The organism is Actinopolyspora mortivallis, assembly GCF_003001495.1.
GTDB lineage: Bacteria > Actinomycetota > Actinomycetes > Mycobacteriales > Pseudonocardiaceae > Actinopolyspora > Actinopolyspora mortivallis_A.
Genome location: NZ_PVSR01000001.1, coordinates 1 through 230,686, shown reverse-complemented (window position 1 = coordinate 230,686; position 230,686 = coordinate 1). Strand labels below are relative to the sequence as shown.

At 69.6% G+C, this 230,686-nt stretch carries 212 protein-coding genes, 4 tRNA genes and 1 pseudogene (1 of these 217 cut by a window edge); 90 read left to right on the top strand and 127 right to left on the bottom strand.

What is annotated here, in order from left to right:
* Positions 1-214: the start of an MBL fold metallo-hydrolase gene (locus CEP50_RS01085; RefSeq protein WP_106112022.1), read on the bottom strand. Its footprint begins 470 nt before the window's first position; only the first 214 of its 684 coding nucleotides appear in the window; it begins with the start codon at positions 212-214; its stop codon lies beyond the left edge, outside the window.
* Positions 215-629: 415 nt separating this feature from the next.
* On the opposite strand from CEP50_RS01085, the gene CEP50_RS01080 reads away from it, so the two are divergent.
* Positions 630-1,493, top strand: a complete 864-nt coding sequence (locus CEP50_RS01080) for a peptidylprolyl isomerase (RefSeq protein WP_106112264.1) — start codon at positions 630-632, stop codon at positions 1,491-1,493.
* Between the two features lie 59 nt (positions 1,494-1,552).
* Here the strand turns inward: CEP50_RS01080 and CEP50_RS01075 are convergent, their stop codons facing one another.
* The 13 genes from CEP50_RS01075 to CEP50_RS01015 form a co-directional block, all read right to left on the bottom strand.
* Positions 1,553-3,862, bottom strand: a complete 2,310-nt coding sequence (locus tag CEP50_RS01075; RefSeq protein ID WP_019853641.1) for a RelA/SpoT family protein — start codon at positions 3,860-3,862, stop codon at positions 1,553-1,555.
* A 277-nt stretch (positions 3,863-4,139) separates the two neighbouring features.
* Complete coding sequence (gene secF, locus CEP50_RS01070) at positions 4,140-5,342, bottom strand: protein translocase subunit SecF (RefSeq protein WP_106112021.1); 1,203 nt, start codon at positions 5,340-5,342, stop codon at positions 4,140-4,142.
* 3 nt (positions 5,343-5,345) lie between these two features.
* Positions 5,346-7,061, bottom strand: a complete 1,716-nt coding sequence (gene secD, locus CEP50_RS01065; RefSeq protein WP_106112020.1) for a protein translocase subunit SecD — start codon at positions 7,059-7,061, stop codon at positions 5,346-5,348.
* 394 nt (positions 7,062-7,455) lie between these two features.
* Positions 7,456-7,827 (bottom strand): preprotein translocase subunit YajC, encoded by a 372-nt coding sequence (yajC, locus tag CEP50_RS01060; RefSeq protein WP_106112019.1) that lies wholly within the window; start codon positions 7,825-7,827, stop codon positions 7,456-7,458.
* A gap of 282 nt (positions 7,828-8,109) precedes the next feature.
* The gene (gene ruvB / locus CEP50_RS01055) at positions 8,110-9,222 is read right to left on the bottom strand and encodes a Holliday junction branch migration DNA helicase RuvB (RefSeq protein ID WP_106112018.1); all 1,113 of its coding nucleotides are present in this window, start codon (positions 9,220-9,222) and stop codon (positions 8,110-8,112) included.
* A gap of 54 nt (positions 9,223-9,276) precedes the next feature.
* A complete protein-coding gene (ruvA, locus tag CEP50_RS01050) occupies positions 9,277-9,921 on the bottom strand; it encodes a Holliday junction branch migration protein RuvA (protein ID WP_106112017.1) in 645 nt (214 codons plus the stop codon).
* A complete protein-coding gene (gene ruvC / locus CEP50_RS01045; protein WP_106112016.1) occupies positions 9,918-10,505 on the bottom strand; it encodes a crossover junction endodeoxyribonuclease RuvC in 588 nt (195 codons plus the stop codon). Before ruvC ends, ruvA begins: the two co-directional genes overlap by 4 nt.
* A 184-nt stretch (positions 10,506-10,689) precedes the next feature.
* Positions 10,690-11,199, bottom strand: a complete 510-nt coding sequence (locus CEP50_RS01040; RefSeq protein ID WP_106112015.1) for a DUF4262 domain-containing protein — start codon at positions 11,197-11,199, stop codon at positions 10,690-10,692.
* A 209-nt stretch (positions 11,200-11,408) separates the two neighbouring features.
* Positions 11,409-12,161, bottom strand: a complete 753-nt coding sequence (locus CEP50_RS01035; protein ID WP_106112014.1) for a YebC/PmpR family DNA-binding transcriptional regulator — start codon at positions 12,159-12,161, stop codon at positions 11,409-11,411.
* On the bottom strand, positions 12,158-12,868 hold the full coding sequence (gene pdxT, locus CEP50_RS01030; RefSeq protein WP_106112013.1) for a pyridoxal 5'-phosphate synthase glutaminase subunit PdxT: 711 nt from the start codon (positions 12,866-12,868) through the stop codon (positions 12,158-12,160). The genes CEP50_RS01035 and pdxT overlap by 4 nt, the downstream gene beginning before the upstream one ends.
* 43 nt (positions 12,869-12,911) lie before the next feature.
* A complete protein-coding gene (locus CEP50_RS01025; RefSeq protein ID WP_106112012.1) occupies positions 12,912-14,354 on the bottom strand; it encodes an amino acid permease in 1,443 nt (480 codons plus the stop codon).
* A gap of 139 nt (positions 14,355-14,493) precedes the next feature.
* Positions 14,494-14,811, bottom strand: coding sequence for an AzlD domain-containing protein (locus CEP50_RS01020; RefSeq protein ID WP_106112011.1), 318 nt, complete (start codon positions 14,809-14,811; stop codon positions 14,494-14,496).
* The gene (locus CEP50_RS01015; RefSeq protein ID WP_219905252.1) at positions 14,808-15,521 is read right to left on the bottom strand and encodes an AzlC family ABC transporter permease; all 714 of its coding nucleotides are present in this window, start codon (positions 15,519-15,521) and stop codon (positions 14,808-14,810) included. The genes CEP50_RS01020 and CEP50_RS01015 overlap by 4 nt, the downstream gene beginning before the upstream one ends.
* Positions 15,522-15,599: 78 nt before the next feature.
* Here CEP50_RS01015 and CEP50_RS01010 point away from each other — a divergent pair, with 78 nt between their 5' ends.
* Entirely contained in the window at positions 15,600-16,163 is a 564-nt protein-coding gene (locus tag CEP50_RS01010) for a helix-turn-helix domain-containing protein (RefSeq protein ID WP_106112010.1), read from the top strand.
* 30 nt (positions 16,164-16,193) lie between these two features.
* Here CEP50_RS01010 and pdxS read toward each other — a convergent pair whose 3' ends face one another.
* Positions 16,194-17,108 (bottom strand): pyridoxal 5'-phosphate synthase lyase subunit PdxS, encoded by a 915-nt coding sequence (pdxS, locus tag CEP50_RS01005; RefSeq protein ID WP_106112009.1) that lies wholly within the window; start codon positions 17,106-17,108, stop codon positions 16,194-16,196.
* Between the two features lie 284 nt (positions 17,109-17,392).
* Between pdxS and CEP50_RS01000 the strand changes: the two genes are divergently transcribed.
* Entirely contained in the window at positions 17,393-19,495 is a 2,103-nt protein-coding gene (locus CEP50_RS01000; RefSeq protein WP_106112008.1) for an elongation factor G-like protein EF-G2, read from the top strand.
* 69 nt (positions 19,496-19,564) lie between these two features.
* On the opposite strand, the gene CEP50_RS00995 is transcribed toward CEP50_RS01000, so the two are convergent.
* Positions 19,565-19,777, bottom strand: a complete 213-nt coding sequence (locus CEP50_RS00995) for a DUF397 domain-containing protein (RefSeq protein WP_106112007.1) — start codon at positions 19,775-19,777, stop codon at positions 19,565-19,567.
* Positions 19,778-20,015: 238 nt separating this feature from the next.
* On the opposite strand from CEP50_RS00995, the gene CEP50_RS00990 reads away from it, so the two are divergent.
* Positions 20,016-20,435: a hypothetical protein gene (locus CEP50_RS00990; RefSeq protein ID WP_146134710.1), complete on the top strand. Its 420-nt coding sequence runs from the start codon at positions 20,016-20,018 to the stop codon at positions 20,433-20,435.
* On the top strand, positions 20,432-20,977 hold the full coding sequence (locus tag CEP50_RS00985; RefSeq protein ID WP_258174626.1) for a DUF3558 domain-containing protein: 546 nt from the start codon (positions 20,432-20,434) through the stop codon (positions 20,975-20,977). The genes CEP50_RS00990 and CEP50_RS00985 overlap by 4 nt, the downstream gene beginning before the upstream one ends.
* Positions 20,978-21,041: 64 nt before the next feature.
* Here the strand turns inward: CEP50_RS00985 and CEP50_RS00980 are convergent, their stop codons facing one another.
* The gene (locus tag CEP50_RS00980; protein ID WP_106112005.1) at positions 21,042-21,251 is read right to left on the bottom strand and encodes a DUF397 domain-containing protein; all 210 of its coding nucleotides are present in this window, start codon (positions 21,249-21,251) and stop codon (positions 21,042-21,044) included.
* Positions 21,251-22,126: a helix-turn-helix domain-containing protein gene (locus CEP50_RS00975; RefSeq protein WP_106112004.1), complete on the bottom strand. Its 876-nt coding sequence runs from the start codon at positions 22,124-22,126 to the stop codon at positions 21,251-21,253. The genes CEP50_RS00980 and CEP50_RS00975 overlap by 1 nt, the downstream gene beginning before the upstream one ends.
* Positions 22,127-22,264: 138 nt before the next feature.
* Between CEP50_RS00975 and CEP50_RS00970 the strand changes: the two genes are divergently transcribed.
* Positions 22,265-22,585, top strand: a complete 321-nt coding sequence (locus CEP50_RS00970) for a hypothetical protein (RefSeq protein ID WP_106112003.1) — start codon at positions 22,265-22,267, stop codon at positions 22,583-22,585.
* Between the two features lie 85 nt (positions 22,586-22,670).
* Here the strand turns inward: CEP50_RS00970 and pgsA are convergent, their stop codons facing one another.
* Entirely contained in the window at positions 22,671-23,267 is a 597-nt protein-coding gene (gene pgsA, locus CEP50_RS00965) for a phosphatidylinositol phosphate synthase (protein WP_106112002.1), read from the bottom strand.
* A 193-nt stretch (positions 23,268-23,460) separates the two neighbouring features.
* Here pgsA and CEP50_RS00960 point away from each other — a divergent pair, with 193 nt between their 5' ends.
* Positions 23,461-24,000, top strand: a complete 540-nt coding sequence (locus CEP50_RS00960; protein ID WP_106112001.1) for a YceI family protein — start codon at positions 23,461-23,463, stop codon at positions 23,998-24,000.
* Between the two features lie 93 nt (positions 24,001-24,093).
* On the opposite strand, the gene CEP50_RS00955 is transcribed toward CEP50_RS00960, so the two are convergent.
* The 4 genes from CEP50_RS00955 to CEP50_RS00940 all read right to left on the bottom strand — a co-directional run bounded on the left by CEP50_RS00955 (position 24,094) and on the right by CEP50_RS00940 (position 29,970).
* Positions 24,094-24,618, bottom strand: coding sequence for an HIT family protein (locus tag CEP50_RS00955; RefSeq protein WP_106112261.1), 525 nt, complete (start codon positions 24,616-24,618; stop codon positions 24,094-24,096).
* An 86-nt stretch (positions 24,619-24,704) separates the two neighbouring features.
* Entirely contained in the window at positions 24,705-26,729 is a 2,025-nt protein-coding gene (thrS, locus tag CEP50_RS00950) for a threonine--tRNA ligase (RefSeq protein ID WP_219905251.1), read from the bottom strand.
* A gap of 244 nt (positions 26,730-26,973) precedes the next feature.
* Positions 26,974-29,160, bottom strand: coding sequence for a putative bifunctional diguanylate cyclase/phosphodiesterase (locus CEP50_RS00945; protein ID WP_106111999.1), 2,187 nt, complete (start codon positions 29,158-29,160; stop codon positions 26,974-26,976).
* Positions 29,161-29,163: 3 nt separating this feature from the next.
* Positions 29,164-29,970 carry an SAM-dependent methyltransferase gene (locus CEP50_RS00940; protein WP_106111998.1) on the bottom strand — a complete coding sequence of 269 codons (807 nt, stop codon included), beginning with the start codon at positions 29,968-29,970 and terminating at the stop codon, positions 29,164-29,166.
* Positions 29,971-30,398: 428 nt separating this feature from the next.
* Here CEP50_RS00940 and CEP50_RS00935 point away from each other — a divergent pair, with 428 nt between their 5' ends.
* On the top strand, positions 30,399-31,754 hold the full coding sequence (locus CEP50_RS00935; RefSeq protein WP_106111997.1) for an FAD-dependent oxidoreductase: 1,356 nt from the start codon (positions 30,399-30,401) through the stop codon (positions 31,752-31,754).
* A 178-nt stretch (positions 31,755-31,932) separates the two neighbouring features.
* Positions 31,933-33,384 (top strand): lipase maturation factor family protein, encoded by a 1,452-nt coding sequence (locus CEP50_RS00930; RefSeq protein ID WP_106111996.1) that lies wholly within the window; start codon positions 31,933-31,935, stop codon positions 33,382-33,384.
* Positions 33,385-33,517: 133 nt separating this feature from the next.
* Here CEP50_RS00930 and CEP50_RS00925 read toward each other — a convergent pair whose 3' ends face one another.
* From CEP50_RS00925 to CEP50_RS00895, 7 genes are all read right to left on the bottom strand, one after another.
* Positions 33,518-34,708, bottom strand: a complete 1,191-nt coding sequence (locus CEP50_RS00925; protein ID WP_106111995.1) for a globin domain-containing protein — start codon at positions 34,706-34,708, stop codon at positions 33,518-33,520.
* Between the two features lie 92 nt (positions 34,709-34,800).
* Positions 34,801-35,241: an RrF2 family transcriptional regulator gene (locus tag CEP50_RS00920; RefSeq protein WP_106111994.1), complete on the bottom strand. Its 441-nt coding sequence runs from the start codon at positions 35,239-35,241 to the stop codon at positions 34,801-34,803.
* A 257-nt stretch (positions 35,242-35,498) separates the two neighbouring features.
* Positions 35,499-36,728 (bottom strand): SAM-dependent methyltransferase, encoded by a 1,230-nt coding sequence (locus tag CEP50_RS00915; RefSeq protein WP_106111993.1) that lies wholly within the window; start codon positions 36,726-36,728, stop codon positions 35,499-35,501.
* A gap of 71 nt (positions 36,729-36,799) precedes the next feature.
* Entirely contained in the window at positions 36,800-38,185 is a 1,386-nt protein-coding gene (locus CEP50_RS00910) for an FAD-binding oxidoreductase (RefSeq protein ID WP_106111992.1), read from the bottom strand.
* An 81-nt stretch (positions 38,186-38,266) separates the two neighbouring features.
* Positions 38,267-39,220, bottom strand: a complete 954-nt coding sequence (locus tag CEP50_RS00905; protein ID WP_258174625.1) for an adenylate/guanylate cyclase domain-containing protein — start codon at positions 39,218-39,220, stop codon at positions 38,267-38,269.
* Between the two features lie 4 nt (positions 39,221-39,224).
* Positions 39,225-39,674, bottom strand: a complete 450-nt coding sequence (locus CEP50_RS00900) for a universal stress protein (RefSeq protein ID WP_106111990.1) — start codon at positions 39,672-39,674, stop codon at positions 39,225-39,227.
* A 111-nt stretch (positions 39,675-39,785) separates the two neighbouring features.
* Positions 39,786-41,402, bottom strand: coding sequence for a PucR family transcriptional regulator (locus CEP50_RS00895; RefSeq protein ID WP_106111989.1), 1,617 nt, complete (start codon positions 41,400-41,402; stop codon positions 39,786-39,788).
* Positions 41,403-41,634: 232 nt separating this feature from the next.
* On the opposite strand from CEP50_RS00895, the gene pruA reads away from it, so the two are divergent.
* Positions 41,635-43,263 (top strand): L-glutamate gamma-semialdehyde dehydrogenase, encoded by a 1,629-nt coding sequence (pruA, locus tag CEP50_RS00890; RefSeq protein WP_106111988.1) that lies wholly within the window; start codon positions 41,635-41,637, stop codon positions 43,261-43,263.
* Positions 43,264-43,484: 221 nt separating this feature from the next.
* A complete protein-coding gene (locus CEP50_RS00885) occupies positions 43,485-44,411 on the top strand; it encodes a proline dehydrogenase family protein (protein WP_106111987.1) in 927 nt (308 codons plus the stop codon).
* 368 nt (positions 44,412-44,779) lie between these two features.
* Here CEP50_RS00885 and CEP50_RS00880 read toward each other — a convergent pair.
* The 4 genes from CEP50_RS00880 to CEP50_RS00865 all read right to left on the bottom strand — a co-directional run bounded on the left by CEP50_RS00880 (position 44,780) and on the right by CEP50_RS00865 (position 45,612).
* Positions 44,780-44,854, bottom strand: a tRNA-Val gene (locus CEP50_RS00880).
* A 1-nt stretch (position 44,855) separates the two neighbouring features.
* Positions 44,856-44,927, bottom strand: a tRNA-Cys gene (locus CEP50_RS00875).
* Positions 44,928-44,970: 43 nt separating this feature from the next.
* Positions 44,971-45,042, bottom strand: a tRNA-Gly gene (locus tag CEP50_RS00870).
* A gap of 144 nt (positions 45,043-45,186) precedes the next feature.
* Positions 45,187-45,612 (bottom strand): SsgA family sporulation/cell division regulator, encoded by a 426-nt coding sequence (locus tag CEP50_RS00865; protein WP_026448901.1) that lies wholly within the window; start codon positions 45,610-45,612, stop codon positions 45,187-45,189.
* A 695-nt stretch (positions 45,613-46,307) separates the two neighbouring features.
* On the opposite strand from CEP50_RS00865, the gene CEP50_RS00860 reads away from it, so the two are divergent.
* The 4 genes from CEP50_RS00860 to lhgO all read left to right on the top strand — a co-directional run bounded on the left by CEP50_RS00860 (position 46,308) and on the right by lhgO (position 49,807).
* A complete protein-coding gene (locus tag CEP50_RS00860) occupies positions 46,308-46,874 on the top strand; it encodes a TIGR02611 family protein (RefSeq protein WP_308729354.1) in 567 nt (188 codons plus the stop codon).
* Positions 46,875-46,934: 60 nt separating this feature from the next.
* Positions 46,935-47,006: transfer RNA gene (locus CEP50_RS00855), tRNA-Val, on the top strand.
* Positions 47,007-47,403: 397 nt separating this feature from the next.
* Positions 47,404-48,477 (top strand): DUF418 domain-containing protein, encoded by a 1,074-nt coding sequence (locus CEP50_RS00850; protein ID WP_106111985.1) that lies wholly within the window; start codon positions 47,404-47,406, stop codon positions 48,475-48,477.
* Between the two features lie 109 nt (positions 48,478-48,586).
* A complete protein-coding gene (gene lhgO, locus CEP50_RS00845; protein ID WP_106111984.1) occupies positions 48,587-49,807 on the top strand; it encodes an L-2-hydroxyglutarate oxidase in 1,221 nt (406 codons plus the stop codon).
* A gap of 90 nt (positions 49,808-49,897) precedes the next feature.
* Here lhgO and CEP50_RS00840 read toward each other — a convergent pair whose 3' ends face one another.
* Positions 49,898-50,296 (bottom strand): phage holin family protein, encoded by a 399-nt coding sequence (locus tag CEP50_RS00840; RefSeq protein WP_106111983.1) that lies wholly within the window; start codon positions 50,294-50,296, stop codon positions 49,898-49,900.
* 237 nt (positions 50,297-50,533) lie between these two features.
* Between CEP50_RS00840 and CEP50_RS00835 the strand changes: the two genes are divergently transcribed.
* Positions 50,534-51,580, top strand: a complete 1,047-nt coding sequence (locus CEP50_RS00835; protein ID WP_106112260.1) for an LLM class F420-dependent oxidoreductase — start codon at positions 50,534-50,536, stop codon at positions 51,578-51,580.
* Between the two features lie 62 nt (positions 51,581-51,642).
* Here the strand turns inward: CEP50_RS00835 and CEP50_RS00830 are convergent, their stop codons facing one another.
* Positions 51,643-52,644: a D-2-hydroxyacid dehydrogenase family protein gene (locus CEP50_RS00830; RefSeq protein WP_106111982.1), complete on the bottom strand. Its 1,002-nt coding sequence runs from the start codon at positions 52,642-52,644 to the stop codon at positions 51,643-51,645.
* A 172-nt stretch (positions 52,645-52,816) separates the two neighbouring features.
* On the opposite strand from CEP50_RS00830, the gene CEP50_RS00825 reads away from it, so the two are divergent.
* Positions 52,817-53,605, top strand: coding sequence for a cupin domain-containing protein (locus CEP50_RS00825; RefSeq protein WP_106111981.1), 789 nt, complete (start codon positions 52,817-52,819; stop codon positions 53,603-53,605).
* A gap of 25 nt (positions 53,606-53,630) precedes the next feature.
* On the opposite strand, the gene CEP50_RS19730 is transcribed toward CEP50_RS00825, so the two are convergent.
* The 6 genes from CEP50_RS19730 to CEP50_RS00800 all read right to left on the bottom strand — a co-directional run bounded on the left by CEP50_RS19730 (position 53,631) and on the right by CEP50_RS00800 (position 59,548).
* Positions 53,631-54,029: a hypothetical protein gene (locus CEP50_RS19730; protein WP_146134709.1), complete on the bottom strand. Its 399-nt coding sequence runs from the start codon at positions 54,027-54,029 to the stop codon at positions 53,631-53,633.
* A gap of 291 nt (positions 54,030-54,320) precedes the next feature.
* Positions 54,321-55,400 (bottom strand): Gfo/Idh/MocA family oxidoreductase, encoded by a 1,080-nt coding sequence (locus CEP50_RS00820; protein WP_106111980.1) that lies wholly within the window; start codon positions 55,398-55,400, stop codon positions 54,321-54,323.
* A 102-nt stretch (positions 55,401-55,502) separates the two neighbouring features.
* Entirely contained in the window at positions 55,503-56,234 is a 732-nt protein-coding gene (locus tag CEP50_RS00815) for a response regulator (protein ID WP_106111979.1), read from the bottom strand.
* Positions 56,231-57,529, bottom strand: coding sequence for a sensor histidine kinase (locus tag CEP50_RS00810; RefSeq protein WP_258174623.1), 1,299 nt, complete (start codon positions 57,527-57,529; stop codon positions 56,231-56,233). The genes CEP50_RS00815 and CEP50_RS00810 overlap by 4 nt, the downstream gene beginning before the upstream one ends.
* A gap of 268 nt (positions 57,530-57,797) precedes the next feature.
* Positions 57,798-58,427, bottom strand: coding sequence for an MBL fold metallo-hydrolase (locus tag CEP50_RS00805; RefSeq protein WP_019853591.1), 630 nt, complete (start codon positions 58,425-58,427; stop codon positions 57,798-57,800).
* The gene (locus CEP50_RS00800) at positions 58,424-59,548 is read right to left on the bottom strand and encodes an S-(hydroxymethyl)mycothiol dehydrogenase (protein WP_084792058.1); all 1,125 of its coding nucleotides are present in this window, start codon (positions 59,546-59,548) and stop codon (positions 58,424-58,426) included. The genes CEP50_RS00805 and CEP50_RS00800 overlap by 4 nt, the downstream gene beginning before the upstream one ends.
* A 323-nt stretch (positions 59,549-59,871) precedes the next feature.
* Between CEP50_RS00800 and CEP50_RS20410 the strand changes: the two are divergent.
* A pseudogene (locus tag CEP50_RS20410) lies at positions 59,872-60,663 on the top strand (SAM-dependent methyltransferase); the annotation flags it as partial.
* A gap of 45 nt (positions 60,664-60,708) precedes the next feature.
* On the opposite strand, the gene CEP50_RS00790 reads toward CEP50_RS20410, so the two are convergent.
* From CEP50_RS00790 to CEP50_RS00780, 3 genes are all read right to left on the bottom strand, one after another.
* Entirely contained in the window at positions 60,709-61,911 is a 1,203-nt protein-coding gene (locus tag CEP50_RS00790) for an MFS transporter (RefSeq protein ID WP_181188150.1), read from the bottom strand.
* A gap of 162 nt (positions 61,912-62,073) precedes the next feature.
* Positions 62,074-63,264, bottom strand: coding sequence for an acyl-CoA dehydrogenase family protein (locus CEP50_RS00785; protein ID WP_106111976.1), 1,191 nt, complete (start codon positions 63,262-63,264; stop codon positions 62,074-62,076).
* 2 nt (positions 63,265-63,266) lie between these two features.
* Positions 63,267-64,493 (bottom strand): CaiB/BaiF CoA transferase family protein, encoded by a 1,227-nt coding sequence (locus tag CEP50_RS00780; protein WP_106111975.1) that lies wholly within the window; start codon positions 64,491-64,493, stop codon positions 63,267-63,269.
* 195 nt (positions 64,494-64,688) lie between these two features.
* Here CEP50_RS00780 and CEP50_RS00775 point away from each other — a divergent pair, with 195 nt between their 5' ends.
* On the top strand, positions 64,689-65,477 hold the full coding sequence (locus CEP50_RS00775; protein ID WP_106111974.1) for a GntR family transcriptional regulator: 789 nt from the start codon (positions 64,689-64,691) through the stop codon (positions 65,475-65,477).
* On the opposite strand, the gene CEP50_RS00770 is transcribed toward CEP50_RS00775, so the two are convergent.
* The 3 genes from CEP50_RS00770 to CEP50_RS00760 form a co-directional block, all read right to left on the bottom strand.
* A complete protein-coding gene (locus CEP50_RS00770; RefSeq protein ID WP_106112259.1) occupies positions 65,468-66,328 on the bottom strand; it encodes a 3-hydroxybutyryl-CoA dehydrogenase in 861 nt (286 codons plus the stop codon). The genes CEP50_RS00775 and CEP50_RS00770 overlap by 10 nt on opposite strands.
* Positions 66,329-66,531: 203 nt before the next feature.
* Positions 66,532-67,242: a dienelactone hydrolase family protein gene (locus tag CEP50_RS00765; protein ID WP_106111973.1), complete on the bottom strand. Its 711-nt coding sequence runs from the start codon at positions 67,240-67,242 to the stop codon at positions 66,532-66,534.
* Positions 67,243-67,296: 54 nt separating this feature from the next.
* A complete protein-coding gene (locus tag CEP50_RS00760) occupies positions 67,297-67,620 on the bottom strand; it encodes a hypothetical protein (protein WP_106111972.1) in 324 nt (107 codons plus the stop codon).
* Between the two features lie 376 nt (positions 67,621-67,996).
* Here CEP50_RS00760 and CEP50_RS00755 point away from each other — a divergent pair, with 376 nt between their 5' ends.
* Positions 67,997-69,229: a serine hydrolase domain-containing protein gene (locus tag CEP50_RS00755; protein WP_106111971.1), complete on the top strand. Its 1,233-nt coding sequence runs from the start codon at positions 67,997-67,999 to the stop codon at positions 69,227-69,229.
* Positions 69,230-69,304: 75 nt separating this feature from the next.
* Here CEP50_RS00755 and CEP50_RS00750 read toward each other — a convergent pair whose 3' ends face one another.
* From CEP50_RS00750 to CEP50_RS00740, 3 genes are all read right to left on the bottom strand, one after another.
* Positions 69,305-69,634, bottom strand: coding sequence for a DUF2795 domain-containing protein (locus CEP50_RS00750; protein WP_106111970.1), 330 nt, complete (start codon positions 69,632-69,634; stop codon positions 69,305-69,307).
* A gap of 70 nt (positions 69,635-69,704) precedes the next feature.
* On the bottom strand, positions 69,705-70,844 hold the full coding sequence (locus CEP50_RS00745) for a baeRF2 domain-containing protein (RefSeq protein WP_106111969.1): 1,140 nt from the start codon (positions 70,842-70,844) through the stop codon (positions 69,705-69,707).
* A gap of 87 nt (positions 70,845-70,931) precedes the next feature.
* Positions 70,932-71,516, bottom strand: coding sequence for a type 1 glutamine amidotransferase domain-containing protein (locus tag CEP50_RS00740; RefSeq protein ID WP_106111968.1), 585 nt, complete (start codon positions 71,514-71,516; stop codon positions 70,932-70,934).
* A 196-nt stretch (positions 71,517-71,712) separates the two neighbouring features.
* Between CEP50_RS00740 and CEP50_RS00735 the strand changes: the two genes are divergently transcribed.
* On the top strand, positions 71,713-72,165 hold the full coding sequence (locus CEP50_RS00735) for a peroxiredoxin (RefSeq protein ID WP_106111967.1): 453 nt from the start codon (positions 71,713-71,715) through the stop codon (positions 72,163-72,165).
* Positions 72,166-72,178: 13 nt separating this feature from the next.
* Here the strand turns inward: CEP50_RS00735 and CEP50_RS00730 are convergent, their stop codons facing one another.
* The 3 genes from CEP50_RS00730 to CEP50_RS00720 are packed head-to-tail and all read right to left on the bottom strand — an operon-like array spanning position 72,179 to position 75,784.
* Positions 72,179-73,243, bottom strand: a complete 1,065-nt coding sequence (locus CEP50_RS00730; RefSeq protein WP_181188148.1) for a substrate-binding domain-containing protein — start codon at positions 73,241-73,243, stop codon at positions 72,179-72,181.
* Entirely contained in the window at positions 73,240-74,238 is a 999-nt protein-coding gene (locus CEP50_RS00725; protein WP_106112256.1) for an ABC transporter permease, read from the bottom strand. Before CEP50_RS00725 ends, CEP50_RS00730 begins: the two co-directional genes overlap by 4 nt.
* The gene (locus tag CEP50_RS00720; RefSeq protein WP_219905249.1) at positions 74,231-75,784 is read right to left on the bottom strand and encodes a sugar ABC transporter ATP-binding protein; all 1,554 of its coding nucleotides are present in this window, start codon (positions 75,782-75,784) and stop codon (positions 74,231-74,233) included. The genes CEP50_RS00725 and CEP50_RS00720 overlap by 8 nt, the downstream gene beginning before the upstream one ends.
* A 200-nt stretch (positions 75,785-75,984) precedes the next feature.
* On the opposite strand from CEP50_RS00720, the gene CEP50_RS00715 reads away from it, so the two are divergent.
* A complete protein-coding gene (locus CEP50_RS00715) occupies positions 75,985-77,610 on the top strand; it encodes a serine/threonine-protein kinase (RefSeq protein ID WP_106111966.1) in 1,626 nt (541 codons plus the stop codon).
* 22 nt (positions 77,611-77,632) lie between these two features.
* On the opposite strand, the gene CEP50_RS00710 is transcribed toward CEP50_RS00715, so the two are convergent.
* Positions 77,633-78,448: an SGNH/GDSL hydrolase family protein gene (locus tag CEP50_RS00710; RefSeq protein WP_258174622.1), complete on the bottom strand. Its 816-nt coding sequence runs from the start codon at positions 78,446-78,448 to the stop codon at positions 77,633-77,635.
* 366 nt (positions 78,449-78,814) lie between these two features.
* On the opposite strand from CEP50_RS00710, the gene rocD reads away from it, so the two are divergent.
* Positions 78,815-80,053, top strand: a complete 1,239-nt coding sequence (gene rocD / locus CEP50_RS00705; protein ID WP_106111965.1) for an ornithine--oxo-acid transaminase — start codon at positions 78,815-78,817, stop codon at positions 80,051-80,053.
* 55 nt (positions 80,054-80,108) lie between these two features.
* Here rocD and zapE read toward each other — a convergent pair whose 3' ends face one another.
* Positions 80,109-81,152, bottom strand: coding sequence for a cell division protein ZapE (gene zapE / locus CEP50_RS00700; protein ID WP_106111964.1), 1,044 nt, complete (start codon positions 81,150-81,152; stop codon positions 80,109-80,111).
* A gap of 55 nt (positions 81,153-81,207) precedes the next feature.
* Here zapE and CEP50_RS00695 point away from each other — a divergent pair, with 55 nt between their 5' ends.
* The 10 genes from CEP50_RS00695 to amaP all read left to right on the top strand — a co-directional run bounded on the left by CEP50_RS00695 (position 81,208) and on the right by amaP (position 86,370).
* The gene (locus CEP50_RS00695; RefSeq protein ID WP_106111963.1) at positions 81,208-81,978 is read left to right on the top strand and encodes a pyrimidine reductase family protein; all 771 of its coding nucleotides are present in this window, start codon (positions 81,208-81,210) and stop codon (positions 81,976-81,978) included.
* Positions 81,975-82,568, top strand: coding sequence for an RNA polymerase sigma factor (locus CEP50_RS00690; RefSeq protein ID WP_106111962.1), 594 nt, complete (start codon positions 81,975-81,977; stop codon positions 82,566-82,568). The genes CEP50_RS00695 and CEP50_RS00690 overlap by 4 nt, the downstream gene beginning before the upstream one ends.
* Complete coding sequence (locus tag CEP50_RS00685; protein ID WP_106111961.1) at positions 82,565-83,143, top strand: anti-sigma factor family protein; 579 nt, start codon at positions 82,565-82,567, stop codon at positions 83,141-83,143. The genes CEP50_RS00690 and CEP50_RS00685 overlap by 4 nt, the downstream gene beginning before the upstream one ends.
* A gap of 143 nt (positions 83,144-83,286) precedes the next feature.
* On the top strand, positions 83,287-83,829 hold the full coding sequence (locus CEP50_RS00680; RefSeq protein WP_106111960.1) for an Asp23/Gls24 family envelope stress response protein: 543 nt from the start codon (positions 83,287-83,289) through the stop codon (positions 83,827-83,829).
* Between the two features lie 90 nt (positions 83,830-83,919).
* Positions 83,920-84,276: a hypothetical protein gene (locus CEP50_RS00675; protein ID WP_106111959.1), complete on the top strand. Its 357-nt coding sequence runs from the start codon at positions 83,920-83,922 to the stop codon at positions 84,274-84,276.
* Entirely contained in the window at positions 84,260-84,556 is a 297-nt protein-coding gene (locus CEP50_RS00670; protein ID WP_106111958.1) for a hypothetical protein, read from the top strand. Before CEP50_RS00675 ends, CEP50_RS00670 begins: the two co-directional genes overlap by 17 nt.
* A 52-nt stretch (positions 84,557-84,608) precedes the next feature.
* The gene (locus CEP50_RS00665; protein ID WP_026448889.1) at positions 84,609-84,788 is read left to right on the top strand and encodes a DUF2273 domain-containing protein; all 180 of its coding nucleotides are present in this window, start codon (positions 84,609-84,611) and stop codon (positions 84,786-84,788) included.
* Positions 84,785-85,177: an Asp23/Gls24 family envelope stress response protein gene (locus CEP50_RS00660; protein WP_106111957.1), complete on the top strand. Its 393-nt coding sequence runs from the start codon at positions 84,785-84,787 to the stop codon at positions 85,175-85,177. The genes CEP50_RS00665 and CEP50_RS00660 overlap by 4 nt, the downstream gene beginning before the upstream one ends.
* Positions 85,178-85,180: 3 nt before the next feature.
* Positions 85,181-85,714, top strand: a complete 534-nt coding sequence (locus CEP50_RS00655) for a DUF6286 domain-containing protein (protein WP_106111956.1) — start codon at positions 85,181-85,183, stop codon at positions 85,712-85,714.
* Between the two features lie 26 nt (positions 85,715-85,740).
* Positions 85,741-86,370, top strand: a complete 630-nt coding sequence (gene amaP / locus CEP50_RS00650; protein WP_106111955.1) for an alkaline shock response membrane anchor protein AmaP — start codon at positions 85,741-85,743, stop codon at positions 86,368-86,370.
* Positions 86,371-86,390: 20 nt separating this feature from the next.
* On the opposite strand, the gene CEP50_RS00645 is transcribed toward amaP, so the two are convergent.
* Complete coding sequence (locus CEP50_RS00645; protein WP_106111954.1) at positions 86,391-87,293, bottom strand: EamA family transporter; 903 nt, start codon at positions 87,291-87,293, stop codon at positions 86,391-86,393.
* 237 nt (positions 87,294-87,530) lie between these two features.
* Between CEP50_RS00645 and CEP50_RS00640 the strand changes: the two genes are divergently transcribed.
* The 3 genes from CEP50_RS00640 to msrB all read left to right on the top strand — a co-directional run bounded on the left by CEP50_RS00640 (position 87,531) and on the right by msrB (position 90,231).
* Positions 87,531-89,084: an alpha/beta hydrolase gene (locus CEP50_RS00640; RefSeq protein ID WP_258174621.1), complete on the top strand. Its 1,554-nt coding sequence runs from the start codon at positions 87,531-87,533 to the stop codon at positions 89,082-89,084.
* Between the two features lie 328 nt (positions 89,085-89,412).
* Positions 89,413-89,712 carry a hypothetical protein gene (locus CEP50_RS00635; RefSeq protein ID WP_106111952.1) on the top strand — a complete coding sequence of 100 codons (300 nt, stop codon included), beginning with the start codon at positions 89,413-89,415 and terminating at the stop codon, positions 89,710-89,712.
* An 81-nt stretch (positions 89,713-89,793) separates the two neighbouring features.
* Entirely contained in the window at positions 89,794-90,231 is a 438-nt protein-coding gene (gene msrB, locus CEP50_RS00630) for a peptide-methionine (R)-S-oxide reductase MsrB (RefSeq protein ID WP_106111951.1), read from the top strand.
* Here the strand turns inward: msrB and CEP50_RS00625 are convergent.
* From CEP50_RS00625 to hemE, 4 genes are all read right to left on the bottom strand, one after another.
* Positions 90,179-90,571: a hypothetical protein gene (locus tag CEP50_RS00625; RefSeq protein ID WP_146134708.1), complete on the bottom strand. Its 393-nt coding sequence runs from the start codon at positions 90,569-90,571 to the stop codon at positions 90,179-90,181. The two genes, msrB and CEP50_RS00625, sit on opposite strands and share 53 nt — an antisense overlap.
* A gap of 85 nt (positions 90,572-90,656) precedes the next feature.
* The gene (hemQ, locus tag CEP50_RS00620) at positions 90,657-91,355 is read right to left on the bottom strand and encodes a hydrogen peroxide-dependent heme synthase (protein ID WP_106111949.1); all 699 of its coding nucleotides are present in this window, start codon (positions 91,353-91,355) and stop codon (positions 90,657-90,659) included.
* Between the two features lie 42 nt (positions 91,356-91,397).
* Positions 91,398-92,810 carry a protoporphyrinogen oxidase gene (gene hemG / locus CEP50_RS00615; protein WP_106111948.1) on the bottom strand — a complete coding sequence of 471 codons (1,413 nt, stop codon included), beginning with the start codon at positions 92,808-92,810 and terminating at the stop codon, positions 91,398-91,400.
* Positions 92,807-93,907: a uroporphyrinogen decarboxylase gene (hemE, locus tag CEP50_RS00610; RefSeq protein WP_106111947.1), complete on the bottom strand. Its 1,101-nt coding sequence runs from the start codon at positions 93,905-93,907 to the stop codon at positions 92,807-92,809. The genes hemG and hemE overlap by 4 nt, the downstream gene beginning before the upstream one ends.
* 353 nt (positions 93,908-94,260) lie before the next feature.
* Here hemE and CEP50_RS00600 point away from each other — a divergent pair, with 353 nt between their 5' ends.
* The 5 genes from CEP50_RS00600 (at position 94,261) to CEP50_RS00580 (ending at position 100,982) form a co-directional block, all read left to right on the top strand.
* Positions 94,261-94,824, top strand: a complete 564-nt coding sequence (locus tag CEP50_RS00600; protein WP_106112254.1) for a DUF3000 domain-containing protein — start codon at positions 94,261-94,263, stop codon at positions 94,822-94,824.
* A gap of 537 nt (positions 94,825-95,361) precedes the next feature.
* Complete coding sequence (locus CEP50_RS00595) at positions 95,362-96,078, top strand: response regulator (protein ID WP_033401494.1); 717 nt, start codon at positions 95,362-95,364, stop codon at positions 96,076-96,078.
* 88 nt (positions 96,079-96,166) lie between these two features.
* Positions 96,167-97,408, top strand: coding sequence for a ribonuclease D (locus tag CEP50_RS00590; RefSeq protein WP_106111945.1), 1,242 nt, complete (start codon positions 96,167-96,169; stop codon positions 97,406-97,408).
* A 275-nt stretch (positions 97,409-97,683) separates the two neighbouring features.
* Positions 97,684-98,877, top strand: coding sequence for a thiolase family protein (locus tag CEP50_RS00585; protein WP_106111944.1), 1,194 nt, complete (start codon positions 97,684-97,686; stop codon positions 98,875-98,877).
* A complete protein-coding gene (locus tag CEP50_RS00580) occupies positions 98,874-100,982 on the top strand; it encodes a 3-hydroxyacyl-CoA dehydrogenase NAD-binding domain-containing protein (protein WP_106111943.1) in 2,109 nt (702 codons plus the stop codon). The genes CEP50_RS00585 and CEP50_RS00580 overlap by 4 nt, the downstream gene beginning before the upstream one ends.
* Before the next feature lie 99 nt (positions 100,983-101,081).
* Here the strand turns inward: CEP50_RS00580 and dxs are convergent, their stop codons facing one another.
* The 3 genes from dxs to CEP50_RS00565 all read right to left on the bottom strand — a co-directional run bounded on the left by dxs (position 101,082) and on the right by CEP50_RS00565 (position 106,519).
* Positions 101,082-103,031 (bottom strand): 1-deoxy-D-xylulose-5-phosphate synthase, encoded by a 1,950-nt coding sequence (dxs, locus tag CEP50_RS00575; RefSeq protein ID WP_106111942.1) that lies wholly within the window; start codon positions 103,029-103,031, stop codon positions 101,082-101,084.
* Between the two features lie 222 nt (positions 103,032-103,253).
* Entirely contained in the window at positions 103,254-104,516 is a 1,263-nt protein-coding gene (locus tag CEP50_RS00570) for a class I SAM-dependent RNA methyltransferase (protein WP_106111941.1), read from the bottom strand.
* Positions 104,513-106,519 carry an APC family permease gene (locus CEP50_RS00565; protein WP_106111940.1) on the bottom strand — a complete coding sequence of 669 codons (2,007 nt, stop codon included), beginning with the start codon at positions 106,517-106,519 and terminating at the stop codon, positions 104,513-104,515. The genes CEP50_RS00570 and CEP50_RS00565 overlap by 4 nt, the downstream gene beginning before the upstream one ends.
* 358 nt (positions 106,520-106,877) lie before the next feature.
* Here CEP50_RS00565 and CEP50_RS00560 point away from each other — a divergent pair, with 358 nt between their 5' ends.
* A complete protein-coding gene (locus tag CEP50_RS00560; protein WP_106111939.1) occupies positions 106,878-107,543 on the top strand; it encodes a potassium channel family protein in 666 nt (221 codons plus the stop codon).
* Positions 107,543-108,214 carry a potassium channel family protein gene (locus CEP50_RS00555; protein WP_106111938.1) on the top strand — a complete coding sequence of 224 codons (672 nt, stop codon included), beginning with the start codon at positions 107,543-107,545 and terminating at the stop codon, positions 108,212-108,214. Before CEP50_RS00560 ends, CEP50_RS00555 begins: the two co-directional genes overlap by 1 nt.
* 67 nt (positions 108,215-108,281) lie before the next feature.
* Here the strand turns inward: CEP50_RS00555 and CEP50_RS00550 are convergent, their stop codons facing one another.
* The 4 genes from CEP50_RS00550 to dut all read right to left on the bottom strand — a co-directional run bounded on the left by CEP50_RS00550 (position 108,282) and on the right by dut (position 110,764).
* Positions 108,282-109,094: a DUF3159 domain-containing protein gene (locus CEP50_RS00550; protein WP_106111937.1), complete on the bottom strand. Its 813-nt coding sequence runs from the start codon at positions 109,092-109,094 to the stop codon at positions 108,282-108,284.
* On the bottom strand, positions 109,091-109,468 hold the full coding sequence (locus tag CEP50_RS00545; protein WP_019853541.1) for an OB-fold nucleic acid binding domain-containing protein: 378 nt from the start codon (positions 109,466-109,468) through the stop codon (positions 109,091-109,093). The genes CEP50_RS00550 and CEP50_RS00545 overlap by 4 nt, the downstream gene beginning before the upstream one ends.
* 143 nt (positions 109,469-109,611) lie before the next feature.
* Positions 109,612-110,253, bottom strand: coding sequence for a DUF3710 domain-containing protein (locus CEP50_RS00540; RefSeq protein WP_106111936.1), 642 nt, complete (start codon positions 110,251-110,253; stop codon positions 109,612-109,614).
* 4 nt (positions 110,254-110,257) lie between these two features.
* Positions 110,258-110,764 (bottom strand): dUTP diphosphatase, encoded by a 507-nt coding sequence (gene dut, locus CEP50_RS00535; protein ID WP_106111935.1) that lies wholly within the window; start codon positions 110,762-110,764, stop codon positions 110,258-110,260.
* 111 nt (positions 110,765-110,875) lie between these two features.
* Between dut and CEP50_RS00530 the strand changes: the two genes are divergently transcribed.
* Positions 110,876-111,295, top strand: coding sequence for a DUF3093 domain-containing protein (locus CEP50_RS00530; RefSeq protein WP_181188167.1), 420 nt, complete (start codon positions 110,876-110,878; stop codon positions 111,293-111,295).
* Between the two features lie 116 nt (positions 111,296-111,411).
* Here CEP50_RS00530 and CEP50_RS00525 read toward each other — a convergent pair whose 3' ends face one another.
* Positions 111,412-111,714, bottom strand: a complete 303-nt coding sequence (locus CEP50_RS00525; RefSeq protein ID WP_019853537.1) for a DUF4193 domain-containing protein — start codon at positions 111,712-111,714, stop codon at positions 111,412-111,414.
* A 526-nt stretch (positions 111,715-112,240) separates the two neighbouring features.
* Between CEP50_RS00525 and cei the strand changes: the two genes are divergently transcribed.
* Entirely contained in the window at positions 112,241-112,954 is a 714-nt protein-coding gene (gene cei / locus CEP50_RS00520) for an envelope integrity protein Cei (RefSeq protein WP_181188147.1), read from the top strand.
* Positions 112,955-113,083: 129 nt separating this feature from the next.
* On the opposite strand, the gene CEP50_RS00515 is transcribed toward cei, so the two are convergent.
* Complete coding sequence (locus CEP50_RS00515) at positions 113,084-113,914, bottom strand: inositol monophosphatase family protein (RefSeq protein WP_106111933.1); 831 nt, start codon at positions 113,912-113,914, stop codon at positions 113,084-113,086.
* A gap of 64 nt (positions 113,915-113,978) precedes the next feature.
* On the opposite strand from CEP50_RS00515, the gene ppgK reads away from it, so the two are divergent.
* The 3 genes from ppgK to CEP50_RS00500 all read left to right on the top strand — a co-directional run bounded on the left by ppgK (position 113,979) and on the right by CEP50_RS00500 (position 117,166).
* Entirely contained in the window at positions 113,979-114,734 is a 756-nt protein-coding gene (ppgK, locus tag CEP50_RS00510) for a polyphosphate--glucose phosphotransferase (RefSeq protein WP_106111932.1), read from the top strand.
* Positions 114,735-114,960: 226 nt separating this feature from the next.
* A complete protein-coding gene (locus tag CEP50_RS00505; protein ID WP_106112252.1) occupies positions 114,961-116,418 on the top strand; it encodes an RNA polymerase sigma factor in 1,458 nt (485 codons plus the stop codon).
* Between the two features lie 553 nt (positions 116,419-116,971).
* A complete protein-coding gene (locus CEP50_RS00500) occupies positions 116,972-117,166 on the top strand; it encodes a DUF7455 domain-containing protein (RefSeq protein ID WP_019853532.1) in 195 nt (64 codons plus the stop codon).
* A gap of 96 nt (positions 117,167-117,262) precedes the next feature.
* Here CEP50_RS00500 and CEP50_RS00495 read toward each other — a convergent pair whose 3' ends face one another.
* Entirely contained in the window at positions 117,263-119,044 is a 1,782-nt protein-coding gene (locus tag CEP50_RS00495) for a DEAD/DEAH box helicase (RefSeq protein ID WP_106112251.1), read from the bottom strand.
* 521 nt (positions 119,045-119,565) lie between these two features.
* Here CEP50_RS00495 and CEP50_RS00490 point away from each other — a divergent pair.
* Positions 119,566-120,621 carry a YihY/virulence factor BrkB family protein gene (locus CEP50_RS00490; protein WP_106111931.1) on the top strand — a complete coding sequence of 352 codons (1,056 nt, stop codon included), beginning with the start codon at positions 119,566-119,568 and terminating at the stop codon, positions 120,619-120,621.
* Positions 120,622-120,642: 21 nt separating this feature from the next.
* Here the strand turns inward: CEP50_RS00490 and CEP50_RS00485 are convergent, their stop codons facing one another.
* Both CEP50_RS00485 and CEP50_RS00480 read right to left on the bottom strand, forming a co-directional pair.
* A complete protein-coding gene (locus CEP50_RS00485) occupies positions 120,643-120,897 on the bottom strand; it encodes a DUF3039 domain-containing protein (RefSeq protein ID WP_019853529.1) in 255 nt (84 codons plus the stop codon).
* 58 nt (positions 120,898-120,955) lie between these two features.
* Positions 120,956-121,282 (bottom strand): DUF3099 domain-containing protein, encoded by a 327-nt coding sequence (locus CEP50_RS00480; protein ID WP_106111930.1) that lies wholly within the window; start codon positions 121,280-121,282, stop codon positions 120,956-120,958.
* A gap of 167 nt (positions 121,283-121,449) precedes the next feature.
* On the opposite strand from CEP50_RS00480, the gene CEP50_RS00475 reads away from it, so the two are divergent.
* From CEP50_RS00475 to CEP50_RS00465, 3 genes are all read left to right on the top strand, one after another.
* Positions 121,450-122,970, top strand: coding sequence for a DUF7782 domain-containing protein (locus tag CEP50_RS00475; RefSeq protein ID WP_106111929.1), 1,521 nt, complete (start codon positions 121,450-121,452; stop codon positions 122,968-122,970).
* Positions 122,967-123,392: a D-aminoacyl-tRNA deacylase gene (dtd, locus tag CEP50_RS00470; RefSeq protein WP_106111928.1), complete on the top strand. Its 426-nt coding sequence runs from the start codon at positions 122,967-122,969 to the stop codon at positions 123,390-123,392. Before CEP50_RS00475 ends, dtd begins: the two co-directional genes overlap by 4 nt.
* Positions 123,393-124,135: 743 nt before the next feature.
* Positions 124,136-125,107 (top strand): sigma-70 family RNA polymerase sigma factor, encoded by a 972-nt coding sequence (locus CEP50_RS00465; protein WP_106111927.1) that lies wholly within the window; start codon positions 124,136-124,138, stop codon positions 125,105-125,107.
* An 87-nt stretch (positions 125,108-125,194) separates the two neighbouring features.
* On the opposite strand, the gene CEP50_RS00460 is transcribed toward CEP50_RS00465, so the two are convergent.
* The 5 genes from CEP50_RS00460 to CEP50_RS00440 all read right to left on the bottom strand — a co-directional run bounded on the left by CEP50_RS00460 (position 125,195) and on the right by CEP50_RS00440 (position 131,604).
* Positions 125,195-125,926: a tyrosine-protein phosphatase gene (locus CEP50_RS00460; protein WP_258174617.1), complete on the bottom strand. Its 732-nt coding sequence runs from the start codon at positions 125,924-125,926 to the stop codon at positions 125,195-125,197.
* A gap of 177 nt (positions 125,927-126,103) precedes the next feature.
* A complete protein-coding gene (locus CEP50_RS00455) occupies positions 126,104-126,583 on the bottom strand; it encodes a hypothetical protein (RefSeq protein ID WP_258174616.1) in 480 nt (159 codons plus the stop codon).
* A 112-nt stretch (positions 126,584-126,695) separates the two neighbouring features.
* Positions 126,696-129,389: a bifunctional acetate--CoA ligase family protein/GNAT family N-acetyltransferase gene (locus CEP50_RS00450; protein WP_106111924.1), complete on the bottom strand. Its 2,694-nt coding sequence runs from the start codon at positions 129,387-129,389 to the stop codon at positions 126,696-126,698.
* Between the two features lie 133 nt (positions 129,390-129,522).
* Entirely contained in the window at positions 129,523-130,701 is a 1,179-nt protein-coding gene (locus CEP50_RS00445; protein ID WP_106111923.1) for an acetoin utilization protein AcuC, read from the bottom strand.
* Positions 130,702-130,752: 51 nt separating this feature from the next.
* Positions 130,753-131,604: a sulfurtransferase gene (locus CEP50_RS00440; RefSeq protein WP_106111922.1), complete on the bottom strand. Its 852-nt coding sequence runs from the start codon at positions 131,602-131,604 to the stop codon at positions 130,753-130,755.
* 175 nt (positions 131,605-131,779) lie between these two features.
* Here CEP50_RS00440 and CEP50_RS00435 point away from each other — a divergent pair, with 175 nt between their 5' ends.
* The 3 genes from CEP50_RS00435 (at position 131,780) to galE (ending at position 134,766) form a co-directional block, all read left to right on the top strand.
* On the top strand, positions 131,780-132,475 hold the full coding sequence (locus CEP50_RS00435; protein WP_106111921.1) for a metal-dependent transcriptional regulator: 696 nt from the start codon (positions 131,780-131,782) through the stop codon (positions 132,473-132,475).
* Positions 132,472-133,656: a galactokinase gene (gene galK / locus CEP50_RS00430; protein WP_106111920.1), complete on the top strand. Its 1,185-nt coding sequence runs from the start codon at positions 132,472-132,474 to the stop codon at positions 133,654-133,656. The genes CEP50_RS00435 and galK overlap by 4 nt, the downstream gene beginning before the upstream one ends.
* A gap of 141 nt (positions 133,657-133,797) precedes the next feature.
* Positions 133,798-134,766 (top strand): UDP-glucose 4-epimerase GalE, encoded by a 969-nt coding sequence (gene galE, locus CEP50_RS00425; protein WP_106111919.1) that lies wholly within the window; start codon positions 133,798-133,800, stop codon positions 134,764-134,766.
* 32 nt (positions 134,767-134,798) lie between these two features.
* Here the strand turns inward: galE and CEP50_RS00420 are convergent, their stop codons facing one another.
* The 4 genes from CEP50_RS00420 to nrdR all read right to left on the bottom strand — a co-directional run bounded on the left by CEP50_RS00420 (position 134,799) and on the right by nrdR (position 141,577).
* Positions 134,799-135,884, bottom strand: a complete 1,086-nt coding sequence (locus tag CEP50_RS00420) for a DUF4192 domain-containing protein (protein WP_106111918.1) — start codon at positions 135,882-135,884, stop codon at positions 134,799-134,801.
* 140 nt (positions 135,885-136,024) lie between these two features.
* Positions 136,025-137,815, bottom strand: a complete 1,791-nt coding sequence (locus CEP50_RS00415) for a Xaa-Pro dipeptidyl-peptidase (protein ID WP_106111917.1) — start codon at positions 137,813-137,815, stop codon at positions 136,025-136,027.
* Positions 137,816-138,048: 233 nt separating this feature from the next.
* Positions 138,049-140,874 (bottom strand): vitamin B12-dependent ribonucleotide reductase, encoded by a 2,826-nt coding sequence (locus CEP50_RS00410; protein ID WP_106111916.1) that lies wholly within the window; start codon positions 140,872-140,874, stop codon positions 138,049-138,051.
* 160 nt (positions 140,875-141,034) lie between these two features.
* The gene (gene nrdR, locus CEP50_RS00405; RefSeq protein ID WP_106111915.1) at positions 141,035-141,577 is read right to left on the bottom strand and encodes a transcriptional regulator NrdR; all 543 of its coding nucleotides are present in this window, start codon (positions 141,575-141,577) and stop codon (positions 141,035-141,037) included.
* A 723-nt stretch (positions 141,578-142,300) separates the two neighbouring features.
* On the opposite strand from nrdR, the gene lexA reads away from it, so the two are divergent.
* A complete protein-coding gene (lexA, locus tag CEP50_RS00400) occupies positions 142,301-143,008 on the top strand; it encodes a transcriptional repressor LexA (protein WP_106111914.1) in 708 nt (235 codons plus the stop codon).
* 27 nt (positions 143,009-143,035) lie between these two features.
* On the opposite strand, the gene CEP50_RS00395 is transcribed toward lexA, so the two are convergent.
* The 5 genes from CEP50_RS00395 to CEP50_RS00375 all read right to left on the bottom strand — a co-directional run bounded on the left by CEP50_RS00395 (position 143,036) and on the right by CEP50_RS00375 (position 148,382).
* On the bottom strand, positions 143,036-144,073 hold the full coding sequence (locus CEP50_RS00395) for a hypothetical protein (protein ID WP_258174615.1): 1,038 nt from the start codon (positions 144,071-144,073) through the stop codon (positions 143,036-143,038).
* Between the two features lie 28 nt (positions 144,074-144,101).
* A complete protein-coding gene (gene hflX / locus CEP50_RS00390) occupies positions 144,102-145,697 on the bottom strand; it encodes a GTPase HflX (RefSeq protein ID WP_219905247.1) in 1,596 nt (531 codons plus the stop codon).
* Positions 145,698-145,725: 28 nt separating this feature from the next.
* Positions 145,726-146,604: a diaminopimelate epimerase gene (gene dapF / locus CEP50_RS00385; RefSeq protein WP_106111912.1), complete on the bottom strand. Its 879-nt coding sequence runs from the start codon at positions 146,602-146,604 to the stop codon at positions 145,726-145,728.
* A 9-nt stretch (positions 146,605-146,613) separates the two neighbouring features.
* On the bottom strand, positions 146,614-147,579 hold the full coding sequence (gene miaA / locus CEP50_RS00380) for a tRNA (adenosine(37)-N6)-dimethylallyltransferase MiaA (protein WP_106111911.1): 966 nt from the start codon (positions 147,577-147,579) through the stop codon (positions 146,614-146,616).
* Positions 147,580-147,668: 89 nt separating this feature from the next.
* Complete coding sequence (locus tag CEP50_RS00375; RefSeq protein WP_106111910.1) at positions 147,669-148,382, bottom strand: hypothetical protein; 714 nt, start codon at positions 148,380-148,382, stop codon at positions 147,669-147,671.
* A 397-nt stretch (positions 148,383-148,779) separates the two neighbouring features.
* Between CEP50_RS00375 and CEP50_RS00370 the strand changes: the two genes are divergently transcribed.
* On the top strand, positions 148,780-150,102 hold the full coding sequence (locus tag CEP50_RS00370; RefSeq protein ID WP_106111909.1) for a DUF349 domain-containing protein: 1,323 nt from the start codon (positions 148,780-148,782) through the stop codon (positions 150,100-150,102).
* Positions 150,103-150,230: 128 nt separating this feature from the next.
* On the opposite strand, the gene CEP50_RS00365 is transcribed toward CEP50_RS00370, so the two are convergent.
* The gene (locus CEP50_RS00365) at positions 150,231-150,704 is read right to left on the bottom strand and encodes an Rv2732c family membrane protein (RefSeq protein WP_258174613.1); all 474 of its coding nucleotides are present in this window, start codon (positions 150,702-150,704) and stop codon (positions 150,231-150,233) included.
* Positions 150,705-150,748: 44 nt separating this feature from the next.
* The gene (miaB, locus tag CEP50_RS00360) at positions 150,749-152,221 is read right to left on the bottom strand and encodes a tRNA (N6-isopentenyl adenosine(37)-C2)-methylthiotransferase MiaB (protein ID WP_106112249.1); all 1,473 of its coding nucleotides are present in this window, start codon (positions 152,219-152,221) and stop codon (positions 150,749-150,751) included.
* 317 nt (positions 152,222-152,538) lie between these two features.
* Between miaB and CEP50_RS00355 the strand changes: the two genes are divergently transcribed.
* From CEP50_RS00355 to CEP50_RS00340, 4 genes are read left to right on the top strand one after another with little or no spacing between them, the layout of a single operon-like run.
* The gene (locus tag CEP50_RS00355) at positions 152,539-153,267 is read left to right on the top strand and encodes an amino acid ABC transporter ATP-binding protein (protein WP_181188166.1); all 729 of its coding nucleotides are present in this window, start codon (positions 152,539-152,541) and stop codon (positions 153,265-153,267) included.
* Positions 153,268-153,322: 55 nt separating this feature from the next.
* Positions 153,323-154,219, top strand: coding sequence for a glutamate ABC transporter substrate-binding protein (locus CEP50_RS00350; RefSeq protein WP_106111906.1), 897 nt, complete (start codon positions 153,323-153,325; stop codon positions 154,217-154,219).
* A gap of 56 nt (positions 154,220-154,275) precedes the next feature.
* Positions 154,276-154,926 carry an amino acid ABC transporter permease gene (locus tag CEP50_RS00345; protein WP_106112248.1) on the top strand — a complete coding sequence of 217 codons (651 nt, stop codon included), beginning with the start codon at positions 154,276-154,278 and terminating at the stop codon, positions 154,924-154,926.
* Positions 154,923-155,783 (top strand): amino acid ABC transporter permease, encoded by an 861-nt coding sequence (locus CEP50_RS00340; RefSeq protein ID WP_106111905.1) that lies wholly within the window; start codon positions 154,923-154,925, stop codon positions 155,781-155,783. Before CEP50_RS00345 ends, CEP50_RS00340 begins: the two co-directional genes overlap by 4 nt.
* Positions 155,784-155,790: 7 nt before the next feature.
* Here the strand turns inward: CEP50_RS00340 and CEP50_RS00335 are convergent, their stop codons facing one another.
* A complete protein-coding gene (locus CEP50_RS00335; RefSeq protein WP_258174611.1) occupies positions 155,791-156,501 on the bottom strand; it encodes a hypothetical protein in 711 nt (236 codons plus the stop codon).
* Positions 156,502-156,754: 253 nt separating this feature from the next.
* Here CEP50_RS00335 and edd point away from each other — a divergent pair, with 253 nt between their 5' ends.
* Together edd and eda are read left to right on the top strand one after the other, a co-directional pair.
* Positions 156,755-158,611 (top strand): phosphogluconate dehydratase, encoded by a 1,857-nt coding sequence (gene edd, locus CEP50_RS00330; protein WP_106111903.1) that lies wholly within the window; start codon positions 156,755-156,757, stop codon positions 158,609-158,611.
* A 25-nt stretch (positions 158,612-158,636) separates the two neighbouring features.
* On the top strand, positions 158,637-159,260 hold the full coding sequence (gene eda, locus CEP50_RS00325) for a bifunctional 4-hydroxy-2-oxoglutarate aldolase/2-dehydro-3-deoxy-phosphogluconate aldolase (RefSeq protein ID WP_106111902.1): 624 nt from the start codon (positions 158,637-158,639) through the stop codon (positions 159,258-159,260).
* A gap of 63 nt (positions 159,261-159,323) precedes the next feature.
* Here the strand turns inward: eda and CEP50_RS00320 are convergent, their stop codons facing one another.
* From CEP50_RS00320 to recA, 4 genes are all read right to left on the bottom strand, one after another.
* Positions 159,324-160,373, bottom strand: a complete 1,050-nt coding sequence (locus CEP50_RS00320; RefSeq protein WP_106111901.1) for an iron-siderophore ABC transporter substrate-binding protein — start codon at positions 160,371-160,373, stop codon at positions 159,324-159,326.
* 90 nt (positions 160,374-160,463) lie between these two features.
* Complete coding sequence (locus CEP50_RS00315) at positions 160,464-161,144, bottom strand: HAD family hydrolase (protein ID WP_258174610.1); 681 nt, start codon at positions 161,142-161,144, stop codon at positions 160,464-160,466.
* A 62-nt stretch (positions 161,145-161,206) separates the two neighbouring features.
* Entirely contained in the window at positions 161,207-161,806 is a 600-nt protein-coding gene (locus tag CEP50_RS00310) for a regulatory protein RecX (RefSeq protein ID WP_106111899.1), read from the bottom strand.
* Between the two features lie 22 nt (positions 161,807-161,828).
* Positions 161,829-162,911 carry a recombinase RecA gene (recA, locus tag CEP50_RS00305; protein WP_106111898.1) on the bottom strand — a complete coding sequence of 361 codons (1,083 nt, stop codon included), beginning with the start codon at positions 162,909-162,911 and terminating at the stop codon, positions 161,829-161,831.
* 278 nt (positions 162,912-163,189) lie between these two features.
* Here recA and CEP50_RS00300 point away from each other — a divergent pair, with 278 nt between their 5' ends.
* Positions 163,190-163,912: a DUF4383 domain-containing protein gene (locus tag CEP50_RS00300; RefSeq protein ID WP_106111897.1), complete on the top strand. Its 723-nt coding sequence runs from the start codon at positions 163,190-163,192 to the stop codon at positions 163,910-163,912.
* 31 nt (positions 163,913-163,943) lie between these two features.
* Here CEP50_RS00300 and CEP50_RS00295 read toward each other — a convergent pair whose 3' ends face one another.
* Positions 163,944-164,138, bottom strand: a complete 195-nt coding sequence (locus CEP50_RS00295) for a DUF3046 domain-containing protein (RefSeq protein ID WP_106111896.1) — start codon at positions 164,136-164,138, stop codon at positions 163,944-163,946.
* A gap of 341 nt (positions 164,139-164,479) precedes the next feature.
* Here CEP50_RS00295 and CEP50_RS00290 point away from each other — a divergent pair, with 341 nt between their 5' ends.
* Entirely contained in the window at positions 164,480-165,052 is a 573-nt protein-coding gene (locus CEP50_RS00290; protein ID WP_181188145.1) for a GNAT family N-acetyltransferase, read from the top strand.
* A 77-nt stretch (positions 165,053-165,129) separates the two neighbouring features.
* Here the strand turns inward: CEP50_RS00290 and CEP50_RS00285 are convergent, their stop codons facing one another.
* Complete coding sequence (locus tag CEP50_RS00285; protein WP_106111894.1) at positions 165,130-166,812, bottom strand: DUF885 domain-containing protein; 1,683 nt, start codon at positions 166,810-166,812, stop codon at positions 165,130-165,132.
* 123 nt (positions 166,813-166,935) lie between these two features.
* Between CEP50_RS00285 and CEP50_RS00280 the strand changes: the two genes are divergently transcribed.
* Positions 166,936-167,607, top strand: coding sequence for a DUF3153 domain-containing protein (locus CEP50_RS00280; protein ID WP_258174609.1), 672 nt, complete (start codon positions 166,936-166,938; stop codon positions 167,605-167,607).
* Between the two features lie 117 nt (positions 167,608-167,724).
* Positions 167,725-168,849 carry a polyprenyl synthetase family protein gene (locus tag CEP50_RS00275; RefSeq protein ID WP_106112247.1) on the top strand — a complete coding sequence of 375 codons (1,125 nt, stop codon included), beginning with the start codon at positions 167,725-167,727 and terminating at the stop codon, positions 168,847-168,849.
* A 64-nt stretch (positions 168,850-168,913) separates the two neighbouring features.
* Here the strand turns inward: CEP50_RS00275 and CEP50_RS00270 are convergent, their stop codons facing one another.
* Entirely contained in the window at positions 168,914-169,279 is a 366-nt protein-coding gene (locus tag CEP50_RS00270; RefSeq protein WP_026448875.1) for an Rv2175c family DNA-binding protein, read from the bottom strand.
* A gap of 207 nt (positions 169,280-169,486) precedes the next feature.
* Here CEP50_RS00270 and pknB point away from each other — a divergent pair, with 207 nt between their 5' ends.
* A complete protein-coding gene (pknB, locus tag CEP50_RS00265; protein WP_106111892.1) occupies positions 169,487-171,484 on the top strand; it encodes a Stk1 family PASTA domain-containing Ser/Thr kinase in 1,998 nt (665 codons plus the stop codon).
* A 121-nt stretch (positions 171,485-171,605) separates the two neighbouring features.
* On the opposite strand, the gene CEP50_RS00260 is transcribed toward pknB, so the two are convergent.
* Together CEP50_RS00260 and CEP50_RS00255 are read right to left on the bottom strand one after the other, a co-directional pair.
* The gene (locus CEP50_RS00260) at positions 171,606-173,045 is read right to left on the bottom strand and encodes a class II 3-deoxy-7-phosphoheptulonate synthase (protein ID WP_106111891.1); all 1,440 of its coding nucleotides are present in this window, start codon (positions 173,043-173,045) and stop codon (positions 171,606-171,608) included.
* A 241-nt stretch (positions 173,046-173,286) separates the two neighbouring features.
* On the bottom strand, positions 173,287-174,519 hold the full coding sequence (locus CEP50_RS00255; protein WP_106111890.1) for an RNA-guided endonuclease InsQ/TnpB family protein: 1,233 nt from the start codon (positions 174,517-174,519) through the stop codon (positions 173,287-173,289).
* Positions 174,520-174,562: 43 nt separating this feature from the next.
* On the opposite strand from CEP50_RS00255, the gene tnpA reads away from it, so the two are divergent.
* The gene (gene tnpA / locus CEP50_RS00250; protein ID WP_106111889.1) at positions 174,563-174,967 is read left to right on the top strand and encodes an IS200/IS605 family transposase; all 405 of its coding nucleotides are present in this window, start codon (positions 174,563-174,565) and stop codon (positions 174,965-174,967) included.
* Between the two features lie 70 nt (positions 174,968-175,037).
* Here the strand turns inward: tnpA and CEP50_RS00245 are convergent, their stop codons facing one another.
* From CEP50_RS00245 to CEP50_RS00235, 3 genes are all read right to left on the bottom strand, one after another.
* On the bottom strand, positions 175,038-176,075 hold the full coding sequence (locus tag CEP50_RS00245; RefSeq protein ID WP_106111888.1) for a 6-phosphofructokinase: 1,038 nt from the start codon (positions 176,073-176,075) through the stop codon (positions 175,038-175,040).
* 164 nt (positions 176,076-176,239) lie between these two features.
* Positions 176,240-176,743, bottom strand: a complete 504-nt coding sequence (locus CEP50_RS00240; protein WP_019853481.1) for a polyadenylate-specific 3'-exoribonuclease AS — start codon at positions 176,741-176,743, stop codon at positions 176,240-176,242.
* 78 nt (positions 176,744-176,821) lie between these two features.
* Positions 176,822-177,589 carry a lysophospholipid acyltransferase family protein gene (locus tag CEP50_RS00235; RefSeq protein WP_019853480.1) on the bottom strand — a complete coding sequence of 256 codons (768 nt, stop codon included), beginning with the start codon at positions 177,587-177,589 and terminating at the stop codon, positions 176,822-176,824.
* 398 nt (positions 177,590-177,987) lie between these two features.
* Here CEP50_RS00235 and CEP50_RS00230 point away from each other — a divergent pair, with 398 nt between their 5' ends.
* Positions 177,988-178,467, top strand: a complete 480-nt coding sequence (locus CEP50_RS00230) for a DUF308 domain-containing protein (protein ID WP_106111887.1) — start codon at positions 177,988-177,990, stop codon at positions 178,465-178,467.
* 70 nt (positions 178,468-178,537) lie between these two features.
* On the opposite strand, the gene CEP50_RS00225 is transcribed toward CEP50_RS00230, so the two are convergent.
* The 4 genes from CEP50_RS00225 to CEP50_RS00210 form a co-directional block, all read right to left on the bottom strand.
* Positions 178,538-179,035, bottom strand: coding sequence for a hypothetical protein (locus tag CEP50_RS00225; RefSeq protein WP_106111886.1), 498 nt, complete (start codon positions 179,033-179,035; stop codon positions 178,538-178,540).
* A gap of 6 nt (positions 179,036-179,041) precedes the next feature.
* Positions 179,042-180,277 (bottom strand): ArsA family ATPase, encoded by a 1,236-nt coding sequence (locus tag CEP50_RS00220; RefSeq protein WP_106111885.1) that lies wholly within the window; start codon positions 180,275-180,277, stop codon positions 179,042-179,044.
* Between the two features lie 118 nt (positions 180,278-180,395).
* A complete protein-coding gene (locus CEP50_RS00215; RefSeq protein WP_106111884.1) occupies positions 180,396-180,839 on the bottom strand; it encodes an SRPBCC family protein in 444 nt (147 codons plus the stop codon).
* Positions 180,840-180,899: 60 nt separating this feature from the next.
* Positions 180,900-181,688: a metallophosphoesterase family protein gene (locus tag CEP50_RS00210; protein WP_181188144.1), complete on the bottom strand. Its 789-nt coding sequence runs from the start codon at positions 181,686-181,688 to the stop codon at positions 180,900-180,902.
* A 220-nt stretch (positions 181,689-181,908) separates the two neighbouring features.
* Here CEP50_RS00210 and CEP50_RS00205 point away from each other — a divergent pair, with 220 nt between their 5' ends.
* Positions 181,909-183,720, top strand: coding sequence for an AMP-dependent synthetase/ligase (locus CEP50_RS00205; protein ID WP_106111882.1), 1,812 nt, complete (start codon positions 181,909-181,911; stop codon positions 183,718-183,720).
* Between the two features lie 69 nt (positions 183,721-183,789).
* Here CEP50_RS00205 and CEP50_RS00200 read toward each other — a convergent pair whose 3' ends face one another.
* Positions 183,790-184,806: a C40 family peptidase gene (locus CEP50_RS00200; RefSeq protein ID WP_106111881.1), complete on the bottom strand. Its 1,017-nt coding sequence runs from the start codon at positions 184,804-184,806 to the stop codon at positions 183,790-183,792.
* A 484-nt stretch (positions 184,807-185,290) separates the two neighbouring features.
* Positions 185,291-186,685, bottom strand: a complete 1,395-nt coding sequence (locus CEP50_RS00195; protein ID WP_181188142.1) for an NYN domain-containing protein — start codon at positions 186,683-186,685, stop codon at positions 185,291-185,293.
* Between the two features lie 104 nt (positions 186,686-186,789).
* Between CEP50_RS00195 and CEP50_RS00190 the strand changes: the two genes are divergently transcribed.
* Complete coding sequence (locus tag CEP50_RS00190) at positions 186,790-188,502, top strand: DEDD exonuclease domain-containing protein (RefSeq protein WP_106111880.1); 1,713 nt, start codon at positions 186,790-186,792, stop codon at positions 188,500-188,502.
* Between the two features lie 50 nt (positions 188,503-188,552).
* Here CEP50_RS00190 and CEP50_RS00185 read toward each other — a convergent pair whose 3' ends face one another.
* From CEP50_RS00185 to ctaE, 5 genes are all read right to left on the bottom strand, one after another.
* On the bottom strand, positions 188,553-188,969 hold the full coding sequence (locus CEP50_RS00185) for a TIGR03618 family F420-dependent PPOX class oxidoreductase (protein ID WP_106111879.1): 417 nt from the start codon (positions 188,967-188,969) through the stop codon (positions 188,553-188,555).
* A 130-nt stretch (positions 188,970-189,099) separates the two neighbouring features.
* The gene (qcrB, locus tag CEP50_RS00180; RefSeq protein ID WP_106111878.1) at positions 189,100-190,788 is read right to left on the bottom strand and encodes a cytochrome bc1 complex cytochrome b subunit; all 1,689 of its coding nucleotides are present in this window, start codon (positions 190,786-190,788) and stop codon (positions 189,100-189,102) included.
* On the bottom strand, positions 190,785-191,969 hold the full coding sequence (gene qcrA, locus CEP50_RS00175) for a cytochrome bc1 complex Rieske iron-sulfur subunit (protein ID WP_106111877.1): 1,185 nt from the start codon (positions 191,967-191,969) through the stop codon (positions 190,785-190,787). The genes qcrB and qcrA overlap by 4 nt, the downstream gene beginning before the upstream one ends.
* Before the next feature lie 11 nt (positions 191,970-191,980).
* Positions 191,981-192,787 (bottom strand): cytochrome bc1 complex diheme cytochrome c subunit, encoded by an 807-nt coding sequence (gene qcrC / locus CEP50_RS20705; RefSeq protein WP_106111876.1) that lies wholly within the window; start codon positions 192,785-192,787, stop codon positions 191,981-191,983.
* 112 nt (positions 192,788-192,899) lie between these two features.
* A complete protein-coding gene (ctaE, locus tag CEP50_RS00165; protein WP_106111875.1) occupies positions 192,900-193,511 on the bottom strand; it encodes an aa3-type cytochrome oxidase subunit III in 612 nt (203 codons plus the stop codon).
* A gap of 610 nt (positions 193,512-194,121) precedes the next feature.
* On the opposite strand from ctaE, the gene CEP50_RS00160 reads away from it, so the two are divergent.
* Positions 194,122-194,532, top strand: a complete 411-nt coding sequence (locus tag CEP50_RS00160; RefSeq protein ID WP_106112245.1) for a response regulator — start codon at positions 194,122-194,124, stop codon at positions 194,530-194,532.
* A 23-nt stretch (positions 194,533-194,555) separates the two neighbouring features.
* Positions 194,556-195,608, top strand: coding sequence for an anthranilate phosphoribosyltransferase (gene trpD, locus CEP50_RS00155; protein WP_106111874.1), 1,053 nt, complete (start codon positions 194,556-194,558; stop codon positions 195,606-195,608).
* A 91-nt stretch (positions 195,609-195,699) separates the two neighbouring features.
* On the opposite strand, the gene CEP50_RS00150 is transcribed toward trpD, so the two are convergent.
* The 3 genes from CEP50_RS00150 to ctaC all read right to left on the bottom strand — a co-directional run bounded on the left by CEP50_RS00150 (position 195,700) and on the right by ctaC (position 197,512).
* Positions 195,700-195,984, bottom strand: a complete 285-nt coding sequence (locus tag CEP50_RS00150) for an Lrp/AsnC family transcriptional regulator (protein WP_019853463.1) — start codon at positions 195,982-195,984, stop codon at positions 195,700-195,702.
* 118 nt (positions 195,985-196,102) lie between these two features.
* Positions 196,103-196,501, bottom strand: coding sequence for a cytochrome c oxidase subunit 4 (locus CEP50_RS00145; protein ID WP_106111873.1), 399 nt, complete (start codon positions 196,499-196,501; stop codon positions 196,103-196,105).
* Positions 196,502-196,570: 69 nt separating this feature from the next.
* Positions 196,571-197,512: an aa3-type cytochrome oxidase subunit II gene (ctaC, locus tag CEP50_RS00140; protein ID WP_106111872.1), complete on the bottom strand. Its 942-nt coding sequence runs from the start codon at positions 197,510-197,512 to the stop codon at positions 196,571-196,573.
* A 354-nt stretch (positions 197,513-197,866) separates the two neighbouring features.
* Between ctaC and asnB the strand changes: the two genes are divergently transcribed.
* Entirely contained in the window at positions 197,867-199,795 is a 1,929-nt protein-coding gene (gene asnB, locus CEP50_RS00135) for an asparagine synthase (glutamine-hydrolyzing) (protein WP_106111871.1), read from the top strand.
* Between the two features lie 43 nt (positions 199,796-199,838).
* On the opposite strand, the gene CEP50_RS00130 is transcribed toward asnB, so the two are convergent.
* Both CEP50_RS00130 and CEP50_RS00125 read right to left on the bottom strand, forming a co-directional pair.
* A complete protein-coding gene (locus tag CEP50_RS00130; protein WP_106111870.1) occupies positions 199,839-201,992 on the bottom strand; it encodes a glucan 1,4-alpha-glucosidase in 2,154 nt (717 codons plus the stop codon).
* Between the two features lie 747 nt (positions 201,993-202,739).
* Complete coding sequence (locus CEP50_RS00125; RefSeq protein WP_019853458.1) at positions 202,740-203,105, bottom strand: HesB/IscA family protein; 366 nt, start codon at positions 203,103-203,105, stop codon at positions 202,740-202,742.
* 365 nt (positions 203,106-203,470) lie between these two features.
* Here CEP50_RS00125 and CEP50_RS00120 point away from each other — a divergent pair, with 365 nt between their 5' ends.
* The 5 genes from CEP50_RS00120 to cobS all read left to right on the top strand — a co-directional run bounded on the left by CEP50_RS00120 (position 203,471) and on the right by cobS (position 207,725).
* On the top strand, positions 203,471-204,106 hold the full coding sequence (locus CEP50_RS00120; RefSeq protein WP_106111869.1) for a DUF3043 domain-containing protein: 636 nt from the start codon (positions 203,471-203,473) through the stop codon (positions 204,104-204,106).
* Between the two features lie 53 nt (positions 204,107-204,159).
* Positions 204,160-205,146, top strand: coding sequence for an aldo/keto reductase family protein (locus CEP50_RS00115; RefSeq protein ID WP_106111868.1), 987 nt, complete (start codon positions 204,160-204,162; stop codon positions 205,144-205,146).
* Positions 205,143-205,697 carry a bifunctional adenosylcobinamide kinase/adenosylcobinamide-phosphate guanylyltransferase gene (gene cobU, locus CEP50_RS00110; protein ID WP_106111867.1) on the top strand — a complete coding sequence of 185 codons (555 nt, stop codon included), beginning with the start codon at positions 205,143-205,145 and terminating at the stop codon, positions 205,695-205,697. The genes CEP50_RS00115 and cobU overlap by 4 nt, the downstream gene beginning before the upstream one ends.
* A gap of 137 nt (positions 205,698-205,834) precedes the next feature.
* Entirely contained in the window at positions 205,835-206,968 is a 1,134-nt protein-coding gene (cobT, locus tag CEP50_RS00105; protein WP_258174704.1) for a nicotinate-nucleotide--dimethylbenzimidazole phosphoribosyltransferase, read from the top strand.
* A gap of 7 nt (positions 206,969-206,975) precedes the next feature.
* A complete protein-coding gene (gene cobS / locus CEP50_RS00100; RefSeq protein ID WP_106111866.1) occupies positions 206,976-207,725 on the top strand; it encodes an adenosylcobinamide-GDP ribazoletransferase in 750 nt (249 codons plus the stop codon).
* Between the two features lie 102 nt (positions 207,726-207,827).
* On the opposite strand, the gene CEP50_RS00095 is transcribed toward cobS, so the two are convergent.
* Together CEP50_RS00095 and CEP50_RS00090 are read right to left on the bottom strand one after the other, a co-directional pair.
* Positions 207,828-208,931 (bottom strand): branched-chain amino acid aminotransferase, encoded by a 1,104-nt coding sequence (locus CEP50_RS00095; protein ID WP_026448868.1) that lies wholly within the window; start codon positions 208,929-208,931, stop codon positions 207,828-207,830.
* A gap of 189 nt (positions 208,932-209,120) precedes the next feature.
* Positions 209,121-210,380 (bottom strand): amino acid permease, encoded by a 1,260-nt coding sequence (locus tag CEP50_RS00090; protein ID WP_258174607.1) that lies wholly within the window; start codon positions 210,378-210,380, stop codon positions 209,121-209,123.
* 422 nt (positions 210,381-210,802) lie between these two features.
* Between CEP50_RS00090 and CEP50_RS00085 the strand changes: the two genes are divergently transcribed.
* Complete coding sequence (locus CEP50_RS00085) at positions 210,803-212,296, top strand: leucyl aminopeptidase (protein WP_106111865.1); 1,494 nt, start codon at positions 210,803-210,805, stop codon at positions 212,294-212,296.
* 61 nt (positions 212,297-212,357) lie between these two features.
* Here CEP50_RS00085 and CEP50_RS00080 read toward each other — a convergent pair whose 3' ends face one another.
* Complete coding sequence (locus tag CEP50_RS00080; RefSeq protein WP_106111864.1) at positions 212,358-212,708, bottom strand: oxidoreductase; 351 nt, start codon at positions 212,706-212,708, stop codon at positions 212,358-212,360.
* Between the two features lie 228 nt (positions 212,709-212,936).
* Between CEP50_RS00080 and lpdA the strand changes: the two genes are divergently transcribed.
* The 4 genes from lpdA to lipB all read left to right on the top strand — a co-directional run bounded on the left by lpdA (position 212,937) and on the right by lipB (position 218,021).
* Positions 212,937-214,307 carry a dihydrolipoyl dehydrogenase gene (gene lpdA, locus CEP50_RS00075; protein ID WP_106111863.1) on the top strand — a complete coding sequence of 457 codons (1,371 nt, stop codon included), beginning with the start codon at positions 212,937-212,939 and terminating at the stop codon, positions 214,305-214,307.
* Between the two features lie 64 nt (positions 214,308-214,371).
* Entirely contained in the window at positions 214,372-216,120 is a 1,749-nt protein-coding gene (gene sucB / locus CEP50_RS00070) for a 2-oxoglutarate dehydrogenase, E2 component, dihydrolipoamide succinyltransferase (RefSeq protein WP_106111862.1), read from the top strand.
* Positions 216,121-216,284: 164 nt separating this feature from the next.
* A complete protein-coding gene (locus CEP50_RS00065) occupies positions 216,285-217,169 on the top strand; it encodes a TIGR01777 family oxidoreductase (RefSeq protein ID WP_106111861.1) in 885 nt (294 codons plus the stop codon).
* A 105-nt stretch (positions 217,170-217,274) separates the two neighbouring features.
* Entirely contained in the window at positions 217,275-218,021 is a 747-nt protein-coding gene (lipB, locus tag CEP50_RS00060; RefSeq protein ID WP_106111860.1) for a lipoyl(octanoyl) transferase LipB, read from the top strand.
* 53 nt (positions 218,022-218,074) lie between these two features.
* Here the strand turns inward: lipB and CEP50_RS00055 are convergent, their stop codons facing one another.
* Both CEP50_RS00055 and CEP50_RS00050 read right to left on the bottom strand, forming a co-directional pair.
* A complete protein-coding gene (locus tag CEP50_RS00055; protein WP_106112242.1) occupies positions 218,075-219,022 on the bottom strand; it encodes an LLM class F420-dependent oxidoreductase in 948 nt (315 codons plus the stop codon).
* A gap of 49 nt (positions 219,023-219,071) precedes the next feature.
* A complete protein-coding gene (locus CEP50_RS00050) occupies positions 219,072-219,689 on the bottom strand; it encodes a TetR/AcrR family transcriptional regulator (protein ID WP_033401492.1) in 618 nt (205 codons plus the stop codon).
* A gap of 103 nt (positions 219,690-219,792) precedes the next feature.
* Between CEP50_RS00050 and CEP50_RS00045 the strand changes: the two genes are divergently transcribed.
* From CEP50_RS00045 to CEP50_RS00030, 4 genes are all read left to right on the top strand, one after another.
* Complete coding sequence (locus CEP50_RS00045; protein WP_106111859.1) at positions 219,793-220,272, top strand: hypothetical protein; 480 nt, start codon at positions 219,793-219,795, stop codon at positions 220,270-220,272.
* 73 nt (positions 220,273-220,345) lie between these two features.
* Positions 220,346-221,281, top strand: coding sequence for an oxidoreductase (locus CEP50_RS00040; protein ID WP_106111858.1), 936 nt, complete (start codon positions 220,346-220,348; stop codon positions 221,279-221,281).
* An 81-nt stretch (positions 221,282-221,362) separates the two neighbouring features.
* Positions 221,363-222,364 (top strand): lipoyl synthase, encoded by a 1,002-nt coding sequence (gene lipA / locus CEP50_RS00035; RefSeq protein WP_026448866.1) that lies wholly within the window; start codon positions 221,363-221,365, stop codon positions 222,362-222,364.
* Positions 222,365-222,665: 301 nt separating this feature from the next.
* Complete coding sequence (locus CEP50_RS00030; protein ID WP_106111857.1) at positions 222,666-223,391, top strand: DUF4191 domain-containing protein; 726 nt, start codon at positions 222,666-222,668, stop codon at positions 223,389-223,391.
* Positions 223,392-223,454: 63 nt separating this feature from the next.
* Here the strand turns inward: CEP50_RS00030 and CEP50_RS00025 are convergent, their stop codons facing one another.
* Positions 223,455-223,910 carry an RDD family protein gene (locus CEP50_RS00025; RefSeq protein ID WP_181188141.1) on the bottom strand — a complete coding sequence of 152 codons (456 nt, stop codon included), beginning with the start codon at positions 223,908-223,910 and terminating at the stop codon, positions 223,455-223,457.
* Between the two features lie 214 nt (positions 223,911-224,124).
* Between CEP50_RS00025 and glnA the strand changes: the two genes are divergently transcribed.
* Entirely contained in the window at positions 224,125-225,549 is a 1,425-nt protein-coding gene (glnA, locus tag CEP50_RS00020; protein WP_106111855.1) for a type I glutamate--ammonia ligase, read from the top strand.
* Positions 225,550-225,630: 81 nt separating this feature from the next.
* Here the strand turns inward: glnA and CEP50_RS00015 are convergent, their stop codons facing one another.
* From CEP50_RS00015 to CEP50_RS00005, 3 genes are all read right to left on the bottom strand, one after another.
* Complete coding sequence (locus CEP50_RS00015) at positions 225,631-226,566, bottom strand: NADP-dependent oxidoreductase (protein ID WP_181188140.1); 936 nt, start codon at positions 226,564-226,566, stop codon at positions 225,631-225,633.
* 70 nt (positions 226,567-226,636) lie between these two features.
* The gene (locus CEP50_RS00010) at positions 226,637-229,714 is read right to left on the bottom strand and encodes a bifunctional [glutamine synthetase] adenylyltransferase/[glutamine synthetase]-adenylyl-L-tyrosine phosphorylase (RefSeq protein WP_106111854.1); all 3,078 of its coding nucleotides are present in this window, start codon (positions 229,712-229,714) and stop codon (positions 226,637-226,639) included.
* A 90-nt stretch (positions 229,715-229,804) separates the two neighbouring features.
* Positions 229,805-230,557: a type 1 glutamine amidotransferase gene (locus CEP50_RS00005; protein ID WP_181188139.1), complete on the bottom strand. Its 753-nt coding sequence runs from the start codon at positions 230,555-230,557 to the stop codon at positions 229,805-229,807.
* Positions 230,558-230,686: the final 129 nt, after the last annotated feature.

The following is a 230,686-nucleotide window of genomic DNA, read 5'->3' as shown; positions in this document are numbered from 1 at the left end:
CGCCGCACAGCAGCCCCGCCGAGAAGACGTGGTCGAAGTGCCCATGGGTGAGCAGCACCCCCTCCGGGGTGAGTCCGTGCTGGTCCAGATGGCTGCGCACGGCCTCGACGGCGTCCTGCCCGGGATCCACCACCACACAGGGCCCGTTCTTCTCCGGAGCCAGCACATAGCAGTTCGCCTGGAGCTGTCCCACCGGGAAACCAACAACAAGCACGGAGTGCTTCTCCCCTTCTGTTCGGGTACGAGCGTGCGACCGGGGGCCCGCGCACGGCCTGCCCGGTCACGCGCCGCCCGGCTCACTCCAGTACTCCCAGCCTAGCCGTGCGGTCTCACGGTTCTCGCACACCGGCCCGTTCTACACTCGCCCGAAGGCGTGATCCCGGGGTGTCCCCTCCCCGCGGAGACGGTGATCCGGTTCCGACGCGCCCGGTGCACGCCTCGGGCGAGGGACCCCAGGTCGTTCGCACGGGCGCGGGGCCGGAACCGCGCGGAGGGGACAAACGGCCGGGATACGTCCCGGTCGGTCCGTCGGTGGTGTGGGAACACCCCGCACACCGGCACCGGCCGCCTGCAAGTCGCCGCACCGGGGACTTCTCGACCGAACGACCCCGAGCACGGAGTGGGAACAGGTGTCCAGCAACGAAGAACGCCGCCAAGCGGCCAAGAGCAAGCTCGAACGCAAGCTCGCTCGTCAGGAGGAACAGGCACGCAGACGCCGCACCGCCGCGGTCACGGCCACCATCGTGGTGGTCATCGCCGCCGTGGTGGGGGTGTACTTCCTGACCAGGATGGACGGTGGCCGGTCCGACGCGGCGGACGGCCCCTCGGAAACCGGGTCCCCCACCAGCGGTCGGGAGGACACGGAGATCTCCATCCCTAGTGAGCGCGCCCCCGCTCCCTCCCGACAGGAACCGCTTCCCGCGCGGGTCTCCTGCGAGTACCGCTCCACGGGGGAACCGGCCGAACCGGTGGAACCTCCACAGGACGGGGAGGTCAGTGCGAAGGGGAGCGTGGAGGCCACGATCGAGACGAACCTCGGCGACATACCGCTCACCCTGGACCGTTCCCTGGCGCCGTGCACGGTCAACAGCTTCGTCCACCTCGCCGAGGCCGACTTCTACGACGACTCCTCCTGCCACCGGCTGTCCACGGAGGGGTTGCAGATGTTGCAGTGCGGCGATCCCACCGGAACCGGCAGGGGCGGGCCCGGCTACCAGTTCGACGACGAGATCGCCTCCGACATCGAGTACGGACGTGGCTACCTGGCCATGGCCAACTCGGGGAAGGAGAACACCAACGGCAGCCAGTTCTTCCTCGTCTACGGCGAGGCACCGCTGAGCCCGGACTACACGGTGTTCGGCACCGTCTCCGACGAGGGACTGAAGGTGGTCGACGAGGTCGCCCGGGCCGGGCACGACAACTCCTTCCCCACCGTGGGTGGTGGAGCACCGAACAAGGAGATCACCTTCACCGACGTGCGGATCTCCTCCTGAGACGCGGGAACGGCGGGACACGGGAATCGTCCGTGTCCCGCCGTCGTCCCGGGAGCGGTTCAGGAGGCCGAGGTCATGCGGTACACGTCGTAGACCCCCTCGATGTTGCGCACCGCCTTGAGCACGTGCCCCAGGTGCTTGGGGTCACCCATCTCGAAGGAGAACCGGCTGACCGCGACCCGGTCCTTGGAGGTGGTCACCGAGGCGGACAGGATGTTGACCTTCTCGTCGGCCAGCACCTTCGTCACGTCCGACAGCAGCCGGTGCCGGTCCAGCGCCTCCACCTGGATCGCCACCAGGAACACCGAGGAGTTCGAGGGAGCCCAGTGCACGTCCACCAACCGCTCGGGCTTGCCGCGCAGGTCGGCGGCGTTGTTGCAGTCGGTGCGGTGCACGCTGACCCCTCCGCCCCTGGTCACGAAGCCCAGGATCTCGTCACCGGGAACCGGGGTGCAGCAGCGCGCCAGCTTGGCCCACACGTCACCGGCGTTGGCGCCCTCCACGCGAACACCGGAGTCACCGGAGCTGCGACGCTGTTGCTGGACGGTGGAGGGAGTGGAACGTTCGGCGATCTCGTCCTCGGCCTGCTCCACACCCCCCAACGAGGCCACCAGCCGCTGCACCACGTGATGGGCGGAGACCTGACGTTCGCCGACGGCCGCGTAGAGGGCGGTGACGTCCGTGTAGTGCAGTTCCTTGGCCACCGAACCGATGGAGTCCGCCGAGACCAACCGCTGGACCGGCAGCCCGAGCCTGCGCAGTTCCTTGGCGATGGCCTGCTTGCCGGACTCGATCGCCTCCTCGCGGCGTTCCTTGGCGAACCACTGCTTGATCTTGGTCTTGGCGCGGGGTGAGGCGACGAAGGACAGCCAGTCCCTGCTGGGCCCGGAACCCTCGGCCTTGGAGGTGAAGATCTCGACGACCTCACCGTTCTCCAGCTTGCGCTCCAGGGCGACCAGCCTGCCGTTGACCCGGGAGCCGATGCACCGGTGTCCCACCTCGGTGTGGACCGCATAGGCGAAGTCCACCGGTGTGGACCCGGCGGGCAGCGTGATCACATCCCCTTTCGGGGTGAACACGAAGATCTCCCGGGTGTTGAGGTCGTAACGCAGTGACTCCAGGAACTCACCCGGGTCGGCGGCCTCCCGCTGCCAGTCCAGCAGCTGGCGCATCCAGGCCATCTCGTCGATCTCGACTCCCGCGCTGCCCCTGTTGCGCCCACGGGTCTCCTTGTAGCGCCAGTGCGCGGCGATGCCGTACTCGGCGGTGCGGTGCATCTCCTCGGTGCGGATCTGCACCTCCAGCGGTTTGCCCTCCGGCCCGACCACCGTGGTGTGCAGCGACTGGTACACCCCGAACTTGGGCTGGGCGATGTAGTCCTTGAACCTTCCGGGCATCGGCTGCCACAGCGCGTGCACCACCCCCATGGCGGCGTAGCAGTCCCGCACCTGGTCCACCAGGATCCGCACACCGACCAGATCGTGGATGTCGTCGAAGTCCCGGCCCCGCACGATCATCTTCTGGTGGATCGAGTAGTAGTGCTTCGGCCTGCCCTCCACCTTCGCCGACAACCGGGCGGCGTCGAGGTTCGCCGAGATCTCGTCGACCACCTTGCGCAGGTAGGTGTCCCTGGAGGGGGCCCTGTTGGCCACCAGTCGTACGATCTCGTCGTACTTCTTGGGCTGCAGGATGGCGAAGGCCAGGTCCTCCAGCTCCCACTTGATGGTGGCCATGCCCAGGCGATGCGCCAGCGGGGCGAGCACCTCCAGTGTCTCCCGTGCCTTGCGCACCTGTTTCTCCGGCGGCAGGAAACGCATGGTCCGCATGTTGTGCAGCCGGTCGGCCAGCTTGATCACCACGACCCGGGGGTCCCGCGCCATGGCGATGACCATCTTGCGGATGGTCTCGGCCTCGGCCGCGGTGCCCAGCTTGACCTTGTCGAGCTTGGTCACCCCGTCGACCAGGTGCGCGACCTCCTCCCCGAAGTCGGCGCGCAACTGCTCCAGGGGGTAGCCGGTGTCCTCGACCGTGTCGTGCAGTAGGGCCGCCATGAGCGTGGTGGTGTCCATCCCCAGTTCGGCGAGGATGGTGGCCACGGCCAGCGGATGGGTGATGTAGGGGTCCCCGGACTTGCGCTGCTGGTCGCTGTGCTTCTCCTCGGCCACGTCGTAGGCGTGCTGCAACTGCCCCAGGTCGGCCTGGGGGTGCAACTCCCGGTGGACCGAGGCCAGCGGTTCGAGGACCTGTTTGACCTGGGTGGGCCGCTGCGCGGTGATACGCCGGGCCAGCCGCGCGCGCACACGCCTGGTGGCCGAGGCCGAACGCTGCGCGGCGGACTCGGTCGCAGGAGACTCGACTTCTTGGCTCACAGCACGCTCCCGGGTACTCGAGGATCCACTCGCCCCGGGTCCATTCTCCGTTCACGGTACACCCGCGGTGCCCATGCATGACCCGGACATCGAGCATAACGCCACGAGCCCCGGACACCCTTCCCCACCGGTCCCGTGCCGCGCCGGGCGGTCGCCGGGCTCCGTGAACGACCGGCTGCCGATCGGCGGAACCGGTCGGCGGAAGGTACGGTTCCGGCGTGGCGGCCGGGGTGCAGCCCCATCCGGCCCGACCGCCACGCGGTCGCCGCGTGCTCGCTCAGCGTCTCCGGCGGGCGGCCCCGCGTCGCTCGGCCTTGCCGGACGGCCGTCCCGTCCCGGCACGGCCGGATCCGTTCGAGGCCCCGGCACCGGCCATCCGGGCGGACGTGTCCGGCTGCTCGGTCGGGTTCTCCTCCTCGACCTCGTCCTCACCGGAGCGGTGGCGCCTGCGCTGCAACACCTTCCGTTCGTGGGCGCGGTAGGCGGACTCGCGCATCTTCAGGTCGACCAGCAGCGGGGTGGCCAACAGGATGGAGGAGAGCACCCCGGCGATCATGCCGACTCCCTGCACCAGGGCGAGGTCCCGCAGCACGCCCACGCCGAGCAGTCCGGCACCGACGAACAGCAGTCCCAGCACGGGCAGCAGCGCGATGATCGAGGTGTTGATCGACCGCATCAGCGACTGGTTCACGGCGAGGTTCGCCGCCTCAGGGTAGGTGCGCCGGGTCACGCTCAACAGCCCCGAGGTGTTCTCCTTGACCTTGTCGAAGACCACGACCGTGTCGTAGAGCGAGAAACCGAGGATGGTCAGCAGACCGATGACCGTGCTCGGGCTGACCTCGAAGCCGACCAGCGAGTAGACCCCGGCGGTCACGAGCACGTCGTGGATCAGCGCGACCAGCGCCCCCACGGCCATCCAGCGTTCGAAGTAGAACGCCAGGAACACGGTGACCAGCACGAGGAACACCGCCAGCGCGATCAGCGCCTGCCTGGTGATCTCGTTGCCCCAGGTCCCGCTGACGGCGCTGTCACTGATGGCCTCGGGACTGGGCTGTCCGTCCGCCCCGAGCGGGCGCAGGTCCTCGTAGAGGGCGGACTTCACCTCGGCGAGTTCCTGCACGTCGAGTTTCTCGGTGCTGATCTGCACCGTCTGGGAGGCTCCGCTGCCCACCAGCTGCACCGAGGAGGGATCGTTGCCGAGCGTGTCCCGGACGGTCCGTTCGGCCTGCTCGGTGCTGATCTGTCCGGAGGCCCCCTGGGCGGGCATCGAGATGTTGGTCCCGCCCTCGAACTCGATGCTGAGGTTGAAGCCCTTGATCCCGATGGAGGCCGCCGAAACCAGCATCAGCAGCCCGAGGATCACGTACCAGTACTTGCGCTTGCCGACGATGTCGAACGCCCCGGTACCGGTGTAGAGACGCTGTAGCACTCCCCTGCCGCCCGCGGCGGGGGCGCTCCCGTTGTTCCCGGTGGTGTCCACGCCTCACGCCTCCTTCGGAGTGCCGCCCGCGGCACTCTGCTGCCGGTTGCCCTGCCGCTGCCTCCTGGCGCGCTCACCCATCCGCTGGACGGCACCGAGGCCGGTGACACCGGGACGGGAGAGGAACTTGCTGCGGGACGCCAAGGCCACCAACGGATGGGTGACCAGGAAGACGACGATCAGGTCCAGCACCGTCGACATCCCGAGCGTGAAGGCGAAGCCCTTCACCTGACCGACCGCGAGCAGGTACAGCACACCGGCCGCCAGGAAGCTGACCGCGTCGGCGGACAGGATGGTGCGACGTGCCCGCGCCCAGGAACGCGGCACCGCCGAACGGAACGTCCTGCCCTCACGGATCTCGTCCTTGAGCCGTTCGAAGAACACGATGAACGAGTCCGCGGTGATGCCGATCGCGATGATGAAACCGGCCATGCCCGGCAGGTCGAGGGTGAAGCCGATCCACCGCCCGAACAGCACGAGCACGCCGTAGACGACCGCCCCGGACAGGATCAACGAGAGAATGGTCAGGATGCCCAGCAGGCGATAGTAGAACAGGCAGTAGACCGCGACCAGGATCAGTCCGATGCCCCCCGCGAGCAGGGCCGCCTCCAGCGAGGCGATGCCCAGGGTGGGCGAGACCGTCTCGGCGGTGGACTGGTCGAAGGCCAGCGGCAGGGAACCGTACTTGAGCGTGTTGGCCAGGTTCTCGGCCCGTTCCTGGTCGAAGTCCCCCTGGATCTCCGTCTGGCCCCCCACGATCGGGCTGTTGATCGAGGGCGCCGAGACCACCTGGGTGTCCAGCACGAAGGCGACCTGCTGACCCACGTTCTCGGAGGTGAAGTCCGCCCAGGTCTTGCCGCCCTGCTGCTTGAAGTCCAGGTTCACGGTCCACTGCGGCTTGCGCTGCCCCGGCGGAGCGGCGTTCGCGTCGCTGATCTCGGTTCCCGGGATCAGCACCGGGTCGAGGATGTACTTGTTCTCCCCGTCCTCGCCGCAGGTGACCAGCGGACGCTTCGGGTCGGCGTTGCCGCGCAGCGGGTCCGGGGCGGCGCAGTCCAGCGTCATCAGGGCCTGGCGCTGCACGGCGGGGTCCTCGCTCTGCCGCAGTTCCTTGGCCTGCCGGATGCGTTCGGCCCTGCTCAACTCGTCCCCGCCGTTGTTCTGGGCGGGCTGTTCGGACTGCTGCTCGGGATCCTGCTGGGCCGCGGCCTGCGGAGCGGTGTCGGCGGGATTCTGTTGGTCCCCGCCGCCGTCCGCGCCCTCGGAGGGGGTTCCCTGCTGGTCCCCCTGGCCGCCCTGGCCGTTCTGGTTGCCCGGCATGTTGCCCTGGGTCACGGAGGCGGGAACGACCTGGTTGACCTTGCGCAGGTTCAGCTCCGCCGTCTGCCCGAGGCGCTTGGCCTGCTCGCCGTCCTTGCCCGGAACCGTGATGACCAGGTTCGTCCCGTCGATGGTGACCTCGGAACCGCTCACCCCGAGGCCGTTCACCCGCTGCTCGATGATCTGACGGGCCTGCTTCAACGACTCGTCGCTCGGCGGCTCACCGTTGGGGGTGCGGGCCGTCAGCGTGACCCGGGTACCACCCTGTAGGTCGATTCCCAGTTCCGGGGTGGGCTCACGATCGCCGGTGAAGAACACCAGACTGTATATGCCCAGCAGAATCGCCACGAAGGCCAGCAGGTAACGCGCCGGCCGGATCTGCCCGCGTGGAGGTGCCACGTTAGGTCTGTCTCCTCGTCCGAGGTCGGTGCCGAAGGTCCAGCAGTCGTGCCAGGGCCCGCCGAGGCCCGCGCCGAGCCGAACGACCCGGGGCGGCGCACGGTCACCGAGCGGCGGCCCTGTTCGACTGTTCAGTTTGACAGGTCACGCTCGGGTCCCCACCGCAGGGAGGGGCCAACCGGAACATATCCGCACGACTCCGGATTGGCCACCGTGATCGACAGCCTCCGACGGGCGGGGACACCGGCCCGCACGGGATCCGGCGTGTTCGCACCGGGCGCACCGGAACACGTCGGTGGCGAGAATCCGCCACCGGGCCAGGGACCCGCACTCCGGGAGACCGGAGCCTCCCGGAAACACCCTGTCGTTGGTGCGGCGGCTCCGGGCGGGGAGCTCAGCCCGTCTTCTGGGTCTCGGAGTCGGCGGTCTCCCGCTCCTCGGAGCTCTCCGTGGCGGACTCACCCGCCGGTTCGGAGTCCTCGGAGTCCTCGTCGGCGTCCTCCGAGGACCCGCTCTCGACCCGCTCACGGATGGCCTGGCGCAGCCAGGTGGTGACCACTCCGTCGGCGATCTCGAGGTCGACGGAATCGTCGTGGGTCCTCACGACGGTGCCGAACACTCCCGAGGTCGTCATGACCCGGTCACCGACCTCCAGGGAGTTCTGCAGCTTCTGCTGCTCGTTCATGACCTTGCGCTGCCTGCGCATCTGGAAGAACAGCAGCGCGGCGATTCCGACGAGCAGAATCGGGAAAATCAGGCCTTCCATCTCGCTCCGTCCACGGACGTGTCCCGGACAGCGCGGCGACCGCGACAGCGGGGCCGTGCACCACCGGCGTCCGGCTCGTTCGAATGTGCCTCCCCCAGTGTGCCAGGCTCACCTGCGGTGAAACGCGCCAACCCGGTCTCGCGGAGAGAGTCGAGCTGTGTCCCAGCGCACAGCCTCGGGCGTGCTCGTGGGAGGGTGCGGAGGACCGATCCGGGCGACGGACCGTGAGGCGGAACACTCCGGCGGGACTCGGCCGCCCTCGCGGGAGGGCCGCGCTCGTGCTCACTCCTCGAACAGGCTCGGCTCGGTGTCGACGACGACCCCGGTTCCCGCCCCGACGGCGTGCTCCGGCGGAACCAGGCCGAGATGGCGCCAGGCGGCGGCGGTGGCCACCCTCCCCCGTGGGGTGCGGGCCAACATGCCCACCCGCACCAGGTACGGCTCGCAGACCTCCTCGATGGTGGTCTGCTCCTCCCCGACCGCCACGGCCAGGGTGGAGATCCCGACCGGTCCCCCGTTGAAGAACCGGGCCAGCGCCCCGAGCACCGCGCGGTCCAGCCGGTCGAGGCCCAGCTCGTCCACGTCGTAGACCTCCAGGGCCGCACGGGCCACCTCCCGGGTGACCGCGCCGTCCGAGCGCACCTCGGCGTAGTCCCGGACGCGGCGCAGCAGCCGGTTGGCGATGCGGGGCGTGCCCCGGCAGCGGCGGGAGATCTCCTCGGCGCCGTCCTCGCGCAGGTCCACCCCGAGGATGCGGGCCGACCGGCGGATGACCTCGCTCAGCTCGGAGGAGTCGTAGAACTCCATGTGGGCGGTGAACCCGAAGCGGTCCCGCAGCGGCCCGGTGAGCGACCCGGAGCGGGTGGTCGCGCCCACGAGGGTGAAGGGGGCTATGTCCAGGGGGATGCTCGTGGCACCGGGGCCCTTGCCGACGACCACGTCCACCCGGTAGTCCTCCATGGCGAGGTAGAGCATCTCCTCGGCGGGCCGGGCCATGCGGTGGATCTCGTCGATGAACAGCACGTCCCCGGGGGCGAGATTGGACAGCATCGCGGCCAGGTCGCCCGGCCGCTCCAACGCCGGCCCCGAGGTCACCCGGATCGAGGCGGACAGCTCGGAGGCCAGGATCATGGCCAGACTGGTCTTGCCCAGCCCCGGGGGGCCCGCGAACAGCACGTGGTCGGGCTGCTCCCCCCGCCCGAGCGCGCCGTGCAGCACGAGCTGGAGCTGCTCCCGCACCCGGGGCTGGCCCACGAAGTCGTCGAGTTTGCGGGGACGCAGACTCGCCTCGATCTCCTGCTCCCCGCTGCCCTGGTGCGGGGACAGCTCGTGACGATCACGGTGTTCCTCCGACGGGGCTCCTCCCCCGGGTTCGCCCCACTCGTCCTCGTGCATGGCACTCCTCGAAGCCTCGTCGCCGCCTTGCCACCGAGTGTCGCAGCGACCGCGCTAGGTGGGCCCGAGCGCGGCCAGCGCCCTGCGCAACAGGGTGGAGGTGTCCGGAGGGTGCTCCCCCGCCTCGGCCAGCACCGTGTTCACGCTCTGCTCGGCCTGTTTGACCGAGAAACCGAGCCCGACCAGTGCCTCGCTCACCTCGGAACGCAGTCGTGCCGTGGTCGGTGAGGGCCCGGCGGTTCCGGTCGCGGCGGAGGTGACCGAGGCCTCGAACTCGGCGGTGCCGTCCGGGGAGGGCAGCGCGTTGACCTTGTCCCTCAGTTCCAGGGTCAGCCGCTCCGCGTTCTTCCGACCGATCCCGGGAACCCGGGTGAGCACGCCGATGTCGCCCTCGGCCAGCGCGGTGCGCAGTTGGTCGGGTTCGAGCACGGCCAACGCGGCGAGAGCCAGTCGGGGGCCCACCCCGGAGGCTGTCTGCAACATGGTGAACAGGTCACGGGCCCGGGCGTCGGCGAACCCGTAGAGGGTGAGCGAGTCCTCGCGCACCACCAGGGAGGTGGCCAGCCTGGCCTGTTCCCCCTGTCGCAGTCCTCCCAGCGTCGCGGGGGTGGCGTGGACCGCCATGCCGACGCCGCCCACCTCGACCACGGCGTGGTCCAGGCCCACGGACAGCACCTCGCCCCGGACCGAAGCGATCATTGCTGGTTTCCTCCCGTCCCGGACGAGTCACGAACGGCGCGGCGCAACCGCTGCCGATGGTTGCGGGCCAGGCTGGCGGCCCGTTGTTCGGCCTCGGCCAGCCTGTCGGTCATCGGGGCCCGCCACAGGTGGCACAGTGCCAGGGCCAGCGCGTCGGCCGCGTCGGCGGGTTTGGGGGGTGTGCTCAGCCCGAGCACCTTGCTCACCATGGCGGTCACCTGACGCTTGTCCGCCCGGCCGGAGCCGCTGATGGCCGCCTTGACCGAACTGGGCGTGTGGAAGGCCACCGGGATGTCCCTGCGCGCGGCGGCCAGGGCCACCACCCCGGAAACCTGGGCGGTCCCCATGACCGAACGCACGTTGTGCTGGCTGAACACCCGTTCGATCGCCACCACGTCGGGACGGTGTTCGTGGATCCACTCCTCCACCCCGTCGCCGATGGTGAGCAGGCGCCGCGGCAGTTCGTCCTCGACCGGGCTGCGCACGACGCCGACCCCCAGGCACCGCACTCCCCGCCGGTGTCCCCCCTCGACGACACCGATGCCGCAGCGGGTCAGCCCCGGGTCGACTCCCAGTACACGCACCCCGTCATCCTCCCGCGCACGCCGTGGTGAACAGACGTTCGAATCCTATCGGTTCCGCGCGGCCCCGGACACGGCCGACACGGCCTCGTCCGCGGGGCTCGGCAGGACGGAGCGGCGGGAAGCCTTCCGGAACCGGGTTCACCGCACCGGGGCGGCACGCGTCGACGGCGGGTTCCGTCCGGAGTCAGGCCCCGTCGACCCCGGGGGTCCAGTTCTCCGGCAGCCCCGAGTCGGTCAGCACCGGCTGGTACTGCCGGAACTCCTCCGAGGCTCCCTCGGACCAGGGAAACAGCCCGGTGCGGGGCTCGGGCAGCACCATCTGCAGGCCGGGGAAGTCGTCCCCGTCGTGCAGCAGCACCGCACTGCCGAGGTACTGCGGGTAGTGGACCCCGGAGATCCGTTCGAAGGTCACCGGTTGTTCGGCCAGAAACCCCTCGTAGAGTCGTCCCGGAACGAAACGCTCCCCCCGTGCGGCCCTGGCGGTGTAGGTGTTCACCACGGGGTGCGCGACCTCCTGGGGCAGGCCGATCACCACCACCTCGGGTTTGCCGAAGCGGCGCCAGACGCCGGCGGAGAACGCGTACGGCGGGTGCTGTTCCTCCTCGTCGACGTGCACGACAGCGGCACCGTGCCGTTCGGCGGTGCGCAGCAGCCGGTCACGCAGCTGGTCGGGCGCGTCCGGAGTGACGGTCATCGCGTCCTTTCCGCCCCTTCCGTCGGATCGCTGGGCCTCACGGCGCCACGGGTGCTTCTCCACGCGGCGTCGACGAGCAGCCTAGTCCACCGGACGAGGCCTCCAGAGGGGAGATCGGTTTCTCCGCGTGGGGCGGAACGCGTTCGAAGCGGCAGTCGGGGACCTCCGGGCGAGGGATCAAGCCCGCAAGTCCCCGTCCGCGGCTCGCTTCAGGCCGAGGCCTGTTCCATGACCTCGTCGCTGACGTCGAAGTTCGAGTACACGTTCTGCACGTCGTCGCAGTCCTCGAGCGCGTCGATCAGCTTGAAGACCTTGCGCGCGCCCTCGCTGTCCAACGGAACGTTGACCGAGGGGAGGAAGCTCGGTTCGGCCGAGTCGTACTCGAAGCCCGCCGCCTGCAAGGCCTTCCGCACCGGAACGAGGTCACCGGGCTCGCACAGCACCTCGTACTGCTCCCCGAGATCCTCGATCTCCTCGGCACCGGCCTCCAGCACGGCCCCGAGCACGTCCTCCTCGCTCAGCCCGTTCTTGGGCAGCAGCACGACACCGCGCCGGTTGAACAGGTAGGACACCGAGCCGGCGTCGGCCATGGAACCGCCGTGCCGGTTCATGGTGGTCCGCACCTCGCTGGCGGCGCGGTTGCGGTTGTCGGTCAGGCACTCGATCAGCACCGCCACCCCGTTGGGGGCGTAACCCTCGTACATGATCGTCTGCCAGTCGGCGCCGCCGGCTTCCTCACCGGCGCCGCGCTTGCGGGCGCGCTCGATGTTGTCCTGGGGGACCGAGGACTTGCGCGCCTTCTGGATGGCGTCGTACAGGGTCGGGTTGGCCTCCGGGTCCCCCCCGCCCATGCGCGCGGCGACCTCGATGTTCTTGATCAGCTTCGCGAAAAGCTTACCGCGCTTGGCGTCGAGGGCGGCCTTCTTGTGCTTGGTCGTGGCCCACTTGGAGTGGCCGCTCATCTCTCCTCCGTGGTCTCTGCTCTTGCCGGAGTGGCCTCGCGGGCACGTCCGTCGTCGTTGTCACGGATCATTCGCACGAACAGACGGTGCACACGATCGTCACCGTTGGCCAGCTCCGGATGAAACGCCGTAGCGAGTACCGGACCCTGGCGAACGGCGACGATGGTACCTGTTCCGTCGCCCTCGGCCGACCCGCGTACCGGGCGTCCCCGCACCTCGGCCAACACCGCGACGTCGGCCCCGGTCTTCTCCACGATGGGGGCGCGGATGAACACGGCGTGCATCGGGGGGCCCTCGATCCCCGCGACGTCCAGCTCCGCCTCGAAGGAGTCGACCTGGCGTCCGAAGGCGTTTCGCCGGACCACCACGTCCAGCGCTCCCAGCGTCCGCACTCCCGGACTGCCCTCGACGTCGGTGCGGTCGTCGAGCACGCTGTCGGCCAACAGCACCATGCCCGCGCAGGAACCGTAGGCCGGCATGCCCTCGCGCAGTCGTTGCCGCAACGGTTCGAAGAGTTCGAAGGTCTCCAGCAGACGGGTCATCGTCGTGGACTCGCCCCCGGGCAGCACCAGTCCGTCGACCGCGGCGAGTTCCCGCGGTCCGCGCACGGTGCGGGCCGGCACCCCGAGACGTTCGAACGCCTGGAGGTGCTCGGCCACGTCCCCCTGCAGGGCGAGTACGCCCACCACCGGTTGAGCTTGGTTCACATCTCCGATTGTCCTGCACACGGGCGATTCGGCAATGTCCGGGTCACCCCACGTCCGCTCCGCTGCTCGCGGAACGGCGGCTCACCACGCGCCAACCGACCGTGATGCTCACGACCAGCAACGGTACGGCGTACAGCGACCAGCGAGCCGCGATGTCGGAGGAGAATCCCGCCAGCACCAGCACGAGGGCGAGGAAACCGAGCACGATCCAGTTCGTGTAGGGGGAACCCGGCATCCGGTAGGAGGGACGCCGCAACCTGCCCTGCTGGGCGAGTTTGCGCATCCGCACCTGGCTGTACAGCAACGCGGCCCAGGTGGCGATCACGCCGAGCGAGGAGACCGAGGTGGCGATCTCGAAGGCCTTGTCCGGGAGCGCGTAGTTGAGCAGCACCCCCAGCAGGAACACCGCCGCGGTGAACAGCACGGCCCCGTAGGGCGCCCGCTGGGAGTTCATCCGCGCCGTGAAGGAGGGGGCCTCCCCGTTGAGGGACAGCGACCGCAGGATGCGTCCGGTGGAGTAGAGCCCGGAGTTGCAGCTGGACAGAGCGGCGGTGAGCACCACGAAGTTCATGATGTCGCCGATCCAGGGGACCCCGATGCTGGAGAACACCGTCACGAAGGGGCTCTCGGCCCCGCTGTAGGCGGTCCAGGGCAGCACCATGCACAGCAGCAGCAGGGAGCCCACGTAGAACAGGGCGATGCGCACGATGACGTTGTTGATCGCGCGCGGCATCACCTTGGCCGGGTTCTTCGTCTCCCCGGCGGCGATACCGGCCATCTCCATCGAGGCGTAGGCGAAGATCACCCCCTGCAGGCTCATGAGCACCACGGGCAGCCCCAACGGGAGGAAGCCGCCGTGCGAGAACAGGTTGCCGACACTCGCCGTGGTCTCGCCCACCTCGGCGCCGGTGGCGACCAACCAGGTCCCCACCACCAGGAAGCTGACGATGGCCAGCACCTTGATCACCGAGAACCAGAACTCCAGTTCGCCGAACAACCGCACCGAGAGCAGGTTCACCACCAGCAGCACCAGCAACGAGAGCAGGGCGGTGATCCACTGGGGGAACTCGGGGAACCACTTGCCGATGTAGATGCCGGCGGCCGTGATCTCGGCGACTCCGCTGCCGACCCAGTTCACCCAGTACATCCATCCGGCGGCGAACCCGGCCCAGGGGCCGATGAACTCCCGGGCGTACTCGACGAAGCTGCCGGAGACCGGCCGGTAGAGCACCAGTTCGCCGAGGGCCCGCATCACGAAGAACACGGCCACGCCGCAGGCGAGGTAGGACAGGATGATTCCGGGTCCCATCTCCTCCAGGAGCCCGCCGGCTCCGAGGAACAGGCCGACCCCGATGGCCCCGCCCATGGCGATCATCTGGACCTGGCGGTTTCCCAGGCCGGTGGCGTAACCCTCCTCGTTGCCCCGTTGTCCGGCCGGTCCCGTTGCTGTCGTGGCACCGTCCGACGGATCGGGCGTGGTGACCAAGGTTCTGCCTCCACTACGTATCGGCCGGGTGAGGATGGCCCGGCTCGCTACGGGGTCCGGCTCCGTGGTTCGGAGCCGGCTCGGTCGACAAGACCCTAATCACTCGGAAGCCACCCCCCGAACGGGGGTTAACGATCACTTACATGCCGGGCGTGCTAAGGACGGCGCGCATTCCGGCGGTCACTCCGGCCGCCACCAGCACCACCACCACGAAGGGCGCCCTCCGCCACGCCAGCACCCCGCCGACGGCCACTCCGGTGACCCGCGCCACCCCGGCGAAGGACCCCGACTCGTACAGCGCGCTGGTCGCCACGAAGGCACCGAGCAACACCAGCGAAGCCACCGACAGCGACCACCGCCACCGTTCGGGCAGCCGCAGCCTGTCGCGCGACAGCGGCCCCGCCACCCGCAGCGCGTAGGTCCCGGCGGCCAGCGCCACCACGATCCCCAGGGTCATACGCCCGCCTCCGGGCGTTCGCCGGAACGGCCCGTGGTGACCGGCAGCGCGGCGACCATGCCGAACAGCCCGCACAGCACGGGAAGCCCCTCCTCCAGCACCGGGGTCAGCACCACGGCCACCGTGGAGCCGAGCGCCACGGCCCGGAGGGTGGGGCGGTCCCGCAGGGCGGGCAGCACCAGGGCGAGCAGCCCGGCGGGCAGGGCCGCGTCCAGACCGAGCGCGCGCGGGTCGCCGATACCGTCACCGAGCAGCCCCCCGAGGAACACGGAGGGGGCCCAGACCGCGTACAGGGTCAGCCCGGCGGCCCAGTAGGCACGCCGCCGCCGGTGCGGGTCGGACTCGGCCAGGGCGAAGGCCACGGCCTCGTCCACCAGCAGGTGGCTTCCGAACAGCCTGCCGCCCGGGCCGCTGTCGGCCAGCATCCCTCCGAGAGCCAGCCCGTAGGGCAGGTGGCGGGCGTTGAGCAGCAACCCGCCGAGCACCACCGCGAACGGGGCGGCCCCGGAGGTGGCCATCCCCACCGCCAGCAGTTCGGAACCTCCCGCGAACACCAGTGCCGCCATCAGGGTGACCAGCCACAGCGGAACCCCCTTGGTGACGGCGATCGCTCCGAGCGAGGCACCGACCACCGCCAGGGCGAGTGCCATGGAGGCCACCGGGACGATCAGGGGTGAGTCACGCCGTACCGTGTCCAATGTTCGGCGCATCAAACGCATGGTCGCTATAGTGAACAACAGCACCGTTGTTCGTCAAAACGAACACAAGGAAGTACGAGGCGAACAGTCATGGACGGATCCGGGGAGAGCGCCGCACTGGAGATCATCGCTCCCGCGCTGCGGCGCGCCAGGAACGACGCGGGGATCTCGCTGAACGAGCTGGCCAGACGGGCCGGGGTCGCCAAGTCCACGCTCTCGCAGTTGGAGGCGGGGGCGGGCAACCCCAGCGTGGAAACCCTCTGGGCGGTCGCCGTGGCTCTCGACGTGCCGTTCAGCCGCCTCGTGGAACCGCCCGCCCCCCATGTGAAGGTCGTGCGCGCCGGCACGGCGCCGACACTGCGTTCCGAGCACGGCGCCTTCGCCGCAGGGCTGCTGTCGGCGTGCCCGGCCGGGGCCAGCCGCGACCTCTACGAGATAGCCCTCGAAGCGGGGCAGGAACGCCGCGCCGATCCGCACCAGCGCGGCACCGTGGAACACCTGGTGGTGCTCTCCGGGACGATGTCGGCCGGCCCCCTGACGGAGCCGGCCGAACTGTCACCGGGGGACTACCTGACCTTCTCCGGCGAGGTCGCCCACCTCTACCGCGCCCCGGAGGGGGCCGTCAGGGCCCTGCTGGTCATGGAGCACAGGTAGGAAGACCACCGGATTCCCGCACCGCCGGGGTCACCAACCGCGCCGGGCGTAGTGCTGATCCTCCGGCAGGTCCTCGACGTTGATGCCCACCATGGCCTCGCCCAGTCCCCGCGAGACCTTGGCGACGAGATCGGCGTCGTCGTAGAAGGTGGTGGCCTTGACGATCGCCTCCGCCCGGGCGGCGGGATCGCCGGACTTGAAGATCCCCGAACCGACGAACACGCCCTCCGCCCCGAGTCGGCGCATCATGGCCGCGTCGGCGGGGGTGGCGACACCGCCCGCGGTGAACAGCACCACGGGGAGTTCACCGGTGGTGGCGACCTCCCGTGCCAGTTCCACCGGGACCCGCATCTCCTTGGCCGCCGCGTACAGTTCGGTGCTGTCCGAGACCGACAGCCGACGCATCTCGGAGCGGATCCGCCGCATGTGCCGGGTGGCCTCCACCACGTTGCCGGTTCCCGCCTCCCCCTTGGAGCGGATCATCGCGGCGCCCTCGGAGATGCGGCGCAGCGCCTCGCCGAGGTTGGTGGCGCCGCACACGAACGGCACCGTGAAGGGCCACTTGTCGATGTGGTTGTCCTCGTCGGCGGGGGTCAGCACCTCGGACTCGTCGACGTAGTCCACCCCGAGGGACTGCAGCACCTCGGCCTCCAGGAAGTGGCCGATGCGCGCCTTGGCCATCACCGGGATGGACACCGAACGCACGATCTCCTCGATCATCGCGGGGTCGGACATCCGGGCGACTCCGCCCTGGGCCCGGATGTCGGCGGGCACACGTTCCAGTGCCATGACGGCGACCGCACCCGCGTCCTCGGCGATCTTCGCCTGCTCGGGCGTGACCACGTCCATGATCACCCCGCCCTTGAGCATCTCCGCCATGCCGCGCTTGACACCGTCCGTACCGGTGCCCTCGGGACGTGCGGCCCCGCTGGTGACGTCGGTCACTTGCTGTCACTCCTCTCCGGGGTCCCGCGCGTTCCTCCCACCGGCGAAGCCCCTCCAGCTCCGGGGGCGGGGCGGAGGCGCGACGCGCGGGCCTCACGGACGTCGCTGTCGTACTGCGCCCTCGACGCTAGGGGCAGTTCCCCGGTCCGGAAACGGGCCACTGCGCGGTTTTCTCACCAGACCACTCGGCAGCCCGCCGCCCGCAGCCGTCGCCTTGCGCACCTCCGCCGAGGGGTGTGTGCTCGGCAACCACAGCCATTCCGGCACCGCACGGGGGGACAACCATGAACAACAGGCAGCGGGGAGCAGCGACCGCCCGCGAGGCGCCCCGGAAGCCGGAGTCGGTGCGCAACGTGGTGTTCGTCGGGCCCTCCGGGACGGGCAAGACCACTCTCGTGGAACGGCTGCTGGCCACGAGCTCGACCGTCCCGCGCCGGGGGTCCGTGGCGGCGGGAACCACGGTGTGCGACCACGAACCGGCGGCCGTGGAGCAGCAGCGTTCCGTGGGCATGGCCGTGGCGCCGCTGTGGCACGGGGAAACCAAGATCAACCTGATCGACACTCCCGGCCATCCCGACTTCCTGGGGGAACTGCGGGCCGGGCTGCGGGCCGCCGACTCGGCCGTGTTCGTGGTGGACGCGGCCGAGGGGGTGGACGAGGCCACCGTGGCCGTCTGGCGGGAGTGCGACCGGGTCGGAATGCCGCGAGGGGTGCTCGTCTCCCGCATCGACCGGCCCCGCGCCGACGTGGTCGCCACCGTCGAGGCCTGCCGGAACGCGTTCGGCTCCGGGGTGGTGGAGCTGTATCTCGCGCGGCATCACGAGGGGCGGCCCCACCAGCTGTACGGGCTGCTCACCGGAAGTCTCCACGACTACTCGAGGGGAAGCACTCCCACGGTGGGCACCGCTCCGCAGGGGATGGAGGCGGACGTCGAGGCGGCCCGGAACGAACTGCTCGAGGGCATCATCGCCCACAGCGAGGACGAGTCCCTGCTCGAACGCTACCTGACCGGGGAGGCCATCGAGGTGGGCACGCTGTTGAGCGACCTCGAAACCGCCGTGGCCCGTGGGGGGCTCCACCCGGTGATACCGGCCTCGGCGGAAACCGGCATGGGGATGATCGAACTGCTCGACGGGATCGTCCGGGGGTTTCCCGCCCCGACGGAGCGCGGGGCCCTCGAGGCCACGGCCCCCGACGGGACCGCCCCTCGCCCCCTGGAGTGCGATCCCGGGGGGCCGCTGGCGGCGGAGATCGTGCACACCTCGGTGGATCCCCACCGGGGCAGGATCTCGCTGGCCCGGGTGTTCTCGGGCACGTTGCTGCCGGACCGCTCGGTGCACGTCTCCGGGCACGGACTGGGCGAGCGGGGCCGTGCCGACCACGACTCCACCGAGCGCGTGGCCCACGTCCACACCCCGTTCGGCGCCTCCCTGCACGAGACGCGGCACTGCGTGGCCGGGGACCTGTGCGCGCTGACCGGACTCGACTCGGCCGAGACCGGGGACACCGTCTCCGACACCGGGGACCCGCTGCTGATACAGCCGTGGGACATGCCCGACCCGCTGCTGCCGATGGCGCTCGCCGGACGCAGCGGGGAGGACGAGGACGCGCTGGCGCGCAACCTGAACCGGTTGTTGGCCAGCGACCCCACCCTGCGGGTGGACCGGTCCACCGAGACCCGTCAGCTGGTGCTGTGGTGCATGGGCGAGGCACACGCCGATCTCGTGCTGCGGCGACTGCGGGAGCACGGGGTGGAGGTGGACACCGAGCCGGTGCGGGTGGCCTTCCGCCAGACCTTCCGGCAGGCGGCCGCCGGCCACGGCAGGCACGTCAAACAGTCCGGCGGGCACGGGCAGTACGCGGTGTGCGACATCGAGGTGGAGCCGCTGCCGCGCGGGGGAGGTTTCGAGTTCGTCGACCGGGTGGTGGGTGGGGCCGTCCCGAAGCGGTTCGTGGGCAGCGTGGAACGCGGGATACGGGAGCAGCTGGCGAAGGGGCTGGAGTCGGGGTGTCCGTTGATCGACGTGCGGGTGACCCTGGTGGACGGCAGGACCCACAGCGTCGACTCCTCGGACGCCGCGTTCCAGACGGCGGGGGCGTTGGCCCTGAAGGACGCCGCCGAACGGGCCGGGCTGGTGACCCTGGAACCGGTGGACGAGGTGTGGGTGCACGTGCCGGACGAGCACCTGGGCACGGTGCTCGGCGACCTGTCGGTGCGCAGGGGCAGGGTGCTGGGCACCGAACCGGAAGGACCCGGGTGGACGGTGGTGCGCGCCCACGTGCCCAGTACCGAGCTGACCCGTTACGCGGTCAACGTGCGGTCGCTGAGTTCCGGCAGCGCCAGCTTCAGCCGCAGCTTCGCCGGCTACGAACCGCTGCCGTGGTGAGCCGGTGGGTGGTAGTTCCGGTCTCGCCCCGGAACCGGCGGGTATCCGGCCGGTGCACGGCGGCTCGCCTCAGTCCAGCCGGCGCAGGAACGCCGCCCAGGCCCGACGGTCGAAGACCAACGCCGGACCCTGCGGCCGCTTGGAATCCCGCACCGCGGTGACCTCACCCGACAGACCCGCCACCTCGACGCAGGATCCCCCGTTGGGGCCACTGCGGCTGCTCCGCCGCCAACGCACACCCTCCAACGCGGCCGCGTTCGGCACCCGGACCTCGCGCGTCATGGCAACTCCCTCGCACGTTCGGACGGGAAATCTGCTGGTTCTCCGGACAGGATGCCCGAGACCGCAAGTTTTTATCCCGCGATAAGGGGCGACGATCCCGCGACTCCGCCGGAGGAGACGGCGATCACACCCGGATGTGGCGATCGTCGGGACAGCGAGGAGGCTCGGTCGACTAGGGTGAGCACGGTCGAACAGGAACGGTTGTAGCGAGTGCCTTCCGAGTATGAAGGGAGTCCTGATGACCGATCCGAGCACCGAGTCGTCCGGGTTCGCGGAGGCCGACGCGGAGTTATCCGCGATCCGGGAAGAGAACTCCTGGATCCAACGGCAGATCTCGAACGGGGGACTGGGCATGGAACCACAGGCTGCCGACAAGGCGACCGCCGTGTACGAACGTGAAGCAAAAAGGGCAGAGAGCCTTTCCAGGCAAGCTGATGGTTTGCAGCAGGTTTCCGGTTTGGGCGACTACCCCTCGGGAAAGCAGCTGGCGGCCAAGTTCGGGCAGAAGGCGCGCAACGGTTCGACCGGAGCGGCTAATTTGCTAAAGCAGTTTGCTGATGAACTTCATCGCAAGGCCGATCTGTTTCAGCAGGCCAAGAAGAACTACCAGGCTACCGACGATCAGATTGCCGAGGATCTGCGGAGGAGCGCGCAGTGAGAACGTGGACGCGGTCACCGCTGGCGGCTGTCGCCGGAGCCGTCCTGGTCGGGCTTTCCGCGTGTTCACCGGGCGGAAACACTGACCACGCCCCCACGGAGACCACCGATGCTTCGCCCTCCGACGAGGTGCTGTCGGAGGTCACACCGTGCGAGATGCTGCCACCGGACACCCTGCGGTCCTTCGGGCTACAGGTCCCTGGCAAACCCACGGACGGTTTGCCGTGGACCCCGGCATGCGACTACACGGGCGACCCCGTCGGGGTGACACTGGTGAAGAACACGCGCCAGACGGTGGCCTCTTCTGAGAAGAAGTCAACCTGGGCAAGCTTCGACCGGATCACGGTGAACGGACGCCCCGGAGCCACCGCGATCACCAAGGGATCCACACAGGCTCAGATCTGCAACGTGCTGTTCGACGCCGGACAAGGGATGATCCAGGTTCGGGCTCAGGAGTCAGGCCGTTCCGACGAGATCGACGAGTGCGCGAAGGCACTGGAGATCGCGGAGAGGATCGAGCCGAACGTCCCCGAACCCGCGTGATCACACCGGGACGCTCCGGCGATGAGCCCGAGCGGACTCCACGGGCTCATCGCCACGGCTCGCCTCAGGCCAGCCGGCGCAGGAACGCCGCCCAGACCCGACGGTCGAAGACCAACGCCGGACCCTGCGGCCGCTTGGAATCCCGCACCGCGGTGACCCCACCCGACAGACCCGCCACCTCGACGCACTGCCCGCCGTTGGGGCCACTGCGGCTGCTCCGCCGCCAACGCACACCCTCCAACTCGGCCGCGTTCCAAACACGCCCGTACTGCATCACGCGCTCTCCTTAGCGAGCTCGGACAGGAAATCGGTGGACTCCGCCGGGGACAACGCCTGCTCGGCCAGCGACTCGAACACCCCGTTGAACATGGCCACCTCGTCGGTCTCCTCCAGGTAGATCCCACCCCGCTGGTTCTCCAGGTAGACCACTCCCGGGTCACCGGCGCGTGGGAACCCCATCCAACTGAACGAACCGAGATGGCCCCGGTGCTCTCCAGCGGCGAACGGCAGCACCTGAACGGTGACATTCTCCCACCGCCCCACCTCGACCAGGTAGTGCAGTTGTTCCCGCATCACCTCCGCGCCGCCCACCCGCCGCCGCAGGGCCGCCTCGTCGACGATCGCGTGCATCCACAGTGGTTCCTCGGACCGCCACAGGGCCTCCTGACGCCGCAGCCGTGCCTCGACCAGCTCGCGCACCTCCACCTCGGAAGGACCGTCCTCACCCCGGACCAGGGCCTCGATGTAGGAGCGGGTCTGCAGGATGCCGGGCGGGAACCCCAGTTCCCACTCCCGGATCCGGTCGGCGCCCCACTCCAGTCCGACGTAGAGCGAGAACCAGTCCGGCACCGCCCGGTTGCCGTCCCACCAGCCCTTCTCCTTGGCGAGCTCGGCCAGTCGCAGGTACCACTCCACCCGCTCGGACGGAACGCCGAAGAGCGCGAGCATCACCTCCAGGTCGGGGCCGCTGATCGTGTTGCGCATGCTTTCCATGTGGGCGATCTTCGCCGCGTTGCAGCGCAGCCGCTTGGCCACGTCGGACTGTTTCAGTCCCGCCGTCTCGCGCAGCCTGCGGACCTCCTGCGCCAACCACCGCCTGCCGACGGTGGGGCTGATCGGCTCCGGAACCACCGGCCCCGAACTGTTCATGGTCACCTCTTCGACTGAAACCACAACCAATTACTCGATCGGGCGATTGTTTCGTCAAATTGACTAAGTCAATCTGACTCATGCTGACGTTCTGCGACGTCAGCGCTCACGGTCACGAACGTCACCGAGGAGACAACCATGCGTAACACCATGACCCTGTACCGGGTGGTCAATCCGGACTCGCTCGGCTCCTACACCGAGCTGATCCACCACGAACCCACCGACGCCCGCCTCGACGACGGCGAGGCGTGGCACCGGCTGCGCGAGTGGGCACTGGCCGTGCTGTCCCGCACCGAACAGCGCTTCGGGATGTACCAGATCGCGCTCATGCCGCTGGACCGGGACGGCACCCCGGACGAACAGGCGTTCCTGGACCTGATCGCCGCCGACGTGGACGTGGTCGAGGACTACCTGTGCTGGTCCGGCGCCAGCGAACTCGTCCCCGCGCCGCACAGCTGAACCGGCCCGACCGTTCTCCGCCCTCCGGCGGTGCGTCCTCTCCGGGCGGGCCGAGCGGCTCCCCACCCACCGGCCCGCTCAACTCCTACCGGCGCGCCCGGTAGGCGCCGACCAGCCGCTGACCGACGGTGAACACCGACAGCACCAGCAGCACCCACACCGCCAGGTCCAGCGCCCAGGCCAGCCCCAGCCCGTACAACCCGGTCCCCGTCAACAGCAGCACCAGCCGCTCGGCGCGCTCGGCGAAGCCGCCGTCCGCGTCCAGCCCCTGGGCCTCGGCCCGGGCCTTGACATAGGAGATCACCTGCGCGGACACCAGGCAGACCAGCAGCGCGGCCCCCAGGACGTGCCGGTCGCCCACCAGCGCCCACCAGGCGAGGGAACCGAACACCACCCCGTCGGTCACCCGGTCGCAACTCGCGTCCAGCACCGCCCCGAAGGAACCGCCGGTTCCCGCCGCCCGGGCCATGGCCCCGTCCACCAGGTCGAACAGCAGGAAGAAGGTGACCGCCAGCGTCCCCAGCAGCGGATGCCCCGTCGGGAAGAGGGTCACGGCCGCCAGGGACGCCCCGGCGGTCCCCACGACCGTCGCCACATCGGGGGATATTCGGTGCCGTACCAACCAGGCACCGACCGGATCGGTGAGCTTGGCCACCGAGGCTCGCGCGAAGACGTTCAACATGTTCCCGACTCATCCGCCGTCGTGCGGGAAACCCCGCACCAAGCAGCTTAACCGGCCGTGATCCGCGCACCGCGCGGACACCACCGGCAGGCGGACCAACCGATCAATGATTCCCACCACACCCGGAAATGACTCCCACCCGAGCAGGGTTGAACCCCGGCGAAACATCTTCGCGACTCTCTGGAGGTCCAGTATGACCGACGCCAACCAGATCCCCGGCTACACCACCGGCACCTGGGACATCGACGCGGTGCACTCCGACATCGAGTTCACCCTGCGGCACATGGGTGTCGGCCGCTCCCGGGGCAGGTTCGACAAGTTCGAGGGCCAGATCGTCACCGCGGCCAACCCGCTGGAGTCCAGCGTGACCGCCACCATCGACACCGCCTCCGTCAACACCGGCAACACCGACCGCGACGCCCACGTGCGCGCCGAGGACTTCCTGGACACCGACAACCACCCCACGGCGACCTTCCGTTCCACCGGCATCCGGGAGAACGGCGACACCTGGCTGATCGACGGGGACTTCACCCTGCACGGGGTGACCCTGCCGATCACCCTGGAGGCCGAGCTGGGCGGGTTCACCGACACCTCGGACGGCGGCAAACTGCTCGGCCTGTCGGCGAGCACCACGCTGAACCGCACCGACTTCAAGGTGGGCCCCAACGGCGGGGCCATGCTCGGCGAGAAGGTCAAGATCAACCTGGAGATCGAGGCCACCCTGCGCGGCTGAGCCCCGCTCGCCCGGCGTGTCCGACAGCGCGGTCGAGACACCACCACGCACGACGAGATCCCGCCGTGCCCTCCCCGACACGGCGGGATCCGTTCAGTCCAGTGCCGACCAGGCGTCGGCGAGTAGCTGCCGGGTGTCGGCCAACAACTGGGGAAGCACCCTGGTGTGCCCGATCACCGGCATGAAGTTCGAGTCCCCGCCCCACCGGGGGACGACGTGCTGGTGCAGGTGCGCGGCGATCCCGGCCCCGGCCACCGGACCCTGGTTCAGCCCGATGTTGAACCCGTGCGGGGCGGACACACTCCGGATTACCCGCATGGCCCGCTGGGTGAACTCCGCCACCGCCACCGTCTCCGGCCCGGTCAGGTCCGTGTAGTCGGCCACGTGCCGGTACGGCAGCACCATCAGATGACCGGGGTTGTACGGGTAGAGGTTCAACACCGCGAACACGAGTTCGTCCCTGGCCACGATCAACGTCTCGTCGTCGGGACGCTCGTCGTTCAGCAGCCCGCAGAACGGACAGCCGTCGCTTCCCTCCCCGGTGGGTTTGTTCTCCCCCTGGATGTAGGAAAGCCGGTGCGGTGTCCACAGCCGCTGCAGGGCGTCCGGGACACCTATCCCGCGCTGCTCCCGGAACTCCGGCGAGTCGTCCCGTGCCGACTCCCCGCCCGAGCTCCCGTGCTGCTCCTCGGCCCGTCGCCGTGTCACGCCAACTCCGCTCCGAAGTTCTCCGCCGTGGGGGAGGCGTTCTCCCGCCGCTCGACCCAGTGGCCGAGCGCCTCGACCGCCCGCTCCACCGGAACCCCGTTGAGCTGGCTGCCGTCGCGGAAACGGAACGAGACCGCCCCCGCCTCCACGTCCTTGCCGCCGGCCAGCACCAGAAACGGCACCTTCTGCGTGGTGTGGTTGCGGATCTTCTTCTGCATCCGCTCGTCACCGGCGTCGATCTCCACGCGCAGCCCCTTCGCCCGCAGCCGGTCGAAGACCTCCTCCAGGTGCGGGACGTGGTCGTCGGCGATGGGGATGCCCACCGCCTGCACCGGGGACAGCCAGGCCGGGAAGGCACCGGCGTAGTGCTCGGTGAGCACACCGAAGAAACGCTCGATGGAGCCGAACAGCGCACGGTGGATCTTCACCGGGCGCCGTTTGGAGCCGTCCGCGGCGGTGTACTCCAGGTCGAACCGCTCCGGCATGTGGTAGTCCAACTGGATGGTGGACATCTGCCAGGTGCGACCGAGGGCGTCCTTGGCCTGCACCGAGATCTTCGGGCCGTAGAAGGCGGCCCCGCCCGGATCCGGAACCAGCTCCAGACCGGACTCCTCGGCCACCACCCGCAGCGTCTCGGTGGCCTCCTCCCACAGCTCGTCACTGCCGACGTACTTCTGCTCGTCCTTGGTGGACAGCTCCAGATAGAAGTCGTCCAGCCCGTAGTCCCGCAGCAGGTCCAGCACGAAGTGCAGCAGGGACTTCAGCTCGGTGCGCAGCTGTTCCGGCGTGCAGTAGATGTGCGCGTCGTCCTGGGTCATCCCCCGAACCCGGGTGAGCCCGTGGACCACCCCGGACTTCTCGTAGCGGTAGACCGAGCCGAACTCGAACAACCGCAGCGGAAGCTCCCGGTAGGAACGGCCCCGCGACCGGTAGATGAGGTTGTGGAACGGGCAGTTCATCGGCTTCAGGTAGTAGTCCTGCCCGGGTTTGCGCACCGTGCCGTCGGCGTCGCGTTCCTCGTCGAGATGCATCGGGGGGAACATGCCGTCGGCGTACCAGCCGAGGTGCCCCGAGGTCTCGAACAGCGCGCTCTTGGTGATGTGCGGCGAGTTGACGAACTGGTACCCGGCCTGCTCGTGCCTGCGCCGCGCGTAGTCCTCCATCTCCCGCCGGATCACCCCGCCCTTCGGGTGGAACACCGGCAGCCCGGACCCGAGCTCCTCCGGGAAGGAGAACAGGTCCAGCTCCGCACCCAGCTTCCGGTGGTCCCGGCGTTCGGCCTCGGCCAACCACTCCAGGTGCGCGTCGAGGGCCTCCTTGGACTCCCAGGCGGTGCCGTAGATCCGTTGCAGCTGGCGGTTGTTCTGGTCTCCCCGCCAGTAGGCGGCCGCCACCCGGGTCAACGTGAAGGCGGGCAGGAACCTGGTGTGCGGCACGTGCGGACCCCGGCAGAGGTCCCCCCAGACCGTCTGCCCGTGCCGGTCGACGTTGTCGTAGACGGTCAGCTCACCGTCCCCGAGTTCCATCACCTCGCTGGTGTCCACCTCGCCCGCGCCGGACTTGAGGTCGATCAGCTCCAGCTTGTAGGGCTCGTCCGCGAGTTCCTCGCGGGCCTGCTGCACCGAGCCCAGCTCCCGGCGGGAGAACTTCTGCCCGGACTTGACGAGCTGCTTCATGCGCTTCTCCAGCGCCCGCAGGTCCTCCGGGGTGAACGGTCGTTCGACGTCGAAGTCGTAGTAGAAGCCGTCGGTGACCGGCGGGCCGATGCCCAGCTTCGCCTCGGGGAACAGCTGCTGCACCGCCTGGGCCAGCACGTGGGCGGTGGAGTGCCGGATGACACTGCGGCCCGCCTCCGTGTTGGCCGGCACCGCCTCGACCTCCACGTCCGCCTCGGGCGCCCAGGAGAGATCACGCAGCGCTCCCTCGGCGTCCCGGACCACGACGACCGCCTCGGGGCCCTTGGACGGCAATCCCGCCTGCTGGACGGCATCACCAGCCGTAGTGCCCGCCGGTACCTTCACCCGGGATTCCTGCTGGGTTTGGAGCGGCGAGACTGACACGGTTACTCCTACGATCGCTTGCTCGAACGGGATGTGCGCGTGATCCGGCCGAGGTCTCGGGGACGTCGGGAACACCGCCGGATCGGACGAACACTGTCGCCTCGATGCTATCGGCCACCGGTGCACCTCCCACGATCCGGCCGTCCCCGGGCTCCCGCCACCCGGTGGGGACGGGTGACGGGAGCCGCTGTGCTGTCGGGGTCCCTCAGCCCGAGGGGGCGAACAGCTCGGGCACCTCCAGGGCGGACACCGGTTCGCCCGCGCAGGCGCCCTGCACCGCGTGCACCTTCATGGCCCGCAGCCGCTGCGCCTGCTCGGCCGTGTCCACCCCGTCGGCCACCACCGTCATGTCCAGCAGGTGGGCCGCCGAGATCACGCTGGAGACCAGGTGCTCGTCCAACGGGTCCGGGCGCGGCCCCTCCGAGAGCCTGCGCAGGTACTGCCCGGTAACCCGCACCGAGGTGACGGGAAGCTCCCGCAGCCTGCGGCTCTCGGTGTAGCGGGCCCCGAAGTCGCGGACGACGAACGCCGCCCCGAGTTCGCGAACGATGTCGACCGTGTCGGCGGGATCGCCCACCTCGTCGAACAGGGCCTGCTCGGGCACGGCCAGCCGCAGCTGCTCGGCGGGCAGGCCGGTCTCCTCCAGGATCTCCCTGAAGTCGCTGACCAGGTCCGGATCGCGGAAGTACCGGCCGGAGAGGTCGACGGTGACCAGGGGAGCCTCCGTACCGAGCCGACGGACCCATTCAGCCGCGTGGGCACAGGCCTGGCGCAGCAACCAGTCGTTCATCCGGGTGATCGCCCCGGTGGCCTCGGCGAGGCCGACGAACTGCTCGGCACCCAGCTCGCCGTACTCGGGGTGGTCCCAGCGCACGTCGGCGTGCATGGCCACCGTGCGTCCGTCGGAGAGTCGACGCACCGGCATGTACTCCACGAAGAACTCGTGGCGGTCCAGGGCGGCGGGCATCGTGGCCGACAGCCGGAAACGACGACGCGCGGCGGCGTTGCGCTCGGAGTCGAACATCACCCACTGGGCTCTGCCCTCCTCCTTGGCCCGGTACAGCGTGATGTCGGCCTCCCGGAGGAGCTGTTCGGGATCCGAACCGGCCACGGGTTGTTCCACGACACCGGCACTGGCCGTGGCGTTGAGTTCGTGCCCGCCGATACGCACGGAACGACCGATCTCGTCCAGCAGGTGTTCCACCAGCCCCAGCATCCGGGTCGGCCCGTCGGTGTCGGCGACGAGCACCACGAACTCGTCACCACCCATCCGGGCCGCCAGGGCCCCGTGGTTGGCGGCCGTGTTGTTGATCCGGTTGGCCACGGCGCACAGCAGGTCGTCACCGATCGGGTGGCCGAGGCTGTCGTTGATCGTCTTGAACCCGTCCAGGTCGAGGTAGCAGATCCCCACCCTCCGGTTGCCCGGCACGGGCCTGAGCGCGTCCTGCAGCCTGGTCGCCAGCAGGGTCCGGTTCGCCAGACCGGTGAGCGGATCGTGCGTGGCCTGCCTGCGCAGCTCCGCCTGCAGCATGTACCTGTCGGTGACGTCGGAGTAGAGCACCACCTGGTAGTCGGGCTCTCCGGCACCGTCGGTGACCAGCGCCGCGGAGACCTGGGCCCAGACGGTCCGCTCCTCGGAGGTGGTGTAGCGGACGTCCACGGCGAACCGTTCGGTGTCCCCCGCCAACAGTGCCCTGTCGGACCTCCGCAGCTTGTCCACCCAGTCCGGGTCGGCCAGTTCCAGCATGTGGTGCCCGAGCAGTCGCTCGCGCGGAACGCCGAAGATGACCGTCATGGAGTCGTTGACGTCCTGGAACACCCCGTCCAGCCCGACGACGGCGATACCGAGGGCCGAGGAGGTGAACACCGCCCGGAAACGTGCCTCGCTGGAACGCAGCGCCTCCTCGGCGGCGTCCCTGGCGTTGAGCACGGCCTGCTGGATGACTCCCTGCTCGGCCAGCACCCTGTCCCGGGCGGCCCCGTCGAACCCCGCCGCCAGGGAGGCGAGCAGCTCCAGCCGCCGTGCCGCCGGGACCACGGTGCCCGGCTCCACGCGAGCCGCCAGCTCCGGCAGGGCGGAGCCGAGCAACAGCAGCGTCCTCCGCAGGGCCTCGGGTGCCACCACGTGCTCCCGGACCAGCTCCGCGCCCACCTCGGCGGCCGCCTCCCCGTCGTGGTGTTCGGTCAGCAGGGCGTTGAGCAGCCTCCTGGTGCGTGCGGTGAGGAAGTCCCACAGCTCGGGGCGGGACATGGGCACGTAGCTGGTGTCGATCACGGCTCGGGTCCACCGCCGGGCGAAGTCCACGACCGGATCGGGTTCCGCGGTCTGCCGGGAGGTTCCCGTCGGCACACCGGCGAGGACCGGTTCCTCCTCAGCTGGGGTGTCGTTCATCGATCACACCTTGTGTCCAACCGCCCCGTACACCAGGGACCGGGCCGGATCCTCCCAGCGGTCCTCCTCGGTGTCCGGACGCCACTCGGGCACGTAGACCAGGCCCGGTTCCACCAGTTCGAAGTCGGAGAGCAGCTCGGCGACCTCCGCGTGGGTGCGGGAGACCACCGGATTGCTGCTGTCGGCGTAGAGGTCGATGATGCTCTGGGTGAACTCGGGATACCCCTCGTGAGTGACGTGGGAGAATCCCAGGTAGCTGCCCGAGGGCATCCGTTCGTGGTAGGCCCGGATGGTCTCGCGGGGTCCGGCCGAGTCCGGCACGAAGTGCACCAGCGCCACCATCATCACCGCGATCGGTTCGGAGAGGTCCAGCAGCCGTCCGGCCTGCTCCGAGGCGAGGATCTCCTCGACGGAGTCGAAGTCGGCCTGGAGCGCGTCGGCCCGGTCGTTGCCCTCCAGGATCGTGCGGCTGTGGGCCACGGCCACCGGCTCGTTGTCCACGTAGAGCACCCGCGCCTCGGGGGCGCGTTCCTGGGCGATCTCGTGCACGTTGCCCACCGTGGGGATGCCGGATCCGAGATCGAGGAACTGTCTGATCCCCCGGTCCAGGCAGTACCGGACGGCCCGGCGCAGGAAGGCCCGGTTGTTCTGTGCCAGCGGTTTCACGTGCGGAACCCGGGACTCCACCTTCCTGGCCAGCTCACGGTCCACCTCGAAGTTGTGCGAGCCGCCGAGGTAGTAGTCGTAGCACCGTGCCGCGCTGGCCTTCTCCAGGTCGACGTCCGCGGGTAGGCGGTTCGGGTCCGTCATGGAAGCTCCCTGTTGTCACGGGCCACCAGCAGTGCCCCCCGGCACCCGGGCCCTGATCTCGCTCTGTGTGCATGGCCGACGACGCAGCTCCCCCGCCCGTCCTCCGGAGCTACCGTCGAGTGATCAACACGAATAATACTGTGACAACCCGCGCTCGAACACTCACGGTCGGCTGTCGGAACCATGTACCAACATCCCTCGTTCGGGGGTATTCGGAGCCTTTTCGGACGAACCACCGCTCCCGCGTCCGGGGTTCTCCGCTGCCCGGAACGGACCCGAACCCCCCCCCCGCTCACCGACGTGAACCCCTCCGCGTGGCGGGCACCCCCTGTAACCGGACTCACCCGTCCACATGCCGGGCAGGGTAGTTAGGTATGCCTAAGCTATAGGGAGGAAGACGTGCCCACCGGGCCTGAGGAGGAACCACCGTGAGCCAGCCGCTTCGAGTGGCCGTGATCGGCGCCGGCCCCGCCGGTGTCTACACCGCGGACATCCTGAACAAGTCGGAAACCCCCGTCGACGTGGACCTGTTCGACCGGATGCCCGCCCCCTACGGGCTGGTCCGCTACGGCGTCGCCCCGGACCACCCCCGGATCAAGGGCATCGTCAACGCGTTGCACAAGGTGCTGGACACGCCCGGAATCCGCTTCCTCGGGCACGTGGAGTACGGGGTGGACTGCAAGCTGGAGGACCTGCGCGAGCACTACCACGCCGTGGTGTTCGCCACGGGCGCGGCCGACGACCGGAACCTGCCCGTACCCGGTGTCGAACTGCCGGGCAGCCACGGCGCCTCGGAGTTCATCTCCTTCTACGACGGCCACCCCGACGCCCCCAGGGACTGGAACCTCGACGCCCGCAGCGTGGCGATCCTCGGGGCCGGCAACGTGGCCCTCGACGTGGCGCGCGTGCTCGCCAAACAGGCCGACGACCTGCTCGACACCGAGATCCCCGACAACGTCCACCGGGCGCTGAGCGCCTCCTCGGTGACCGACGTGCACGTCTTCGCCCGACGCGGGCCCGCGCAGACGAAGTTCACCCCGCTGGAACTGCGCGAGCTCGACCACCAGCCGAACACGGAACTGGTCGTGCACCCGGAGGGCTTCGAACTCGACGAGGCCAGCGAGGAGTCCGTCCGCACCAACAACCAGGTCAAGTCCGTGGTCAAGACCCTGCAGGACTGGGCGCTGCGCGACCCCTCGGGACAGGCCGCCCGCAGGCTGCACTTCCACTTCCTGCGCCGTCCCGTGGAGATCCTGGGCGAGACCGAGGTCACCGGGTTGCGCACCGAGGTCATGGAGCTGACCGGGGACGGCTCGGTACGCGGGACCGGCGAGTACGAGACCCACGAGGTGCAGTCCGTCTACCGGGCCGTGGGCTACCTGAGCTCGGCCCTGCCGGACGTTCCCTTCGACCACGGCTCGGGAACCATCCCCCACGAGGGAGGAAGGGTGCTCGACCTCGACGGCGAGCACGTGCCGGGCGTCTACACCACCGGCTGGATCAAACGCGGCCCCGTGGGGCTCATCGGCCACACCAAGGGTGACGCGCTGGAAACCGTCAACAACCTGCTCGCCGACCTCGGGAACCTGCCGAACCCGACCGAGAGCGACCGGGACGCGGTGCTGCGGATGCTCGACGAACGCGGGGTGGACTACACCACCTGGGAGGGGTGGAACCGCCTCGACGAGCACGAACGGGCGCTCGGGGCACAGCGCGGCCGGGAACGCATGAAGGTCGTCGAACGCGACGAGATGGTGCGCATCAGCCACGGCGCGGAGTCCTGAGCACCGCGCACCGGCCGCTCGGGGCCGTCGGCCACCCACGGCCCCGGGCCGTGCCCCGGGCACGCACGGTGCTCGCACGACGGGGCACGGCCTGCTGCGATCATCGTCGGCACACCGTAGTTTCGACCGCACAACGCGGAAGGACCGTGTCGCGACGTCCCGGCGGAGACGGCAGAGCATGACGTGGGACTGGTTCTGGGCCCCGGAGTACGACCCCGCACGGTTCGTGTTCCAGCGTCTGCTCGCGGCCACCTACGCCCTGGCCTTCCTCAACGTGCTCAACCAGTTCGTCCCGCTGCTCGGCGAACGCGGACTCACCCCCGCGCCCCGCTTCCTGGAACGGGTTTCCTTCCGCCGCTACCCCACGCTGTTCCACCTCCACTACTCGGACCGGCTGCTGCGCGTGGTCGGATGGTGCGGGCTGTTGCTCAGCCTGGCCGCGTTCCTCGGAGCCACCGACCTCCTGCCGCTGTGGGCGGCGATGGCGGTGTGGTTCGCGCTGTGGGCGCTGTACCTGTCGATCGTCAACACCGGCCAGCTCTGGTACGCCTTCGGCTGGGAGTCCCTGCTGCTCGAAACGGGATTTCTGGCGATCTTCCTGGGCCCCGCCCACACCACGACCCCGGTGCTGGTGATCTGGCTGCTGTGCTGGCTGCTGTTCCGGGTGGAGTTCGGAGCCGGTCTGATCAAGATGCGCGGCGACCCCGCCTGGCGGGACCTCACCGCCCTGTACTACCACCACGAGACCCAGCCGATGCCCGGCCCGCTGAGCCGGGCGTTCCATCGCGCTCCGCGCCCACTGCACCGCACCGAGGTGATGGCCAACCACGTCACCCAGTTGATCGTGCCGTTCGCCCTGTTCCTGCCCCAACCGGTGGCCTCGGCCGCCGCCTTGGCCATGATCGTCACCCAGGGGTGGCTGCTGCTCAGCGGCAACTTCGCCTGGCTCAACCTGGTCACGATCACCCTGGCCTTCTCCGCGATGGACACCACCCTGCTCGGCTGGCTGCCCACCCAGGCCCTCACCCCCGCCACGGAACTTCCCCAGGACGGGAGCACCCCGTTGTGGCACCGCGCGGCCGTGCTGGCGCTGACCGCGCTGATGGTGGTGCTCGGTTACTGGCCGGTGCGCAACATGCTCGGCAGCGGACAGGTGATGAACCGCAGCTTCAACACACTGCACCTGGGCAACACCTACGGGGCCTTCGGCAGCGTCACGCGCACCCGCCACGAGGTGATCCTGGAGGGACTGGCCACCGGGGAGTCCGAGTGGCGGGAGTACGGGTTCCGGGGCAAACCGGGCGAGGTCACCCGTCGCCCTCCCCAGATCGCCCCCTACCACCTGCGGCTCGACTGGCTGATGTGGTTCGTGGCGATATCGCCCTCCTACGGGAGGGGATGGCTCGAACGGCTGCTGCTCGCCCTGCTGCGCGGGGATCGGGGCGTGCTGCGGCTGCTGCGCCACGACCCGTTCCACGGGCGACCCCCGCGCTACGTGCGGGCACGGCTGTTCCACTACCGCTTCAGCACCCCGCGCGAACGGCGGGAGAGCGGCGTCTGGTGGGTCCGCACCCCGGTCACCGAGCTGATCCCCGCCGTGTCCCTGGACGACGTGGCACCGAACGGGTGAACGGCGAGGACGTTCCCGGGAACCCGGCCCGAGGGCGGTCTGTCGACCGACCGGCCCCGAACGCCCCTCGCGCCGGAAACGAACTCCGGCGATCGCATCGGCACCACGTCCACCGTGGTCCCGAAACGCCCGCTCAGTCCTCGGTGAGCCAGTGATCGGGTTCGAAGACCTCGTAGTGGATGTCCGTTCCGGCCACACCAGCCGAGACCAGCTGCCGGTGTGCTCGGCGCAGGAAAGCCAACGGACCGCACAGGTAGGCCTCGGTGCCCGGCGGGATCCGCAGCCCCGTCAGGTCGGGTGTCCCCGTCCGTTGCTCCGGCCAGGGCCCCTCGGGGTTCTCGTACCAGACGTGTGCCTCGGCGTTGTCGAGTTCGGCGACCAACCGCTCGAACTCGGCGCGGAACGCGTGCGTGCTCGGGCCGTGGTCGCCGTGCACGGCGATGACCGGGCGGACGGAGCCGGTGGCGACGAGGTGGCGCAGCATCGCGATCACGGGGGTGCACCCGATCCCGGCGGAGGCCAACAGCACCGGACCGCTTCCCTCCTCCAGGACCACATCCCCGAAGGGAGCGCTGAGCCCCAGGACGTCGCCCTCACGGACGTGGTCGTGCAGGTGGTTCGAGACCTCACCGTCCGGCTCGCCACGCACCCTCTTGACGGTGATCCGGAGCTCCTCGGCGCGTGGGTCGCCGGTCAGGCTGTACTGGCGAATCTGCCGAGCGCCGTCCGGCAGCGGGACCCGCACCGAGACGTACTGCCCGGCTCGCCACTCGGGCACCGGTCCACCGTCCACCGGACGCAGCAGCAACGTCACCACCTCCGGGGTCTCGGGGTGACGGGCGTCGACGCGGTACTCGCGCCACGTGTCACCGTCCGGGGCTCCGGCTTCGGCGTACAGCTTCTCCTCGCGGGCGATCAGGGACTCAGCCATCAACCAGTAGACCTCCTCCCAGGCACCGAGGACCTCGTCGGTCGCGGCCTCACCCAGCACCTCGGCGATCGCCGCGAAGAGATTCGCCCCCACGACGTGGTACTGGTCGCGAGTCACGCCCAGCGAGGCGTGCTTGTGCGCGACGCGCACGAGCATCCCTTCGGGGAAGGCGCCCTGTTCGTCGACCAGCGCGGAGGCGAAGTGGGCGATCGAACCGGCCAGCGCCCGACGCTGTGTGCCGTTCGCCTGGTTTCCCCGGTTGAACAGGTCCCGCAGCAGCTCCGGATGAGCGGCGAAGAGCCTGTCGTAGAAACGAGCGGCGATCTCGTCGATGGCGCCGCGCACGACCGGCAGGGTGGCGCGGACGGTCTGGGCTGACTTCTCGGACAACATCGCGAACCTCGAATTGGTATCTCGGAGTCGTATTTGACGGCATGCGAGACCGACACCTCCGGCGAGGATCGGCGCCGGACCTGGTCAGGGGATCAGTCGTTCGGCCGCGCGGAGAGGCTCAACAGCACCGGCCCCGCCGGGGCGGTGACGAGCTCCCCGACGCGGATCGGGTCCAGGGAGGCGAAGAAGGCCTCCTGGGCGTCCCGCAACGCCGCACGCAACCGACACGCGTTCCGCAGCGGACAGGGCGGGTCCTCCTCGCACCCGACCACGTCCCCGGCGCCCTCCAGCTGCCGCACGAGCCAGCCCACCGAGGCGGACCGTCCCGCCGCGGTGAGACCCAACCCGCCGCCTCGACCACGTCGTGCCTCCACCACCCCGAGGTGTTGGAGCCGGGTGACGACCTTGGCCGCGTGGCTGTACGGGGCGGCGACGGCGGCGGCCACCTCGCGAGTGGTGGGCGTTTCCCCCTCCAGCACCGCCAGGCGCATCACGACGCGCAAGGCGAGGTCGGTGCTCTTGGTCAATCGCACGCCGTGGAGACTATCCAAATACGAATCATGGATTCCACTTCGAGTGGGCGGAACCACGCCGGTGCTGACGCTCCGCTCCCACCGTCGAGCGGTTCAGCCTCTTCCGCACCGTCGGTGCCACTGCGCCGGACGATCCGGCCGCCCGGCGGGCCGCCGCGCACCAGGAGGCCGGGGACACGGAGCGCCCGTCCGTGTCCCCGTCATCGCGGTGGGGCCGACGGGTCCGTCGGGCGAACCCGGTCGAGGCCGAATCCGACTCACCAGTCCGGACGCAGCGGCATCCCGCTGTCCCCACCGTCCGGACGCACCCCGAGGATCTGGTGCAGCTGGATACCGCCCCGTTCGAACGCCAGCCGCGAGGCGGCCATGTACAACCGCCACACCCTGGCCGTGGCCAGTCCCGCCTCGGCCACGGCCTCCCGCCAGTTCCGGTCCAGGTTCGCGCACCACCCGGCCAGCGTGAGGGCGTAGTGCTCACGCAGGTTCTCCTCGTGCCGGACTTCCAGCCCGGTGTCGTGCATCCGCGTGACGAGTTCACCGGGCGGCTCCAGCTCCCCGTCCGGGAACACGTAGCGTCCGATGAACTTGCCCGCCCGGGCCGGGTAGGAGCCGTCGGGACGGGTGATGCAGTGGTTGAGCAGCCTCCCGCCGGGACGGAGCCTGTCCCGCAGGGAACGGAAGTAGCCGGGCAACTGCTCCCGCCCGATGTGCTCGGTCAGTCCGATGGAGCTGATCGCGTCGAAGCCGCTCTCGGGGACGTCGCGGTAGTCCTGGTAGCGCACCTCGGCCATCCCGCTCAGCCCCCGCTCGGCGATGGCGCGCTGGGCCCACTCGGCCTGCTGCCGGGAGAGGGTGACGCCGATGGCGCGCACCCCGTAGTGCTCGGCGGCGTGCATGACCATGCCGCCCCACCCCGCACCGATGTCCAGCAGCCGCATCCCCTCGGTCAGTCCGAGTTTGCGGGCCACCAGGTCGTGCTTGTCGTACTGCGCCTGTTCCAGGGAGGCGTCCGGCTTGTCGAACACGGCGCAGGTGTAGGTCATCGACGGTCCCAGCACCCGCTCGTAGAAGCTGTTGGACACGTCGTAGTGGTGCGAGATGCTGCGGCTGTCCCTGCTCTTGGAGTGCCGCCTTCCCCACGCCCGCTTCTCCGCCGAGGGAGGCCGCACCGGCCACCAGAACCGGTACCAGCCGAACCGGGCGAACAGCTCGGCACGCAGCCGCCACGGGATGTCCCCCAGATCGACCGGGGGAAACGCCGTGAGGGCCGTGTACATGTCACCGTGCACGGTGATGTGACCGTTGACGTAGGCCCGGGCCAGCCCCAGCTCCCCCGGGGCCGCGGCCAGATGGGCCAGGGCCAGCGGGGACTCGAGCACCACGGCCGCCGGCGCTTCCCGGGGGCCGCACCTGCTCCCGTCGTAGGCCCGGAACTCCACGGGCAGGTCCGCGCCGAACACCCGCGCGAAAACACTCGCCAACGTCATTTCGCGATTCCTCCGTTGTGGTGGGCGTGCGTGTGTCGTGTCGCCGGGCCCGACGGGTCCCGGCGCACCGTTCACTCACCCAACACGCACTTCTCGTACAGTCCGGGGAGCCTGCCCGCCCCGTCGTAACGCTCCTTGAGCCGTCGGTAGGTGTCACCGTCGTAGTGCCGCCAGAACTCCTCGCGGTCGTAGTAGGCGGTCGAGTACAACGACTTGTGCCCGTCCAGTTCGGCCACTTTCGCCTCGATCTCGCGGTTGTGGTCCCCGAACTGCCCACCGGGACGCACCGGGACGGTGGCCCAGAACCCGACGTTGACGTAGAGCCGGTGCGGATCCATGGGATACAGCGGCCACCCCGCCTCGTCCCGCAGGCGGACCGGGCACAGCCACACCGGACTGATGCCGATCCTGTCGTGGAAGAACTCCAGGAACCGCGCGAGATGCTCCACGGGAATCTCCACGTCCTGGATGACCGGTTCCCGCCGCGGACGGCCCCGGACCCGGTTGATCCGGTCCGAGAGGCCGAAGCGCTGGTCGAGGGAGACGAGCCTGCGGTAGAAGTCGGACCTGAGGTACCTGCGGGGCCACAGCGGCCGGATCCAGGGGTGCTGGGCTCCCAACGCCCGGGAGCACCAGAACCAGTCGGTGTCCCACCGCCACAGGTAGTCGGAGACCCGCAGACAGTCGGTCTCGCGTTCCCGCACCGACCGGTAGTAGATCCGGTTTCCGGTGTAGTCGCTGCGGAACGGCGCCCCGTCCCGGAAGGTTCCCAGGGTCAGGTAGAGCTCCGAGGGACCGAACACCGTGCCGTCGACGAAGTCGACGTGGTCGCCCTCCCAGGAGTGGTGGGCCCGGATCTCCGCCGTGGCCCGCGCGCACTCCTCGGCGGAGGTGAACCGCACGTGCCGCAGCCACACGTGGGCCCGCACTGGTTCCAGGTCGATCACCAACCGCAAGGCGTACCCGAGCGAGCCGTAGGAGTTCGCGAACCCGCGGAACAGTTCGGCGTGCTCGTTGTCGGGCCGTGCCGTGACCACCCGACCGTCGCCGGTGAGCACGTCCATCTCGCGCACGGACTCGTGGGGCAGCCCGTTCCGGAACGAGGAGGACTCGATTCCCAGTCCCGCCACGGCACCGCCGAGAGTGATCGTTCTCAGCTGCGGCACCACGGTGGGCATCAGACCGTGCCGCAGGGTGGCGGCCACCAGGTCCTCGTAGGTGGTCATGCCCTGCACCTCGGCCGTGCGGGAGTGCGGATCCACCGACAGCACCCGGTCCAGCCCGGCGACCTCGAGGCCGCTGCCCCGCACCGGTGAACGGAAACGGAACAGGTTCGAGGTGGACTTGGCCAGGCGGATCCGCTCCGACGAGGGGATCCGTTCGTACCGTGTCAGCAGCGCGGAGACCTCGGCGGCGTGGCCGGCCTCCGCAGCGGGATTCGGGGAATCGGTCTCCATGATCTCCGACCATAGGCCCCCGGCCCGAGGACGGCATCCCGTCCGGACTGATCCGCGCGGACTGTGAGCGACGCTACCCGCTCAGCGGGCACGACGCAGCGCCCAGGCCTCCAGCCCGCGGAAACCCGGAACCTTGTTCGGCCCGAGCCCGGTCAGCGCGAACCCGGCGACCTCGTGCATCTCCCGCGCACACTCGCGGTCGACCAGCACCGAGGCCGGACGGGCCAGTGTGGTGAGTCTGCTGGCTATGTTGACCGTGGAGCCGTACACGTCCCCGAACCTGGCCAGCACCCTGCCCTTGGCCAGTCCGATCCGCAGTGGGGGCAGCAGTGACTCGGCGGCCACCCGCTCGTTGAGCGAGAGCGCTATCTCACCGGCCTCCCGCACCGTGTCGGCGACGAACAGCACCTCGTCGCCGACGGTTTTGACGATCCTGCCGTGGTTCTCGGCGATCACACCGGTGACCAGTTCCTCGAAGGCGTCGATCAACCCGGCGAGTTCGAGTTCACTGTAGTCGCGGATGAGCCGGGTGTAGCCGACGATGTCGGCGAAACCCACCACCAGGGTGGGCTCCTCGGGGCGGGTGTCGTGCTCGTTGAGTTCGCGGACCGCCACGGCCGAGAGGTGTCTCCTCCAGACGTAGTTCTGGAGGTGCTCCATGACGGGCAGGATTGCGTCGGCGAAGCGGGCCGTGGTGGCCATGTCGTCGGAGAAGCTCTCCCCCAGCACCGAGCGGAAGATCCCCATCTGCCACTCGGCCAGCCGGGACATCGTCTGCGCCAACGAACGCGCCACCGCAGTTTCCAGTTCGGGCGGTATCACCTCGGCCGAGACGAGCTGCACCACGGTGCGCAACGCGGTGACGTCGAGGTCGGTGAACACCACGGACTCGTCGGAGACGTGGGCGAAGCCCATCGCCTGCCAGAGCCGTTCCGCTCTGGACAGCTCCACCCCGGCCAGGCGTGCCACCTCGCTCTTGCGGTACCGGGGCTCTCCCCCGAGCAGGGACCGTTCCACCGGGTGCTCGGGAGCCACGAAGTCATCGTGTGGTTCGAACGACGAGCACATCGCACTCCGAACGTCGTGAGATCTCCGAGGGAACGGATCCCAAAATGCGTCCCTTCACCGTGTTCAGCCCGCGACTTCCCACCACGAGCAGCTCGGCCGGGCGCCGCTCGGCCACGTCGAGCAACGACTCGACCGGCGCTCCCAGCACCGCCACGGTATCTACCACGCGTGCCCCGGCGGCACGGGCGTGCTCGGTGGCCGTCCGCAGCCTCTCCTCGGCCGGGGCCGAACCGACCACCTGGAAGGCTTCCTCCCCCATCTCGTCCCGGGCACGTTCCACGTCACGTCTGCTGTTCGGATGATACGCGCACACGATCACCAGTTCGGCGGAGTCTCCGGCCACTTCGGCGGCACGGGCGACGGCACGCATCGACGGCGACGACCCGTCGGTCCCGACCACGACACTGCGGTAGAGCGGCATCGTTCCTCCTCGCACGGGGCTGCTCGGACACACCGGGCGCACACACCAACGACCGCGTGCGCGCCCCGTGACGCCGTCCGGCTCCTCCCGATGGCCGTCCCCCGCCCGGGGTCAACGACGGGTGCTCTCGCGCCGGGCCAACAGCAGCTGCAGGTGGACACTCAGCCGTTCCGCGGGATCGTCGAGGTCCACCCCGCTGATCTCCACGGCTCTGCGCACACGGTACCGAAGGGTGTTCGGATGCACGTGCAACGTCAGGCTGGCCGCACGCACGTCCCCGAAGGACTCCAGGTAGCACAGCAGGGAGCGGGTGAACTCGGTCCCGTTGTCCCTGTCGTGCGCCCGCAGGAGGGCCAGGCGCGGATCGCGCATCCGCTCGTTGTCCCCGAGGGTGGTCAACACCTCGCTGAGCAGCACCCGGGAGCGGACGTCGGCGATCGTGGCGACCTCCGTTCCGGGATCGTGCCCCAGGGCGTCCAGGATCCGGTCGGCCTCGCTCCGCGAGACCGCCACCTCCTCCAGTCCCGGCACCACCGAGCCGATCCCCGCCTGGACCCGGGAACGGAGGTGCCCGCGGGCGGCGGTGACGATCTCCTGGGTCAGGGTGGCCACGGCCGAGGTCGCCTGCCGTTCGGGAAGGTCGGGAAGCAGCACGTAGACCCGCGAGCCGATCGTGGTGACCAACGCGCTGCGCCGGTAGGCCGCGGCGTGCACCGAGATCAGACTGGTCATCTCGGCACGTTCCAGCTCGATCTCGGACCTGTTGGACATCCCGGCCTGCTCGCGGGGACGCAGGGTCAGCACCACGACCACCACGGGGCGGTGCGGATCCGCGCCGATGTTGGCCGCGGCCGACTGCCCGTCGATGCGGTTCTCCAGCAGTCCCGTCAGCAGGTTCTCGCGGAACCGGGGGCCCATCGTGGTCTCGGTCCGCTGACGGATCAGGTGCAGGGCCGCGACCCTGGCCGCTCCCACCAGGGCGCGTTCGGTGCGTTCGCTCAGCGGACGGGCGCCCTCCTGGACCCAGATGGTGCCCAGCGGCTGGCTTCCCGCGTGGATGCCCACGGCCATCCTCCGGCGAATCCCCAGCTCCGGGCGCTCCTCGACGTGCACGACCTCCTCCCCGTGCCGCAGGCGGCGGTACACCCCCCACTCCCGCAGCATCGCCAGGTAGGACTCCGGCCCCCGGCGACCGAGGATGGACAACCTGCGCAGCTCGTCGACCTCGTCGTCGGAGCGCGAGTAGGCCAGCACCCGGTTCGCGGTGTCCTCGATGCTGACGATGCCGTCGGTGATCGCGGCCACCGTCTGGGCCAGCGAGAACAGGTCCCCCAGCGCCTCGCCGACGTCCCCCTCACCGGCCACACGCGCGTTGTCCACCGCCGAACGGGCGAAGGACTCCAGCTGCTCCCAACGCACCCCCGGGCGCACCCCGAGCAGGGCTACCCCCTCGTCGATCGCCGCCTCCCGCAGAGCCCGCGCGTCCTGCTCGGCGTCCACCTTCACGGCCACCGCCGAGGCCGAGGCCCGGGCCACGCGACGCACCAGCCGCACGGCCGAACGACCCCGGGCCCCGATGATCAGCACCAGGTCACCGGCACCGGCGCCGGAGTCCTCCTCGGGGTCGACGATGACCACGTCGCCCACCTCCACGTCGAAACCGGCCGGTGCGGCGAGCACGTCGACGAGCGGTTCCCCCACGGCGATCAACAACTGCCGCAGCGGCACCCCTCGTGAGCCCTCCCGGGCGGAGTCGGGCTCCGTCGAACCGCCCGCCCCCTCGGGGGAGGATCCAGGCGGGTTCGCTATTTGTTCGATCGGCCAATCCATCGCTGTCAACGATAGACGTGTGTACAAGCGGGGTGAGCCCGGTGACTCCTATGCTCGACAGCAGACGAGCCGGTCGGCCACGGGCGGGCCACCGATCCGAGCAAGCAGTCGCGCGAGGAGGCGTACGGCTATGGATGCCATCACTTCGGTCCCGGTACCGGCCAACGAGCCGGTCAAGTCCTACGCCGTGGGAACGGCCGAACGAGAGTCCCTGAAAAAGCGCCTCGCCGAGCTCCAGGCCGAGTCCGTCGAGCTCACCATGACCATCGGCGGCAAACAGCGTATGGCGGGCGGCGAACGCTTCAACGTTGTTCAACCGCACAATCACTCCCATGTTCTGGGCGTGTGCGCCCAGGCCACCAACGAGGACGTGGCCGAGGCGGTGCGGGCCGCCAAGGACGCGGCGGCGGACTGGGCGGCCACCCCCTTCGACGAGCGCGCCGCCGTGATGCTGCGCGCCGCCGACCTGCTGTCCGGGCCGTGGCGGGACACCATCAACGGCGCGACCATGCTCGGCCAGTCGAAGTCGGTGCACCAGGCCGAGATCGAGGCGGTCTGCGAGATGGCCGACTTCCTGCGCTTCAACGTGCACTTCGCGCGCCGTATCCTCGCCGAGCAGCCCGTCTCGGTACCCGGTGAGTGGAACCGCATGGAGTACCGTCCCCTGGACGGGTTCGTCACCGCCATCACCCCCTTCAACTTCTCCGCCATCGCGGCGAACCTCCCCACCGCCCCTGCCCTGATGGGCAACACGGTGGTCTGGAAGCCCACACCGACCCAGCAGTTCGCCGCCCACCACACGATGCGGATGCTGGAGGCCGCCGGACTCCCGCCCGGGGTCATCAACATGGTCACCGGTGACGGGCAGGCGGTCAGCGAGGTCGCGCTCACCGATCCCGACCTCGCCGGACTGCACTTCACCGGCTCCACCGCCACCTTCAAGAAGCTGTGGAAGACGATCGGGGAGAACCTGGACAACTACCGCTCCTACCCCCGCATCGTCGGCGAGACGGGCGGCAAGGACTTCGTGGTGGCCCACCCCTCGGCCGACCCGGCCAAGGTGGTGACCGCCCTGGTGCGCGGTGCCTTCGAGTACCAGGGGCAGAAGTGCTCGGCCGCCTCCCGCGCCTACGTCCCCCGTTCGCTGTGGGAGTCGGGCCTGCGGGAGAAGCTGATCACCGCCACCAACGACATCACCTACGGCGATCCCACCGACTTCTCCCACTTCGGTGGTGCGGTGATCGACGCGCGCGCCTTCGCCAAGCACAAGGCCGCGATCGACCGGGCCAGGAACGAGTCCTCGCTGGAGATCCTGGCCGGCGGTGAGTACGACGACTCGGTGGGCTACTTCGTCCAGCCCACGGTGCTGCTCGGCGACGACCCGTACGACGAGGCGTTCACCACCGAGTACTTCGGGCCGATCATGGCGGTGCACGTCTACGAGGACAACCGCTACTCCGAGATCCTGGACACCATCGACGAGACCAGTCCCTACGCGCTCACCGGGGCGGTCTTCGCCACCGACCGGGACGCGATCCAGCAGGCGCACCGGCAGCTGCGTCACGCGGCGGGCAACTTCTACGTGAACGACAAGCCCACCGGTTCCATCGTGGGGCGCCAGCCCTTCGGCGGCGGCCGGGCCTCCGGTACGAACGACAAGGCCGGCTCGATGTTCAACATCCAGCGCTGGGTCAATCCCCGGGCGATCAAGGAGACCTTCGACGCCCCCACGCATCACGCCTACCCCCACCAGGGCTGAGTCGGGCGGGGCCCGGAAGGCGAGATCACCCTTCCGGGCCCTTTCCGGGGGGCCGGTGGTGGGGCGCCCGGAAGGGCGTTCCCGCGAGCACCGGAACCCCGGAACAGTCGTGTTCCGAGCGGACGGGGCCGGAAGGGACCGTCACACGGCCCACCCACGGGAGGGTCCGCCCGACGACCACCTCCGCGAATCACTTCCGAGAACAGTTTCCAGGAGAGAAGATGCTGCGCACCACTATGCTGGCGGCGGCCCGCTCCGGTGCGGTACGCAGGCTGGTGGAAGCCAATCCGCTGACCCGTCCCGTGGTGGACCGTTTCGTCGCCGGTGCCGACACCTCGGACGCCATCGGCGTGACCGGTCGACTCGCCGAAAAAGGGCTGCACGTGACGCTCGACCATCTCGGGGAGGACACCACCGACGCGCAGCGGGCGGACGACACGGTACGGGCCTACCAGCGCCTGCTGGATGAACTGAGCCGGGCGGGGCTGGCGCACCGGGCGGAGGTCTCGGTGAAGCTCTCCGCGGTGGGCCAGCAGTTGCCCACCGACGGGGAGAAGATCGCGTTGGACAACTCCCGTCGGATCTGCGAGTCCGCCTCGGAGGCCGGAACCACGGTCACCCTGGACATGGAGGACCACACCACCACGGACATGACGCTGCGGACGCTGTCCGACCTGCGTGTGGACTTCCCGTGGGTGGGCGCGGTGTTGCAGGCCTACCTGCACCGCACCGAACAGGACTGTCGTGACCTCGCCGCCGAGGGCTCCCGGGTGCGGCTGTGCAAGGGGGCCTACTCCGAACCCGCCTCGGTCGCCTTCCAGGACAAGCAGGAGGTCGACAGGTCCTATGTGCGTTGCCTGCGTGTCCTGATGGAGGGGGAGGGCTACCCCATGGTGGCCACGCACGATCCCCGCATGCTGCGGATCGCCTCCGAACTCGCCGGGCGGGCCGGGCGCACCGACGACAGCTACGAGTTCCAGATGCTCTACGGCATCCGCCCCGCCGAGCAGCAGCGCATCGCCGAGTCCGGACAGCGGCTGCGTGTCTACGTGCCCTACGGCGAGGAGTGGTACGGCTACTTCATGCGCAGGCTGGCCGAGCGGCCGGCCAACATCGGGTTCTTCCTGCGTTCGCTGTTGACCCGCTGAGACCCCCACCCGCGGATTCCTTCTCCTCCTCCCGCCGAAGGAAATCCCACTGTGGGCCGAACGGCTCCGGTGGCCGTGTGCTCGGCCACCGGAGCCGTTCTCGTGTCAGGGACACGCTGAGCCTTTCTGCCCCACCTCCCCGTGGGACACACGGCGTGGATTGCCCCGAAGCTCACACGACCGTGTCAGGAGAGGCCGCCGGTCGCGGGCAGGACGCCCCACAGGTGACCACGAGGGTGGTCGCGGGACGATTGATCGAGAAAGTGTCACGCCCACAGGGCGGACTCGCTGCCGGGAGGCCTCGCCTCGACCGGGGGTTCCCGCAGCGGGGAAGGAGCCATCCACCTCATCGACGTGTCCGGGGTCCGTGGTGCGCGATACTGGGATCGAACCAGTGACCTCTACCGTGTCAAGGTAGCGCTCTCCCGCTGAGCTAATCGCGCGAGGCGGAGGCGGGAATCGAACCCGCGTACAGGGCTTTGCAGGCCCTTGCCTAAGCCACTCGGCCACTCCGCCGAACTCACTCACCCGCCCCACCGACTGGGGTGGTGAGCACCAGAGCGGATGACGGGATTCGAACCCGCGACCCTCAGCTTGGCAAGCTGATGCGCTACCGCTGCGCTACATCCGCGTTCACGACGGGACCGCTTGCTCCGGCTCGACGTCTCCGCCGTGTTGCACCATGACTCTAGACCACGCCGCGAAGCGCGATCAAACCGGGGGGTCCCTCTCGGTGAACGCCCCCTCCCGCGGGAAAGACCTCTCCGGGTGCGGTTCAGGAGAGGTCGTGCGGGAGCAACCTGGTCAGCGCCTCGTCGATGCTGACCCAGAGGCTCTCGTTGCCGGGAACGACCACGTCGTAGGTGCGGTCGAGGAAGTCCGCGAGCTCCTGGGCCGAGGCCTCGAACACCGCGTGCCCCGAGGGAGAGCTGAGCTCGATGACCACCACTTCCGGGTCGTCGGCGGAGGGCCGGATGGCCACATCCCCCTCGCCGGCGTGTGCGATCAACCCGTCGGCGAGCAGATCCCGCGCGAACACCCACTCGACCCAGCCGGCGCGGCCGGTACGGAAAGCGGCCACCACCGCGTAGGGGTCACGGGTGTCGTAACGCAGCTCGACCTGGACGGGCACGGCGGGCGTCTGCGGAGCCAGCAGATCGAACACCGCTGTCGAGCGAAGGGTTACATGATCGTTGCGCATCGTCCTCGCCTTCCTAGGTTCCCTTCGGTCACTGGGACGTCGACCGAGCAACACAGTTGTGACGGTTGGCCGGGTTCATTCGCTCGCCACTCCTGAACAGATCACCCATGAGGGTGAAAATTAATTCACTGAGCTACCAGTGAACTCCACAGAGTAACCGGATATCCCCGCGGGCAGGGTGGATTCCCGATTCGTCGCCACGGCGCCGCCGCCGACACCTCGAAGAAAACCACCGAGCACACCGATCACGCAATCGACAACCGCGCCGGTTCCGATATCAACCGCGATACTTCCTTTCGGATCTATGCACCCCAACACAGATCGTCCGGACCGACATGGAACGAACCCGTGGGCAACACCCCGACGGGACCGGCACAACCCTCGAAAACGATCGTTGTCGCACGGCCCTCACGGGACGTCACTTTCAGGATAAGCGATAGTTGCGCAGCAAGCCGTTTCACGCAAGACAACCAGGAGAGGCACACCACAAACATTCACCGAAACGGGCTAATATCGAATACTCCGAAACCGCGTTCTCACGCCTGAGAGCCCCTCGCGAAGGAGAGCGGAGTCACAGTGTGAGATAGCTGGCTCGGCGGAGGCCTCTCCCGTGCGTCGCACCCGCCCGGAACCGGACGCGTCGGGGGAGTCGTTGACCAGTCTACAGACCACACCGTCTCTTCTATGCTGGAACACTGAGGACCAACAGCCCTCACCGCCGACCCGAGGGCGCGAGCACGAGAGATCCGTCCACTGGCAGGTGCCTTCTGAGCAGGACCACGAGCCCCGGCCCGCAGGACCGACAGCACCACGAACCGCCCCAGGGGGCCCTTGCGGGCCTGCGCGGCCGGCTGCACCGACTGCGGGAACGACTGCACGCCCGCAGGGAACGCATCCGTGCCCGCCCCACCCTGAACACCCTCTACCGGGGGACCCTCGGCCTGGTGGGCGGGATGGTGCTCGTGCTCGGCATCGTGATGATCCCCTACCCCGGCCCGGGTTGGCTGTGCGTCTTCACCGGACTCGGCCTGCTGGCCACCGAGTTCGCCTGGGCACACCGGGTCAACGCCTTCGCCAAGCACCACTACCAGCGGTGGGTGCACTGGCTCTCCCGGCAGCATCCGCTGGTCAAGCTCTCGGTCATGGGCACCACCGGACTGATCGTGCTCGCCACGCTCTGGGTCGTCGGGGCTTTTGACCTGGTCGGGAGGTTGTTCGGGGTGGAGTGGCACTGGTTGGCCTCCCCCCTGTTCACCCCCTGAGAGGGCTCGTGTATGCTTTTCGATGTCGCCAACGGGGCGAGGCCAACAGAACACCGGACAGGGCGATTAGCTCAGCGGGAGAGCGCTTCGTTCACACCGAAGAGGTCACTGGTTCGATCCCAGTATCGCCCACCCACACGGTCGCATGTTCTCTTCGGACCACTTCGCCGAGAGCGAAGTGGTCCGACTTTTTTTCGGGTTTCTTTCCGACGGGCACTCCCCATTCCTCGGGTGAACCACGCACCGGGCTTTCCCGGTTTTCCCCGATACCCCAGAAGAGGGTGACGCGAAACACACTCCCCATGTCACTTTTCGGTGAGTCCTCCGAACGTCACGGTGATTTCCGAACGGAACCAGCCCTCGTCAGGACAATCCCCAACCACATTTCATCACTTTTCGCTCACATACAAGCACATTCCGTGTCTCCTTCTTTCGGTCGAGTCCGCACTCCACATCCGAACCGATCGACGGAAGCGTCACGACCGATTTACCGTCCCGGGACGGGACCCGGGCCCTCCAGACTGCTCGTATGCACAGCTCACGCTCCGCGCCGGTAGACACCGGGCCGGAAACCGCGCACACGGTCCCACCGACCCGCTCGGGCGAGCCCACAGCCTCTGCGCCCGGGGCCGGTGCCCGACTGCGCTGGCTCGACGCGCTGCGCGGCTTCGCGCTCTGCGGCATCCTCCTCGTCAACGTCCCCCAGGTCCTGAGCATGCGGGGGATCACGGACGGTGAGAAGCACGTGGTGCGCCACGTGCTGGACATGTTCGTGCAGCAGCGTTTCTTCCCCCTCTTCTCCCTGTTGTTCGGGGTCAGTTTCGCCCTCGTGCTGCACCGGGCGCAGGACAGCACCCCGCACCCGAGGTGGGTGCTCGCACGCAGGTCGCTCGTCCTGGCCGGGTTGGGGGCACTGCACCAGCTCCTGCATCCGGGGGAAGCGCTGTTGTTCTACGGGGTCGGTGGGCTGCTGATACTGCTCCCGCTCAGCTGGACACCGCTGTGGCTGCACGCCCTGCTGGCGGGGGGCCTCACGGTGACCGGACTGACCGCCGCCAGCGGTGGTCTCGCCCTGGTGCCGGGAGCTCTGGGCCTCGGCTTCCTGCTCGGCAGAAGCGGCGTGGTGTACCGCCTCGGCCGAGCCGTGAACGGGACGAGAACGGCCTTCGTGGTTTCCCTGGTGCTGTCCACGAGTGCCCTGCTCTGGCAGGAGCAGGACCCGCTCTCAGCCGGGTTCAACCATTCCTCGGCAGTGGCCGGGGTGTGTCTGGCCCTGACCTACGCCACGGGACTGCTGCTCGTGCTGCGCACCCGGGCGGGTCGACGCCTCTCCCCCGTCCTGGAGACCCTGGGACGGATGGCGCTGACGAACTACGTGAGCGCCACCCTGCTGTTCGTTCCGCTCGGCCACCTGCTCGGTCTGTGGGACTCGAGTTCCTGGCTTCCCATGCTCGCGCTGTGCGCGGCGATCCTGACGGCGCAGTGGGCCTTCGGACGGATCTGGCTGGCCAGGTTCCGCTACGGCCCGCTCGAATGGGGCTGGCGCTGCCTCACCTGGTGGCGCGTGGTGGAGTTGCGGAGGACACCCGCCGCCTCGGACTGAACTCCGGAGCACCCCGGGCGCACCTCCGCCGTGGGCGATCTCACTTCCCCACCGAGGCTGCGCCACCGACTCCTTCCCCCCGCCCACGCCGACGGGAAAACATGGGCCCATGACGACAACCAGGGACGTGACGATCGTCGGTGGAGGCATCATCGGGCTGGCCACGGCCTACGCGCTCTCCGTCACGAAGGCGGGAGGTCCCGGAAACACGCGGATCACCCTCCTCGAGAAGGAGTCCCGATGGGGCCGCCACCAGAGCGGACGGAACTCCGGAGTCATCCACAGCGGGCTGTACTACGCCCCGGGCAGCTCCAAGGCCCGTTTCGCCCGCGCGGGGGCAGAGGAGATGTACGAGTTCTGCCGGAACCACGGCGTTCCCGCACGGCGCACCGGCAAGGTGGTGGTGGCCACCGAGGAACGGGAACTGCCCGCCCTGGACGAACTAGCCCGCCGTGGATGGGCGAACGGGGTTCGCGTGGAGGAACTCGACGCCACCGGACTCCGGGAACACGAGCCCGCCGTCCGCGGGATCCGGGCACTGCACGTTCCCGACGCGGGCATCACCGACTACGGGGCCGTGTGCGCCAAGCTCGCCGAACTGTCCCAGGCGGCCGGGGTCGAGCTACGCACCGGCACGGAACTGGTCGGCAGCAGGGTGTCCGGTGGAGAGCTCGTGTTGTCCACCACCTCCGGACGGATCCGCACCCGCCGGGCGATCAACTGCGCCGGACTGCACAGTGACCGCGTCGCCCGGCTGGCCGGAGGAAATCCCCCGGTACGGATCCTGCCCTTCCGTGGGGAGTACTACGAGAACCTCGCCCCGAACGCTCCGGAGGTACGCACGCTGGTCTATCCCGTGCCCGATCCGGCGTTTCCGTTCCTGGGGGTGCATCTGACCCGCATGCTCGATGGGAGTCTGCACATCGGCCCGAACGCCGTACCGGCGTTGGCCCGCGAGGGCTACCGGCACAGGGACTGCTCGCTCGCCCAGCTGCGTGAGTTCGCCGGCTACTCCGGGGCACGCGCCCTGGCCCGCCGGTACTGGCGTGTGGGGGCTGCCGAGCTGACCCGTTCCCTGTCCACCTCGTTGTTCGCGCGGGCGGCCCGCAAGCTGGTTCCCGGGACACGAGCGGCGGACCTGCGGCCGGCTCCGGCGGGCGTACGGGCCCAGGCCCTCGGCCCCGACGGAACACTGGTGGACGACTTCCTGGTCACCTCCGACGCGCACTGGATCCACGTGCTCAACGCACCCTCCCCGGCGGCCACCGCCTCCCTGGTGATCGGCAGGGAGATCGCCGCACGTCTCGCCCACCACACGGAAGCGGGATGAACCGGCGGACAGTCGCCGAGAGGCACTCCCGACCGTGGTGGGCGGAAGAGCGGTCCCGCCCGCTCGCCCACCACGGCGCCCGAGGTGCTCTCAGTCCTCCGGTTCGGCGACACGACGTACGATTCCGTGCAGCAGGCTGCTGACCACGGTGACGATGATCGCGCCCCAGAACGCCGACCAGAATCCGTCCACGTGGAAGGGCAGGTCCAACCGTCCGGCCACCCACCCGGTCAACCAGAACAGCAGGGCGTTCACCACGAGCCCGAACAGCCCGAGGGTGAGGATGTACAGCACACAGCCCAGTGTCTTGGCGACCGGCTTGAGCACGGCGTTGACGACTCCGAACACCACGGCCACCACGAGCAGGGTCAGTACCTGGGCCGCCAACCCCTCGGTACCGAACCCCCGGTCACCGAGGGTGATTCCCGGAAGTGCCGTGGTCATCCACACGGCCACAGCCGTGATCAGTACGTGCACTACGAGCGCCACGATTGTTCCCTTCGCCGCTGCTGCCTCGTCCGCGCACCCAACGCTACTGGTGACGATCGTGCCGCGGGGGAAGGTCCGCGCGATCGTGTTCCCCCGACGGTCACGGTCTCCGGGCCGCGGTGTGCGCCGATTCCGCCACGGGACTGCCCTCGACCCGTACTCGTCGGTAACCTGTGCGCACGCTCCTCGGGCGACGAGGAGTCCCGAGCGGATACGTCCCGGCGGAGAGTGAGCAACATGCGCATCGGAATGCCGCTGAACTACAGCGGGGGTTTCAAGGAGACCATCGACGAGCTGGTCGAGTACGAGAAGGCCGGCCTGGACATCGTCTACGTGCCGGAGGCCTACTCCTTCGACGCGGTCAGCCAGATGGGTTTCATCGCCGCCCGCACCGAACGTCTGGAGATCGCCTCCGGCATTCTGCAGATATACACCCGCACCCCCACCCTCACCGCGATGACCGCGGCCGGGCTGGACTACGTCTCGGACGGGCGCTTCACCCTGGGTATCGGCGCCTCCGGCCCCCAGGTGATCGAAGGGTTCCACGGGGTTCCCTACCAGGCACCGCTCGCCCGCACCCGGGAGATCGTCGACATCTGCCGCAAGGTGTGGCGCCGGGAGAAACTGACCCACCAGGGGCGGAACTACACCATTCCCCTCCCCGAGGAGGAGGGCACCGGCCTGGGCAAACCGCTCAAGCTGGTCAATCACCCGATCCGGGAACGGATCCCGATCATGATCGCGGCCATCGGCCCCAAGAACGTGGCGATGACCGCCGAGATCGCCGAGGCCTGGGAGCCGATCTTCTACGTCCCCGAGAAGGCGGACGAGGTGTGGGGCGAGTCCCTGCGAGCGGGCAAGGCCAAACGGGATCCCGCACTCGGCGAGCTCGACACGGTGGTGCAGACCCCGCTGGCCATCGGCGAGGACCTCGACGAACTGCTCGACTCGATGCGTCCCATGCTGGCCCTTTACATCGGGGGCATGGGAGCCAAGGGCAAGAACTTCTACAACAACCTGGCCCGCCGTTACGGCTACGAGGCCGAGGCCGAACGCATCCAGGACCTCTACCTGGACGGGAAGAAGGACGAGGCGGCGGCGGCCGTTCCACGCGAGCTGTTGACCAGGACCTCCCTGATCGGCCCGGAGGAACACGTGCGGGAACGGCTCGCCGCCTTCAAGGAGTCCGGGGTGACCACGCTCAACGTGACCCCCCTGGCCGGGTCGGGCGCCGAGCGCACCCGCCTGATCGAACGGATCCGCCAACTCGCCGACGAGGTCTGACCGGACTCCCGCTCCGCCGGAAGGAAACCCCGGGTGGGGCCGCCCTCCGCGCGGCCCCACCGTCAGGTCCCGTTGAGCACCCGCACGGGAGCGCCCGCCAGGTACTGGCGGATGTCCTCCACCGTTTCGGTGAAGAACGTCCGGTAGGTCGTCTCGGCCACGTACCCGATGTGCGGGGTGAGCACCGTACGGGGGGCGCTGCGCCAGGGGTCGTCCGCCGGCAGCGGCTCACGTTCGTAGACGTCGATCCCCGCGCCGCCGATACGGCCCTCGTGCAGCGCGGAGAGCAGTTCCCGTTCGTCCACGATCGGGCCACGCGAGGTGTTGATCAGATATCCGTGGGGCCCCAACGCGTCGAGCTCGTCCCGTCCGACCAGCCCACGCGTACGGTCGCTGAGACGCATGTGGATGGTCACCACGTCGGAGGCGGAGAACAACTCCCGTCTGCCCACGGCACGGGCGCCGAACTCACGGGCCCGCTGGTCGGTGAGGTTCGCGCTGTGCGCGAGCACCTCCATGCCGAAGGCACGGCCGACGGTGGCCACCTGCCCGCCGAGTCGGCCCAGACCGAGCACTCCGAGTGTCCGCCCCGCCAGGTCTGTTCCCACGGTGTGCTGCCATCCGCCGGTGCGCACCGCCCGGTCCTCCCGGGGGATTCCACGGGCCAGGGCCAGGATCAGGCCCCAGGTGAGCTCCCCGGTGGGAGCCCATTCCGCGCCGGGTGCGGATCCGTTGCCGGTTCCGCACACGGTCACCCCCTGTTCCGTCGCGGCCTCCATGTCGATCGCCGCGTTCCCCATACCAGTGGTGACCAGCAGTTTCAGCTCGGGAAGCCGACACAACACCTCGCGGGGAAAGGCGGTTCGCTCCCGCATGGCGGCGATGACGTCGAACCGGCGCAGTTCGCGCACCAGTTCCTCGGGGTCGCCGATGTGTTCGTCGAAGATCACCACCTCGGTGTCGGCGGGCAGGCTTTCCCAGTCGCCGTACTTCCTGGCGACGTTCTGGTAGTCGTCCAGGACGGCGACCGCGGTCCCGCGGTTCGCTGAGCCGTGGTTCGGCATGGTGCTCCCAGTCGGTGCTCTGATCGGTTGTTCGACCGGCCGTGATCCGCCGGGGACGGCAGCCTACCCGCCGAGGCCGAGCCACGGGACCGAGACGAGGTCGCAAAACCGATCATGTCCTTCGTCTCCCCGGACTGTTCGGAGCGCCTCCGGGTACCGGAGACTGGTTACCGTGACCACGTCATCGCTGTTCCACCTGCTCCCGCTCGGCGAGTACCGCGCCGACACCGCTCGTCCGATCACCGCCGCCTCGTTGGGAACCGAGGGGTTCGTGCACTGCTCACCGGATCCGGGGACGGCACTGGCCGTGGCCAACGAGCTGTACCGCTCCGTCGAGGAACAGCTGGTGCTCGTCGAGCTCGACCCTTCCCGGCTGTCCGCTCCGGTGCACTGGGAACCTCCCTCCCCAAGCCCCCCGGAGGGCGTGAGCGCGCGAACCCTGTTTCCCCATGTGTACGGTCCCCTGGAGCGGGAGGCCGTTCGTGGGCTGCGTTACGCGCGGCGGGACGTGCACGGCCGGTTCGTGGCTTTCGAGACCAGGGGAGCCACAGCGCAGCGCCTGGACCTCCTCCCCCATCCCGAGGGGGGCTGGTACCGCCGCACCTGGACCTCGGAGGTGGAACTCGGCTCCGGGCGGGCCAGCCGTCCCAGTGCCACGGCCATCCACTACCTGCTCGCCCCCGGGGAGGTCTCACGCTGGCACGCGGTCCGCTCGGACGAGCTCTGGATGTGGCACAGCGGGAGTCCGCTGCGCCTGTCCACGGCGGGGCGGGGACCCCGGCCGGGTGAGACCCCGGACACGGTCACGCTGGGAGCGGATCTCGCGGCCGGACAACACCCGCAGTCGCTGGTCCCCGCCGGAACCTGGCAGTGCGCGGAACCGGTGGAGCAGCGCGAGGTCCTGGTCAGCTGCGTGGTCTCGCCCGGATTCGACTTCGCCGATTTCCAGGTCTGCTCCTGACACCGTGGCCGCGGTCTCGACCGTCTCAGCGATGCTCCCGTGGGGAGCGTGCCTGGACCGCCACGCAGACGAGTGCCACGAGGGCACAGACACCGGACAGGGCGAGACGACGGGTGCGGGGGTCCTCGATCCTCACCACGGGCCGTACCGGAGCACGTCCGAGCGGGGTAACACCCCGGCGGGGTGTCGCCGAGGGCGACACGGCGCGTGCTCGTACCGTCCCTCGTCTCGGGGTTGGTCGTACGTCGGCGGGAGGTTCCGATCGGGGCTGCGGCGGGTCCGTTCTCGACTCCCCCACTCTGGTGGGTCGGAACGGTACCGTCCCCACGAAGCGCTGCTCCACCCCGTTCATCGCCAGCAGCACGATCATGAGGGAGCCCGTGACCCCGATGACCGTCGCCAGACAGACGGCGAGATCGTTCACCGACAACCACCCCCGGGCGTGCGAAGCAGGGGAATCCGTTCCGAGTACGCGACTCGTGGCGTGTCGAAAACGGGAATCCGAGTGCGCGGCGCCGTGTCCGCCGAGCGCACCGACCTGTTCGTCACGGTAGAACCGCCCGGGGAATGATGCCGGTTTTCCACCCAGAAGCTCCCCCGAAAGGGGGAATATCACGACTCCGAGGGAAAGGACCTCCGGCGCACAAGCACTTTCCGTGTGCACGGCCCGCCCAGCCGGACGAACATCACCGTTCTCACCAATGAGCCCGCCCTCTCACCCGTTTCCGAGATGGTCCACGGGTGTCTCGACCGAACCGTTGCGGGCGGAACGGATGGCCGCCTCGATGACGGCCAGTCCGTGGACCGCGTCGGCCGGATCGACCGGCATCTCGCCCCCCGACTCCAACGCGGAGGCCACACCGGCGTAGAAGTCCTGGTAGCGACCGGGTTCGCTGGGGCAACGACGTGTCCGCTCGCCCACACCAACCGTGGCCCACAGGCTCTCGTCCTCACTCCCCCAGTCCGGGTCCCCGGGAAGCCCTCCGGCACGCAGCGCGGCCTCCTGGGCATCCATGCCGTACTTGGTGAACGCGCCCCGGTCCCCGAGCACCCGCAGCCGCGGTCCCTGCTGGGCCGCCAGTTTGCCCGTCCAGAGGTGGCTGTTCACCCCTCCGGAATGGCGCAGCGCCACAAAGGAGTCGTCGTCGGCCCGAACCCCGTCCCGCAGCGTCCGCATCTCCGCGTAGACGGACTCCACCGGCCCGAACAGGAGCCTGGCCTGGTCGACGAGGTGGCTGCCGAGGTCGTAGAGCACCCCGGCCGCGTCCTCCGGGCCGCCGCTGTCCCGCCAGGAGTCCTTGGGGGTGGGCACCCACCGCTCGAAACGGGACTCGAAGCGGTGCACCCTGCCCAGCTCCCCGGCCTCGAGCACCCGTCGCAGGGTGAGCACGTCACTGTCCCAACGGCGGTTCTGGAACACCGTCAGCGGCACTGCCCGCCGCCGGGCGCGCTCGACCAGGTCACGAGCCTGCGCGGCGGTGGGGGTGAAGGGCTTGTCCACCACCACCGGGAGCCCCGCGTCCAGCGCTCGACCGGTCAGTTCCGCGTGGCTGCTGTTGGGAGTGGCCACGACCACCAGATCCAGCTCGTCGGACCGTTCGAACAGGCTCTCGGCCCGGGGGAACACCCGGGTCCCCGGATGGTCCTGCCGCACCTGTTCGGCGCGTCGCTGGTTTCCGGTCATCACGGCGTCCAGCCGCATACGCGGTTCGGCCCTGATGAGGGGAGCGTGGAACACCTCTCCAGCCAGACCGTAACCGAGCAGCCCGACACGTAACCGTTCCGGAGAATCCATGTCCTCATTACACCAGCGACCCGTGGCCCGCCCGCGTGTGGTGACCTCCCGAGGACTGTGCGGGGCCCGCCCGGACGGCGGGACGGGAGGGAGAGCGTCCGCTCAGGCGCTCTTGTCCCGCTCCATCCGCACCGGGGCGCTCCCCACGGGGGGTTCGCCGAGAGTACTGTCCTGCCCAGGACAGACCAGCCCCGTCTCGTAGGCCGTGATCACCAGTTGGGTGCGGGAACTCAGGTTGAGCTTCTGCATGACGTGGTAGACGTGCGACTTCACGGTCAGTTCCGCCAGCCCCAGGTTGGCGGCGATCTCGGCGTTGGACCCGCCCCTGGCCACCTCCAACAGCACGTCCTTCTCCCGTTCGGTCAGCGCGGCCAGCTCGCTGGAGGCCTCGCGCATCTCCAGGGCGGCGAACCTGTGCAGCAACCTGCGCGTGACACTGGGGGCGAGCAACGCGTCGCCCGAGGCGACGGTGCGCACTGCCCGGACGAGCTCCTCGGGGGGTGCGTCCTTGAGCACGAAGCCGCTCGCGCCCGCACGCAACGCCGAGTAAACGTATTCATCGAGGTCGTAGACGGTCAGCATGATCACCGCCGTCTGCCCCTCGGTGCACTCGATGATCTCGCGGGCCGCGCTGATCCCGTCCTTGCCCGGCATGCGGACGTCCATGAGCACCACGTCGGGTCTGCGCCGACGTACCGCGGACACGGCGGTGCGCCCGTCATCGGCCTCGGCCAGCACACGCAGGTCCGACTCGGCTGACAGCAGGGCCACCAAACCACCGCGAATCATCGCCTGATCGTCGACGACCAGCACGTTCGTGACCGACTCTGTCATCGCCCGCGGACCTCCTCGGCTCGCACCGGGTCCGAAGTTTCGGGGCACGGTAGCACGGCCGACAAGTGGAACCCGTTCGGAACGGGGTGGGCGGTCAACGCCCCACCGAACAACGAGACCCGTTCACGCAACCCGACCAGACCGTGGCCACTCGCCTGTCTGTCCTCGGTGGAGGAGATCGCCTCCGCGCCGCTCTGCCAGCCGGAGAGCAACGCCCCGTTCTCGGAGGGCGGACTCGTCCGGTGGTTGCTCACCTCGATGGCCAGCTGGTCCCGCTGGTACTTCAGCAGCACCCTGGCGTAGCCGCTTCCGGCGTGTTTGAGCACATTGGTCACCGCTTCCTGCACGATCCGGTACGCGGTCGTCTCCACCCCCGGCCCCAGTTCCCGCACCTGCCCGCAGCGCTCCAGCCGCCAGTTCACCCCTGTTCCGCGCACCGAGTCGATCAGCTCGTCCACCTGGGCCAGTCCGGGAGCCGGCCTTCGCACGGCTCGCTCGGCGGCTTCCGGGGAAACGTCCCTGTCGGCGGACACCTCCGGAGCCGTGCGCAAGGCCCCGAGCAACTGGCGCATCTGTTCCAGGGAGGACCGGGAGATCTGCTCCAGTTCCCGCAACGTGTCCCGCGCGTGGTCCGGATCCCGGTCCAGCAGCGAGCGGGCGACACCGGCCCGCAGCGCCACCACCGACAGGTTGTGGGAGACGATGTCGTGGAACTCCCTGGCTATCCTCGCCCGTTCGACCGTGGCGGACTCCTCGGCGAGCTGTTCCCTGGCCTCGTCGAGCAGTTGCACGGCCTGTTCCAGCTGGGCCGCCTGGTCCCTCTTGATCCGCATCGACCGTCCCCAGCCCAGAATCATGGTCAGGTTGACCAGTGCTCCCGAGAGCATCACGGTCGCCGCTCCGGCCGAGGACATCAGGGGAAGCTTGCTCAACGGCCAGACCATGGCCAGCGCTCCCGCCACCAGGGTGGCCACGAGGCCACCGCGGACGCACACCGAGTACACACTGACCAGAATGGCCAGGTTCAGCGAACCGACCGGTTCTCCCAACCAGGTCAGCAGAATGGTCACCGCCAGCAGCACGAGCAGACTCACCCACGGCAGATGGCGTCGCACCAGCAGCGAGCAGTGGGCGGGCAGAGCCACCAGCAGCGACCACCACCAGAGTGGCTCCCGTTCGTGCGGGGTCAGCAGCACCACGAGGACGTGGCAGGTCGCGAAGGCCAGCACGAGCCCCGCGTCGAGCAGGACTGCACGCGGTGCGACGCGGGTGAACCGTCGAACGGTCCCGGTCACCGAACCGGGATTCCCACTCCGTGACGCATCCACCGGCACTGCCTTCGCACCCTCGGTTCGACTCGCGCTCGTCCACGATCCTCCACCGTTTTCGGGAGGGCGGTCATCGGCCCGCCCGAACGGGTGAGCGAGCCCACCTGTTCGGAGGAGAACAGCAGGCCCCCGGAGAAACAGTCGGCACCGACGACCTGCGGAGAAAGTAACAGCGCACGAGGGAACGGAGGTAACGAAAAGGTTACGGAGTGGGTGTTCTTCGTCGTCGGGTCACTCAGTAACCGCGTTCGATCCAGCTCCGCAGTTGGGGGCGTTCGGCCTCGATCGTGGTGGTCGGGCCGTGTCCCGGACACACCGTGGTGTCGGGAGGAAGAGTGAACAGCCTTTCGGAAATCGACTCGATGATGACGTCGAAATCCGAGTAGGAACGTCCCGTGGCCCCCGGACCACCGGAGAACAGGGTGTCCCCGGTGAACACCGTGGACAGATCCGCGACGTACAGGCACACCGCACCGGGCGCGTGTCCCGGCGTGTGCAGCACCTGGAGCCCCACTCCCGCGACACCGACCACCTCGCGGTCGACCAGCATCCGGTCCGGCTCCCGGTCCGGATGGGTCATCCGCCACAGCACGAGGTCGTCCGGGTGCAGCAGCACCGGAGCACCCACCCGGTCGGCCAGCTCGGGCGCGCACCGAACGTGGTCGTCGTGACCGTGCGTGGCGAGCACCGCGAGTACGTCGCGTCCCGCCACCAACTCCAGAATGGCCTCCACGTCGTGCGGGGCGTCGACGACCACGCACTCGCGGTCGTCCCCGATCACCCACACGTTGTTGTCGACCTCGAACGTCTGGCCGTCCAGGGAGAACGTGCCGGAGGTCACCGTGTGCTCGATACGCGCGCTCACAACACCACCACCGAGCGCAGCACCTCTCCCCGGGACATCCTGTCGAAGGCCTGCTCGACCTCGTCCAACCCGATCCGTTCGGTGACGAACTTCTCCAGGGGAAGCCTCCCCTGGAGGGACATCTCCACCAGCGCGGGGAAATCCCTGCTGGGCAGGCAGTCACCGTACCAACTGGACTTCAACGCGCCACCGCGAGCGAACACGTCCAGGAAAGGCAGGTCCAACCGCATGTCCGGGGTGGGCACCCCCACCAACACCACGGTCCCCGCCAGGTCACGGGCGTAGAAAGCCTGCTCGTAGGTGTTCGGGCTGCCCACGGCCTCCACGACCACATCGGCACCGACGCCGCCGGTGGCCGCCCGGATCCCCTCCACGGTGTCCGTCTCGGCCGCGTTCACGGTGTGCGTGGCACCGAACTCACGGGCCCACTCCAGCTTCCGCGGGTCCTTGTCCACAGCGATCACCCGTCTGGCCCCGACAGCGGCGGCACCGAGCACCGCCCCGTCACCGACGCCCCCACACCCGATGACGGCCACGGAGTCCCCCGGGCCGACCCCACCGGTGTTCACCGCGGCACCGAAGCCGGCCATCACACCACAACCGAGCAACCCGGCCACCACGGGTGAGGCGGACGGATCCACCCGGGTGCACTGACCCGAGTGCACCAGGGTCCGCTCCGCGAAGGCCCCGATCCCCAGGGCCGGAGACAGCGGCGTGCCGTCGGCCAGGGTCATGGGCTGGGCCGCGTTGTGCGTGTCGAAGCAGTACTGGGGACGGCCCCGCAGACAGGCCCGGCACCGGCCGCACACGGCCCGCCAGTTGAGCACCACGAAATCGCCCACGTCCAGGTCGGTCACGTCGGAACCGACCGCCTCCACCACTCCGGCGGCCTCGTGCCCCAGCAGGAACGGGAAGTCCGTACTGACTCCTCCCTCCCGGTAATGCAGATCCGTGTGGCACACACCACAGGCCTGCACGCGGACGAGGGCCTCTCCCGAACCGGGATCGGGAACACGCACCGTGGTCGTCTCCACCGGGCGGCCCGCCCCGGTGGCCACCACTCCACGTACCTCAGTCGCCAACAACGACCTCCGGGAGCGCGGGGAACCGTACGTGATCATCCTCGTACGTTCCGCCGCCACGCACAAGCCCACCCGCCGACGAACTCGCCCGATCGAATGTCCCCGGCCGTCTCCAGAGGACAGACCGACCCCCTTCCCACGTCGGACGAGGCGTTCCCCACGACGGACCGTTGACCTACTATGGGTGTTCGAAGAACTACCGTGTGATTTCGCTCTGTCGAGCACCACGGAAAGCGGGCAGTCGTCGCCACCCCGACGTTCCCACCGGGTACTCCGCCCGGGGGGACGCACCGTTCGCGCGGCCCCGCGTCGGTGGTGACCGCCGGTGACGATTCGCGGCGCGACTTCGGAAGGCAGGCGTGATGTCCGCGGAAACCCCGCGTTATCAGAGAGAGCTGGACCTCAGGCAACCGTGCTCGGCACGCATCACCGACGCCTTCCTCGGTGGCTGTCACAACTTCGGGGCGGAACGAGGCTTCGTGCTCCGGGCCGAGCGGGCCCTGCCCGGGATCACCGAGCTCTTCCTGCAGAGCAGGGACTTTCTCCGCAGGGCGGTGGACCACGCCCTCTCCTGCGGAATCCACCAGTTCCTCGACCTGGGGTCCGGACTGCCCACCGTCGGCCACATCCACGAGATCGCCGGGAGGATCACCCCGCACCACCGTGTGGTCTACGTGGACAACGAACCCCTCACGGCCGCCCACGGAGCCAGGATCCTGGGGGAGGAACCGAGGGCGACGGTGCTGCACGAGGACTGTCGCGACCCCGAGGCGGTCCTCGACGCCGCGGAGCGACACGGCAGGATCGACTGGAACCTGCGGGTCGCCCTGGTCGCCACCGGAGTGCTGCACTTCCTGCCGGAGGAGGCCGAACCGTTCGCCCTGCTGGAGGAGTACCGCCGCGGACTCCCCGAGGGGAGCCATCTGGTTCTGGGCCACGTCACCGGATCCGTCGCCCCCGAGGCGGCCGAAACGCTGCGCGCCCTCTACGCCGAGACCACCGATCCCCTCTTTCCCCGGGACGTGGAGCGGATCGACGCCCTGTTCGGTGACTTCGAACGGTTCCCGCCGGGGCCGGGCCAGCTGAGCTCGTGGCGGCCGGACCCTCACCTGCGCTCGCGCGGAACGCGGTATCCGCTACTGCACGGCGGGATAGCCCGCAAACCGGTACGCAGCACCGGTTTCCGGGCGGAGGTGCGCTCAACCGCTCCGGGGCGTCCGGGTCCCGCGCCGGGCGAACCACAGCAGGACGGAGGCGAGCACGGCCACCGCGGCGGCGGACAACCACGCCTCGGAGAGCCCCGCGTGGGAAGCCAGCAGGCCGAATAGCAACGGGCCAGCACTGCCCCCGACGTAGACGCCCGTCTGACTCACCGAGGTCGCCTCGGCCACACGTCCCGGCGACAACGCGGCCACGGCGAAGTTGAGCAGCCCCGGCCAGGCCCACCCGGCACCGAAACCGATCACAGCCCCCAGAGGAAAGACGTACGGATCCGGGACGGCCATGAGCACGAACCCGGCGGAACCGACCAGCAGCATCACGGTGATCAGCACCAACGGATCCAGGTTCCTGCGATCGGTGAGTGCCCCCACGGCCAGCCGCACACCGAGCCCGCAGGCGGATCCCACCGCCAGCACCACACCCGCCGTGGCCTGGGTGAATCCCACGTGCACCCCGGTGGTGGTCACGAAGGACCCGAGCGCGTTCGCGGCCGCCGAGCCGAGTCCGGCCGCCGTGGCGATGAGCAGCAGCACTCCCCTCCCCACCGGAGCGCAGGCCCCTTCCGCGGAGGAGGAACCGTCCGCACCGGGACCCACGGTTCCCACCTCGGCGGGCAGCAGCAGGACGATCCCCACACCGGCCAGGGCCGCCATCGCGAAGGCCCAGCGCCAGCCGAGTGTGAGGGCCACGGCCGGTACCGCCATTCCGGACAGCAGGGTGGCCGTGGGAATGGCCGCCTGTTTGGCCCCGAAGGCGGTGGCCCGGTACCGGAAGGGAACACAACGGGCGATCAGCGAGTTCGAAGCGGGCTGTCCCAGCGCGTTCGGCATCCCCGCCAGCCAGAGGGCGGTCAGCAGCCACACCGGGTCACGCGCCACGGCCGCCCCCAGCAGGCACAGCGAGCTTCCCACGGCGGCCACGCGCAGGGAGGCCAACGGTCCGATCCGCCCGGAGACCCATCCCATTGGCCGGGAGCATAGCGCGGCCACGGCGAAGAACCCGGCAGCCCCCAGCCCCAGCACCGCGGGACCGAACCCGAGCCCCTCCTGCAACTGCACCCCGAGTCCCCCCACCAGGAAAACGGGGAGTATCCCGACGGTGACCACCCCGCTCACCACGGCGACCGTCCACGCCGGACCGTACTCGGCGCGGGACCCGACACGGAGGGAGACCTTCACCATCACCGCACCCGCTGTTCGCTCGACTCAGGAAAACGCACCACCGCGTGATAGCACCCCGAGGTGGCCCTCCGAACGGACGAGTGACGGATCCCTCCACCTTCCGGACCGGTTCCACCCCGTCGGGGAAGGAACCTCCCCGACGGCCCGGCGCTGCTGGGTGCCTCAGCCGCGGAAGGCGTCCACACCGGTCATGGCGGCCCCGATGGTCAACGTGTGCATCTCGGAGGTGCCCTCGTAGGTGAGCACCGACTCGAGGTTGGTCATGTGCCGCATCACCGGGTACTCCAGGGAGATGCCGTTGGCCCCGAGCAGAGTGCGCGCGGTCCGCGCCACGTCGAGGGCGCCCCGCACGTTGTCCAGTTTCCCGAAACTGACCTGCTGGGGAAGCAGGGTTCCCGCGTCCTTGCGGCGCCCCAGGTGCAGCGCGAGCAGCCGCCCGTTGTGCACCCGCACGGCCATGTCGGCGAGCTTGGACTGGGTCAGCTGGTGTCCGGCCAGGGGTTTGCCGAACTGCTCGCGGGTGGTGGAGTACTCCAGGGCGGCTTCCAGACAGCTGCGTCCGGCTCCGTTGGCCCCCCACACGATCCCGTACCTGGCCTCGTTCAGACAGCTCAGGGGGCCACGCAGCCCGTGTGCCTCCGGAAGCACGGCGTCGGCGGGCAGCCGTACGTCGTCGAGCACGAGCTCACTGGTGACCGAGGCACGCAGGGAGAGCTTGTGGGCGATCTCCGGGGCGGTGAACCCCGGCGTGTCGGTGGGCACCACGAACCCGCGAACGCCCTCCTCCGTGCGGGCCCAGACCACCGCGACGTCGGCGATGGTGCCGTTGGTGATCCACATCTTGCGCCCGTTGAGCACCCAGTCGGACCCGTCCCTGCGGGCGGAGGTGCGCATCGAGGACGGGTCCGAGCCGTGGTCCGGTTCGGTCAGCCCGAAACAACCGATGGCCTCCCCGGCGGCCATCCGCGGCAGCCAGTGCCGCTTCTGTTCCTCCGAGCCCCAGCGGTGGATGGCGAACATGGCCAACGAGCCCTGCACCGAGACCAACGACCGCAGCCCGGAGTCACACGCTTCGAGTTCCTCGCAGACCACGCCGTAGTCCACGGCGGACATACCCGCGCACCCGTAGCCGTCCAGGTGCATGCCGAGCACCCCGAGCCTGCCCAGTTCCCGGGCCAGTTCCCGTGCCCGGGGCAGTTCCCCGCGCTCGAACCAGTCGGCCACGTGGGGAAGCACCTGGTCCCGGCACAACGCGCGGACGCTGTCCCTGACCGCCAGCTGCTCGGTGCTGAGTTCGTCGTCGACACCGAGAGGGTCGTGGGGGTCGAAGTCGGGGCGCTTTCCGGAGTTCATGGCTACGGCCTCCAGGGAGTTCGGGCGATTCCGACGTCCCGCTCGGAGGCGGGCGTCGACGTTTCCGGTTCGGGCCCGCTCAACGGTGCGTCGGGACGGGACAGCCAGGCGAGCACCTCCTCGTTGTGCTCGCCCAGCGACGGTGGGGCGGTGGGGCGGGCCCGTGCGGCGCCGGAGAACTCCACCGGGTGACGTATCCCCGGTGCTCCCCCCGCGGGAGTGACCGTCGGCTTCAGCCCCAGCGACTCCGCCTGGCGAACGGCTCCGGCCAGGTCGTTGACCTGACCGCAGGCTATGCCGACCCGTTGCAGGCGCTGTTGCCAGGCGGCCGCCGGCCTGGCACCGAGCACGTTCTCCAGTTCGGCCACCAGCTCCTCCCGGTTGCGGACCCGATCGGCGTTGGTGGCGAAGCGGGGGTCCTCGCCCATCCAGACCAGCCCGAGCGTCTCGGTGAACCTCCGGAACTGCGCGTCGTTGCCCACGGCCACGGCCAGCGGGGCGTCCTCGCACCGCAGGGTTTCGTAGGGGGCGATGCTCGGGTGGCGGTTGCCCATGCGCTCGGGACTCTCGTCGGTGGCGAGGAAGGCTCCCGCCTGGTTGACCAGACCGGACAGCAGGCTGGACAGCAGGTTGACCTCGATACGCTGCCCACGGCCGGTGGTTTCGCGCTGGCGCAGCGCGGCGAGGACACCGAGCGCGGCGTCCTTGCCGGTGAGCACGTCGACCACGGCCACGCCCACCTTGGTCGGCGGTCCTTCCGGGAAACCGGTGATGCTCATCAGTCCCCCCACCGCCTGCACCACGAAGTCGTAGCCGGACAGCTCCGCTCCCTGCTCACTGCCGAACCCGGTGATGGAGACGTAGAGCAACCCCGGGTTGACGGCGCTGAGGGCGGGATAGTCCAGCCCGAACCGTTCCAGGGAACCGGGCCTGTGGTTCTCCACCAGCACGTCGGCCCTGCCGGCCAGTTCCACGGCGGCGCGGCGGTCCTCCTCGACGGTCAGGTCCAGGGCGAGGCTGCGTTTCCCCCGGTTGAGGGACTCGAAGTAGGAGGAGCTCCGTTCCGTCCACGGTGGTCCCCAGGAGCGCGTGTCGTCACCGGTGTCGGGTCGTTCCACCTTGACGACGGTGGCTCCGAGGTCGGCGAGCATCATGGTCGCGTAGGGTCCGGCGAGCACACGGCTGAAGTCGGCGACCAGCACACCTTCCAGGGGCAGTGTCCGCGCCATGCGACTCCGACCTTTCCGCGCTCGGTGACCGGGTGGACGACTTGCGTCGGTGCAAAGTTGGATCCAATATACAGTTGAAAAGCCCTCGGTCAACCCTGGTCGAACGCACCGGACGGTCCTGCGGCCGACCGCACCGGTCACGTTCCGGCACGATCCTCGCGGCGGGCGTTCACCCGGGGAGCACCGTGCCGACCCATGCGCGAGGGTGTGATGTCACGACCTCCGACCACGCAGCAGTTCGTGCTCGACGAGCTGCGCAAGGCGATCCTGTCCGGTGAGTTGGCCCCGAACCAGCCGATCAGACAGGACTCCGTGGCCCGACGACTCGGGGTCAGCCGGGTACCGCTGCGCGAGGCGCTGAAGACCCTCGAGGCGGAGGGGCAGGTGGTCTACCGCCCCCACCGGGGCTACACGGTGGCCGAGCTCTCCCTGGACGACCTGCTGGAGGTGTACCGACTCCGGGAACTACTGGAGACCGAGGCCGCCCACCACGCGGCACGTCGCGCCGAGGCGGCGGAACTGGAGCGGGTGGCGGCCGAGCACCGGGCGGTGGCCGAGGCCGCCGAACGCGAGGACCTGGTGGAGATGATCGCCGCTAACCGCCGGTTCCACTTCGCGCTGCTGGAACCGGCCGGGATGCCGTGGCTGATGCGTGTGATCCGTACCCTCTGGGACGCCACCGACGCCTACCGCGCCGTGTACTACAACTCCGTGGACAACCGCGGCCGGGTGCTCACCGAGCACGAGGCGATCCTGCGGGCCGCCCGGGAGCGCGACGGCACGGAGCTGGCCCGGTTGCTGCACGCGCACCGGCAGCACGCCGTGGCCGCACTGCGGGACACGATGCCACCCCCTTCCGGGGGAAGCGCGGCGCACGGGCCGGAGGGGCGGCCCCACCGGGCACGCTCCGGCGGGCAGAGCCCCGCGCCGGGACACCACGACGCGGGGCCTCCGCCGTTTCCGGACGGGGGCGGTCAGGAGTAGTCGTAGAACCCCCTGCCCGACTTCTTGCCGTAGAGCCCGGCGTCGACCATGCGCTGCAACAACGGCGGGGCGGCGTAATTGGGGTCCTTGTACTCGGCGTGCATCGACTCGGCGATGGCGGCGACCGTGTCCAACCCGACCATGTCGGCCAGGGTCAACGGCCCCATCGGATGCGCACAGCCGAGCACCATGCCGTTGTCGATGTCCTCGGCCGAGGCGAAACCGCTCTCGTACATCCTGACGGCGGAGAGCAGATAAGGCACCAGCAGCGCGTTGACCACGAAACCGGCCCGGTCCTGGGCCCGGATGGCCCGTTTGCCCAGCTGGTCGGTCGCGAACGCCGCCGCGCTCCGCACCGTGTCCTCCTCGGTCAGCAGCGAGGGAACCAGCTCCACCAGCTTCAGCACCGGAACGGGGTTGAAGAAGTGGATGCCCAGTACCCTGCCCGGACGGCCGGTCGCCGCGGCCAGTTTCGCGATGGGGATCGAGGAGGTGTTCGAGGCCAGGATCGCCTCCTCGTCGGTGACCACCCGGTCCAGTTCGGCGAACACCGAACTCTTGACCTCCGGGTTCTCCGCCACCGCCTCGACGACCAGCTGGCGGTCGGCGTGCTCGGACAGCGTGGTGACGACACGCAGCCGTGCCAGGGCGACGTCCCGCTCGGCCTCCTCCAGCTTTCCGTTGCGCACCGCCCGGTCCATCGAGCCACCGATCCGTTTCCGGGCCGCCTCGGCGGCGGACTCGTCGACCTCGGAGACCACCACGTCGAGTCCCGCACGGGCTCCCACCTCGGCGATTCCGGCCCCCATCAGGCCACCGCCGACGACCCCCAGTCGCTGGATCTGCTGCACCACTCGCGTCCTTTCGGATCGGGGAACCGGACAACGGTCTCCGCTGCCCGCACTACAACGAACTCCGGCATTACCGGACGGTAACCCTACCGGCGGTCATTGTGTCGTGCCACGGCGCGGGAAGGAAAGTGGCACCGTCGAACGGTTCGCCCCGGGCGACACGGAGGAAACCGTCCCCGGCCCGGGACGGAGAACCGGCCCCTTCAGGACGAGGTGGCGGTCGGCTCGGCGAGATAGTGCGCGAACCACGCCCCGGCTGCCCGGGCCACCTGTTCCAACGCCCCCTCCTCCTCGAACAGGTGGGTCGCCCCGGGAACCCGGTGAACCTCGTTGTCGGCGGCGATCCTGGCGGCCACCCGCTCGTTGAGCTCCAGCACCTCGCGGTCCCGCGCACCGACGACCAACAGCGTGGGCACCCGCACCAGCTCCGGCCGGTCCACGGCGAGATCGGGACGTCCGCCACGGGAGACCACGGCCGAGACCCGTCCCGGTCGCCGCACCGCCGCGCCCAACGCGGCCGCCGCGCCGGTACTGGCTCCGAACAGTCCCAGCCTGCGGTCCCGCAGCCCGGGGTGCTCGGCCACCCAGTCCAGTACCCCGAGCACCCGCACGGTCAGCAACTCGATGTCGAAACGCAGTCTGCCCGTGCGCTCGTCGGAGGCGTGCTCGGTCGGGGTGAGCAGGTCCATCAGCAGGGTGGCGAACCCCGCCCGGTTCAATCCGGCGGCCACGGCCCTGTTGCGCGGACTGTGCCGCGAGGAACCACTGCCGTGCACGAACACGACGAGCCCGTCCCGGTTGTCCAGTCCGGCCAGGTCCCCCGCCAGGAACTCACCCGTGGCCGTGTCCCGGGCGGGCAGCGACACCGTCCCCCGTTCGACCCCGTCCTGCCGGGCTCCTCGTTCAGCGACCACTGTCCTTCACCCGTTCGGTTTCCTCCTCGGGACCGTGGGGCACGGCCCCGCGCGTCACTCGTCGAACTCCGTCCCCTCGTCCACCCCGGCCGTTCCGAGCTCGTCCCCCGCAGCGGTGTCCTCCTCCGCGCCGAAGTCCGGACGTTGCTCGGCCAAGCGTTCGTCCAGGTCGTCGTCCGCGGAACGCTCACTCGGCGTGGGACGCCGTCTGGTCACCGTCGACCAGTGCGAGGGCGGCTCCACCCCGCCCTCCATCGGGTCGGTACCCAGCTCGTCCTCGTCCAGGTCCCCCGCGGACTGCAACTCGGCGGGATCACTGAGCTCCTCGTCCGGCGGCTCGTCCTCCGAAGGAGCCCGCTCGTCGAACGGATTGGACATCTGCGCCCCCTGCTCCGTCGAGACACCACGACCTTCACCGACTCCTCCCCCGTGATTACCGTTCGACGGTCCGCCCAAACGAGCCTTTCCGACCCGCCGACGGAGACGACACCACCCGGCTCGTCGGTTCCCATTGCGTCCCGCCGCCACGTGCCCGAAGATCACGGCGAGAGGTCCTTGCGGAACGGTTTGCCTCGGCCCGCGCCCGTCCGACGCACGAGACCGTCCCGGACGGCGGGGACGAAAGACGGCCCAGGGGGTCGGAACCCCACGAGTCCCGGCTCAAGCGGGTGTCTTCCCCGCCGCACCGGTGCGGCACCCCACCCGAGCAACCCGTCCTCCGGTCCCCGCATCCCGTCGAAGGAGGTTTTCCGGCATGGGTCAGCTGCAGGTCGAGGTGGAGGCCGCCGACGTGGGACTCGCCCCGGAGAGACTGCAACGCATCGAACACCACCTGGCGAAGTACGTCACGGCGGGCAAACTGCCCGGATGGCTGGTGCTGATCGCCCGCGGAGGCAAGATCGCCCACCTGCGCACCCACGGAGCGCGGAACGTGGAGGAGGGTCTGCCCGTGGAGACGGACACGATCTTCCGCATCTACTCGATGACCAAACCGATCACCTCGGTGGCGGCGATGATGCTCCACGAGCGGGGGCTGCTCCAGCTGACCGACCCCGTCTCCGACTACGTCCCCGAGTTCGCCGACGCCCGGGTCTACGTGGGAGGGCCGGCGGCGGCCCCGCAGACCCGTCCCGCCGTCGAACCGATACGGATCTGGCACCTGCTCACGCACACCGCCGGGCTGACCTACGGTTTCCACCGTGTCCACCCGGTGGACCAACTGTACCGGGAACACGGTTTCGAAGCGGGTTATCCCGAGGACGCCGACCTGGCGAGAGCCTGCTCGGAGTGGGCCGAACTGCCGCTGCTCTTCGACCCCGGCACGCGGTGGAACTACTCGGTGGCCACCGACGTGCTGGGGCGGGTGATCGAAGTGGTCAGCGGCAGGAACCTGGACGAGTTCCTCCGCGAGCACATCTTCGACCCCCTGGACATGCGGGACACCGGTTTCTGCGTTCCCGAGTCCGAGCTGGACCGGCTGGCAGCGCTCTACAGCGCCGACCGTCAGGGGCTGGCCGTGCGCAACACCCGCCTGGACCGCGTGGGCACACGCCCGCCGCAGGTGCTCTCCGGAGGTGGGGGACTGGTCTCCTCGGCCCGGGACTACCACAGGTTCACCCAGATGCTGCTCGGTGAGGGAGAGCTGGAGGGCACACGCCTGCTCGGCAGCAGAACGGTACGGTACATGACCCGCAACCACCTGCCCGGCGGAGCGGACCTGACCGAACTCGCCACGGGAACCTTCTCCGAGGTCACCAACGCGGGCAAGGGATTCGGACTGGGGTTCTCCGTCGTGGAACGACCGGAGGCGGGCAAGGTCCTCTCCTCTGCCGGACTGTACGCCTGGGGCGGTATGGCGAGCACCGTGTTCTGGGTGGATCCGGCCGAGGAACTGACCGTGCTGTTCCTGACCCAGCTCATGCCCTCCACCACGCATCCGATCCGCACCGAGCTGCAACCGCTGGTCTACCAGGCGCTGGTGGACTGAGCGGAGACCACACGGCCCGCTCCCGTCGGGTCCCGTGTCGGGGTTTCGGTCCCGCCGCGGGGCCCGCCGCCGGGTTCAGCTGCCCCGGTTCTCGCCCAGCTCCTCCACGATCGGGTTGCTGGACGTGCTCGTCTCGTGCTCGGCCAGCCCGTCGGCCGTGCGCCGCGTGTTCTGCTCGGCCTTGTCCGCCTCGCTCTGACCCGCCTCCGAGGCCGGATCCAGCGACACCGAACGTTGCACCTCGGTCAGGTTCGCGTAGTCGTCCGCGCGCGGCATGGCCCGTAGCGCCGCCAGCGTGTCCTCGTCGGCCCCGTTGCGTTCCGCGTGGGCGACCAGCTCGTCCTTGCCCGCCGGGAAGTCCACGGAGGACAGAATCGTACTCAGCTTCTTCCTGTCGGTGGTCATGACACTCCCTTCGGAACCAACCGCCCGTCGCCGGGAAGCGCAACCCTCGGTCGTGCCCCGGCAGGCGGAGTCAGTCGCCACTCCCCGAATCGCTGTACCGCAGCACGGCCCCGATCCCCCCGGTCAGCGTGATCCGTTCCGGCTCGACCAGCACCAGCTCCGCGTCGGTACCCACCAGGGCCTGTAGTACCGCCTCGTCGGCGGAGACGCTCACGGGGGAGGAAACCCCCATGTCGGTGAGAGTGCTCCGCTCGACCGCTATCTGGTTGGGGTCCGGGCCGATCCACAGGCTCTCCGGGGACTCGCCCACCTCCTTGGTGCTGCGCAGCACCGTGGCCACCTGGCCGCGCTGCAGGGCCCCCACCGTGTCCGCCCAGCCGTCCACCGCGCGGTCGTGCTGCCCGCGTTCCCGCTCGAACTCGCGCACCGTGGACTCGGTGCGTTCCCGCACCACCGAGCGCACGGCCTCGTGGACCTCCTCGCGCAACGTCTGTTCCGAGGCGTTGCGGTCCCGGTGGCTCGCCTCGGTGGCCACCACCCGCTCGCGCAGCCCCTTGTGCAGGTGGTCGTAGACCATCCGACGCATCCGCACGTCCCCGGCGAGCACGATGACCTCGGCTCCGGTGCGCAGGGCCCGGGTGTCGACCTCGGCGGCCACCTGACCGGCGTTGCGCAGCCACTGTTCCTCGACGGCGTCGTGGTGGGACTTCTCGTGCCCCTCCCCGGCGGTGTGACTCTTGTGCAACGGCGCGGCATCGCCCTGCACGGTGACCACCCCGCTGTGCCCGGCCGCGTCGACCACGTGCAGATCCGCGCCGGTGCGGTCGACCAGCACCAGGACGTGGGGAACCCGGGCCCCGCGCAGACGCAGGTAGGGCATCAGGTGCGGCACCGGCCCGAGACGCGCCAGCTCGTCGTCGGAGAACTCCTCGGGGGCTTCGGGCAGCTCGTCCCGGAAAACGATCCCACCTCCCGTGGCGACCAGGACGTTCCCCCGTCTGCCGGTCCGCCACTCGTGGGATCCCACCGTCTCGTCAACGGCACGCAGGTCCTCGGCCGAGGCCCCGTGCTCGACCAGCCGTTCCCGGGCCGAACGCCAGCGCAGCTCGACCTCCTTCCCGGCATCGGCGGAGTCGGCGGAGGTGTCCAGGTACACCGTCACGAACGGTCCCTCGTGGGCGTAGACGTCCTGCAGATACCCGAGCTTCATGAAATTCGCACTCCTGCCGTCGTCTCTGGTCCACCGGCCCCGTCGGCACCGCGAGTCCCGCGGGGACAGTCACCTCACGGGAGGGGATCAGCCGGTCCGCTCGGTCTGTCGGGAACGGAGGCGGTGCGGCCCCTCGGCGATCTCCTCCACCAGCTTGGCGCAGAACGCCTCCAGGTCCGCGGGGGAACGGCTGGTGACCAGCCCGGAGTCGACCACCACCTGCTCGTCGGTCCAGTGGGCACCCGCGTTGCGCAGATCGGTGGCCAGACTGGGGTAGGAGGTCAGTCTCCTGCCGCGCACCACGTCGGCCTCGATCAGCATCCAGGGGGCGTGGCAGATCGCGGCCACCGGTTTCGACTCGCGGAAGAAGTCCCCCACGAAACGCACCGCCGCCTCGTGGCGGCGCAGCATGTCGGGGTTGGCCACCCCTCCCGGAAGGACCAGTCCCGCGTAGTCGGCCGCGCCGACCTCGTCGACGAGCCTGTCCACCGTGAACGTGTCCGCCTTGTCCAGGTGCTCGAACGCCTGTACGGGCCCGGAGGAGACCGACACCAGTTCGGCGTTTCCTCCGGCCTCCCCGACGGCACGCCAGGGGGCGGTCAGCTCCACCTGCTCCACTCCTTCGGGGGCCACCAGGAAGGCCACCCGCGAGCCGTGCAAACTCGCCGTCATCCGGTGATCACCTCACTCCTCGTCGACATCCCGGGTGCTGCCGGGCAGGACACCGCTGCTGCCGCCGGTCATCGGAGGCCCGTCACCCGGCGGTACCCCGAGCCGACGCACTCCCAAACCTCGAACCCGACAGGAGTCCCCGAGGTGAGGCGGTAGGTTGTGGGACAGGACCGAAGCCGACCAGCGGAGGTGGCCAGTGCGGCCAGGTGAGACCGTCCCCGACTTCGAGCTCCCCGACCAGGACGGAACGCCCCGTTCCCTGTCCGGGCTGTTGCACAACGGCCTCGTGGTGCTCTTCTTCTACCCGGCCGCCATGACGGCGGGCTGCACCGCCGAGAGCTGCCGGTTCAGAGACCTGGGCACCCAGTTCGCCGCTCTCGGCGCCCAGCCGGTCGGTGTCAGCCCCGATCCGGTGGACAAGCAGGCCCGGTTCGCCGAGTCCCACTCCCTGCGGTTCCCGCTGCTGTCCGACGAGAGCGGGACCGTGGCCGAGCAGTTCGGGGTGCGCCGCGGTTTCGGGCCACTTCCCGTCAAAAGACACACGTTCGTGGTGGATCGGGACCGGAGCGTGCTGCACGTGATCCGCAGCGAGTTCCGCATGGCCGTCCACGCCGACAAGGCGATCGAGTTCCTCCGTTCCCGTAGCTGACCGAGCACGCGGGTCAGGGCGTCGTTCCGGAGGCGCAGTCCGGTTCGAGCAGCCTCCGCACGGAGGGGGAGTCCACGTTCTCCCTGGTGACCAACCGGGCTCCGGTGTCGGTGTCCGCGAAACGCGGGCTCGCGCCACGCAGTTCGTCCACGGTGGCCCGCACCGACTCGTAGCCCATGCGGAACGGGTCCTGGGCGATCAGTCCCGTCAACACACCCTGCCGCAGGGCACGCACCTGCCCCTCGGAGGCGTCCCAGCCCACGATCCGGATCTCGCCGACTCTGCCCGCCTGGCGCACGGCCTCGGCGGCACCGAGGGTGCTGGGTTCGTTCGCGGCGTATATCCCGTCCAGGTCGGGGTGCGCGGTGAGGATGTCCTGGGTGACCTGCAAGGCCCGGTTGTAGCTGCTGTCGCTGGACTGCCTGGCGACCAGTTCCAGGCCGGGCCGTTGCCGCAGCTCCCGGTGGAACCCCCGAACCCTGGTGGCGTTCGTGTTGGTGCCCGGTTGGAACTCGATCAGTGCCACCGTGCCGCTTCCACCGATCCGGTCGGCCAGCAGCTCGGTCCCCCGCTCGGCGGCCGTCACGTTGTCCGTGGCGAACACCGGCACCTCCGGAGGTTGGGGGGTGGTTCCCGAGTCGATATTGGCCACCGTCACCCCCTGCCGCAGGGCCGTGCGGGTGACGGGAGCGAGCGCCCTGGCGTCGGTGGCCGCGTAGACCAGCCCGTCCAGCCCCTGGGCGAGCAGGTTCTGCAACAGGCTCTGTTGCCCGCTCACGTCGCTCTCGGAGGTCACGCCGTCCCAGTGCAGGGTGATCCCGTCGTAGCGCTCGGCGGCGCACTCGGCTCCCAGCCGCACCCGCTCCCAGAAGTCGAAGCCCAGGGCCTTGGGCACCACGGCGACCCGCGAAGCTCCGCCACCGTCCCCCTGTCCGGCGGCTCCGGGCCGGTACACCCGGGCCCCGCAGGCGGTGGATACCAGCAACGGGATCAGACAGCAGACCAGCAGCACACCTCGCACACGACCGCCCCGAGAACGGAACACGGCGACCACGGACACGACACCTCCAGCCGTCATCCCCGCGCACCGAACTTTCCGCGCCGGTAACGGTCCCACCACACCGCCACCCAGATGATCACCCCGATCAACACGTTCTGGTAGAAGGTCCCGATACCGAGCTGCACCGCACCGTTGCGGATCACCGCCACGAGGAAGGCTCCGATCAGCGAACCGAACACCGTCCCGCGCCCGCCGAACAGACTGGCACCGCCGATCACCACGGCGGCGATCACGTCCAGCTCCAGCCCCTCCCCGAAGTTCGGCTGCCCGGAGTTGATCCGCGAGGCGGCGATCATCCCGCCGAGCCCGGCGAAGACCCCGGACAGCACGTAGACGGAGGTGGTGTGCCTGGCCACAGCCACCCCCGAGAGCCGGGCCGCCTCCGGATTGGAACCCAGCACGTAGGCGTACCGACCGAGACGGGTGCGGGTCAGCACCAGGTGACCCACCACGGCCACGAGCACGATCACCAGCACCGGGATCGGCACCGGACCCAGCACTCCCTGGCCGAGCAGCCGGAACGAGTCCGGGGCACCGAACACCGCCACGGCTCCGGTGAGGATCAGCACCACTCCGCGGGCGACGCTGAGCATGCCCAGCGTCGCGATGAACGGCGGCAGTCCCACCCGGGAGACCAACAGTCCGTTGACCAGCCCGGCCGTGGCCCCCACCGCGAGCCCGCCGAGGATTCCGAGCAACGGGTTCAGTCCGTGCTCGGCCATCAGCAGCACTCCGACCACACCGGACAGGGCCGCGACCGAACCCACGGACAGATCGATGCCACCGGTGATGATCACCATCGTCACCCCGACGGCCATCACCGCCTTCACCGAGGTCTGCGAGGCCAGGTTGAACAGGTTGTCCACGGTGAGAAAGGACGGTGCCACCACGGACAACACGGCGAAGAGCACGATCAGGGCTCCCGCGGCGGCCACTCCGGACACCGCCCCCGAGTTCCGCAGCCGGGTCCACACACCGGCGCTTTCTCCCCGCTGGGTTCCGGTCTCACTCATCTCCGCCTCCGGCACCGGTCGCCAGTGCGACGAGACGCCGTTCGGAGAACTCGGCGCGGTCCAGCTCACCGGCGACCCGGCCGGCCCGCAGCACCAGAACGCGGTCGCACATGTTCATCAACTCCGGCAGATAACTGGAGATCAGCACGATCGCCCTGCCCTCGGAAGCCAGCTCGTCGAGCTGCCGGAACATCTCGGACTTGGCGGCCACGTCCATGCCGCGTCCCGGCTCGTCGACGAAGAGCACCCCGGCGCCGGCGCGCAGCACACGGGCGAGCACGACCTTCTGCTGGTTGCCTCCGGACAGCAGCCGCACGGGACTGTTCACCCGTGGTGTCCTGATCCCGAGGCGATCCCGGTAGTGCTCGGCCTCGTCGCGTTCGGCACGGAGGTCTATCAGCCCGCCGCGCGTGGGCGGGGCACCGAGGGTGATGTTGACGTCCACTCCCAGTTGCAGGGCGAGCCCGTCACCCTTCCTGTCCTCGGTCAGGTATCCGATTCCCGCCGCCATGGCCTCCCGGGGGGAACGGACACGCAGGTCGCGACCGTCCAGGGTGAGACGGCCCGCGGTGGCCGGTTCCGCTCCGAACACGGCACGGGCCAGTTCGGTACGACCGGCTCCGATCAACCCGGCCAGCCCCAGGATCTCTCCCGCCCGCACGCTCAGGTCGACGCCCCGCACCGCCTCCGCGCGTTCCAGCCCGCGTACCCGGAGCCGAACCGGGCCCGGTTCGCGGAAGACGCGCGGGTACAGGTTCTCCACGTCACGACCGACCATGGAACGCACGAGCGCGGCCTCGTCCAGCTCCCCGACGTGACGGGTGGTCACCACGGAGCCGTCCCGGAGCACCGTGACCCGGTCACCGATGGTGAAGATCTCGTCCAAGCGGTGCGAGATGTAGCAGACGGCCGTGCCGGTGGCGGTGAGCGACCTCAGCACGGTGAAGAGCTCGGCACTCTCCTGTTCGGTGAGGCTGGCGGTCGGTTCGTCCAGCACGAGCAGTCCGGTGTCCACGGCCAGGGCCTTGGCGATCTCGACGCGCTGCTGCTGTGCCGTGGACAGCGTCCGCACCGTGCGGGTCTCCCGCACGTCCAGGCCCACCCGACGCAGCAGCCTGCGTGCCCTCGCGCGTTCCACACGACGTCGTATCCAGCCGAGACGGCCGGGTTCGTGGCCGAGGAAGAGATTCTCGGCGACCGTGAGGTCCGGGGCCAGGGCGAACTCCTGATGCACCATCGACACGCCGAGTCGTCGGGCGTGGGCCGGGCCGCGATGAACGACGGGAACACCGTCGATCTCGATCCCGCCCGAGGTGGGAGCGTCCACCTGGGCGAGGATCTTCATCAACGTGGACTTGCCCGCGCCGTTCTCCCCGGCCAGGACGTGAACCTCCCCGGCGAACACGTCGAGGCTCACGTCCGTCACCGCGTCCACCCCGGGAAATCGTTTGCTCACCCCGAGCAGGCGCGCCCGGGGCACCTCTGCCGGCTCCGCGTGCCGCGCGGGTTCCTCCACCACCACGAACCTCCCGACGGCTCGGCGCATCGCCCCGGAGACACGAGTCGGATCATAACCACTCCGAAGATCCCCCGGAAGGATTTCGCCCCGGCGAGTAATCACTCCACCACGGACTGATTCGGAACGCGGGGGCGGTTCCCCCGGTCGGCCTCGTCGAGCGGTTCGCAACCCGACACCGGTCCGCACGTCGTAAGGTTGGGGCCGAACCGGCGAAGGGGGAGAAACAGGTGCAGCCGCTGCTGGACGGCGATCCGAACAAGGTCGGGGACTACCGGCTGTTGGCCCGTATCGGCAAGGGAGCGATGGGGGCCGTCTATCTCGGCAGCTCCCGAGGAGGACGTCCGGTCGCGGTGAAGGTGGCCAAACCGGAGCTGGCCGCCGACGAGGAGTTCCGCGAGCGTTTCCGCCGCGAGGTGCGCATGTCGGCCGCCGTCGGCGGCTTCTGGACCGCGACCGTGGTCGACGCCGACCCCGAGGCCCCGCACCCCTGGCTGGCGACCGAGTACGTGCCCGGCCCCACCCTGCACCGGGCGGTGGCCGAGCACGGGCCGTTCCCGGAACACGCGGTGCTCTCCCTGGGGGCTGGGCTGGCCGAGGCGCTCCAGGCCGTGCACCGGGCCGGGCTGGTGCACCGCGACCTCAAACCCGCCAACGTGCTGCTCGGCCCGGACGGTCCCCGGGTCATCGACTTCGGGATCTCCCGGGCTATGGCCTCCACCGGGATGACCTCCACCGGGATGTTCTTCGGCACCCCGGGGTTCTTCTCCCCCGAACAGACGATGGGAACCGAGGTGGGTCCGCCCAGTGACGTGTTCTCCCTCGGGGCCGTGCTCGCGTTCGCGGCCACCGGTTCGCCCCCCTTCGGGGACGAGAACACCCCCGCCATGCTCTACCGGGTGGTGCACAACGAGCCCGAGCTGGACGGACTGCCGGAAAAACCCCGTCGGCTGGTGGCCGCGTGTCTGGCCAAGGACCCCAACGCGCGCCCCAGCACCGGAGAGCTGCTGAACACCATCGGGGACTCCGCCCGCCCGTCCGGGGAGTGGCTTCCGTCCGACGTGACCGCTCTGATCACCGGCCACGCCGCGCAGCTGGAGCAGGTGCTGCACCGCTCCACCCGGCAGCTCGACGACTCCCCCGCCGCACGGGAACGGGTCGACACGCTCTCGCCCGCGGGGGCCGGCGGCCCACCCGCGTCCGGATCCGCCGGTGCCGCACCGCACCCGGAGAGCCCCTCCACGGCTGCGCCCCGGCGGAGTCCCCCGGAGCACCCCCCCACGGCCGAGCCGTCCGCACGGCCCTCCCAACCGGGTCCGCCCCGGGAGGAGGTCCGCGCGGAGCTGCCGGGGCAGGTGTTCCGCACGGCCGGACACCTGAGTGCGTTGCTGTGGTCGGGGTTCTCGGCTCTGCTGGCCTACGGGGCGATACGTCTGGGTGGACAGTTCCACCTCACCGCCTCCATGCGGGCTGTCCTGGCACTGGGTGTGTTCCTGCTGGTGCTCAGCGCCGTGCTCTCATTGGCCCACGCGCTGCTTCCCGGCAAGAAACTCAAGATCAACCAGGACGGTATCCGTATCTCCCGGATGGGGTTGCACCGACAGATCCCCTGGAAGCACGTCGGTAGGGTCGCTCTCGTGGGAGCCGGGAAGAAGCAGGCCCTGGCGGTGTGGCTCGTTCCCGGCGTGTCCCACGACTCCCGCTGGTGGCACCGGGTCCGCGAGTACCGCGGTGCGAGCAGGATCTTCACCATCGGTGCCAGTGGCGGATGGTGGAAACGTCGTCGGGAGGCGCGGCGGCTCCGTGCCGCACTGCGACAGTACGCGCCGCGCCGTTACGACTCACGGGTGCTGTGAGCGGTGGGCGCCACCACCCGAGTCACACCACCGCCCCGGAGAACACCTCGGAGACACTCGGCAGGAAGCCCTGCTCGTGCCCGGCCGCGTTGGGGTGGTAGGACTCCTCGGTGGGGTAGGAGAGCCCGTTGATCCACGGTTGCGCACCGCAGACCCCGTGTCCGGTGAACTCCTCGGTCACGTCCACGAACGAGAAACCGGCCCCGCGCGCCCGTTCCCCCGTGACCCGGTTCAGCGTGTCGGCGGCCTCGTTGAGCCGTTGACGCTCGAACGAGGTCAACGGCGAGAGGCAGGGGCCTGTTTCGAACAGCCTCGGGTACCCCACCACGGCGACCCGCGCGGAGGGAGCCGCCGCCGCGATCGCGTCGTAGGTGTCGTCCAGCAGCTCCGGAAGCTGTTCGACGATGTAGGTCTCCGCCTCGGAGATCGCCTGGTCACAGGACTGCTCGTCCTGGGTCGCACAGGTGGTCACCACCGGCCCGAACCCGGCGTCGTTGCCGCCGACGGAGACGGTGACCACATCGGTGCTCTCGCTCAGGGCCGTGACCTGCTCGGTTCGCACCCCCTCGGTCTTGGCGCCGGCGCAGGCGACGAAGGAGAAGGAGTCCGCCCCGACCTCCGAGGCCGCCAGGCTCGGGTAGGCCAACTCGCTCCTGCGGCAGTCGCCGCTCTCCGGGAGGTACTCTCCGGTACCCAGTCCGGAAGCGTAGGAGTCCCCGAGGGCGACGTACTCGAAGGGATCCGCCTCCGGTGCGGCACCGGCGAGTGGAGCCGACAGGGGGAGTAACGCCGTCGCGAACGCGGCGGAAAGACAACTGGACAGCGCTGATCTGCGCACGAGTCACCTCCGGTGGCCGTGATCGACTGTTCGTGACTATCAGCGATCGCGAGGCCACGAAAGGCGCACACGGGTGACCGGAGGAAAATCGCTACCTTCGGGTGATCACCACTGGGAAAAACGGCGCATCCGCCCGGGAGACGGCACTGTTCCGCCCGCAGCAACGGCACGACCGCGCTCCCCCGGTGGGGTGCTCCGGTTTTTCCGACCCCGCTCGGGCACGACGACCAGGCACCGTCACGAACTCCACCCGAACCGGGGAAAACGCAACGAAACAAAAAGAAGGACGGTCACGAAGCAACGAATTGCCGCAAAAAGCAACGGGTTCCGGCTGAAACAGTCGTTGTCACGACATAGCCTGTTGCCATGACAGCGGCCGTACCCGGCGTGCGTGACACGCCCTTCGAGACATCCGACTTCCTCGCGCTGGACGAGACCTACTCCACGCACAACTACCACCCGTTGCCGGTGGTGCTCGCGACGGCGTCCGGATCCCGGATGACCGATGTGGACGGTCACAGCTATCTGGACTTCCTGGCGGGCTACTCCGCGCTGAACTTCGGACACCGCCACCCGGACCTCGTCGCCGCGGCCACCGAGCAGCTCGGGCGTCTGACCCTGACCAGCAGGGCCTTCCACCACGACCAGTTCGGACCGTTCTGCCGCGAACTGGCCGAACTCACCGGCACGGAGATGGTGCTGCCCATGAACTCCGGGGCCGAGGCGGTGGAGTCGGCCCTCAAGGTCGCGCGCAAGTGGGCCTACCGGGTGAAGGGGATCGCCGAGGACCGGGCCGAGATCATCGTGGCCGGCTCCAACTTCCACGGCCGTACCACCACGCTCGTCTCGTTCTCCACCGACCCCGAGGCACGCGCCGACTACGGTCCCTACACCCCCGGTTTCGTCGTCACCGAGTACGGTGACGCGCGGTCCGTGGAAGAGGCCATCACCCCGCGCACGGCCGCCGTGCTGGTGGAACCCATCCAGGGCGAGGCCGGCGTCGTCGTCCCGCCGCGGGACTACCTGCCCCGGTTGCGGCGCCTGTGCGACGACAACGACGTGCTGCTGATCTGCGACGAGATCCAGTCCGGACTGGCCCGCACCGGCGAGCTGCTGGCCACCGACCACGAGGGGGTCCGCGCCGACCTGTACACACTGGGCAAGGCGCTCGGCGGAGGCATCCTTCCCGTCTCGGCGGTGGTGGGCAGCCGCTCCGTCCTGGGAGTCCTCCGGCCCGGCGAGCACGGCTCCACCTTCGGTGGTAATCCGCTGGCCTGCGCGGTCGGACGTGCCGTGATCGGCCTGCTCTCCGACGGAAGCTTCCAGCAGCGCTCCCGTGAACTGGGCCAACAGCTGCACGACAGACTCGACGGCCTGGTCGGCCGGACGGTCACGGCCGTCCGTGGTCGTGGGCTGTGGGCCGGGGTGGACCTCCCCCCGGAGGGCCCCACCGGGCGCCAGGTCTGCGAACGCCTCCTCGAACACGGTGTGCTGTGCAAACAGACCCAGGACAACACGCTGCGCATCGCCCCGCCGCTGGTCATCAGCGAGGAGGAGCTCCACGAGGGGCTCGACGCGGTCGTGAGGGTGCTGGACGGGAACTGATCCGGAGACGGTCCTTCCTCGTGGTCCGCCCGCCGAGCCCGCTCCGTCGGGCGGATCACGACCTGGCCAGCTCCCGGGACAGGGCGGTCAGCCTGCTCAACGCACGCAGGTACTTCTTCCGGTACCCGCCGGCCAGCATCTCCTCCGTGAACAGGGCCGACAGCGAACTCCCCGAGATACGCACCGGTACGGCACGGTCGTAGAGCCGGTCGACCAGCGCGACCAACCGCAGAGCCACGCTCTGGTTGGGGGCCGCGTGCACCCCGCTCAGGTGCACGGCGGTGACCTCGTCGACCATCCTCCCGTACTTCGACGGGTGGACGCGCTGCAGGTGCGCGCACAACTCCCCGAAGTCGTCGAGCGTGCTCCCCGGAGTCCGGTGGGCCAACTCGACCAGCTCGTCCTCGCCCAACGGCTCCGGCGGCTCGGGGAAGTCCCGGTGGCGGTAGTCCGGTCCGTCGATGCGCACCACCGTGAAACGTTCGGCCATCGCGTGGATCTCACGCAGGAAGTCCACGGCGGCGAACCTGCCCTCCCCCAGCTTGTCCGGCAAGGTGTTCGAGGTCGCGGCCACCCGCACCCCGGCCTCGGTGAGCTTGGACAACAACTGGGTCACCAGCATGGTGTCGCCGGGGTCGTCGAGCTCGAACTCGTCGATGGCCAGCAGACGGTGCTCCGAGAGTCGGCGTACCGCCTCCCCGAATCCGAGCACCCCCACCAGATTGGTCAGCTCGACGAAGGTGGCATAGGCCTTCGGCCCCTCCACGGCGTGCCACATGGACGCCAGCAGGTGGGTCTTGCCGACACCGAACCCGCCGTCCAGGTACAGACCCGGCCGGAAACCGTCCTCCCCCGCTGTCTTCCTGTTCCCCCGACCGAACAGCGCGCGCAGCCACGAACCTCCCCGGCTCGTTCCCCGCCCGATCTCGGAGACGAACTCACGGCACCGCGCCACCGCCTCGGCCTGGCTCGGCTCCTCGGGGTTCGGTACGTAGTTGTCGAGCCGAACCCCGTCGAAACGCGGCGGCGGTGCCAGCGCGGCCACCAGTTCCTCGGAACCGAGCTCGGGGTGACGTTCCACCAGGCGCGGGGTGCTCATGGGGGAACTGTAACCGTTCCTCCGACGACGGTCCTCGGCGTGCTGAGATGGGGCAATGCACCAGCTGTGGCCCATTCCCACGACAAAACCGGTGGACAGCGAGTTCACCGACGTCGAAACCCTGGAAAGGATCTACGCCTACCCCACGGAACTGGACCGCCCGTGGCTGAGGGTGAACTTCGTCTCCAGTCTCGACGGCGCGGTCGCCGTGGAAGGCAGCTCCCGCGGGCTGTCCAGCCCCACGGACCAGCGGGTGCTGGCCCTCATCCGGGACCTGTCCGACGTGGTGCTCGTCGGAGCGGGCACCGCGCTGGCCGAGGGGTATCGCGGGGTGCGCCGCACCGAGGTCCGCAGCAGGCGACGTCGGGAGCGCGGACTGGACGAGGTGCCCCCGATAGCCGTGGTCACCGCCCGTGGCTCGGTCCCGGCGGACTCGCCGCTGGTCACCGACACGGTCGCCACCCCGATCGTGGTGACCAGCGCGGCCTCCCCCGCGGAGTGGCGTCACGAGCTGACCCGGGCCGGAGCGGACGTGATCGTCGCCGGAACCGAGGAGGTGGATCCGCCGCGCGTCCTCCGCGCGCTGGCTGAACGCGGCCTGTACCGGATCGGGTGCGAGGGCGGTCCCGCCCTGTTCGGCTCGCTCGTGGCCGCCGATGTGGTCGACGAGCTGTGCCTGACGGTTTCGCCCCTGCTGACCGCGGGCAGAGCCAGTAGGATCGCCGTCGGCGACGGTGTGGAAGCGCCCCGGGGAATGCGGCTGCTGTCGGCACTGCGCGCCGATGACTCCGTACTTCTGCTCCGCTACGGGAGAGCCGCGGAATGACCGAGGGAGTCGACGCCGACGAACGGGCAACGGAGCGTGTCCCCGACGACAGCGCTCTGCTCATGGCCGCCAAGGAGGGCGACACGTCGGCGTTCGACTCGCTGGTGCGAACCCACACGAACCGGCTCTACCGGGTCGCCCTGCGCATCGTGGACGACCCGGTCGAAGCCGAGGACGCCGTACAGGAGGCCTGGGTCTCCGCCTGGCGCGCGTTGGCCACCTTCCGTGGGGACGCCGCCGCCTCGACGTGGTTGTACCGGGTGGTCACCAACGCGGCGTTGAGCCAGGTCCGCAAGCGGAAACCGACCGTTCCGCTGGACCTCGCCGAGGAGTCGCCCCTCGCCGCGGTGTCCCCCGAAGGCACGGGGGACCCGGAGGGAACGGCACTGCGGGAGGAGGAGACTCGACGGGTGCACACCGCCATAGCGCGGCTCGAACCGTCCCAGCGGTTGCCGCTGGTGCTCCGCGAGCTGGAGGGCATGTCCTACGAGGAGGTGGCCGAGGTGTTGGAGGTCAACATCACCGCCCTGCGCTCCCGTCTGCACCGGGCACGGCTGGCGCTGCTCACCGAGTTGAGGGAGGTGCCGTGAACGTGGAAACCCCCGTGTCCGACCGGCCCCTTCCGTGCGGGCACCGCACCGGCGAACTCCTCGACTACCACCTGGACGGGGAGAACACCGCCCTGGAGCAACACCTGGCCACCTGTCCGCACTGCCGGGCCGAACTGGCCGAGATCGCCGAGCGCTGGGGGGCGGTGCGGCGCGCAGCCGAGACGCCGGTACGGGCCCCGGAGGGGCTGCTGGAACGGACGCTGGCCGTGCTGCGGGAGTCCCGGGACCACGAGACCGGCGAGTGGGTGGAGCTCCAACAGGAACGCGGCAGGCTCTACATCCGACCCACCGCGACCGTGTCCCTGACGCGCGGGTTGGTCCGGCGGATCCTGCGGGAGACCCCGGAGCTGGCCCTGCTCTCCTGCGTCCCGGAGGGGCGGGTGCTGCGCGTGGACCTGGTGGCGACCTATCCGGCGGCGGCAGGGCGTCTGTTGCCCGAACTCCGGCAGCGGATCGAGGCCGGGCTCGTGGAGCACCTGGGGGTGAGTGCCCCGGAGATCACCGTACGCCTGGCCGACGTGGCCCCACCCGCACGGAACGAGCACGAACGATGAGCACCCGAGTCATATCCCCCGATCGGGGGGTATTCCGGAACGAGCCGGAAGGGCGGGAACGGAACTAGCATCTGACCGGACACACGGTCACCACCGTTGCCGAGAACAACCGACAGCTGCCAACGAGACCCGCGGAGGGAACCATGAGTCAGTCCGGTGGCACCCAGAACACGAGCACCTCCGGTTCCACACGGTCCGGCACGGACCAGCCCGGATCGAGCGAGGCCGCCGCCAGCATCCCGGAGTCCCGTTCCGGTGGCACTCCGGCCCGACTCGCCGACGACACCAGCCAGGGGAAAACGAGCATCTCCTCCTCCGTGGTGCAGAAGATCGCGGGAATAGCGGCACGGGAGATCGCCGGGGTCTACTCGATGGGCGGCGGGGTCTCACGCGCGTTCGGCGCCCTGCGGGAACGCATTCCCGGCGGCAGCGGCAGCTCGAACGTCTCGGGAGTGCAGGTCGAGGTCGGCGAACGCCAGGCGGCGATAGACCTGGACATCGTCGTGGAGTACGGGGCGGCGATCGTGGACCTCGCCCGGGCGGTGCGGCGCAACGTGATCCACAGCGTGGAGCGCATGTGCGGCCTGGAAGTCACCGAGGTCAACATCTCGGTCAACGACATCCACCTGCCCTCGGAGGACGAGGAGGAGAACGGCGGCAACGGAGGCGGGTCACGGGTGCAGTGACCCGGAGGGGCCACGGCCGGCCCGGTCGTGTCCCCTCCCCCTCCCCGGAGGAGAACCCCATCGCACACGTCCCGACACGGGGAGACGACGTTGAACAGTGAGAACACCCCGGAGACCCGGAGCAGTCCGGCCGAGCGCCTGGCCGAGGCGGCGCTCGGCCATCCCTGCGTGGTGCGGTTGGACGGTGGAGAGCACGGCACACTCGCCACTTACCTGCCCGGGCGACGGGTCACCGGAGTGCGGTTTCCTCCGGACGGCCCACCGGAGGTGGGAGTGGTACTGCGCCTGTCCCGGCCGGTGCCCGAGATCGTCACCGAACTGCGCGCCCGACTGGAGGAGCTGGCGGGGCAGGAGGCCGTGGACATCACGGTGACCGACGTGATCGCCCCCGAGGAAGCGCCCTCCCCCGAACCCTCGACGGGGAGACCCGATGACCGGGACGGATGAGTACACACGGGACCGCTCCGCGGCCCGTGCCCGACTGCGCGAGTTCGTCCGCACACATCACCCCGACGTGGGCGGGGACCCCGAGACCTTCGCCGCGGGCATCGCCGCGTTGCAGCGCGGACGGGACGAGGCCGACGGGTTCTCTCCCACCCCGCCGACGACCCGGCAGGTCCGCACCGGGGACACGGTCGTGATCGTCCGCCGGGACGGTCTGCGCGGGCTGCTGGCACGGCTGCGGGAATGGCGGAGCCGTCGGAGACGCGGTCCCCGGGTGCTCTGAAGCACCGGCTGCGTTGAACAAGCACACAACACCGAACAGGAAGGTTCTCGTGGTGAACGCGACACAGACCGGTTTGCTGGCCGGACTGATACTCGGCGTGGCGGTGGCCCTGGGGGGTTTCACCGCGTTCCTGATCACCGCGGCCGTCGGCGTGCTCGGTTTCGCGGTGGGCCGCTTCGTGGACAACGGCATGGACGTCGGTGAGCTGTTCGGACGGGGCAGGGACCGTTGACCGAGACACTGGACACCCCCCACTCCTCGGCCGGACCCGAGGGGCGCTCCACCGAGGCCTCCGAGCGCGGGACGCTGCGGATCGACCGCGAGGTGCTGCGCAAGATCGTGGAACACGCGGCGAACCTGGAACCCGACTGCGTGGACACCCCCCGACGCTTCGGCACGGGGGGACACGGCACGAGCGCCCGGGTGAGCGGCCCCGACCGGGGGTTGCGGATACGGCTCGACCTCGCGCTGCGCTATCCCGCACCGGTGGCGGCCACCGTCCGCGCCCTGCGCGAGCGGGTACGAACCGAACTCGACCGCATGACGAACTGCCGGGTGCACGCGATCGACGTGCGCGTCAACGCCCTGGTCCCCGACCCCCGGAAACCCCGAGTGGATTGAGCGATGCGCCTTGTCATCCGGTTGCTCACGGTGCTGCTCGGCCTGGTGCTGCTGGCCGCGGGAGCGCTGCTGCTGACCGAGATCGTCCTGCTGACGATGTTCCCCGACGTCACCACCCCGCTGCCGGACACCTCCTCCCTGGAGGACGAGCTGAGCGCGGTGTCCTGGAGGTCCACCGTCGTCCGGACGGGAGCGGCCGTCACGGCGGTGCTCGGCCTGGTACTGCTGTGGTTCTCGCTGCGTGCGGGGCGTGGTGAGATCCGGCTGCACGACCCCGCCGAGGGCGTGACCGTGGTCACGCGTCCCCGTTCCCTGGCCAGGGTGGTCGGCCACCGGGTGCGTGCCGAGCAGGGGGTCGCGAAAGCCACCGTGGTCGCTCGACGCGGAGCGGTACGGGTGACCGCGGTCGGCGACGGTGAGGAGTCCGAGGACCTGGAACACAGACTGCGGGAGACGGCACGCACCGCCGTGGACGAACTTCCGCTGGTCTCCGCCCCGAAAGTCTCGGTCACGGTTCGTCCGGCGAAACGGGACTGAGCCCGCACACCCCCGAGGAGCCCACAGTGGAAACGGAACGAGCCAACGCCCCCCGCGACGGCGCCGGGAACTCCGCACGGCTGCTGGGGAGAACGGTCGCCCTCGAACGGACGGTGACGGCACTCGTGGGAGCGCTGGCCCTGTTGGTCGGCACGTTCGTGCTGCTGGTCGGAAGCGGTGCGTTGGGCACCTACCGAGCGAGACGTCCCCTGCTGGACCCGCTCGCCCGGCGCTGGATGACGGAGCAGCCCCGTCTCGCCCTGGCCGCCACCGTGGTGCTCGGGATCGTGCTGGTCGTGCTCGGTCTCTGGTGGATCGTGCGCGCGTTGCGTCCCGAGTCGCGGCCCGACTTCCGCGTCGGGGAGGGCGGTGACGGTCGGATCTCCCTGTCCGGCAGGGCCCTGGCCGAGGCGATCCGCACCGACGCCCACGAGGTCACCGGGGTCGTCGGCGCTCGGGTACGCACCACCGGCACTCAGCGACGTCCCGGGATCCGCATGGTGCTGTCCCTGCGCGACGACACCGACGTACGCGGGGTCTGGGAGGAACTGGACCACAAAGTGCTCTCCCGGGCACGCGGCGCCCTGCAGACCGAGGTTCTGCCCACCGCGATCCGTCTGGAGCTGGACCGCTCCCGGGAACCGAGAGTGCGATGAGGCTCCGCCGCGGTCGTCGCTCAGGCGCGTCGTCCCGTCCTGGTCGCCCCGACGGAGGCGGCCACCACGCAGGCCACGGCCAACCACTGCAACGCCCCCAGCGTCTCGTGCAGCACGGCCAAGCCGGCCAGCGCGGCCACGGCGGGCTCCAGGCTCATCAGCACCCCGAACACCCTGGCCGGAAGGCGTCGCAACGCCTCCAGCTCCATCGAGTAGGGGATCACCGAGGACATCAGCGCCACCACGAGTCCCGCGGCCAGCACCCCGGGGCGCAGCAACGCCGTGCCGGACTCCACCACACCGAGCGGCAGCACCAACAACGCACCGACGGCCATCCCCACGGCGAGTCCCCTCCCGCCGGTGGTCCGGTCACCGAGTTTGCCCCCCATGACGATGTAGCCCGCCCAGCACGCGGCTGCCAGCAGCGCGAAACCGACTCCGACGGGATCGAGCCCTCCGTCCATCCCGGACAGCAGCAGCACGCCGACGGCGGCGAGCGCGGCCCACACCACGTCGAGCCCGCGCCGCGAGCCGAGCACCGCCACCGTCAACGGGCCGAGGAACTCGATGGTGACGGCCACTCCGAGGGGGATGCGTTCGAACGCCAGGTAGATACTGGTGTTCATCCCGGCCAGCACCGCACCGTAGCCCGCGACCACGAGGAAGGTACGCGGCTCCATCCGCGGTGAGGGCCGCCACACCAGCAGCAGTACCGTCGCGGCGACGGTGAGGCGGATCGCGCTGATCCCGAACGGCCCGGCGAGCTCGAACAGGCGTTTGGCGAAGGCCGCACCGACCTGGAGACTGATCATCCCGGTCACCACGAGCAACGGTGGCGGAGCGGCCGCGAACGCCCTACCGGACAACCTGCCGAGCTCCGCGACGGATCCACGTCCGGTCGGGGCCTCTTTCGCGCGCTCCACGTCGACCTCGCACTCCCTTCAGCCCGGGTATCACCATCGACGGCTCCGGAACCACCGGGCCAGCGCCCCCGGAACACCGACCGGAGAATATGCGAACCGAACGGCGGGGACGCCGTCCCGGGCGAACCCGCTCCCCCGTTGATCACGGCGCCCGTGCGATGCTTCGAGCCGGAACCACCCGCGGAAACGAGTCCGCGCGAGACTCCCGCCACCGGACAGCGTCGCAAAGGAGTTCCCGTGTCCCCCACACGCCTCGTCGGACGGATCTGTGCCGTGCTGGTACTGCTGGCGGTCCCCGCCTGTTCGGCCGGCCCCTCGGACCGTCCGGCGGTGGCCCAGCGGGGTGAGCAGCAGCAGGTTCCCCCGGAACGGGGCTCCCCCGGGCCACGCTCCCTCCCGCCGCTGGGGCCGCAGGGCCGGCAGGCGATCGACTGGCACGACTGCACCGCGAGCACCAGGAACGAGCTGGACGGAGCCGAGCCCGCCGAGGACACGCGTTTCTCCTGCGCCCGCATGAGCACCGCTCTGGGCTCCGACCGGATGCGGTACGGCGGAACCATGCGCATCGCCCTGCTGCGGGTGGGCACGGGAGGGATCCCGCTGGTGGTGGTCAACGACGTTCGCGGGGAGCCGGGCACCACCTTCGCGGCACGGCTGGCCACCCGGCTTCCCGAGGAGATGCTGCGCGAGTTCACCCTCATCGGGGTGGACCGCAGGGGAAGTGGCGAGTCCGAGCCGCTCGACTGCGTTCCCCCGGCGGACCGCGCCACCCTCACGGGGTTCGACCCGCAGGCGGAGAGCAGGTCCGAGCTGGACGAACTGCTGGACTCCGCGCGTTCGGCCAGCAACGAGTGCCTGCTCGACCTGGAGCGCCGCGCCCAGACCTATGACACCCGGCACACGGCCGAGGATCTGGAGGAGCTGCGCGTCGAACTGGGAGTGCCCAGGTTGCACGCCATCGGGCGTGGCGAGGGCTCACGGGTGCTGACGACCTACGCCCGGAGGTATCCCGACTCGGTCGGGAGGATGGTGCTGGACGGTGCCCCCGATCCCGTGCTCGACCCGCTGGCCCGCGCCAAGAACCAGGCCCGCGGCGCCGAGAGAACCTTCGACAGGTTCACCCAGTGGTGTGAAGGACAGCAGGACTGCGCGTTGGGCGATCCCCCGCGGGAACTGGTGCAGCGACTGCTGCGGAAGGCACGCGAGGCCGAGTTGCCCACGACGGCCGAGGCCCTGCGTCCCGGTGAAGTGATCCGCGCCGTGCTGGGCGGGTTGACCGACCGGAGTTCGTGGCCCCGTCTGGGTGCGGCCCTCGCCGCGGCGGACAACGGAGACGCCACCGAACTGGGTTCGTTCGTCCGCGACCCGGTTCCGGCACCGACCGAACTGGACGCCCGCATGATCACCAAGTGCAACGACACCATGGTGCGGCTTCCCCCGGAACGGGCCACCGACGTCGTTCGGCAGTGGGTGAACGAGCTCCCCCTGTTCGGTGGGCTCTTCGCCCAGGAGCTCGTTCAGTGCTCACCGTGGCCACGCCCGCAGGAGGCGCTTCCCTCCCCCGGAACCGGGGACCTTCCTCCGGTACCGGTGATCACCACCGAACACGATCCGTTCCTGCCCGCCCAGGGCGGCGAGAAGCTCGCCAACAGCCTCACCCAGGGGATCACGGTGAACTGGCTGGGAAGCGGCCACGGAGCGCTCGGGCGGTCCGACTGCGTGACCGGGATCGTCGAACGGTTCTTCGGTGAGGGCAGCCTCCCCGCCCCGGGAACGACCTGCCCGGCCTGACGGGCCCCGAGACGACTGTTCCGGGCCGGTGACGAACACCGACCCGGAACCCGGGTGTCGGTCAGCAGCTGCTGCAACACCCACAGGACGGTCCGCTGCAGCTGCTGCAGCAACTGCAACCGCCGAAGTGAGTCTCGGTGGTGGAGTGCACTGCTGTCTGTTCCATGACGGCCTCCCGATCGCAGGAACTTCCACCGGGGGATCCTGCCCCCGACGGACACCCGGGAATACCGCCGGACGAGGGATACCGCTCTTTGGGCAGCGGGGAGCGTGACGACTCCCGGGTGAAAGTCACGCACGGACCCGTGCCGGGAGTTACCGTGTTGCCATGCCACGTGCCGAGCACGGTGAACCGGACGAGCCGGCCGGCCGTTTCGCCGACGACCTGATCGGACTGGACCCGCACGACCCCGAGACCAAGGAGTTCGCCGCGCATCTCGACCGCATGGAGCGGTGTGACTCCAGGGCGACCGTGGAGGGGATGCTGCACGGCGTCGGGGAGTTCGCGCACAGCGCGAACCGGCTGCGTGGACAGCGCAGGCTGCTGGCGGTCCTGGTGGTCGCCCTGATCCTGTTCGGGGTGGGGTTCACCGTGTGGAATGTGCTGGTGTACGTGTTCGCCAGCTGAGCACGGGCGGCGACGGCGCACTGGTTCCCTCCCACGACCTCACGGCCCCGACGAGCCACCCGGAAGGATTATCGTGGGGGTATGGATCCGGTAACGGGAACCACTCCCAGCGTCGCCAAGTCCGAACAGCAGTGGCGGGAGCAGCTGGCTCCCGAGGAGTACGCGGTACTGCGCGAAGGCGCGACCGAACGCCCCTACAGCGGGGAGTACGTCCACGAGAAGAGCGAGGGTGTCTACGAGTGCCGGGCCTGTGGGGCCGAGCTCTTCCGCAGTTCCACCAAATTCGACTCGCACTGCGGATGGCCCTCGTTCTGGGATCCGGCCGACTCGGACGCGGTGCTGCTGCGCGAGGACCGCTCGCACGGCATGGTCCGGGTCGAGGTGCTCTGCGCCTCCTGCCACAGCCACCTGGGGCACGTCTTCGAGGGCGAGGGCTATCCCACCCCCACCGACCAGCGCTACTGCATCAACTCGGTCGCGTTGCGCCTGGTGGACAGCGAGACCGGCTCCGCGACGTGACCCGGAGCACCTGCTCCCAGCTCATCCGGAAGGTGTAGTAGGAAACCGGCTCCTCCCGCCCGAGCGCGGTGACCCCGGCCACCGTCTCGACCGTGAAGCCGTGTCGGGCGGCGAGTTCCCGGAGGAAGTCGAGATCCCCGGAGGTTCCGAAGAAGACCAGCATCCGGCCCCGTCGGGTGAGACGGCTTCGGACCCCGTCGAAGAACGCGGTCAACGCCCGGTAGCCGGGGTCGGTGGTGGCCCTTTCCGCCATGTCCCTGGCGGGGAACCAGCGGAACGGGAGATCGAAGACGACCAGGTCGAACCGCCCCTCCACGGGTTCGAGGACGTCGCCCGTCACGGCCCGCACCCGCCCGGCGACCCCGTTGCGTTCGGCGTTCTCCTCGGCAGCGCGGACGCCGGTGCCCCGGCGAAGACCTCGTGGTTCAGGGCAGTCGGGCGAGCAGCTGCTCCACGTCCACCCGGGGACCGGTGTAGAAGGGAGTCTCCTCCCGGACGTGCAGCCGCGCCTGGGTCCCCCGCAGGTGGCGCATCAGGTCGACCAGGCGGTACAGCTCGTCCGCCTCGAAGGAGAGGATCCACTCGTAGTCGCCCAGCGCGAAGGCCGGGACGGTGTTGGCGCGCACGTCCGGGTAGTCCCGCGCCTCCTTGCCGTGTTCCACGAGCATGTCCCTGCGCTCGTCGTCCGGCAGCAGGTACCACTCGTAGGAACGCACGAAGGGGTAGACGCACACGTAGGCCCGGGGCTCCTCCCCCGCGATGAAGGCCGGGACGTGGCTCTTGTTGAACTCGGCGGGCCGGTGCACCGCCACATTGCTCCACACCGGGTCGCTCGCCCTCCCCAGCGGGGTCTCCCGCCGGAAGGCCGTGTAAGCCGCCTGCACGTCCTCCACGCGCGGAGCATGCCACCAGATCATGAAGTCCGCGTCCGCCCGCAGCCCGGACACGTCGTAGACACCGCGCACCACGACACCGGAGGAGTCCTCCAGACCGTCCAGGAACTCCCTGGTCGCGGCCGTCGCCTTCTCCCTGTCCTCGGGTAGTTCCCCGGGTCGTACCCGGAACACCGACCACATGGCGTAGCGGATCGTCTCGTTCAGTTCGGCGTAGTTCAGGCGGGCCATGCCCTCAGTCTGCCACCGGGCGGCACGCCCGCCGTGGAGAGGTCAGTCACGGGACAACCGCCCGGCGATCCGCCGCGCGGCCGCCTCGCCGGTGCCCACGCACGCCGGCACCCCCACGCCGTGCAGCGCCGCCCCGGCGACGGCGAGACCGGGCACCCGGTCCACGGCCTCCTCCACGGCGGCGACCGTCTCCGTGTGACCGACGCCGTACTGGGGGATTCCCCCTCCCCAGCGCGTCACGACCGTCTCGACCGGTTCCGCCGTGATCCCGGTCAGCTCGGCCAGATCGGCGCGCACCAGCCGCAGCAGTTCGGCGTCGCTTCCGCGCAGCTCGGCCGGATCTCCCCGGCCCACCGAGGCCCGCACGAGCGGCTCACCGCCACTGCCGCGCAGGTGCGGCCACTTGGTGCTGGAGAAGGTGAAGGCCTTCGCCGTGAAGGGTGTGCCGTCGGCGTGCCGTTCGCCCCGGGCCACCAGCGTTCCGGAGGAGTCCGGCGGTTCCACCCCGGCGGGCAGGGCCATGCCGACCACGGCCATGGAGGCCTGTCTGATCCGTCCGAAACCGACGGAGGCCTCCGGAGCCACCTCGGCGAGCAGGTCCCGGGCCGCCGGTGGGGGCACGGCCAGCACCACCGCGTCGGCCGTGACCGTCCGGGGTCGGTGGGCGCCACCCACGACCAGCTCCCAGCTCCTGCCGGAGCGGTGCAGTTCCCGCACGGGAAGTCCCAGTTCGACCGTGGCCCGCGCCCGTTCCGCCAGTCCGCGCACCAGGGTGTCGTAACCGTGCGCGAAAGTGCCGAACACCGGGGGGCGCTGTCCGGTGGCGGGGGACGGGGCGGGCGCGGCCCTGCCGGCCGCCTCGGTCAGCGAACGCGCCCCCGCGTCCAGCGCCTCAGCCAGGGCGGGCATCGTCGCGCGCAGTCCCAGCTCGTCGGCGGATCCGCCGTAGACCCCACCGAGCAGGGGTTCCACCAAGCGTTCCACCACCTCGGTGCCGAACCTGGAGCGCAGCAGCCCGCCCACGGAGACGTCGGTGCCCTTCTCCCACCGTGGCGGGAGGAGTTCGGTCTCCCGTTCGACGTGCCGACACCCCTCGGGGGACAGCACGGAACGCACCGCCTCGGCCGAGGTGGGTACCCCCATGAACATCCCGCTCGGCAGCGGAAGGGTGTGTCCACCCGCCCGGATCCGCGCCGAGGCACCGCTCGGGTGCACCAGCTCGGAGTCGAGTCCCAGCTCCTCGGCCAGTCGGAGCACCTCGGGCCGCCGGGCCAGGAAGGCCTCCGCCCCGAGGTCGTAACCGCTGCCCGCGATCCGGTACGTGTGCAGTTTTCCTCCGAGCCGGTTCGCCCGGTCAACGAGGACGATCTCCGCCCCGGGGCCCAGCAGGGTGCGCAGACGGTGGGCGGCGGTCAGACCGGAGATCCCACCCCCCACCACGGCAACACGGCTCATGCGGGGTCCAGCCGGGCCGTGCGACTCACGGAGTGCACGTACTCGACGATGCCGGTGAGCACGTCCGGGTCGGTGTCGGGCAGCACCCCGTGTCCGAGGTTGAACACGTGCCCACCCGCGGAGCGCCCCTCGGCGAGGATGCGATCCACCTCGTCCCGCACGGACTCCCAGTCGGCGAACAGCACGGCCGGATCGAGGTTGCCCTGCACGACGGGCGGTTCGCCTCCCGCCGGGGTGATCCGCCGCACCGCGCGGTCCAGCGGCACCCGCCAGTCCACGCCGAGCACGCTGGCTCCGCACTCCCACATGGAACCGAGCAGTTCTCCCGTGCCGACCCCGAAGTGGATGCGGGGAACCCGGTCGTCGGTGTACTCGGCCACTCCCCGCAGGATCCTGTCGGTGTGCGGGCGCACGTAGGTGGCGTAGTCGCGGGGGGAGAGCGCCCCGGCCCAGGAGTCGAACAGCTGGACCGCGTCCACGCCCGCGTCCAGCTGCACCCTCAGGAACTCGAGGGTGTTCTCGGCGAGCTTGCCGAGCAACGCGTGCCAGGTCTCCGGCTCGGAGCGCATCAGGGCCTTGGTCCGCTCGTGGTTGCGGCTGGGACCTCCCTCGACCAGGTAGGAGGCCAGCGTGAACGGGGCTCCGGCGAAACCGATCAGCGGGGTCTCGCCCAACTCGTGGACCAGCAGCCGCACCGCCTCGCCCACCCCGTGCACCTGCTCGGCGCTCAGCCCCGGCAGCGCGGCCACGTCGGCCGCCCCGCGCACCGGGTGGTTGACCACCGGGCCGGTCCCCGCGACGATGTCCAGCTCCACCCCGGAGGCGTACAGCGGCAGCACGATGTCGCTGAACAGGATCGCAGCGTCCACTCCGTGCCTGCGCACGGGCTGTAGTGTGATCTCACAGACCAGCTCCGAGGTGAGGCAGGCGCGCAGCATCGACACCCCTTCCCTGGCTCTGCGGTACTCGGGCAACGAGCGCCCCGCCTGGCGCATGAACCACACCGGGGTGTGCGCCGGTGTGCCCCCACGTGCGGCCACGAGCAACGGCGCGTCGTCGAGCCGACGGCGGTTCGACGCGTTCGCGGGAAGGCTCATGAAAACTCCCCGGGTCGGAGGGACTGGCGGGCGTGGGATCACGCCCGGATGGTGTGCGGGGCCGCACGTCCGTGGCGGGCGGTGTGGCAACCCGGCTGGTCGCGCCGGAGCGGACGGCGGGCGGACCGGAACGAGCCACTCCGCCACCGGCGGCACGGATCCGTGACGACGGTTCCGAGGTCATGTTCGCACGCCGGGCACACGGAGAGTCGGCCGGTCCTGTGGTGGCCGGTCACACCCGGGACACGTGCCGCACCGTTGCGTGAGGATCCGACTTCGTTCGAAGGAACTTGTGGATGATCCACGGCGTGGCGCGGACGACCGGAGGCGAGGTGGGCTTACAGTTACGTGCCGTGACCGATATGTCGGCGATTCCCCTGGTTTTTCGGGACGCGGTTGCCGCGTTGACGTCCCCCTCGCCGCGTGGGGAGATCGAACTCGACGAACTCCGCCCCCCGAAACGCCTCGCCCCGTGGACCTACGCCCTCGGAGCCGAGACGTGTGGCCCCGGGGGCACGGAGGCCACCGCACGGCTGGTGTTGCTGCACGATCCGAGCGGGCAACCCGAGTGGGAGGGGGTGCTGCGCCTCGTGGTGTACCTGCGTGCCGACCTCCCCCGGGACCTGGCCCACGACGGGGCGACCTCCGAGCTCGGCTGGTCCTGGCTGACGGGGGCGCTGCGCTCCTGTCACGCCCCGTACACGGCGCTCGGGGGGACGGTCACGCTGTCCTCCTCCACCGGATTCGGCCGGCTGGCGACTCCGCAGCCGGAGCACGAGCTGGAACTGCGGGCCTCCTGGACCCCACCGGACGAGGAGCTGTCCGCCCACGCGCGGGCCTTCCACGAGCTGGTCTCCTCCGCGGCGGGGCTGCCTCCGGTGGGGGTGCGTATGCCGGGCCACCGTCCTCCGAGCTGAAGTCCGCGCACCGACCCCGGCGCCGGACACCGGCCCGGGGCCGGGTCAGCAGCGGCTCCCCCGGAGGGGCCGCCCCCATCTTCTCTCGCGGCTTGACAGTTGTAGCTACAACTTCATCCGAGGAAGCAGTCATCGCCACATATTTCCCGGGATCCGGGAAACCTGTTCCCGAACGGGAAAATCGGCAACAGCGGCCGGATATCTCACTCCACCCCGCCACGGCGGAACACAGCCCCGAGCCTCCGGCAGCCCCCTCCCCGGACGGAGGGCCGCCCAGGGGACTCCGAAAAATCCTGTATCGATTGAACACGCAGCGGCGTTAACACTGTTTCCGAATTCCACCCAAAAGAAGTAGTAAGCGTCACAGCGAAGGCAACTCGATCGGGATACATACCCGTTTGATCGTCCCCATAATCCGCTCAGACGGTTACGCTACAACTTGAACGACACCACTTTCGGTCGATCAGTGGCGCGGCTGATTGGCCGAGAGTCCCGGTGCCGGTCGGGGGGCACGACCGACTCCAGGGAGGTAGTGACGTGGCTGCCGTCGGCTTAGGTCAGGCCGCTCGTACCACGCCAGCCGGCACACTGCCGGCGAACATGGTTCCGCATCCGCGGGAAGAGCTGTTCACGGTGCTCGTGGTGGACGACCATCCGCTGCTCCGGGAGGCCATCTCCTCCCGGCTGCTGCAGATGGGAGCCGGCACGGTGCACGAAGCCGCATCCATGGCCGAGGCCAAGGCACGCGCCTTGGCCACGGGCCCGTGCGATCTAGCAGTGCTCGATCTGGGGCTGCCGGACGGGACAGGCGTAGACCTGGTTACGGAATTACGTAGCCAGGGTTGGCCACGAATAGTGGTGCTCGCCTCCTCCGACGACCCGTACGCGGTCAGGGCCGCTTTCCAGGCAGGGGCACAGGCGTACCTGCTGAAATCGGCCTCACCGACGGTCGTGACGGACGGGGTGCGCCGCGTACTCGACGGCGGGGTCTACGCCGACCCGAACGTGGCTCCGGTGCTGGCCGCCGGTACCAGGGTTCCCGGTACCGACAACACACCTCGTGAGCTGTCCGCTCGGGAGATCGAAGTACTGCAACTGGTGGCCGACGGCCGATCCAACAAAGAGATCGGCGAAACCCTCAATTTGTCCGCGCTCACGGTGAAGAGCCACCTGTCGCGGATCGGGCGCAAGTTGGGTACCGGTGATCGTGCGCAGATGGTCGCCTTGGCGATGCGTGCCGGGGTGATTCGATGACCGAATGAACACCGGTTCGGTCCGGGACCGACGAAAATCGGACCATTTGGTCCCCTCAGTCGATAGAGGGACGTATCGTCTGGGAGCCGTGGATGCTGTTCACTCCGATTCCGTCGACCCGGACCGAACCGAACCGGTCCTGCTGACACGTCCCTCGGGCGGGGTGCCGCCCGTCGTCGAGCAACCCCGTTCCCTGCGACTCGCCGCTGCGGCGATAGCCGCGGGCAGCGGGCCGATCGCGATCGACACCGAACGGGCCTCGGGCTACCGGTACTCGCAGCGGGCCTACCTGCTGCAACTGCGCCGGAACGGCACGGGGACGATGCTGATCGATCCGGTCGCGTTGTCCGGGGAACTGGGGCCGCTCGTCACAGCGCTGGACGAGACCGAATGGATACTGCACGCGGCTTCCCAGGACCTGCCGTGCCTGGCGGAGCTGGGCATGTACCCGAAGAAGCTCTTCGACACGGAACTGGCGGCGCGGCTGGCCGGCTACGAGCGTGTCTCCCTCGGGGCTCTCGCCGAGCGGCTGCTGTCCTACCGCTTGGAGAAGGGCCACGGGGCCGCCGACTGGTCCCGCAGACCGTTACCGCGCAACCTGCTGGCCTACGCCGCCCTCGACGTGGAACTGCTCGTGGAGCTGCGTGCCGCCCTGTGGGAGGAACTGGACAGGCAGGGCAAGCTCGACTGGGCGTTGCAGGAGTTCGAAGCCGTGCGGACGGCCCCTCCCCCCGCTCCGCGTCCCGAACCGTGGCGACGCACCTCGGGGATACACCGACTGCGCGACCCGCGTCAGCTCGCTCGGGTGCGCGCGCTGTGGCAGGCGCGGGACGAGGTGGCCCGACGTCGGGACCTTGCTCCGGGGCGGGTGCTGCCCGACAAGGCGATCATCCAGGCCGCCCAGCAGAACCCGCGTACCCGTGAGGAACTGGTCGCGTTGCCGGTGTTCGGGGGCAAACAACAACGCAGACGGGCCTCCCAGTGGTTCGAGGCCCTGGAGGAGGCCCGGGCTCTGCCCGAAGACCGACTCCCCGAGGTCTCCCCCGCCCACGACGGGCCGCCCGCGACCAACAGGTGGTCCGAACGGGATCCGGCGGCGGCCGCCAGGCTGGCCGCGGTGCGCGAGGTGCTGAACGGGATCGCCGAGGCGAACACCGTTCCGGTGGAGAACCTGCTGCTGCCCGAGGTGGTCCGTAGACTGTGCTGGCAGCCACCGGCGCTGGTGGAGGAGACGGAGGTCGTGCGGTTCCTCCGGGAGTCCGGCGCCCGACAGTGGCAGATCGGGCTGACCGCCTCCGGGATCACGGCCGCCCTGCGGGAGGCCGCCTGAGCCCCTCAGTCGGCCGTCTCCCGCCGGGAACCCGGCAGGAGCGGAATCCGATGTGGTTCAACAGACAACGATCCCGGTGGTTACCGTTCGGTAATAAGCGCTAGAGTGCACGTTACCGGCCGGTAGCGCCGTGGCTCCCGCGACCTGTGAAGTCACCGACCGGCCTGGCGCGTACCCACATCGAGAAGGAGCACGCCGTGGCAGCACCTGCGTCGGCAACAGCCGACACGAGCAGCGGCCCCGCATCGGCGGGAGCGCCGCGTGCCCCCAGGAACGTGGTCTTCGTCGACGGCGTCCGCACGCCGTTCGGCAAGGCCGGTCCGAAGGGCATGTACGCCGAGACCCGCGCGGACGACATGGTCGTCAAAGTCATCCGTGAACTGCTGCGCAGGCAGCCGCAGCTTCCCCCCGAGCGGATCGACGAAGTCGCCATCGCGGCCACCACCCAGATCGGTGACCAGGGACTGACGATCGGCAGGAACGCGGCGCTGCTCGCCGGACTGCCGAAGTCCGTGCCCGGCTTCGCCATCGACCGGATGTGCGCCGGAGCCATGACGGCCGTGACCACCACGGCCAGCGGCATCGGCTTCGGTGGCTACGACATCGCCGTCGCAGGCGGGGTCGAGCACATGGGCAGCCACCCGATGGGGGAAGGGGCCGACCCCAACCCCCGGTTCGTCTCCGACAACCTCGTGGACTCCTCCGCGCTGGTGATGGGCTCCACCGCGGAGAACCTGCACGACAGGTACCCGAAGCTGACCAAGCAGCGCACCGACGCCTACGCCGCGCTCAGCCAGCAGCGCTACCAGGCCGCGGCCGAGGCCGGCAAGATCGCCGCCGACCTGGTCCCGGTCGCCACCCGCTCCGGCGAGGCCGGCTGGGGACTGGCCACCGGTGACGAGCCCCCGCGTCCCGGCACCACGGCGGAGTCCCTCGAAGGACTGAAGACTCCCTTCCGTCCCCACGGACGGGTGACTCCCGGGAACTCGGCGGGACTCAACGACGGCGCCACCGGCTGCCTGATCGCCGACGAGCACAGCGCCCGCGAACTCGGACTCCCCGTCGGGATGCGCATGGTCGGCTACGCCTTCGCCGGGGTGGAACCCGAGGTCATGGGTGTCGGGCCGGTTCCGGCCACCGAGAAGGCCCTCAAGCGTGCCGGACTGAGCATCGACGACATCGGACTCTTCGAGATCAACGAGGCGTTCGCCGTCCAGGTCCTGGCCTTCCTGGACCACTTCGGCATCCCCGAGGACGACGAGCGGGTCAACCCGTGGGGCGGCGCCATCGCCTGCGGCCACCCGCTGGCCTCCTCCGGTGTCCGCCTGATGACCCAGTTGTCCAGGCACTTCGCCGAACGCCCCGATGTCCGCTACGGCATCACGACGATGTGTATCGGCTTCGGCATGGGCGGCACCGTCATCTGGGAAAACCCGCACCACGACGAGACCGCTGGGGGCGCCAAGTGAGCACCGACACCGACTTCACCGCCCTGTTCCCCGACGAGGTCGTCACCAACGCCCACACCCGGCTGGTGGACGCGCCCGGCCTCGGGGGCAAACTCGCGCTGGTCACCATCGACAACGGGCACGACCACACCAAGCCCTCCACCTTCGGCCCCGGAGGGCTCGTGGCGCTCGACAGGGCCCTGGACGAGGCCTTCGCCGCGGAACCCGCGGCCATCGCGGTCACCGGCAAGCCGTTCGTGTTCGCCGTCGGTGCCGACCTCTCCGGCATCGGGCACCTCACGAAGCGCGAACACGCCCACCGCATCGCCCGAACCGGGCACGACGTGTTCCGCAGGCTGACCGAGTCGTCGATCCCGACCTTCGCCTTCGTCAACGGCGCCGCGCTCGGCGGCGGGCTGGAACTGGCCCTGTCCTGCCACTACCGCACCGTGTCCGACAACGTCGGCGCCGTCGCCTTCCCGGAGTGCTTCCTCGGGCTGTTCCCCGGCTGGGGCGGAACCCAGCTGCTGCCGAACCTGATCGGGGCGGACCAGGCGGTCACCGTCATCCTGGAGAACGCGCTCAACCAGAACAAGATGCTCAAGTCCGGCAAGGCCACCGAGATGGGCATCTTCGACGTCGAGCTGGAGTCCCCGGACTTCCTGGAGGAGTCGGTACGCTGGGCCACCCGCGTGGTCAACGGGGAGCAGAGCGTACGGCGGGCCGAGATCGACCGGGGCCGGGCCTGGGACGACGCGGTCCAACGTGCCAGGCAGCTCGTCGCCTCCAAGACCCACGGGGCCTCCCCCGCCGTGGACAAGGCCGTCGAACTGATCGACCTCGCCCGGAACAACGACCTCGACGAGGGGTACGCGGCCGAGACCGAGGCGCTGGCCGACGCCCTCATGTCCGACGAGCTGCGCGCGGGCCTCTACGCCTTCGACCTCACCCAGAAGAGGGCGAAGAAACCCGCCGGAGCACCGGACAAGTCCCTGGCCAGGGACGTCAACAAGGTCGGTGTCGTCGGTGCGGGTCTCATGGCGGGCCAACTGGCCCTGCTGTTCGCCCGGAGGCTGGAAGTCCCGGTCGTGTTGACCGACATCGACCAGGAACGCATCGACAGGGGCGTGGCCTACGTGCACGGCGAGATCGACAAGCTCGCCGAGAAGGGCCGCCTCTCCCAGGACGGGGTGAACCGGCTCAAGGGCCTGGTCACCGGCTCGCTCGACAAGGCCGCCTTCGCCGACGCCGACTTCGTCATCGAGGCCGTGTTCGAGGAGATGTCGGTCAAGCAGCAGGTCTTCGGCGAGCTCGAACAGCACGTCTCCCCCGAGGCCGTGCTGGCGACCAACACCTCCTCCCTGTCGATCAGCGAGATGGCCTCGACGCTCTCCCACCCGGAGCGGGTCGTGGGCTTCCACTTCTTCAACCCGGTCGCGGTGCTGCCGCTGCTGGAGATCGTGCGCGGCAAGGGGACCGACGACGCGACGCTGGCCACCGCCTTCGCGGTCGGCAAGAAGCTCAAGAAGTCCTGCGTGCTCGTCGCCGACGCACCGGCCTTCGTGGTCAACCGGTTGCTGACCCGTTTCCTCGGCGAGGTCATCGCCTCGGTCGACGAGGGGACCCCCTTCGAGGTCGCCGACCGGGCGCTGGACCCGCTCGGGCTGCCGATGAGCCCGATGGTGCTGTTGCAGCTGGTCGGTCCCGCGATCGCCCAGCACGTCAACGAGACCATGCACGCGGCCTACCCGGACCGCTTCGGGATCAGCGAGAACCTCCAGCGGTTCGTCGAGGCGGGCAAGACCGCGGTGTGGACCACCGACGAGGCGGGCAACCAGATCGTCGACCCCGAGGTGGCCGAACTCTGGAAGCAGGGTGACGCCCCGCTGTCCGAGGAGCAGGTCCGCGATCGGGCCCTGCGCGCCCTGGCGGAGGAAGCCAGGATCATGCTGGACGAGAACGTGGTGTTGGAGGCCGCCGACCTCGACCTGTGCATGATCCTCGGTGCCGGTTGGCCCTTCTGGCTGGGCGGCATCACGCCGTACCTGGACCGTTCGGGCTACTCCGAGCTGGTCAACGGCAGGCGTTTCCTGGAGCCGGGCGTGGCGAGCGTGGCCACCGGCTGACACCGGCGACGTCGCGAGGAAGGCCGGGGCGGTGCGCACCGCCCCGGCCTTTCACGTCTCGGGGGTGGCCCGGCGCGGTGGCCACGAACGCGGGGAGGCTCAGCTGCCCTCCTGGCCCGAGGTGTCCAGGTCGGCCGTGATGTCCTGGGTCGTCTCGTCCAGACGGCCCTCCAGCCGGTCGGCCACCCACTCGGTGATCCGCCTGGCCACGTCCTGCTCGGTCAGTCCCAGTTCCGCCAGTACCTCGCCCCGGGAGGCGTGTTCCAGGAACCGCTGGGGAATGGCGAGGTCCCGCAGCGGAACGTCCATCTCCGCGTCCCGCAGGGCCGCGGCCAACGACCAGCCGAACCCGCCGTGCCTGCCGCAGTCCTCCAGGGTGACCACGAGACGGTGCTGGCCCGCGAGGTCGACCATCGCCCCGGGAACAGGGACCACCCAGCGCGGGTCAACCACGGTGACGCCGATTCCCTGGTCGGCGAGCCGTTCGGCGGCGGCCACCGCGAGTTCGGCGAAGATCCCCACGGCCCCCAGCAGCACGTCGCGGTTCTCGTGTTCGGCGGGGCGACGCAGGATGTCCACTCCACGCACCCGCTCCAGGGCGGGAACCCGCTCCACCACGGACCCCTTGGGGAAACGGACCACCGTCGGGCCGTCGTCGACAGCGACGGCCTCCCGCAGCTCCTCCCGCAGGGTCTCCGCGTCCCGGGGGGCGGCCGCCCGCAGTCCGGGGACGACTCCGAGCACGGACAGGTCCCACATCCCGTTGTGGCTGGGGCCGTCGTCACCGGTCACACCGGAGCGGTCCAGGGTGACGGTCACCGGTTGCCGGTGCAGTGCCACGTCCATGAGCAACTGGTCGAAAGCCCGGTTCAGGAAGGTGGAGTACACGGCGAAGACGGGGTGCAGCCCGCCCATGGCCATACCGGCGGCCGAGGTCATGGCGTGCTGTTCGGCGATGCCCACGTCCACGCACCGCTCGGGGTAGTGCTTGGCGAACTTGTCCAGCCCGGTGGGGCCGAGCATCGCCCCGGTGATGGCCACGAGATCCTCCCGCTCGCCACCGAGACGGACCAGTTCGTCGGAGAACACGCTGGTCCAGCTGGTCGTGCTCGGTCCGGTCGGGGTTCCCGTGGTCGGATCCATGACCTTCACCTGGTGCATCTGGTCCGCCTCGTGGTTCTCCGCCGGGGCGAATCCGTTCCCCTTCTGGGTGACGGCATGGACGATGACCGGTCCTCCGAAGGTCCTGGCCATCCCCAGGGCGTACTCCAGGGCCTTGAAGTCGTGCCCGTCGACCGGTCCCAGGTACTTGATGCCCAGGTCGGAGAACATCACCTGAGGGCTCAGCGCGTCCTTGATCCCGCGCTTGGCCGCGTGCAGGCCGGTGTAGAGCGGCCTGCCCACTACGGGAAGGTTGCGTACGGTGCGGCGGCCGTTCTCCAGAGCGCGCTCGTAGCCGGGGCGCAGCCGCAACGAGGCCAGGTGCTCGGCCAGCCCCCCGATGGTGGGCGCGTAGGAACGTCCGTTGTCGTTGACGACGATGACGAGCGGACGCTCCTGGTCCGCGGCGATGTTGTTCAACGCCTCCCAGCACATGCCGCCGGTCAGCGCCCCGTCGCCCACCACGGCCACGACGTGGCGGTCGGTTCCGCCGAGCTGGAACGCCCGTGCCAGCCCGTCGGCGTAGGACAGCGAGGTGGAGGCGTGGCTGTTCTCCACCAGGTCGTGCTCGCTCTCCTCCCGGGAGGGATAACCGGACAGCCCGCCGCGCTTGCGCAGCCTGTCGAAGCCCTCCTGCCGCCCGGTGATGATCTTGTGCACGTAGGCCTGGTGGCCGGTGTCGAACACGATCGCGTCGTGCGGTGACTCGAACGTGCGATGCACAGCCAGGGTCAACTCCACAGCACCCAGGTTCGGCCCCAGATGACCACCCGTGCGCGAAACCTTGTCGACCAGGAATGATCTGATCTCGGCGGCGAGCTCGACCAACTCACCGTGCTCCAGGCGCTGTACATCGGCCGGACTGTGCACGGACTCCAGCAGCGTCACCGCTCCACCTCGCTCGTCGTGCCCGACTACAGGTCGAATCGTGGACCGGCCCCGCTCAACGACCGGTCACTGGCGTGGCCACCCGGGTCCCGGGCCGCCGGAAGCACACGTTCGGGCTCTCGTGCCTCCCGTCGCGAACTCCTTTCGAGGGATCTCACGCGACCCTCCCAGTCTACTGAGCCGTACCCGGGTTCAGGTCACACGGCTTCCCGGCATGGTCACTCACAAGGTCGGTTCACCATCCTCCAACAGAGCGATGCATTCCACATGGTGAGTCATCGGAAACGCGTCAAAGGCCTCCAACCGGGTGAGTCGATACCCGTGACCACGGAAAAGATCGAGATCCCGCGCCAAGGCCGCCGGATCGCAGGCGACGTGGACCACCCTGGCCGGCCGGGCTCCCGCCACCGCGCGGACCACCTCCCTGCCGGCGCCCTTCCTGGGAGGATCCAGCACCACGACGTCGGGAGAGGGAATCCGCTCCTCGGTGACCACGGTCTCCACCCGTCCGGCTCGCGTGCGCACCTGCTGCATGTCGGCCAGGTTGGAGGCCGCGTCCCGGGTACCGGCGGCACTGGACTCGACGAGCACCACCTCCCCGGAGGGTCCGACCTGACGCCCGAGCACGGCGGCGAACAACCCCACACCCCCGTAGAGGTCCCAGGCGCATCCCCCCTCGGGGGCCGCCGCCATCTCCTCGACCACCCCGGCGAAACACTCGGCGGCGGCACGGTGCACCTGCCAGAAACCGTGCGCGTCCATGCCCCACTCCCGGCCCACGGCGCTCTCGTGGGCGAAGCCGGTGCCGAGCACCTCGTCCCGCCGGCCGCGCTCGCGCCGAGCGCGTGGCCCCTTCCCCGAGGGAGGTCGGGGCGGGTACTCGGCGACGTGCAGCTGCCCACGGCCGTCCGCGGTCACCGCGACCTCTCCCCCGGGCGTCCAGGTGCGGGCGGTGACCTCCTCCAGCGCTCCCTCGACCGTGATCGGGCAGTCCTCCAGGGGCACCACCCGGTGGCTGCGGTGGGCACGGAACCCGACGTGTCCCCGCTCGTCCACGGCCAACCGCACCCGGGTGCGCCAACGCAGCGGACCTCCGGGAAGCGGGCGTACCGTCACGGAGGTCTCGATCCCGGCCAGCCTCCACAGCTGTTCCGCCACCACCGCTGCCTTCAGGTCCCGCTGGGTGGCGTGATCGGCGTGCTGCCAGTCGCATCCTCCACAGCGGTTCCTTCCCAGGGCCATGTCCGCCAGGGGGCACGGTGGGTTCACCCGCCCCTCGGCGGGTTCGAGGACACGCACGGCGTCGGCCCGGCAGAATCCCCCGCCGCGGTCCTCGGTCACTTCGGCCTCCACCCTCTCCCCTGGCAAGGTGTGCCGCACGAAGACGACCCTGCCCTCGTGGCGGGCCACGCAGTGCCCCCCGTGGGCCACCGAGTCGACGTCGAGCAGCAGTCTGCGCCCGGTCCAGTCCGGTTTGGCGCTCACTGTCGGTCCTTCCCCTTCTCGTCCTGTCCGGCTCCCCAGCGCACCGAACGACGCGGGGCGGGGGCCCGCAGATCGACCCTGTTGGAGGATTCGAGCTGCCAGGGAACGCTCGTGACCATCACCCCGGGTTCGAACAGCAGCCTGCTCTTGAGTCGCAGCGCGCTCTGGTTGTGCAGCAGTTGCTCCCACCAACGCCCCACCACGTACTCGGGGATGAACACCGTGACGACGTCCCGCGGACTATCTTTGCGAATTCTTTTCACGTAATCGACGATCGGACGCGTGATCTCCCGGTAGGGGGACTCCAGCACCTTCAACGGCACGGAGACCCCGCGCTCCTCCCAGGCCGCCACGAGCTGCCTCGTCTCCCCGTCGTCCACGTTCACGGTGATGGCCTCCAGCTCGTCGGGACGGGTGGCCCGGGCGTAGGCCAGGGCACGCATGCTCGGCAGATGCAGCTGGGAGACCAGCACCAGCCCGTAGTTGCGCGACGGCAACACGGCGGGCCCGTCCGCCCGCCGCAACTCCTCGGCGACCCGCACGTAGTGCCTGCGGATCCCCACCATCAGCAGATAACTGGCCATCATGGCCACGATCGCGATCCAGGCGCCGTGCAGGAACTTGGTGACCAGAACGATGACCAGCACAGTCGCGGTCGTGGCCAGCCCGACACCGTTGATCAGCCGCGCCCGTTCGATCCGTTTGCGCGCCTCCGGCTCGCTGACCTCGCGTAGCTGTCGGTTCCAGTGCCGAAGCATCCCGCTCTGGCTGAACACGAAGGAGACGAAGACCCCCACGATGTAGAGCTGGATGAGCTTGGTCACCTGCGCCTCGAAAACGAGCACCAGCACCGTGGCGAACCCCGCCAGGAACAGGATGCCGTTCGAGAAGGCCAACCGGTCCCCTCTGGTGTGCAGCTGCCGGGGCAGATACCTGTCCTGGGCCAGCACCGACCCCAGCAGCGGGAAACCGTTGAAGGCCGTGTTGGCGGCCAGCACCAGGATCAGGCCGGTGAAGAAGATCAGGTAGTACACGGCCGGCGGGAACCCCGCGAACACCGCATCCGCCAACTGGGCGATCAGCGTCTTCTGCTCGTAGTCCGGGGGCACGCCGAGCAGCTGCTGTTGGGGGTCCTGCGCGATCACCACCCCGGTGGCACGGGCCAGCAGCAACAGGCCCATGAACATGGTGATCGCGATCAGGCCCATCATCAGCAGCGTGCTCGCGGCGTTGCGCGACTTGGGCTTGCGGAAGGCGGGCACCCCGTTGCTGATCGCCTCCACCCCGGTCAACGCGGCGCTGCCCGAGGAGAAGGCACGCAACACCAGGAAGGCGAAACCGAGCCCCGCCACGTGGGAGGGTTCCTGGACCAGCTCGAAACCGGCGCTGTCCGCGCGCAGCTCCTCCCCCCGGACGTAGATGCGGTACAGCCCCACCCCGATCATCCCGAGGATCCCCAGCACGAAGGCGTAGGTCGGCACCGCCGACACCGTTCCCGACTCCCGGACACCGCGCAGGTTCATCGCCGTCAGCAGGGCGATCGCTCCCACGGCGAAGGCGACCTTGTGCTCGGCGACCACGGGGACCAACGAGCCTATGTTCGCCGCGGCCGAGGAGATCGACACCGCCACGGTGAGCACGTAGTCGACCATCAGGGCACTGGCCACCGCCACTCCCCACCTGGGCCCGTGGTTGACCGCGGCCACCTCGTAGTCACCGCCGCCCGAGGTGTAGGCCCGTACGTTCTGTCGGTAGGAAGCCACCACGACCAGCATCACCACGGCCACCACCAGTCCGACCCACGGACTGATCGTGTAGGCCGAGGCGCCCGCCAGGGACAGCGTGAGCAGGATCTCCTCCGGCGCGTAGGCCACGCTGGACATCGGGTCCGAGGCGAACACGGGCAACGCGATGCGCTTGGGCAGCAAGGTGTGGGACAGCCGGTCACTGCGGAAGGGACGTCCCACCAACAGACGCTTGGCCACCGTCGCGAGCTTGGACACGGCCCCAGAGCGTAAGGGCCGCTTGCGCGGGAGGCGGTAGCTGTCCGCCGTTCGGGGTCCACGCGGAACGCCCCCGCCCCCACGAGGAGCTCGCGGGAGACCCCCGGGGAGGCCGTTCCGGCAGCACAGCACGACAACAGCCCCCTGCTCCGCCTCGGATGTCGTTCACTCGATACGGTGCACCGGCCCGAGGTGGCACGGGACCGCCGGAGACGAGTGCACCGGCGGTTCCGCAGACGCACCCCGGTGAACCGGGGTGCCGCCGGGCGCCGAGGGGTACTGTCAGAGCCGTGGGACGAGTTCCCGGAACCGTCCCCACGGTCGATCCGGCAAGCAGCCGAGAGCGAGGAAACCGGTCGTGCATGTTGTGATCATGGGTTGCGGCCGAGTCGGAGCGTCCCTGGCCGCGGCGCTGCAACGGCTCGATCACACCGTGGCGGTGGTGGACAAGGATCCCGAGTCCTTCCACCGACTGAGCAGGCACTTCCACGGAAGCCACGTCACGGGCAACGGATTCGACAGACAGGTGCTCGTGGAAGCGGGCATCGAGCGGGCCGGAGCGTTCGCGGCCGTCTCCAACGGGGACAACTCCAACATCGTCTCTGCCCGGGTCGCACGGGAGACCTTCGGGGTCGACCACGTCGTCGCCCGCATCTACGACCCGAAACGGGCCGAGGTCTACCAGCGCCTCGGCATCCCCACGGTGGCCACCGTCCCGTGGACGACGGACCGCTTCCTGCGGATGCTCCTGCCCGAAGGGGTGGCTACGGACTGGCGGGATCCCTCCGGCTCGGTCGCCGTGCTGCGCCTGCCCCTGCACGAGGGGTGGGTCGGAAAACGGGTTCTGGACCTGGAGACCGCGCTCGGCTGTCGAGTGGCCTTCGTGATGCGTTTCGGCAACGGGGTTCTCGCCCGGCCCCACACCGTGATCCAGGCCGACGACACGGTGTACGTGGCGGCCCTGTCCGGCACGGTCACCGACGTGACGGCCACCGCCCAGCGTCCACCCGAGGAGAGCGAGTAATGCGCGTCGCCATCGCCGGAGCCGGTGCCGTCGGACAGTCCATCGCCAGGGAACTGCTGGAGGGCGGGCACGAGGTGATGCTCCTCGAACGCTCCACCGAGAACTTCCGCCCAGGAAGCATTCCGGGCGCCCAGTGGGTGCACGCCGACGCCTGCGAACTGTCCTCGCTGGAGGAGACCGGCATAGAGACCTGCGACGTCGTGATCGCGGCCACCGGGGACGACAAGGTCAACCTGGTGGTGTCCCTGCTGACCAAGACGGAGTTCGCGGTGCGGCGCGTGGCCGCCCGGGTGAACGATCCCCAGAACGAGTGGCTGTTCACCGAGGCCTGGGGCGTGGACGTGGCCGTCTCCACTCCGCGGATGCTCGCGGCCATGGTGGAGGAAGCGGTCAGCATCGGCGACATCGTCCGCCTCATGACCCTGCGGCAGGGCCAGGCCAACCTGGTGGAGATGACCCTGCCCGAGGGCACCCCGCTGGCGGGACACCGGGTCCGGGACCTGACCCTGCCCCGGGACACCGCGCTGGTCGCGATCCTCCGCAAGGGCAGGGTCATCGTCCCGCAGTCCGACGACCCGCTGGAGATCGGGGACGAGATGCTGTTCATCACCTCCGAGGAGGAGGAACACCGCATCAGCGCGTTGATACACGACCCACCGGGCCTCGACTGAGTCCGTGCCCGGTGGCCCCGCTTCACGGCCACGGTGCTGCCCCGGGATTCCGCCCGGAAGCTCCTCCTCAGCCCGTGGCGGGACTCTCGGGGGCGACACGCCCCGTCTCCGCCCCGGGGGAGCTCTTCCCGTCGGCGGTGGAGGACTGCTGGACGGTCTTGCTCGCGCGGCGGATCGCCCAGACGGTGACCAACAGGGCCACCGCCGTGAGGGGATAGCCCATGGCGATGCGGGCCACGGCCAGCCAGCCCGTCTGGTCGGCCGCGTACAGCCAGTGCTGGACCACGAACTTGGCGAGGAACACCACCGTCCAGGACAGGGTCGCCAGGTCGTAGCCGGTCAGCGCCCTCCGGTTGTGCCTCCAGGCGAAACCGTGTCCGTTGAGCACCGACCAGACGACCCCGACCAACGGCCAGCGCACCGCGATCGAGACCAGGAAACCTCCCCCGTAGAGCAGACTGGTCCAGATACCCAGCAGGAAGAATCCCTTGGCGTCCCCGGTGCGGTAGGCGATGAACGAGCAGACCGCCACCCCGAGCACTCCGGAGACGGCGGGTTGCAACGGTTCCCTGCGGACGACACGGGCCACCGCTATCGCCAGGGAGCTCGCGATGGCGATCCAGATGGCCGCCACCATGCCGAACAGGGAGTTGACCACCACGAACACGACGACGGGGACAGCGGAGTAGGCGAGGCCGCTGACACCGCCCATCTGTTGCAGCAGCGTCTGCTCGGCCCCGTTCCTGCCCTCGGGAGCGCGTAACCCGAACGGGGCCTTGGCGCCCGCGGACGACTCGGAACCGGCGGAGTCGTCCGCCGCCTCGGTGGGACTCCCGAACGGCTCCTGCGGCCCGGGAGTGGAGGAACTGGATTCGGTCATGCGGTGTTCTGCAACTCGTAGTAGGGGTTGTATAGCACCTTGTGTCCGTCACGATCGGCAATCCGGCCGCGCGCCTTGATGGTTCGACCGGGGTCTATTCCGGTGATACGCCTCCTGCCGAACCAGACGAGCGTGACCCCTTCGGTTCCGTCGTAGAGTTCCGCCTCCAGGGTGGGTACGGAGGCCTTGGGAACCATGCCCACGCAGCGAACCCGCCCGAGCACCTCGGCCTGCTCGCCGCACTTGCAGTCACACGCGCGCCGCGCGCCGCTGGCCCGCGACCTCTCGGAGAGGTCGTCGGCGTCCAGCTCGGCGACGTCTCTGGTGAGACGACGTACGAGACGGCGCAGGTAGCCGCCTCCGTTGTTGTTCATCTCGCGCTCCCGTGCGCAGTGGACCTCACGGGCAGTGCAGACTACACCCGTGTGATGACAGCCTAGTCACGCGGAATGCCCACGTCCTCGTCCTGGCGGCAACCCGCCCGCACGACTCCGTTCGCCAACAGCGAGCACGCGGCTCACGCCTGGGCCTGTGCCTGTTCCTGCTGGTGCTGGATGTGCTGGGCGATCTCCTGGGGCAACTCGATCGGAAGCGGCGTGCGTACCGGCATCGGGTCCGAACCGCGGTCCACGATCGTCTCCTCCATCACCGCGTGGAGCAGTTTCGTACAGGAGTCCAGGTCGGCGGCCGGACTCGCCGCCACCCCCCGCAGCAACCAGCGCGGGCCGTCCACACCGACGAAGCGCAGTGAGCTCTTCGACGTGTCGGCGACGATCTCGGTGTCCCAGGCCCCGTCCTCGAAGCGCACCGTGGCCCCGTCGGACCGGAGCTGGTTCGCCAGCTCCTGGCGCACCTCCTGCCAGAGTTCCCCCGTGCGCGGGGCGGCGAAGGCGCTCACGGTCAGCCTCCCCGAGGGAGTGAGCAGGTGAACGGCCCGCACCGGCCCTTCCGGGTCTATCTCGACCTGCAACTGGCTGTTCTCCGGCACGGGCAGCCGCACCGAACCGAGGTCCAGTCGCTCGATCTCGTCGTCCGGGGCCTCCTCACGGTCGTACGGGCCACCGTCGACCGCGGCTTCCTCCTGCTCGTGGAAGTCCTCGTCGACGGCGTACTCCTCCGCCCTGGCGTTCTCCCGCCCGCGGCGGCGCCATCCGAACATCCCCTCAGACCTCCGTATCGCCGGTCGTACTCCCTGCGACCCGGCTTCCGTCCGGGCCGCTCAGCGCTCCGTGACCTCCGGTGGAACCATATCCGTCGGTGCCACGCACGGACTCTGGCAGTTGGGTGACTTCTTGGAAAACAGCCTGCTCGACACGCTGTATCACCAACTGGGCTATTCGGTCCCCCCGGCACAGGCGCAGCGTCCGCTCCGGATCGTGGTTGATCAGGCACACCTTGATCTCACCACGATAGCCCGCGTCCACGGTTCCCGGAGCGTTCACCACGCCGAGACCCAGCCGGGCGGCCAACCCCGAACGGGGGTGGACGAACCCGGCGTATCCCGTGGGCAGGGCTATCGCGACACCGGTTCCCACCACCGAGCGTTCTCCGGGGCCCAGTTCGAGGTCCTCGGTCGTGACGAGATCGGCGCCCGCATCACCAGCACGGGCGTAGGCGGGCAGCGGAATCTCGGGATCGGTACGGGTCAGCAGCACCTTCACACTCGACACGGGGCGCAAGACTACCCTGGAGACGTGTCGGAGAGTTCGGAAGCGGGGCTGGCCGGAGAGACCTCCCCCGCCCCTCGGGGAGAGCCGGGGCGTCCTCGGTATCGGGAACGTGTGCGCGCCGCCTGGTGGAGCTGGCCGTTACCGCTGGTCGCGGCGGTGCTGCTCGCCGCCGAGGTGCACATGGGCTATCCGGGGGTCCGCGCCTGGCTGCCCTACGTGGTGCTGGTTCCCCTGGCCGTGGGGCTCGTGCTGTGGATGAGCCGGTTGCGCATCCTCGTCACCGACGAGGAGTTCGTGGTCGGCTCGGCGCGTCTGCCGCTGCGGGTGATCGCCGACGTCGAGGTGATCCCACGCGAGCGCAAGCAACGGGCACTCGGGCCCGAACTGGACCCGGCGGCCTTCCTTGTGCACCGCCCGTGGGCTCCCACGATGGTGCGTGTCTGGCTGGACGACCCCGAGGACCCGACTCCCTACTGGGTGGTCAGCACACGTCGTCCCGAACAACTGGCCAGGGCACTGACCTCGGAGTAGTTCTCCGGCCCGCGAGCGCGGCCGGGCCCCTCCGAGTGGGCTGAACGGCGGACTGGATACGCGGCTGTCGACACCGACCATATCCAGTCCGCCTCACACCGCCGCACACATGCGGATCATGCCGCGCAGTCGCGGCACACGTACTTGCCGTTGCGTTCCTCGGCCAACCGGTTGCGGTGGTGCACCAGGAAGCAGCTCGAGCAGGTGAACTCGTCGGCCTGCTTGGGCAACACCTTGACCGTCATTTCCTCGCCGGAAAGGTCGGCCCCCGGAAGCTCGAAGTTGTCGGCGATCTCCCCCTCGTCGGTGTCGACCGATCCGGACTGCGCGTCGTTGCGCTTGGCCTTGAGCTCCTCCAACGAGTCCTCGGGCAGGTCCTCGGCTTCACCGCGACGTGGGGCGTCGTAGTCGGTCGCCATGTCGTCTCACCCCTGCTTCTGTGGAGATGTGCAATGGTGTGCCGCTGGTCAACGTTCCAGGGCCTCGATTTGTGCCCGCACCCGACAGTGGCGGAGGTCTCGTCCTGTCCGCGCTCCAAGTTCCCCCGAAACGAGCGACCGCCTCCGCCGGCACAGCGTCGAGCGCCGGAAGGGTAGCTCATCAGCAGGCGGAATACGCACCGGGTCACCCACAGGTGTGGTATGTGCTGCACTCCACCACCGGGACGCCGCCCGGACACCGGGTGAGCCCGGTGCGGACATGGCATCCTGGGAAACGGCCGAACCCACCCACCCGAACGACACCACCGGGAGTGCGTGATCGCACATCCGAGGCGGAGTTCGGTGGTGATCCGGTTCCCGAGGAACAACGACTTCGACACGACTGTCCGCACGAGGCCGCACCGGAACGTGACAGCGCCTAAGCTGAGAGGAGGCAGGGGGTGGCGGAGTCGATCCCGCCCCCGCGCCGCGAAGCAGACGACTTGATCAGGGGAGGCTGGCGGACGTGTCCACCGGGAGCACAGCACAGGGGCCTCGGCGGCCGCGGTACCGGCGCCGGCGCCCACTGCCCGCGCTGATCCTGCTGGCCGTGCTCGTCGTGTTGTCCGGATTCGTCTGGACGAGGGTTTTCGAGTCCACCGAATCGGTCGAGGCGGCGACGCGCTGCAACATACCGGGAACCGAACCCGGCAGTCAGCAGGCCCAACCGGGGGAACCGCCGACGCGAACGGCCGCCGGCACCATGCTGTCCAGGAACGCCCTGGACGACACCCGGCCCTCCCCTCCCCAGGACGTCTCGGTACGAGTGTTCAACGCCAACGGAGAGGTGAACCAGGCCAGTCTGGTCTCCGAGGAACTCACCAACCTCGGTTTCGCCAAGGCGGGTGATCCCGCCAACGACCCCGTCTACACCGACCTCGACATGGACTGTCACGCCCAGATCCGTTACGGCGAGAACGGGGCGCAGGCGGCCCGCACCCTGAGCCTGATCGTCCCGTGCGCGCAGCTGGTGCGCGACGAACGCCCCGGTGCCGAGGTGGATCTGGCCCTCGGTTCGGAGTTCGACGACGTCAGGGCCACCCAGCAGGGACACCAGGCGTTGCAGCAGCTGAAGAACTGGGCGAAGGAGAACCGGGGGCGAACCGGGGACCAGCCCGGCGCGGCACCACCCCGGGTGGACCGGGAACTGCTCGAACAGGCACGCGACGTGCACTGCTGACACTCCTGGAACTTCGCTGCCACGGGCGCCCGGTGGCTCCAACCCGTCCGTGACGAGGACCTGCCGGGCACCGACTGGCGGGCCCGTCACGAGTGTTTCGGGACGCTCGCCGGAGGGCCCGTGACGGTTTCAGATCGTCGAGACCTTCTTGTCGAGCAACGTGGCGGTGAGTGCCTCGGCGATGCCCGGGCAGGCACAGAGGATCGCCTCGTCACCGAGGCCGTCCGTGGAGTTCGGGTGAGGCAGGCGCAGCCGGGCACCGGCCTCGGAGGCGATCAGAGCTCCGGCGGCCCAGTCCCAGCGGGACAGCCCGTGCTCGTAGTAGCCGTCCAGCCATCCCGCCGCCACAGCGCACAGGTCCAGTGAGGCCGCCCCTCCTCGGCGGATGTCGCGAATCTCACTGATCATCTCTGTCAGCAGCGCGGCCTGTCGGCTCCGACGTTGCTGGTGGTAGCTGAATCCGGTGCCCAGCAGTGAGAGGTCGAGACGCCGTTCCGCGGAGACGGTGAGGCGCTGCCCGTCGAGTTCGGCACCGTGTCCGCTCGCCGCGCTCCACACCCGCCCGGTACGGGGTTCGACCACCGCTCCGGCCAGGGAGGTCCCGTTTCGCTGGACGGCCACGGAGACGGCATAGTTGGGGTGGCCGTAGAGATAATTCACAGTTCCGTCGATCGGATCGACCACCCACTGCAGCCCCTCCTGCTCGTGGGTCCCTCCCTCCTCCTCCCCGAGCACGGGGTCCCCGGGCCGTAACTCCTCCAGGCGTTGCCTGATCAGCCGTTCGACCGCCCGGTCCGCCGCCGTCACCACGTCCGTCTCGGTGCTCTTGGTGTCCACCGTTCCCTCGGTGACCACCCCGTGTCGCATGTTCTCGGCCAGCTCGGCGGCCTCGCGCGCGACACGCACGGAGATGTCGCGCAGACTCTGGACGTCATACTCGTGTGTCAAACCCACGTTCACATCGCACCACAGTGCGGTTAAAGTCTGCACACCATCGTCCTGAATCGAATAGGAAGGATCAGGCATGGGCACTGCCCGTGGTTTCGGCGTGGACATCGGAGGTTCCGGCATCAAGGGGTGCCCCGTCGATGTCGAAGGTGGCGTTCTGGCCGACGAACGACTGCGGATCTCGACCCCGCAGCCCTCGACTCCCGACGCGGTGGCGGACACGGTCGCCGAGATCGTCGCCAAGTTCGGCTGGGAGGGCCCGGTCGGCATCACCCTGCCGTGTGTGATCAAGAACGGGACCGCGTTGACGGCCGCCAACGTCGACGAGGACTGGATCGATACAGACGCGCAGGAACTGTTCGCCAAGCGGCTCGGTCGAGCCCGTGAAGAGATCGTCATGGTCAACGACGCCGACGCCGCGGGACTGGCCGAGATGCGCTTCGGGGCGGGAGCCGAGCGGCAGGGCCTCGTGGTGGTGCTCACCTTCGGGACCGGCATCGGCAGTTCCACGTTCCTGAACGGGCAGCTCGTCCCCAACACCGAGTTCGGTCACATCGAGGTGGACGGCCGCGACGCCGAGGAGGAGGCGGCCGCCTCGGTGAAGGACAACCTGGAACTCACCTACGAGGAGTGGGCCCCCCGCGTGAGCAGGTACATCCGGACGCTGGAGCGGTTCCTGTGGCCGGACCTGATCATCGCCGGGGGCGGAGTGAGCAAGAAGGCGCACAAGTGGCTGCCGCTGCTGCAGACCCGTACCCCGATCGTGCCAGCGAAGCTGAAGAACGACGCGGGTATAGTCGGAGCGGCCTCAGCCGCTGCACAACACGCGTAACATCGGCTGTGGCATCGCTCGGATGAGGGCGGTACCGGCACGGGGTGGGTGCACGAACACGTGACATCGGGCGCCGATCATCCTCACAGCGGAACCGCGCTCACCTGACACAGTTACAATGGAACACGTCCCACCGAATTCACGGCCTTCCGGCACGTCTCGTAGGGCTCGAACGGTGGGTTGTCCCCGACCCCTGGCGGCCGAGGTTTCGCGCCCCCGGCCAGCCCTGGCAGACCGTCGCGAAAGGGCGTACGTGGCAGCCGCAGAAACCGCAACCCGACGCTCCGGCTCCGCTGCAGCATCAGGCGGGGTCCGGTCCGAGCCCAGCAAGAAGAAGACGACTTCCACCACGGAAGCCACTTCCGGAACCGAGGCCGACGAACCGAAGAAGTCCTCGTCGGGAAGGAAGACGTCCAAGGGCTCCACTGGGACCAAGTCGAGCGGAACCAAGTCGACCAGCCGCAAGAGCACCTCGAAGTCGACGGCCAAGAAGGGCACGAAGTCGACTTCGAGCAAGAGCGCCTCCACCTCGAAGTCCGGTTCGTCCGCGGACCAGGCCGGCGCCGAGACCCTGGGGATCGACGAACCCATCGAGACCGACCTCACCTCTCCGAACATCGGGGACCTCGACGACATCGAGGTCGACATCCCCGAGGAGCCCGAGGTCGTCGAGGACGAGGAGGGCAAGACCGACCCCGACTTCGTCTGGGACGAGGAGGAGTCGGAGGCGCTCCGACAGGCACGCAAGGACGCCGAGCTCACCGCCTCGGCCGACTCGGTGCGCGCCTACCTGAAGCAGATCGGCAAGGTCGCCCTGCTCAACGCCGAGGAGGAGGTGGAGCTCGCCAAACGTATCGAGGCGGGCCTCTACGCGGCGGAGCGGTTGCGCCAGGCCGAGGAGGCCGGCGAGATGCCGCCGCTCCAGCTCCGCAGGGACCTGCGCTGGATCGTGCGGGACGGTGAGCGCGCCAAGAGCCACCTGCTCGAAGCCAACCTGCGTCTGGTGGTCAGCCTGGCCAAGCGCTACACCGGCCGGGGCATGGCCTTCCTCGACCTCATCCAGGAGGGCAACCTCGGACTGATCCGGGCGGTGGAGAAGTTCGACTACACCAAGGGCTACAAGTTCTCCACCTACGCCACCTGGTGGATCCGACAGGCCATCACCCGGGCCATGGCCGACCAGGCCCGCACCATCCGGATCCCGGTCCACATGGTGGAGGTCATCAACAAACTCGGCCGGATCCAGCGTGAGCTGCTTCAGGACCTCGGTCGCGAGCCCACCCCGGAGGAACTGGCCAAGGAGATGGACATCTCCCCGGAGAAGGTGCTGGAAATCCAGCAGTACGCCCGGGAGCCCATCTCGCTCGACCAGACCATCGGCGACGAGGGCGACAGTCAGCTCGGTGACTTCATCGAGGACTCCGAGGCCGTCGTCGCGGTGGACGCGGTGTCGTTCACGTTGTTGCAGGACCAGTTGCAGTCGGTGCTGCAGACGCTGTCCGAACGCGAGGCGGGCGTGGTCCGGCTGCGTTTCGGCCTCACCGACGGACAGCCGCGCACCCTGGACGAGATCGGCCAGGTCTACGGCGTCACCCGGGAACGCATTCGGCAGATCGAGTCCAAGACCATGTCGAAGTTGCGGCACCCCTCGCGTTCGCAGGTGCTGCGCGACTACCTGGACTGAATGGTCGGCCGGCGGCCTCGGGCCGCCGTGCCCGCGCCCCGCACTCCCGGTTCCCCAGCCCGGTCGAGTGCGGGGCGCTTTTTCGTTCCTCCCCGGGGCGAGGACGTCGGGACCGCTCCCTCCAGCCGGGAGGGACGGGACGACCGCAGGGTGACCTACGACACTTTTCGTGCCGTCGCGAGGAAAGATCCGAGCGAAATCCCGTTCGCCCACAGCGGAAAAACACCCAGAAAAAAGCGAAATACCGCCCCGAAAAAGCGCCCGGAGGGCGTGGTCGAGGGGCGAACAACCGCCGAACACCCCAAAAACGAAAGACGTTTTCGCAGGTCACAGGATCACTTCAGTGATCGACTACGCTGTGTTCCCGATCACTGGGCCATCCGGGCATTTTCCGGTGACGCATATCGCTGATCGTCCTTGGAACAGTGACGCGAGGCCATGTGTCTGTAAGAGTGGAACGTGCGACACCGGCCCCGTCGCCAGCGGGCTACCGGTGGTTGCAGCAGGATCGAGGCGTCGGGTACCCCCGGCGCCGGGACGGAGGGAGATTCCCATGCCCGAGACGCTCACCCGCCCCGAGTTGACCGCCGCCGACCGCTGTGACCGCTGCGGGGCCGCCGCAAAGCTCAGGGCAGTTCTCCAGTCCGGCGGAGAGCTGCTGTTCTGCGGACACCACGCCCGCGAATTCAAGGCCGGTCTCAGTGAGGTTGACGCGGACCTTCAGGAAGACGAGCAGATCGAGCTCTGACTCAGGTAGGACGAGGCAACGCCCGGCCGAAGACGGTTTCGGCCGGGCGTTGCTTCTTGTTCCGGGGCTCCGGGGAAAGCGCCACGGGCCCGTGGCTCACCAGGATCGGAGGGTGGCGATCCGCTCCTCCAGCTGCTCGACGCTGGCCGAGGCCGTGGGGGGACCCCCGCAGGTGCGTCGCAGCGCACCGTGTATCACCCCGTAGGGCTTGCCCGTGCGCTGGTGGTACAGCGAAACCAACGTGTTGAGTTCCTTGCGCAGGGCCTTGAGACGCTCCTGAACGCTCTGTGGCCGTTGCTCGGCCGCCTTCTCCCGCTCCTGGGCCTCCCTGGCGGCCACGTCCTCCTTGTGGCGCTGTTCGCGCCGATGCACCTGCTGGATCTGCTGCTGTTGGCGCTGCTGCAACAGGGCACGCACCTGCTCGGGTTCGAGCAGCCCCGGCAGCCCCAGGTAGTCCTGTTCCTCCTCCGTGGTGGCGAAGGCGGCCGTACCGAAGGAGGAGCCGTCGTAGATGACCTGGTCCAGTTCCGCGTCGGCGCTCAGCGCTGTGTACGGCTGTTCGTTGTCCGGCTCGTCCCGCTGCCGGTTGGCCTCGACCAGCTCCCGGTCGTTCCAGCCCTCCTTCTCCCGCTGGGGCTTGCCCAACACGTGATCCCGGTCGGCTTCCAGCTGGCTCGCGAGGTCCAGCAGCACCGGGACACTCGGGAGGAAGATGCTCGCCGTCTCACCGGACTTGCGGGCCCGCACGAACCTGCCGATCACCTGGGCGAAGAACAGCGGGGTGGAGGCACTGGTCGCGTAGACCCCCACGGCCAGCCGGGGGACGTCGACCCCTTCGCTGACCATGCGCACGGCCACCATCCACCGCTCGTCGGACTCGGAGAACCGGGCGATCCGGTCCGAGGCCTGCGGGTCGTCGGACAGCACCACCGTGGGCTCGGTTCCGCTCACCCGGTGCAGCGTCTTGGCGTAGGCCCGTGCGCTCTTCTGGTCCGAGGCGATCACCAGCCCTCCGGCGTCGGGCATCCCGCCACGACGCAACTGGGTCAGCCGGGTGTCGGCGGCCTGAAGCACGGACGGGATCCACTCCCCGCCGGGGTCCAGGGCGGTACGCCAGGCCCGTGCGGTCTGCTCGGCGGTCAACGGCTCCCCCAGCCGGGCCGCGAACTCGTCGCCCGCGCTGGTTCTCCACCGGGCCTCGCCGGAGTAGGCCAGGAAGATCACCGGGCGGACCACCCCGTCCCGCAGCGCCTCGGCGTACCCGTAGGAGTGGTCGGCCCGACTGCGCTGCGCCCCGTCCGCGTCCGGTTCGTAGGTGACGAAGGGGATCGGGTTGTCGTCGGAGCGGAAAGGGGTCCCGGTGAGGGTGAGCCTGCGGGCGGCGGGGGTGAAGGCTTCTCGGATCGCGTCACCCCACGACTTGGCGTCCCCGGCGTGGTGGATCTCGTCCAGGATCACCAGGGTCTTGCGTCGTTCGGTGCGCACCCTGTGCAGGTTCGGATGGGTGGCCACCTGGGCGTAGGTGAGCACGACACCGCGGTAGTCGGCCGAGGTGGTTCCGTCGGAGTTGCTGAACTCGGAGTCCAGCGGGATACCCGCTCCGCCGGAGGCCAGCGCCCACTGGTGCTTGAGATGGTCGGTGGGGGTGACCACGGTGACCGCCTCGACGGTGCGGTCGGCGATCAGCTCCGCCGCCACCCGCAGCGCGAACGTGGTCTTGCCCGCTCCCGGCGTGGCCACGGCCATGAAGTCCCGGGGCCTGGTCGCCAGGTACTTCGTCAGCGCCCTGCGCTGCCAGTCACGCAGCGGCCTGTCGTGTGCCCGGGACGGATCACTGAGTACCGAACGAACGGACTGGTCAACCTGCGTTTCGGACACGCCCGTCTGCCGCTCCCTTCCGATCAACACCGTTCGCCAGGCAAAGCGGCGCTCGGTCCGCCGCGTCACGAGTGACGTCACCCGCCTGTCGAACTTCCGGACCCGCACCCCACGACGAGCGGAGAACCCCGCCACCGGGTACGGATGGACACGAACGGATCACGCCGGGCGGACACCCCGACGGCACCGGCACTCGTCCGGAAGCACCCCTTTCGCGGAACGGACGGAGACGCGTCCGGACGCGGCGGTCGCGCACGAGGGGCACGACCTGACGAATCCTCCGCGGACACGAACCACGAACCGTTCGTTACCGTGCGAAAAGCCGGAAATCCGGCTTCCCGGCCAACGGGGGAGGCACTCCCGAGGCACACCTGCCGGTGGGGCACCGTGTGTCGCCGTCGCCGAGAGGGGAGCCTACCGCTTTCGCCGCCGCCAGCGCGCCGTCCGGGTGGGGGCGGCAGGAAAATGAAGTTCCCGCCACACCCCGAGCGGATCACGACCGTGTCGACCTTGGGATCAGCATGGACGCAGCGAGCCCGAACAGCAGACGCCGTTCGGTTGCCCCGCCCAGGGGCACGAGACCTTCCGTGCGGCGCGGATCGCTGCGTGTGGTGACCCGCACCCTGCGGAAGTCGTGGGACGACGACATCCTCTCCGAGTCGGCCGCGGCGGCCTTCTGGCAGACGCTGTCCCTGCCCCCGCTGCTGCTCGGGCTACTGAGCAGCATCGGCTTTCTGGGGGACTGGCTGGGCGAGGAGGTCGTGGCCACGGTTCAGCACCGCATCGTCGGGTTCGCCGGAACGGTCTTCAGTGCCGGGGTGGTCGAACAGATCATCCGCCCCACGGTCGGTGACATCCTGACCAGCGGCCGCACCAGGGTGGCCTCGGTGGCCTTCCTGCTGTCGCTGTGGGCGGGTTCCTCGGCACTGGCCTCGCTCATCGACTCGATCACCCTGGCCTACGACCAGTACATGGTGCGCAACGCGCTCTGGCAGCGTGTGCTCGCCCTGCTGCTCTACCTGGCCAGCCTGGTCATGGTGGTGCTCGTGCTGCCACTGACCGCGCTGGGGCCCAGATGGTTGCTCACGGTGCTGCCCACCTGGCTGCGCGCGGACGTGGCCACTCTGATCAGACTGTTCTACTTCCCGGTGACGGGCCTGGTGCTGGTGGTCGCTCTGGCGACGCTCTACAAACTCGCGCTGCCCCGCAAGCTGCCGTGGCACCGGGGGCTTCCCGGGGCGCTGCTGGCGATGCTGGTGTTCCTGTGCTCCAGCGTCGGGCTCCGGCTCTACATCACCTGGGTGACCTCCACCGGATACACCTACGGAGCGCTGGCCACTCCGATCGCCTTCCTGCTGTTCGCCTTCTTCATCGGTTTCGCGATCGTCTCCGGCGCCCAGTTCAACAACGCGATCGAGCAGACGTGGCCCGCCGGTATGACCAGGCGGGAACGCAGGCGTTGGCGTCGCCTGGAGATGCGGCGCGCCGCCCAACGCCTGCGAACCGAGCAGGGATACCAGGCGTGGCGGACCGAAACGACACGAGGTGGGCGGCCCTGCGACTCCGGGACCGACTGAGGGGATCCCGGCCGGCCGGGCTCACTCGTCGTCGCCACCGCCCGGAGGAAGCCCCTCGAAGATCTCCTTGCACTCGGGGCAGACCGGTGAGCCCGGTTTGGCGGACTTGGTCACGGGGAACACCGCCCCACACAGCGCCACCACGTGACTGCCCATGACCGCGCTCTCGGCGATCTTGTCCTTCTGCACGTAGTGGAAGACCTCGGGACTGTCGTCACTGGTCTGTTCGGTGTTCTGCGGTCTGGTGTCTTCTTCGGGAAGAACGGTCGTCGTCATGACACCATGATGCCGCACCGAAAGCCCCGGTGTCCTCCAGGGCACGGCGCAGGGTGGTTCACCGGCTGTCGACGACCCAGTGTGCCGGGTCGTCCAGTTCACGGCTGCTCCTGCTCCCCCGGAACCGACGGACGTTCTCGTTCTTGCGTGGCGGCCGGTCGTTCGCGACGAGCACCGCCATCCAGGGCAGCGGGATGGAGACCGCGATGATGATCAGTGAAAGCCACCAGATCGGATAGACCATGACGGCGGCGATCAGGCAGGGAATGCGCAGCGACATCATCAACGCGTACTTCTTGCGTCGCGCCGCTTGCTGATCGTCGTAGGACGGCTCGGCCTCGGTGATGAGCACCGGGGTGTCGTCACCACGCTGGAAGCCACTCACGACACCACCTCCACCCTCATCGTCCCACTCACACCCCGGTTCGCGCAGACCGCCCCACGGGTTTTTTCCGGGCCGCCCCACCGCTCGATCCCCCATCGGAGTGCACGGGACCACGGCGAGGCCGTCCGCCCCGACGGTGCTCCCGGCGGCCGTGTGAGGATCGCCGCGTGACTGTCGAACTCACACACGACCGCCTCGACCGGCTGCGCGAGGCCCTGCTCGCGGCGGACTACACCGCGGACGGCGTGGTGGAACTGCTGGGCACTCGGGCACACGCGGCCCTGGGACGAGGGGAACCGGAACCCGCCCTCCGGGCCACGGCCGAACCCGGTCCGCTCAGCAGCCTGGTCCGCCTGTTCCTGCTCGGAGAACCGATCGAGTCGGCGGCGGCCGAACGTGCCCTGGATCCGCTGCCCCTGGCCGAGGCCGTGGCCGCCGGGATCCTGGTGGCCGACGGGGACTCGGTGCGCGCGGGTCTGGACATCCGACCGCACGCCGCGATGGACGGCTCGTGGTGGGTCGTCTCGGACCTGGACGCCGAGACCCGCCCCCCGGGTGTTCCCGTCACCAGCGATCACGTGCTCGGGGTCGGACGTGCCTCGCTGAGCCTGGTGCGCGCCACCCCGCAGCGCCCCGTCGGCTCCGTGCTGGACGTCGGCACCGGATGCGGAGTGCAGGCGCTGCACGCCTCGGCCCGGGCCGAGCGGGTGACGGCCACCGAGGTCTCGGAACGGGCGCGGAAACTGGCCGAGGCGACCTTCCGCCTGAACCGGGTGGAGGTCGAGGTGCTCGACGGCGAGTGGTTCGATCCCGTCGCCGGGCGCGGGTTCGACCAGGTGGTGTGCAACCCGCCGTTCGTGGTGGGCCCGGCCAGAACCGATTTCGTCTACCGGGACTCGGGGCTGGCCGGGGACCGGGCGAGTGCCCGGGTGGTGAGTGAACTGCCCGGGGTGCTCAACGAGGGCGGCACCGGTCACCTGCTCGCCTCCTGGCTGCACCGGGAGGGCGAGGACTGGAGCACCCGCGTGTCGGACTGGCTGCGGGAACCGGACGTGGACGCCTGGTTCGTCCAGCGCGACGTGGCCGATCCCGAGTTGTACGTGGGCACCTGGCTGCGGGACGCGGGAGTGGACCCCCGCTCGGAACTCGGCAGGCGCCGCTCGCGGGAATGGTTGGACTGGTTCGCCGACAACGGGGTGACCGGAGTCGGTTTCGGCTTCGTCACGCTGCGCCGCACCCACGGGGGGAGGAACGGTCGGACGGTCTGCGAGGACCTGCGCCACGCCTTCGACGACCCGCTCGGAGCGGAGGCCGACGCGTGGTTGCGCCGCCTCGACTGGCTGCGGGACCGCCCCTCGGCGGAGGAGCTGCTCGGCAGTCGACTGGTCGCCGCGCCGAGCCTGGTGCTGGAACGGGTCAGCTCTCTCGACGAGGACGGGTGGAGGGAGTTCGTCCACCGGCTGCACCGCACCGACGGGCCGGGGTGGCAACACGAGACCGACGAGCTCGGTGCCCGGCTCGTCGCGGGGTGCCAGGGCGCGTTGCCCGCTGACGAGCTGCTGGAGCTGCTGGCCGCCGCCTACGGGGCGGATTCCGCCGAACTCGTCCGGTCCGCGGAACCGGTCCTGCGCGAGCTGGTCCAGCACGGCATGGTGCTTCCCGCGGAGTGGCAGGAGAACGAGCGGTGAGGGCCGTGGTGACCCGGGTGCTGCGCGCCGCCGTGCGCGTGGACGGCAGGACGGTGGGCGGTATCGACGAGCCCGGCCTGCTGGTCCTGGTGGGCGTGACCCACTCCGACACCGAGGAGCAGGCGGGCACGTTGGCCCGCAAGGTGCACGAGCTGCGCGCGCTGCGGGACGAGCGGTCCTGCGCCACGGCGGACGCGCCGCTGCTGGTGGTCAGCCAGTTCACCCTCTACGGCAGCACGCGGAAGGGACGCAGGCCCTCCTGGAGCGCCGCAGCACCTCCGGAACAGGCCGAACCGCTGGTGGAGTCGGTGGTCGAGCGGCTGCGGGAACGCGGAGCGCGGGTGGCCACGGGAAGTTTCGGTGCGCACATGGAGGTGGACAGCACCAACGACGGCCCGTTCACTCTCTTGGTCGAAACATAGTCCGGTACCCGGAAACCCTGGACGCGATTCGGATCGCTTCCGCCCGGGAAAGGGGTCGTTTCGGAACGGCCCCTTTTCCGGGCGTGCCGAGACTCCGGGATTCGTTCCGGACGGAAAACCCGCCCCGCGGCGGGATCTCGGAAAAAGACTTCCCACCCGACGGGCGGGGCGAGGTGCGTCATCGGCCCGAGCGGGGAACCTTCTCCGCGAAAAACCCTCACATCTTCTCTCCGGCCGCCGGGCTCCCCGCTGACCGGCCCCGGCCTCCGAAGGTTCCCGGAACCCGGGAGGAGGGATCTGTCGAAGAATGACGTGTTTCTCAGCGAATTCTCAGCCCACACGCCACGAGTGTGACGACGCTGACTCCTTTCGCGCGGAGAACGCGGGAACTAATCCGGCCCCAGAAGCGTTTTCCGTACAGCCAACCTCACCAAGCGCCGGTACTCGACTCCCGGCACCCGACACCGCACCCGCCGGTGCACCCGCTCGGGAGTCGACGGCGGAAGAACGACAACGGACATGCGACACGTCACGGAACGAACGTCTCGACAGACCCAGACCGGACAGCCACCCCGCCCGCCAGGACGAACCACGCCGACACGACCAACGACCCCACCGGCCACCGCCGTGACCGACGCGGTACGACCTCTTCCCTCTCCCACGAGCGTACCCGTCCTCCGCGCCCCGCGGTGTCACGTCGGTGCACCGGCTTCCGACAACCAGCCCGTCAGGGAGGTAGCTCTATGACCGCCCCGCAGACTCTCGCCCCGGACGTCGCCAACGAGGCGGACCTCGACAGCCAGGGCCCCTCTGCCGACCTGGTGCGGGTCTACCTCAATGGTATCGGCCGTACGGCACTGCTCAGCGCGCAGGACGAGGTCGACCTCGCGAAGCGTATCGAGGCCGGTGTGTTCGCCAAACACCTGCTGGACACCTCCGAGGACCTGAGCAGGCAGCGGCGTGCCGACCTCAGGGCCGTGGTCCGCGACGGCCAGGACGCGAAGAACCACCTCATGGAGGCCAACCTGCGTCTGGTGGTCAGCCTGGCCAAGCGCTACACCGGCAGGGGGATGCCGCTGCTGGACCTCATCCAGGAGGGCAACCTCGGACTGATCCGGGCGGTGGAGAAGTTCGACTACACCAAGGGCTACAAGTTCTCCACCTACGCCACCTGGTGGATCCGGCAGGCCATCACCCGGGGCATGGCCGACCAGAGCCGCACCATCCGGTTGCCCGTCCACCTGGTCGAGCAGGTCAACAAACTGGCCCGGATCAAGCGGGACCTGCACCAGAAACTGGGCAGGGAGGCCACCGAGGAGGAGATCGCCGCCGAGGCGGACATGTCCGTGGAGAAGGTGGTCGACCTCATGGACCACTCCAAGGACCCGGTCAGTCTGGACATGCCGGTCGGCTCGGAGGAGGACGCCCCGCTCGGCGACTTCATCGAGGACTCGGAGGGAGCCGACGCCGAGAACGCGGTCATCTCCGGCTTCCTCCAGGACGACCTGCGCAGGGTGCTGGACACTCTGGAGGGCCGTGAACAGCAGGTCATCCGCATGCGTTACGGCCTCGACGACGGACAGCCACGCACGCTGGACCAGATCGGCAAGGCCTTCGGGCTGTCCCGGGAGCGGGTCAGGCAGATCGAACGCGAAGTGATGGCCAAACTCCGTCAGGGCGACCGCGCGAACAAACTGCGCTCCTACGCGAGTTGAGGGGTGGGCGCGTCCGGAGTTCCAGGCGCGCCCACCGGTGGCGCCCTCACTCGTCGCGACGAGGGGGCGCCGTCCGCACGGACCGACTCAGACCGCGGACCCGAGCAGTTTGTCCCTCCACCGGTCGATCTCGGCGTCGCTCGCACCGTGCCGGATCAGCCATCCCGCGGCGCCCCCGTCCTCGGTGTCCACCGTCCGCAGGAGATGCTCGATCGCTTCGGCCGGGGCCGAGACGAGCTCCCGCACGGCGGACTCGTCCACTCCGGTGGGCATCTCGGGAGCGATCCGTAGCCTGCGCAGCACCTGGTACATGTTGCGGTCGGTGTGCACGTAGTCGGTGACGATCGCGTCACGACGCACCCCGGCCGCGCTCAGCAGTAACGCGCAGACCACCCCGGTGCGGTCCTTGCCCGCGGCACAGTGCACCAGCACCGGCCCCGGGGACTCCAGCACGATCCGGAACACCTCGAGCAGTCTCTTCGGGGCCCGCTCCACCATGCAGCCGTACAACTCGGCCAGCGTGTCCCAGGGATCCGCCCCCGACTCGTCGCGCAAACCCTCCAGAACCGGCACGTGGTGCACCGTGCTGACCCGTTCGAGCGGGTGGGGGCCGGACTTCTCCTCCTCGGTGTCCCGCAGGTCCACCACCGCCGTGGGCGGCCAGGACGTCGCCCCCTCCGGGGGACGGTCCCCGTCGTACGGGGCGTCGCCCCGGTAGAGCACTCCGGATCGCGTGGTCACACCGTCCTCGGCGGGCAACCCGCCCAGGTCGCGGAAGTTGACCAGGCAGTCCGGACCGCTGTCGCCGTGCTCGGTCATGTGCATGCGCCCCTTCGCCGTCGGCTGTCCCCGCACAGGATCGCAGTTCCGAGCACGAGCCTGAAGAGAACGGCCTCTCAGCCGGGAGCGGGCCCCGTTCCCCACCGGGGACCGTCCCCGGGGGACCGGGGCTCCCGAGAGATGGTCCCCGAACGCTGCCGGTGCGACGGAACCGACCTACTCGCCGGCAACGGTGGCCTCCCGCTGGGTGAGCACCACCTCCCGCTCCCCGAGCGGGCTGTCCAACGGAGCGGTCACCGGCGGGTAACGCAGGTCCATCGTGCACGGGCCCGCGTCCCGCGGGGTCTCCTCCACCAACTCGACCCCGACCCGCCGTTCCGTCTGCTCGGTCAACCTGGCACGGACCTCGCCGCATCCGCCCTCCTGGCCGGTGACCACGAGCACGGACCCCCCGTTCTGGGTCCACACCTCCCGGGGGTACCCCTCCGGCAACGCCGAACCGTCCACCCGCGCGGCGGGAACCTCGGTACGTTCCTTCTCCGGCACGGGCTTGGGTGCCTCGTCACCGCGCGAGGACTCCTGCGTGGCCGGCGGAGGGGGCTGTCCGCCGAAACCGACGTCGGACTGCTGTTCACCACAGGCGGTGAGAGCGAACAGCACCGCGGCCGCCCCCACCAGGATTCGTAACCGTCTCATGCCCGAAGGACGGACCACCGTCGAACGACGGTTGCGTGCCCTCCACCCGCTGGCGGGTTCACGACAGCGGAAGTCACTGCGGCCCCTGCCCGCCCACCGTGGCCGGGGAGGCTCAACGCAACCGGCGCGGCCCCGAGTCCGGCGACTCGGAGCCGCGTCCCAGAGTCATCGCCGCGCCGGCCACGTACGCCCCCGACGAAGCCGCCAGCACCGGCTCCAGCACCAGCTCCCGCACCTCCGGGAGATCCTCGCCCAGGGTCGCCACACGCAGCACGAGATCCTCCATCGCGGCCATGTCGGCCGGGGCGGCCCCGCGGTAGCCGTCGAGCATCGGCGCGGCCTTGGGAGCACGAATCAGGTCCGCCACGTCGGTGTCGGTCAGCGGCACGGCCCGATAGGCCCGGTCACCGAGAAGGTCGTTGGCCAGTCCGGCGAGCCCGAAGGACACGAGCGTCCCGAAGGAGGGGTCCTCCATGAGCCTGATGACGCACGAGGTCCCCTTCGGAGCCATCCGCTGCACGTAGACCTCGCCGCTTCCGGCCAGCTCGCACAGGTCCGTGTAGGCGGTGCGCACCACCTCGGCCGTGCCCAGGTCGAGCCGCACCCCGGCCAGGTCCGTGCGGTGCCGCAGCTGTCGACTGGCGGACTTCAGCACCACCGGGAAGCCGACCTGCTCGGCGGCGGCCACGGCGGAATCCACGTCCGAGACGAGCCGGAACGGGGAGACGGTGATCCCGTAGCACTCCAGCAGGCGCACCGTCTCGGAATCGGACAGCCTCCGGGTCGTCTCACGGTCGACCCACTGTTCCACCAGTTCCCGCGCCCGCTCGGGTTCCACTCCCTCCGGGCGGACGAACTCCCCCTGCGGCGCGGCACGCCAGTTCGCGTACCGCACGGCGCGGCCGAGCGCCAACACGGCCCGCTCCGGGGTGGGATAGGAGGGAATCGAACCGGGTCCCGGGGTCCCGTCCCCGCCGGGAACCGCGAGCTCGTCCGGAACTCCCTCCGCGGCGAGGAACGTGCTCACCACCGGTTTGCTGCCCACGGTGTCGGCCTCGTGCAACGCCTCCCGGAGCTGGCGGGCGTAGGTGGCCCCGGGGACGGCGACCGGCGGGGCGAACACCGTCACCAACGCGTCCACCTCCCCGTTCTCCGCCGCCGAACGCACGGCGGCGGCGAACTCCTCGGGCCCGGCCGAGGCCCCGACGTCCACCGGGTCGGTCACCGGACGCAGTCCCTGCTCCAACGCCGCGTCGGTGGCCAGCATCCCGAGGGCGCTCGAATTCCCGACTATCGCCACCCGGTCTCCCCGGGGCAACGGTTGGTGGGCCAGCAGCAGCGCCACGTCGAACATCTGCGCCACGGAGTCGACCCGGATCACCCCGGCCTGGTCGAACAGCGCCTGCACACTCGTCTCGTCGATGCGTACCGAGGTCGCGGCCAGTCCGGCCCGTACCGCGTTGCGCCCCGACTTGACGGCCACGATCGGTTTGCTGCGGCCCAGCCTGCGAGCGAGACGGGCGAACTTGCGGGGGTTGCCGAAGGACTCCAGGTACAGCAGCACCACGTCGGTGGTGGGATCCGTCTGCCAGTACTGCAGGAGGTCGTTGCCGGACACGTCGGCCCTGTTGCCCGCCGAGACGAAGGTGGAAAGCCCCAGCCCCCGCTCGGTCGCCGCGGCCAGGATCGCCACGCCCAGCGCGCCCGACTGGCAGAAGAACCCGGTACGTCCCCTCCCCGGCAGGCGGGGAGCCAGGCTGGCGTTCAGCCGCTGGCCCGGATCGGTGTTGACCACCCCCAGGGCGTTCGGTCCCACCACGCGCATCCCGTACACCCTGGCCGCGCGCACCATGCGTCGTTCCGCCTCCCGTCCGCTGGGTCCCACCTCGCTGAAACCGGAGCTGACGATCAGCAGCGCCTTGACCCCCTTGGCCAGGCAGGCGTCCAGCACCTCCTCCACACCGCCGGCCGGGATGGCCACCACCGCGAGGTCGATGTCGTCGGGAATGTCCAGCACCGAGGCGTGGGAACGCACCCCGCGCACGGCCCGGTGTTCCGGGTTGACCGGGTGTACCGGCACGGCGGAGTCGGCGCCGAGCAGGTTGGCCAACACCGTGTGCCCGATCTTCTCCGGGTCGGTGGAGGCGCCGATGACCGCCACCGCCCTGGGGTGCAGGAGGTTGTGCACGCTGCGCGCCTCGGCCGCCTGCTCGCGAGCCCTGGCCACGGCCAGGGACTCCTCGGTGGGGTCGAGGGGGAACTCCAGGTGGACCAGCCCCTCCTCCATCTCCCGTTTGACCCGGTACCCCGCGTCGCGGAACACACGCACCATCTGGGAGTTCTCGGCGAGCACCTCGGCCACGAACCTGCTCAGCCCACGCTCCCTGGCCGCGGCGGCGAGGTGTTCGAGCAGGATGGAACCGAGTCCCCGTCCCTGGTGACCGTCCTGCACCACGAACGCCACCTCCGCGGAGTCCCGCTCGGCGAGCCGGTCGAAACGGCCCACGGCCACGATGTCCTCCCCCAGCAACGCGACCAGGGCGACCCTGTTGACGTAGTCCACCCGGCTGAAGCGCTCGACGTCGCGCTGCGGCATACGCGGGTAGGGAGAGAAGTAGCGGTAGTACCGCGTCCGGTCGCTGAGTCTGCCGTGGAAGGCGACGAGCTGCTCGGCGTCCTCCGGGACGATCGGCCGCAGATGCACCGTTCCCCCGTCGGAGAGGACCACATCGGCCTCCCAGTGCCGCGGGTAGGCGCCGGCGCCCTCCGTGTCGTCCTCCCGTCGTCCTCCCGGAACGTCTCCCATGGCGGACCTCCCAGCCTCCTGTGTTCACCGCACCCGTTCACGCCGGGCCACGCGGGCCGGACGTGCCGACGAAAAGCTCCCGCCCACGGGTCACCGCCCGAGGCCGCCCGGCGGGTCGCCCCGGAAGGTCACCTCAGTCCCTGCCGTCGGCGGGATCCAACCCGTGCAACGGGAAAACGGAGTGACGGGTGTCGCGCACGGCCGTGTCGACCCGGTGTTCGTTCACCCCGTCCCACGGGGTGAACGCCGGATCCACCCCGTCGGTCAGCGTGCTCGGCAGCGCCCTGTTCCCCGCCACCTCACTGGCGTGGGCGGTCCACTCTGCGGGGATGTTGCCCGAGGGCGCGAGATCCCGGTCCAGGGCGAGGGCCAGCAGGTGCGTCCAGGACCGAGGGACCACCCGGTACAGGGCGTAGCCGCCCCCACCGAGCACCAGCCACCTGCCCCCCGCGTACCGCTCGGCCAGATCCCTCAGCATCCCGTAGGCGGCACGTTGACCGTCCACCGACAGCGACAGCTCGGCCAGCGGGTCCTCCCGGTGGGTGTCCGCGCCGCACTGGGTGACCAGCACCTGGGGGGCGCACGACTCCAGTACCGAAGGAACCACGGCCCGGAAGGCGCGCAGCCATCCCGCGTCGTCCGTGCCGGGAGGAAGAGCCACGTTCACCGCGCTCCCCTCGGCGGGACCCGCCCCGACCTCGGTGGGGAAGCCGGTGCCGGGCCAGAGGGTGACCGGGTGCTGGTGCAGCGAGATCGTCGTCACCCGGGGGTCGTCGTAGAAGGCGGCCTGGACCCCGTCCCCGTGGTGCACGTCGATGTCCAGATAGGCGATCCGCTCCACCCCGTTGGCCAGCATCCAGGAGATGGCCACCGCGCAGTCGTTGTACACGCAGAAACCGGCCGCGTGGTCGGCCATCGCGTGGTGCAGCCCGCCCGCGAGGTTGACGGCCCGCTTCGCCCTGCCGGACACGATCCGTTCGGCCGCCGCGATCGAACCACCGGCCACCAAGGCGGAGGACTCGTGCATCCGGTCGAAGACCGGATTGTCCGCGCTGCCGAGTCCGTGGCGCACCTCCGCCGGGTCCGTGTGGGGAGCGGCCCGCACCGCCGCGATGTAGTCGCGGGTGTGCACCCGTTCGAGATCCCCGTCGGAGGCTTTCTCGGGCGAGCGGAGTTCGATCCCGTCCAGCACCCCCAGCGAGCGCGCCAACCGCATGGTCAGGTCCAGCCGGACAGGATGCAGCGGATGGTTGCCGCCCAGGTCGTAGGACAGCAGTGAGTCGTCCCAGATAACGGCGCACTCGTTGCTCATGGTTGGGCACGCTACCCGGCCGGCCCCGCTCGACACAGTGTTTCCGGCTGCTCAGCCGGGATCGGCTCCGGTCGCCGCGGGCCGGTCCGGGTCGTTCGACCACTCCGACCAGGAACCCGGGTACAGCGCGGCCGGGGCCTCGGGGGAGGTCAGACCGGCGTGTTCGAGCGCCAGCACCACGGAACAGGCGTTGACGCCGGAGCCGCAGTAGGCACCCACCGGCCGCGCTTCGGAAACACCCAGTCGCGTGAAGCGCGTCGCCAGTTCCTCCGGGCGGAGCCATCTGCCGTCGGCGGCGACGTGCTCGGCGGCCGGGGCGTTGAGGGCTCCCGGAACATGGCCGGCCCGGGGGTCCACCGGTTCGCTCTCGCCGCGGTACCGCTGCTCCGCCCGGGCGTCCAGCAACACCCCCTCGCGGGCCAGGCGCCGGGCCCGGTCCGCGTCGAGGGTGGGCATCCTCCCGGGGCGGACCACGATGTTCCCCTCGGCGGGACGCGGAGTCCGCGTCGTGGTGGGACGTCCCTCCTCCGTCCAGGCGGCGAACCCACCGTCCAGCAGGAACACCTCCCGGTGTCCGGACCAGCGCAGCAGCCACCAGGCACGCGCCGCCACCGAGCCGTCGCCGGCGTCGTAGACCACCACGCTGCGGTCGGAGTCCACCCCGGCGGCCCGCAGGACCTCCTGGAGTCCGGCCGGATCGGGAAGCGGGTGTCGGCCCCGTTCGTCCGGAGCCGAAGCCAGTTCGGAGTCCAGGTCCACGAACACCGCCCCGGGAAGGTGGCCCCGTTCGTACTCCTCCCTTCCCGGGGGGCCCAGCAGGTTCCAGCGCACGTCCAGCAGCGTGGGCGGTCGTTCCTCCTCGAGGAACCCGGCCAGCTCGGACGTCGTGATCAGTGGGGTCATCGTCCTCTCCGATCGTGCGGGACGGATCTCACGGCCGGGTACCGGAATGCGCGCTCCCCCGCCTCCCGTTGCCGACCGGGACGACCACACGGCGGCGCGTGCGAGCCCCGACCGGGCAGCCGTCGCTGTCGTCTGTTCCGGCTAACATTGATGGTGGACCGAATGGGGAGCTGGCGTGAACGATCTCATCGATACCACCGAGATGTACCTCAAGACCATCTACGAGCTTGAGGAAGAAGGACTCGTGCCGCTCCGGGCCCGCATCGCGGAGCGGCTGGAACAGAGCGGACCGACCGTCAGCCAGACGGTGGCGCGCATGGAACGGGACGGGCTGTTGTCGGTCGCCGAGGACCGGCACCTGGAACTGACCAAGGCGGGACGGGCACGCGCCATCGGGGTCATGCGCAAGCACCGGCTGGCCGAGCGACTGCTCGTCGACGTCATCGGCCTCGAATGGGAACACGTACACAGCGAGGCGTGTCGCTGGGAGCACGTGATGAGCGAGGCGGTGGAGCACAAGCTCATCAACCTGCTCGGCAGCCCGAGCACCTCGCCCTACGGGAATCCCATCCCCGGACTCGACGACCTCGGGGTCGGAGAGTCCGCGCCGCTGGTGGACACCGAACTACAACGTGTGGACGAGATCGCCCGCAACGGTGGGGGACGCGCTCTCGTGTGCCGGATCGCCGAGCACGTGCAGCTGGATCCGGAACTGATGAACGCGTTGAAGTCGGTGGAGGTCGTCCCCGGCAAGGACGTGGAGATCCTCTCCGTGGTGGGCAGCAACAAGCCCATCGACGTCCGCGGCGCGGGCGGGACCACGCAACTTCCCCCGGCCACCGCACACGCGGTGTTGGTGCGCCCGCGGTGAGCTCGCCGGGGGAGAACGCCGCGGCCTTGTTCGCGGCGGAGCACGGGACGCCTCCCGAGGGTGTGTGGTCGGCTCCCGGTCGGGTCAACCTGATCGGTGAACACACCGACTACAACGCGGGCTGCGTCCTCCCGTTCGCCCTGCCCTACCGCACCGCCGTGGCGGGACGACGCAGGAGTGACGGGCTGCTCTCGGTGACCAGCCGGGGTTCGGACGGAACGCCCCACCGTGCGGGGAGCTTCCCGATCTCCGAGCTCGTCCCCGGAGAACCGGCCGGATGGGCCGGTTATCCGGCCGGGGTCGCCTGGGTGCTCCGGCAGGAGGGGTTCGAACCGCCCGGGGCGGACCTGGTCGTGTCCGGGGACGTGCCGAACGGGGCCGGACTCTCCTCCTCCGCCGCGTTGGAGTGCGCGACGGCGCTGGCGCTGCTGGACACCGTGGACCGTCCCGTGGACGGGACCTCGGCGCCGCCGTTGGAGGAGGTGGCGCGCTGGACCTGTCGTGCCGAGAACGAGTTCGTGGGTGCCCCCACCGGCCTGCTCGACCAGACCGCCTCGCTGCGCTGCGAAGCGGCCCACGCCCTGTTCCACGACGTCCGATCCGGGCGGAGCCGACAGGTTCCCTTCGACACGAGCGCCGCCGGGCTGGAGGTCCTGGTCGTCGACACCCGGGTGCGGCACTCGCACAGCGAGTCCGGTTACGGGGACCGCAGGCGGGGATGCGAGCGGGCGGCCGAGCTGCTCGGTGTGTCCGCGTTGCGTGAGGTGGGCGCCGACGATCTGGACGACGCCCTGGGAGGACTTCCCGAGTCGCTGCGTCCGCTGGTGCGCCATGTGGTCACCGAGAACGACAGGGTGTGGGCGACCCTGGACCGCCTGCTTCACGGCGCGTGGAAGGAGGTCGGCGCCCTGCTGACCGCCTCGCACCGCAGCCTTCGGGACGACTACCGGGTTTCCTGTCCGGAACTCGACCTCGCGGTCGACGTCGCTCTCCGCGAGGGCGCGCTGGGGGCCCGCATGACCGGGGGTGGTTTCGGCGGTTCGGCCATAGCGTTGGTTCCCGTCGCGGAACGTCCCCGGATCGAGCGGGCCCTGTTCGAGGAGTTCGAACGCCGGGGTCGGAGCGTGCCGCGCCTGTTCTCCGCCGTTCCCTCGGCGGGGGCCGGTCGGGAACGCCCGTAGCTCTCCGGGACTCTCCGGCGGTCCCGGGGGACTCCACCGGGGCCGATAGGTTGGCGGGGACCGTTCGGCACGTCCGGCTCGGAACCTCAGCGGGCCGGAGGTCGCCGGGACGAGTGAGGAGACCCCGGAGAGGAGAACACGGTGAAGCTGCTGGTTACCGGAGGAGCCGGGTACGTGGGAAGTGTCTGCGCCGCCCGGCTCCGCGAGTCCGGTCACGAGGTCGTGGTGCTGGACGACCTGTCCACCGGCCACGCCGACGCCGTCCCCGAGGGCTGTCGCCTGATAACCGGGGACGTGGCCGAGCGGGCCGGGGAGGTGCTGGCCGAGGGGTTCGACGGGGTGCTGCACTTCGCCGCCAAGTCCCTGGTGGCCGAGTCGATGCGGGAACCGGCGCTGTACTGGGAGGGCAACGTGGTCACCACGTTGCGTCTGCTCGACGCGATGCGGGAACACGGTGTTCGCCGGATCGTGTTCTCCTCCACCGCCGCCGTGTACGGGCAACCCGACTCGGTTCCCATCACCGAGGACGCTCCCACCCGCCCGACCAACACCTACGGAGCCACCAAACTGGCCATCGACCAGGCCATCGGGTCCTACGCCTCCGCCTACGGGATGGCCGCGACGAGCCTGCGCTACTTCAACGTGGCCGGGGCCCACGGCGGCCTCGGGGAGCGGCACGCCGTGGAGACCCATCTCATTCCGATCGTGCTCGACGTCGCCCTCGGCCTGCGGGAGCGCGTGCACATCGCGGGGGACGACTGGCCCACCCCCGACGGCACCTGCGTGCGGGACTACATCCACGTGCGAGATCTCGCGGAGGCGCATCTGCTGGCCCTGGAGAACTCCGTTCCGGGTGAGCACCGGATCTACAACCTGGGCAACGGCACCGGCTTCTCCGTCCGTCAGGTGGTCGAGGCCTGCCGGTCCGTCACGGGTGAGCCGATCCCCGCGGAGACGGCCGAACGCAGGCCCGGGGACCCGGCCACGCTGGTGGCTTCCAGCGAGCGCGCCCACGAGGAGCTCGGATGGCGTCCGCGGCGGTGCGAGATCGAGGAGATCGTGCGCGACGCCTGGGACTTCGCGCGTGGCCGCCGCGAACAAGAGGTCTGATCCGCCACCGGCAGCGGGGTCACCGCTGGTGGTCAGCACTCCTCGTGGTCGATCATCATCCGTGCGTCGGCCGCCGTGTCCCGGACGATCTCCGACAGCGTGTCCGGCCCCATCCCGGCGTCGAGGGCCCGCCGCAGCAGTTCGCCGAGCCGGTGGGCCGGTCGGGTGCGCTCGGCCCGTTCCAACGCGACGTTGGCCAGGGCCCCGTCCCCGCGCAGATAGGCGGAGAAGGCCAGCAGCACCGCCACGTCGGCGACCTCGGGCTCGGGGGCCTTGCGCACCAGGGTGAACCAGAGCTGCTCGGCCGCCCGCGCCCTGGAGGTCAGGGCCGTGCCCATCGCCAGGTCCCGGACACGGTAGTCGGACAGCGCCACCAGCACCCGCAGCAGGTCCTCCTCGGTGAGCGGTTCCCCGTGTTCCGTGCGTCGGATCGCGGCGAACACCGCCTCCACGTCGGCCACGCACATGTCGGCGAGGCCACGGTGGGGATCGGCCTCGTCCTGGAGCAGGTTCAGTCGCGCCGACCAGCGGGCCAGGGTCTCCGGGGACTCGGGGGCTATCGAGGCGGCGAGTTCCTCCCGGTTCGGGAAGGTCACCGCGCCGGAGACGGTCAGCAGCGCCGCCACCGGCGAGCTCCCCGGATCCGGGACGGTTCCGCCGCTTCCGTCCGTGTAGCGGTGCCACACCCCACCGGCGCGCACCTCCGGTGTCCACAGGGCCTGGACGAGTCGGATCCCCTCCTCCTCCAACGCCGCGCGGAAGGCCTCGACCAGCTCCCGTCGGGGAAGAGCCCGGTCGTCCCCGTCTTCCGGGCTCGTCGGGACCGGGGGGATGTGCTCCTGCGGAGAGGCTCCTCCCACGACGGTCACCACCGCCGCGGTGGGGGCGTCCCGCGCCACCGGCCCCCGCACCAGCGCGGTGGCCACCTCGGAGCTTCGCCGCGTCGAGGGCAGGTCGATCCGGGCGGTCATTCCCACCCGAGTGGCCTCCGTCGTGCCGTGCAGGGTGGTCACCACCACGGACTCGGAGGGGTAGAAGCCGATCAGGTGGGGAATCGCTGCCACGAACTCGGCCGGGTCGGACAGTCGGACCGTGTGTTGTCTCGCGGAAGAACTCATACTCGCCGTATCGGTGCGGTGGCTCCGCCGCGGACATCGGCGATCGAGGTGGTGGTGGACAGCTCGGGACCACGTGGAGAACTCGGCGGTCCCGCCCGTGCCCGGGGTGCGCGGAACCCCGGGCACGGGCGGGCGGTTTCCTACCGGAACACCCCTCGTCCGGCCACGGCGGGAACCACCAACCGGCTCCGCGCCAGGTCGAGGTTCAGCTCGGTGCCCGCGGTGGGGCGCAGGGTGTAGTCGTGATCACTGGAGAGCACGACCAGTCCGAGCTCGTGCCCCCTCGGAAGCACGTGGTCGTCCGGCATCATCTCCACGGTGATCCGGTAGCGCTCGCCCGGTTCGACCGGGACCGTACGCTGCCGGGACCCACGGTTCTGCGGATCGGTCCACCCACGGGTGATCGGTTCGACCGAACCGTCGGGGGCACGGTCGACCAGCATCGCGGTCACGTTGGCCGCCGGGCTGTCGAAGGACAGGGCCAGCCGGGCCCGTACCGTTCCGCTGATCCGCACCGGCCTGGGGACCCCGTCGGTGAAGTAGGACAGCCGGTGGGGGGAACGCCGTGCACGTGCCAGCTCCTCGGCTTTCCTGCTGGGGTCGTCACGCAGGCTCTCCACCACTCCCCGGGGAACCGGCCCGGTGGGAGTCAGACCACCCCGTTCCCGTCCGCCCGGTGTGGGGGTCAGGCGTGTCTTCCTGGCACCGGGAGCCGGCCACTGCCGTTCCCGGTGCCAGCTGCCGTCGGCACGCTGGATCGTCACCGGCGGCTCGGTGGTGACCCCGTTGTCCACCCCGTGCAGGTAGTGGGTGAACCACCGGTTCAACGTCCGCAGCCACTGCCGCCCACGAATGTCGATCGGGTCGCGGTGCCCCTGCTGGTGCCACCAGATCCGGTGCTGCACGCCCTGCTCCCGCAGGGCGCGGTACCACTGCGCCGCCTGCTTCGTCTTGACGTTCCAGTCGTCGAGCCCGTGCACCGACAGCACCGAGGCCCGGACCCCGTCCACGTCGTCGAGGTAGTCGCGTTCCTCCCAGAACGCGTTGTAGTCCCCGGTCAGCCGGTCCTGTTCCCGCCGGAGGCGCTCCAGCGCCCGCTCGCAGTCCCGGCCGTTGGTGTGCACGTACTCCGCCAGGACGTCGGTGTCCTCACCCTGGTAGCCGCCCGGTGCGACCACGGCACCGTCCGCCCGGTAGTAGTCGTACCAGCTGGAGATGGCCCCGATGGGCACGATCGTCTCCAGGCCCTCCACGCCCGTGGTGGCCACGGCGTTCGGCAGTGTGCCGTTGTAGGAGACCCCCATCATCGCGACCCGACCCGTGGACCAGTCCGCACGGACCGGCCCGCCGTCCACGTCGTGCCCCGGGGCCCGGCCGTTCAGCCAGTCGACCACGGACTTGGCCCCGAGGGTCTCGTTGCGCCCACCCGAGGTGGGGCACCCCTCCGAGGATCCACTGCCCAACGACTCGGCATAGACGACGGCGTATCCCCTCGCCAGCAGGAAACGCTGGTACGCCCAGTCGATCGCGGCCTCCGAGGACCGCGGGGAGCTCCGCCCGCCGCCCCACGCACGGGCGTCGATCCCGTCGGGCACGTACAGCTCCCGGTCCACGTCGTGGTTGGTGACCGGGTTGCCGCCGGCGAAGTAGGGGCTGGCCCGGTAGACGACGGGAACACGCATCCCCCGTTCCGTCTCTCCGGGACGAACCACCTGGACGTGCACCCTGTCGTCACGGCCGTCGTGGTCGCTGTCCACGTCGGCCGTCACGAACAGGTCCTCACGCACCGCTTCGGACGGGTCGAACACCGGCTGTGCGGCCCCGTCCTCGATCACGGGCGCGGGCGGTTCCGGTTCGGCACCGGCCGGGGGAACACCGAGCAGCGGCAGGGCGATCACGGCGGAGAGAAGAGCGGTTCGCGCTCGCCACATGAAGACTCCTGATCGGATGTTGACGGACGATCAGCAGCCTGCCAGTCGGCACACCCGTGTCAACGACACCGCGCGGCGGCTTTCGGACACGGCGTGTTCGAAAACCCGCCGGGGACGGTCACGGCCCGACGCGACGACGGGGAGAGACCGAAAAACGGGGGCCGGCCGTGCCGACCCCCGTTCCTCCGGGCACCCGTGCGCGGCTCCGCCGCACACGGCGCCGAAGCCGCGCCTCAGCTGCAGCCCGAGGTCGCTCCGCAGCCCTCGCAGAGGTAGCACGAACCGGAGGGACGCATCTTGGTGCCGCAGGTCATGCACAGCGGCGCGTCGGCCGCCTTGCCCAGTTTCAGCTCCAGCAGCTCGGTGGAACTTCCCGCCTCGGTGTCGTCGCCGGGATGCTGCACCACGGGCCTGGGCTGCGCGGAGTGCTCGACCGACTCACGCATCGAGTCCAGCTCGTTCTGCTCCTGGCTCACGTCGGCACCGTTGACCTGCTCGGTACGTTCGGCTGCGGTGAAGATCCCCAGCTGGGCCCGCTTCTCGTAGGGCAGGTGGTCCAGCGCGAGCCTGCGGAACAGGTAGTCCAGCACGCTGCTGGCCATGCGCACGTCGGGGTCGTCGGTCATGCCGGCGGGCTCGAAGCGCACGTTCTGGAACTTGGAGACGTAGAACTCCAACGGAATGCCGTACTGCAGACCGACCGAGATGGACATGGAGAAGGCGTCCATCACACCGGCCAGTGTGGAGCCCTGCTTGCCGAGCTTGATGAAGATCTCGCCGAGCCCGTCGTCCGGGTAGGAGCCCGCGTGCAGGTAGCCCTCGGCGCCACCGACGGTGAACGAGATCGTCTGGCTCGGACGCTTCTTGGGCAGCCGCTTGCGGACCGGGCGGTACTCGATCTCCTTGCCGGCCTGCTGCTCACCCCGTTCCTTGTCGCCGTTGCCCGCCGACAGCGGCTGGCCGACCTTGCAGTTGTCCCGGTAGATGGCCAGTGCCTTGAGGCCGAGGCGCCATCCCTCGAAGTAGATCTCCTGGACGTCCTCGACCGTGGCGTGCTCGGGCATGTTCACGGTCTTGGAGATCGACCCGGACAGGAAGGGCTGCACAGCGGCCATCATGCGCACGTGCCCCATCGGGGCGATCGAGCGCTCGCCCATGGCGCAGTCGAACACCTCGTAGTGCTCCGGCCGCAGGCCGGGGGCGTCCACCACGTGACCGTGCTCGGCGATGTACTCGATGATGGCCTCGGCCTGCTCGTCCGGATACCCCAGTGCCCGCAGCGCGCGGGGCACCGTGCGGTTGACGATCTGCATCGAGCCGCCACCGACCAGCTTCTTGAACTTGACCAGTGCCAGGTCCGGTTCCACGCCGGTGGTGTCGCAGTCCATCATCAGACCGATGGTGCCGGTGGGGGCCAGCACCGAGGCCTGGGCGTTGCGCCAGCCGTGCCGCGCACCGATCTCCAGCCCCTCCTGCCACACCTGGGTGGCCAGATCGTGGATGTCGGTGTCGTTGCGGTGGTAGGTGCGCACCAGGTCGTTGGCGGCCGCGTGCTTGCGCATCACGCGCTGGTGGGACTCGGCGTTGCGCGCGTAGCCCGCGTAGGGTCCCACGGCCCCGGCCAACTCGGCCGAACGCTTGTAGGCGGCCCCGGTCATCAGCGAGGTGATCGAGGCGGCCAGTGCGCGTCCGCCGTCGGAGTCGTAGGCGTGGCCGGTGGCCATCAGCAGCGCACCGAGATTGGCGTAGCCGATTCCGAGCTGGCGGAAGTCCCGCGTGGTGCGTCCGATCGCCTCGGTCGGGAAGTCGGCGAAGCAGATCGAGATGTCCATCGCGGTGATCACGATCTCGACGGTGCGCCGGAACAGGTCCGCGTCGAAGGTCAGGTCCTCGCGCAGGAACTTCATCAGGTTCAGCGAGGCGAGGTTGCAGCTGGAGTTGTCCAGGTGCAGGTACTCCGAGCACGGGTTCGAGGCGGTGATCCTGCCGGACTCCGGACTGGTGTGCCAGTCGTTGATGGTGTCGTCGTACTGGATGCCCGGGTCGGCGCACTCCCAGGCCGCCCTGGCCATCCTGTTGAACACGTCCCTGGCCCGGACGGTGTCGGTGACCGAGCCGTCGGTCCGCGCCCGCAGGGAGAACTGCCCGTCGCTCTCCACCGCGCGCATGAACTCGTCGCTGACGCGCACCGAGTTGTTCGCGTTCTGGTACTGCACCGAGACCATGTCGGAGCCACCGAGGTCCACGTCGAACCCGGCGTCGCGCAGCGCGCGGATCTTGTGTTCCTCCCGGGCCTTGGTCTCGATGAACTCCTCGACGTCGGGGTGGTCGACGTCGAGCACGACCATCTTGGCCGCCCGGCGGGTGGCCCCTCCGGACTTGATGGTGCCGGCCGAGGCGTCGGCCCCGCGCATGAACGAGACCGGTCCCGACGCGGTTCCGCCGGAGGACAGCAGTTCCTTGGAGGAGCGGATGCGGGAGAGGTTCAGGCCCGCCCCGGAGCCGCCCTTGAAGATCAGCCCCTCTTCCTTGTACCAGTCGAGGATCGACTCCATGGTGTCGTCGACCGAGAGGATGAAGCAGGCCGACACCTGCTGTTTGGAGCTGGTGCCCACGTTGAACCACACCGGCGAGTTGAAGCTGAACACCTGGTGCAGCAGCATGTAGGTCAGCTCGTGCTCGAAGATCTCCGCGTCCGTCTCGGAGGCGAAGTAGCCGTGTTCGACCCCGGAGCGGACGTAGGTCCTGACCACCCGGTCGATGAGCTGCCGCAGACTGTTCTCGCGCTCGGGGGTTCCGAGCGCACCCCGGAAGTACTTGCTGGTGACGATGTTGACCGCGTTCACCGACCAGAAGTCCGGGAACTCGACGTCACGCTGCTCGAAGTTCACCGAGCCGTCACGCCAGTTGGTCATCACGACGTCACGACGCTCCCAGTTCACCTCGTCGTAGGGGTGCACTCCCTCGGTCGTGTAAACACGCTCGACCCGGATCCCCTCCGTACGGGCTCCTGCCTCCGACTCCCCTGCGGAGGCCGGACTACCGACGGTCTCTGTCATGGCGTGACTCTCTCCCTCGTCGCTCGCTCTCCTGGTGCCACCGTCCGGGCTCCCCGTCCGGCTCGGTCGCGTCTTCCGCTGCTCGGGCCCGCCCCCCTGGTGGACCGCCCTCTTGCGTTTCGCCGCCCTGTTCCGGCGGCGTGCCGCACCCCGTCCCGGTTTAGGCATTCGTGCTCGCTTGGTTCTCCGCTCCGGAGGTGTCCCCCGTATCGACCCGTTCCGCCCCGGCGTTGCCGGCGGTGGACGTGACCTCATCAGGGCTGCCGCCGCGCAGGTCGGCGATCTCCCGCTCGAAGTCCTCCACGGAGGTGAACGAGCGGTACACGCTCGCGAAGCGCAGGTAGGCGACCTCGTCGAGGTCCCGGAGGGGTCCCAGGATCGCCAACCCCACCTCGTGACTCGGCACTTCGGGCATTCCCAGGGAGCGGATCGTCTCCTCCACCCGGTGCGCGAGCTGTTGCAGGGCGTCCTCCTGGACCGGACGTCCCTGGCAGGCACGACGCACCCCCCGTACGACCTTGTCGCGGCTGAAGGGTTCGGTCACCCCCGAACGCTTCACCACGGTGAGTACCAGTTCCTCCACCGTGGTGAACCTGCGACCGCACGCCGCGCAGGAACGCCTGCGACGAATGGACTGCCCCTCCTCGACCTCGCGCGAGTCGACGACGCGGGAGTCGTCACCCCGGCAGAACGGACATCGCAACGCGAGTCATCCTCTCGACACAATCGGTCAACCACCGATGCGCATCACGCAACACTGATGCCGGCCGGACAGTCGGCACGATGTGACCCGAATAACCACCCTGTGGGCAGTATACCCAAGCCGTTGATTAATTACATCAATGAAACTACTAGATGTTGTGGTCGACTGTATCCCCCGGCCCCATCCTAAGCAAATCGGGGTCCGGCGTTCCGACGACTCGCCGAACAACCGGCACGCGAGGGGCCAACCGCCGACAACGACGCGACGACCGCCCGAGGCACACACGGCACACCGGTTGTCCGACACACACGGAACAGGCGAGAGGGACGACCCGAGATCACACGGGAGTCCCCTCCGGCGGCTCCCGCCACCCACCCGGCGGAACACACGGGAGGGGGATCGGAGCACGCTGGAGACCCCCGAAAAATACCGCGCCCACCGCCGCAGGCGGCGAGGCGTCCCCCACCGCGAAGAACACGGAAAACCCGAGGTCAGCAGCACTGTCAACGACCGTTCGCAGCGGCCCTGTCCCACGCCCGTGTCGGGGAGCACCCGCTGGGACGAGCGAGAGGTCCCGCACTCCGCGAGACCGACCGCGGGACAGCGCGGGGATCCCCGGCACGCTCCGGGGGCGTCGAACTGGTGTTTGATCTCCTCCCCCGGGCCGTCTACCGTGGAAACCGGTCAGCGCTCGCGCACAGTGGTGGACAGGAGGTTCCGACGGTGAACCACGCGCCCGATCCCTCCGCGTCCGGCACTTCCGAGGTGGAACACTCCGGAACGGAGCCCTCCGACGGAACCGAGCTCACCTCCCGGCAGCGCCGCGTACTCGACACGGTCCGCGACTGGATGCACGAGCACGGATACCCACCGAGCGTGCGGGAGATCGGCGAGGCCGTGGGACTGACCTCCACCTCCTCGGTGGCCTACCAGCTGCGCGCCCTCGAACGCCGGGGGTATCTGCGCCGCGACCCGCACCGCCCGCGCACGGTCGGTGTCCTGACCACCTTGGACGAGACAGTCTCCCCGAGGGGGCCGGAACCTCCCTCCCCGAAGGAGCCCGCCCGTGTCCCCCTCCTCGGACGCATCGCGGCGGGTGGGCCGGTCCTCGCGGAACAGTCCGTGGAGGACGTCCTCCCGCTCCCCCGGGAGCTCGTGGGCGAGGGGCCGCTCTTCCTGCTGAGCGTGGTCGGGGACTCCATGACCGGCCTGGCCATCACCGACGGTGACTGGGTGGCCGTCCGCCAACAACCGGACGCGGAGAACGGCGACGTGGTCGCCGCGATGATCGAGGGGGAAGCCACGGTCAAAACCCTCAAACGCACCGAGGAGCACGTCTGGCTGCTGCCCCACAACGACAGCTACGAACCCATCCTCGGCGACGAGGCCACCATCCTGGGCAAAGTGGTGGCGGTGCTGCGCAGACTCTGAGAACGCCGGAGGCGGAAGCCGGTGGCCTCAGCGGCGACGCCGCGAGGCCGCCGAGAGCACACCCAGCACGACGAGGAGCACCCCCACCGCCAGGGCGGCCCTGCCGGGAAGGAGCTCCCCCGCTCGTCCACCGTCTTCGGCGGAGCTGCCTGAACCGTGGGGAGCCCGCGCCCCCTCCATCCCGGAGTCCCGCGTCCGCCCGTCGGCGAGACCGAGGGCGTTCGGGACGACGTTCACCGGCCCGAGCCGCTCCGAGGCCGACAACAGATCACCTCCCGGTGTGAACGCGACCGCCTCCCCCTGGGGTTCTCCCGGCAGCGGGATCCGCAGAGGATCACGGGCGAGGGTCTCCGCAACACCACCGGAAACCGGGTACAGGTACACCTCCGTGTAGGTGCGAACCGCCAGGACCTCGTGTTCGGCGCTCGTCGCCGCCCCGGTGACCGCCACAGAACCGAAGGCACTCGGCACCGGGCCGCCCGGGGTGTCCGTCGGTTCCAACCGCAGCGTCGTCACACGTTCCAGCTCCACCGGGCGCCGTTCGTCGAGTTCCCCCACGGGCCTGTAGACCCCGGCCGTGCCGAAAGGGTTCTTGGTCACCACGTGGGGAACGCCGTCCCGTCCGAGCAGCAACGCCTCCGCGTCGTGCGGACCGTCGGGGTAACGCATCCGGTAGAGCCGAGCCGGTCCACCCTCCGGGGAGACCACGTGCACGGCGATCGTGTCCCGACGTCTGCTGTTGTCCCCCGTGTCGGCGACCCACAGCCTGCCGTCCGGGGAGCGGGCCAGGTCCTCCACGTCGTAGGGGTCCACGTTCCAGTGGTACGAGTCCACGACCGAGCAGTCCCGAGGACTCATCTCGTAGACCCGCAACCGGCTGCCCCCGTCCGGCACGGCGTACCAGCCGTCCGGCCCCGCGACCAGGCCGGACAACTCGCTCAGTCGCTCGTCCCGGGGTGTGCAGTGCACCCTGGTGGGCACGGCTTCGGCGGCCGGCACCTCCCCGGAACGGGCGATTCCCCGCCCGCTTGCGGCGAGGACCGAGGTCGTGACAACCAGGAGCACGAGGGCGACCCGTCCCACGGGGACGCGCTCACCCCGTCGTCGCGAACGGTTCGAGGGCGTTCGCCAGCTCGGTGCGCACCTTGGCACGCAGCCTGGTGCCCTCGGCGGTGTGCTCCCGCTCCATCAGCTCCCCCTCGGTGTGCACCCGGGAGACGAGTTCGCCTCGCGTGTAGGGCACCAGGGCGTCCACGTACACCTCCGGCCGGGGCAGCCACTCCGCGATCGCGGCGTGCAGCTCGTCGAGTCCGGCACCGGAACGTGCCGAGACGAACAGCGCCTCGGGAAGCAGACCTCGCAGCTGGGCGAACTTGGTGGCGTCCAGGGCGTCCGCCTTGTTCACCACCACGATCTCCGGAGGTCCCGCCGAGTCCTGCTCGGCACCGATCTCGGAGAGGACCTGCCGCACGGCACTCACCTGCTCGTGCGGGGCCGCGTCCGCCCCGTCCACGACGTGCAGCAGCAGATCGGCTCTGGTGACCTCCTCGATGGTGGAGCGGAAGGCCTCGACGAGCTGGTGGGGCAGGTGACGCACGAAGCCGACCGTGTCACTGAGCGTGTAGGGTCTGCCGTCCACGGTCCGCGCCTGCCGGGTGGCCGGATCCAACGTCGCGAACAGCGAGTCCTCCACCAGCAGACCGTTACCGGTCAGGGCGTTGAGCAGACTCGACTTGCCCGCGTTGGTGTAGCCGGCGATGGCCACCGAGGGCACCGAGTTCGCCACGCGCCGGGAACGCTTGGTCTCGCGGATCGTGCTCATCGCCGCGAGTTCCTTGCGGAGCTTGCTGATCCGCTTGTGGATCCGCCTGCGGTCGGTCTCCATCTTGGTCTCACCGGGACCACGGGTACCGACACCGCCGTTACCACCACCGGCACGCCCACCGGCCTGCCGGGACATCTTGTCACCCCAGCCACGCAGTCGCGGCAGGTAGTACTGCAACTGGGCCAGCTCGACCTGGGCCTTGCCCTCCTTGGAGTTGGCGTGCTGGGCGAAGATGTCCAGGATCAGCGCCGTGCGGTCCACGACCTTGAGCTTGAGCTTCTCCTCCAGCTGTCTCAGCTGTCCCGGGGCCAACTCGCCGTCGCAGATCACCGTGTCCGCACCGGCTGCCAGGGCTATGTCGCGAAGTTCGCGTACCTTGCCCGCTCCCACGTACGTGGCGGGGTCGGGGCGGTTCCTGCGCTGGACCACCCCGTCCAGCACCTCGGAACCGGCGGTTTCGGCCAGCCGGGCCAGCTCCCCCAGCGAGGCCTCGGCCTGTTCCGAAGTCCCCTCGGTCCACACCCCGACGAGCACGACCCGTTCCAGCCGCAGGCGTCGGTACTCGACCTCGGTGATGTCGGAAAGCTCGGTGGACAGCCCGGAGACCCGCCGCAGCGAGGCACGTTCGGCCCGTTCCAGCTCGCCGACCGAGAGTTCGTCCCCCTCCGGTACGTGCCCGGCCGTGCCGTTCACGCGCCCGTCGACGTTGTCCGTGTCGGTTCCCCGCTCCGGGCCACCCCCGAAGCGCTCCTCGGTGAAATAACGGTTTGTCAAGTAATCCTTACTCAGCTGCTCGTGGCTCGTTCGAACACGGTCCGCCGTTCCCCTCCCACACGGGGAGGTCGGAAACGACCCAACCACCATGTATTATGGCACGTTCGTCCACCGCTTTTCAGCGATCGACCCCCGAAACGGTCAACGGGGTCCCCTCGGGACAGCTCCACCACGCGGCGTCCAGCCGCCCGTGCGCAACCAGCTCGGCGGGTCCGGTGAGCGTGCTCGTCTCGGGGGTGACCTCGACCTCGACGACACCCCCGGGCACCAGCACGATCCGGGAGCCGCGCTCCTCCCCGGCGGCGCGCACCACGGCGGCCGTAGCCGCCACGGTTCCGGTGCCGCAGGAACGGGTCTCACCCACTCCGCGTTCGTAGACCCGCATCCTGATCCGTTCCCCGTCGAGCGGTTCGACCAGCTCGATGTTCACCCCCTGGGGGAAGAGCTCGGGGTCGTAGCCCGGACGCACCGACAGGTCGAGCTCGGAGACCTCCCCGGTCAGACACACCAGATGCGGGTTTCCCAGGTCCACCGACAGCGCCGACATGGCGTAGCCGTCGACGGTCACGCTGGAGTGCCCGCGAACGACGGCGGCCCCCATGTCCACCGTCACCCGTCCCTGCGGGCCCACTCCCACGGTGCGCGCGCCCGCCCTGGTGCCGACCACGAACTCACCGGCGGAAACCAGTCCCGCCTCGACGAGGTATCGCGCGAACACCCGCACACCGTTGCCGCACATCTCGGCCACCGAGCCGTCCGCGTTGCGGTAGTCCATGAACCACGCGCCGGACGGAACGTCACCGGGTGCCGGCTCGTCCAGCAGAGCGGTGGGCACCACCCGGAGCACGCCGTCGCCTCCCAGACCACGCCTGCGGTCGCACAACGCCCGAACCCTGTCCGGGGTCAGCTCCAGCTCACCACGTGGATCGGGCAGCACGACGAAATCGTTCTCGGTGCCGTGGCCCTTGAAGAACTCCGGTCCCGTGTAAGACTGCACCGGGCCAGTCTATCCCCCGGACGGTCCCGCCCCACCGTGCTCACCGGACGGGAGCCGTTCCCCCGAACAGCCGCTCGCCCACAGCCGCAGCACCGTGTTCTCCAGGTCCGAAGCACCCGCCTGCACCCAGTGGATCCGCTTGTCCCTCCGGAACCAGGAACGCTGCCTGCGAACGAACTTCCTGGTCAACCGCGCGGTTTCCGCCGCGGCCCCGCTCATGTCGGCGGAGGAGTCCAGTTCGGCGAGCACCTGCTGGTAGCCCAACGCCCTGGAGGCCGTGCGCCCGCGACGCAGCCCGGCCCGCGCCAGTCGGCGCACCTCGGTCACCAGACCGGCGTCGAACATCTCGGCGACCCTCCTGTTGACCCGCCGGTCCAGTTCCGCCACCGGACGGTCCAGTCCGACCAGCACCGTCCCGTAACGGGGCGGTCCCGGCTCCGGCAGGTTGGCGGAGAACCGTCTTCCGGTGATCTCGATGACCTCCAGGGCACGCACCAGCCGGCGCCCGTTGGAACGCGGGATGGACTCGGCGGCGGGCGGATCCAGCTCGGCCAGCTCCCGGTGCAGTCGCGCGCTGCCGAACAGCTGCAACCGTTCCTCCCACCGGGCCCGCACGGCGGGATCGGTTCCGGGAAAGTTCAGCTCGTCCAGCAGCGCCTGCACGTACAGGCCGGAACCGCCGACGATCACCGGCGGCACGTCCTCCCGCAACAACCGCTCCACGGTCTCCCGGGCCTGCCGCTGGTAGGCGGCCACCGAGGCGTTCTCGGTGACGTCGAGCACGTCCAGCTGGTGGTGCGCGACGCCCCGGCGCAGCTCGGGCGGCGTCTTGGCCGTGCCGATGTCCATGCCCCGGTAGAGCTGCATGGCGTCGGCGTTGACGATCTCCCCACCGCACCGTTCGGCGAGGCGCAGGGCCAGCTCGGACTTTCCGGTCGCGGTGGGGCCGACGACGGCGAGAGGACACGGCATCATCGTGGGCACTCCTCCAGCCTAGGCAGCCTCGGGACACGGGCGGCGAACCCCGCGTCCCGAACCCCGCTCGTCTCCGGCCGGCGAGCTCATCACCGTCCCGACCGGCTCCACACCGCCACGTGGTACCCCACCCCGAACGGCGCGGCCGAGTAGAGCAGTTCGGCCTCCCAGCGGCCCCCGTCCGAGGCGAGCAGACCGGCCAGCGCACGCAGTGCCGCCCCGCCCCGTACCCCGGACCGGGTCGCCGGCGGGTCCTCCAGCTCCTCCAGACTGCGCGGATCGGGACCGGACAGTCCCGCGCGCAGCAGCGCGGTGACCCCGGCGGGATCGCCCTCCCTGCCGTAGGCACCGAACTCGCGGGGACCGTCGGCGAGCACCAGCAACGCGGTCCGGTCCGTGTCCGCGGCCTCCGCCAGTTCCGCGCCGAGATCACGGGCCCGTTCGGCGGTGACGGCCTCGTCCAACAGCCGCATCCGCATCCCGTTCGCCCCGGCCTGTTCCCGCAGCCATCCACCCACCAGCGCGGGAAGCGGGAGGTTCTCCTCGGGGGAGGACGTCGTCGCCGCCCCGAAACTCACGGGCACGTCGACGCCGAAGCCGGCGAAAGTGCCCCTCGTGGTGGGCGGCAACTCCCCGGTGACCTCGCTGTCGGCGCCGAGGGCGAGCCAGTCCCCGCTCACTTCGGCCAGCCGGGCGACCGCGCGGCGGCAGGCGTCGCGCAGCTCGGCCACCTCGGGAGAGGCCCGCACGGTCAGCCGGGGAACCAGCAGGGGCGGTTGGGGGACCACGACGACACGGCTCATCACACCGACGAACGGTAGAGCCCCCGTGGAGGGACGGGCGGGCCCGGGTGGTCACGGGGGACAATCGCCGGAAGGACACGGGAACGGATTCCTGCCTCCACAGCGGAGGTACCGTCCAATATCGTGGTGGGAGCACACTCTCCCGGAAGAGCTGTCACCGGGCGTCGTCGGCCACAGCCGGACCGGCCGTTCCCGCGGAAGGAACATCCGGTTCGCGCACCGGCCCCGGAACCGCGCGCTGCCCCGGCGTGGCGGACTGGTTGACGCACGGCCCGGCTGTGTGAACACGCCGTCGGCGGCACACCGAACACGTGCCGCCACGTGCCGGCCCCGCCGCCGAGGCGGGGCGCTCGTGCCCGGCACGAGCACCTGAGCGGGCAGAAGGAGGAAGCCGGCCATGACAGACCAGGACACGACGCCGAACACCGCCGACGCACCGGCGGCCGCGGACTCGACGACGAGCGACTCGGGACGTGGCGCCGCGCCCGCGGTACCGATCGCCTCCAGCGATCCGGCGCGCTGGGGCCGGATCGACTCCGAGGGCCAGGTCTACGTACACACCTCGGCCGGGGACCGTTTCGTCGGGGCCTGGCAGGCCGGCGAACCGCAGGAGGGTCTTGCCCACTTCGCCCGGCGTTTCGACGACCTGCGCACCGAGGTGGAACTGCTCGAAACCCGAATCTCGACGGGGGCGGGAGACCCCAAACAGGCGCTGTCCAACGCCAGGCACCTGCGGGACGGACTGCCCGAGGCCTCGGTCGTCGGCGACGTGGACGCGCTGGCCGCGCGCCTGGACCACGTGGTCGCGCGGGCCGAGGACGCGGTGGAACGGGCCCGTCAGGAACGGGAGAAGGCCCGCGCCGATGCGGTGGCCCGCAAGGAGGCGCTGGTCGCCGAGGCCGAGCAGATCGGGGCCGAGTCCACCAGTTGGAAGGCCGCCGGCGACAGGCTGCGGGCCATCCTGGACGAGTGGAAGACCATCAAGGGGGTGGACCGCAAGACCGACGACGCGCTGTGGAAGCGGTTCACCAAGGCCAGGGACGCGTTCAACCGCCGGCGCGGCTCCCACTTCGCGGAACTGGACCGGCAGCGCAACGCGGCGAAGGAACGCAAGCAGGAGCTGGTCGCCGAGGCGGAGTCGCTGACCGAGTCCACCGACTGGGGCCCCACGGCGGAGCGGTACAAGCAGCTCATGGCCGAGTGGAAGTCCGTGGGACGCGCCCCCAAGGACAGCGACGAGGCGCTGTGGAAACGGTTCCGGGCGGCCCAGGACAGGTTCTTCGGCCGCAGGGCCGAGGCCTTCGCCGAACGCGACGCCGAGTTCGCCGAGAACGCCAGGCTGAAGGAGGAACTGCTCGCCGAGGCCGAGCGGATCGACCCGAGCGTCGACCTGAACGCCGCCCAGGCGCAGCTGCAACGCGTTCAGCAGCGCTGGGACGAGATCGGCAAGGTCCCCCGGGAACGGATCAAGGAGCTGGAGGGCAGGCTCCGCGCGGTGAACGAACGGGTGCGCGAGGCCGCCAACACCGAGTGGCGTCGGACGGACCCGGAGGCCCAGGCTCGGGTGGAACAGTTCCGGGAACGTGTCGAGCAGTACGAGCAGCAGGCACAGAAGGCCCGCTCGGCGGGGGACCGCAAACGGGCCGAGCAGTACGAGCAGCAGGCTCGGCAGTGGCGGGAGTGGCTGAACGCCGCGGAGAACGCGTTGACCGACCGGTGACCGGAGGGCCGTGGCCCGGGACGGGGACTTCCCGGGCCATACGGCCGGTCACGCGGGGACGTTCCCGACGGATTCCGCTTTCGAACCGCGTGCAGGTCGGTTTCCCGCCGCGGAGCCGTGGGCACCGCTCACGGGCGGGACCAGACGATACGCAGCCACTGGACCGCCAGGACGGCCATCGCCACCACGGCGAGCACCAACCCGAAGGAGGGGCCACCGGGCTGCCCGGGGGGCACGGTCTGCCTCGACCAGATCGCGATGACCCCCTCGACGGTGACCACCGAACACGCCATCGCCGTGATCCACGCGACGGGCCACCGTCGGGTGGCCAGGGTCAGCGCCCCCAGCAGCACCCCGGCGACGGTGGCGTTGATCGAGAACAACCGGGGCAGCAGCCCTACCTCCAACACCGGGTCCGCCTGTCCGGCGATCACCTGCCAGCCGCTGGCCCCGCCGATCCAGGGCAGCACCGCCGTGAGCACCAGAACCAGCATCACCCCGACGATGACCAGGGCTCGTCCGCCGGGATCGATCCAGCGCCCGGCGGCACGATCGGACCCCGGCGACGCGGTGCGGAAATCCCGCCGTTCGGACTGCTCCACCTCGTTCTCCTCCGTCGGCGACCCGTCGGTCCGCGCGTTCTCCCTCAACAGCCACACCCCTGTTCCACGGGCTCGCCGGCCGGTGCCCCGAAGGAGGGAAGACCGAGGGTCACCCCGGAGGTCTTGGGCCGCTGGCCCGCCTCCCAGTGGTCCCCCGCCTTCGTGCGGCGGTGGTCCAGCAGTCCCCCGTCGGCCAACAGGTGGTGCGGAGCGGCCTGGCTGATCCGGGTGCGGACCACGTCCCCCGGTCGGAGCCGTTCCCGGAGTTCCTCGTCCGGGGTGAAGTGCACCAGACGTCCGTCCCGGGCGCGTCCCGACCAGCGTGCGGTGTGGGCGTTCTTGCGGCCCGCGCCCTCGGCGACGAGCAGTTCGACCTCACTGCCCACCAGGGCCTCGTTGGCCTCCAGGGAGATCTCGTTCTGCAACTCCACCAGCCTGTCGTAGCGCTGCTGCACGACCTCCTTGGGCAACTGCCCCTCCATCTCGGCGGCCGGGGTCCCCGGCCGCTTGGAGTACTGGAAGGTGAAGGCGCTGGCGAAGCGGGCCCGGCGCACCACCTCCAGGGTCTGCTCGAAGTCCTCCTCGGTCTCACCCGGGAAACCGACGATGATGTCCGTGGTGATCGCGGCGTGCGGCATGGCCGCCCGGACCTTCTCCACGATCCCCAGGTACCGCTCGGCGCGGTAGGAGCGCCGCATCGCCCTGAGCATCCGGTCCGATCCCGACTGCAACGGCATGTGCAGCTGTGGGCACACGTTCGGGGTCTCGGCCATGGCGGCGATGACGTCGTCGGTGAAGTCCCGGGGATGCGGCGAGGTGAAGCGCACCCGCTCCAGCCCCTCGATCTCGCCGCAGGAACGCAGCAGCTTCCCGAAGGCGTAGCGGTCACCGAACTCGACGCCGTAGGCGTTGACGTTCTGCCCCAGCAGCGTCACTTCCAGCACGCCCTCGGAGGCCAGCGCCTCCACCTCGGCGAGCACGTCGCCCGGACGCCGGTCCTTCTCCTTGCCGCGCAGGGAGGGCACGATGCAGAAGGTGCAGGTGTTGTTGCACCCCACCGAGATCGACACCCAGCCGGAGTAGGCGGACTCCCGACGCGCCGGAAGCGTGGAGGGGAACCTGTCCAACGACTCCAGGATCTCCACTTCGGCTTCCTGGTTGTGCCGGGCACGTTCGAGCAGCGTGGGCAACGAGCCGAGGTTGTGGGTCCCGAAGACGACGTCGACCCACGGGGCGCGCCGCACGATCTCGCCGCGGTCCTTCTGCGCGAGGCAACCGCCCACGGCGATCTGCATGGCGGGGTTCTCCTGTTTGGCGGAACGCAACCGGCCGAGATTGCCGTAGAGCCGGTTGTCCGCGTTCTCCCGCACCGCGCAGGTGTTGAACACGACCACGTCGGCGGTGCCCTCCTCGGAAGCCCGCACGTAGCCAGCTTCCTCCAGCACTCCGGAGAGTCGCTCTGAGTCGTGCACGTTCATCTGGCAGCCATACGTGCGCACTTCGAATGACTGAGGCACCCGGTTGTCCGTCACGGCCCCACCATATCCCCTGGTGGAAAGCACTCCTCCGTGGTATCGGGGTGGCTCCCCCCACGGTGCCGGAGAACACCCGGCCGGGAGCGTTCCCCACCGGAAGGGCCCCTCACCACACGTGTCCGCATGACTCCTCTCCGTCCGGATGGCCCATGCGGCGGACGGACGTAATCGAGTTGCAATCTCCGGTGATCGCGCTGATCTGGACTCAGGGGCACGCGCGGCTTAGGTTGCCGACATCGTGTCCTCCGCCCCCGACCCGGTCTGGAGATCGCATGACCGAGGCTTCCACGGACACACCGATGATCCGGGTGTCCGCGGTCGACAAGTACTTCGGCTCCTCGCACGTGCTCAGGAACGTGAACCTGGAGATCCCCCGCGGTCAGGTCGTGGTGGTGCTCGGTCCCTCCGGCTCGGGGAAGTCCACGCTCTGCCGGGTGATCAACAGGCTGGAAACGGTGGACTCGGGCTCGGTCCTCGTGGACGGGAACCCCCTCCCGGAGGAGGGACGCGCCCTGGCCGAGCTGCGCGCCGACGTCGGAATGGTGTTCCAGCAGTTCAACCTGTTCGCCCACAAGAGCGTGCTCGACAACGTCACCCTGGGACCGACCAAGGTCCGTGGGCTCTCCAAGTCCCAGGCCCGTCAGGAGGGCATGCGTCTGCTGGAGCGGGTCGGGATCGCCGACCAGGCCGACAAGTACCCCGCCCAGCTGTCCGGCGGCCAGCAGCAACGCGCCGCGATAGCGCGCGCGTTGGCCATGCGCCCCAAGGTGATGTTGTTCGACGAGCCGACCTCCGCGCTGGACCCGGAGATGGTCAGCGAGGTGCTGGAGGTCATGGCCGGTCTGGCCGCGGAGGGCATGACCATGCTGGTCGTCAGCCACGAGATGGGGTTCGCCCGCCGCGCCGCCCACCGGGTGCTTTTCATGGCCGACGGGGAGATCGTCGAGGACACCACCCCGGAGGGGTTCTTCGAGTCCCCCGAGTCGGAACGTGCCCGGGACTTCCTGAGCAGGATCCTCACCCACTGACCCGCCCGCACGCGAACGGGCCAGGACATCACGGCCGAGACCGGAAGGGACACTCATGCGCACAGGGAAAACGACCGTCGCCGCGTTGGCGGCCGTCACCGGGCTGCTGCTCACCGCCTGCGGTGGAGGCGGCGGGTCCACGGAGGACTCGAAGGAGTTCACCGCTCCCGTCGCCGAGAACCCCTCCTTCGAGGAGGGGACCACGATGGCCCACCTCGCCGAGCAGGGCACGATCACCGTCGGAACCAAGTACGACCAGCCCCTGTTCGCCCTCAAGGGGCTGGACGGCGAGATGCGGGGCTTCGACGTGGCCATCGCCGAGATCATCGCGGGACGGCTGGGGATTCCCGCCGACCGGATCAACTGGCAGGAGACCCCGAGCAAGGACCGGGAGAAGTACATCCGCGACGACACGGTCGACATGGTCGTGGCCACCTACACCATCAACGACAAACGTGACGAGCGGGTCGACTTCGCCGGCCCCTACTACCGGGCCGGCCAGGACCTGATGGTGCGCGCGGACAACGAGTCGATCACCGGCCCGGAGTCGTTGCGGGACAGTGACGCCGAGGTCTGCTCGGCCCACGGCTCCACCCCCTCAGAACGGATCCGCGAGTACGTCGACAACTCCAGGGTGGTGCTGTTCGACTCCTACTCCAAGTGCGCCGACGCGTTGAGCAACGGCCAGGTCCAGGCCGTCACCACCGACGACGCGATCCTCATGGGACTGGTCAGCGAGAGCGACAACGAGTTCAAGGTGGTCGGCGAGACCTTCAGCGAGGAGCCCTACGGGGTGGGCATCCCCGAGGGCGACGTCGACTTCTGCGAGTTCGTCAACAAGAGTCTGCGCATCGCCGCCGAGGAGGGCACCTACCAGGAGGCGTGGAACGCCACGGCGGGCCGGGTCTCGGACAGGACGCCGGAACTTCCCGAACTCCGCTCCTGCAGCTGACCGGTGTCGCCGGAGGGCAACGGGCGACCGCCGCCCTCCGGCCGTTGGAGGGAACCGTGCAAGTCCTCATAGCCAACCACGGGGCCTATCTGAGCGGGATCGCGACCACCCTGTGGCTGTGCCTCTACTCCGGCGTGCTCACCCTGGTCGTGGGGACGGTGATCGCGGGATTCCGGGTGTCCCCGCTGACGCCGCTGCGTGCCTTCGGCACCGCCTGGGTGACGGTGTTCCGCAACTGCCCCCTCGTGGTGGTGCTGTTCTTCATGGCCTTCGCGCTGCCCGTCCTCGGGCTCAACGCCTCGTACTTCGTGTTCGGCACGGTGGGGCTGGCCCTGTACACCTCCGCGTTCGTCTGTGAGGCGATCCGCAGCGGGATCAACTCCGTGCCCGCCGGACAGGCCGAGGCGGCCCGTTCGATCGGCCTGGGTTTCACCCAGACCCTGGGGCTGGTGATCCTGCCGCAGGCGGTGCGCAGCATTATCCCCCCGTTGGGCAGCGTGCTGATCGCGATGATCAAGAACTCGGCCATCGCCGGAGCCTTCGGGGTGGGCGGGGACCTGTACATGACGGGCACCCGGCTGTCCTCCGCCCAGGGCGAGGCCGTGGTACCGGTGCTGATCGGTGTGGCGCTGGGCTACCTGGTCATCACCATCCCGGCCGGTCTGCTGCTCGGCTACGTGGAACGGAAGGTGGCGATAGCGCGATGACCGGTTCCGTGCTGTACGAGGCGCCGGGGCCGCGCGCCAGGCGCCGCGCACGCCACGCGAGTGTCGTGACCGCGCTCCTCCTGCTGGGGGTGCTCGGCTGGGTGATCCACTGCTTCGCCGCCGAGGGCGAACTCACCTACGAGAAGTGGGGCGCGCTGATCGACCCCACGAACGAGAACTTCGGTCCGCTGTGGACGTTACTGGGCGGCGGACTCGCCAACACGCTGCTCGCGGCCGGGTGGGCCATCCTGCTCTCCCTGGTCATCGGCACCGTGCTCGCGCTGACCAGGATCACGGCCGCGGCCTGGTACCGCTGGGCGGTGGTGGGGGTGATCGAGCTGCTGCGCGGCACCCCCGTGGTGGTGCTGATCTTCTTCTCCGCCCAGGCCCTGCCCGCGCTGGGGCTGAACGTCTCCCTGATGTGGGCCCTGGTCATCGGGCTGACCGCCTACAACTGTGTGATCATCGCCGAGATCGTGCGCGCGGGCGTCACGGCACTGCCCGTCGGCCAGAGCGAGGCGGCCTACGCGGTGGGGATGCGCAGGCACCAAGTGCTGCTCCACGTGCTGCTGCCCCAGGCCTTCCGCGCCATGCTTCCCGCACTGATCAGTCAGCTCGTCGTGGTCCTCAAGGACACCTCGCTGGGTGTCACCATCAGTTACGCGGAGTTCGTGCAGCGCGGCGAGATCGCCATCGAGAACCTGGACAACCAGATCCAGGTCTATCTGGCGCTGGGTGTGGTCTTCATCCTGATCAACTACACGCTGAGCAGAATCGCCGTCCACACCGAACGGGCACTGAGCAGGGGGAGGTCCGCCGCCGGGGAGCCGGAGAGCGCGGCCGCCACCGGGGACTGAGGACGGGTCAGTCCTCCCCGCCGCCGGGGCCGTTCCCACCAGCGTCTTCCGAGCTCTCGGTCTCCTCAGCGACGACCGGGGCCGTGGCGTTCGGCCGCCGGCGCAGCAGGGTTTCTTCCGCGTTCCGCCGCCACTGTCCGCTCTCGACGGCCCCCGCGAGGATCCCGCGCAGCCGGGTGCGGAACTTCTCGTCGCCGGCGGCCACCACGACGAGGTGCTCGACGCGTTCGCCGTCTGCTCCCGGGGTCACCGCGTAGGGAGCCACCACGCGAATCCCCTCGGCCGAGGGAGGGATCCCGCCCAGCTGGATGTCCACGCTGCCCCGGGTGAGAGCCCCGGTACGCAGGTTTTCGGGCAGTCTCCGGAAGGCGAGCTGCTCACGGGGGTCCAACCCCAGCCCCTCGGCGAACAGCCGGGCGATGCGCACGTCGAACCCCCGGTAGCTTCCCTCCGAACGCCGCACGAAGTCGGGCGCGTCCGCGCGGAGCCCGACCAGCAACGTGCCACGACGTCGGATCTCGGCCACCGTGGGAGAGCCGGGAAGTTCCGTCGCGGCCGATTCCGTGGCGGAGTCCTCCGGCGCGGCCGTGTCGGTGCGCGCGTTCTCGGCGGGTGGCAGCGCGGCACCTCCCCGGTTCGCGTCGACCCCGCCGCACCCGGACAACACCGTGACCACGACCGCTGCCACGGCCACCGCCGACACCCACCGGACTCGCATGTCCACCATCCTCGTGTGCCCGCCCGCCGGTGTCCACTCCCTCCTGTCCGACGGGAGCGCCCGGAACCGGGTCGGTGTGTCCGGAGTCGGACCAGCAGGTCATTCGGAGCGGAGTCCTTGGGGTAGTGTGGGTATCTGGATCGGTTGTGATACTCGGCTTACAGCGGATAGGCTCCAACAGGTCCATACCAATCGAGGCGCCAGTGTCGTCGCCCACCCGTCAGTCACCCCGTACCGCATCGGGAGGCGATGAATGTCCCAGGCCAGCTTGCACCCGGTGATCCGACGGGTCACCGACCGCATCGCCGAACGCAGCGCGAGCTCCCGCCGTGCCTACCTGGAACGGATCCGAGCGGCCAAGCACACGGAACCGGCCCGGGCGAACATGGCCTGCAGCAACCTCGCGCACGGTTTCGCGGCGATCAGCGGCACCGACCGCGAGTCCGTCAAGGGACTCGTCCGCCCCGGCGTGGCCATCGTGTCCGCCTACAACGACATGCTCTCGGCGCACAAGCCCTACGCCGAGTTCCCGGAGTGGATCAAGGAGTCCGCCCGGCAGGCCGGCGGGGTCGCCCAGTTCGCCGGCGGTGTACCGGCCATGTGCGACGGCATCACCCAGGGCCGCACCGGCATGGAGCTGTCCCTGTTCTCCCGCGAGGTCATCGCCATGTCCACGGGCGTGGCCCTCTCCCACGAGATGTTCGACGCGGCCCTGCTGCTCGGCATCTGCGACAAGATCGTGCCCGGTCTGCTCATCGGAGGCCTGTCCTTCGGGCACCTGCCCATCACCCTGGTACCCGCCGGTCCCATGCCCTCCGGCCTGCCGAACAGCGAGAAGAGCAGGATCCGTCAGCTGTTCGCCGAGGGCAAGGCCAGCAGGCAGGACCTGCTGGAGGCCGAGTCCGCCTCCTACCACTCCCCCGGGACCTGCACCTTCTACGGCACCGCCAACTCCAACCAGCTCGTGGTCGAGACCATGGGACTGCACCTGCCCGGAGCCACCTTCGTACCCCCGGGTACCCCGTTGCGCAGGGCGCTGACCGAGGAGGCGGCCAGGAACGCGGTCCGAGCCGCCAAGGACGAGCAGGCCCCCTCCATCGGGGAGATCGTCGACGAACGGGCGATCGTCAACGGTGTGGTGGCCCTGCTGGCCACCGGCGGCTCCACCAACCACACCCTGCACCTGCCCGCCGTGGCCGCCGCGGCCGGAATCGACCTCACCTGGGACGACTTCTCCGAACTCTCCTCGGTGGTGCCGCTGCTCGCCAGCGTCTACCCGAACGGTTCGGCCGACATCAACCACTTCACCGCGGCCGGCGGTGTGCAGACCCTGATCGGGCAACTGCTGGACGCCGGACTCCTCCACCCCGACGTGAACACCGTCGCCGGACCCGGCCTGGATCGGTACCGGCAACAGCCCTTCCTGGAGGACGGGGAGCTGGTCTGGCGGGACGGGCCCCGCCACAGCCTGGACACCAGTGTGCTGCGCGGCGTCTCCGAGCCCTTCGACACCGAGGGCGGACTCCGCGTGCTGGAGGGCAACCTCGGCCGCGCGGTGATGAAGATCTCGGCCGTCCGACCCGAGAACCGCTCGGTCACCGCGCAGGCCCGCGTGTTCGACGACCAGGAGGAGTTCAAGGCCGCGTTCCGGGCCGACGAGCTCAACAGGGACGTGGTCGTGGTGGTGCGCAACCAGGGGCCGCAGGCCAACGGTATGCCCGAACTGCACGGCCTGAGCCCCAGCCTGGGAGTTCTCCAGGACCGTGGCCACCGGGTCGCCCTGGTCACCGACGGACGCATGTCCGGCGCCTCCGGCAAGATCCCCTCGGCCATCCAGGTGACCCCCGAAGCCAGTGCGGGCGGTCCCCTGTCCAAGGTCCGCGACGGGGACATGCTCCGCGTCGACGGCGAGCAGGGAACACTCGAGGTGCTCGTCCCCGACGCCGAACTGGAGTCCCGTCAGCCGGCGACCCCGGCCACGGCCGAGCAGTTCGGCACCGGCAGGGAGCTGTTCACCACCTTCCGCCGCGTCGTCGGACGCGCGGACCGGGGAGCGAGCGTCTTCCCGGCCCCGGAGCAGCACAGCGTCCCCGACGAGATCTCCGCCTGACCCACGAGCAGGAAACGGACAACCGATGCGAGCCGCAACCGAGATACTCGACATCAGCCCGGTCATCCCGGTGGTCGTCCTCGACGAGGCCACCCAGGCCGTGCCGCTGGCCCGGGCGTTGCAACGCGGGGGAATACGCACCGTGGAGATCACCCTGCGCACCCCCGTGGCACTCGAGGCCGTCGAGCGCATCACCGCGGAGGTGGAGGACGTCTCCGTGGGCGTGGGAACGGTCACCGAACCCGGCCAGGCGGAGAAGGCAGCCCGCGCCGGGGCGGAGTACCTGGTCACCCCGGGAAGTACCGACCGACTGCTGGACGAGGCCAACGAGACCGGCCTGCCCACCCTGCCGGGCGTCAGCACCGTCTCGGAGGCGCTGCGGGTCGCCGAACGCGGTTTCACCGCGCTGAAGTTCTTCCCCGCCGAACCGGCGGGAGGAGTTCCCTACCTCAAGGCCCTGGCCAGTCCGCTTCCCGGACTGACCTTCTGCCCCACCGGAGGAATCACCCCGGACAACGCGGGACGCTACCTCGCGCTGCCGAACGTGCGGTGCGTCGGCGGTTCCTGGCTCACCCCACGGGAGGCACTGGGCAAGGGTGACTGGGGGCAGGTGGAGGCACTGGCCCGCCAGGCCGTCGCCCTCGGCTGACCCCCGACCCGCCGCCCGCCGGGTGTCGCGACACCCGGCGGGCGGTTCGGCGGAACGAGCGGATCAGCGTACCGGCTCCACCTTGGTGCTCGGGTCCCCGTCGATCGCCGCGGCCAGTCGCGGCACCAGCCCGTCGAGCGCGATGGGCAGGCTCAGCGGGCTGGCGAACGAGACCGCGCCGTTGAGCGTGCTGCCACGCGGCATCGTGATGTCCCGTCCCTGCCGGACGGTGTCGAGCTGCTGGTAGACCTGCTGACGGGAGACGCTGTCCTCGGGCGCCCCGTAGATCCCGAGCAGCAGGACGTCCGATTCGAGAACCCCGAGGCGTTCCTTGCTCAACTGAACCGGTTCCCGGTTCTCTCCGGAGAACAGCTCGCTGGCCGCCCGCGGCATCCGGAAGCCGAGTGAACGAAGCAACCGTGGGGCGGGCCCCTCGGCGTAGACCCACACCTCACCGCTGATCGAGGTGGCCAGCAGTCCGGTGGCTCCCTCGAAACGCGGATGCCGGGACTTGATGTCCTCGAAACGGGACTCGATGTCGCCAACCAGTTGTTCGGCCTTGTCCCGTCTGCCGAGAGCCCGTCCGATGATCCTGGTCATGTCCTGCCAGGGAACGCTGAAGTTCGCGAACTCGGCGGGCTGTGCGACAGTGGGGGCTATCCGGGAGAGCTTGGTGTACTCCTGCTCACTCAGCCCCGAGTTCACGCCGATGATCACGTCGGGATTCAGTGCGGCGATCCGTTCGAACTCCAGCTCCTCACGGGCCAGCACCTCGGGCAGGTCCCGCTGACCGAGGGCCTCGCGCGCCCACGGCCACAGCGCCCCGTCCTTGCCGCCGAACCACTCGCGCGTGCCCACGGGGGCGGTGCCGAGGGCGAGCACGGTGTCCTGGTCGGTGAGCCCGACCGTGACCACACGCTTCGGTCGCCTGCGGATCTCGGTGGTGCCGTGCTTGTGGTCGATCCGCACCGGGAACCCGTCCTCCCCGGAGGAGCCCCCCGCATCATTCCCCTTACCGGGGGCACAGGCCGTGAGCAGCAGCACACCTGCCCCACCCAACAGCCCTCTGCGGCTGATGCCCGAACTCAGTGGACCGAACGTGTTGCGCGACATTGATCATCCTTGATACCGGAAACGATGTTTAGGTTAGGCTAAACAAATAGGTTTCCGGGTTCAAGGCCCCCCGACGCCGGGCGGCCCGGATCACATCACCCTGGCCCCGGCGAGCATCCCCACGGCCTCGCGCAACGAGTCGGCCACCGGGCGACCGGTGGCCTCCAACGCCGCACGTGACATCACTCCGGTGGACACGAGCACGCATCCCGCGCCCACCCGCTCGGCGGCCTCGGCGTCGTCGACCACGTCCCCGACGACCACGGCCTCGGAGGCCCGCAGACCGAGCGAGTCCAGGTGCGCGGTGAGATGGGCGGTCTTGGAACCACCTCCGGTGGAGTCCCGCAACCCGTCGACACGCTCGAAGAACCCCACCAGGCCGAAACCCTCCACCAACGGGACCAGTTCCTCGTGGAAGAACATGGACAACAGGGAGTGACTGCCTCCGGCATCCGACCAGTCCCGCAGCGAGTCCCACGCGTCGGGGGCCAGCTCGCAGGTGTGCAGCAACGCCCGGTACGTCTCGTGGTAGGTCCGGTCGATCGTGGGCCAGTCCCGCTGCCCGAGTTCACGACCCAACAGTCTCTCGTAGGAACGTCGCAACGGCCTGCCGAAGATCGCGCGCCACTGTTCGAGATCCACCCGACTCGCTCCGAAGGCCGAGCACACCGCGTTGACCCCCGCGAGGACGGCGTGGTTGTCCGCCAGCAGCGTCCCGTTCCAGTCCCACACTATGTGATGCCCAGCGGGCACGACGGTCGATTCGCTCACCGGCGGAGCCTATCGACTCCCCTCCCGCGAGCCCAGGCACAGGTCACCCGTCCCGGAAAAGCTCACGGATCCGGCTCGGTGTCCTCGGACAACTCCTCGAGGGAGGCCCCCGCGGACTCCAGTTCCTCCCGCACGACACGGTAGGCCAACGCCCGGCCGTATCCCTTGCGCGCGAGCATCGCCAACAACCGACGTGCCCTGGTCCGTGGCTCGACGGCGGTCATCCCCCCTGCCCTGCGGCGCACCAGCTGGCGGGCACGCTCCACTTCGGCGTCGGTGTCCACGCTGTCCAGCGCGGCCCGGACGGTGTCCCCGTCGATCCCCTTGCCGCGCAGCTCCTCCTCCAACGCCCTGCGGCCGAGACCGCGTTCGCGGTGACGACTGCGCACCCACTCCGTGGCGAACGCGGCGTCGTCGACCAGTCCCGCCGCGACGAACCTGTCGAGCACCGCGTGCGCCGTGTCCGCGTCGATCCCGTGCCGACGCAGGGCGCGCAGCAGCTCGGCGTGGCTGCGCGCCCGTGTGCTCAGCAGGCGGTACACGGTGTCGCGGGCGAGCCTCTCGGCAGCCCCCGTGCCGACCACCTCGGCGGCCTCCGCGTACTCACCCTCGTCCGCCGGAACATCTCCGGTGGCACCCTCCTCCGAACGGGGTCGGCTCACCGCGCCACCGTCCCTTCTCTACTCAGAACTCCACCGGCGCGGGCTCATCCTGCTGTCCCTGCTGCTGCGCCTCGGAGGAAGAGCCCGAACCTATGCCCAGCTTCTCCTTGATGCGTTTCTCGACCTCGTTGGCGATGTCGGGGTTGTCCCGCAGGAACTTACGTGCGTTCTCCTTGCCCTGCCCCAGTTGGTCGCCTTCGTAGGTGTACCAGGCGCCGGACTTGCGGATGAACCCGTGTTCGACACCCATGTCGATCAACGAACCCTCGCGGCTGATGCCGTGCCCGTAGATGATGTCGAACTCGGCCTGCTTGAACGGTGGGCTCACCTTGTTCTTGACCACCTTGACCCGCGTGCGGTTACCGACGGCGTCGGACCCGTCCTTGAGGGTCTCGATCCTGCGCACGTCCAGTCGGACCGAGGCGTAGAACTTCAACGCCTTGCCTCCCGTGGTGGTCTCGGGAGACCCGAACATCACTCCGACCTTCTCGCGGAGCTGGTTGATGAACACCGCCGTGGTCTGCGAGGTGTACAGCGCCGAGGTCAGCTTGCGCAACGCCTGACTCATCAGCCTGGCCTGCAGGCCGACGTGGCTGTCCCCCATCTCGCCCTCGATCTCGGCCTTGGGCACCAGGGCGGCCACGGAGTCGATGGCGATCACGTCCAGCGCGCCGGAGCGGATCAGCATGTCGGCGATCTCCAGTGCCTGCTCGCCGGTGTCGGGCTGGGAGACGAGCAGCGAGTCGGTGTCCACTCCGATCGCCTTGGCGTACTCGGGATCCAGCGCGTGCTCGGCGTCGATGAAAGCGGCCGTGCCCCCCGCCTTCTGGGCGTTGGCCACCGCGTGCAGGGCCACCGAGGTCTTACCGCTGCTCTCCGGACCGTAGATCTCGACGACGCGCCCCCGGGGCAGCCCCCCGATCCCGAGGGCGACGTCCAGCGCGATCGAACCGGTGGGGATGGCCTCCACGGCCGGACGCGTGTCCTCGCCCAGCCGCATCACCGATCCCTTGCCGAACTGCTTGTCGATCTGGGCGATGGCGAGTTCGAGCGCCTTGTTCTTGTCGTTGCTCTTGTCGCCGCCCTTGTCGGATGTTGCTGCCATCGGGGCCACCTCGGTCGGGTCGAAGGGTCGTGGTCTCAGGTACCGACGCTACGGGGAAGGGGCGACAGTCCGACCGCCGGTTCGTCGACCCGTGGACAGCCGCGCCCGCTGTGGATCCATTCTACCCGAACTGGTGTTCGATAACGCCCCCGATTCCCCTCTCCCGCGTGAGGGCGTGGACGCTGACCAGGTGCGATCTATCCCCGAAAGGGTGATACTGGCACGGCAGCGGCACTCAGCCAGCTACCACGAGCACCACGTGTGCCGGGAGGTGCCCGATGCGCATCGACCGCTACCTGCCCCCTGAGCACTGGTTGAGCAAGGTCTACCGCGCGGGAGCCGCCGCGTTCGGGGGCGGACTGATCGCCTTCGGAGTGCTGGGCTTCACCAACAACCTCGGCTTCTTCTCCACCAGCGGAACCCAGATACTGGGACTGTCCAGCAACGGACTGCTCTCGCTGATCTCGGTGATCGTGGGGGCCGTGCTGATCGCCGCCGCCGCGGTGGGCGGACCGCTCGCCTCCACCACGACAGCCACGATCGGCGGGCTGTTCCTGCTCTCCGGCCTGCTCAACCTGGCCGTGCTCGACACGGCCTGGAACCTGCTGGCCTTCGAGATACAGAACGTCGTGTTCAGCCTCGTGGCGGGTATGCTGCTGTTGTTCGTGGGCCTGTACGGCCGAGTCAGCGGGGGCCTGCCCAGTGACAATCCCTTCGTGCGCTACCGCAGACACGAACCTCCCGAAGGGGAGGTGCCCGAACAGCGCGCACGCGAGCGCCAACGCGCCGAGGAACTGAAACCGCTCGCCGAGGCCGAAGTGGCCCTCGGCGAGGGACATGCCACCCCGGAGCAGGAGAGGCTGGTACGCACCGAGGCGAATCGCCTGGCCAGGGCGGAACGGCGCCGCGCCTACGAGCACTACGCACACCTGCAACAGGCGCTGCGAGAGCAGCGCGGCGAGTCCTCCTCGGGGAGCGCGGAGGAGGAGCCCCAGCGCTGAGCTCCGCGGGGACGGGGAGTCGCTCGACGGGTCAGCGCCGTCGGGGCGGCACCTCGAAGGCGTCGCAGAGCACGGTCCAGACCCGTTTGGGCTCCCAGCCGGCCTCGAGGGCCTCGTTGACGGTGCGCTCCCCCAACGCGGCCAGCACGTGGTCCCTGGCCAGGGTGTCGGCCCTGATCTCACCGAATTCCTCGGCCATCCGCCGCCGCAGAGCTGTGTAGCGCATCGACCCCACTCTACGGGCACCGACACGGCCCGCCGTCCCGGCGGAGGGAGCGGGCCCACCCCGCCCCGGAACGGCTAGGCTGGGGACATGCTGCAGGCCGACCCGACCGGGTTCTCCTCGTTCTGGGGCCAGTTGGTCGTGGCCCTGATGCTGCTCGTCATCGTGATCCTGCTGCTGCGCAACCTGTGGAACCGGCGCGACAGGTGATCGCGCGGACCGACCGGACAACCCGGTACCACGGCTCCAGCGGGACCGACGAGCACGGCGTTGTGTGACACGCCGGTTCCGCAGCGTCCTACCGACAGGCGAACACTTCCGGGAATCCTCTAAGGTGCTGACCCGTGACCGCTGCACCCTCTCCACGTTGTGAACGAGTGGTGGAACTCTCCACCGAGGAACTGCGCGCCCGCCTCCCCGAAGCCGTGCGGCTCTACGTCACGGCGATGGGATACCCCTCCTGGACGACCCAGCAGCGCATCCCGGTCTGGTCGGCCCACATGTCCCGCTCCGGCTGGCGCTGTGTCGCCGCCTTCAACGACCGCGACGAGCTGAGCGGGATCGGCTACGGCTACTCCGGGGACGCCGGGCAGTGGTGGCACGAGCAGGTACGTCGGGGGATGCAGGAACACCTCCCCCCGGACCAGGTCAAGGGCTGGCTGGACGACTACTTCGAACTGACCGAACTCCACGTGCACCCCGAGGCCCAGGGCCACGGACTCGGCCGGAGCATGCTGCGCACCCTGCTCTCCACGGCACCCGGGGCGAACGTGTTGCTGTCCACCCCGGAGGGGCCCACCAGGGCGTGGCGGCTCTACCGCCGGATGGGATTCACCGACATACTCCGCAACCACCGCTTCATGGGGGACCCCCGGCCCTTCGCGGTGCTCGGCAGGTCGCTGCCGCTGGACACGTGACCCGAGCGGTGCCCCACCGGCGAGAGCTCCCGAGCGCACCGGGGCCGGTCGGCACCGGCCCCGTCGGGTCCCCGCGGTCAGATCCTTGAAAGCCGCTCGCGCAGGGTGTCCAGCCCCATCGAACCCATTTCCAGGGCCTCGCGGTGGAACCGCTTCAGGTCGAAGTCCGCACCGTGCCGCTGCTGGGCCTCCTGCCGGGCGGACAACCAGAGGCGCTCGCCGAGCTTGTACGAAGGGGCCTGCCCTGGCCAGCCGAGATAGCGGTCGATCTCGTCCCGCACGTTGGCGGTGTCGGTGATCGTGCGGGTGAGCATGAACTCCAGCCCGAGTTCCGGTGTCCAGGTCCGCCCCTCGTGGAATCCGGTGCCCCGAGGGATCGGCAGCCGCAGGTGCATGCCGATGTCCACGATCACCCTGGCCGCGCGGAACAGCTGCTCGTTGAGCATTCCCAGCAGGTCGCCGTCGTCGGACAGGTAGCCCAACTCCCGCATGAGCCGCTCCGCGTACAACGCCCACCCCTCCGCGTGGGCGGAGACGGTGCAGGCCAGACGTTGGAACTTGTTCAGGCGGTGGGCCTGGTACACGGCCGTCGCCACCTGCAGATGATGGCCGGGCGCCCCCTCGTGGTACACGGTGGACAACTCGCGCCAGGTGGGGTACTCCTCCTTGTCCGCGGGCACGGAACGCCACATGCGTCCGGGGCGGCTGAAGTCGTCGGTGGGAGGCGTGTAGTACGCCCCGGTTCCCCCGCCGGGCGGAGCGATGCGGCACTCCAGGGTCATCAGCGGATCGGGAATGTCGAACTGGGTGCGACGCAGCTCCCCCAGAGCACGGTCGGAGACCCGCTGCATCCACTGCGCCAGGGCCTGCTGCCCGTGCACCCGGTAGCGCGGGTCGGCGTCCAGCGCGGCTGCGGCCTCCGCCAGGGTGGCCGAGGGTTTGATGCGGTCGGCCACCCGCTTCATCTCGGCCTCGATGGAGGCGAACTCGTTCCATCCCCACTCGTAGGCCTCGCGCAGGTCCAGATCCGCACCGATGAAGTACCGCGACCAGAGCCGGTAGCGCTCCTCCCCCACGGCGTCCTCGGCCGGAGCCTGCGGCAGCAACTCCTCCCGCAGGAAGTCGGCCAGCTCCGCGTAGGCCTCGGAGGCCAGGGCCGCACCCCGTTCCAGTTCGTTCCGCAACGCGGGCTCCACCTCGCCGGCACGCGTGATCAGGGCGGTGAAGAAGGAACCGCCGTCGCGGCGTCCGGACCAGGTGTCGCACTGCTCGGCGACCCGTTTGACCTGGCGTGCCGCCGAGACCTGCCCCCGGGCTGCGGCCTCGGCCAGCCCCGAGGTCAGCCCCTTCACCGCAGCGGGCAGCGCGGCCATCCGCTTGGCTGTGTCGTGCCACTGCTCGGCGGTGTCACCCGGCATGAGATCGAAGACCTGACGCAGTTCCTGCACCGGGCTGGCGATGACGTTCAACGAGGACATGTCGGCGCCGGCCTCGTGGAGTTCGACCTCGAGTCCCACCCGCTCGGTGAACACGGCCTTGGCCACCGCCTCGGCCTCGTCGACCGGTTCGGCCTCCGACATCTCGGCCAGGGCGCGCCGGGCCAGCTCACCACGCGCTCGGTGGCCCTCCGGCGAGTAATCCGTCAGCTCCTGCTGACGAACCGGGACTCCCAGGGACGTAGCGGTGATCGGGTCGAGCTCGGCCAGCTCGTCCACGTACCGGTTGCTGATCTCATGCACACCTCGGGCCTCGGATGACATGGCAGCACGCTACCGCGCCCGACCTGTCCACCTCGACACCGCTCCGGCGGCGGCACCCCGCCCCACCTCCGGTTCAACCGGTGAAAAACGCCGTGACGTGGCACGATCGCAAAGGTGCGGGGTGTGTGGTGTGCTGACGGCAGGGGACGTTGCCGGCTGACAACGGTGTTGGTGGTCGTGCTCGTGGGCCTGCTGGCCTCCGGGTGCCTGAACGCGACCGTTTCGCTGTCCATCGACGAAGAGGACAGGGTCTCGGGGCAGGCCCTGATCGCGGTTCCCCCGAGCGCGGACGACCGGGTCCGGCTGCGGGTGCCGGACGAGCTGTCCGAGCGGGTACGGATCGCTCCCTACCGGCAGGAGGGGCACCGGGGCTCGACGGTCGAGTTCGACCGCCTCGACTTCGACGAGCTGGAAAGGCTGGCCCGGGAGCTGAACAACACGCACTCCCGGTACTCCCTGTCCGTCTCCCGCTCGGGCTCGCTGGTCAACGTGGACGGGTCGGTGGACCTCACCCCGCTCGCCGACACCAGTTCGGAGGTGCTGGTGGAGATCAGCACCCCGGGCGAGGTCACCACCACCAACGGGAAGGTCGACGCGGGGGTGGTCAGCTGGGAACCCGCCCCGGGCGAGGTGACCGAGATGTCGGCCACCTTCCAGTTCAGCGACGGGCGCAGCGCGGGCCTGTTCGGGTGGTCGACCGTGGTGGGGGCACTGACCTTCGGGGTGGCCGCGCTCGTGGGGTTGATGGCCCTGCTCGCACACCAGCACCACCGCAACGAGACCCAACGACGCTAGGGACGTGCCGGAGCTCGCTCACCACCTCCGGAGGAGGAACACATGGTGCACACCCGTGGACCCGGTGCACTCACCCCCGGAACGCCGGGCAGTGGGCGGGTCCCGGAGGATGACCGTATGCCCCTCGAGGATCTGGTGACCGGACACGGCACGGCGGAGGCCGCCGTGGACAACGACATTCCGGAACGGGTCCGGCGGACACTGGAGGACTACCTGCACGAACGACTCCGCCAGTGCGGGGAGCTGGATCCCGCCGTCGCCGGGGCCGCCGGGGAACTGACCGATTTCGTGCTGCGCGGAGGCAAACGCATCCGCCCCACCTTCGCGTGGTGGGGGTGGCGGGCAGCGGGAGGCCCCGCCTTCGGCCCCCGGGCGGGCACCATGCTGCGTGCGGCCAGCTCCCTGGAGTTGATCCAGGCCGGGGCCCTGGTCCACGACGACCTGATCGACGACTCGGCCACGCGGCGTGGCAGTCCGACGGTGCACGTCCGCTTCGCCGAGTCCCACCGCGAGCACGGTTACAGGGGCAGTGCGGAGAACTTCGGTCTGGCCGCGGCCGTGCTGCTCGGTGACCTCGCTCTGACCTGGGCCGACGACATGCTGCACTCGGCGGGACTGCCCCGGGTGGCGCTGGAGCGCGCCCTGGAGCCGTGGCGCGCGATGCGCACCGAGGTACTGGCCGGTCAGTACCTGGACATGCTCGGCCAGGCCCGCGCGGACGAGAGTCCCGAAGCGGCCCTGCGCATCGACGAACTCAAGTCGGCCTCCTACACGGTGGAACGTCCGCTGCAGTTCGGAGCGGAGATCGCCGGGGCGGACCGGACGACCCTGGAGGTGCTGCGCCGTTTCGGGGCCGACATCGGTGTGGCCTTCCAGCTGCGCGACGACCTGCTCGGCCTCTTCGGGGACCCCGCAGTGACGGGGAAGCCCGCCGGCGACGACCTCCGGGAGGGCAAACGGACCGTGCTGATGGCCGAGGGCGTGCTCCGGGCCCGTCAACAGCGGGAGGAGAGCACGCTGAGGCTGTTCGAGTCCTCGTTGGGGGACGCGGAGCTGACCGACGAACGGGTCAGGCTCGTCCGCGAGGGCCTCGAACGACTCGGGGCCGTGAGGGCCGTGGAGGAGCGGATCGACACGCTGAGCCGCTCCGCCCTGTCCACGCTGCACACCTCGGAGCTGCCCGAACCCGCCGTGCGTGGCCTCGAACGACTCGCCGTCTCGGTCACCGACCGGGAGGCCTGAACCGGGCCGGAGCACGTCCGCACCGGCCGTCCGGACCGACGGGGGGAAACGCCGCCGCGTTCCCTCAGAGAGCCATCGCCTGGGCGCGACGCTTGACCTCACGTCCCCGGTCCCCGCGCAGCGCCTCTATCGGGGTTCCCGGCAGGGTGTCGTCGGAGGTGAACAGCCATTCGAGGATCTCGTCCTCGGTGTAGCCGTTGTCGCGCAGCAGCGTGATGGTGCCACCGAGCCCCTTGACCACGGAGGCCCCGGACAGGAAGGCCTCGGGAACCACGAGTTCGCGCTCGCGGCGCATCGCCACCAGCTGCCCGTCGCGGATCATCTGGTGAACCCTGGTCAACGGATACCCGAGGCGTTCGGCGACGGTGGCCACCGGAACGACTTCCACGTCGGGGTCGAGTACATCGGGAGCGGAAGGAACCGAACTCACACCCACAGCCTGCCATCGCCCCGAGCGGATTTCCAACACGCATGCCGTGCCCGCGTGCGGACCGGCCTCGCCTACCATCGGCAGCGTGTTCGAGTATGCGTTCGGTCCGCTCCGCACGAGCGGCTCCGTGAGGACGTCACCGCCACGGGCGGAGGGGGCACCCGGTCGCCGCCCACCGGCCGGTCGGGGCCGGGCGGTGGCAGCGCGATGAGCTCGCCCCCCTCGGACCACGGGCCCCAGGAGCTGCTCGGATCCTCCTTGGAACGCCGTTACCGGGTGGACTCGGTGATCGCACGCGGAGGCATGTCCACCGTCTACCGGGGGGTGGACACCCGTCTGGACCGCCCGGTGGCGCTGAAGGTGATGGACGCCCGCTACGCCGGGGACCCCTCGTTCACCGAACGGTTCGAACGCGAGGCCCGGGCGGCCGCCCGGCTGCACCACCCGAACATCGTGGCCGTCTACGACCAGGGAGTGGACCCGGGGCAACCGGGGCAGCACCACGTCTACCTCGTCATGCAGCTCGTCGAGGGCAGCACGCTGCGCGAGCTGCTGCGCCGACGGGGCAGGCTCTCGCCGGCGGTGGCGCTTTCGGCGCTGGAGGCGGTGCTGGCCGCCCTGTCCGCCGCCCACCGGGCCGGCATGGTGCACCGTGACGTCAAACCGGAGAACATCCTCCTCGGTGAGGACGGGGCGGTCCGGGTCACCGACTTCGGTCTGGTGCGGGCCGCCGCCGGATCGAACACCACCGGTGACAGCGTCATCCTGGGAACCGTCGCCTACCTCTCCCCGGAGCAGGTGGCCACCGGGGCCGCCGACGCCCGTTCGGACGTGTACGCGGCCGGGGTCGTGCTCTACGAACTGCTCACGGGACGCCCGCCCTACACCGGGGACACGGCGATCTCCGTGGCCTATCGGCACGTCAACGAGGACGTGGACGCGCCGGGGGAGCACGTCGACGGCGTCCCCGCCGCCCTCGACCGCCTGGTGACCCGTTTCACCCGCCGGGATCCGGCCCACCGGCCGGTGGACGGGGCGGCCGCGCTGCGGGAGCTGCGCACCGTCCGCGACGAGCTCGGGCTCGCTCCCGTTCCGGTTCCGGCGCCGAGCTCCTCCGGGGAGCAGGCTCTCCCGACCGCGAGGCTGTCCCCCTCCTCCGAATCCGTTCCGGCCGAGACGAACGGCCGAGCCGGGCCGCTGGGAACGCGTGCGCTCCACCGTCCCGGAGCGGACGTCTCCGCCGAGGAGAGCACCAGCGAACTGGCCCCGGTTCCCGCCACGGACTCACCCGCGGAGGGAGGCAAGCGCTCCGGGCGCCGCCGTGCTCGGGTGCCGACCGTGCTGGGGCTGGTCGTGCTGCTGGTCGGCGCCCTGGTCACCGGAGGCGCGTTGTGGTGGAACAGCAGCTCCTACGTGAAGGTGCCCGAGTTGGCCGGCCGCACGCTGGACGAGGCGAAACAGCGGCTGCGCGCGGCCGAACTCGACGTCCACGTCTCCCGTTCCTTCCACGACACGGTGCCGGAGAACACCGTCATCGGGTCCACTCCCCAGCAGGGGACGAGAATCCGCACCGGCGACAGGGTGGACCTGCGGGTCTCCCGGGGTCGTCCCACGGTGCCCGAGATCGAGCCGGGAAGCCGGGTCGCCGAGGTGGAGAGCAAGCTGCGCACGGCGGGGCTGAAACCGGAACGGGACTCCGAGGCCGAGCGCTACCACGACAGCGTCCCCAAGGGACGGGTGATCGGGGTGACCCCCTCCCCCGGTTCCGAGGTGAACACCGAGAGCACGGTGACCATCATCGTCAGCAAGGGGCCGCCCCCCGAGCCCGTTCCCGACGTGCGGGGAACCGAGAAGGAGAAGGCGCTGCGAACCCTGCGCTCGGCCGGGTTCGACCCCCGTGTCTCCGGGCACGAGTTCGCCGAGGACGTCCCGCACGGCCACGTGGTGCGCACCGATCCCTCGGCGGGCACCGAGGTCCCCATGGACGGCGAACCCCGCGTGGAGGTGGTGCTGTCCAGCGCCGTCAGCGTGCCCAACTTCTCGGGCAAACAACTGGACGAGGCCCGCAGGCGGGCCTCGGAGGCCGGACTGGAACTCAAGGTGGAGTCCCTGTTCGGCCGGGAGAACGGACGTGTGTTCGGTCAGTTCCCGCTTCCGGGAAGCACCGTCGAGGAAGGGTCGAAGGTGCGGGTGACGGTCTTCTGAGTCCCGGCCACGGCCGGTGTCGCGGCCCCGCACTCTTCACCGGACGGATCATCCGGTTCCGGAAGCCGGGTCGTGCGGAGCCGGAGGTTCCCCCGCACGACCCACCGGAGCCGTTGCCCGTTCAGCCCCGCAGCATCTCGGCGATCAGGAAGGCGAGCTCCAACGACTGCTGGGTGTTCAGCCGGGGATCGCAGGCGGTCTCGTAACGACCGGCCAGATCGGTGTCCGAGATGTCCTGGGCGCCCCCGAGGCATTCGGTCACGTTCTCCCCGGTGTGCTCGATGTGGATACCACCGGGATGGGTCCCGAGCTGGTGGTGCACCTCGAAGAAGCCCTGCACCTCGTCGACCACCCGGTCGAAGTGCCTGGTCTTGTATCCGGTGCTGGACTCGTGGGTGTTTCCGTGCATCGGGTCGCACTGCCAGATCACCCGGTGCCCGGAGGCCGTCACCTTCTCCACGATCGGTCCGAGCCGGTCCCGGACCTTGTCGTTGCCCATCCGGCTGATCAGGGTCAGCCTGCCGGGCTCGTTGTGCGGATCGAGCCGTTCCACGTACTCCACGGCCTCCTCAGGCGTGGTGTTCGGCCCCAGTTTGATCCCGATCGGGTTGGAGATCAGCTGGGCGAAGGCGAGGTGCGCCCCCTCCAACTGACGGGTCCGCTCCCCCACCCACAGGAAGTGCCCGGACAGGTCGAACAGTCTCGGCTCCGGCCCGGAGGTGTCCAGCCGCAGCATGGCCCGCTCGTAGTCCAGCACGAGCGCCTCGTGGCTGGAGTAGAAGTCCACCCCGTGCAGGCTGGAGTCGTCCACCCCGCAGGCGCTCATGAAGCGCAGCGCCCGGTCGATCTCCGCGGCGACGGACTCGTAGCGCTCTCCGGCGGGGGAGTTGAGCACGAAGTCCTTGTTCCAGTCGTGCACCTGGCCGAGGGCGGCCGTGCCCCCGCTGGTGAGCGCCCGCGCGAGGTTCATCGTCGCGCTGGCGTTGGCGTAGGCGCGGATCATCCTGGAGGGGTCGTGCACCCTGGCCCGTTCGTCGGCCACCAGCGAGTTGACCATGTCACCGCGGTAGCTGGGCAGTCCCAGGGCGTCGGTGGAGCTGGAACGCGGCTTGGAGTACTGCCCCGCCATGCGCCCCACCTTGACGACCGGGGTGCTCGCCCCGTAGGTGAGCACGACCGCCATCTGCAGCAGTGTGCGGATCCCCGCCCGAATGTGGGGTTCGGTGTTGTCGGCGAACGTTTCGGCGCAGTCCCCGCCCTGCAGCAGGAACGCCTCCCCCCGGGCCACGGAGGCGAGGCTGTTCCTCAGGCGGTCGACCTCGCTGGGCACGGTCACCGGCGGAACGCTTTCCAGCACCGAACGCACGTCGCGCGCCTGCTGCGGATCCGGCCACTCCGGCTGTTGGGCGGCGGGTCGGCTCAGCGCGTCGTCGAGACGGGTCCTCAGCTCGTTCGGCAGCGGGGGCAGTTCGGGCAGTGTGTCCACGGGCACGTCGACGGTCCACGACTTGAGACCGTTCGAACTCGTGCCTTGCGCTGCTGATTCGGGGTCAACGGGCATGTCGCCCAGCGTAGCGGGTCCGTCTCGCATCCTGTGATGCTGTCCCGTGTGCTGAAAAGCACTGTCTTCCCACCACCTCGGCCACCGTCTCCCACGGCGCTCGTCCGCCCCGCCCGGGGCGGCCGGAACTCGTGGCCCGAGGTGCCCCGCGCCCCACGGGGCACCCTGTTCCCGCGCCGGCCCGACCGGTGAGGCCGGTTGACGTGCTCCCCGCCGTGAACGGCGGGGATTCCGGCGCGGCTCACGCCGCGCGTGGAGCGGCGTCCCCTCGCGGGGTTCCGCTGCTTCCTGCTTCCGCGGCAACCGCCCCGGTGTGGGGTCTTACGTCGCCTCCACAGGCGTTTCGCCTCTCCGCCCGCCCGGCGGCGAGGATGTTGCGGGCTGCGTTGCGGTCGCGGTCGTGCACTGCTCCGCACGGGCATGACCAGGTGCGCACCGATAGCGGTTTGGCCCCATCGATGCGTCCGCACGCGGAGCACGTTTGGCTGGTGGGCAGCCACCGGCTGATGATGATCAGCTGGCGGCCGTACCGTGCGGCTTTCTCGTCCAGCAGTCGCCGGAACGCGCCCCAGCTGGCGTCGTGCACGGATTTCGCCAGCCGGGTGCGGGCCAGGCCCGAGACGGCGAGGTCTTCCAGCACGATCGTTTGGTTCTCACGAACGATGCTGGTGGTGACCTTGTGGAGCCAGTCCTGCCGGGTGTCGGACACCTTCGCGTGCTGACGGGCAAGCTTCTTGCGTGCCTGAGCACGGTTATTCGAGCCGCGCTGCTTACGACGGAGTTCCCACTGTACCCGCTTGAGTTTGCGTTCGGCCCGGCGCAAAAAGCGCGGGTTGTCGATGACCCGGCCGTGCTGGTCCACCGCGAAGGTGGACAATCCCAGATCCAGGCCGAGCTCTACGTCCTGGCCGTGCTCGTCGACGGCTTCCGGCAGGGTGTCGTCTCCGGTCTCGACCACGAACGACGCGAAATACCGGTCGTCGGCGGTCTTAATGACGGTGACCGATGATGGCGCCGAGGGCAGGTCCCGCGACCACGCCACCCGAATATCCCCGACCTTCGACAAGCGCAGCTTGCCGTTGGTTCGGATCGAGAACCCACCGGTGTGCAGCCGGATGGCCTGCCGCCGGTCCCGCTTGGACTTGAACCTCGGTGTGCCCACCCGACGTCCCGCACGCTTGCCTTTCAGCGAATCGAAGAAGTTCCGGTAGGAGGCGTCGCAGTCGCGGATGGCCTGTTGCAGCACGATGTTCGAGCACTCCGCGAGCCAGCCGCGCTCCTCGGTGTGTTTGGCGTCGGTGATCAGCCGCTTCTGCAACACGGAACCGGCCGGGAACTTCTCCCCCGCCGCGTGGGCGTCTTGCCGGGCACGCACGGCGTCGTTGTACACGACACGGGCGTTGCCGAACGCCTGCGCGAGTGCCTGACGCTGGGACTCGTCCGGGTAGAGCCGGTAGCGGTACCGCAGTTGCACGACTGATCACCTCCCTTCGTTGATCACTGTATCATGTTGGTCTATGGTAAACACCGAGGACTATCGCACTGGCAGGCACTGTGTTTTCGGAATGCACGTCCATTTGGTCTTCGTGACGAAGTACCGCAGGAACGTGCTCACCGGCCAACACCACGACTTCCTGCGCGAGGTGTTCGCGAAGGTCTGTGCCGACTTCGGCGCGAGCCTGACCGAGTGCAACGGCGAAGACGACCACGTGCACCTGCTCGTGGAGTATCCGCCGCAGGTAGCCGTGTCGAAGCTGGTGAACAGCCTCAAGGGCGTGGCCTCCCGGCGCCTCAAACAGCGCTTCCCGATGCGGACCTACCGGGGGCATCTGTGGTCGCCGTCGTACTTCGCCGCTTCGTGCGGCGGGGCGCCGCTGTCGATCATTCGACAGTACGTGGAGAACCAGCGTCGCCCTGCCTAGCGTGCCCGACGAAGAACACTCCTGACGGCTCACTCCGGCCTGAAGGCCGGAGCTTGCGCCGATTCCCGGGTCAGCCGAACAGTGCCTGGGCCTCCGTGTACCGCCGCACCGGGACGGTCTTGAGTTCCGCGGTGGCCTCTTCCAGGGAAACCCGCACGATCTCCGTGCCACGCAGGGCGACCATCTTCCCGAAGTCCCCCTCTGCCAGGGCGTCCACGGCGTGCAGTCCGAAACGGGTGGCCAGCACCCGGTCGTAGGCCGTGGGAGTGCCGCCCCGCTGGGTGTGCCCCAGCACCACGGCCCTGGACTCGTTGCCGGTGCGCTGGGAGATCTCCTCGGCCAGCCAGGTTCCCACACCTCCGAGGCGCACGTGGCCGAAGGAGTCCCGTTCCCCGGTCTGGAGCACTTCGGAACCGCCCTCCGGAACGGCCCCCTCGGCGACCACGATGATCGGGGCGTACTGCCTCTCGAACCGACGCAGCACCCAGTCGCACACCCAGTCGACGCTGAACCGCTGCTCCGGGCCGAGGATCACGTTGGCTCCCCCGGCCAGGCCGGAGTGCAGGGCGATCCAGCCCGCGTGCCTGCCCATCACCTCCACGACCAGCGCACGGTGGTGCGACTCGGCGGTGGTGCGCAGCCTGTCGATGGCTTCGGTGGCGATGTGCACGGCGGTGTCGAAGCCGAAGGTGTAGTCGGTGGCGTCCAGGTCGTTGTCGATGGTCTTGGGAACCCCCACCACCGGCACACCCTCCCCGGAGAGCCCGTGGGCCACGCCGAGGGTGTCCTCGCCCCCGATGGCGATCAGCGCCTCGATGCCCTGTTCTTCCAGGGTGCTCTTGATCCGCTCGACCCCGTCGGCCTCCTTGTAGGGGTTCGTGCGGGAGGACCCCAGGATCGTTCCCCCGCGGTCGAGGATTCGTTCGACCTCGTCGAGCCCCAACGGCATGGTCAGCCCCTCCAGCGGCCCCCGCCAGCCGCTGCGGAAACCGACGATCTCCTTGCCGTACACCTCGATCCCCTTGCGGGTGACCGCGCGGATCACGGCGTTCAGCCCCGGACAGTCACCGCCTCCGGTGAGTACCCCGACACGTTCGGTCGCGACCATCGCTCCTCCTCGGAAAACCGCTCCCTCGTGAGTGAGATCCCTCTCACCGCGCGAGCTTTTCACGGACTAAATCGGTGCAGCAAGTAACACGATGGTTCCGAAACGTGTGCACGACGGCGGCCTCGCACACCCCGAATCCCGTCGATAGGACCGGGTCGGCGGTGCTAGCGCTGGGGGTAGCCGAGCTGTCGTCTGCGCTGCTCGATCACCTGCCAGCGCCGCAGGTTGTGCTTGGCGTCGGCGAGCGCGTCGTGGGCGTTGGCGGGCGCGGAGGGCAGTTTCGGCTTGCCGACCGCCTCCCAGTGCTGGCGGAGATCCCGGGTGAACTTGGGCAGCCGGGAGGGCAGGGCGGGCATAGCCCCCCACAGCTGGGCGAGCGCCACGTGGTCGTAGGCGGCGTACCAGGCCCACAGTTCGATCTCGGAGGAGTGCGCGGTCAGGAACGAGTAGAGCTCGTCACGGATCCTGGCGCGGGAGCGCCAGCTCGGCGATCCGGGGGCGGGAAGCTGGGGCAGTACGTGTTGGCGCACCCAGGGGCCCGCGCGGCCGGCGTCGAACTCGGTGGAGACGGCGTAGAACTCCCGCCCGGTCTCGTCGACGACACCGATCGAGACGAGATCGATCGTCCGGCCGTCCTCGATGAACTCGCAGTCGTAGAAAAACCGCACTGGAAAAGGGTATGTGCCCGCCCGCCGGGCCCGGACACACCCCGTCCGGCGGACTCGTCCGACCGGACGGGGTTTCGGTCATCCCGCCTTGGAGTCGGGCAGCCTGCTGTTGTCGGTCCTGGCGGCCTTGGCCGCCTGACGTTCCCGTTTGCTGATGACCCGCCCGCTCTCGGCGATGTCGTCCTTGGCCCGCTCGGCGTAGATGTCCACGTACTCCTGACCGGAGAGCTCCATCAGGGCGTACATGATCTCGTCGGTGATCGACCTTTCGGCGAAGCGGTCCCCGGCCATGCCCTCGTAGCGCGAGAAGTCGAGCGGTTCGCCGACCCGGATCCGCACCCGGTGGGGACGCCACATCTTGGTGCCGATGGGGTTGACCTTCTCCGTGCCGATCGTGGCCACCGGGATGACCGGCACATCGGCCTCCAGCGCCATCCGGGCCACCCCGGTCTTGCCCTTGTAGAGCCTCCCGTCGGGGGACCGGGTCCCTTCCGGGTAGATGCCGAGCAGCCTGCCCTCCCGAAGCAGACGGATCCCCGTGTCCAGGGCGGCCTGGGCGGCGGCTCCACTGGAGCGGTCTATCGGAACCTGACCCACTCCGCTGAAGAAGTACCTTTTCAGCGCTCCCTTGATCCCCTTCTCCGTGAAATACTCGCGTTTTGCCAGGAACGTGACCCTGCGCGGAAGTTTCAACGGCATCAGGAAGGAATCGGCCACGGCCACATGGTTGCTGACCAGAATCGCGCCGCCCGAGTCCGGAACGTTGTGTGCCCCCTCCACCGTGGGACGACACCACAACTTGATGAGAGGACCGAGAAGAACGTACTTCATCACCCAGTACAGCACCGTGTCGCTGCCTCCCTCGTGGCCCGATTACGGTGTCAGGGTACGGAGCCGCCATCAGGCGCACAATGCGGCCCCGGACCATGGGATCCGCTGTCCACGTGGGCCCCGGAACACCTCGGGGCGTCACACGGGCGAGGGGCCGCATGGCAGAGTGTGCCCGTGCTGACCGCGGGAGTGCCGACGATCTCTTCGCCGCCACGCCGGGCACACCGGAGACGTCCGCCCCTCCGGGGCCCGGAACGACCTTGCTCAACGGGGCGCGAGCGGCGACCCTGGGGAGAGGTGCGGCGCGGCCGGTGGACACCGGCACGGGCCTCGCCACCCGGTCGAGCACCGGCCCCCGCGGACAACATCGATTTCGACCCCACCACCCACCGCGAGCGCGTCAGGGATGCCGTATGAACACGCGCCAGGACAACGCCGACGGCCCGGAAGACATCGACAAGGCTTTCGCGGAGATCGTGGCCGAACTCGAACGCGACTCCTCCCTTCCGCAGTGGCCGGAGGACAGCCGCGCTCGTCCGGACACCGACGACCCGACCCCCCAGGCCGGTCCCGCCGCCCTCGACGCTCCGGAGGCCGCTGAGGCCGGCCCTCGGGACTGGGCCCCGGAGGAGCGGGGGGAGGACGAAGGACACTACGAACCTCCCGAGCCCCCACCGCTTCCCACACCCCACGCCGGAACACTGGGGGGTGTGCTGCTCGTGGTGCTCGGGATCCTCGTCCTGGTCGTCCCCGTGGCCGCGAGCTCCCTCGGTGCGCTGACACTGCCGGTGGGGTTGATCGCCATCAGCGCGGGGATCGGGTGGCTGCTGCTGCGACTGCGCCGGGAGGACCCCGAGACCGAGAACGGGTGGGACGACGGAGCCCAGGTCTGAGGCGTTCTCGCGGAAACGACCGGCTGGTTCCCCCGCGGGACCAGCCACCCCGGAGCCCACGTCCCGGGAACTAACGGGCCGTCGTGGTCGGGCCGGGCTCGTCCAGCACGTTGCCGCGCACCCGTCTGACCGTGATCGGGCTGACCCCGCCCGTCGGGGAGTGGGGCCGGTGGTGTTCCGAGGCCGCCCCCTCCGCTTCGGGATGTTCCGCGGCGGGATCCTGCCCGGTTCGGTTCGTGTCCTCCCGCCGGACCGCCGTCGTGCGCACGACCTCGCGCAGGGTTCCCAGCAGCTCCGCGAACCGGTCCACGAGTTCCCCGGAGGAACCGCCCCGGGACCACGAGGCGGCGAGGACGTCGCACAGCGGACATCCGGGGCACCGTCGGTCCTCGGCTGCGGGGTTCCGCCGGGACTGTCCGGCGGTGTCCCGCCCGGAGGCCTCCGCGTGGTTCAGTTCGAGCAGGAACTCCTCCAACCGGCGGGCCAGCTCACCCAACAGGCCGCGCAGCTCCCCGGCGAGGCGTCGCGCACCGCCGAGGGGGTCGTGCTCTCCGTTCTCGTCCTGCACCCCACATCACCGCATCCACTGCTCGGGGTCCGGTCGGAATCCCACGGCCAGTCCGTCGTCGCCGGCCTCCGCCTCGACGACGACGCACCGCCGCAGCACCGAGGGCAACGCCACCAGTCTGCGGTGCCCGTTCACCGTGATCGCGAGTTCGTCGCCGACGCGGGTCAGCTCCGGGTCGGTACTCGGGCCCAGCGGCAGCGCCACCCGCAGCCAGTACCGCGCCCGCTCGTGTTCGGGAGTCTCGCGGACGTCGATCACGGGACGGCGCTCGGCTCCCTCCAGGGGATCCGCGGCGCCGTAGATCCCGGCCCCCAGCTCCCGCAGCGCGGCGGCCCCCACCGGTTCGCTCGCCCGGTGTTCGACGCTGCGCAGGGGCAGACCCAGCCCCTCCAGTTCGGCCACGACCCCGCGCTGCTGACCTCTCCGGAGACGCAGCCACTCCGCGGCCGCGCCCTCCTCCTCGCCCGGCGAGGGGACCATTCGGTTCACCAGCACCCCGTCCACGTGGATCCGGTGCAGCGAGAGCGCCGTGAGCACACGCCGGGTCTCGGCGGCCACCACGGACTCGGGAGTACTCACCAGACGAACGCTCGTCGTGCGATCGGTGAGGAAGCCGGTCAGCCCTTCCAGTCGGGCGGCGAGGCCCCCCAGGGCCTCGGAGAGGGCGTCCCACCGGTCACCGTGGGAGTCGCCCGCCATGCCCGCCAGCATCCCCCGGACGAGCCGGCGGTGTTTCGGGAACAGCCGCTCCAGGTAGTCGTCCAGCGCCTCCGGGAGGGTGAGCAGTCGGAGAGTCTCCGCCGTGGGACCGCAGTCGACCACCACCGTGTCCCATGGCCCCTCGGACGCCAGGCGACGTACCTCCGTCAGCGCCAGCAGCTCCTCGACACCGGGGAGTCCGGTCAGCTCGGCGGCGTCCACCTCGGCGACGCCGGAGGAGGTCAACAGGGTGTGCAGGTGCTCCCGCAGCCGGCCCCACACCTCCTCCAGCAGCCCACGCGTGGCGATCTCGGCCGCGTGCAGCACCACGTCCGTCTCACTCCACTCCCCCTGACCGGAGGAGAGGGACAGTTCGCGGGGTTCGTGGTCCAGCCCGGTTCCCAGGCAGTCGGCGAGCGAGTGAGCGGGATCGGTGGAGAGAACCAGAATCTTGCCGCCCCGTTCGGCGAGCCGAACCGCCGTGGCGGCGGCCAGCGTGGTTTTGCCGACCCCACCCTTTCCGGTGAACATGAGCGTGCGCACGTGCCAGCCCCCGTAACCGTGTCCGCGTCGAGTGGGTTCCGGAAACCCCGTTCGGCCCGGGCCCCCGAACCTGGTACCGGCTGTTCCGGCAGCCGTCGGAAACCACGTCGCGGAATCCCTAACCCTCGGACTCCACGCGTCGCTTGAGCTCCTTCAACGCGGTGTCCATGATCATCTTCTCGGCCTTGCGCTTGAACATCCCGATCATCGGAATGGCCAGATCCACCGCGAGGCTGTAGGTGACCTCGGTGCTTCGCCGCCGTAACGGTTTCAGCGTGTAGCTGCCCCGCTGGAACTTCTGCACCTGCCCCTCGACGAGTTCCCAGCTGACCGACAGCCCGTCCGGGCTCCACTCGTAGGCGAGCGTGTAGGTGTCCTTGACCACACCGGCGTCCAGCACGAACCGCACCCGCTCGGCGTCGCCGTCCGCCGTCCGGGACAACACCTCGGTCTCCTTGACCGCCTCCGCCCACTCGGGGTAGGCGCCGAAGTCGGCGATCACACCCATGATCTCCGGAGCCGGTGCCTCGATCACGATGGACTGGGTGGACTGGTCGACCATGTCGGGCAGATTACAGGTCACCGGCCTCGGAACCACGACCGGCGGGCCCGCTCGGACCGATCACCACCGCAGCACATAGGGCTGCCCGGACTGCTTGAAGTGGCCGACGTTGACGCACTCGGTAGGCCCGATCCGCGTTCTCCGGGACAACGGCTGGTGCACGTGCCCGAACAGCGACCAGCGGGGCCGGTCCCGTCGCACCCGTTCCAGCACTCCCCTGGAGCCGCGCTCGGCCCGGCGGGCCACCACGTCGTAGACGAGTTCGGGAACCTGCGGCGGCACGTGGGTGCACAGCACGTCGACCTCGTCGAGCCCCTCCAGCAGCGCGTCGTACTCCTGATCGCTGCGCAGGTTGGGCACCCAGGGGAGATCGTGCCGCAGCGTGCCCCCGGGCGGCAGCAGCGCGCCCCCGACGAACCCGAAACGCAATCCCCCTATCTCCACGCTCTGCCCGTCCAGAGCGTGGATGCCGTCCCCGGTGAACTCGGGCCACAGGCTCGGGGCGTCCACGTTGCCCGCCGTCGCGTAGGTGGGGACGGGCATGGCGGCGAACAGCTCGGCGTACTGCTCCCGGACGGCCTGCCGGACGACCGCGGCCGGGTCGGGGAGGCTGTCCCACAGCGAACGCAGGTAACCGGCCATCTCCGCACCCCTGCGGTTGCGTCGCAGTTCGGCGAAGTGTCCGACCTTCTCGGGACCGAACACGGCACCGAGAATTCCCTTCTCGTGATCGTGGTAGTCGACGAAGTCGACGAGATCGCCGAGCACGACCAGCGCGTCGGCGCCGTCGCCCGCCCGTTTCAGGTCCTCCACGTTTCCATGCACGTCCGAGACCACATGCACCCGCAAATTCGCTCCGTTCGCCGGGGGACAGCCGTCCCGACCAAGCTAACCGCCCACTCGCCCCCACCGCGAACCACGCGTTCCCGGAGTCACTCCGGCCGGGCTCACCGCCGGATTCCGTCACCGCGCGTTATGATTCCGCTCCACAGAAAAAGGGGGGCTACCGCCCAGTAGCGCTCGGGGTTAGGTTGGCCATCACAATTCGGCGTGCTTTCGGAGGATGCAAGTGCGAGAGTTCAGCGCCCCCGCCACTGTCACGGTGGCCGACGAGGAGAACCTCACCGACATGGTGTGGGCCAATGCCGAGCGTTTCGGCGACACGGTCGGCTTCCGGCGCAGAGTGGACGGCACCTGGGTGGACGTGACCACGGCCGAGTTCGCCGCCCAGGTGCTGGCGACGTCCAAGGGCCTCATCGCCGCGGGACTGCAGCGGGGAGACCGGGTGGGACTGATGTCCCGCACCCGGTACGAGTGGACCCTGTTCGACTTCGCGATCTGGTCCGCCGGATGCGTCACCGTGCCCATCTACGAGACGTCCTCGGCCGACCAGGTGGAATGGATCCTGAACGATTCGGGAGCCTCGGCCCTGATCGTCGAAACCCCGGAGCACCGCGCCGAAGTCGACACGGTCCTCGAAGGGCTTCCCGAGGTGCGGCACGTCTGGCAGATCGACGGGCCGGTACCGAACGGGGACTCCACCGCCGTGGCGGAACTCACGTCACTGGGTTCGGAGGTGCCCGACGAGACGGTGCACGAACGGAGGAGGTCGGTCGGGGCCGACGACATCGCCACCCTGATCTACACCTCGGGGACCACGGGTCGCCCCAAGGGGTGCGTGCTCACCCACCGCAACATGCTGGCCGAGATCAGGGGGGACCTGGACGCCTTCCCCCAGCTGATGCAGCCGGGCAACTCCATGCTGATGTTCCTGCCGATGGCTCACGTGCTCGCCAGGGCGATCACCCTCTCCTGCGTCTACTCCAGGCTGACGCTCGGCCACACCCCCGACGTCAAGAACCTCGTCTCCGACCTGGGGTCCTTCCGTCCCACCTTCGTGCTGGCCGTACCCCGGGTCTTCGAGAAGGTCTACAACACGGCCAAGCAGAAGGCCCACGGCGAGGGCAAGGGCAGGATCTTCGACGCGGCCGAGGCCACCGCCGTGGCCTACAGTCGCGCCCGGTCCGAGTCCGGTGGCCCCGGCCTGCTGTTGCGCGCCAAGCACTTCGTGTTCGACAAACTCGTCTACGGCAAGCTGCGCTCCGCGTTGGGAGGCCGCTGCGTCGCGGCCGTCTCCGGCGGGGCTCCGCTCGGTGAACGCTTGACCCACTTCTTCTTCGGCATAGGAGTGCCGGTCCTGGAGGGCTACGGGCTGACCGAAACCACGGCGGCGGCCGCGGTCAACGTCCAGGACAACTACAAGATCGGCACCGTGGGACGTCCGATCGCCGGAACCACGGTGGCGATCGCCGAGGACGGCGAGGTGCTGGTCAAGGGCGACGTGGTCTTCCAGCGCTACTGGAACAACCAGACCGCCACCGAGGAGTCCCTGGAGGACGGCTGGTTCCACACCGGCGATCTGGGATCGCTCGACGAGGACGGTTTCCTGCGGATCACCGGCAGGAAGAAGGAGATCATCGTCACCGCGGGCGGGAAGAACGTGGCTCCCGCCGTGCTCGAGGACCGCATCCGGGCCCATCCGCTGATCAGCCAGTGCATGGTGGTCGGTGACCAGAAACCCTTCATCGGTGTGCTCGTGACCCTGGATCCCGAGTTCCTGCCCTCCTGGCTGGAGGAGCGGGGACGTCCCAGGGACACCTCCCCGAGCGAACTCGCCGACGACCCCGAGATGTGCGCCGAGGTGCAGAAGGCCATCGACGAGGCCAACGAGGCGGTCTCCAAGGCCGAGCAGATCAAGCAGTTCCGCATCCTCCCCCAGGACTTCACCGAGGACCGTGGGGAGATGACCCCGAGCCTGAAGGTCCGGCGGAACAAGGTGGCCGCGAACTACGCCTCCGAGATCGAGGCGATCTACTCCTGAGAGCCACGGTCCCGCCGTCGGGCACCGCGGGGCGGTCCCGACGGCGGGATCCGGGGCGTGCGGACCCGCTCAGCCGGCCACGCGCCGCATCCGGTTGATCGGTGCGATGTCGTCGTAGGGAACGACCTTGACGACCTGCCCGGTGGTGGGGGCGTGCACGGCCTTCCCGTTGCCGACGTACATGGACACGTGGCTGACCGGGCTGTAGTAGAAGATGAGATCGCCCGGCCGCAGTTCGGAGGCCGAGACCGGCCTGCCCACCTGGGCCTGGGCGCTGCTGGACCGGGGAAGGTCCACCCCGGCCTGGGCGTAGGCCCAGTACATCAGTCCCGAGCAGTCGAAGTTGCTGGGACCGTCGGCTCCGTACACGTACGGGGATCCCTGCTTGCTCAGCGCGGCCTGCACCGCCCCGGAGGCGGCACCGGCTCCCCCCGCGTACTCGTAGTCGGTCTGACCACCGCCGGACAGGGACTCGCGCTGCTGCTGGTCCAGCTCCTCGATGTGCTCGCGGACCGCTGAGACCTGCTGCTCCATCTCGGCCTTCTTCGCGGCGATCTCCTCCTGGAGCTTGGCCGCCTCCTGCTCGGCCTTGGCCGCGCGTTCGCGGGCCTGCTGGGCCTGTTTCTCGGCCTCCTCGGCCTTCTCGGTGGCCTCGGCCAAGGTGGACACGGCCTGCTGGTTGTCCCTGGCCAGTTCGTCCATGATGGAGGCGCGGTCGAGGAAGGAGTCCGGGGACTCGCTGGCCAACAGCGCCGAGAGCTGGTTCATCCGGGATCCCCGGTAGACGGCGCTGGTCAGCTCGTCCACCTGGCCCCGGAACCTCTCCTCCTGGGCCCTGGCCTGCTCGGCGGCCTTGATGGCCTCCTGCTCGGCGGCCTTGGCCTTCTCCAGCTCCTCCAGCCGGGCGTCGTGGTCGTCCTTGGCCCGTTTGTACTTCTCGGTCAGCTTCTCCGCCTGCCGGGAGAGCTTCTGGAGTTGTTCGACGGCGTCGGACCTGTTGTCGGGAAGCTCGGGGTCCGCGAGAGCCGGCGCGGAGCTCACGGTGACGGCGGTGGCCACCGCCGTAGCCGTCAGTGCTCCCCGCATTGAGCGTCTGAGTCCGTGCGAGGCCACTTCGCGCATTGCTCCTTCGTTGCTCGGCCGCCCGACCGGAGACGTCCTGCGCGGCACGACCGGAGGACAACGACGTGGGCCCGGTGTGGAGACCGCGCCGAGAAAGGCGCCGTGGGGCCCGCAGCCACCGGTGGCCGCTCGGGAACGCTTCCGGCTCGGCTCCCCCGACGAGCCGACCTGGCGGCGACTTCGCGGAGCCACCCCGTCTGGCGACTGATCGCCGCGAAGTCTCGGTCAGATTACGAGAGGTACGCCGAGTAGTCCAGAGTGGGGGTGGCAACACGACGGAACGTGCTCCACTCCGGCGTCGAACCCGCAGAAAACACCCCCGGAAGGGGCTTGTTCCTTCCACGGCGGAAGGATGCCGAACGCGATCGGTGACAAGCGGCGTGCGCCCCGTTCGGGCCACGGCCTCACACCGAACGGGGTGTGGCGGGGACTGGGCGGGGATGTCCGCTCACCCGGGACTGATCCGCTCCAACAGCACCGCCGAGGTCACCGTGTAGGCACCACGCCTGCGCACCGACTCCACCACCTCCCGGTCCGAGGTGGCCACCACCAGCTGCCTGCCCACCGGCTCGGCGTCCACCAGGTCCCTGATCAGGTCGTCGGCCTGCACCCCCGGTTCGCTGAACAGCACCCGCACCCCTCGTGGCCCGGCGTTCGGCACCGAGACGACGTTGGCACCGTCGAAGACCACGGTCACCTCCACCCCGGAACGCGCGGCCAACACCGCCGCCTGCTGGGACAACCGCTCCCGCTGCTCGGCGAGCGGAAGATCCGGGTAACCGGTCTTGGTGACGTTGTAGCCGTCGATGATCACGTGAACGGCGGGAAGCGCCAACAACCGGTCCAACACGGTCACGTCCGGAACGTCCTCCACCGCTCCGGCACCGGCCCGCACCCGGGAGACGGTTTCCGCCGGTTTGGGGCCCGAACGGGGGCCGCCGCCCGAGGTGGAACCGATCTCCCTGCGCAGCCCGGCGATCGAACCCTCCAGGGTGTCCAACAGCAGTTCCAGCCGCACCTCGTCACCCTTCCGGGCCTCCCGAGCAGACTGTCGGGCCGTCTCCGCCTCGTTGCTGGCGCGCTCGGCCCTCGCCCGTTCCTCCCTGGCCCGGTTCCGCTCGCGGTCCCGCTCCGCGGTCAGCTCGGCGATCTCGCGGTCCTTGGACCGGGCGAGTCGTTCCAGTTCGGCACCGAGGCGCTCCACCTCGGTCCGGCACTCCTTGAGCTGGACCCCCTTCTGTTGGAGTCGCTTACGCAGGCGCTCGACGTCCTTGCCGCTGTGTTCGCGGGCCCGTTCGACGGACTCCGCCGTCTCAGCCAGTTCCCGTCGCAGTCGTTCGTTCTCGGAAGCGAGCTTCTCGGCGCGCGCGAGCGCCGAGTCCCGCTCCTCGCCGGTCCTGTCCTGCCGGGTCCTGCGGTCGATCAGTTCGACGTAGTGCGCCGCGTTCACCGTGTTCAGCAACACGTTGGCGGTGGCCGCGGCGAGCGGGTCCCGCTGCCGGAGCTCCAGCACCTCCGGTCGCTTCCTACGGCACCAGTCCAGCACCGCCGCGCGGAACACCGTCGACTCCCCCATCGCGGCCAGCAGCTCGGCGTGCCCCAGTTTGGCCCTCTTGGCCGCCGCGAAACGCATCACGGGACGCACTCGGCCGGGCACGTCCCCCGGACGCATCTCCCCCACGGCGGAGGCCGCCACCTCGGCTATCCGATGGCGCAGCGGATCGGGCAGACCGTCCCAGTCGACGCTGCTGTCCTCTCCGGTCGTGGAACGTGCTGGCTCCGCTGCGGTCTCCGTGTCGGTCCGCGGGTCGTCGGCGCTGTCGCCCGTTGTCGACGGTGTCACTCTTCCAGGCTAAGGTCTGCGCGGACGATTACCTACATCCGGCGGTTGCGGTGTCGCCGTACACTCTTTTCCGCCGGTCAGCACGAGCGCATACCCTCACCACGATGACCAGGTCCCCGCAGCACACCCAGATGTCCCTCGACGAGGTGGGACAGCCACTCGACGAGGTCACCTTCGTCGTGGTGGACCTGGAAACCACGGGCCGCAGCCGCGAGCGGGACGGCATCACCGAGATCGCCGCGGTGAAGACGCGCGGAGGCGAGACGGTGGCGGAGTTCTCCACTCTGGTCTCCCCCGGCCGCCGGGTCCCCTCCGAGGTCACCGCGATCACCGGCATCACCGACCACATGCTCTCCGAGGCACCCGCGCTCGACAGCGCGCTGACCGCCTTCCTGGACTTCGTCGGTGACGGTGTGATCGTGGCGCACAACGCCCCGTTCGACCTCGGATTCCTGCGGGCTGGCTGCGCCCGGCTGGGGCTGCGTTGGCCGACCCCACCCGTGGTCTGCACGCTGCGCCTGGCACGCAGGGTGCTCTCCGCCGGCCGGACCCGGGGACACTCCCTGGGCGAGCTCACCACGGCGCTGGGCACCGCCCACGCCCCCGCCCACCGGGCGCTGCGGGACGCCCGTGCCACCGCCGACGTGCTGCACGCGCTGCTGCGCAGACTTCCCCACGAGGTGCGCTGTCTGGAGGAGCTGTCGGAGTATCTGTCGGGGGTGACCGCCGCCCAACGGGGCAAGCGCGACCTGGCGGCCGGACTCCCCGCCGGCCCGGGGGTGTACATGTTCCTCGGCCCGAACGAGGAGGTGCTCTACATCGGCACCGCCACGAACCTGCGCCGCAGGGTCGGCCAGTACTTCACGGCCGGGGAACGCCGGGCACGTGTACGGGAGATGGTCTCGCTGGCCGAGCGGGTCGACCACGTGAGCTGCGCACACCCGCTCGAAGCGCAGGTGAGGGAACTACGTCTGCTGGGGGCCCACCGCCCCGAGTACAACAGCAGGTCCAAGAACCCGGGCCGGGCCTGGTGGATCTCGCTCACCGCGGAGACCTTCCCCCGGCTGAGGATCACCCGCAAACCGGGCCGGGAGTCACTCGGACCGTTCCGCACCAGGAACTCAGCGACCCGGGCCGTGGAGGCGCTGCACGAGGTCACCGGCATCCGGAGCTGCACCGAACGGATCCCGGCCGGGGGCTCGGGGCGCAGTCCCTGTGCCGTGTACGAACTCGGGCGTTGCGGGGCTCCCTGCGCCGGTCACGAAACCCCCTCCGAGTACGACCGGCACGTGGGCGCGGTCCGGGAACTGGGCGACGGCAGCGGGGACGTGGTGCTGCACCGGCTGCACGAGCGGCTGGAGGAGCTCGCCACGCTCCAGCGCTTCGAGGAGGCCGCCTGCGGGCGGGACCGCCTCGCCGCACTCGTCCACGCCCTCGACCGCGGTCAGCGGTTGGCCGCCCTGGCCAGCGTTCCGGAACTGGTCGCCGCCCGCCCCGACGGGTCCGGGGGATGGATGATCGCCGTGGTACGGCACGGGCGGCTGGCCGCGGCGGGCACCGCACCACGGGACACCCCTCCGATGCCGGTGGTCGAGGCGCTGCTCGCCACGGCCGAAACCGTGGTGCCGGGACCGGATCCCCTGTACGGAGCCCCGGTCGAGGAGGTCCGGGTGATACACCGTTGGCTGTCCGCCCCGGAGACCAGAATGGTCCGGTGTCGCCGAGCGTGGAGCGAACCAGCCGGATCGGCGGGAAAGTGGCGTGAGTGGGCCGAGCGGGCCTCCTCCGCGCGCACTCCCTACGCGGGGGCGGACTGAACCACCGCCCCAGGGGACCGCACGCCGAAGACCGTCGCCGCTGGCGAGGATCACTCCAGGTCGCCGCTGGTGACGATCCGGCTCGGATACAGGTACACCGCGAGCTGGCCCGGTCCCGCGATCCGGCTGCCGAGGCGCTCGGCTTTCTCGGCCCCCACGTAGTGGGCCGCCACCGTGGTGGCCACCCGCAGCACCTCGTCACCGTCGTCGGTGGTCTCGGCGGTGCCCTGCAGCTGCACGAAGGTGTGGGCGCTCTGTTCGTCGACGCACAGCGTCAGACGCGGGTCCCGGGCGATCGCGGCCGCCTTGGCACTGTCCGCTCCGGTGTTGAACACGATCCGTCCCTCTTCGGGGGCGAACCAGATCGGGGCGACCAGGGGACGTCCGTCCGAAGCCAGGTAACCGAGTTTGCCGGTACGACCGCCCTGCTCCAGGAAGGAACGCACCGGACCGGTGATCTCCGTCATGATCCCGACCGTAGTACCTCCCGCCACGCCGAGCACGGACGCACCCTTCCACCCCGGGCGAACGAAGAACCGGCGGCCCCGTCCACGCGGGACGGGACCGCCGGTTCGGCCCACGGTGCCGTGGGAAGGATCACTCCTCGGGCTGGCGGGACTTGCCGCCGACGAGCTCCCTGTCGGGGTCCTGCTCCTCGGCGGAGTTCCGCTCCCGCTCCAGAGCCTCCGCGTGCTCGCGCGCACGCGCGGCCTCCAGGGCGGCCGTCTCCTCGCTCGGGTCCGGCTTGAGCCAGCTGCCCTCGACCGGCTTGCCCGCGGCGCCCAGCTTGTTCATCTTCTTCGGCACCGGAGCGCCCTGGTACTCCAGCTCCTCCGGGTGGCCGTGCTCGTCCACCGGGCCGAGCGGCTGGTGCACCTCGACGAACTCCCCGTGCGGCAGCCGCTTGATGATCCCCGTCTCGATGCCGTGTTCCAGCACCTCCCGGTCGGACTTCTGCAGACCGAGGCAGATCCGGTAGGTGACGTAGTAGACGATCGGCGGGGCGACCAGCAGCCCGATGCGCCCGATCCAGGTCATCGCGTTCAGGGAGATGTCGAACTTGAAGGCGATGATGTCGTTGACACCCGAGATCATCAGCACCGAGAAGAAGGTCAGCGCCATCATCCCGAGGCTGGTGCGCACCGGAACGTCCCGTGGACGCTGCAACAGGTTGTGGTGGGCGTCGTCCCCGGTGAGCTTGCGCTCGATCGCCGGGTAGGCGATCGCGACGGTGAAGATCAACCCCATGAACAGCACCGTCGGGAAGAACACGGCGGGGATGGTGTACTCACCCCACAGGTAGACCTCCCAGGCGGGCCAGAGCCGGCTGGAGCCGTCCGTCCAGATCATGTACCAGTCCGGCTGCGAGGCGGCCGAGACCTGCGAGGCGTTGTACGGACCGAGGTGCCAGATCGGGTTGATCTGGAAGATGCCGCCCATCAACGCCGTCACACCGGTGACCACGGCGAAGAAGCCACCGGCCTTGGTCGCGAACACCGGCATGATCCGCACGCCGACGACGTTGCTCTCCTTGCGCCGCACACCGGGGAACTGGGTGTGCTTCTGGTACCAGACCAGCGCCAGGTGCACGGCGATCAGCCCGAGAATGATCCCCGGCAGCAGGAAGATGTGCATCATGTAGAAGCGCGGGATCAACTCGGTACCGGGGAACTCCCCGCCGAACAGGATCCAGTGGATCCAGGTGCCGACCACGGGGATCGACAGGGTGATCCCGGAGGCGATGCGCACGCCGGTGCCGGACAGCAGGTCGTCCGGCAGCGAGTAACCGGTGAAGCCCTCGAACATGCCCAGGATGAACAGCAGAATGCCGATCATCCAGTTGGTCTCCCTCGGACGCCGGAAGGCGCCGGTGAAGAAGATGCGCAGCATGTGGGCCACGATCGAGGCCATGAACAGCAGCGCGGCCCAGTGGTGCACCTGCCTGGCGAACATCCCTCCGCGCACCTCGAAGGAGATGTCCAGGGCGCTGGCGAAGGCCCGGGACATCTCGATGCCGCGCAGGTTGGTGTAGGCGCCCTGGTACTGCACCTCCGCCATCGAGGGGTCGAAGAAGAACGCCAGGTAGGTGCCGGTCAGCAGCAGCAGGATGAAGGTGTACAGCGCCACCTCACCGAGCAGGAACGACCAGTGGGTGGGGAACACCTTGTTGAACTGCCTGCGCAGACCGGCCGCTGCGTTGAACCGTTTGTCGACCTCGTCGGCCTGCTTGCTGGCCGCGCGGTACAGCGCGCTTTCCGACTTGGTCGGGGTGGTTATCGAACTCATGAATTCCGCTCCCAGTAAGCCGGGCCGATCGGCTCGATGAAGTCGCTCTTCGCCACGAAGTAGCCTTCCTCGTCGATCGTGATCGGCAACTGCGGCAGAGCGCGTGTGGCGGGACCGAAGACCGGCTTGGCGTAGCTGTTGGCCACGTCGAACTGCGACTGGTGGCAGGGACAGAGCAGCCGGCCGGTCTGGGCCTCGTACAACGAGGTCGGGCAGCCGAGGTGGGTACAGATCTTGGAGTAGGCGTAGTAGTCGCCGTAGTTGAAGTCCTCCTGGCCCTGGCGTGCCACCGGGTTGTCGCCCGGACGCAGCCGGATCAGCATGACCGGGTTGTCGGAACGGCGCAGGGCGTGCAGCAACGCCTCCTCGTTACCCCGTTCGGACTCGCGGAACGGGAAGACCGTCTCGAAACCGCCCGGGGAGAGGTCCTGGGCCCGCACCAGCGAGATCTCGTGGGGATCGCCGGTGTTGCGCCGCAGGTAGACCTTCTCGCCCTCGCTCTGCATCCATCCTGTGTGGTTGAGCGAGTCGGGACCCGTCTCCGCCCAGGGGTTCTTGACCATCCCGCCGAGCACCAGCACGCCCGTGCCCAGACCGAAGGCCCCGGCCCCGAAACCGGCGGTCCGCTTGATCATGGAGCGGCGGGCGATCGTGCTGCGGTTACCCGCGTCGGCCAGCTCGGCCGCGATCGTCTGCCGGTCCAGCTCGGAGGAGCCGTGCCCGTCGTGACGCTGCTGCACGGCGACCTCGTGGGGCATGAACTTCTTCGAGTACAGGATCGCCCCGATGCCCACCGACAGGATCGACAGCCCCAGGAAGAACCCGATCAGCGGGTTGTACAGCGAGTACAGGAAGTGTCCCCGCTCGTCGGCCAGAGGGTTGACGTAGCGCCAGGGCCAGAAGACGAAAACCCCGATGAAGGCCAGTGCCGAGAACCCTGCCAGGGAGAACCAGGCGGCGACGGCGCGCTCGGCGCGTCGTTCGGCGCGAGTCCCCTTGACCGGCCAGGGGTCCGGGTACTCGACCAGTTCGACGTCGTCCTGGGCCAGTCCCAGCCGGACCTTCTCGTCGCGGCTCATCTCCGCGAGTTCCGCCTCGGTGGGCTGTCGCCGCTCCGGGCCGGCGGAGGAGGTCTCGTTGCCCGCTTCGTGGTCGTGTCGTTCGCTGTTGTTCTCGCTCATATCCCGCTCACTCATGCCCTGGCTCCGATCCACAGGGTGAGACCGACGAGACTACCGAGGCCGATGACCCAGGCGACGACCGTCTCGGGGCCCGGACCGTAGCCACCGAGCGCGTTGCCCCCGGGGTTGTTGTTGCCGTCGGTCACCGACTTCACATAGGCGATGATGTCCTGCTTCTCCTGGGGAGTGAGCTGCCGCTCGGAGAACTTCGGCATGTTCTCCGGTCCGGTGAGCATCGCCTCGTAGATCTGCTGCTCGGAGGCCGGAGCCAGTTCCGGGGCGAACTTACCCGAGGACAGCGCGATTCCCCGCCCGGTGAAGTTGTGACAGGAGGCGCAGTTCAGTCGGAACAGTTCGGCACCGCGCGCGGGGTCGTCGCCCTGCAGCTGTTCGCCCTTCTGCTCGGGCTGCTCCGGCCCGCCTCCGACCGACTGCGCGTACGCGGCGAGCGCCTGGATATCCTCCGGGGAGAACTCCGTGGGCTTGCGCTGGGCCTGCGCTCCCTGACGCGCCAGCGGCATACGCCCGCTGGAGACCTGGAAGTGCACAGCCGCACCACCGACCCCGATCAGGCTCGGACCCCGATCCTCAACGCCCTGCAGGTTCTCGCCGTGACAGCTGATGCAGGACCCCCTGTAGATCTCCTCACCCTTGCTGACCAGCGCCGGGTCCTCCGCGGCCGTCGCGGTCTGCGGTTCGGGAAGCAGCACACTGTAGAGGCCGCCCGCGGCCACCAAGGCGATCCCGAGCGCCAGCACACCGGAAAGCCGTCGCCGGAACTTGGAACCCGTGCGGTTGCGTTTCTTGTTGGTGGTCATGAGTGCGCAAAACCCTTGCTGTCATGTTCGGGATGATTCAGCGGCAACAACATCACGCTCTGCTCGTATCGCTGCCTTGACCCATGGCTGTGGCGACCTCCGCGGAACCGCCTCACGGCACCAGGTAGATGACCAGGAACAGGCCGATCCACACGATGTCGACGAAGTGCCAGTAGTAGGACACGACGATCGAGGCCACGGCCTGGGCCGGTGTGAACTTGCTCATCCTGGTCCGGATCATCAGGATCACGAACGCGATGAGCCCACCGATCACGTGGAGACCGTGGAAGCCCGTGGTCATGTAGAACACGGTGCCGAACGCCGAGGACGCCATCGTGGTGTGGTGCTCGGTGATCAGCGTGTGGTACTCACCGGCCTGGCCGATCACGAAGATCAGCCCCATCACGAGCGTGAGCATGTACCAGCGACGGAGTCCGTAGACGTCACCACGCTCGGCCGCGAACACACCCCACTGACAGGTGAACGAGGACGCCACCAGGATGATCGTGAACGGAAGGGCGTAGGCCACGTTGAGTTCGGCGGGTGGCGGCGGCCACGGACCCTCGTTCTGGGCCTTCACCGTGAAGAACATGGCGAAGAGCCCGGCGAAGAACATCAGCTCGCTGGCCAACCAAACGATGGTGCCCACGCTGACCATGTTCGGGCGGTTCAGCGAGTGCACGCGTTGACTGATTGAGGGCGCTGCCGTTGTCACGCGACGCATTATGTCGCGAACGATTTCGGGACGCCCGCGCGGGTCCACCCGTGTCCGTTCCCGCGGAGCCACACCACGGCGGGAACTACCCGGTGTGAACGCCCGGGGCGGGCCTCCACACTGGTCGGCCGCCGGACAGGATCCTCCCGTTCCCGGAGGTGCCGCGCTGCCCCCGCGTCGGGAAGCCTGCGCCCTCCCGAGAAGACAGGACCGCCCTGCGACCGGCACTGAACTGCGTAAACGCGGTGGTCGAGACCAAAGGACGGACCCCCCGTCCGAGTCGCCCCCTCGGTTCCTCGTCCACTCGCCCTCCGCCGGATTCACGGTGCGCACGAGCACCGACGGGGGGAATTCTCCCCTCCGGGGCGGTCGCACAGCGTGTCCGCCCTTCGGGGGACTCCTCGCGGAGGGACCGAGCCACGGGGGAGTTCCCGCCCGTCGGATTCGGGGGAGAACGGGCCGGGCGGACAACCGCCGCGGGGACGAACACGACGAGATCTTCGCAATAGTGAGGTGTGTTACCCCTTTCCGCACCGATCCGGATACGATACGAGCACTCGTGAACACCGAGCACGAGTCACAGTCGGACAACGGCCGCCACGGCAGCCAAGGAGTGCTCATGAACACATCGGCGAGCAACGTCTGCGTGTTCAGCCACCGAGCGGACGTGCGTGACGCGATCACGACGGCCATCGGACGGCGTCCGGCACCCGACGTCGGTCGGGTGCGGTACACGGAGGCCTCGACGGTGGCCGAGGTGATCGGAGAGGTGGACGCCGGTCGGGTGGATCTGCTGATCCTGGACGGCGAGGCACAGCCCACGGGCGGGATGGGAGTATCGCGGCAGCTGAAAAACGAACTTGCGGACTGCCCACCGATCGTGGTCACGGTGCGACGTGAGGACGACCGTTGGCTCGCCACCTGGTCCTTGGCCGACGCGGTTCTGGTGCATCCACTCGATCCGCTGACCGCCGCCGAGTGCGTGGCCGGGGTCCTGCGCGAGCACGTCCTTCCCGCACCCCACGGCTGAGAAGAGCATTCGAGGACGCCACCGTGCACACAGCGAGTCCCACTTGGCCCGATCTGCTGAGCCGTCTCGTCTCCGGACAGCCCCTGGAGAGCACGGAGACGGCGTGGGCGATGGACCAGATCATGACGGGAGAGGCCACCCCGGCCCGGGTGGCCGCTTTCGCCGTCGCGTTGCGCGCGAAAGGCGAAACTTCCTCGGAAATTCTCGGCATGGCCGACGCCATGATCGCCCACGCCCTGCCCCTGGACATCCCCAACAAGGCCGTCGACGTGGTCGGAACCGGGGGCGACCGGGCGGGCACCGTCAACATCTCGACCATGACCTCGATCGTGCTCGCCGCCTGCGGAGCCACGGTGGTCAAACACGGCAACCGCGCCGCCTCCTCGAACTGCGGCACCGCCGACGTGCTGGAGGAACTGGGGGTCGCCATCGACCTGCCCCCCGAGGGGGTACGGGAGTGCGTCCGCCGGGTGGGGATCGGTTTCTGCTTCGCGGCCCTGTTCCACCCGGCCATGAAGCACACGGCGGGTCCCCGCCGGGAGATCGGCATCCCCACCGCGTTCAACGTGCTCGGCCCGTTGACGAACCCGGCCCGTCCCGGCTCCGGCCTGATCGGATGCGCCGACCCGCGCATGGCCCCGATCATGGCCGAGACCTTCGCCCGCCGTGGCCACTCGGTGCTGCTGGTCAGCGGCGACGACGGCATGGACGAGATCACCACGACGACCACCACCACGACCTGGGTGGTCGGCGACGGCACGGTGCGCCGGGAACACATCGACCCCACCGACTTCGGAATCGCGCTGACCAGCCCGGACAAGCTCCGGGGAGGTGACGCCGCCGTCAACGCCCGGGTGGTGCGCGAACTGCTGGACGGAGCGCGTGGTCCGGTCCGGGACGCGGTACTGCTGAACACGGCGGGCGCGCTGGCCGCCTACAACGGCCCGGTCACCGACCTGCGAGGCGCCCTGGAGGAAGGACTGCGGAGAGCGGCCGAGGCCGTGGACTCCGGTGCCGCGCGCGAACTGCTGGACTCCTGGAGCGCACTCTCCGGCGAGCTGCGCCCGGAACACTGACCCCGGTGACGAAGCCGCCTGCACCGGTGTTCCCGGTTCCTCCCGCCCCAACCCGGGTGGGGCGGGAGGGCTCAACGGGGCGGACGAAGACTCAGGAGGACTCCAGGCCGACGGAGAAGGTGGCCTCGGTGTCCTGACGGGAGTAGGAACGGAAGGCGATGTGCGTGTCGGTGTCCAGCACACCGGCGACCTTGTTGATCCGGCCGGGCACGATGTCGGCGATCTCCTCGTGCGCCCGGGCGCGCACCATCGCGATCAGGTCCACGTCACCGGCACAGGAGTAGACCTCGCTGACACCGTCGATGTCCGCGATCTCCTGCGCCGCCTGGGTCAGGTACTCGGCGGCCGTTCGGATGAGCACGATCGCGGTGATCACGGTTGTCCCTCCATAGCAGACGTGACGCGGAAAGAACGTCACGACCCGTACACCGGGGCGGGCAGCGGGAAAAACCGCTCCTGCCGGTGGCACGGGTCGTGACGCCGGGGTGACCGGCTCACTCGTGGTTCGGTCCGGTGTGGTACTCGAACACCAGGCCGGCGACGGTGATCAGCACCGCCCCCGAGGACAGCACGATCATCCAGACGTGGCCGAAGGCCAGGGCGAGCCCCGCGAAGGCCGAGGCCGCCGCGATACCGAACGGCCAGTAACTGCCCGGGCTGAAGAAACCCAGTTCGCCCGCCCCGTCACTGATCTCGGCGTCCGAACGGTCCTCCGGACGCAGATCGATACGCCGGGCCACGAACTGGAAGTAGCTTCCGATCAGCAACGAGAGCGCACCGACGAGGATCAGCGCGACCGTTCCCACCGGTTCTTTCGCCCAGAAGCCGTACACCACAGCCGACAGGAAGAAGAAGAAGGTGATGATGTTGAAGATCTTCGCTTCGACCTTCATGGAGTCCTCACTCTCGCCCCGTGCGCTCCACCCGAACGCAGTCGTGCCTGGTCGCCTACCGTTCGCCCGTCATCCGTTCGTGGCCGCAGCACCGGCGTCCTCCGGCAACGAGTCCTCACGGTCGGGATCGAAGGGGATGGTGGTCACCGAGTTCGGGGAGCAGAGCTGCCCGCAGTCCATGGTCCTCAGCGCCTCGGCGGTGGTGTAGGGCGCACCGGTCTCCGGGTTGGTCCGCGTGCGCAGGTCCATGTACCGCTCGAACTTGTCCGGGGAGAGCGCCCGGACCTCGAAGTTCATCATCGAGTGGTACGTCCCGCACAGCTCGGCACAACGCCCCACGAACGAACCCTCCTGGTCGATGGAGTTCTGGAAGACGTTGTCCTGGTTGTTCTTGTCCGGGTGCGGGAAGGTGTCCCGCTTGAAGTGGAACTTCGGGACGAAGAACGAGTGGATCACGTCCTCGGAACTCAGCCGGTACTCCACCGTGGAGTCGGTCGGCAGCACCAGCAGGGGGGTCCAGTCGGTGGTTCCGACCGTCGAGACGGGCTCCCCGTCCGGGGTCTGGTAACCCGGGTAGCGGAACTCCCAGTTCCACTGGAAGGAGATCACGTCGACCGCGACGTCGGGATCGCTCTCCTTGGCCTGTACCTCCTGTTGTGTCGTCGCCGTGAAGTAGAACAGCACGACGACCATCACGAACGGAATGACGGTGTAGATGATCTCCAGGGGGTTGTTGTACTGGAACTGACGGGGCAGCTCGTCCCCCTTCTTGCGATGGAAGGCCACCGTCCAGAAGATCAGTCCCCACACCAACACACCCACGGCGAGAGCCGCGATCACCGACCAGGTCCAGAGCTGACGCATCGCCGCGGCGTCACTCGTGACGCCGGTCGGCCAGCCGAACCGCAGCACCTGGTCAGGAGTACAGCCCGTGGCCACGACGCACACCAAGCCGATCACTCCGCCGAGCTTGACCAGTCGTGGCACTCGGGTCCCGTCCTTCAGGGCCACTGCGCGACGCCTCCTCCATGTGAAACTCACCGGCACGGCGCTGGCGTTTCTCCCTCCGCCCGTGACGGAAGATCGGCCGCCGGAATACTGTAGCGACCCTAGCCCAGTAGTAGCCGCGATACTGCTCCGGGGTGGCGGAGCACCCGGGCCATGGTCACCTCCGGTGGCCCAGATCACCAGCCGGGCTCCCTCAGGATCCGCGAACCCCCGCACCCCGGCGAGGACGAACGCCCCGGCACGCCCTCCCCCGCGTGTACGTCCCCGCGGCGTGGGCACGGCATACTGGGAGCACCGATCTCCCGTACGGGGGTCGACAACCGATCATCCCCGCGACACGAGAGGTGCGCGAGACGCGTGTGCGGCCTGCTTGGACTGGTTTGTCCCACCGAAGAGAACGCCGGCAAGGCAACGAACGCGGTGGCCAACGCGCTGCCGTGTCAGCGGCACCGAGGACCGGACGAAAGCGACACCTGGCACGGCGGCGAGGTCGTGTTCGGGTTCAACCGGCTCTCGGTCATCGACGTCGAGCACTCCCACCAGCCGCTGAGCTGGGGTCCGCCGGAATCGCCGGGCCGGTACACGATCCTGTTCAACGGCGAGATCTACAACTACCTCGAACTGCGGGCCGAGCTGGCCGAGCACCACGGCGCCACGTTCCACACCGACGGTGACAGCGAGACGATCATCGTCGCCTACCACTACCTCGGCTCGGCGATGGTCGAACGACTGCGTGGGATGTTCGCCTTCCTGGTCTGGGACAGCCAGCGCCACGTCGTGTTCGGGGCCCGCGACCCCTTCGGGATCAAGCCGTTGTACTACGCCAGCGGGCCGAACGGGTTGGCCTTCGCCAGCGAGAAGAAGAGTCTGCTGCACCTCGCCGGGACTCTCGGGATCTCCGAGGAGGTCGACCGCCGTTCGTTGCAGCACTACCTCCTGTTGCAGTACGTCCCCGAACCCGAGTCGCTGCACCGCTCGATCCGGCGCGTGGAGTCCGGCACCTCCTTCACCGTCGCCCCGGGTGGCCAGCTGGTCACCGAGCGGTACTTCTCCCCCAGGTTCTCCGCGCGCGAGATCAACGATGAGGGGCAGGCCGAGCGGCTGCACGAGGAGATCGCGGACGTGATGCGCGACTCCGTGGCCAAGCACATGCGCGCCGACGTCACGGTGGGCGCCTTCCTGTCCGGCGGTATCGACTCCACCGCGATCGCCGCGCTGGCCAAGGAGCACAACCCGGACCTGATCACGTTCACCACCGGCTTCGAGCGGCAGGGCTACTCGGAGGTGGACGTGGCCGCCGAGTCGGCGGCGGCCATCGGGGTCAAACACGTCGTACGCACCGTCTCCGCCGAGGAGATGATGGAGTCCCTGCCGCTGATCGTGTGGTACCTCGACGACCCGGTCGCCGACCCGGCCCTGGTTCCGCTGTGGTTCATCGCCAGGGAGGCCCGCAAGCACGTCAAGGTGGTGCTGTCCGGGGAGGGCTCCGACGAGCTCTTCGGGGGGTACTCGATCTACCGTGAGCCGCTGTCGCTGGCCCCCTTCGAACGCGTCCCCGGCTCGCTGCGCAAGGTGATGGGCCGGGTGTCCACGGCCATCCCCGAGGGAGTGCGGGGCAAGGACCTGCTCCGGCGGGGCTCGTTGCCCCTGGAGGAACGCTACTACGGCAACGCGCGGATCTTCCGTGACGACCAGCTCCGGGAGCTGCTCACCCACTTCGACCCGCACGTCTCGCACACCGACGTGACCGCGGCCGCCTACCGCACCTCCCAGGGGTGGGACCCGGTCACCCGGATGCAGCACGTGGACCTGTTCACCTGGCTGCGGGGGGACATCCTGGTCAAGGCCGACAAGGTGACCATGGCCAACTCCCTGGAGCTGCGGGTTCCGTTCCTCGACAACGAGGTCTTCCGCACCGCCAGCACGATCCCGCTGGAGCAGAAGATCACCAGGGACACCACCAAGTACGCCCTGCGTCAGGCGCTGGCCAAGGTGGTTCCGGGGCACGTGCTCAACCGCCGCAAGCTCGGTTTCCCCGTGCCCATCCGGCACTGGTTGCGCGACGAGATGCACGACTGGGCGCGCACCATCATCCGGGAGTCGCAGACCGAACAGCTGCTGGACAAGAAAGCGGTGCTCCAGCTGCTGGAGGAGCACCGCTCCGGTGTGCTGGATCACAGCCGCAGGCTGTGGGCACTGCTGGTCTTCATGATCTGGCACGGCATCTTCGTGGAGAACCGGCTGACTCCCCAGATTCCGGAGCCCCACTACCCGGTGAAACTGTGAGCGCGCCCGCCGGGGCCGTGGCCGGCCCCGGCGGGATCCGTGGTCAGCGCACGTAGCGCTCGGCCACCACGTCCGGGGTCTCCAGGTTCCGCCCGGCGTCCATGTTGTGCGCCAGGCGGAGGAACTGGCTCATCGACCAGGCCAGCGGCGTGGCCGAGCCGGTCCCCTCCCCGAAGACGAATCCGGCCTCGGATTCGCGGTCCCAGACCTGCTCGGGGATGAGGTAGCCCTCGTTGGCCATCCGGGCCATCGTCTCCAGATGGGTACCGGCCGAACGCCCGGCCGCGATCTCGTACTCGCCCCGTTCACCGGTCAGCAGCGGCCAGAGCCTGCCCACTCCCGCTCCCGTGTAGGGGGATCCGTCCGCGGTCTCGCCGTAGCCGTCGTGGTTGTAGCGGTACCAGCCGGGCCCGTTCGGGGTCCGCACCCGCAGCAGCTCGTCCGTCTCCGCCAGGGAGTCCCGCACCGTGGGCGCCTCGGGCGAGAGGATGCCGAGACGGACCAGCTCCAGAAAGCCCGCGTCGACGACGGCGCGTTCGTCGTGACAGCCTCCGCCGTTGTTCAGGCACAGCTGGTGCCCGTTGTTCGGGTTCCCGTCGTCGTCGACGCGCAGGTAGTACCTGCCGTCCCCGTGCGGGCCCGAGGTGGTGAAGGTCCACTCGTCGACCCTGTTCCGCCACTCGTCCGCCGTGGACAGGTACCTCTGTGCGGCCCGCTCGTCACCGTGCCGGCGGGCCATGTCCGCCGCGGTGACCAGTCCGGCGATCTGGGCGGCGATGGTGGAGGGCGAGTACCCTCCCTCCTCCTCCCAACGCTCCTGCGGGGTGGACGGCCCGTTGTCGACGATGAAGTCGGCCGACTTCCTCAGTTTGGCCCACACCTCGTCTCCGGTGCGACCGAGCTGGTGGGCGAGCACGATCGGGTAGGCGACCTCGTCCATCTGCAGGCTGGGCCAGTGGGGTTCCCCGTCGAGCCAGGTGTTCTGGGGGAACGAGCCGTCCTCGTTCCACTGCACGTCCAACAGGTAGTCGAGGGCGCGCTCGGCCGCGGCCCGGTCGCCGATCGCGAGCGCCGCCGTGGCCGTGTGGTAGAGATCCCTGGCCCACACCAGGTGGTAGCCGGGCGTACAGCACTCGTCGGCGTTCTTCGCCTCGCCCCACGGTATGGAGGTGGAGGCCACGAAGGCCCCGCGGTGGGTCTTGTCCTCCTGGGACTTCAGTGTCATGGCGGCGACGTTGTACTGGGTACCCAGGCCACGCGAGGTGATCGCCTCCGGAGGCTCCCGCAGCGAGGACAGGTAGTCGTGCCATCCACGGTCATAGGCGGCACGCGCGCTCTCGTAGCCGGCGGACAGCGACGCCTCGGCGGCCGAACGCGCGGCCGAGCGGTCCGCACCGAAGCCGAGGGCCAGGGTGAACGTGCTGTCGTCGGTGACCGGAACCCGCGCGGTCTGCACGAGGTTGCCGGGGTCCGTGGCCCGCGCGTACTCGGCGTCCAGCCGGTGGTCGGAGTTCAGGTCCTGGTACCCGTCGCTGGAGGTGCCGCTGTAACCGCTGGTGAGCTTCGAGAACCCGACGGAGGAGGCCAGGGCGCTGGCGACCCGCCCGTCACTGGCCACCAGGGTGTTTCCCGACGTCGCTCCGGTGTCGCCCCCGCCGCTGCCGTCGAGCGAGGGGTTGTAGAGCGCGTAGAGGCGTAACGGACCTCCGTCGAGCACCTCGAAGCGGGTGCGCACCAGCAGCACCGAACGGTGCGGGTCGGTGACGTAGGTCTTGGTGATGCGGTACCTGCCGTCCCGGTCGGTGTTGACCTGCCGGTAGCGCAGCGACCGCGAGTCGGGCAGTTCGATCGTGCGTTCGGTGGCGTCGCGTTCGAGCTCGGTGAAGCTCCGGCCGTCACTGACGACGTACTGCATGTCCTGGACGTTGGGCACGTCCAGCTGGGGGTAGTAGACCTCGTTCAGGATCCCCTGTCCGAGAGTGTGCCACACCTGGGACTCCGGGCTCGTGGAGGTTCCGACCCCGTTCTTCGCCCCGGTGGTCCAGGCCGAGGCTATGCCCGGCGCTCCGGGGGCCGTGCCCGCGGCAGCGGCGGGGGTGAGCGTGGCCGCTCCGGTCACCGCCGCCACCGCGACCGCCAGCGTCCCGAGCACACGGCCACCGCCGTGCCCGAGTCGTCGTTTCCGCTTCACGTTCATCGTCCGTCCCTTTCTCCAGGGTGCGGGTTCGGGAAAACGCGCGGACAGTCTGCCCGGCTCCGCGCTCACTCGGCGCGGACTTCCCGTGAACGGATTTTTACGATCCGAACCACCACGAACGCAATCGATACAGAGAAAATCCCAGGAAAAGGACTTCTTTCCTTCGTTCAGAAAGGAGACGGCATCCCGGGGCGAAACGGGGACGACAGCGGGGTGTTGACTTTATCCTTTCAAGAAGCTCTGATGTCGCCTACGAGTCACCACGAGGAGAGGAAGACGATGCGACCACTGCCCGGCCTTCCACCGTTCGACACCGCCCCTGGTGTTCGGGGTCGCCACGAGTGTGTCGTCGATCAGCTCCGCGGGCTGAGTCGTCCCCGGCGGCCTCCGGCGACGTGAGGACGGGACGGTTCCGGGAAGCGGCCCGCACGTCCCCACCCTGTCCCGTCGGAGCGAAGAAAGCGCGCTCCCACCCGAGGCACGCCGGAGTTGTGTGAACAATTCCGGACGGCGAGAAACCGCCACCGGAAAAGGAATCCTCCCGGCCGGGTTTCGCCGCGCGCCGGAACCAAGAATTCGGCGGCGGAAGGAACGTTTTTCGGGGTTCCCCGCGGCACGGGGCGGGACCACGGAGGGCGAACGGTTCGGGCCCTCACCCGAGAGGGGCGGACCGGACCAGTGGCCGCCCACGAAAGAGCGGGACGGCCCCTGGGGAAGCCGCCCCGCTCACGAGATGTCCTCGCCCGTTCAGTGGAACGAGTCGCCGCAGGCGCAGGAGCCGCCCGCGTTCGGGTTGTCGATGGTGAAGCCCTGCTTCTCGATGGTGTCCACGAAGTCGATCACGGCACCCTGCAGGTAGGGGGCGCTCATCCGGTCGACCACCACGTCCAGGCCGTTGAACTCACGCACGGCGTCCCCGTCGAGCGTGCGCTCGTCGAAGAACAGCTGGTAGCGCAGACCGGCACAGCCACCGGGCTGCACGGCGATACGCAGGTGCATGTCGTCGCGCCCCTCCTGCTCGAGGAGGCTCTTGGCCTTGCTGGCCGCAGAGTCGGTCAACGTGACGCCGTGAGCCGGCGCCTCGGTCTCCACGGTCGTTTCCTGGGTGGTCATGGCTCTCCCTTGCGGTTTGCGGCTGCTGGCAGGTTCCCGCGACCTTCAACCGTCACGGTAAGTGCGCGTATTCCCGCGGGCCAACCCGCACACGGCCGATTGTGACACCCTCGGGCACCACCGACAGGATACGCGCGCGGCGGTCCCGGCCGCCGAACTCCCACGCGGCAGGGTTCGCCGCCCGAAGCGCCCCCCACGGGGCGGCCCCGTCGGCCCCGGACCGCATCCGGGGAAGTCCTTGCCGCGCCGGCAGCGAGGTGGGTTCTCGCCACAGCCGAGGTGACCCGAATCACCGAACGGGCTCAGCCTGTGGAAGCGACGATGTCCTCGTTCGGCACGGACAGGGTGTCACTTACGCTGGTGGTGTGAAGTTCCTCCGTCGTAACAGCACCGAGCCCACCACCGTCGCCGACGAACGCGGGAACGACGAGCGGACCTCGGCGAAGGAAGCGGATCCCACCCGGCCGAAGGGACGACCGACCCCGAAACGGCGCGAGGCCGAGGGCAAGAAACGCGGACCGGTTCCGCCTCCCCCGAAGACCCAGCGGGAGGCGTTCAAACGGATGCGTCGCAACAAGCCCGAGCGGCGTCGGGCCGCCGCGGAGCGGCGCGAGCGGATGATGGCGGGGGACGACCGTTACCTGCTGCCCCGGGATCGCGGTCCGGTGCGGGCACACGTGCGCGACGTCGTGGACTCCCGCAGGCACCTGATGGGGTTGTTCATGCCCCTGGTGCTGGTGGTCTTCGCGATCAGCCTGGTGCGTGACCCACTGTTGCAGCAGCTGGCCACGGTGTTCTGCCTGGCCCTGCTGGTGACCATGGTCTTCGAGGGGATCATGCTCGGCAGGCTGGTGAACAAGCACGTGCGGGCCAAGTTCCCCGACGCCGGGGAGAGGTCGCTCAGCCTGGGGTGGTACGCCTTCGTCCGGGCGATGCAGCTGCGCAAACTGCGCGTGCCCCGTCCCCGCGTGACCCCGAAGGACGCGGCACGGGTGGGATGACCACGGCGCCTCCCACGGCGTGTGCGTCCACGAACTCCTACTAGGCTGCGGCCATGGAGTTTCGCCGACTCGGTCACAGCGGTCTCACCATCAGCGAGATCGCCTACGGAAACTGGCTCACCCACGGTTCCCAGGTCGAGGAGGACCAGGCCCAGGCCTGCGTGCTGGCCGCGCTGGACGAGGGGATCACCACGTTCGACACGGCGGACGTGTACGCGGGCACCCGGGCCGAGTCCGTGCTGGGGCGGGCCCTGTCCGGCGTGCGCCGGGAGAGCATCGAACTCTTCACCAAGGTCTACTTCCCGACCGGGCAAGGGCCGAACGACCGCGGTCTCGGCCGCAAGCACATCATGGAGTCCTGCGAGGCCTCGCTGCGCAGGTTGCAGACCGACTACGTCGACCTGTACCAGGCACACCGCTTCGACGCCACGGTGCCGCTGGAAGAGACCATGACGGCCTTCGCCGACCTCGTCCGTCAGGGCAAGGCCCTCTACATCGGGGTTTCGGAATGGAACGCCGAACAGATCACCCGAGCCTCCGAACTCGCCCGTGAGCTGCGGGTTCCGCTGATCTCCAACCAGCCCCAGTACTCGATGCTGTGGCGGGTGATCGAGTCCCAGGTGATTCCCGCCTCCGAACGGGCCGGGATGGGTCAGATCGTGTGGTCCCCCATCGCGCAGGGAGTGCTGAGCGGCAAGTACCTCCCCGGGCAGGAGGCCCCCTCCGGCTCGCGGGCCACCGACTCCTCGGGCGGAGCCGACATGATCTCCCGGTTGATGCGCGAGGAGGTGTTGGAGGCGGTGCAGCGGTTGAAGCCGATCGCCTCCGACCTCGGGCTCTCCATGGCGCAGCTGGCCGTGGCCTGGGTGCTGCAGAACCCCAACGTCTCGGCGGCCATCATCGGCGCCTCGCGCCCCGAACAGGTCACCGACAACGCCCGCGCCGCCGGGGTCCGGCTCGACCAGGACGTGCTCGACAGGATCGACGAGGTGATCGGGCACCTCGCCGAGACCGACCCCAGGCACACGAGGACCCCGTGAGCCACGGTCCGCGCACCCTGGTGCTGGGTGGGGCCCGCTCCGGGAAGTCGGCCCACGCCGAGGGACTGCTGCCGGACTCGGAGCGGGTCACCTACGTGGCCACGGCCCGACGGGATCCGCACGACCCCGAGTGGAACGACCGCATCGCCGGACACGTGGCCCGACGTCCCGAGACCTGGCGCACGGTCGAGGCCCCGGCCCCGGGGGACCTGGCCGCCGTGCTCACCTCCGCGCGGGACTCGGACCCACCGGTGCTGGTCGACGATCTGGCCACCTGGTTGACCGGGGTGTTGGACGACGCGGGGGCCTGGGAACGCGATCCCGCCGCCCTGGAAACCGTGGAGCACCGGCGCTCCGAGCTGGTGCGGGCCTGCGCCTCCTGCCCGGCCAGGCTGGTCCTCGTCTCCGCCGAGGTCGGGCTCGGGGTCGTGCCCGCAACACGGGCCGCCCGGATGTTCCGGGACGAGCTCGGCGCGCTCAACGCCCGTCTGGCCGAGACGTGCGAGGAGGTCCTGCTGGTGGTCGCGGGCATACCACTTCGACTACGGTGAGTCACTACCCTACGGTGATGCGACGGAAGCGAGCGTGGTGAACACGTTCCCTCCCCCGAACCGGGGAGCGCCGTTGTTCCGCACCGCTGTCGCGTGCCGCTCCCGCCCGACTACTACGGAGGTAAGGCTTGTCCACGGTGTCCGGTTCCCCGTCGGCCACGCCGTCGGCCGACGACGACTCCCCCTCGGCGGTCGAGTTCGGCGTGGTCCCCCAACCCGACGAACAGGCGCACCGACAGGCCATCGCACGGCACGGTGAGCTCACCAAGCCGGCGGGTTCCCTCGGTCGACTGGAGGAGCTGGGCGTGTGGGTGGCCGCGCGCCAGGGAGTGTGCCCACCACGTCCCTTCGCCAGGCCGAGGGTGGTCGTCTTCGCCGGTGACCACGGAGTCGCCGACGACGGGGTGTCGGCCTACCCGAAGGAGGTCACCGCACAGATGGTGGCCAACATCCGTTCCGGCGGCGCGGCGGTCAACGCCCTGGCCGCCAACGCCGGTGCGAGCGTGCGCGTGGTGGACATGGCCGTGGACGGCACCACCGCGGAGGCGGTCTCGGCCCACAAGGTCCGGCGTTCCTCCGGGGCCCTGCACACCGAGGACGCCCTCACCCCCGAGCAGGCCCGCTCGGCCGTGCTCGCCGGTCGGACACTCGCCGACGAGGAGATCGACGCGGGTGCGGACCTGCTGGTCGCCGGAGACATGGGCATCGGCAACACCACACCGGCGGCGGTGCTCACGGCCGCGCTCACCTCCAGCGAACCGGTGGCCGTGGTGGGGCGGGGCACCGGCATCGACGACGCCGCGTGGATGCGCAAGACGGCCGCCGTCCGGGACGGCCTGCGCCGGGCACGCCGGGTCGCCCACGATCCGCTGGCGCTGCTGCGTACGGCGGGGGGAGCGGACCTGGCCGCGATGGCCGGGTTCCTCGCCCGGGCCTCCGCACGCGGAACCCCGGTGATCCTCGACGGCATGGTCGTCGGCGCGGCGGCACTGGTCGCCGAGGAACTGGCCCCGGGAGCCGTGCGGTGGTGGTTGGCCGGGCACCGTTCCGTGGAGCCCGCCGCCTCGATCGTTCTCGACCAGCTGGACCTGCGTCCCGTGCTGGACCTCGACATGCGGTTGGGCGAGGGGTCCGGGGCGGTGACCGCGCTGCCGGTGGTCAACGCGGCCGTCAGGGTGCTGGCGGAGATGTCCACCTTCGCACAGGCGGGAATCCAGGGCCCCACGGCGGACGAGGCCGTCGGTCCCGTGGCCTCCGGCTCGGGGGACTGAGCGCGCCGTGGACGGACTCCGCCTGGCGTTGGCCTGGCTCACCGTGCTGCCCGTGCGGGTGGGAGAGGTCGACGAGCGAACGAGCGCGCGGGCCATCACGTTCGCCCCGCTGGTGGGGATCCTGCTGGGGGGCTTCGCCGCCGGGTGGTTGTGGGCGATGCTCGCCCTCGGCGCCCCGGGGCTGCTGGCAGGGCTGGTGACCACGGGAGTGCTCGCCCTGGCCACCAGGGGGATGCACCTCGACGGGCTGGCCGACACCGTGGACGGACTGGGCTGCTACGGGCCGCCCGAACGGGCTCTGGCGGTGATGCGCGACGGCGGCACCGGCCCCTTCGCGGTGACCGCGCTGGTGCTCGTGCTCGGGATACAGGCCTCCGGCATGGCCCGCGCGGCGGAGAACGGCCAGTGGGCCGTGGTGGTGCTGGCCTGTGCGGTGGGGCGGGCCGCTTTCCAGCTGTGCTGTCGAACCGGTGTTCCCGCCGCCCGACCGGAGGGCATGGGGGCGCTGGTGGCCGGCTCCCAGTCGCGGATCACCGCGACGGCCTGGTGGATACCGCTGACGGTGGCCGGAGGTGCGGCCACGGCACCGCAGTGGTGGATCGGCACGGTGGCCGTGCCGATCACGGCGGGCCTGCTGTGGGTCCTCAGCAGACACGCCCACCGCAGGTTCGGCGGGATCACCGGTGACGTGCTCGGCGCCTCCAGCGAGTTCGCCACCACTCTCGTCCTGGCACTGTGCGCCTTCGGGGGCGTCTAGCCGCGCCCTGTCCCACCCCTGCCGGCGCGGGGTCCCTCGGAACCGGCGACGGTGCGGGCGGGATTCCGTCCCGGGGAGACGGTGTGTCTCCCCGGCGGCGGCTCAGGTCAGCGGGGTCATCCAGCCTTCGGGGTCGTCGAGCTTGCCGTACTGGATGCCGGTGAGCTGTTCGCGCAGCCTCATCGTCAGCTCCCCCGGCTGACCGTCGGCGATGGTGAACTCCCCGTCCCGGTGCCGGACCCTGCCGACGGGGGTGACCACGGCGGCTGTGCCGCAGGCGAACACCTCGGTCAGCTCACCGGAGGCCGCCTTCTCCTCCCACTCGTCGGTGGTGATCCGGCGCTGTTCGACCCGCACGCCCAGGCGTTCCCCGAGACGCAGCAGGGAGGAACGCGTGACCCCGGGCAACAGGCTGCCGGTCAGCTCCGGGGTGACGAGCGTGGCCTCGGCGCCGGAACCGAACACGAAGAACAGGTTCATACCGCCCATCTCCTCGACGGCCCGGCGTTCCACCGCGTCCAGCCAGACGACCTGGTCGCATCCCTTCTCGGCGGCCTGGGCCTGGGCGACGAAGGAGGCGGCGTAGTTCCCGGCGAACTTGGCCGCGCCCGTTCCCCCGGGGCTCGCCCGCACGTAGTCGTGACTGAGCCAGACCGTCACCGGTTTGACCCCACTCGCGAAGTAGGACCCCGCGGGTGAGGCGATGAGCGTGTAGAGGTAACTGCCCGCCGGGCGGTTCACCCCGAGGGTCTGTTCGGTGGAGATCATGAACGGTCGCAGGTACAGCGAACTCTCCCCCTCTCCGGGCACCCACTGCTCGTCCACCCGCACCAGTTCACGCAGTGACTCGAGGAAGGTCCGCTCGGGAAGCTCCGGCATGGCCAGTCTGCGGGCCGAGTCCCGGAAACGGGTCGCGTTGGCCTCGGGACGGAAGGAGGCCACCGAGCCGTCCGGCTGCCGGTAGGCCTTCAGCCCCTCGAAGATGGCCTGCCCGTAGTGCAGCACCGTCGTGGCCGGATCCAGTTCGATCGAGTGGTACGGCTCGAGCCGCGCGTCGTGCCATCCCCGCTCGGTACTCCACCGGATCGTCACCATGTGATCGGTGAAGTGGTTGCCGAATCCTGGGTTCGCCAGTACCCGGGCACGGTGTTCGGCACTGGCGGGTTGGGGGTTTTCGGTCCGCGAGAACGAGAGGGGTTGGTTCATGCGCGTACCGTATCGCGCCCTTGAGAGCAGTGGAAACCGGATCAGGAACACTTGGCCGTCCGAGTTTTCTCCGCGGCGATGTCGGTATGGCGACTGTCGCGGTTCCGTTGGGTGTCCGTGTCGTCACGACGTGTTCGCACACGCTTCCGGACCGGAGGCACCCCACCTCGGGGTGAGCACTTCGGACGGTCACTCCACGGGGACCCGCCGGGGACGCGTGGCGGGACGCACGCGGGAGAGGAGGGCTCCGCCCACCGGCATGGCCACGGTCACCACGGCGGTGGCTCCCATGACCGGCACGGGCATGCTCATCGCCAGAATCACGGACAGTCCCATCCCCAGGCACGCCGCGCGCATCGACCACGTCCACTCGTCGGCCAGCAGCACCCGGGCGGCGGCGTTGACGAACGCGTAGTGCACCAGCAGGCAACACGCGGCGACTCCCATCGCGACGGCGGGAGTGAGCAGCAGGGCGAGCACCGCGGCCACGGCGAGCAGCACACCGTCCAGCGGGCACGGACCGTCCCCGGTACGCCGCCCCAGCACCCCCGGGAGCTCCCCGTCGGCCACCACGGCCAGGCCGACGGAGCGGGCCGAGCGGAGCGCACCCAGCAGCACCGGCACCATGACCAGGCCCGCGCCCAGCCCCACAGCCGGGACCAGGGCGGCCGCGTCCGCGGCGCGCAACGCGTCCAGCAGGGGAACCCCGGACAGGCCGAGCCGGACCGCCCCCAGCTGCCGGGTCACCGCGAACACCACCGTCAGCAGCACCACGGCGGTCACCGACGTCCCGAGCAGCAGTCCCCGACGCACCGCCCGAGCGGGCAACCTCCTCTCCCCCGTTCCCGGTGAGGTGAGTCGTTCGAACCCCAGGAAGGCGAAGAACAGCACTCCCGCCGCCGAGGTCACGGCCAGCGGCCGGTGCTGCGATCCGGTCTCGGCCGCCACCGGAGCGATCGTCAGGCAGGCGGTGACGACCACCGCCAGCACCGCCAGGGTGAGTCCCAACCACAACCAACCCGCCAGCCCACGGATCCGCACCCCCGTGGCGAACAACAGCGCCACGAACACCAGCACGGCCACCGTGGTCAGCGCCTTCGGGAAGGGCAGGTACTCGGCCGCCGCGCCGGTGGTCGCCGCCATCGCGGTCACGTGCCCGACGAGATGGGTCCCCGCCGCGGCACGTCCGGAGGCGTTCCCCAGCTTGTCCCGCACACAGCTGTATCCGGCTCCCCCACCCCGGTAGGAGGCGGACTGGTGGGCGGTCGAGATCGCGGCGCACAACGCGGTGAGTGCGGCCAGCGGGACGGCGAGCACCATCCATCTGCCCGCGATCTCCGCGGCCGGGGCCACCCCCACGAACACCCCGGCCCCCAGCATCCCTCCCGGAACGAGCGGGACCGTCCTCCACAGGGACATCCACCCCGCGAGCTCAGCTCGTCCGGCCACGCGAACCATCCTCGTAGTAACGCCGGTTCCGGCGGATGAGTACTTTCACACACTGACGTGGCGGGTCAGTCTACGCCGCTCGGCAACGCACCCCGTCGTTCGCCGGGGCTCCGTCCCCACTGTGCGGGCACGTGTCGAGCGGGTCACGGGAAGTCCCCGGAAAGAGTGGGCCGCGACGGTCCCCCGCTCGAAGTCGCCTTCCGGCGGTCGGCCGGATTCGTGGCTCCCACGGGCGGGGCACCCCGGGAAAAACGGGAAGGGACACCGGCTCGCGGCACCGTGTAACCAGGGGAAAACCGTACGACACGCACGAAGGACTGCTGTACGCGCGACCGAAGTCCCGTTCTACAGTGCCAGCGGAAGGCAGAACCCGTGGGCGGAAAGACCACCCCGTCCACGGCACGGTCCGGGAGGAACCACACGTGACAACGCCCAAACTCACCCTCGCCGACAGCGCGGCCACCAAACTGGCCGCGGAGACACTGGTGATCGGCACCGTCGAGGGTAGCGACGGGCCCGAGCTCGCCCAGGGAACCAACGAGCTCGCGGCCGCGTTCGACGGCAACCTCACCGAGACACTGAGCCTGCTCGGTGCCAAGGGCAAGGCCGAAGAGGTGGTCAGGGTCCCGGCGAGCGGGTCGATCCGCGCCAACGTGCTCCTGGCGGTCGGCCTGGGCAAACGCGACGCCGACGGTGAGATTCCCGCGGAGTCGGTGCGACGTGCCGCCGGGGTCGCGGCGCGTTCCCTGAACGGCGTCTCCCACGCGGCGAACACACTGTCCGCACTGGACCTTTCCGCGACCGTCCAGGGCACCGTCATGGGTGCCTACTCCTACACGCGCTACAAGTCGCAGGCGGGAGAGGATCCGGTCGCCAAGGTCGACCTGCTCGTCCCCGATGCCAAGAGCGACGGCGCCAAGTCGGCCCTGAAGGGGGCCACCGCCATCGGCGAGGCCGTCAACACCGCGCGCGACCTGATCAACACCCCGCCGAACGACCTGCCGCCCGCGGCGATGGCGGAGCGTGCCGCCGAACTCGGCCGGGCCGCCGGCCTGGAGGTCGAGACCCTCGACGAGGACGAGCTGCGCAAGCACGGCTACGGCGGCATCCTGGGGGTCGGCGCGGGATCGTCGCGGCCCCCACGGTTGGTGCGGCTGCGCCACAAGGGCCCCAAGGGGGCACGGAAGGTCGCGCTGGTCGGCAAGGGCGTGACCTTCGACACCGGCGGAATCTCCCTCAAGCCCGCCTCGGGCATGGAGGAGATGACCTCGGACATGTCCGGGGCCGCCGCCGTGATAGCCACCGTGGTGCTGGCCGCCAAACTCAACTATCCACTGGACATCACGGCCACGGTTCCCATGGCCGAGAACATGCCCTCCGGAACCGCCTACCGCCCCGGCGACGTGTTGCGGATGTACGGCGGCAGGACCGTGGAGGTCCTCAACACCGACGCCGAGGGCAGGCTCATCCTGGCCGACGCGATCACCCGGGCCTGCGAGGACGAGCCGGAGTACCTGATCGAGGCCTCCACGCTCACCGGTGCCCAGCTGGTGGCCCTCGGCAAGCGCACCCCGGGGGTGATGGGAAGCGAGCAGTTCCGGGACCGGGTGGCCGCGCTCTCCCGCGCCACCGGCGAGGGGGGCTGGGCCATGCCCCTGCCCGAGGAACTGCGGGGTGACCTGGACTCCAAGCTGGCCGACCTGACCAACGTGACCGGCCAGCGGTGGGGCGGCATGTTGGTGGCCGGGCACTTCCTGAGCGAGTTCGTGACCGGACAGACGGCCTGGGCGCACATCGACGTCGCCGGACCCGCCTACAACTCGAACTCGCCGTGGGGCTACACCCCCAAGGGAGGGACAGGGGTTCCGGTCCGCACCATGGCCGCCGCGCTGGCCGACATCGCCGAGAACGGCTGACCCCGCGGAAAAAGGTGGTCCGGCGGCCCGGGCGGGTGACACCGTGGACGTGGCCGCCGGATCACTCCTCCAGCCGACGGCGGTACTCACGGCGGCGCAGGACGCGCTGCTTGCGCTGGTAGTCCCGCATCCGCTGGGGGTAGCCGACCTTGTGCACCTCGTAGAAGGGGATACCGAGTCGGTGTGTGAAGCGGATCGCGGTCTCGCGGTCACCGATCCTGCGCCGCGTCCACTCCCCGTCGTGGGCGACGAACACGATCGTGGCCTCGGTCACCTGCGTGGGAGGCTCCAGGAACCCCTCGACCCCGCGGCGCTCGGCCGCCCACTGCCGTAAGTGCTCGGTGTCCTGGTCTCGCTCAGGACGCGCGCGTCGCTGCCGCCCCTTGCGGCGCAGACGCTCGAACAGTCCCACGTTTCCTCCTAACACCGTTACCACGATACTGCCAGCCCGGGCATAAAAGGGCCCCGCTGTGCGTTGAGAAGTAAGGTGACTGTGATCTTCACGCCATTCGCGCCGGAAACCCGCCCAGCCCGTGTCGCGCCCGCGGCTCGCGTGGTGACAAGATGTCTTCCGGTGGCGGGGGGATCCTCCGCACCACCAACAGTGAGTTGAACAATGATGCCTGTCGAGGAGTGCGAAGTGACCGACACGTCCGCCGATCTAGTCATCCTCGGTGGCGGCTCCGGCGGCTACGCCTGCGCTTTCCGCGCGGCGGAGCTGGGCCTTTCCGTCACCCTCATCGAAAAGGACAAGCTCGGTGGGACCTGTCTGCACCGAGGGTGCATCCCCACCAAAGCCTTGTTGCACGCCGCCGAGGTGGCGGACTCCACGCGTGCGAGTTCCCAGGTCGGCGTGAAGGCCTCCCTCGAGGGCATCGACATCGACGGTGTGAACTCCTACAAGGACGGCATCGTCTCCAAACTGCACAAGGGGCTGCAGGGTCTCGCCAAGGCCCACAAGGTCAACTACGTGGAGGGTGCCGGCAGGCTCGTCGACGCCAACACCGTCGAGGTCGACGGCACACGCTACACCGGCACGAACGTGGTGCTGGCCACCGGCTCCTACTCCAAGACCCTGCCCGGCCTGGAGTTCGGGGGCAGGATCGTCGCCAGTGAGCAGGCGCTCAACCTCGACTACGTCCCCGAGAAGGTCGTCATCCTCGGTGGAGGGGTCATCGGTGTCGAGTTCGCCAGCGTGTGGCGTTCCTTCGGGGCCGAGGTGAACATCGTCGAGGCGCTGCCCCACCTCGTTCCCAACGAGGACGAGTACTGCTCCAAGCAGCTGGAGCGCGCCTTCCGCAAGCGCGGGATCAAGTTCTCCACCGGTGTCAAGTTCACCGGAGCGCAGCAGACCGACGAGGGGGTCACGGTCAGCCTGGAGAACGGCGAGACCCTGGAGGCCGACCTGCTGCTGGTCGCCGTCGGGCGGGGCCCGAACACGGCCGGCCACGGTTACGAGGAGGCCGGCCTCACCCTGGAGCGCGGTTTCGTGCGCACCGACGAGCGGCTGCGCACCAACCTGCCCGGCGTCTACGCGGTCGGCGACATCGTCCCCGGGCTGCAGCTCGCCCACCGCGGTTTCCAGCAGGGCGTGTTCATCGCCGAGGACATCGCCGGACTCAACCCGCCGGTCATCGACGAGGCGGGCATCCCCCGGGTGACCTACAGCAATCCCGAGGTGGCCTCGGTGGGCCTCACCGAGAGCGCCGCCCGGGAACAGTACGACAAGGTGGAGACCTTCACCTACGACCTCGCGGGCAACGGCAAGAGCCAGATCATCAAGACGGCCGGTGCCGTCAAGGTGGTCCGCGCCGCGGACGGCCCGGTGCTCGGCCTTCATCTGATCGGGGAGCGCGTGGGCGAACTCGTCAGCGAGGCCCAGCTCATCTACAACTGGGAGGCCCTCCCCGAGGACGTGGCTCCGCTGGTCCACGCCCATCCCACGCAGTCGGAGGCCCTGGGCGAGGCACACCTGGCCCTGGCGGGCAAGCCTCTGCACGTGCACGGCTGACGCGGAACGCTCAACCGGCAACGCCCGCCCACCACACGCCACGAGTACGAGGAGTCAGCAAGAGATGGCCTTCTCTGTCCAGATGCCGGCACTCGGTGAGAGCGTCAGCGAGGGCACGATCACCCGGTGGCTCAAACAGGTCGGCGACACCGTCGAGGTCGACGAACCTCTGCTGGAGGTCTCCACCGACAAGGTCGACACCGAGATCCCCTCACCGGCCGCCGGTGTAGTGCAACAGATCATAGCCAACGAGGACGACACCGTCGAGGTCGGCGGTGAACTGGCCCTGATCGGTGACAGCAGCGAGGGGGCGCCCGAACAGCCCCGGCAGCCCGCCGCCGAACAGAGTCCCGCCCCGGAGCCGGAGCCGGCGTCCCGGCCCGAGCCGGCCGCGCAGCAACCCGCACCGGCGGCCGCGGGCTCTGCGCAGGGAACCGACGTGCACATGCCCGCGCTCGGTGAGAGCGTCAGCGAGGGCACGATCACCCGGTGGCTCAAACAGGTCGGCGACACCGTCGAGGTCGACGAACCTCTGCTGGAGGTCTCCACCGACAAGGTCGACACCGAGGTGCCCTCGCCGGTGGCCGGTACGATCCTGGAGATCGCCGCCAGCGAGGACGACACCGTCGAGGTCGGCGCGAAACTGGCGGTGGTCGGGGACAAGGCGGCGGCTCCCGCCCCCGAGCCCGCTGCCGCCCCCCGGGAACAGCAGGCACCGCAGCAGCCGGCCGAACCGGCCCCCGCCGCCCAGGCGGCGCCCGCACCGTCCGAGCCGCAACCCGCCCCCGAGCCGCAACCGCAGCCGCAGCCGGCGGCCGCCCCCGCAGCCGGTGGGCAACAGCAGGAGTCCGCAGCCTCGGCTCCCTACGTCACCCCACTGGTCCGCAAGCTCGCCAACGAGCACGGAATCGACCTGAACAGCCTGCGCGGCACCGGTGTCGGTGGTCGCATCCGCAAGCAGGATGTGCAGGCCGCCATCGCCGAGCGCTCCTCCGAGCGGACGAGCGCGCAGCAGGCCACCGGCGGGCCGTCCGTGACGGAACCGGCCACCACGGCGGCAGGCCAGGAGCCCTCCCCGGAGGCCAAGGCGCTGCGCGGGACCACCCAGAAGATGTCGCGGCTGCGGCAGGTGCTGGCGCAGCGCATGGTCGACTCGTTGCAGACGGCCGCCCAGTTGACCACGGTCACCGAGGTGGACGTCACCCGGATCGCCCGGCTGCGGGAGCGGGCCAAGGAGGACTTCGAGGCCGCCGAGGGCGTCAAGCTCTCCTTCCTGCCCTTCTTCGCCAAGGCCACCGTCGAGGCGTTGAAACTGCATCCGAAGCTCAACGCCTCGGTCGACGAGGAGGCCAAGGAGATCACCTACCACGGTGCCGAGCACCTCTCGGTGGCCGTGGACACCGAACGCGGGCTGCTCACCCCGGTGATCCACGACGCCGGCGACCTCAACCTGGGCGGGCTCGCCCGCAAGATCGCCGACGTCGCCGAACGCACCAGGGAGAACAAGGTCAAGCCGGACGAGCTCAGCGGCGGAACGTTCACGCTGACCAACACCGGCAGCAGGGGTGCCCTGTTCGACACCCCGATCCTGAACCCTCCCCAGGTGGGCATGCTCGGCACCGGCATGGTGGTCAAGCGCCCCGTGGTGGTCTCCGACGAGGCGGGCGGGGACACCATCGCGATCCGTTCGATGGTCTACCTGGCGCTGTCCTACGACCACCGCCTGGTCGACGGTGCCGACGCGGCCCGCTTCCTGAACACCGTCAAACAGCGGTTGGAGGAAGGGGCCTTCGAGGCCGACCTCGGCCTGTGAACGCCGTCGCGGGGACCGGGACAGCCGGTCACCGCTGAACCGCCACACGGGGCCGCCCCACCACGGGCGGCCCCGTGTTCGTGCGGCTGCCGGGAAGTCGCTCGGTGGGACGTTCCGTGCCGGGTGCGCTCGCGCCGTGACGATCTTTGCGCGAGGATCGGGGCATGCGCGTGGTACTGGCCGGATCCTCCGGACTGATCGGAAGTCACCTCGTCCCCGCCCTGCGGCAGCAGGGCCACGAGGTGCTCCGCCTGGTGCGCCGCGAGCCCCAGGCCCCCGACGAACGCGGCTGGGATCCCTACGGCGGTCGTCCGGACGACCGCGTCCTCGACGGCGCCGACGCGGTGATCAACCTGTGCGGCGCCCCGATAGGGGGAGGGCTCTGGACGGAACAGCGCAGGAAGGAGCTGTCCCGTTCCCGCGTCACCCCGACGACGGTGTTGGCGGAGGCGGTGCGACGCAACGGCGTCCCCACCCTGCTCAACGCCTCCGCCACGGGGTTCTACGGGGACACCGGACGCGGGGTGGTCACCGAGTCCGCCGGGCCGGGAAACGGCTTTCTGGCCGAACTCTGCCGCCGCTGGGAGGCCGCCGCGGAGACCGCTTCCCCCTCCCGGGTGGTGCTGCTGCGCACCGGCCCGGTGATCTCTCCCTCCGGAGGGCTGCTCGGCCCGCTCAAGCCCCTGTTCTCCCTGATGCTGGGCGGCAGGATCGGGGACGGCACGCAGTACGTTCCCTGGATCTCCCTGGACGACGAGACGGCCGCGATCCGTTTCGTGCTCGAGAACCCGCGGATCTCCGGCCCGGTGAACCTCACCGCTCCGGAACCGGTGAGCAACGCGGAGTTCACCAGGGCCCTCGCCGAGGCTCTCGGCCGCCCGGCCCCCTGGGTGGTTCCGGCGTTCCTGCTGCGCACCGCACTGGGCGATCTGGCCAGGGAGATGATTCTCAGCGGACAGCGCGCCGTGCCCGCGGTGTTGGAGGAGCACGGTTTCGTCTTCCGGCACCCCCGGGTACGCGCGGCACTGGGGGCCGCCGTCTCCGCCTGAGGCGGCTCCCACGGCTCCGCCGGCCCGAACACGGCCCGCACCGGTGTTTCCGCACAGCCCGGCGGAGAACCGTGCGCCGTTGCCCCGGGCGGGTAGGCTGAGCCCGTGAGCAACAGCGTGAACTCGTGTCGTCTCTCCACCCACGAGATCGAGATCCGGCAGTTGGGCACCGTCGACTACCTGGACGCCTGGCAGCACCAGCGGGAACTCGCCGACGCCCGAGCCGAGGGCACCGGTTCGGACACCCTGCTGCTGTTGGAACACCCCTCCGTCTACACGGCGGGGAAACGGACCCGCCCGGAGGACCGGCCGCGGGACGGCACTCCGGTGATCGACGTGGACCGTGGGGGCCGGATCACCTGGCACGGCCCCGGGCAGCTCGTGGGATACCCGATCCTGCGGCTGGCCGACCCCGTCGACGTGGTGGACTACGTGCGCAGGCTGGAACAGGCGTTGATCCAGGTGTGTTCCGAGTTCGGTCTGGACACCGGCCGGGTGGAGGGGCGCAGCGGGGTGTGGCTGCCCGCCGACGGGACACGTCCCGAACGCAAGATCGCCGCGATCGGGATCCGGGTGCAGCGGGGCGTGACGATGCACGGTCTGGAACTCAACTGCAACGCCGACATCGCCGAGTTCGACCGGATCGTTCCCTGCGGGATCAGTGACGCCGGGGTCACCTCGTTGTCGGCCGAACTCGGCCGGGAGGTCACCGTGGAGGAGGTGCTGCCCTCGGTGCGCCGGGCCGTTCCCGCCGCCCTGGACGGGGACCTGCCGGTCACCGACCGGGACGTCCGACAGGCCGGGGCGGCCCCGGCCGGAGTGACCTTCGCGCTGGATCCGAGTCTGCGCTGAGCGCGGCGGCGGGACCGCACGGAGGGCACCCCGAGCCGTGACCACCGGAGCGCTCAGTCCAGCGCTCCGGCCACCTCGGAAGCCACCAGCTCGAGGTGGTCCAAATCGGACAGGTCGAGGACCTGCAGGTAGAGCCGGGTGATGCCGGTGCGGGCGCGCCAGTTCCCGATCCTGTCCACCACCTCGGCGGGAGTTCCGGCCAGGCCGTTGGCGCGCAGCTCGTCCACGTCGCGCCCGATGGCCTCGGCACGCCGGGCGAGCTCGGCCTCGTTCCTGCCCACGCACAGCACGAGCGCCACCGAGCGCACCATGTCCGCCGGGTTCCTGCCCCGTTCCGCGCAGGCGGCGTCCACCCGCTCGAACTGGGCCACGGCGGTGTCCTGGTCCACGAAGGGCAGGTTGAACTCGTCGGCGAACCTAGCGGCCAGGGCGGGGGTCCTGCGCCTGCCCGTCCCCCCGACGAGGACCGGTGGGCGGGGGCGCTGCACGGGTTTCGGCAACGCCGGGGAGTCGCTGATCCGGTAGTGCTCACCGGAGTACTCGAAGGTGGATCCCTCCGGAGTGGTCCACAGGCCGGTCACGATCTCCAGCTGTTCGGCGTACAGTCCGAATCGTTCGCGCAGCGGTGGGAAGGGGATGCCGTAGGCGGTGTGCTCCTGCTCGTACCAGCCGCTGCCGAGTCCGAGCTCCACCCGGCCTCCGGACATCTGGTCCACCTGGGCGACCGAGACGGCCAGCGGCCCGGGCAGCCGGAAGGTCGCCGCGCTCATCAGCGTCCCCAGCCGCAGCCGCGAGGTCTCCCGCGCCAGCCCTGCCAGGGTCACCCACGCGTCCGTGGGTCCGGGCAGGCCGCTGACGTCGCCCATGCGCAGGTAGTGGTCGGAGCGGAAGAACGCGTCGTAGCCGCACTCCTCGGCCGTGCGCGCGACACGGAGCAGGTCGTCGTAACTCGCGCCCTGCTGGGGTTCGGTGAAGATCCTGAGCCTGAAATCCTCGTCCACGTTCCCGAGACTAACGATCAACGCCACCGCGCGCCGCGTGTCCGGGGATTCAGCCCGTCCCGCCGTCACGCAGGCCGCGCAGCAGCCGTTCGAGCGCCTGCCCCACCTCGACACTGGTCCGTTTGGGATCGTCCGAGTTGGCGATGGTGTTCGCCCCGGCGGACAGACCTCCGAAGACGACGCGGGCGAGCACGTCCACGGGGGATCCGGAGTCGATGGTGCCGTTCTCGACCAGTCTGGTGAGGCTGCTGCGCACCAGACCGAAGGTGTAGCGTTCTCCCAGGTCGTACCAGCGCCGGTAGCCGAGCACCACCGGTCCCTCCTGGACGACGACGCGGCGGAACGGCTCCTCCAGGCATTCCCGCAGGAAGGCGTCCAGCCCCGCGCGCAGTTCCTCCCACGGATCCCGTTTTCCCGGCATCTCGGCGGACAACCGGGAGACCACCCCGATCTCGACGCCTTCGAAGGCGGCCTCGAACAGTGCCCGTTTTCCGGCGAAATGGTGGTAGAGGGCGCCTTTGGTCACCCGGGCACGTTTGGCGATCTCGTCCAACGAGGAGTTCGCGTATCCGCGTTCGGTGAACAGTTCGATCGCGGACTCCACCAGCGCCGCACGGGTGTGCTCCGAGTACTCCACACGGCGCGGCCGTTCTGTCGCCCCACTCACATCGCTTCACCATACCGCCGGCATACAGAACCTGATAGTTTCGTATTCAGTCACATACTGGCGGTATGCCACAAACCACCGGTACGCCACGCGTGAGGTAGCCATGTCCTGGCAGCGGTTCCATCGCCGCACGGCAGCCGTACGTTTCGTGCTGGAACGGTTCGGGAACGCCCCCGAACACCTGCCCCACCCCCGGGAGCACGCCGAGCTGTCCCCGGTGTTCACCGACGACCACGACATGCTGGCCGCCCTGCAACACAAGTGGATCAACCAGCTCATGGGCAGACTGGAACGCCGACTGTCCGAGTCCGCCGACCACACCGCCGAACGCCTGGAGGCCACCCGGCTCGCCTGGGAGGAGACCGCCACGGCCAACCCGGAACTGCGCCGCATCCTCGACCACCATCTCCCCACCGCGCACGGCGAGGCACTGCGCGCCCTGCGGGCGGAACAACGACTGCTCGCCGTCTCCTCCGGCCTGGTCGACCACGACGGAGCCCCCTCCGAGACCGACCGCACCGGCGAGGCCCTGCTGCGGCTGCTGCGCGGCGCACGTGAGCAGCACGAGCCCGTCACGGTATGACAGCGCACGGAGTCGTCGACACGAACGGACAACGACGATTGTTCGCATCCCGCTGTTCGGGTAGGACCGTGACATGACCAAGTGGGACGAGACCGCCATCCCCGACCAGACCGGCAGGACGGTGCTGATCACCGGGGCCAATTCGGGGCTGGGACTGCACAGCGCCCGCACGCTGGCCGCACGCGGGGCCCGAGTGCTGCTCGGCTGCCGGGACACCGAACGCGGCACCGCCGCGCTGCGCCGCGTGGAGGCCGTGGCGGACACCCGGCCCGAGCTGGTCGAACTCGACCTCGCCGACCTGTCCTCGGTCCGCCGCGCCGCGCTGCGCGTGCGGGAGGACACCGGGGACCGACTGGACGTGCTGATGAACAACGCCGGGGTGATGGCCACCCCGTACCGACGCACCGTGGACGGCTTCGAGCTCCAGTTCGGCACCAACCACCTCGGGCACGCCGCCCTGACCTGGTTGCTGATGCCCGCCCTGAACGGGGCGGGCCCCTCCCGAGTGGTGACCCTGACCAGCCTCGCCCACCACGGCGGCGGACTCGACACGCGGGACCCGAACTTCCACCACCGCCGCTACACCCCGCTCAGGGCCTACGCCCAGTCCAAGAGGGCCAACCTGTTCTTCGCCACGGAACTGGACGACAGGCTGCGCACCGGCGGATCGGCCACGCTCAGCGTCGCCGCCCACCCCGGCATGACCGCCACCGAGCTGACCGCCAACTCCGCCCGCCAACGGCAGCTTCCCGACGGGGTGAACAACGCCGTACGCGCAGTCACCGGCCTGTTCACCCAACGCGTGGAGCTCGGGGCACTGCCCCAGCTGTACGCCGCCACCGCGGCGTCCGTACGCGGCGGGGAGTTCTTCGGCCCGGCCGGACTCGCCGAAACCAGAGGGCACCCGGGGCGGGCACGGAAGAACCCCGCGATCCGCGACACGGTCACCTCGGCGCGCCTGTGGGAGCTCACCGCCGAACTCACCGGTGTCGAACCGGCACCCCGGTGAGATCCCACGGGGCCGGCCCCCGGGAAAACGGGTGAGTTCGGTCATTGTCGAGGCCCCACGGCCGGGGCGTAGCCTGTGGTCGTGACTGTGGCGCCGGAGGGGCGGAAGCTGTTGCGACTGGAAGTCCGCAACAGTCAGACGCCGATCGAGAAGAAGCCGTCCTGGATCAAGACGCGGGCCCGCATGGGGCCCGAGTACCAGGAGCTCAAGGGACTGGTACGACGCGAGGGACTCAACACCGTCTGCGAGGAGGCCGGCTGTCCCAACATCTTCGAGTGTTGGGAGGACCGGGAGGCCACCTTCCTCATCGGTGGTGACCAGTGCACCCGGCGGTGCGACTTCTGCCAGATCGACACCGGCAAACCCGCCGAGCTCGACACCACCGAACCCCGCAAGGTCGCGGAGTCCGTGCAGGCCATGGGACTGCGCTACTCGACGGTGACCGGTGTCGCCCGGGACGACCTCCCCGACGGGGGTGCGTGGTTGTACGCGGAGACGGTCCGGCAGATCCACGAGCTCAACCCCGGCACCGGCGTGGAGTTGCTCATCCCCGACTTCAACGCCGAGCCGGACCAGCTCGCCGAGGTGTTCGGCGCGCGTCCGGAGGTGCTCGCGCACAACGTCGAAACCGTTCCGCGCGTGTTCAAGCGGATGCGTCCGGCCTTCCGCTACGACCGTTCGCTGAAGGTGCTCACCCTCGCCCGCGAGGCGGGGCTGGTGACCAAGTCCAACCTGATCCTGGGTATGGGCGAGACCCCGGACGAGGTCGAACCCGCGCTGCGCGACCTCCACGAGGCGGGCTGCGACATCATCACCATCACGCAGTACCTGCGTCCCAGCCCGCGACACCACCCCGTGGACCGCTGGGTCAAACCCGAGGAGTTCGTGGAGCACACCAGAACCGCCGAGCGCATCGGTTTCCCCGGTGTCATGGCGGGACCGTTGGTGCGCTCCAGCTACCGGGCCGGAAGGCTCTACGCCAAGGCGACCGAGCACCGCGGCATGCCGCTGCCCGAGAACCTGGCCCACCTGGCCAAGGCGGGTACCGCCGCCCAGGAGGCGAGCAACCTGCTCTCCGGCTGACCGGACCCGGACAGGCCGTGGCGGGTCCACGGCCCCGACTCCACCTTCGGTCGCCCCCGTTCGGTGGCCTCCGGAGAGCGGCGGGGGCACGGGGTGCGGGCACTTCCGGCACCTGCCCCACTCCGCGCCCGCCGCTGCCGGAAGCTCCACACGATCCGCTCAGGCTCCGGGAGCACGAGGCCGCTCCCCCCTGCTGATCGCTCCACGTCCCGCGGGAGTTCCACACCCCACGTGAGCGAGGACCGTCCCGACTGCCGAACCGCGTGGACGGGAACGGGACACCCCGCCGTATCCTGTGGGTATGGCCAAGCAGGACCGGGCCGCCAAGAAGGAAGCGGCCAAACAGAAGCGGCAGGCGTCGAAGGCTCGCCGCAAACAGCTGTTCGAGGCGTTCAGGATGCAACGCCGGGAGGATCGGCTGCTCGTCCCGCTGATGCTCGCGGTGCTGCTCGGAACCGCCGTGGTGGCGTTCCTGCTCGGCTTGGTCTGGAACCTGCAGTGGTTCTTCCTCCCCGTGGGCGTGGCCCTCGGCGCGCTGGGAGCGGTCATCGTCTTCGGAAGGCGTGTCCAGGCCAACGTCTACAACAAGGCCGACGGCCAGCCCGGCGCGGCGGGCTGGGCCCTGGAGAACATGCGCGGCAAGTGGCAGCTGACCCAGGGTGTGGCCGGCACCAGCCAGTTGGACGCGGTGCACCGCGTGGTCGGCCGACCGGGAATCGTCCTGGTCGGCGAGGGCTCCCCGCACCGGGTGCGGAACCTGATGAACCAGGAGAAGAAACGGATCGCCCGGCTGGTCGGCGACACCCCCATCTACGAGATCGTCGTCGGCAACGAGGAGGACCAGGTTCCGCTGCGGAAACTCCAGTCCAGAATCATGAAGCTGCCGCGCAACATCAACGCGGGGCAGATCGACTCGCTGGAGAAACGCCTCGAGGCCATCGGCGGCAGGAACACGGCCATGCCCAAGGGACCGGCTCCCCAGGGGGCCAAGATGCGCAACGTGCAACGCGCCACCCGCCGCAAGTGAGCGCTTCCGGGAAAGCCCGCACGGTGGGAGAACACCACGGGCTTTCCCGACACGGAGCGCCCCTCAGCGACGCAGGACCACGGTTCCGCTCAACCGGTCGTGCCAGGAACGACCGTCCGTGTTCCACAGCACCGCGGGAACGAGCACGGCCGTCAGCACACAGCGCAGCAGCGCCCGGGGCAACCCCACGAGCGAGGAACCGTCCACGCGGGCGACCCAGATCCCCGCCACTGCCATGCCCGGGGTGAAACCGAAGAAGGCCACGGGCAACACGGTGATGAGCGCCCAGGACAGCAGACTCCAGTTGCCGGGAAGATCAGGGGCGGTGAACAGACCGGCAACCAGCGCGGCCAACACGATGTCCAGCAGGAACCCCACGGCACGTCTGCCGGTGGGCGCCACGGACCCCGAGCCCTGCTCGGGAAGACCGAGACGTTCACCGCGCCAGCGCTGCTGGGGCTCGCCCGACTCGCGGAGCGCCGAGGGGCCGGACAGCCAAGAACCGAGTACTCTACCCACAGGGCCAGCATACGGGCCCGAACTCGTCCGACACGGCCCGCGCGCGGGCGCGCGGCGTGGGAGAACCCCGCCCCGGATCCGGAACCGTTTCGTTAACGTCGGCGAAACACGCGAGTGACGGTGGGGCAACACCCCCTTCGTAGGGTCCATCACCGAGTCGGCGGCACAAGCTTGCCCCGATGAGCGGCACCAACGCGTGAAGGAGCCATCGAGGGTGTTCACCAATCCAGACGAGGTCCTACGCTTCATCTCCGACGAGGACGTGAAGTTCGTCGACGTCCGGTTCTGCGACCTGCCGGGGGTCATGCAGCACTTCACCGTTCCCGCATCGGCGTTCGACCACGACACCTTCACCGAAGGTCTGGCCTTCGACGGTTCTTCGGTGCGTGGTTTCCAGTCGATCCACGAATCGGACATGCTGCTGCTTCCCGATCCGTACACGGCCCGGATCGACCCCTTCCGCATCGAGAAGACGCTGATCCTCAACTTCTTCGTGCACGACCCGTTCACGTTGGAGCCCTACAGCCGTGACCCGCGCAACATCGCGCGCAAGGCGGAGCAGTACCTGACGGAGTCCGGGATCGCCGACACCGCGTTCTTCGCGGCCGAGGCGGAGTTCTACATCTTCGACTCGGTGCGCTACTCGGAGGGGGCGAACTCCTCGTTCCACGAAGTGGACTCGGTCGAGGGCTGGTGGAACACCGGGCGCGCCGAGGACGGCGGCAACCTGGGGTACAAGACCCGCTACAAGGGCGGCTACTTCCCCGTTCCCCCCTACGACCACTACGCGGACCTGCGCGACGAGATGACCGCCGAGCTCATCAAGGCCGGGTTCGAGGTGGAGCGCGCCCATCACGAGGTGGGCACCGGCGGCCAGGCCGAGATCAACTACAAGTTCAACACGATGCTGCACGCCGCCGACGACCTGCAGCTGTTCAAGTACATCATCAAGAACACCGCGTGGCGCAACGGCAAGACCGTGACCTTCATGCCGAAGCCGCTGTTCGGGGACAACGGTTCGGGGATGCACTGCCACATGTCGCTGTGGCAGAACGGCGCCCCGCTGTTCCACGACGAGTCCGGCTACGCGGGTCTGTCCGACACCGCCCGGCACTACATCGGGGGCATCCTGCACCACGCCCCGAGCCTGCTCGCGTTGACGAACCCCACGGTGAACTCCTACCACCGGCTGGTTCCCGGCTTCGAGGCCCCGGTGAACCTGGTGTACTCGCAGCGCAACCGCTCGGCCTGCATGCGGATCCCGATCACCGGCACCAACCCGAAGGCCAAGCGCGTCGAATTCCGCTGCCCCGACCCCTCCGGCAACCCCTACCTCGGCTTCGCCTCGATGCTGATGGCGGGCATGGACGGCATCCGCAACAAGATCGAGCCCGCGGATCCGATCGACAAGGACCTCTACGAGCTTCCCCCGGAGGAGGCCAAGAACGTTCCCCAGGTGCCCTCCAGCCTCGCCGAGGCGGTGGACAACCTGGAAGCCGACCACGAGTACCTGCTCGAGGGCGGCGTGTTCACCGAGGACCTGCTGGAGAACTTCATCGCGCTCAAGCGGGAGAACGAGATCGACCCGATCCGGCTGCGCCCGCACCCGCACGAGTTCGCGCTGTACTTCGACGTGTGACCGTCGTCCTCCGGACACGAAGGGGGCTCGCCGCGACGGCGGGCCCCCTTTTTCCGCTGCCGGGGGACGGTGCCTACCGCCTCAGGAGACAGTGAGCACCAACTTGCCCCGCACGTGCCCCTGTTCGAGCAGTTCGTGGGCCCGGGCGGCCTCGGACAGCGGCATGGTCTGTTGTACCTCCACCCGCAGGTCGCCGCGGTCGACCAACCGAGCCAGCCAGTTCAGATCCGCGGAGTCGGGACGCACGAACACGTAGTGGCCGCCCTGGGCCACCACCGTCTGCGGGTCCTCCACCGAAGCGTGGCGTGAGACGTCCCGCAGCAGCTCGGGGGTTTCGGTCAACGCCGTTCCACCGGCCATGTCCAACGCCGCGTCGACCCGGCCGTCACCACCGACGATTTCGGCCACCCTCCCCGGCAGTCCCGGCCCGTAGGTCACCGGCTCCGCGCCCAGTTCACGCAGGAACTCGTGGTTGCGCTCCGAGGCGGTGCCGATCACCCGGGAAGCACCGAGCGCCCGCGCGATCTGCACGCCCAGGTGGCCCACGCCTCCGGCGGCCGCGTGCACCAGCACGGAGTCCTGTTCGCCCACGCCCACGGCCCGCAGCATCTGCAGGGCCGTCAACCCGGCCAGGGGAAGCCCCGCGGCCTCCGGGAAATCCACCGACGCGGGTTTGTGCGCCAGCGTGCGATCCGGTGCCGCGACGAGCTCGGCATAGGTTCCGTTCTGCACGTGGTCCTCACGCACGTAACCGACCACCTCGTCCCCCGGGCGGTAGTCGGTGACGGCCGGGCCGACGGCACGCACCACCCCGGCCACGTCCCAACCGGAGACCAAAGGTGTGTGGTGCGGGAACAGTCCGCGCAGATAACCGCGCCTGATCTTCCAGTCCACCGGATTGACACCTGCCGCCCTGGTCTCCACCAGCACCCGGTCGGGTCCGACCAAGGGATCGTCCAGCTCGTGTTCGGAAAGAACCTCGGGTCCGCCGAATTCGGTGAGCGCCATAGCCTTCATGCCCGGCTCAACACGGCACGGAGCACCGGTATTCCTCCGGACGGCGGAACCGAGGGGGAGCGAACGCGGTTCACATCCGACGGTCGTCGTAGAACACCCGCTCCACGACCCTGCGAGCCCTTCTCGTCGCCCGCAGATAGTCGTCCACCATCCTGCCCGGATCGGATTCGAGGGGATAGCCCAACGCCGTGGCGACCGCGTTCAGCTCCCCGGAGCGCTTGGGCAACTGGTCTCCTCCCTTTCCGCGCACCAGCATCACGGCGTTGCGCGCGCGCATGGCGAACATCCACGCGTGTTCCAACGTCGCTGCGTCCTCCTCGGCCAACACGCCGACACGCGCGGCGGCCCGCAGTCCCTCCACGGTGGAGGTGGTGCGCAGTTCCGGGAACTCGTCGGCGAACCGCAGTTGCAGCAACTGGAGAGTCCACTCCACATCGGCCAGACCACCCCGCCCCAGCTTGGTGTGGGTGTTCGGGTCGGCACCCCGTGGCAGCCGTTCCGCGTCCACCCGGGCCTTGATGCGGCGGATCTCGCGAACCCCCCGCGCGTCCAACCCCCCGGAGGGATAACGCAGCGCGTCCACTGCCCGGCAGAAACGCTCCCCCAGGTCAACGTCCCCGGCCACCGGACTGGCCCGCAGCAGGGCCTGGGACTCCCAGACCTGCGACCACCTCCGGTAGTAGTTCAGGTACGAGTCCAGGGTCCGCACCAACGGCCCGGAGCGCCCCTCCGGACGCAGTCCCGTGTCCACCTCCAGCGGGGGATCCTGGCTGGATCTGCCCAGGACACGCCGCACCTGCTCCACCACCGTGGTGGCGAAACGGACGGCGGTGCTGTCCTCGATACCCCCTGTTGGTTCGCACACGAACAACACGTCCGCGTCCGAGCCGTACCCCAGCTCCGCTCCCCCGAGCCTGCCCATACCGATCACCGCGATGCTCGCCGGCTCCCGGCAGGCGTCCACCACCCCGCTCGGCCCCGACCACTCCGGTCTGGCCGCCACGTCCCGCACACACGCCTCCAGGGTGGCCTGCAACACCGCCACCCAGACACTCGACAGGGCGTGGAAAACCGCACGCGGGTCGAGAACTCCCAACAGATCCGCGCAGGCCAGGCGCAGCATCTCGTGTCTGCGCAACGACCGCGCCGTCGAGGCGGCCCGCTCCGGCTCCACGTGACGCGCCACCGCGCTGCGCAACGAGCGCGCCACCTCGGTGCTGTCCCGCCCCGCCAACTCGTCGGTGTCCGACAGCAGACGAAGCACCTCGGGAGCGCGCACCAACAGCTCCGGCACCAGCTTCGACGTTCCGAGCAGCACCGCCAGCCGCTCGACCACCACCGCCTCGTCCCGAAGCAACCGCAGATACCACGGCGTGTCGGCCAGCGCCTCCGAGACGTTGCGGTAGGCCAACAACCCTCCGTCGGGATCGGGGGTGTTGGCGAGCAGGTCCAACAGCACCGGCAACAGGGTTCCCTGGATACTCGCCCTGCGGGACATTCCGGAGGTCAGCGCGGCGATGTGGCGCAGCGCCCCTTCCGGGGAGGTGTAGCCCAACGCGGAGAGCCGCTGGACGGCCGCCGTCGTCGTCAACCGCAGAGCCTCGCTGGGTACCTTGGCCACCGACTCCAGCAAGGGGCGGTAGAACAGTTTCTCGTGCAGTCTGCGCACCCTGCTGCTCTGCCTGCGGTACTCCGCGAGCAGTACCTCGGAGGCCTCCCTGTTGCCCTGCGAACGCAGTCCCATGGCCCTGGCCAGGTGATACAGCTTGTCGCGTTCCTCCTCCGCGGGGAACAGGTGGGTACGACGCAACCGCCGCAGCTGCAACCTGTGTTCGACACCCCGCAGGAACACGTACGACTCGGCCATGGCCGAGGAGTCGCTGCGACCCACGTAACCCTGTCCCCCCAGGGCCCGCAACGCCTCGGTCGTGGAACGGGAACGGACCGACTCGTCGCCTCTGCCGTGCACCAGTTGCAGCAGCTGTACCGCGAACTCGACATCGCGCAGCCCACCCCGGCCGAGCTTCAGTTCCCGGTCCAACTGGTCCGGCGGAACGTGTTGTTCCACGCGCCGGCGCATGGAACGCACGTCGGGGACGAAGTTCTCCCGCTCCGCCGCCGTCCAGACCAGGGGACGCACCGCCTCGACGTACCTCCTTCCCAGGTCGGGATCCCCGGCCACCGGACGTGCCTTCAACAGGGCCTGGAACTCCCAGGTGCGCGCCCAGCGGCGGTAGTAGGTCAGGTGCCCGTCCAGGGTGCGCACCAGGGCACCGGCCTTGCCCTCGGGACGCAGGGCCGCGTCCACGTCGAAGAAAGCCGAGCCCGCCACCCGCATCAGCGTGCTGGCCAATCGGGTTCCTCGGGACACGTCCTCCTCCGACTCGGCGACGAAGACGACGTCGACGTCGCTCACGTAGTTGAGTTCGTACCCACCGCACTTGCCCATGGCGATCACCGCGAGGCGCGGGGTGGTCTCCCCCTCGCCGAGCTCGGCCGCCGCCACGGCCCAAGCCGCCCGCAGCGCGGCCACGGCCAGTTCGGAGAGCCACCCCGTCACCCGCTCGTAGGAGGGAGCGGACAGGGAACTGTCGACCACTCCGGCCAGGTCCGCCGCCGCGATCTCCAACAGCAGCCCGCGATACACCGTGCGCAGCTCACTGATCGCGGCCGTTCCGCGCAGTTCGGCCACGGGACGCTCCGGAGGGTGCGGGGGGGTCTCGTCGACACCGCCCACGCAGCGCAACAACTCCACGGTGAACCGCCGAACGTCGAACTCGGCGGTGTGCTGCTCCTCGGCCAACCGTCGCCAGTCCCGGGGATGTGCCACCAGGTGATCGGCCAGTGCTCCGGAATACCCCACCGTGGCGAACAGGCGGGCCCGCAGTCCCCGGTCCTCCAGCAGACGTTCGGACAGTTCGGTCCAGCCGGGCCCCAACGCCTCCCGTAGTCGGTCCACCGAGTGCAGTGCCAGGTCCGGGTCCGGGGCCTGGGACAACGCACCGAGCACTTCCTCGGCTTCGGGCAGCGGACCGCTGTCGAACCACCATCCGGCCGCGCGCAGTTGGGCCTCGGCGCGACCGACATCGCTGAATCCGTATCTCGCGGGGGAGGGAGCCGCCGAGCGCTGCCAGTTGGATCGGGCCATGCCCGGTACGGTAATGTCCTCACCTCACCAGAACAGGTCCGAGTGTTGTCCTTTTCGCGTGGCCGTGATCACTCCACGCGCACAGGGGCTTCACAGCAACGGCAGTGACCGGGTGCCAGCGCGTTCCTCCGGTGGGGTCGCGGCCATCCGCACGAAACGTTCTGCCACCGGTTTCCAGGTCTCCTCCAGATCGGCGTGGAAGCGTTCGAGATGCTCCTCGTCGAGCTGGCCGGGGCGTACCACCGCGGCGACGTCCGGTTCGGAGGCGAGCATTCTCCGAACGATTCCCGGTGTGGTCTCGATGTGGAACTGGAGTCCGTAGGCCCGGTCACCCACCCGGAAGGCCTGGTTCTCCCCTCCCGGCGAGGACGCCAACAGCTGAGCGGTCGGAGGCAGGGTGGTTATCTCCTCACGGTGGAACTGGAAGACGTCCGGGGTCAACGGAAGCGGGCCGAGCAACACGTCCTCGGCCGCGGCGTCCCGTTTGGCCACCAGCAGTGTTCCGGCCTCGGGACCGTGCGAGCGTGTTCCGATCCTGCCCCCCGTGGCCGTGGCGAGCACGTGCGCGCCGAAACCGATCGCCAGTACCGGGGTCCCGGCACCGGTCGCGGAGCTCAGCAGGGTGCGCAGCCTTCCGAGCCAGGGACACTGGAGATCGGCCGTGGCGCTCGTCTCCGCGTCGAGCACGACCAGGCCCGAGTGTTCGTCCAGGGTTTCGGGAAGCGTTTCACGTGTGGGGTCGACGACGTCGAGTTCGGCACCGGCCTCCCCCAGCCAGTCACCCAGTCTTCCGGCGGGAGTGTCCTCGGAGGGTTGCACCACAAGAATCCGTGCCTCGGCCATGTGATCCAGAGTACGAGGAAGTGGGTGACGGATCACTCACGGTCTCGGTCGCCCCGGACGCGTTCGTGGTGTGTGGGTGTGGGGGGTGCACATGAGAACACCCCCCACTGTGGGTGGGGGGTGTTCTCA

Excerpts from the sequence above, each read along its gene's own strand:
- CEP50_RS00005 (WP_181188139.1), bottom strand. The coding sequence starts at position 230,557 with ATGGCCGAGGCACGGATTCTTGTGGTGCAACCCTCCGAGGACACTCCC.
- CEP50_RS00990 (WP_146134710.1), top strand. The coding sequence starts at position 20,016 with ATGACCGATCCGAGCACCGAGTCGTCCGGGTTCGCGGAGGCCGACGCG.
- eda (WP_106111902.1), top strand. The coding sequence starts at position 158,637 with ATGCGAGCCGCAACCGAGATACTCGACATCAGCCCGGTCATCCCGGTG.
- CEP50_RS01000 (WP_106112008.1), top strand. The coding sequence starts at position 17,393 with ATGAACAACAGGCAGCGGGGAGCAGCGACCGCCCGCGAGGCGCCCCGG.
- CEP50_RS00015 (WP_181188140.1), bottom strand. The coding sequence starts at position 226,566 with ATGAAGGCTATGGCGCTCACCGAATTCGGCGGACCCGAGGTTCTTTCC.
- miaA (WP_106111911.1), bottom strand. The coding sequence starts at position 147,579 with ATGATGCCGTGTCCTCTCGCCGTCGTCGGCCCCACCGCGACCGGAAAG.
- CEP50_RS00800 (WP_084792058.1), bottom strand. The coding sequence starts at position 59,548 with ATGATCACGTACGGTTCCCCGCGCTCCCGGAGGTCGTTGTTGGCGACT.
- CEP50_RS00410 (WP_106111916.1), bottom strand. The coding sequence starts at position 140,874 with ATGACAGAGACCGTCGGTAGTCCGGCCTCCGCAGGGGAGTCGGAGGCA.
- CEP50_RS00925 (WP_106111995.1), bottom strand. The coding sequence starts at position 34,708 with ATGTTGTCCGAGAAGTCAGCCCAGACCGTCCGCGCCACCCTGCCGGTC.
- CEP50_RS01010 (WP_106112010.1), top strand. The coding sequence starts at position 15,600 with ATGGACGGATCCGGGGAGAGCGCCGCACTGGAGATCATCGCTCCCGCG.
- CEP50_RS00545 (WP_019853541.1), bottom strand. The coding sequence starts at position 109,468 with ATGAACAACAACGGAGGCGGCTACCTGCGCCGTCTCGTACGTCGTCTC.
- CEP50_RS00350 (WP_106111906.1), top strand. The coding sequence starts at position 153,323 with ATGCGCACAGGGAAAACGACCGTCGCCGCGTTGGCGGCCGTCACCGGG.
- CEP50_RS00010 (WP_106111854.1), bottom strand. The coding sequence starts at position 229,714 with ATGGCCCGATCCAACTGGCAGCGCTCGGCGGCTCCCTCCCCCGCGAGA.
- CEP50_RS00125 (WP_019853458.1), bottom strand. The coding sequence starts at position 203,105 with ATGACCACCCAGGAAACGACCGTGGAGACCGAGGCGCCGGCTCACGGC.
- qcrB (WP_106111878.1), bottom strand. The coding sequence starts at position 190,788 with ATGAGTTCGATAACCACCCCGACCAAGTCGGAAAGCGCGCTGTACCGC.
- pgsA (WP_106112002.1), bottom strand. The coding sequence starts at position 23,267 with ATGTTGAACGTCTTCGCGCGAGCCTCGGTGGCCAAGCTCACCGATCCG.
- ruvB (WP_106112018.1), bottom strand. The coding sequence starts at position 9,222 with ATGCACGAGGACGAGTGGGGCGAACCCGGGGGAGGAGCCCCGTCGGAG.
- CEP50_RS00275 (WP_106112247.1), top strand. The coding sequence starts at position 167,725 with ATGCCCCTCGAGGATCTGGTGACCGGACACGGCACGGCGGAGGCCGCC.
- CEP50_RS00300 (WP_106111897.1), top strand. The coding sequence starts at position 163,190 with ATGCGCATCGACCGCTACCTGCCCCCTGAGCACTGGTTGAGCAAGGTC.
- rocD (WP_106111965.1), top strand. The coding sequence starts at position 78,815 with ATGACAGCGGCCGTACCCGGCGTGCGTGACACGCCCTTCGAGACATCC.
- CEP50_RS00045 (WP_106111859.1), top strand. The coding sequence starts at position 219,793 with ATGTCCTGGCAGCGGTTCCATCGCCGCACGGCAGCCGTACGTTTCGTG.
- hemE (WP_106111947.1), bottom strand. The coding sequence starts at position 93,907 with ATGAGCCTTCCCGCGAACGCGTCGAACCGCCGTCGGCTCGACGACGCG.
- CEP50_RS00745 (WP_106111969.1), bottom strand. The coding sequence starts at position 70,844 with ATGAAGCTCGGGTATCTGCAGGACGTCTACGCCCACGAGGGACCGTTC.
- hemG (WP_106111948.1), bottom strand. The coding sequence starts at position 92,810 with ATGAGCCGTGTTGCCGTGGTGGGGGGTGGGATCTCCGGTCTGACCGCC.
- CEP50_RS00200 (WP_106111881.1), bottom strand. The coding sequence starts at position 184,806 with ATGCGGGGAGCACTGACGGCTACGGCGGTGGCCACCGCCGTCACCGTG.
- CEP50_RS00885 (WP_106111987.1), top strand. The coding sequence starts at position 43,485 with ATGCTGCGCACCACTATGCTGGCGGCGGCCCGCTCCGGTGCGGTACGC.
- CEP50_RS00420 (WP_106111918.1), bottom strand. The coding sequence starts at position 135,884 with ATGAGTTCTTCCGCGAGACAACACACGGTCCGACTGTCCGACCCGGCC.
- CEP50_RS01035 (WP_106112014.1), bottom strand. The coding sequence starts at position 12,161 with ATGAGCGGCCACTCCAAGTGGGCCACGACCAAGCACAAGAAGGCCGCC.
- CEP50_RS01015 (WP_219905252.1), bottom strand. The coding sequence starts at position 15,521 with ATGCGCCGAACATTGGACACGGTACGGCGTGACTCACCCCTGATCGTC.
- CEP50_RS00635 (WP_106111952.1), top strand. The coding sequence starts at position 89,413 with ATGCCACGTGCCGAGCACGGTGAACCGGACGAGCCGGCCGGCCGTTTC.
- CEP50_RS00145 (WP_106111873.1), bottom strand. The coding sequence starts at position 196,501 with ATGAAGGTCGAAGCGAAGATCTTCAACATCATCACCTTCTTCTTCTTC.
- qcrC (WP_106111876.1), bottom strand. The coding sequence starts at position 192,787 with ATGACCACCAACAAGAAACGCAACCGCACGGGTTCCAAGTTCCGGCGA.
- CEP50_RS00525 (WP_019853537.1), bottom strand. The coding sequence starts at position 111,714 with ATGGCGACCGACTACGACGCCCCACGTCGCGGTGAAGCCGAGGACCTG.
- CEP50_RS00730 (WP_181188148.1), bottom strand. The coding sequence starts at position 73,243 with ATGACGGCTGGAGGTGTCGTGTCCGTGGTCGCCGTGTTCCGTTCTCGG.
- CEP50_RS00030 (WP_106111857.1), top strand. The coding sequence starts at position 222,666 with ATGGCCAAGCAGGACCGGGCCGCCAAGAAGGAAGCGGCCAAACAGAAG.
- CEP50_RS00960 (WP_106112001.1), top strand. The coding sequence starts at position 23,461 with ATGACCGACGCCAACCAGATCCCCGGCTACACCACCGGCACCTGGGAC.
- CEP50_RS00260 (WP_106111891.1), bottom strand. The coding sequence starts at position 173,045 with ATGCCCGTTGACCCCGAATCAGCAGCGCAAGGCACGAGTTCGAACGGT.
- CEP50_RS00450 (WP_106111924.1), bottom strand. The coding sequence starts at position 129,389 with ATGGGAGACGTTCCGGGAGGACGACGGGAGGACGACACGGAGGGCGCC.
- ruvA (WP_106112017.1), bottom strand. The coding sequence starts at position 9,921 with ATGATCGCTTCGGTCCGGGGCGAGGTGCTGTCCGTGGGCCTGGACCAC.
- CEP50_RS00670 (WP_106111958.1), top strand. The coding sequence starts at position 84,260 with ATGACCGGGACGGATGAGTACACACGGGACCGCTCCGCGGCCCGTGCC.
- CEP50_RS00335 (WP_258174611.1), bottom strand. The coding sequence starts at position 156,501 with ATGCGAGTCCGGTGGGTGTCGGCGGTGGCCGTGGCAGCGGTCGTGGTC.
- CEP50_RS00695 (WP_106111963.1), top strand. The coding sequence starts at position 81,208 with ATGCACCAGCTGTGGCCCATTCCCACGACAAAACCGGTGGACAGCGAG.
- CEP50_RS00550 (WP_106111937.1), bottom strand. The coding sequence starts at position 109,094 with ATGACCGAATCCAGTTCCTCCACTCCCGGGCCGCAGGAGCCGTTCGGG.
- recA (WP_106111898.1), bottom strand. The coding sequence starts at position 162,911 with ATGGCAGCAACATCCGACAAGGGCGGCGACAAGAGCAACGACAAGAAC.
- CEP50_RS00245 (WP_106111888.1), bottom strand. The coding sequence starts at position 176,075 with ATGGTCGCGACCGAACGTGTCGGGGTACTCACCGGAGGCGGTGACTGT.
- CEP50_RS00720 (WP_219905249.1), bottom strand. The coding sequence starts at position 75,784 with ATGCGCCGAGCCGTCGGGAGGTTCGTGGTGGTGGAGGAACCCGCGCGG.
- CEP50_RS00320 (WP_106111901.1), bottom strand. The coding sequence starts at position 160,373 with ATGTCGCGCAACACGTTCGGTCCACTGAGTTCGGGCATCAGCCGCAGA.
- CEP50_RS00995 (WP_106112007.1), bottom strand. The coding sequence starts at position 19,777 with ATGACGCGCGAGGTCCGGGTGCCGAACGCGGCCGCGTTGGAGGGTGTG.
- CEP50_RS00130 (WP_106111870.1), bottom strand. The coding sequence starts at position 201,992 with ATGAACGTGAAGCGGAAACGACGACTCGGGCACGGCGGTGGCCGTGTG.
- CEP50_RS00815 (WP_106111979.1), bottom strand. The coding sequence starts at position 56,234 with ATGACAGAGTCGGTCACGAACGTGCTGGTCGTCGACGATCAGGCGATG.
- edd (WP_106111903.1), top strand. The coding sequence starts at position 156,755 with ATGTCCCAGGCCAGCTTGCACCCGGTGATCCGACGGGTCACCGACCGC.
- CEP50_RS00355 (WP_181188166.1), top strand. The coding sequence starts at position 152,539 with ATGATCCGGGTGTCCGCGGTCGACAAGTACTTCGGCTCCTCGCACGTG.
- CEP50_RS00185 (WP_106111879.1), bottom strand. The coding sequence starts at position 188,969 with ATGACGGAGATCACCGGTCCGGTGCGTTCCTTCCTGGAGCAGGGCGGT.
- CEP50_RS00785 (WP_106111976.1), bottom strand. The coding sequence starts at position 63,264 with ATGAACTCCGGAAAGCGCCCCGACTTCGACCCCCACGACCCTCTCGGT.
- CEP50_RS00370 (WP_106111909.1), top strand. The coding sequence starts at position 148,780 with ATGACAGACCAGGACACGACGCCGAACACCGCCGACGCACCGGCGGCC.
- CEP50_RS00690 (WP_106111962.1), top strand. The coding sequence starts at position 81,975 with ATGACCGAGGGAGTCGACGCCGACGAACGGGCAACGGAGCGTGTCCCC.
- hemQ (WP_106111949.1), bottom strand. The coding sequence starts at position 91,355 with ATGGCCCGCCTGAACTACGCCGAACTGAACGAGACGATCCGCTACGCC.
- CEP50_RS00295 (WP_106111896.1), bottom strand. The coding sequence starts at position 164,138 with ATGCGCTACACAGCTCTGCGGCGGCGGATGGCCGAGGAATTCGGTGAG.
- CEP50_RS00455 (WP_258174616.1), bottom strand. The coding sequence starts at position 126,583 with ATGAGACGGTTACGAATCCTGGTGGGGGCGGCCGCGGTGCTGTTCGCT.
- CEP50_RS00975 (WP_106112004.1), bottom strand. The coding sequence starts at position 22,126 with ATGAACAGTTCGGGGCCGGTGGTTCCGGAGCCGATCAGCCCCACCGTC.
- CEP50_RS00900 (WP_106111990.1), bottom strand. The coding sequence starts at position 39,674 with ATGCCGCTCTACCGCAGTGTCGTGGTCGGGACCGACGGGTCGTCGCCG.
- CEP50_RS00445 (WP_106111923.1), bottom strand. The coding sequence starts at position 130,701 with ATGAGCAACGAGTGCGCCGTTATCTGGGACGACTCACTGCTGTCCTAC.
- zapE (WP_106111964.1), bottom strand. The coding sequence starts at position 81,152 with ATGAGCACCCCGCGCCTGGTGGAACGTCACCCCGAGCTCGGTTCCGAG.
- hflX (WP_219905247.1), bottom strand. The coding sequence starts at position 145,697 with ATGGTGGTTGGGTCGTTTCCGACCTCCCCGTGTGGGAGGGGAACGGCG.
- pruA (WP_106111988.1), top strand. The coding sequence starts at position 41,635 with ATGGATGCCATCACTTCGGTCCCGGTACCGGCCAACGAGCCGGTCAAG.
- yajC (WP_106112019.1), bottom strand. The coding sequence starts at position 7,827 with ATGGAAGGCCTGATTTTCCCGATTCTGCTCGTCGGAATCGCCGCGCTG.
- CEP50_RS00835 (WP_106112260.1), top strand. The coding sequence starts at position 50,534 with ATGCGCATCGGAATGCCGCTGAACTACAGCGGGGGTTTCAAGGAGACC.
- CEP50_RS00915 (WP_106111993.1), bottom strand. The coding sequence starts at position 36,728 with ATGACGTTGGCGAGTGTTTTCGCGCGGGTGTTCGGCGCGGACCTGCCC.
- CEP50_RS00485 (WP_019853529.1), bottom strand. The coding sequence starts at position 120,897 with ATGACGACGACCGTTCTTCCCGAAGAAGACACCAGACCGCAGAACACC.
- CEP50_RS00285 (WP_106111894.1), bottom strand. The coding sequence starts at position 166,812 with ATGTCATCCGAGGCCCGAGGTGTGCATGAGATCAGCAACCGGTACGTG.
- CEP50_RS00740 (WP_106111968.1), bottom strand. The coding sequence starts at position 71,516 with ATGACGGCGAGTTTGCACGGCTCGCGGGTGGCCTTCCTGGTGGCCCCC.
- CEP50_RS00540 (WP_106111936.1), bottom strand. The coding sequence starts at position 110,253 with ATGTTCGGATGGCGCCGCCGCGGGCGGGAGAACGCCAGGGCGGAGGAG.
- msrB (WP_106111951.1), top strand. The coding sequence starts at position 89,794 with ATGGATCCGGTAACGGGAACCACTCCCAGCGTCGCCAAGTCCGAACAG.
- tnpA (WP_106111889.1), top strand. The coding sequence starts at position 174,563 with ATGGTAAACACCGAGGACTATCGCACTGGCAGGCACTGTGTTTTCGGA.
- CEP50_RS00850 (WP_106111985.1), top strand. The coding sequence starts at position 47,404 with ATGCACAGCTCACGCTCCGCGCCGGTAGACACCGGGCCGGAAACCGCG.
- CEP50_RS00725 (WP_106112256.1), bottom strand. The coding sequence starts at position 74,238 with ATGAGTGAGACCGGAACCCAGCGGGGAGAAAGCGCCGGTGTGTGGACC.
- CEP50_RS00160 (WP_106112245.1), top strand. The coding sequence starts at position 194,122 with ATGAACACATCGGCGAGCAACGTCTGCGTGTTCAGCCACCGAGCGGAC.
- CEP50_RS00970 (WP_106112003.1), top strand. The coding sequence starts at position 22,265 with ATGCGTAACACCATGACCCTGTACCGGGTGGTCAATCCGGACTCGCTC.
- CEP50_RS00865 (WP_026448901.1), bottom strand. The coding sequence starts at position 45,612 with ATGCGCAACGATCATGTAACCCTTCGCTCGACAGCGGTGTTCGATCTG.
- CEP50_RS00790 (WP_181188150.1), bottom strand. The coding sequence starts at position 61,911 with ATGGTGAAGGTCTCCCTCCGTGTCGGGTCCCGCGCCGAGTACGGTCCG.
- CEP50_RS00760 (WP_106111972.1), bottom strand. The coding sequence starts at position 67,620 with ATGTCCAATCCGTTCGACGAGCGGGCTCCTTCGGAGGACGAGCCGCCG.
- CEP50_RS00775 (WP_106111974.1), top strand. The coding sequence starts at position 64,689 with ATGCGCGAGGGTGTGATGTCACGACCTCCGACCACGCAGCAGTTCGTG.
- CEP50_RS00910 (WP_106111992.1), bottom strand. The coding sequence starts at position 38,185 with ATGGAGACCGATTCCCCGAATCCCGCTGCGGAGGCCGGCCACGCCGCC.
- CEP50_RS00375 (WP_106111910.1), bottom strand. The coding sequence starts at position 148,382 with ATGAGCCGTGTCGTCGTGGTCCCCCAACCGCCCCTGCTGGTTCCCCGG.
- CEP50_RS01040 (WP_106112015.1), bottom strand. The coding sequence starts at position 11,199 with ATGACCGTCACTCCGGACGCGCCCGACCAGCTGCGTGACCGGCTGCTG.
- CEP50_RS00460 (WP_258174617.1), bottom strand. The coding sequence starts at position 125,926 with ATGACCGAGCACGGCGACAGCGGTCCGGACTGCCTGGTCAACTTCCGC.
- CEP50_RS00755 (WP_106111971.1), top strand. The coding sequence starts at position 67,997 with ATGGGTCAGCTGCAGGTCGAGGTGGAGGCCGCCGACGTGGGACTCGCC.
- CEP50_RS01020 (WP_106112011.1), bottom strand. The coding sequence starts at position 14,811 with ATGACCCTGGGGATCGTGGTGGCGCTGGCCGCCGGGACCTACGCGCTG.
- CEP50_RS00230 (WP_106111887.1), top strand. The coding sequence starts at position 177,988 with ATGAACACGCGCCAGGACAACGCCGACGGCCCGGAAGACATCGACAAG.
- CEP50_RS00065 (WP_106111861.1), top strand. The coding sequence starts at position 216,285 with ATGCGCGTGGTACTGGCCGGATCCTCCGGACTGATCGGAAGTCACCTC.
- qcrA (WP_106111877.1), bottom strand. The coding sequence starts at position 191,969 with ATGAGCGAGAACAACAGCGAACGACACGACCACGAAGCGGGCAACGAG.
- CEP50_RS00940 (WP_106111998.1), bottom strand. The coding sequence starts at position 29,970 with ATGACGGACCCGAACCGCCTACCCGCGGACGTCGACCTGGAGAAGGCC.
- CEP50_RS00555 (WP_106111938.1), top strand. The coding sequence starts at position 107,543 with ATGCGCGTCGCCATCGCCGGAGCCGGTGCCGTCGGACAGTCCATCGCC.
- ppgK (WP_106111932.1), top strand. The coding sequence starts at position 113,979 with ATGGGCACTGCCCGTGGTTTCGGCGTGGACATCGGAGGTTCCGGCATC.
- CEP50_RS00680 (WP_106111960.1), top strand. The coding sequence starts at position 83,287 with ATGAGTCAGTCCGGTGGCACCCAGAACACGAGCACCTCCGGTTCCACA.
- ctaE (WP_106111875.1), bottom strand. The coding sequence starts at position 193,511 with ATGCGTCGCGTGACAACGGCAGCGCCCTCAATCAGTCAACGCGTGCAC.
- CEP50_RS00750 (WP_106111970.1), bottom strand. The coding sequence starts at position 69,634 with ATGACCACCGACAGGAAGAAGCTGAGTACGATTCTGTCCTCCGTGGAC.
- CEP50_RS00655 (WP_106111956.1), top strand. The coding sequence starts at position 85,181 with ATGCGCCTTGTCATCCGGTTGCTCACGGTGCTGCTCGGCCTGGTGCTG.
- CEP50_RS00830 (WP_106111982.1), bottom strand. The coding sequence starts at position 52,644 with ATGCCGAACCACGGCTCAGCGAACCGCGGGACCGCGGTCGCCGTCCTG.
- sucB (WP_106111862.1), top strand. The coding sequence starts at position 214,372 with ATGGCCTTCTCTGTCCAGATGCCGGCACTCGGTGAGAGCGTCAGCGAG.
- CEP50_RS00490 (WP_106111931.1), top strand. The coding sequence starts at position 119,566 with ATGGACGCAGCGAGCCCGAACAGCAGACGCCGTTCGGTTGCCCCGCCC.
- CEP50_RS00930 (WP_106111996.1), top strand. The coding sequence starts at position 31,933 with ATGACGTGGGACTGGTTCTGGGCCCCGGAGTACGACCCCGCACGGTTC.
- CEP50_RS00190 (WP_106111880.1), top strand. The coding sequence starts at position 186,790 with ATGACCAGGTCCCCGCAGCACACCCAGATGTCCCTCGACGAGGTGGGA.
- CEP50_RS00040 (WP_106111858.1), top strand. The coding sequence starts at position 220,346 with ATGACCAAGTGGGACGAGACCGCCATCCCCGACCAGACCGGCAGGACG.
- CEP50_RS00945 (WP_106111999.1), bottom strand. The coding sequence starts at position 29,160 with ATGAACGACACCCCAGCTGAGGAGGAACCGGTCCTCGCCGGTGTGCCG.
- CEP50_RS00115 (WP_106111868.1), top strand. The coding sequence starts at position 204,160 with ATGGAGTTTCGCCGACTCGGTCACAGCGGTCTCACCATCAGCGAGATC.
- pknB (WP_106111892.1), top strand. The coding sequence starts at position 169,487 with ATGAGCTCGCCCCCCTCGGACCACGGGCCCCAGGAGCTGCTCGGATCC.
- CEP50_RS00340 (WP_106111905.1), top strand. The coding sequence starts at position 154,923 with ATGACCGGTTCCGTGCTGTACGAGGCGCCGGGGCCGCGCGCCAGGCGC.
- CEP50_RS00095 (WP_026448868.1), bottom strand. The coding sequence starts at position 208,931 with ATGAACCAACCCCTCTCGTTCTCGCGGACCGAAAACCCCCAACCCGCC.
- CEP50_RS00500 (WP_019853532.1), top strand. The coding sequence starts at position 116,972 with ATGCCCGAGACGCTCACCCGCCCCGAGTTGACCGCCGCCGACCGCTGT.
- lhgO (WP_106111984.1), top strand. The coding sequence starts at position 48,587 with ATGACGACAACCAGGGACGTGACGATCGTCGGTGGAGGCATCATCGGG.
- CEP50_RS00465 (WP_106111927.1), top strand. The coding sequence starts at position 124,136 with ATGACCGCCCCGCAGACTCTCGCCCCGGACGTCGCCAACGAGGCGGAC.
- CEP50_RS00820 (WP_106111980.1), bottom strand. The coding sequence starts at position 55,400 with ATGGATTCTCCGGAACGGTTACGTGTCGGGCTGCTCGGTTACGGTCTG.
- CEP50_RS00980 (WP_106112005.1), bottom strand. The coding sequence starts at position 21,251 with ATGCAGTACGGGCGTGTTTGGAACGCGGCCGAGTTGGAGGGTGTGCGT.
- CEP50_RS00415 (WP_106111917.1), bottom strand. The coding sequence starts at position 137,815 with ATGTGGCGAGCGCGAACCGCTCTTCTCTCCGCCGTGATCGCCCTGCCG.
- CEP50_RS00780 (WP_106111975.1), bottom strand. The coding sequence starts at position 64,493 with ATGGCGCGGACACTGCCCCTGGAAGGTGTGCTGGTCGCCGACTTCAGC.
- CEP50_RS00440 (WP_106111922.1), bottom strand. The coding sequence starts at position 131,604 with ATGACCCCACTGATCACGACGTCCGAGCTGGCCGGGTTCCTCGAGGAG.
- CEP50_RS00215 (WP_106111884.1), bottom strand. The coding sequence starts at position 180,839 with ATGGTCGACCAGTCCACCCAGTCCATCGTGATCGAGGCACCGGCTCCG.